This is a genomic window from Aliihoeflea aestuarii (assembly GCF_024105665.1).
Lineage (GTDB): Bacteria > Pseudomonadota > Alphaproteobacteria > Rhizobiales > Rhizobiaceae > Aliihoeflea > Aliihoeflea aestuarii.
On record NZ_JAAAMK010000002.1, the window covers coordinates 1 to 222580 of the forward strand.

Below are 222580 nucleotides of genomic sequence, written 5' to 3' on the forward strand. Positions count from 1 at the left end.
CACAGAAAGAAGATCAACGTCTCAACCGTGCTCGCCGGTCAAAGGCTCGGAATCAAGGAAGTTGACGACGGCATTTGGCTCGTCAGCTTCATGCACTATGATCTGGGATATATCGACCTGGAACAGAAGACCTTGCAGACCATCGACAACCCGTTCGGCACGAGGTTGTCACCCATGTCTTAGGTACATTCTGTTACCCATGTCTCCGGGTCGTACATCAAGGCGGATGGCTCCCCGGGCCGGATTCGAACCAGCGACCAACCGGTTAACAGCCGGTTGCTCTACCACTGAGCTACCGGGGAACGATGCTCGTGCGAACGAGCGTGGCTATAGCAAACAGTTTTCGTGTTTGCAAAGCACATCGCGAGCGAATTTCCATGAAAAGGGAATGGAAATGGCCGCTGGCGGCGTTACGATGCGGAACTTTGTGAGTGCAAATCAAGGGTTAGCCCCGAAACGGCCTCAATCGATCCTAGATGAGGGGCCATGGAAGGCGTCACGCCCAAGGATGCATTTATGGACGAGCCCGATTTCAGGCGGCGCATCACCCTGTTCGGAAAAGCGATTCCCCTGCCGCAGTCGCGCTTGCTGCGCATTTCGGTCGGTATATTGCTCATTGTCGGCGGGTTGCTGGGCTTTCTGCCGATCCTCGGCTTCTGGATGTTGCCGCTCGGCGTGCTCGTCCTGTCCTACGAATTCGCGATGATCCGTCGCTGGCGCCGGCGGGGCACCGTGTGGTGGGGCAGCCGCAACGGTCGCCGTGATCGGCGCCGGGACATTTGATCCCTATCGCCTTACGGCAGCGGCAAAGCGCAACTGCGCTGTTGACAGGCGAGCCCGGCCCAACCTAATGAGCGGGCAGGGCACGACGCCCTGGATGGCCTCGTGGCGGAGTGGTTACGCAGAGGACTGCAAATCCTTGCACCCCGGTTCGATTCCGGGCGAGGCCTCCACCGCGCGTCTTGCTGACATCACAGCGTGTCGGGCAGGCGATGTTGCGACCGACGCGGCAGGAACAGCGCGGGCAGGGCACATGACTTTCGATTATGCGGCGCAGCGATTGAAGATGGTCGATGGCCAGTTGCGCACGACCGACGTGACAAACGTTCCCATTCTCGACGCGATGATCGCCGTGCCGCGCGAAGACTTCGTTCCGGCCAATCGCAAGCCGCTTGCCTATATCGATGAGGATATCGAGATCGCCCCCGCACGCGATGGTACGCCGGCGCGGTATCTCATGGAGCCATCCCCCTTCGGCAAGCTTCTTCAACTCGCCGAAATTCGCAAGGACGACGTCGTTCTCGATGTCGGCTCGGGCACAGGGTATTCGGCAGCGGTCCTGTCGAAGCTTGCAAGCTCGGTCATCGCGCTGGAAAGCGACGCGGATCTTGCCGCCGCCGCCGCGCAAACGCTTGGCCGGCTCGGTGCCAACAACGTTGCGGTCGTGGAAGGGCCGCTGGAGGCCGGATATAAAAGCGAGGCACCGTTCGACGTGATCGTCGTCGAAGGCGCTGTCGAGGAGATGCCGGAACAGTTGTTCGAGCAATTGAAAGAGGGCGGCCGTCTGGTCGCGGTCGTCGGCCAGGGCAATACGGGCAAGGCGATGCTCTTCCTCAAGGAAAACGGTATGGTCGCCGCACGGCGCGGCTTTAACTGCGCCATCAAGCCATTGGCGGCGTTTCACCTTCCTCCGACGTTCCATTTTTGATCGGCGCCCTGTTACCTATCTGCAACCTACGGCACATTAATTTCGGCTATGGTCACGCGTCTGTGGCTTGTGAGGCCGTTCGAATCGGATATCGCTGTCGCAGTTTCGCGCGCTGAGGCACTCGTTTCGGATGGTCGCGGATTTCAAAAGGGTGGTCACTGCGTGTTCCCATATCGTCTTTCTCTTCTCTCCGCTGCGATTGCGTCGTCGGTCGTCTTTGTTTCTGCCCCGGTTCATGCCGAGACGATTCTGGGGGCGCTGGCCAAGGCATATGAGAACAATGCGAGCCTGAATTCAGCCCGAGCGGGCGTTCGCGTCACCAATGAGACGGTGCCGATTGCGAAGTCGGGATGGCGGCCGACGATCGGGGCAGCCGGGGCTCTGAGCCATGAGCGAAGGCCCGGTGGAGAACTGCAGGCCGGGCAATTCGGCGTTTCGATCCAGCAATCGCTGTTCGACGGTTTTCAAACGTCCAACAACGTCAACGCGGCCGAGGCGCGTGTCCGCGCTTCGCGGCAAAGCCTGACGAACACCGAACAGGACATCCTTTTCAATGCGGCCGCCGCCTATATGGATGTGATCCGCGACCGGCAGATCGCGGTTTTCCGCGAACGCAATCTCGATTTTCTCGGAGAGCAGGTGCGGGCGGCCAATTCGCGCTTCGAAGTGGGTGAGGGCACGCGAACCGATGTCGCCCAGGCTGACGCGAGCCGGGCATCCGCCATCGCTTTGCTGGCCGCCGCACGCGCCCAGGCGCAGGTCAGCGCAGCGAACTATCGCCAACTCGTCGGTGAGGATCCGAACTCGCTTTCGGCGGCAAGACCGCTTGCCAATCTCCTGCCGGGCGGCATCGACGCGGCCTACACCATCGCTGCGTCGCAGCATCCGGCCATCCTTGCCACGCAGCATCTGGTCGATGCCGCGGACTTCGTCGTCAAGGCGGCGGAAGGCGCTCTTTTGCCGACCGTTACGGCCGAGGCCGGTGTGAGCGCTTCCTACACGGACAGCAATTTGCCCGGAGTCGCCGGCATCGTTCCGGGGTACTCGGACACGACGGCCGCAAGTGTCGGCATCAACCTGACGGTTCCGATCTATCAGGGAGGTCGGGCGTCCGGCCAGGTTCGTCTGTCGAAGGAAGAGCTCGGCCAGGCACGCATTGAGGTCGATGTCACGCGCGATCTGGTCCGTCAGGCGGTAACCTCTGCCTGGACGCAATATGTCGCCGCGATCGAAGCCACGACGGCGAACCGCCAGCTCGTTTCCGCCGCGCAGCTTGCGCTGAACGGCGTGACGGAAGAGCGCAATGTCGGGCAGCGCACTACGCTGGACGTGCTCAACGCGCAGGCCGACGTGATCGCGGCGCAGATCAATCAGGCCAGCGCCGAGCGCGATGTCGTCGTTGCAAGCTACGCGATCCTGTCGGCGACGGGACGTCTGACGGCGAGCAATCTCGGACTGGGCGTCACGCTCCACCGTCCGGAAGAGCACTACGACGCCGTGAAGAACAAATGGCACGGCACCCGCACGCCCGACGGTCGGTAAATCTTTAAGAATCAAAGCTGTGTAAAGCGAGACGCCGAAGCCCCGGGGGATTCTATCTGCCGGGGCTTCCCGCTAATCTGTTGGTGATTCGCCGCCCTGGTTCAGGGCGGTGTCGGTTCAGCCGAAAGGCACGGGGCACACCAATGGCACAAGCGTCTTCCGCACAGCGTGAACCCTCAATGGAGGAAATCCTCGCATCGATCCGCCGGATCATCGAGGACAGCGATACGGGCAAGAAGCCGGCACCGTTCGAGCGCCATGGGGACATAGAAGCCGACGAAGCGGACGCGCCGATTCTGGAGCCTGCCAATTCGGACGTCGTTTCCTTCCGTCGACCGGCTTCGGCTGACGAGTTGGAAAGCCGTTCGGCTGACGATCCTGTCCCGGATTTGGACGCGCAGGATTTGCATGCCGCTCTGTCGGACGACGATCATTTCGCATTGCCGGACGATTTCGCCGCCGATTTCGAGGAATTGCAGGCCGTACTGGATCAGGGACTGGACGATCTGCGGGATGCCCCGTCCTTTGACCCTCCGGCGGCTGGTTCGCAAGAGGCTGCCCAGAATACGCCGATCGTTTCGGAAGCCACGGGTCGGCAGGTCGCCGCCGCTTTCGGCGAACTTTCCGATGCTTTTGCTGCAAACCGGCGCAAGAGCTTTGATGAAATGGCCGAGGAAATGCTGCGGCCGATGCTGCAGGACTGGCTGGACGACAATCTTCCCACGCTGGTTGAGCGCCTTGTGCGTGAGGAAATCGAGCGCGTCGCCCGAGGCGGATCGCGATAAGAGGCTTTCTTTCGGGTTGGCGCCGAGAACCCGTCGCACAGTTGACTTGGCAAGGCCCTTCCGGTTTACCGTCCGCACGCAACGCCTGAATGAGCGGACAAATCCCCATGCTTGAAAAGACCTACGACGCCAAAGCCGTCGAGCCGAAGATCGCCAGAAGCTGGGAGGATGAGGATGCGTTCCGGGCAGGCGCCGGTTCGAAGCCCGGAGCGGACGCCTTCACCATCGTCATTCCGCCGCCGAACGTAACCGGCTCGCTCCATATGGGGCATGCGCTCAACAACACGTTGCAGGACATTCTCGTCCGTTTCGAGCGGATGCGCGGCAAGAACGTGCTGTGGCAGCCGGGCATGGATCATGCCGGCATCGCTACGCAAATGGTGGTCGAGCGCCAGCTTGCCGAGAGCGGACTTTCACGCCGAGACATGGATCGCGAGGATTTCATCAACCGCGTCTGGTCGTGGAAGGAGCAGTCCGGCGGCTCGATCATCCACCAACTGAAGCGCCTTGGCGCATCCTGCGACTGGTCGCGCGAACGTTTCACCATGGATGAGGGGCTGTCGAAGGCCGTCATCGAAGTGTTTGTCACGCTCTACAATGAAGGCCTGATCTATCGGGGTAAGCGGCTCGTCAACTGGGACCCGAAATTCGAAACGGCGATCTCCGATCTGGAAGTGGAGAACCGCGACGTCGACGGCCATATGTGGCATTTCAAGTATCCGCTGGCCGGCGGCGAGACCTACGAATATGTCGAGAAGGACGCCGACGGGAATGTCACGTTGCGCGAGACGCGCGATTACATTTCCATCGCCACGACGCGGCCCGAGACGATGCTGGGCGACGGTGCGGTGGCGGTTCATCCGTCGGACGAACGCTACGCGTCGATCGTCGGCAAATTGTGCGAGATTCCGGTCGGACCGAAGGAACACCGGCGCCTGATCCCGATCATCACCGACGAGTATCCGGACCCGCAATTCGGCTCCGGTGCGGTGAAGATCACGGGCGCGCACGATTTCAACGACTATCAGGTCGCCAAACGCAATCACATCCCGCTCTACCGGCTCATGAACCTGTCGGCCGCGATGCGCTCCGATGGAGAGGATTATGCCACCTGCGCCGCGCAGGCCGCGCAGATCGTGAAATCCGGGAAACTGCCCGATGAAGCGACGGTGGACGAGATCAACCTCGTGCCGGACGAATATCGCGGGCTTGATCGCTACGAGGCGCGCGAGCGTATCGTTGCGCAGATCAACGCTGAAGGTCTGGCGGTGATGACGACGGATGCGGATGGCAATGCCGTTCCGCTGGTCGATAACAAGAAGATCACGCAGCCTTTCGGCGACCGTTCTGGCGTCGTCATCGAGCCGATGCTGACCGATCAGTGGTTCGCGGACGCCGCGACGCTCGCCAAGCCGGCGATTGCATCGGTGCGCGAGGGGCGCACCAATTTCGTGCCGAAGAACTGGGAAAAGACCTATTTCGAGTGGATGGAGAATATCCAGCCCTGGACGATCTCGCGCCAGCTCTGGTGGGGCCACCAGATTCCCGCCTGGTATGGGCCGGACGGCACCATCTTCGTGGAAAAGGACGAGGAACTGGCGCTCGAGGCGGCTGTCCAGCACTACATCGCTCACGAGGGGCCATGGAAGGCATGGGTCGAGGAGAAGCTGGAGAATTACCAGCCAGGCGACATCCTCAGCCGCGACGAGGACGTGCTCGACACATGGTTCTCCTCGGCGCTCTGGCCGTTCTCGACGCTCGGCTGGCCCGACAAGACGCCGGAGCTCAAGACCTACTACCAGACAGACGTTCTGGTGACCGGCTTCGACATCATTTTCTTCTGGGTTGCCAGGATGATGATGATGGGACTTCACTTCATGAAGGAAGAGCCGTTCCACACCGTCTACGTTCACGCGCTCGTCCGCGACAAGAACGGCGCGAAGATGTCGAAGTCAAAAGGCAACGTCATCGATCCGCTCGATCTGATCGATGAATATGGCGCGGACGCGCTGCGTTTCACGCTGGCGATCATGGCCGCGCAGGGGCGTGACGTGAAGCTCGATCCGGCGCGCGTCGCCGGCTACCGCAACTTCGGCACCAAGCTTTGGAACGCCACGCGGTTCGCCGAAATGAACGGTGCCATGCTCGATCCGGATTTTGCGCCGGAAGATGCGAAGCTGACCGTCAACCGCTGGATACTGACCGAGCTTACCCGCGCCACGGACGCCGTGACGGAGGGGATCACCTCGTACCGCTTCAACGAGGCTTCGGCTTCTGCCTATCGCTTCGTGTGGAATCAGGTCTGCGACTGGTATCTGGAACTCCTGAAGCCTGTCTTCATGGGCGAGGACGAGGCAGCCAAGGCCGAAAGCCAGAAGGTCGCGGCTTACGTCCTGTCGCAGACCTACAAGCTGCTGCATCCCTTCATGCCCTACATGACGGAAGAGCTGTGGGCGCATACGGCAACGCGCGAGACGCTGCTCTGCCATGCCGACTGGCCGACGCCCGATTTCGACGATGCGGACGCCGCGGCCGAGATCAACTGGCTGATCGACATCGTGTCCGGCATCCGCTCTGTACGTTCGGAAATGAACGTGCCCCCTGCCGCGATCGCGCCTCTCGTTGTCGTCGGCGGCAACGCGGTTACGCGCGAGCGTCTTGGCCGTCATGAGCCGGCGATCCGGCGTCTGGCGCGCGTCGGCGATATCGGCTTTGCGGCTGAAGCGCCGAAGGGCGCGGCGCAGATCGTCATCGGCGAGGCGACGGTATGCCTTCCGCTTGGCGACCTGATCGACCTGCAAGCCGAGGCGGCACGGCTGGCGAAGGAAATCGCCAAGCTCGACGGGGAGACGCAGCGCATCGAAAAGAAGCTTTCCAACGACAAGTTCGTCGCCAACGCGCCGGACGAAATCGTTACTGCCGAACGCGAGAAACTTGCCGAGTTCCAGGATGCGCGCGCCAAACTGAAAGTGGCTCTCGCCCGCGTGCGCGAGGCCGGCTGAACCAGCGATTCGCGCGCCACCCACAGTCTTGCGGGTGGCGCGCAGGTCTTTGCCTGAATGGTTCCCTTCATCGAGCGCATTTTCGGGCAATGTGGCATAGAAGTGACGCTCGGCGGAACTCCTTGTTTTTACTTGGCTCTAAATCGAAGCGGCTAACAACGTAGGCGCGCTTTGTCGTCATCGCATTGAATCGGATGCGTCTTTCCGCGTCGATTGACGCTTACGTCTTCTTCCCCTTTGCCGCCGGCTCATGCATTGTTCGTCGGGAATATTTTTCGGGGAGGGTTACCCAGATCATGACAGGTTTCATCAAGATTCTGCTGGCAGGCACCATGCTGGCAACGTCGCTCACCGCTGCACAGGCCGGCGGCTTTTCGCGCGGCAACGCGGACACTGACATCCTTTACGAGCCCGGCAATTTCACGATGCGCTCGGGCCTGACGATCGTGAACCCGCAGCGTCGCTTCACGCGCCACAACGACCCGGCGCTGGTCGGCAAGCGGTATACGGAAAGCTACGTTGTTCCATCGCTGGCAATGAAGTTTCAGCCATTCGACGCGCTGGGTTGCGCTGGCACTTACGCGCAGCCTTACGGCGCGGACGTGAATTATGAAGGGCGCACGACGCCTGGTAAGCTTACCGAGCAGTTCGATGTCGAAGAATTCGCGCTGACCTGTGCGGTTCGTTTCGATGCAGGTCCTGGGCAGCTTTATCTGCTTGGCGGTGTCTTCCATGAAAAGTTCGATTACTCGCGCACGCAGATCGTGCCGACGGCGCTGCTTATTCCCGGTGCGCCAGGGGTCCTTAATGCGGGCCTGACACTCGAAGGTACCGATCAAGGCTATCGCGTCGGTATCGGCTACGATGTTCCGGAGATCGCGCTGCGCGGCCAATTGCTGTATCGCTCGGCGACGTCCTACGGGGCGGACGGCACGTTCACCGTGCAGACGCCGTTCGGGCCGCAGGCCGCACCCGCGCTCGGCTTCGGCAATCTGCCGCAAAGCGTCGAACTGAAGCTCCAGAGCGGCATCGCGCCGGGCTGGCTGGCCTTTGGTTCGGTAAAGTGGACGGATTGGAGCGTGCAGGAAGCCCTGATCGTTCAAACCCCGCTGGCGACCACTGCCGACATCTACAACTGGCGCGACGGCTGGACCGTGACGGGCGGCGTCGGTCATGCGTTCAACGAACAGGTGAGCGGCCTTGCGAGCATTACGTATGATCGCGGCGTTGCAACGGGATGGGACCTCATCGGAGATAGCTGGACGTTGAGCCTTGGCGCTTCGCTGCGCGACACGTTCGGCGGCGAACTGCGTGCCGGTCTCGGCGTCAGCTATCTGGCTTCGGTCGATGCACCGCTGCACCCCGAGAACCAGGCTGTCGGCAGCGACTGGGCGACGGGCGTTTCGCTGGGTTATCGTATCAACTGGTAGCTCACGCAGCTTCGGCTGGTTACTGGAAATATGGAACGGGCGCGGATATCCGCGTCCGTTTTTCATGGAAGATGCCGCAAGTTTGGCCCGGCGTAACGGATTGTGTGCGTTTCGCCGTCTCACCATCTTGCAATCGCACGCGCGCAGGCGCATTTTGTCGCAGTCACACGGGCCGGGCCCCTCTGGCAGGCGAGGCGTCGCCTGCGATGTCGGACCGATCGACGCTGCGCAGACGCCGCGCTACCACACATCAAAACCATGTTTGACCATGACTGGCTCTGGCCCGGGTTCCTGGCGTTCGTCGCCTTGATCCTTTTCTTCGACCTGTTCGTTCTTCATCGCAAGGACCGGGTAATCACCACCCGCGAAGCGCTTCTTACGGTGGGCGGCTATGTTTCGCTGGCGATGTTCTTCGCGGCGTCGATCTTCTATTTCGAGGGCCGCCAGCGTGGCTCCGAGTTCCTGACCGGCTATCTGGTCGAGCAGGCGCTTTCCCTCGACAACATCTTCGTCATCGCCCTGATCTTCGCCTATTTCAAGGTTCCGGCGGAAGCGCAGTACCGGGTGTTGTTCTACGGCATCGTGGGCGCGATCGTCATGCGCCTGTCGCTGATCGTGCCTGGCGTGCATCTCGTCGACCAGTTCTGGTGGATCGGCGCGATACTGGGCGTCGTCCTGCTCGTCTCCGGCTACAAGATGATGATGTCGGACGGCGACATGGCCGACCCGGGCAACAGCCGCGTCGTCAAGTGGTTGCGATCCACTGGGCGCGTTACCGATAATTACGAGGGCTCGAAATTCCTCGTCCGGCGCAACGGCCTTCTCTACATGACGCCGCTATTTCTCGTGCTCGTCACGGTCGAGGTGACCGATCTCGTCTTCGCAGTGGATTCGATCCCCGCCGTGCTGGCGATCTCGAACGATCCGTTCATCGTCTTCTCGTCGAACGTGTTCGCGATCCTCGGCCTTCGCGCGCTGTTCTTCGTTCTGTCGGGCATGATGCGCGAGTTCCGCTTCCTGAAGCACGGCTTGTCGCTGGTGCTGATCTTCGTCGGCGCCAAGATGATCATCCAGCACTGGTACAAGCTGCCGTCCGAACTGTCGCTCGGCGTCGTCGCAGTGCTTATCCTCGGCTCGGTTCTGCTGTCGGTGCTGATCAAGGAGAAAGAGGACGAAGAGACCCCCGAGCATTTGGCGGCCAAGGAGCGGGCGCAGCACGGCGAGTAGCGACAAACGTCGCTAATGAATCGTTATCGAGTGAAATCGCGCCCTTCCGGGCGCGATTTGTGTTTTTGGCGCAACACTCTTTCAACTCCATCGCGCTATAGAAGTGGGTGATGGGGCTGCGCCTATTTCCGGCCATAAACCGGGCGCAGGTCGAATGCCTCAGTTCTGTCCAGTCGGGTTTCGGCTCGGCGGACGGAATTCAAAGCGGCCGCCCGGCTGCCAGGATGAAGATGGACGTCAAAGCGATTTCCAAGGCGAACCTGCCCAGCCGCCACGTCACCGTGGGTCCGGCGCGCGCGCCGCATCGCTCCTATCTTTATGCAATGGGCCTGTCGGCCGGCGAGATCGCCCAGCCGCTCGTCGGCGTCGCCTCCTGTTGGAACGAGGCCGCTCCCTGCAACATTTCGCTGATGCGGCAGGCGCAGGTGGTCAAGAAGGGCGTGGCCTCCGCCAACGGAACACCCCGTGAATTCTGCACCATCACCGTCACTGACGGCATCGCGATGGGCCATCAGGGCATGAAGGCGTCGCTCGTCTCGCGTGACGTGATCGCCGACAGTGTCGAACTGACCATGCGCGGCCATTGCTATGACGCGCTGGTGGGGCTGGCCGGCTGCGACAAGTCCCTGCCGGGAATGATGATGGCGATGGTGCGGCTCAACGTGCCGTCGATCTTCATTTACGGCGGTTCGATCCTGCCGGGCACATGGCACGGGCGGCAGATCACGGTTCAGGATGTGTTCGAGGCTGTCGGCCAGCATTCGGTCGGCGCGATTTCGGACGAGGATTTGCTCGAGGTCGAGCAGGCGGCATGTCCATCGGCGGGTTCCTGCGGCGCGCAATTCACGGCCAACACGATGGCGACCGTCGCCGAGGCGATCGGTCTGGCGCTGCCCTATTCCTGCGGCGCGCCGGCACCGTACGAAATGCGCGATCGTTTCAATTACGCCTCCGGCGAAAAGATCATGGAACTGATCGCAAAGAACATCCGTCCACGCGATATCGTCACGCTCAAGGCTCTGGAGAACGCCGCCGCCGTCGTTTCGGCGACGGGCGGTTCCACGAACGGCGCGCTGCATCTGCCCGCCATCGCGCATGAGGCGGGCATCGCGTTCGACCTGTTCGACGTCGCGCGCATCTTCGAGAAGACGCCTTATATCGCCGATCTGAAGCCGGGCGGAAAATATGTCGCCAAGGACATGTTCGAGGCAGGTGGAATTCCGCTTCTGATGAAGACCATGCTGGAGCACGGCTACCTCCATGGCGACTGCATGACGGTGACCGGCCGTACTGTTGCCGAAAACATGGAGCATGTGTCCTGGAACGACGAGCAGGACGTCGTGCGCCCGGCGAACCGTCCGATCACGGTCACCGGCGGCGTCGTCGGCCTCAAGGGCAATCTGGCGCCTGAAGGAGCGATCGTGAAGGTGGCTGGCATGACCGATCTCAAATTCACCGGGCCTGCGCGATGCTTCGATTCGGAAGAAGAGTGCTTCGCGGCGGTGAATGATCGCGTCTATCGCGAGGGCGAGGTGCTGGTCATCCGCTACGAAGGGCCGAAAGGCGGGCCGGGCATGCGCGAGATGTTGTCGACCACGGCCGCGCTCTACGGTCAGGGCATGGGCGACAAGGTCGCGCTCATCACGGATGGTCGCTTTTCCGGCGCGACGCGCGGTTTCTGTATCGGCCATGTCGGGCCGGAGGCGGCCTTGGGAGGCCCGATCGGCCTGCTGCGCGACGGCGACGTGATCACCATCGACGCCACCGCGGGCACGCTCTCGGTCGACCTGTCCGATGACGAACTCGAAGAGCGCCGCAAGGCGTGGAAACCGCGCACGACCGACTATCAGTCGGGCGCGATCTGGAAATATGCCCAGACCGTGGGACCGGCGCTGAACGGCGCGGTCACGCATCCCGGCGGGGCCAAGGAAACGCATTGCTATGCGGATATCTGATTTCGTCAGGGCAGGGCTGGTCGTTTTCTCCGTCGCGGGCAGCATGCTCGCTTGCGTGTCGTTCGCCCATGCGCTGGACGAACAGGTGGCGCAGGCCGACAGCGGTGAGAAACGCAGCCCTTGGGCGGTCTTCCGCTTCGGGTTTTCCGCCTATAAGGCCGGCGACAAGGACGAAGCCGTCGAGGCATATCGCTACGCCGCCGAGAACGGCCAGATCGGCGCGCGCTGGAAACTGGCGACCATGTATGCGCAGGGCGACGGGGTTACGCAGAACGATTACGAAGCGTTCCGTTTCTATCAGGAAATCGTACAGCAGGAAGTCGAGCCCGGCGGCCCGGACGACTCTTATGTCGCCGATGCGCTGGTCGCGCTCGCCGGCTATCTGCGGCGCGGCATCCCCGGCTCGCCGGTTGCCGCCAATCCGATGGCCGCGCAGGAATATTACATGCGCGCGGCGGCGAGCTATCGTCATCCCGACGCGCAATACGAGATCGGCCGCATGTTCCTGGGCGGTGAAGGCTTCAAGGCCAATGTTCAGCAGGCTGCGCGCTGGCTCCAGCTTGCGGCCGAGAAGGGACATGCCGGCGCCGAAGCGACGCTTGGCGACCTTTTGTTCCGCAGCGGCAGGGTTGTGCGTGGTCTGGCGATGATGACGGCCGCGCTTCATCGCGCGTCGCCCGCCGATCAGGCATGGATTCGCAACATGCAGGAAGAAGCCTTTGCGCTGGCCCCCGAGGCCGACAGGCGCACGGCCATCGCGCTCGCCGAAGATATTCTGGCGCAAGGCAGCAACTGATCCTATGTGAACGCAATCCGATGGGGCGCGGCCGTCCGCCGCTGCGATCGCCGGGCAACAAAACTCTTGTGTTTTTGCCCCGCACTCGCTAATCGCCCCGCATCTTTTAACCGAACCGCATACAAGGCGCCCAAGGGAAGACTGACTATGGCGAAGGGTAAATTTGAGCGTAACAAGCCGCATGTGAACATTGGCACGATTGGCCATGTTGACCATGGCAAGACGTCGCTGACGGCTGCGATCACGAAGTACTTCGGTGAGTTCCGCGCGTATGACCAGATCGACGCGGCGCCGGAAGAGAAGGCACGCGGCATCACGATCTCGACGGCGCATGTGGAATACGAGACGGAAAACCGTCACTACGCGCATGTCGACTGCCCCGGCCACGCCGACTATGTGAAGAACATGATCACCGGTGCGGCGCAGATGGACGGCGCGATCCTGGTGTGTTCGGCCGCTGACGGCCCGATGCCGCAGACCCGCGAGCACATCCTGCTCGCCCGCCAGGTTGGCGTTCCGGCTGTGGTGGTGTTCCTGAACAAGGTCGACCAGGTCGACGACGAGGAACTGCTCGAACTGGTCGAACTGGAAGTGCGCGAGCTTCTGTCGATGTACGACTTCCCGGGCGACGACATTCCGATCGTCAAGGGTTCGGCGCTGGCGGCTCTGGAAGATTCCAACAACGCGATCGGCGAAGACGCGATCCGCAAGCTGATGGCCGAGGTCGACGCCTACATCCCGACGCCGGAGCGTCCGATCGACCAGCCGTTCCTGATGCCGATCGAGGACGTGTTCTCGATCTCGGGCCGTGGCACGGTGGTGACCGGCCGCGTCGAGCGCGGCATCGTCAAGGTCGGCGAGGAAGTCGAGATCGTCGGCATCCGCGACACCAAGAAGACGACGGTGACGGGCGTCGAGATGTTCCGCAAGCTGCTCGACCAGGGCCAGGCGGGCGACAATATCGGTGCGCTGATCCGCGGTGTGGACCGTGAAGGCGTCGAGCGCGGTCAGGTTCTGTGCAAGCCGGGTTCGGTGAAGCCGCACAAGAAGTTCGTGGCCGAAGCCTACATCCTGACGAAGGAAGAGGGTGGCCGTCACACGCCGTTCTTCACGAACTACCGTCCGCAGTTCTACTTCCGCACGACGGACGTGACGGGCATCGTGACGCTGCCGGAAGGCACGGAAATGGTGATGCCGGGCGACAACATCACGGTCGACGTGGAACTGATCGTTCCGATCGCGATGGAAGAAAAGCTGCGCTTCGCCATCCGCGAAGGCGGCCGCACCGTCGGCGCCGGCATCGTCGCAAGCATCACGGAATAATTGCTTCAAGCGACTCAGCAGACAAGACGGGCGGCCTTCGGGTCGCCCGTTATTTTTTGAAAAGCTTCGCTTTACCCTTAGCCCTCATCCTCGGCCTTGTGTGCCGAGGATTTGCAAACATGGCGCGCAATCGACAACACGGCAGATTCCCGGGACAAGCCCGAGCATGACGAGAGGCGGTGTTCGTTCTTTCGGCAGCTTGGCGGCACCCGTTTTCGTTTTGGCTTTGGGGTCGGATGACGTTGCGTTGCCCGAATCGCCCTGCGGAAAATGCGCTTCGAAAGGCATCCGGCGCTTGAAATGCGCCGGCACTTGTGGGAGAAGCCACCCACCTGAAGGGGTATAGCTCAGTTGGTAGAGCGGCGGTCTCCAAAACCGCAGGTCGCGGGTTCAAGCCCTGCTGCCCCTGCCAGTTTCCTCATACATTCTGTAACAAAGCGCTTGCATCGTCTGGCAATCGCCTCTATTTACGCCCGACGAACACGCGGTGCGTGGAGCCGGAAAACGGCTTTACGCGCCTGAATTGCATGGACGAAGCACTTTCATCGATTCGTTTCGCGGTTCCGAGATTTGGCTGACGCACGGGGGCGGCGGCTGGATCGTTCGATATAATGGGACGGTGCCGGGACGTGTTCCGCGCGCCGGTCCGCAAAAGAAAATGAGCGGCATATGGCGTCCAAGACAACCAATCCATTCACCTTCCTCCAGCAGGTGCGGACCGAGACGTCCAAGGTGACATGGCCGACGCGGCGCGAGACCCTGATCTCGACGATCATGGTTCTGGTGTTTGCGTTTATTGCCGCAATCTTCTTCTTCGTCGCCGACCAGATCATGGCGTGGGGTATCGAACTGATCCTCGGGATCGCTCGCTAACCTGCCAATACGGAGAGCCATTAGAATGACTGCGCGGTGGTACATCGTCCACGCTTACTCGAATTTCGAGAAGAAGGTCGCCGAGGATATCGAGCACAAGGCCAAGCAAAAAGGCCTGTCGGACAAGATCGAGCAGATCGTCGTTCCGACCGAGAAGGTCGTCGAGATCCGTCGCGGCAAGAAGGTCGATGCCGAGCGCAAGTTCTTCCCCGGCTACGTGCTGATGAAGGCGAACCTTACGGATGCCGTCATCAGCTTGGTGAAGAACACCCCGCGCGTGACGGGCTTCCTCGGCGAAGACCGCACGACGGCAAAGCCGGTGCCGATTTCGGAAGCCGAGGCGAACCGCATCCTGCATCAGGTGCAGGAAGGCGTCGAGCGCCCGAAGCCTTCCGTCACCTTCGAGATCGGCGAAGCCGTTCGCGTTTCGGACGGCCCGTTCGCCTCGTTCAATGGAACGGTGCAGGAAGTCGAAGAGGAGCGTTCGCGCCTCAAGGTGGAAGTTTCGATCTTCGGGCGCGCCGTGCCCGTCGATCTCGAATTCGGTCAGGTCGAAAAGGTCTGATCGGAGCCGGGCCGCCGATGCGGCTCGTCGCAGGTGGAAGGTGAGGCGGCCTGGCCGGTTGTCGAGATCCGAACCACCAATCTGCAAGAACCGCCGGCATCGCCGGTAATTGGAAAACGAAGGCAGACGAGTTATGGCTAAGAAGATTGCAGGCCAGCTCAAGCTTCAGGTTCCCGCCGGGTCCGCGACGCCGTCGCCCCCGATCGGTCCTGCGCTTGGTCAGCGCGGCATCAACATCATGGAATTCTGCAAGGCGTTCAACGCGCAGAGCCAGGAGATGGAGAAGGGTTCGCCCATCCCCGTCGTGATCACCTATTATCAGGACAAGTCCTTCACCTTCTCGATGAAGACACCCCCGGTGTCCTACTTCCTGAAGAAGGCCATCAACCTGAAGTCAGGCTCCAAGGAGCCGGGCAAGTCGGTGGCCGGCAAGATTTCGCGCGACAAGGTTCGCGAGATCGCCGAAGCCAAGATGAAGGATCTCAACGCCAACGACGTTGAGGCTGCAATGCGCATGGTCGAGGGCTCCGCCCGTTCCATGGGCCTGGAAGTGGTGGGCTGATCATGGCGACGAAAGCAGCAAAGCGTATCACCAAGGCGCGTGAAGGCATCAATGTCGACAAGCAGTACGATCTGTCGGAGGCTATCGCTCTCCTGAAGGACCGTGCGACCGCCAAGTTCGACGAGACGATCGAGATCGCGATGAATCTCGGCGTCGACCCGCGCCACGCCGACCAGATGGTTCGCGGCGTCGTCAACCTGCCGAACGGCACGGGCCGCGACGTTCGCGTCGCCGTCTTCGCACGCGGCGATAAGGCCGAGGAAGCCAAGGCTGCCGGTGCCGACATCGTCGGCGCGGAAGACCTGGTCGAGACCGTCCAGAAGGGCGAGATCGATTTCGACCGCTGCATCGCGACCCCCGACATGATGCCGCTTGTCGGCCGTCTGGGCAAGGTGCTCGGCCCGCGCGGTATGATGCCGAACCCGAAGGTCGGCACGGTGACGCCGGACGTCGCCGCAGCCGTCAAGGCTTCCAAGGGCGGTGCCGTCGAGTTCCGCGTTGAAAAGGCCGGTATCGTTCACGCCGGCGTCGGCAAGGCATCGTTCGAATCCAAGGCGCTGGAAGAGAATGTGCGCGCGTTCGCCGATGCGGTGATCAAGGCCAAGCCGACGGGTGCCAAGGGCAACTACGTCAAGAAGGTCGCGCTGTCCTCGACCATGGGCCCGGGCGTCAAGCTCGACCCGTCGTCCGTGACGGCACCCGCAGCTTAACCAAAGCGGGTTCTAAAGAATTCCGGGCCTCACGGGGCCCGGATATCCGGGGAGAAATCTCCGGAAATCCTGTCCGAGATTGCAGGCGGTCCTTCCAAGGATGGACCTTAATTCGCAAGGGTCTGCATGAGACGGGTGAGAGGCTTTTTGGTGGGTTTCGACCCACGAGGAAGGTTCGAACCGTGTGTGCCTTTTGTCTGACAAGCCGGCGTCGCCGGTCTGGAGAAAAGGGGGCAGGATCCTCGAACGTCGTTCGGGCGATCCTTATCAAAGGAAGCCCGTGCGGCAAAGGCAACCCGACAGTCGTCGCAAGATGGCTGTCAGATGGAGATAGGCAGTGGAAAGAGCGGAAAAGCGCGAATTCGTCACAGGCCTGAACGATGTGTTTGCAAGCACGGGTTCAGTCGTTGTGGCCCACTACGCCGGGCTCACCGTCGCGCAGATGAACGATCTTCGTTCCAAGATGCGCGAAGCGGGCGGCACGGTAAAGGTCGCGAAGAACCGTCTTGCCAAGATCGCTCTTCAGGGTACGCCGTCCGAAGACATTCAGGTTCTGTTCAAGGGACAGACCCTGATCGCGTATTCGGACGATCCGGTTGTGGCCCCCAAGGTCGCGTCCGACTTCGCCAAGACGAATGACAAGCTTGTCATCATCGGCGGAGCCATGGGCGAGACCGCGCTCGACGCCGACAAGGTGAAGGCTCTTGCCTCGCTTCCGTCGCTCGACGAGCTCCGGGCCAAGATTGTCGGAATGGTTCAGACCCCCGCAAGCCGGATTGCACAGGTCGTCAACGCACCAGCGGCTCAGCTCGCTCGCGTGTTCGGCGCCTACGCCCGGAAGGACGAGAACGCCTAAGGCTGTTCTTCGCTGTCAAAATACCAACACACATTCGAACTTTCATAAGGAACTGAAAAAATGGCTGATCTCGCAAAGATCGTTGAAGACCTGTCGAGCCTGACCGTCCTCGAGGCGGCTGAGCTTTCGAAGATGCTCGAAGAGAAGTGGGGCGTTTCCGCCGCCGCTCCGGTTGCAGTCGCTGCTGCCGGTGGCGCTGCCGGTGGTGCCGCTGCCGCCGAGGAAGAGAAGACCGAGTTCGACGTTGTTCTTACCGACGCCGGTGCCAACAAGATCAACGTCATCAAGGAAGTCCGTGCGATCACGGGTCTCGGCCTCAAGGAAGCCAAGGACCTCGTCGAAGGCGCTCCGAAGCCCGTCAAGGAAGGCGTGTCGAAGGACGAGGCCGGCAAGGTCAAGGAACAGCTCGAGAAGGCCGGCGCCAAGGTCGAGCTCAAGTAAGCCCTTTGGGTTTTCGGCGGGCGGCTTTTGTCGCCCGCTGGTCCCACTGGGAAAAGCGGATGTGAAAAACCTCTTTCCTGTGGGCCGGAAACGGCTTTCAGGAAACGGGTTTTTGCCCGTTTTGACGGTTAGGCCGCGTTTGTGCGCGGCGGATGATTGGCAAAGTTAGCCAAAAGGCAGCAAGGAGCGACGATGGCCCAGACCCAGACGTTCAATGGTCGCAGGCGCGTACGCAAATTCTTCGGAAACATTCCGGAAGTTGCGGAGATGCCGAACCTGATCGAGGTTCAAAAGGCATCCTATGATCAGTTCCTCATGGTGACGGAGCCGAAGGGCGGTCGTCTCGATGAAGGACTGCAGGCGGTTTTCAAGTCCGTGTTCCCGATCCAGGATTTCGCCGGAACGGCGATGCTGGAATTCGTCAAGTATGAGTTCGAGGCGCCCAAGTTCGATGTGGACGAGTGCCGGCAGCGCGATCTGACCTTCGCAGCGCCGCTCAAGGTCACTTTGCGTCTGATCGTGTTCGATATCGACGAGGATACGGGCTCGAAGTCGGTCAAGGACATCAAGGAGCAGGACGTCTACATGGGCGACATGCCCCTGATGACATCGAACGGCACCTTCATCGTCAACGGCACCGAGCGCGTCATCGTCTCCCAGATGCACCGTTCGCCGGGCGTTTTCTTCGACCACGACAAGGGCAAGTCGCATTCGTCGGGCAAGCTGCTTTTCGCCGCGCGCGTCATTCCTTACCGTGGTTCGTGGCTCGATATCGAGTTCGATTCCAAGGACGTCGTGCATGCGCGCATCGACCGCCGCCGCAAAATTCCGGCGACGTCGCTCCTGATGGCGCTCGGCATGGACGGCGAGGAAATCCTTTCGACCTTCTATAACAAGATCACATTCGAGAACGCCGGCGACCATTGGCGTATCCCGTTCTCGGCCGAGCGTTTCCGCGGCATGAAGGCCGTGACCGATCTCGTCGACGCCGACACCGGCGAAGTCGTGGTCGAGGCCGGCAAGAAGATCACCGCGCGTCAGGCCAAACAGCTTACGGAAAAGGGCCTGAAGTATCTCAAGGCGACGGAAGACGACCTCGTCGGCAACTATCTTGCCGAGGATATCGTCAACCCGGAGACGGGCGAGATCTATCTTGAGGCCGGCGACGAGCTGGAACTGACGGTCGACGCCAAGTCGGGCGAGCGCAAGGGCAATCTGATCGAGCTTTTGAAGCTCGGCCATGACGAGATCAGCGTTCTCGACATCGATCACGTCAATGTCGGTGCCTACATCCGCAACACACTCGCGGTCGACAAGAACGAGAGCCGTCAGGACGCGCTGTTCGACATCTACCGCGTGATGCGTCCGGGCGAGCCGCCGACAATCGACACCGCCGAGGCGATGTTCAATTCGCTGTTCTTCGACGCGGAGCGCTACGACCTTTCGGCCGTCGGCCGCGTCAAGATGAACATGCGTCTGGAGCTCGACGCCGAGGACACCGTGCGCGTTCTGCGCAAGGACGACATTCTGGCCGTGGTAAAGACGCTCGTCGAACTGCGCGACGGTAAGGGTGAGATCGACGACATCGACAATCTCGGCAACCGCCGCGTGCGTTCGGTCGGCGAACTCATGGAGAACCAGTACCGCGTCGGCCTGCTCCGTATGGAGCGTGCCATCAAGGAGCGCATGTCGTCGATCGAGATCGACACGGTCATGCCGCAGGACCTGATCAACGCCAAGCCGGCGGCTGCCGCCGTGCGCGAGTTCTTCGGTTCCTCGCAGCTTTCGCAGTTCATGGATCAGACGAACCCGCTGTCGGAAATCACGCATAAGCGCCGTCTTTCGGCGCTTGGACCTGGCGGTCTGACGCGTGAGCGCGCTGGCTTCGAAGTCCGCGACGTTCATCCGACGCATTATGGCCGCATCTGCCCGATCGAGACGCCGGAAGGCCCGAATATCGGCCTGATCAACTCGCTCGCGACCTTTGCCCGTGTGAACAAATACGGTTTCATCGAGAGCCCGTACCGCAAGATCATCGACGGCAAGGTCAGCCACGACGTCGTCTATCTCTCGGCGATGGAAGAGGCCAAGCACTACGTCGCCCAGGCGAACGCCGAACTCGACGCCAATGGCCAGTTCACGGAAGAATTCGTGATCTGCCGCCATGCCGGCGAAGTGATGATGGCGCCGCGCGAGAACGTGGATCTGATGGACGTGTCGCCGAAGCAGCTCGTTTCGGTCGCCGCGGCGCTCATCCCGTTCCTCGAGAACGACGACGCCAACCGCGCTCTGATGGGCTCGAACATGCAGCGTCAGGCCGTGCCGCTGGTGCGTGCCGAAGCGCCGTTCGTCGGCACCGGCATGGAGCCGATCGTCGCCCGTGACTCGGGCGCCGCCATCGGCGCGCGCCGTGGCGGTATCGTCGATCAGGTGGACGCGACGCGTATCGTCATCCGCGCGACGGAAGACCTCGATCCGGGCAAGTCCGGCGTCGATATCTACCGTCTGATGAAGTTCCAGCGTTCGAACCAGAACACCTGCATCAACCAGCGTCCGCTGGTGAAGGTCGGTGATCCGGTGAACAAGGGCGACATCCTTGCCGACGGTCCGTCGACCGATCTCGGCGATCTGGCGCTTGGCCGCAACGTGCTCGTCGCGTTCATGCCGTGGAACGGCTACAACTACGAGGATTCGATCCTCCTGTCCGAGCGCATCGTCGCCGACGACATCTTCACCTCGATCCATATCGAGGAGTTCGAGGTCATGGCGCGCGATACGAAGCTCGGGCCGGAAGAAATCACGCGCGACATTCCGAACGTTTCGGAAGAGGCGCTGAAGAACCTCGACGAAGCCGGCATCACGTATATCGGCGCGGAAGTGCAGCCGGGCGACATTCTCGTCGGCAAGATCACGCCGAAGGGCGAAAGCCCGATGACGCCGGAGGAAAAACTCTTGCGCGCCATCTTCGGTGAGAAGGCGTCCGACGTGCGCGACACGTCCATGCGCATGCCGCCCGGCGCCTACGGCACGGTCGTCGAAGTGCGCGTCTTCAATCGCCACGGCGTTGAGAAGGACGAGCGCGCGATGGCGATCGAGCGCGAGGAGATCGAGCGTCTGGCGAAGGACCGCGACGACGAACAGGCGATCCTCGACCGCAACGTCTATTCGCGTCTGGCCGACCTTCTGGAAGGCCAGGAAGTCATCGCCGGTCCGAAGGGCTTCAAGAAGGGCGGCGCGCTCAGCCGTGAAACGCTGACCGACTACCCGCGTTCGCAGTGGTGGCAGTTCGCTCTCGGCGACGAGAAGCTTCAGGGTGAACTCGAGGCGCTTCGCGGCCAGTACGACGATTCCAAGAAGGCGCTCGAGCAGCGCTTCATGGACAAGGTCGAGAAGGTGCAGCGCGGCGACGAGATGCCGCCCGGCGTCATGAAGATGGTCAAGGTCTTCGTTGCCGTTAAGCGCAAGATGCAGCCCGGCGACAAGATGGCCGGCCGTCACGGCAACAAGGGTGTCGTGTCGCGGATTCTGCCTGCAGAAGACATGCCGTTCCTCGAGGACGGCACCCATGCCGATATCGTGCTCAATCCGTTGGGCGTGCCGTCGCGCATGAATGTCGGGCAGATTCTCGAAACGCATCTTGGTTGGGCCTGTGCGGGCATGGGCCGCAAGATCGGTGAACTCATCGAGGCATACAACGCGGATGGCAACATCAAGCCGCTGCGCGCCACGATCGAGGACATCATTCCGGCCAATGACCGCAACGAGCCGGTCCGCGATTACGACGACGATTCGGTCCTGCGTCTGGCCGACCAGATGAAGCACGGTGTCACCATCGCGACGCCGGTCTTCGACGGTGCGAACGAGGCCGACATCAACGAACTTTTGACGCAGGCGGGTCTTCATACGAGCGGTCAGTCGACCGTCTATGACGGACGCACGGGCGAACCGTTCGATCGTAAGGTGACGATGGGCTATATCTATATGCTCAAGCTTCACCACCTCGTGGACGACAAGATCCACGCGCGTTCGATCGGACCCTACTCGCTCGTCACCCAGCAGCCGCTGGGCGGCAAGGCGCAGTTCGGTGGCCAGCGCTTCGGCGAGATGGAGGTCTGGGCTCTGGAAGCATACGGCGCGGCCTACACGCTGCAGGAGATGCTGACGGTGAAGTCGGACGACGTTGCCGGCCGTACCAAGGTCTACGAGGCCATCGTGCGTGGAGACGATACGTTCGAAGCCGGCATTCCGGAGAGCTTCAACGTTCTCGTCAAGGAAATGCGCTCGCTCGGCCTCAATGTGGAGCTCGAAAACACGCAGGCCGACCAGGAGCAGCAGCAGCTCCCGGACGCCGCAGAGTAAAAGAAGGGCAGGGCGCCGCATCCGTGCGGCGCCCGTCCGGCCGGAACCGTCCGGCGAATGTCCGCTAGAATTCAGACGCGCGACGAAGCCCCAGCGTCGCGTCCGTCCAGGAAAGGGACCAAGGGTCCCGTAAGGAGAACGGCATGAACCAAGAGGTCATGAATCTTTTCAACCCTCAGGCGCCGGCCCAGAATTTCGATTCCATCCGGATTTCGCTGGCCAGCCCGGACAAGATTCTCTCCTGGTCGTACGGCGAGATCAAAAAGCCGGAAACCATCAATTACCGCACGTTCAAGCCCGAGCGTGACGGTCTGTTCTGTGCGCGCATCTTTGGCCCGATCAAGGACTACGAATGCCTGTGCGGCAAGTACAAGCGCATGAAGTACAAGGGCGTCATCTGCGAGAAGTGCGGCGTCGAGGTCACGCTGTCGCGCGTGCGCCGTGAGCGCATGGGCCACATCGAGCTTGCCGCTCCCGTCGCGCATATCTGGTTCCTGAAGTCGCTGCCGAGCCGCATCGGCACCCTTCTCGACATGACGCTGAAGGACATCGAGCGCGTCCTGTACTTCGAGAACTACATCGTCACCGAGCCGGGCCTGACTGCGCTGAAGGAGCACCAGCTTCTCAGCGAGGAAGACTACATGTTGGCTGTCGACGAATATGGCGAGGATTCCTTTACCGCCATGATCGGCGCGGAAGCCATCCATGACCTTCTCGCTGGCATGGACCTCGAGAAGATCGCGGGCGATCTGCGTGCCGAACTCGCCACCACGACGTCCGAGCTGAAGCAGAAAAAGCTTCTGAAGCGGCTCAAGGTTGTCGAGAACTTCATGGAATCGGGCAACCGTCCCGAGTGGATGATCATGAAGATCGTCCCGGTCATCCCGCCGGACCTGCGTCCGCTGGTGCCGCTCGACGGCGGCCGGTTCGCCACGTCCGACCTGAACGATCTCTACCGCCGCGTCATCAACCGCAACAACCGTTTGAAGCGGCTGATCGAACTGCGCGCGCCGGGCATCATCATCCGCAACGAGAAGCGCATGCTTCAGGAAGCGGTCGACGCCCTGTTCGACAACGGTCGTCGCGGCCGCGTCATCACGGGCGCCAACAAGCGTCCGCTGAAGTCGCTGTCCGACATGCTCAAGGGTAAGCAGGGCCGGTTCCGCCAGAACCTGCTCGGCAAGCGCGTCGACTATTCGGGCCGTTCGGTCATCGTGACGGGTCCCGAGCTCAAGCTGCACCAGTGCGGCCTGCCGAAGAAGATGGCGCTCGAACTCTTCAAGCCCTTCATCTACGCCCGCCTCGACGCAAAGGGTTACTCCTCGACCGTCAAGCAGGCGAAGAAGCTCGTCGAGAAGGAGCGTCCGGAAGTCTGGGACATCCTGGACGAGGTCATCCGCGAGCACCCGGTTCTCCTGAATCGCGCGCCGACGCTGCACCGTCTGGGCATTCAGGCGTTCGAGCCCATCCTGATCGAAGGCAAGGCGATCCAGCTTCACCCGCTGGTCTGCACGGCCTTCAATGCCGATTTCGACGGCGACCAGATGGCCGTTCACGTTCCGCTGTCGCTGGAAGCGCAGTTGGAAGCGCGCGTCCTGATGATGTCGACCAACAATATCCTCCATCCCGCGTCCGGCGCACCGATCATCGTGCCGTCGCAGGACATGGTGTTGGGTCTCTACTATTTGTCGATCGTCAACGACAACGAGCCGGGTGAGGGCATGGTGTTCGCCGACATGGGCGAACTCCAGCACGCGCTCGAGACCAAGGCCGTGACGCTCCACGCCAAGATCAAGGGTCGCTTCAAGACGGTCGATGCCGAGGGTAAGCCCGTCTCGAAAATCTACGATACGACGCCTGGCCGCATGCTGATCGGCGAACTCCTGCCGAAGAACGTCAATGTGCCGTTCGAGATCTGCAACCAGGAGATGACCAAGAAGAACATCTCCAAGATGATCGACACGGTCTACCGCCACTGCGGCCAGAAGGAGACGGTGATCTTCTGCGACCGCATCATGGCGCTCGGCTTCGCCCGTGCCTGCATGGCCGGCATCTCGTTCGGCAAGGACGACATGGTCATCCCGGACACCAAGGCAAAGCTGGTGGCCGACACGGAAGCGCTCGCGAAGGAATACGAGCAGCAGTACAATGACGGCCTGATCACGCAGGGCGAGAAGTACAACAAGGTCGTCGACGCCTGGGCGAAGTGCTCGGAAAAGGTCGCCGACGAGATGATGGGCCGCATCAAGGCGGTCGAGTTCGGCGACGACAAGCGGCAAAAGCCGATGAACTCGATCTACATGATGTCGCATTCGGGTGCGCGTGGTTCGCCGACGCAGATGCGTCAGCTTGCCGGCATGCGTGGCTTGATGGCCAAGCCTTCGGGCGAGATCATCGAGACGCCGATCATCTCCAACTTCAAGGAAGGCCTGACCGTTCTGGAGTACTTCAACTCCACCCACGGTGCCCGCAAGGGGCTGGCCGACACCGCCTTGAAGACGGCAAACTCGGGCTATCTGACGCGTCGTCTTGTCGACGTGGCGCAGGACTGCATCGTCAATGCAGTCGATTGCGGCACCGAGAAGGGCCTGACCATGCAGCCGATCGTGGATGCGGGACAGGTCGTGGCCTCGCTCGGCCAGCGTATTCTCGGTCGCACCTCGCTCGACGATATCGTGCACCCGGTTTCGGGCGACGTGATCGTCAAGGCGGGAACGCTGATCGATGAACGCGACGTGGATGCCGTCGAAAAGGCGGGCATCCAGTCCGTGCGCATTCGCTCGGCTCTGACCTGTGACGTGCGTACCGGTGTTTGCGCAGTCTGCTACGGACGCGATCTCGCACGCGGCACGCCCGTCAACCAGGGCGAGGCCGTTGGCGTCATCGCGGCGCAGTCGATCGGCGAGCCGGGCACGCAGCTCACCATGCGTACCTTCCACATGGGCGGTACCGCGCAGGTGGTGGACTCGTCGTTCCTCGAAGCGTCCTATGAAGGCACGGTCAAGATCCGCAACCGCAACGTGGTGCGCAACTCGGACGGCCATCTCGTCGTCATGGGCCGCAACATGGCGGTCGTCATCGCCGACGAGGCGGGCAAGGAGCGCGCGGTTCACCGTGTGACCTACGGCTCGCGCATCTTCGTTGACGAGGGCGATGCGGTGAAGCGCGGCCAGCGTATCGCCGAGTGGGACCCGTACACGCGTCCGGTCCTGACCGAAGTCGGCGGCAAGGTCGTCTTCGAAGATTTGGTCGACGGTATCTCGGTTCAGGAAACTGCCGACGAGTCCACGGGCATCACCAAGCGTGAGGTCATCGACTGGCGCTCGACCCCGCGCGGCACCGATCTGAAGCCGGCCATCACCGTGATGGACGAAAAGGGCAAGGTGCTGAAGCTGTCGAAGGGCGGCGATGCACGCTTCCTGCTGTCGGTCGAGGCGATTCTCTCGGTCGAGCCGGACGCAACGGTTCAGCCGGGCGACGTGATTGCCCGTGTTCCGATGGAAAGCGCCAAGACGAAGGACATCACCGGCGGTCTGCCGCGTGTTGCCGAGCTCTTCGAGGCGCGCCGTCCGAAGGACCACGCCATCATCGCGGAAATCGACGGAACGGTGAAGTTCGGTCGCGACTACAAGAACAAGCGTCGCATCGTCATCGAACCGCATGACGAGCAAGTCGAGCCGGTCGAGTATCTGATCCCGAAGGGCAAGCCGTTCCATCTTCAGGAAGGCGACAGCATCGAGAAGGGCGACTACATCCTCGACGGCAACCCGGCTCCGCACGACATCCTGGCGATCAGGGGCGTGGAGGCTTTGGCTTCCTATCTCGTGAACGAAATCCAGGAAGTCTACCGGTTGCAGGGCGTCGTGATCAATGACAAGCACATCGAGGTGATCGTTCGCCAGATGCTGCAAAAGGTCGAGATCACGGAGCAGGGCGACTCGCAGTACATCCCCGGCGATCACGTCGACTCGATCGAACTCGACGAGATCAACGATCGCCTGATCGAGGAAGGCAAGAAGCCGGCTGCCGGCGAGCCCGTGCTGCTCGGCATCACCAAAGCCTCGCTGCAAACGCCGTCTTTCATCTCGGCCGCCTCGTTCCAGGAGACGACCCGCGTCCTCACCGAGGCTGCGGTTGCCGGCAAGATGGACACGCTGCAGGGTCTGAAGGAGAACGTCATCGTCGGTCGCCTCATCCCCGCCGGAACCGGTGGCCAGATGAGCCAGATCCGTCGTATCGCGTCCTCGCGCGACGACCTGATCCTTGAAGAGCGCCGTAAAACGTCGGGTGCCGAGACGGCAAACCCGATGCTGGCGGACATGACGGGCGATGCAGCGGAGTAATCGCCGCGCACATGACATGCAAAAGGCTGCCGGAGCGATCCGGCGGCCTTTTCGTATGGTGTCAGGAAGAGGCCTGGATTTCTGTGACGAGCACAGGAATGACGGCATTGAGGTTTCAGCCGGTCGTCGGGTTCACGATTTGCAGACCCGTTCATGAAGTCCGTCATTCCTGTGCTCGTCACAGGAACCCAGGCCTCGCACTCAATCAAGCGCGGTTGCCGTCCCGAAAGTTCTCCACCGCGAGCGCAGTCCGATCGCCTACATCGTGACGATCGCGATCTCGCCCTCCATCGCCCCCTGCCAGGCGGACATGTGCGGCTCCTCGTCGGGCATGCCTTCCAGTTCGCCGATCTGATCGAGCTCGGCGCGCCCGTAGCCTTCGCGCTTGAGCGCTTCGAGCGTCATGCGGACGGCCGAATCGTCGTCCGGCGCGCGCAGGAGCACATTGATTCTTTCGGCCGCCGCCGACTCGCTGCGCCACACGCGGCCGACAATGATGATGACGCGGGGCTCTTCGTTGTCGTTCATGGCTGACCTTGTTTCATCGTTCGAGCGATTCCATATGGCATCCCGAAGCCGGTGCGCAAGCGGTTCGAATGGCGCGGAATTTCCGGCAAGTTCGACCGCGTTTGGCGACATATAATTACGGTGCTTCATGCCAACGCCGAGATTGCCTCTATTTCAGCGGCTGCGGGGTTGACGATCCGCCGGCTTGGCGGTAGAAGCCGCGTCATCTGAGCCGATGTGAGGGTTTCTTTTCGAAGCGACACGCTTTGAAGTTTGCCTCTCAAACAGGGTTCGTTCTACGAGCGACGACACATTTCCGGCCTGCACGAAGCAGCAATGCTTCCTCTGCGTTTGTTGGGCAAGACCGTTGAGGCGGTATTTGCCCGAATTCGTGCATGGACATGCTGCCGGCGGCCGCCCTGACGGGCTTGAGACACGAGTTTGAGAGAAAGAGGAAGGTTTTAATGCCTACCGTCAACCAGCTGATCCGCAAGCCGCGCATTGCGCCGGTGAAGCGCAATAAGGTTCCGGCCATGCAGGCCAACCCGCAGAAGCGCGGCGTTTGCACGCGCGTCTACACGACGACGCCGAAGAAGCCGAACTCGGCGCTGCGCAAGGTTGCGAAGATTCGTCTCGTCAACGGTTTCGAGGTGATCGGCTACATTCCGGGCGAAGGCCACAACCTTCAGGAGCACTCCGTGGTCATGATCCGCGGCGGTCGCGTGAAGGATCTTCCCGGTGTTCGCTACCACATCATTCGCGGCGTGCTGGACACCCAGGGCGTCAAGAACCGCAAGCAGCGTCGTTCGAAGTACGGCGCCAAGCGTCCGAAGTAAGGTTTTCCGGCCGGGCGGATCATTCCGCCGGCTGCTGATCGTGAGAGACGAATAATATGTCCAGACGCCACCGTGCAGAAAAGCGTGAGATCAACCCGGACCCGAAGTTCGGCGACCTGATCATCACCAAGTTCATGAACGCCGTCATGTTCGACGGCAAGAAGTCCGCTGCCGAGCGCATCGTCTATGGCGCGCTGGAGCAGCTCGAGTCCAAGACGAAGCAGGAGCCGGTCGGCGTGTTCCATACCGCGCTCGACAATGTCGCTCCGCATGTCGAGGTTCGTTCGCGCCGCGTCGGTGGTGCGACCTATCAGGTTCCGGTCGACGTCCGTCCGGAGCGCCGTCAGGCTCTGGCGATCCGCTGGCTGATCACGGCTGCCCGCAACCGCAACGAGACGACCATGATCGATCGCCTGTCGGGCGAACTCATGGATGCCTCGAACAATCGCGGCACGGCAGTCAAGAAGCGTGAAGACACGCACAAGATGGCCGAAGCCAACCGCGCCTTCGCGCACTACCGCTGGTAATTCCGGCGATCAGGGAAAGGCACAATCATGGCCCGCGATTATAAGATCGAAGACTACCGTAATTTCGGTATCATGGCGCATATCGACGCCGGCAAGACGACGACGACCGAGCGCATCCTGTTCTATACGGGCAAGTCGCACAAGATCGGCGAAGTCCACGACGGTGCTGCCACCATGGATTGGATGGAGCAGGAGCAGGAGCGTGGCATCACGATCACGTCCGCTGCGACCACCACGTTTTGGGAAGGCCGCGACGGCAAGAAGCGCCGCTTCAACATCATCGACACGCCCGGTCACGTCGACTTCACGATCGAAGTCGAGCGTTCGCTGCGCGTTCTCGACGGTGCGATTGCCCTTCTGGATGCCAATGCCGGTGTCGAGCCGCAGACGGAAACCGTCTGGCGTCAGGCTGACAAGTATCATGTCCCGCGCATGATCTTCTGCAACAAGATGGACAAGATCGGTGCGGACTTCTACCGCTCGGTCGAGATGGTCAAGAGCCGTCTCGGCGCGACCCCGGTCGTCGTTCAGCTCCCGATCGGCGCGGAAAACGACTTCGCCGGCGTCGTCGACCTGATCGAGATGAAGGCGCTTGTCTGGAAGTCCGAAAACCTCGGCGCCGAGTGGGATGTCGTGGAAATTCCGGCCGACCTCAAGGACAAGGCCGAAGAGTTCCGCGAGCAGATGATCGAGACGGCCGTCGAAATGGACGAGGGCGCTCTGGAACGTTACCTCGAAGGCGTGATGCCGTCCAACGACGAGTTGCGCGCGCTGATCCGCAAGGGCACGATCGAAGTCAAGTTCTTCCCGATGTTCTGCGGTTCCGCCTTCAAGAACAAGGGCGTCCAGCCGCTGCTTCACGGCGTTGTCGACTTCCTGCCGTCGCCGGTCGAAGTGCCAGCGATCAAGGGCATCGACCCGAAGACCGAAGCAGAGATCGCGCGTCACTCTTCGGATGACGAGCCGCTTTCGATGCTCGCCTTCAAGATCATGAACGATCCGTTCGTCGGTTCGCTTACCTTCTGCCGTATCTATTCCGGCGTTCTCAAGAAGGGCGTTTCGCTCGAGAACACCGTGAAGGAGAAGAAGGAGCGCATTGGCCGCATGCTTCAGATGCACTCGAACTCGCGTTCGGACATCGAAGAAGCGTTTGCGGGCGACATCGTCGCGCTTGCCGGCCTCAAGGACACGACGACTGGCGACACGCTTTGCGATCCGCTGAAGCCGGTCATTCTTGAGCGGATGGAATTCCCCGATCCGGTCATCCAGATCGCGATCGAGCCGAAGACCAAGGGCGACCAGGAAAAGATGGGCCTCGCGCTCAACCGCCTTGCCGCCGAGGATCCGTCCTTCCGCGTCAAGACGGACGAGGAAAGCGGCCAGACGATCATCGCCGGCATGGGCGAGCTTCATCTCGACATCCTCGTCGATCGCATGAAGCGCGAGTTCAAGGTCGAGGCGAATGTCGGTGCACCGCAGGTGGCCTATCGCGAGACGATCACCCGTCTCGCCGAGGTGGACTACACGCACAAGAAGCAGACCGGCGGCACCGGCCAGTTCGCCCGCGTCAAGCTCGTCTTCGAACCGAATCCGGAAACGGAAGAGTTCGTGTTCGAGTCCAAGATCGTCGGCGGCGCGGTTCCGAAGGAGTACATTCCGGGCGTCCAGAAGGGCATCCAGAGCGTCCTGTCCTCCGGTCCGCTGGCAGGCTTCCCGATGCTCGGCGTCAAGGCGACGCTGATCGACGGTGCCTTCCACGATGTCGACTCCTCGGTACTGGCGTTCGAAATCGCGTCCCGCGCGGCCTTCCGTGAAGGCGCCCAGAAGGCTGGTGCACAGCTTCTGGAGCCGATCATGAAGGTCGAGGTCGTGACGCCGGAAGACTATGTCGGCTCGGTCATTGGCGATCTGAATGGCCGCCGTGGCCAGATTCAGGGCCAGGAAGCACGCGGCGTCGCAGTCGTGATCAACGCGATGGTGCCGCTGGCGAACATGTTCAAGTATGTCGATACGCTGCGTTCGATGTCGCAGGGCCGCGCCCAGTACACGATGCAATTCGACCATTACGAGCCGGTCCCGCAGGCCGTCGCTCAGGAAATCCAGAAGAAATACGCGTAAGCGCCTGTCGGGCTTCGCATAAACGAACACAAAGCCTGACAAGGCCAACAAGGAATGGAGAATTCACATGGCGAAGGGTAAATTTGAGCGTAACAAGCCGCATGTGAACATTGGCACGATTGGCCATGTTGACCATGGCAAGACGTCGCTGACGGCTGCGATCACGAAGTACTTCGGTGAGTTCCGCGCGTATGACCAGATCGACGCGGCGCCGGAAGAGAAGGCACGCGGCATCACGATCTCGACGGCGCATGTGGAATACGAGACGGAAAACCGTCACTACGCGCATGTCGACTGCCCCGGCCACGCCGACTATGTGAAGAACATGATCACCGGTGCGGCGCAGATGGACGGCGCGATCCTGGTGTGTTCGGCCGCTGACGGCCCGATGCCGCAGACCCGCGAGCACATCCTGCTCGCCCGCCAGGTTGGCGTTCCGGCTGTGGTGGTGTTCCTGAACAAGGTCGACCAGGTCGACGACGAGGAACTGCTCGAACTGGTCGAACTGGAAGTGCGCGAGCTTCTGTCGATGTACGACTTCCCGGGTGACGACATTCCGATCGTCAAGGGTTCGGCGCTGGCGGCTCTGGAAGATTCCAACAAGGCGATCGGCGAAGACGCGATCCGCAAGCTGATGGCCGAGGTCGACGCCTACATCCCGACGCCGGAGCGTCCGATCGACCAGCCGTTCCTGATGCCGATCGAGGACGTGTTCTCGATCTCGGGCCGTGGCACGGTGGTGACCGGCCGCGTCGAGCGCGGCATCGTCAAGGTCGGCGAGGAAGTCGAGATCGTCGGCATCCGCGACACCAAGAAGACGACGGTGACGGGCGTCGAGATGTTCCGCAAGCTGCTCGACCAGGGCCAGGCGGGCGACAATATCGGTGCGCTGATCCGCGGTGTGGACCGTGAAGGCGTCGAGCGCGGTCAGGTTCTGTGCAAGCCGGGTTCGGTGAAGCCGCACAAGAAGTTCGTGGCCGAAGCCTACATCCTGACGAAGGAAGAGGGTGGCCGTCACACGCCGTTCTTCACGAACTACCGTCCGCAGTTCTACTTCCGCACGACGGACGTGACGGGCATCGTGACGCTGCCGGAAGGCACGGAAATGGTGATGCCGGGCGACAACATCACGGTCGACGTGGAACTGATCGTTCCGATCGCGATGGAAGAAAAGCTGCGCTTCGCCATCCGCGAAGGCGGCCGCACCGTCGGCGCCGGCATCGTCGCAAGCATCACGGAATAACAGGAAACGGTCTGTCGCGGGCGCGGGCAAGCCCCGCGCCGCGAAAGACTTGAAGGAAGAAACGCATGAACGGACAGAACATCCGCATCCGCCTCAAGGCGTTTGACCACCGTGTGCTGGATGCCTCGACGCGTGAAATCGTGTCGACCGCAAAACGCACCGGCGCGAACGTCCGTGGCCCCATTCCGCTGCCGACCCGTATCGAGAAGTTCACGGTCAACCGCTCGCCGCACATCGACAAGAAGAGCCGCGAGCAGTTCGAGATGCGCACACATAAGCGTCTTCTCGACATCGTCGACCCGACCCCGCAGACGGTCGACGCGCTGATGAAGCTCGATCTTGCCGCCGGTGTCGACGTCGAGATCAAGCTCTAAAGAGCCAAGACACGAACCGACCGGGCGAAAGCTCCTAAGGTTCCTCTGAAGGAAGAACGAGAAAATGCGTTCAGGTGTTATTGCACAGAAAGTCGGGATGACGCGCGTCTACAACGACGCAGGCGAGCATGTGCCGGTGACGGTTCTCCGCATGGAGAACTGCCAGGTCGTCGCCCAGCGCACCCAGGAAAAGAACGGCTACACGGCAGTGCAGCTCGGCGTTGGCCTTGCCAAGGTCAAGAACACGTCGAAGGCCATGCGTGGTCATTTCGCCGCCGCCAGCGTCGAGCCGAAGTCGCAGCTCGCCGAGTTCCGCGTCTCCGAAGACAACATGCTCGACATCGGTGCAGAAATCACCGCCGAGCATTTCGTCGCCGGCCAGAAGGTCGATGTGACGGGCACGTCGGTCGGCAAGGGCTTCCAGGGTGTCATGAAGCGCTACAATTTCGGTGGCGGTCGTGCATCCCACGGTAACTCGGTCTCGCACCGCTCGCACGGTTCGACCGGTCAGCGTCAGGATCCGGGCAAGGTCTTCAAGGGCAAGAAGATGGCCGGCCACATGGGCGCGACCCGCGTGACGACCCAGAACCTCGAAATCGTTTCGACCGATCTTGATCGCGGTCTGATCCTCATCCGCGGCGCCGTTCCCGGCTCCAAGGGTGCCTGGATCGTCGTTCGCGACGCCGTTAAGTCGCCGGCACCCGACAATGCGCCGAAGCCGGCCGCGATCCGTGCCGCCAGCAAAAGCGAAGCCTCCAAGGGCGAGACTGCCCCGGCTGCCGAAGGAGCCGAATGATGGATCTTAAAGTCACCACGCTCTCCGGCGACGAGGCCGGCAAGCTGAAGCTCTCCGACGAGATCTTCGGTCTCGAGCCCCGCGAGGACATCCTTCAGCGCGTCGTGCGCTGGCAGCTTGCCAAGAAGCAGCAGGGCACGCACAAGACCAAGGGCCGTGCGGAAATCGCGCGCACCGGCGCCAAGATGTACAAGCAGAAGGGTACGGGCCGCGCTCGTCACTCGTCGGCTCGCGCTCCGCAGTTCCGCGGCGGCGGCAAGGCCCACGGCCCGGTCGTTCGCAGCCACGCCCACGATCTTCCCAAGAAGCTTCGTGCGCTCGGCCTGAAGCACGCTCTTTCAGCCAAGGCCAAGGCGTCGGACCTCATCGTCATCGACGATCTGGTCGCATCGGATGCCAAGACCAAGGCGATAGCGGCGAACTTCGTGAAGCTCGGTCTGACCAATGCGCTCGTCATCGGCGGCGCTGAACTCGACCAGAACTTCAAGCGCGCCGCTGCCAACATCGCCAATATCGACGTACTGCCGGTGCAGGGCATCAACGTCTACGACATCCTTCGTCGCGGCAAGCTGGTGCTTTCCAAGGCGGCTATCGAAGCCCTCGAGGAGCGGTTCAAATGACGGATCTTCGCCACTACGACGTGATCGTCTCGCCGGCGATCACCGAGAAGTCGACCATGGCTTCCGAATTCAACCAGGTGGTCTTCAACGTTGCCCGCAAGGCGACGAAGCCCGAGATCAAGGCCGCTGTCGAGGCGCTGTTCGGGGTCAAGGTCACCGGCGTCAACACGCTCGTCCGCAAGGGCAAGGTGAAGCGGTTCCGCGGCACCATCGGCCGTACGAGCGACGTCAAGAAGGCTGTCGTGACCCTGGCCGACGGCCAGTCGATCGACGTCTCGACGGGCCTCTGAGCGACCGGAAGGACATAGAACAATGGCACTCAAGAAATTCAATCCGGTAACGCCAGGTACCCGCCAGTTGGTCATCGTCGACCGCTCGGGCCTTTACAAGGGCAAGCCCGTCAAGGGACTGACCGAAGGTCTGAAGTCGGCCGGCGGCCGCAACAATGCCGGTCGCGTCACCGCGCGGTATCAGGGCGGCGGTCACAAGCGCACCTACCGCATCATCGACTTCAAACGTCGCAAGTTCGACGTGTCGGCGACGGTCGAGCGTATCGAATACGATCCGAACCGCACAGCCTTCATCGCGCTTTTGAAGTACGAGGACGGCGAACTGGCCTATATCCTGGCACCGCAGCGTCTTGCTGTCGGCGACAAGGTCATTGCCGGCGAGAAGGCGATCGACGTGAAGCCGGGCAACGCGATGCCGCTTGGCTCGATGCCGGTCGGTACGATCGTCCATAATGTCGAGCTGAAGCCGGGCAAGGGTGGTCAGGTCGCACGGTCCGCCGGTTCCTACGCTCAGTTGGTCGGCCGCGACCAGGGCATGGCGATCCTGCGCCTGAACTCGGGCGAGCAGCGCCTCGTTCACGGCTCGTGCATAGCGACTGTCGGTGCAGTCTCGAACCCGGACCACGGCAACATCAACCTGGGCAAGGCCGGCCGTTCGCGCTGGCTGGGCAAGCGTCCGCATGTTCGCGGCGTCGCCATGAACCCGGTCGATCACCCGCATGGTGGTGGTGAAGGACGCACGTCCGGTGGCCGTCATCCGGTCACGCCCTGGGGCAAGCCTACCAAGGGCAAGAAGACGCGGTCCAACAAATCGACCGACAAGTTCATCATGCGCTCGCGCCACGCGCGCAAGAGCTAAGGAAAGGGTGTCAACGTGACCCGTTCAGTTTGGAAAGGCCCGTTCGTCGACGGTTATCTGCTCAAGAAGGCAGATAAGGTTCGCGAAGGCGGTCGCAACGAGGTGATCAAGATGTGGAGCCGTCGCTCCACCATCCTGCCGCAGTTTGTCGGCCTCACCTTCGGTGTTTACAACGGTCAAAAGCATATCCCGGTCAACGTGACCGAGGAAATGGTCGGCCAGAAATTCGGTGAGTTTTCGCCCACCCGTACCTATTACGGCCACGGCGCGGACAAGAAGGCAAAGAGGAAGTAACGATGGGCAAGGCCAAGGCTCCGCGCAGGCTTGCTGACAACGAGGCACGCGCCGTTCTGCGTACCATTCGCGTCAGCCCTCAGAAGCTCAATCTCGTTGCCGCCTTGATCCGCGGCAAGAAGGTGGGCACTGCGCTGAACGAACTCGAGTTCTCGCGCAAGCGCATCGCGGAAACCGTCAGGAAGACGCTTCAGTCCGCGATTGCGAACGCCGAGAACAATCACGACCTCGACGTCGATGCTCTGGTGGTGGCCGAGGCCTATGTCGGCAAGTCCATCGTCATGAAGCGTTTCCACGCTCGTGGCCGCGGTCGTGCCTCGCGCATCGAGAAGCCGTTCTCGCACCTGACGATCGTCGTGCGCGAAGTTGAAGAAGTGGAGGCCGCATAATGGGTCAGAAAATCAATCCGGTTGGCTTCCGTCTCGGCATCAACCGCACCTGGGATTCGCGTTGGTACGCGAATACCGGCGAGTACGGCAAGCTGCTCCACGAAGACCTCAAGATCCGCTCCTATCTGGAGAAGGAATTGAAGCAGGCTGCGGTCTCCAAGATCGTGATCGAGCGTCCGCACAAGAAGTGCCGCGTGACAATCCATGCGGCCCGTCCGGGTCTGATCATCGGCAAGAAGGGCGCCGACATCGAGAAGCTTCGCAAGAAGCTGACCGAGATGACGAAGTCCGAGACGCACCTCAACATCGTCGAGGTTCGCAAGCCCGAGATTGACGCCAAGCTGGTCGCGCAGTCGATCGCGCAGCAGCTTGAGCGCCGCGTCGCGTTCCGCCGCGCCATGAAGCGTGCCGTTCAGTCGGCGATGCGTCTGGGCGCCGAGGGCATCCGTATCAACTGCTCGGGTCGTCTGGGCGGTGCGGAAATCGCGCGCATGGAATGGTACCGTGAAGGCCGCGTGCCGCTGCATACGCTGCGCGCCGACGTCGATTACGGCACGGCCGAAGCGCAGACCGCCTATGGGATCTGCGGCGTCAAGGTCTGGGTGTTCAAGGGCGAGATCCTGGAGCATGACCCGATGGCTTCGGAACGCCGCGCCATCGAGGGCGATTCGCAAGGTGGCTCCGGTCGCCGTCGCGAAAACGCCTGAATGGCAAGATAGTTTTGGAGAATTAGAATGCTGCAGCCAAAGCGCACGAAGTTCCGCAAGCAGTTCAAGGGCCGTATCCACGGTACCGCGAAGGGCGGAACGGACTTGAATTTCGGCGGGTTCGGTCTGAAGGCGCTTGAGCCGAACCGGGTCACCGCCCGTGAGATCGAAGCTGCCCGCCGTGCCATCACGCGTCAGATGAAGCGTCAGGGCCGTGTCTGGATCCGTGTGTTCCCGGATGTGCCGGTGACCTCGAAGCCGACCGAAGTCCGCATGGGTAAGGGCAAGGGTTCGGTCGATTACTGGGCGTGCCGGGTCAAGCCGGGCCGCGTCATGTTCGAGATCGACGGCGTCTCGGAAGACATCGCCCGCGAGGCTCTGCGCCTCGGCGCGGCGAAGCTTTCGGTGCGCACGCGCTTTATCCAGCGTATCGCAGAATAGGAAAGGGCTGATCATGAAGGCCGCTGATGTTCGGGCGAAGACGCTCGATGAGCTCAATGACGATCTGGCCAGCCTGAAGAAGGAGCAGTTCAACCTGCGCTTCCAGAAGGCGACCGGCCAGATCGAGAAAACCGCACGCGTGAAGGAAGTCCGCAGGGACATCGCGCGTATCAAGACGATCGCGGCCGAGAAGGCTGCCGGCAAGAAGGCTTGAGGACAAGAATATGCCAAAGCGCATCATGCAGGGCACGGTCGTCTCCGACAAGAACGACAAGACGGTCGTGGTCAAGATCGAGCGTCGCTTCACCCATCCGGTGATGAAGAAGACCGTTCGCCAGACCAAGCGGTACAAGGCGCATGACGAGAACAACACTGCCAAGGTGGGTGATTTCGTCTTCATTCAGGAGTCGGCGCCGATCTCCAAGGACAAGAAGTGGGTCGTGATCGAAAATCAGACCCAGGCAGCTACGGCTGAATAAGAACAAAACTTGCTAATGCCGGAGAGGGCGTATATGTGCCGCTCTCCGTATAATCAGAAGGCGGCCAGTCATGATTCAGATGCAAACAAACCTCGACGTGGCGGATAATTCCGGCGCACGTCGTGTCATGTGCATCAAGGTGCTGGGCGGCTCGAAGCGGAAATACGCTTCCGTGGGCGACATCATCGTCGTCTCGGTCAAGGAAGCCATTCCGCGCGGCCGCGTTAAGAAGGGTGATGTGATGAAGGCGGTCGTGGTTCGCACGGCCAAGGACATCCGTCGTCCAGACGGCAGCGTGATCCGTTTCGACAAGAACGCAGCCGTTCTCGTCGACAACAAGAAAGAGCCGGTGGGCACGCGTATCTTCGGTCCCGTTCCGCGCGAATTGCGCGCGAAGAACCACATGAAGATCATCTCGCTTGCACCGGAAGTGCTTTAAGGGGCCGGGAAATGCAGAAGATTCGTAAAGGCGACAAGGTCGTCATCCTGGCCGGCAAGGACAAGGGCCGTACAGGTGAAGTCGTGCAGGTGATGCCGAAGGAAGACAAGGCTGTCGTCCGCGGCATCAACATGATCGCGCGCCACCAGAAGCAGTCCGCTTCGCAGGAAGGCGGGATCATCCGCAAGGAAGCCCCCCTCCATCTGTCGAACATCGCGATCGCCGACCCCAAGGACTCAAAGCCGACCCGCGTCGGTTTCGAGTTCCGCGACGGCAAGAAGGTCCGCATCGCCAAGCGCTCCGGAGAAGTGATCAATGGCTGACGCCAAGTATGAGCCGCGGCTCAAAAAGCTCTACAACGAGACGATCCGCAAGGCGCTCCAGGAAGAGTTCAACTACGCCAACGAGATGATGATCCCCCGTCTCGACAAGGTGGTCATCAACATGGGCGTCGGCGAAGCGACGGGCGACTCCAAGAAGCCCGCCGTTGCCGCCGAGGATCTCGCGCTGATCGCCGGTCAGAAGCCGGTCATCACGCGTGCCCGCAACTCGATCGCCGGCTTCAAGGTGCGCGAGGACATGCCGATCGGTACGAAGGTCACCCTTCGCCAGGACCGCATGTTCGACTTCGTCGACCGTCTGGTGACGATCGCACTTCCGCGCGTTCGCGACTTTCGGGGCTTGAACCCGAAGAGCTTCGACGGCCGTGGCAACTTCGCCATGGGCATCAAGGAGCACATCGTGTTCCCCGAGATCAATTACGACAAGGTCGACCAGATCTGGGGAATGGACATCATCGTTTGTACGACTGCCGCAACGGATGACGAGGCACGGGCATTGCTCAAGGCCTTCAACTTCCCGTTCCGCCAGTAACGGCAGCGAATAAAGGACAATCTGAAATGGCAAAGACCAGCTCAGTCGAGAAGAACCAGAAGCGCGCCAAGCTTGTGAAGCGTTATGCCAACAAGCGTGCCGAGCTGAAGGCGACGATCATGGATCAGAAGCTTCCGATGGACGAGCGTTTTCGTGCGCAGCTTGAACTCGCGGCACTCCCGCGCAACTCGTCGAAGACCCGCGTTCGCAATCGTTGCGAAGTCACCGGCCGTCCGCGCGCCTACTATCGCAAGCTCAAGATGAGCCGTATTGCGCTGCGCGAACTCGGCAACAACGGCCTGATCCCCGGCCTCGTCAAGTCCAGCTGGTAAGGAGGATTTGTTTCATGTCCATGAGTGATCCTCTCGGCGATATGCTGACCCGCATCCGCAACGCCTACGGCCGCAAGAAGACCAAGGTCTCGACGCCCGCCTCGCGCCTGCGCGCCCGCGTTCTCGACGTCCTGAAGTCGGAAGGCTACATCCGCGACTACAGCCAGGTCGACTACGACAACGGCAAGTCGGAAATCGAGATCGAGCTGAAGTACTACGAAGGCCAGCCGGTGATCCGCGAAATCGCGCGCGTTTCCAAGCCGGGCCGTCGTGTGTACGTCTCCGTCAAATCCATCCCGCATGTCGCGAACGGACTCGGCATTGCCATTCTCTCCACGCCGAAGGGCGTCATGGCGGACCACCAGGCCCGTGAAGAGAATGTCGGCGGCGAGATTCTCTGCCAGATCTTCTGATCGGCGTTCGAAACGAAATAGAAGACGAGGACAACGAAATGTCTCGTATTGGCAAGAAGCCGCTCTCGCTCCCGCAGGGCGTGACCGCGTCGGTCGACGGTCGTACCGTCACCGCCAAAGGTCCGAAAGGCGAACTGAAGTTCGTCGTCAACGACGAAGTGCTGATCAAGATGGAAGAAGGCCAGATTTCGGTCTCTCCCAAGGATGAATCCAAGGACGCGCGTTCCAAGTGGGGAATGTCGCGCACCCAGATCGAGAACATCCTGAACGGCGTGTCCAAGGGTTTCGAGCGTCGCCTCGAAATCACGGGCGTTGGTTACCGTGCCGCTCTGCAGGGAAAGAACCTGCAGCTCGCGCTCGGTTTCAGCCATGACGTCGTCTACCAGACGCCGGAAGGCATCACGATCCAGGTGCCCAAGCCGACCGAGATCGTCGTGTCGGGCATTGACAAGCAGCAGGTCGGTCAGGTAGCAGCCGAAATCCGTGAATACAGGCCGCCGGAGCCCTACAAGGGCAAGGGTGTCCGCTATGCCAACGAGCGCATCGTGCGCAAGGAAGGCAAGAAGAAGTAAGAACGTAACGCCACGGGGTGCGGTCGCGGGAGGCATGTCAGCCTACCGCATATGGCCGGCCCCGTTTTCCAAGGCAGGGATATTATCATGGCAAATAATTCGGCAGCGCGCCGTGCTTTTCGCGTTCGCAAGCAGATCAAGAAGGTCGCTGGTGACCGTCCGCGTCTTTCGGTTCACCGCACCTCGAAGAACATCTACGTTCAGGTGATCGACGACACCAACGGCAACACCATTGCCTCGGCTTCGACGCTCGAGAAGGATCTCAAGGGTTCGCTCAAGACCGGCGCCGACTCCGCCGCTGCTGCCGCCGTCGGCAAGCTGGTAGCCGAGCGTGCCGTCAAGGCCGGCGTCAAGGAAGTCGTCTTCGACCGTGGACGTTTCCTCTACCACGGCCGCGTCAAGGCTCTGGCCGAGGCAGCCCGAGAAGGCGGCCTGAACTTCTAAACCGGGGCAGGGCGGGTTTCCCGCCCTCGTCCTTTTTGCAACCCGTGCTTCCGGAAAAGAATAAGGACAGGATATGGCACAGGATCGTAGGGAAGGTGGTCGCGGACGCGATCGCGAAGAGCGCGACGACGGCTTCGTCGACAAGCTCGTACACATCAACCGCGTCGCCAAGGTGGTGAAGGGTGGTCGTCGCTTCGGCTTCGCCGCGCTCGTCGTCGTCGGCGACCAGAAGGGCCGCGTCGGCTTCGGACACGGCAAGGCACGCGAAGTGCCGGAGGCCATCCGCAAGGCGACCGAGAGTGCCAAGCGCGAGATGATCTTCGTGCCGCTGCGCGACGGTCGCACGCTCCACCACGACGTCCATGGCCGCCATGGCGCCGGCAAGGTTCTGCTGCGCACCGCCAAGGCCGGTACGGGCATCATCGCGGGTGGCCCGATGCGCGCCGTCTTCGAGACGCTCGGCATGCATGACGTCGTCGCCAAGTCGATGGGTTCCTCGAATCCGTACAACATGGTTCGCGCCACGTTCGACGCCCTGAAGCACCAGCTTCACCCGAAGGACGTCGCCGCTCAGCGTGGCATCAAGTATTCGACGCTCCAGGCACGCCGCGGCGCTGCCGTGTCGTCCGACGAATAGTCGGGTGTAGGGAAGGATTGGTTCTATGGCCAAGAAGGCAAAGACGCTGACCGTCGAACAGATCGGCAGCCCCATTCGCCGTCCGGACGCCCAGCGCGCAACGCTCGTCGGACTCGGTTTGAACAAGATGCATCGTCGCCGCACGCTGGAGGATACTCCTTCGGTTCGCGGCATGATCGCCAAAGTGCAGCATCTCGTCCGCCTCGTGGACGAGGCGTAAGCAGGAGCGACCAAAATGAAACTCAACGAACTTCATGATGTCGATGGTGCGACCCATTCGCGCAAGCGCGTCGGTCGCGGTATCGGCTCCGGCAAGGGCAAGACCGGCGGCCGTGGCGTGAAGGGCCAGAGCTCGCGTTCGGGCGTCGCCATCAACGGCTTCGAGGGCGGCCAGATGCCGATCTATCGTCGCCTGCCCAAGCGCGGCTTCAAGGTGCCGTTTGCCAAGGAATTCAACGAGATTTCCGTCGGCAAGGTGCAGGAAGCGATCGATTCGGGTCGTCTCGACGCCAAGCAAGCCGTCACGATCGACGCATTGGTGAATGCGGGCCTCGTCCGCCGCGCCAAGGACGGCGTGCGCCTTCTTGGCAATGGCGAGATCAAGTCGAAAGTGTCCTTCGACGTTGCAGGCGCTTCCAAGTCGGCTGTCGAAAAGGTCGAGAAGGCCGGCGGCTCCGTCAAGGTGCCTGAAAAGGTCGCTGCGGAGTAATCCACGGCGACATGCGTTGATTGAAGCGGCGGCCTTGTGCCGCCGCTTGCATATTGTCGGGCGTGGCCTTATGTCGTGCCTTCCACGGCTTGAACCGACGGACAGTGCGTGACAGGTTTTCCGCGCGCCGGCTTTTCCTCGGCTGATCCGCCTGCGTTCGGAGAGACTTATGGCATCTGCAGCAGAACAACTTGCCGCAAATCTGAATTTCGCGGCCTTCTCGAAGGCCGAAGACCTCAAAAAGCGAATCTGGTTCACGCTCGGCGCTCTGCTCGTCTACCGGCTCGGCACCTACATCCCGATGCCTGGCATCAACCCGGATGCCTTCGCTCAGGCCTTCCAGCAGCAGTCCGGCGGCGTCCTCGGCATGTTCAACATGTTCGCGGGCGGCGCGGTCGAGCGCATGGCGATCTTCGCGCTCGGCATCATGCCCTACATTTCCGCCTCCATCATCATGCAGCTCATGACGGCCGTGGTGCCGACGCTCGAGCAGTTGAAGAAGGAAGGCGAGCAGGGCCGCAAGATCATCAATCAGTACACCCGCTACGGCACCGTGCTTCTGGCGACGGTTCAGGCTTACGGCATCGCCGTCGGTCTCGAGGGCGGCGCGAACATCGTGACTGATCCGGGCTGGTTCTTCCGCATTTCCGCCGTCATCACTTTGGTCGGTGGCACGATGTTTCTGATGTGGCTCGGCGAGCAGATCACCGCGCGCGGTCTCGGCAACGGGATCTCGCTGATCATCTTCGCCGGCATCGTCGCCGGTATGCCGTCTGCGATCTCCGGCACACTGGAACTCGGCCGCACCGGCGCGCTGTCGACGACCCTGATCCTGGCGATCCTTGTCCTGGCCGTTATCTTGATCGGTGTGATCGTCTTCTTTGAGCGTGCACAGCGCCGGCTTCTGATCCAGTATCCGAAGCGCCAGGTCGGCAACCGCATGTTCCAGGGCGACACGTCTCACCTGCCGCTGAAGCTGAACACGGCCGGCGTCATTCCGGCGATCTTCGCCTCGTCGCTGCTGCTTCTGCCGGCCACCGCCGCCGGCTTCTCCGACACGACGAACCTGCCGGCATGGGCGAATTCGGTTCTGGCCGCTCTCGGCCACGGCCAGCCGCTCTATATGGTGCTTTACGCCGCTCTTATCGGGTTCTTTGCCTTTTTCTACACGGCGATCGTTTTCAATCCTAAGGACACCGCCGACCAGTTGAAGAAGCATTCGGGCTTCATTCCGGGCTACCGTCCCGGCGAGCGCACGGCCGAGTATATCGACTATGTGCTGACTCGCATAACGACGGTGGGTGCGGCTTATCTGATCGTGGTCTGCCTTGTGCCGGAATTCCTGATCTCGGCCACTGGCGTGCCGTTCTATCTTGGCGGAACGTCGCTGCTGATCGTCGTCAGCGTCACGCTCGACACGGTCGCGCAGATGCAGGGGCACCTTATTGCCCATCAGTATGAAGGGTTGATCAAGAAGTCGAAGCTGCGTGGTGGTAAGAGGGGACGATGAGACTAATTTTGCTTGGCCCGCCGGGAGCGGGGAAGGGGACGCAGGCACAAAGGCTGGTCGAGAAACACGGCATTCCGCAGCTTTCCACGGGGGATATGCTGCGCTCGGCTGTGGCGAATGGCACCGAGATCGGTCGCCGCGCGAAGGCGATCATGGATGCGGGCCAGCTCGTTTCCGACGACGTCGTCAACCAGATCGTGTCCGACCGGATCGATGAGCCGGATTGCCGCAAGGGTTTCATACTCGATGGCTTTCCGCGCACCGTCGCGCAGGCCGAGGCTCTCTCGGCGATGCTGGGCGCAAAGGGTCAGAAGCTCGACGCGGTCATCGAACTCAAGGTCGACGAATCGGCCTTGATCGAGCGCATGAAGAAGCGGGTCGCCGATACGATTGCGGCCGGCGGCACCGTGCGCGCCGATGACAATGCCGATTCGTTCGCCAAACGACTCGAAGAGTATCGCCAGAAGACGGCGCCGCTATCCGCGCATTACAAGCAGACGGGCGAACTGGTGACGATCGACGGCATGCAGGACATGGACGCCGTCACCCACGAGATCGAGGACATCCTCGCAAAAGCGGACTGATGGCGTGCGGGGTTGACCCGCGTGCCGACTTGCCCTATAGCGGCGCGTCTTCCCAATTCGTGAACGGGGCGCGCCGCTTTCGGGCATGCGCCCCTCATGGTGCAGGAAACCTCGCATGGGCCGGCCTCCACCGGACGCGGGATAACAAGAACCGTCGGGTATCCGACATTAGATGGAGACGAAGATGGCCCGTATAGCTGGCGTCAATATTCCGACCAACAAGCGCGTGATCATCGCGCTTCAGTACATTCACGGTATCGGTGCGAAGTTCGCGTCCGAGATCGTTGAGAAGGTCGGCATCCCGCTCGACCGCCGCGTCAACCAGTTGACCGACGCCGAAGTGCTGCAAATCCGCGAGGCGATCGACCGCGACTATCAGGTCGAGGGTGATCTGCGCCGCGAAGTTTCGATGAACATCAAGCGCCTGATGGACCTTGGCTGCTACCGTGGCCTGCGCCACCGTCGTTCGCTGCCGGTTCGCGGCCAGCGCACGCACACCAACGCCCGCACCCGCAAGGGTCCGGCGAAGGCGATTGCCGGTAAGAAGAAGTAAGAATTGAAGGGGAATAGGGAAATAGGGAAATAGGGAAACGCAATTTCCCCTTTCCCTCGCTCCCTGCTTCCCTTCCTGGTGGAGCCGCTGGAATTACGGCGGCGACGAGATCATTTGAAAGGAATATCATGGCCAAGGAAGCCGGACGCATTCGCCGCCGCGAACGCAAGAACATCTCGACGGGCATCGCGCACGTCAACTCGACCTTCAACAACACCATGATCACCATCACCGACGCACAGGGCAACGCGATTGCCTGGTCTTCTGCCGGTGCTCAGGGCTTCAAGGGTTCGCGCAAGTCGACCCCGTTCGCCGCTCAGGTCGCCGCCGAAGATTGCGCCAAGAAGGCGCAAGAGCACGGCATGCGCACCCTCGAAGTCGAGGTTTGCGGTCCCGGTTCCGGCCGTGAGTCGGCACTTCGCGCGCTTCAGGCCGCGGGCTTCATGATCACGTCGATCCGCGACGTGACGCCGATCCCGCACAATGGCTGCCGCCCGCGCAAGAAGCGTCGCGTCTAACAGTTCACACATTGCATGAGCGCCGGATGTCCGGCGCTCCTCTGCGATTTCCAGTATTGCCTGGCACGATTGGATGGTGTCGGGGAAACGGAAGGAAAATCGAATGATCCAGAAAAACTGGCAGGAACTCATCAAGCCGAACAAGGTCGAGTTCAAGTCCAAGGGCCGTACCAATACGACGCTCGTCGCCGAGCCGCTCGAGCGTGGCTTCGGCCTGACGCTCGGCAACGCGCTTCGCCGCGTGCTTTTGTCGTCGCTTCGCGGCGCAGCCGTTACGGCTGTGCAGATCGACGGCGTCCTGCACGAGTTCTCGTCGATCCCGGGCGTTCGCGAGGACGTGACGGACATCGTGCTCAACATCAAGGAAATCGCCATCCGCATGGAAGGCGAAGGTCCCAAGCGCATGGTCGTGCGCAAGCAGGGTCCGGGTGTTGTCGTTGCCGGCGACATTCAGACCGTCGGCGATGTCGAGATCCTGAACCCCGATCATGTGATCTGCACGCTCGACGAGGGCGCGGAAATCCGCATGGAGTTCACGGTCGACGCCGGCAAGGGCTATGTCCCGGCCGAGCGCAACCGCGCCGAAGACGCGCCGATCGGCCTCATCCCGGTCGATTCGCTCTATTCGCCGGTCCGCAAGGTTTCCTATAAGGTCGAGAACACCCGCGAGGGCCAGGTTCTCGACTATGACAAGCTGACCATGCAGATCGAGACCGACGGTTCGATTTCCGGTGAAGATGCGGTGGCTTTCGCCGCCCGTATCCTTCAGGACCAGCTCGGCCTCTTCGTCAATTTCGAAGAGCCGCAGAAGGAAGTCGCTTCGGAGCAGGTCACCGAGTTGGCATTCAACCCGGCGCTCTTGAAGAAGGTCGACGAACTGGAGCTTTCGGTCCGTTCGGCGAACTGCCTGAAGAACGACAACATCGTCTATATCGGCGACCTGATCCAGAAGACGGAGGCGGAAATGCTCCGCACGCCCAATTTCGGACGCAAGTCGTTGAACGAGATCAAGGAAGTTCTCGCCTCGATGGGTCTCCATCTGGGCATGGACGTGGCCGACTGGCCGCCGGAGAACATCGACGACCTCGCCAAGCGCTACGAAGATCAGTATTGAGGCTTGATGCCTCGCATCAAATGTGAAGGAGCAAGCTCATGCGCCACGGAAATTCCGGCCGTAAGCTGAACCGTACCGCCAGCCACCGCAAGGCGATGTTCGCCAACATGGCCGCATCCCTTATCGAGCACGAGCAGATCGTGACGACCCTGCCGAAGGCGAAGGAACTTCGCCCGATCGTGGAAAAGCTCGTCACGCTCGGCAAGCGCGGTGACCTGCACGCCCGTCGTCAGGTCATCTCGTCGACCCGTTCGGAAGCCGCTGCCAAGCGTCTGTTCGACGACATCGCGCCGCGTTATGCAGACCGTCACGGCGGCTATCTGCGCATCATGAAGGCCGGTTTCCGCCACGGCGACAACGCGCCGATGGCTGTCATCGAGTTCGTCGAGCGCGACGTCGATGCAAAGGGCGCTGCCGACCGCGCCCGCGTCGAAGCCGAGCAGGCCAATGAGAGCGAAGCCGCATAAAGCGATTTCAGCTTTCGAAGAGTTTGAAAAGGGCGCCGCAAGGCGCCCTTTTCGCGTTCAGCCGATTGGCCCCTTGAAAATAAAGAATGCCCCCGCGCAGATAAGCGTAAAGCCGACAACGTGGTTCACGGTGATGCTCTCGCCTAGATAGAAGACCGAAAACACGGCGAAGACCGTGAGTGTCAGCACTTCCTGAATGGTCTTGAGTTCGGCGGCGGAGTAGACGCCGTGGCCGATGCGGTTGGCGGGAACCGCAAAGCAATATTCGAGAAAAGCGATGAGCCAGCTTATGCCGATCACCACGAGCAACGGCGCGGTCGGATATTTGAGGTGACCGTACCAGGCGAACGTCATGAACACGTTCGAGACGGCCAAAAGCAGGATCGGCAGAAGATAGGGCAGGGACATGGTCGCGATTCCACGGTGATGATCGAATCGCTTTATCGCCAACATGCTGGTGGACACCAGCGATTTCGGCGGGTCAGAACAGGCGCAGGCTCTTCATGCTCACATGGCCGCTCTTGCCGATGATGATGTGATCATGCACGGAGATCCCGAGCGGCTTGGCGGCATCAGCGATCGTTTTGGTCATCTCGATATCCGCGCGAGAGGGCGTCGGGTCGCCTGATGGATGGTTGTGCACGAGGATCAGCGCGCTCGCGGAGAGCTCCAGCGCGCGCTTCACCACCTCGCGCGGATAGACCGGCGTATGATCGATCGTGCCGCGTTGCTGCACCTCATCGGCGATCAGCGCGTTCTTCTTGTCGAGGAAGAGCAGGCGGAATTGCTCCTTCGTCTCGAATGCCATCGCCGCGCGGCAGTAATCGAGTACCTGGTTCCATGAGCCGAGAATTTCGCGCTTGCCAACCTCGCCGCGCGCCAGACGACTGCCCGCAGCGGCAACAATTTTGAGGTCGAGCGCGGTCGAAGCGCCGACGCCCTTGACTTCCGCCAGCAATGTCGGATCGGCACCGAGAACTTCGGCGAAGGAGCCGAAGCGGGCCAGAAGCGCCTTTGCGATACCCTTGGTATCGGCGCGTGGAATGGAGCGGAACAGGATCAACTCGAGAAGTTCGTAATCGGCAAGCGCCGAAGCACCACCTTCGGCAAATCGCACGCGCAAGCGATCCCGATGGCCGTGATAATGCGGCTTGTCCGGAGCCGGGCCGGATGCGGTCTTCGATTGCCTGACGAGTGGCGGGATCGGCGTCGGATCGGCGGTGAGCGTGAACGGCCGCTCTGCGAAAAAACCACGCTCGTCGTCCGCCTCGCCCTCGTTCATCGGCAGGCCGTCAGGCAAGGCCGGGGCGGTCGAGACCGCCGGGTGACAGCGAGAAGATTTCGCATCCGTCCTTGGTCACACCCACCGTGTGCTCATATTGCGCCGAAAGCGAACGGTCTCGCGTCACCGCAGTCCAGCCGTCCGAAAGCACCTTCACATGCGGGCGTCCCAAATTGATCATCGGCTCAATGGTGAAGATCATGCCCTCACGCATTTCGACGCCTTCGTTCGGGCTGCCATAGTGCAGGATGTTCGGCGCGTCGTGGAACAGGCGCCCGACGCCGTGGCCGCAGAAATCCCGAACCACCGAACAGCGCTCGGCTTCGGCGAAAGACTGAATCGCCGCCCCGATCGCCCCGGTGCGTGCACCCGGCCGCACGGCGGCAATGCCCCGCGTCAGGCATTCATGCGTGACTTCGAGAAGACGCTCCGCCGCGCGCTTGATCTGGCCGACAGGATACATCCGGCTCGAATCGCCATGCCAGCCGTCGAGGATGTAGGTAACGTCGATATTGACGATGTCACCCTCGCGCAGGGGCTTGGCGTCGGGAATGCCGTGGCAGACGACGTGATTGATCGATGTGCACGAGGACTTCGTGTAGCCGCGATAGTTGAGCGTGGCGGGCAGGGCGCCATGGTCCATGCCAAACTCGAAGACGAAACGGTCGATCGATTCCGTCGTCGTGCCCGGCTTCACGAGGCCCGCCAGCGCGTCGAGGCAGCGTGCCGTCAGTTGGCATGCCTTGCGCATGCCTTCGAACGCGTCTTCGTTATAGAGCCGGATCTGGCCGGTATTGCGCGAAGGGGCCGCCTCCGCATCTAGATAGGTGACCATTATATCCTGCCGGTCGCAACGGAACTGATTGAAAACAGATTTGGCACCAAGCGCGCTCGCATTCAACCCCGGAAGCGACCGCATGTAAGAGGGAAGGCATCGCGAAGGCGCGGGCTGACGGTAAATATAAGGGTCAAAAGGCAACGGCTATGGCGAAGGCAGATGATGTTGTGCGCCTTAAAGCCGAGGGGCAGGCTGCCGAGCAGATCGCGACGATCTTGGATATAAGCCGCGCGAGTGTATTTCGAGCATTAAAAGCTCAGGCTTAGCTTCCGAAGGTATGCTTGAAGGATCGCGCTCAACCCATACCAAATGTGCCGATCACTAGCGGGCCGACCCGTCCGAGCTCGACATCGATATCAATACCATTTAGCGTTCGTCGCGCAGTTGGTTCGCCATATCGAATTGGCTCGGCCGTCCAATACACTCTGAATTCAGACGTGAAATCAGCTAGGCCGATTGAGACAGAGCCGCCCACCGCTCCTCTTCCCTCACCCGCCATCTCAGCCACTATTCTCTTCGGCAGTCTCGCGGCGGTGTTATCGATGCGAAGTTGCGCATATCGAGACATAAAACGCTTTATTTCATCCTCGCCGCCTATAATCACGCCAGGAAATGATGCTGATGTCGAAACGTCAGTAATTCGTATCGTTACCTCACTTCCATCGAACTCATCCGAAATGTGACGTATCTGCATTTCGTTCGAGGCGGGACACTTTCCAAAAATGACGAAATCACACAAGCCCCGATCTTTAAGGTTATTCGTGACCTCCCTTATGTTTTCAACATAGCGCTTCAGTATACGCCCCAAAAGAGACGCCAGATCGTCCAAGCTCGGAGGGGTCGAGGCCGATCCCGTGAGTTGACCACACGCAAGAGACATCGTTGCGATGGCCTGAGAAGCTGCTGAAACGTTCCCGGCGAACGCAAGTCCCAGTGTTCCCTTGTAAAACAGCGGACCAAACGTCGCCAGTTCAGTTAGATTGCGCGGCGCCATGCGGCAACTGATCGGGAGCGGGTAAACTTTCGCTCCCGCGTCGGTCGTTATTGCAACACCGCTACCAGAACGGTCTGGTCTGGAGATGCGAGTATCAGCGGCCACCCAGACGCCTTCTGTGTCGTGCCAGACTGCTGCGATCGTCATAGTAGCGTCCTCGTTGCTAAACTGCTTGTACACGCTTTCGCGTGCGAGGACGTGGGGGAAAAGTGGGTGGAAGAGCAAACCGAGAATGCTCGATTACTCGATCATTCAACACGTTAAAGAGGGTAAAGAATGTTGGTACGCCCAAGGGGAATCGAACCCCTGTCTGCGCCGTGAAAGGGCGCTGTCCTAACCGCTAGACGATGGGCGCGTTCCAACGACGCGGTTTATAGTAAGCTTCCGCGAAGCACACAAGCCGCCCAAGGCCGTTTTTCCGATTTTTCTGATGCATCGAGACTTACGCAACGTCGGCGGAAAACAGCATTCCAGGAGCAATCCTAGCCTCGCCTGCGGCAACGCCAGTTCCAGTCGCGCTCGGGGCCTGTATCCACATGAATGGATTCGGTATGGCAGTAGGTGCCGACTCCGCCGCGCCGGGGCATCGCGCGCACGAACTCGGCCACTTTCATCTTGTGGACACCTGGAACGTGAATGTCGGCCGCCGCGCAGGCCATGTGCTGAGAGGCACGCGCGCCGCGAACGCGCCGATTGTGCTCGGGGCTGCGATATCCGGAGGTGACGATCACCTTCTGGCCGAAGCGATTCTCGATCGCTCGCAAAATGGCGACGAGTTCGGGGCGGAAGCATCCGACCTCGACCTTGTCGTGCTGTTTCAACAGACCGTTCGGCGCCAGACGGGCGAGGCCCGGCGCATAGGCGACCTGATAAAGCCCGCCGCCTTCGAGCATGTCGATGTCGCTGTCGTCGTCGATGCCGTTGCGCCGGCTGATCTCGAACAGGCCGGCATTGTCTCGAACGCCGGGGAGAGCATCATTGCCGAAGGACGCGGTGTCGATCATCGAGGGGCGGCTGGTCGCCGCCGCTGCGAGCGCGGGTTGGCTGTCTTCCAGATCGACGACCGGGCGCGGGGCCGTTTCATTTTGTTGGGCAGCAGCAGCAAGAGGCGCGGAAGCGCCCGTCGATTGTTGCGGCGAAAAGAATGCCGACAGGAAGCCTCGCTTGGCCGGCTCCGGCTCTGTTTGCTGCGCGGCGGTTTCCACAGTCTCCGGCACGGCAGGCGAAGGCTCTCGCGCCTGCAACTGCGTCTGATCGCTCTCTGCTGGCTCAGCCGGCACCGTCTCGGCAACTGCTTCTGGCTCTACGGGAGCCGCCGCCGGCGCATCTGCCGTGTCGGCGTCAGCCTCGATGGCGGCACTCTGCGGCGGGGAAACCGCGTCGCTTTCTTCGGAAGCATTGTCCTGCACCGCTTCGGCGACTTCCACAGAAGCTTCGCCAGGAACGCCGGTCGCGCCATATTGCGGGGAGAACCCGAACAACGTTCCGTCGGTATCCGACGTCGCCGAGCAGGAAGCAAGCAAGGTGGCGGTCAGCGCTGCAAGCATGAGACGACCGAAGGCAATCGGGCGCGTGGCGTTTGCAGACAAGGCTTGTCCCCTCGAATGTGCTCCGGACGAGCAAGGCGCTCGCATCCCACGAACGCAGGTTTCTTGACCTGACGACAGGTGACCTAGCGGAACTGGACCCAAAACACAACACAGGGTTCCGTTTCAGCCGACCAAGACGCCAAAGTGGCTGATTTTATCCGCGACGGACGGCAGTCTTGGCCGATCGGCGCGGAGTATTGGGTAATTCGCCCGATCTGTCTATACCCGCACTTTGACATAGTCTCCCGGTGCATCGGTAAGGACTTCGGTGGACTTGCCGACCTTGCGCGGCCTCACTGTTGCATCCTCGTGGGCACGTATCCAAGCGTCCCAGTGCGGCCACCATGAACCAGCCGTTTCCTCGGCCTTTTCGACCCAGGCATCGAAGTTTCCCTTCGGTGTGCCGCCCGTCCAGAACTGATACTTGCCCGCCGCTGGCGGGTTGACGACGCCCGCGATATGGCCCGAACCGGCCAGCACGTAGTCGACGGGACCACCGAAGAGCCCGCTGCCGGCGAAGACGGACTTTGCGGGCGCGATGTGATCTTCGCGGGTGGCCAGGTTGTAGATCGGGACCTTGATGTCCTTAAGCGCCACCTTCTTGCCGCCGAGCATCATTTTCCCGGCCGCCAGACTGTTCTCCAGATAGCAATTGCGCAGATAGTAGGAATGGTTCGCGGCGCTCATGCGCGTCGAATCGGAATTCCAGTAAAGCAGATCGAACGGCATCGGCGCCTTGCCGCGCATGTAGTTGTTGATGACATAGGGCCAGATCAGGTCGCCGGCCCGCAGCATGTTGAACGCGGTCGCCATCTTGGTGCCTTCCAGATAGCCGCGCGTTTCCATGGCGTGCTCGAGCGCGGTGATCTGGTCCTCGTCGACGAATACCTTGAGGTCGCCGGCATGAGTGAAGTCGACCTGCGTGGTGAACAATGTCGCCGAGGCGATGCGCTTTTCGCCCGATTTGGCGAACAAAGCGAGGGCGGCGGCAAGCAGCGTGCCGCCGACGCAATAGCCAACCGAATTGACTTGTTTTTCGCCCGTCGCCGTCTCGATCGTGTCGAGGGCGAAGCGGATGCCTTGATCTATATAGGCTTCCCAGCCCATGCGGGCGTGGCGCTCATCCGGATTGACCCAGGAGATGACGAAGACGCTGTGGCCCTGTTCGACTGCCCAGCGGATGAAGGATTTTTCCGGGTTGAGGTCGAGAATGTAGAACTTGTTGATCCATGGCGGGCAGATCAGGAGGGGGCGCTTCAGCACCTCCTTTGTAGCAGGCTCGTACTGGATGATCTCCGCCAATTCGCTGCGCGCGACCACCTTGCCCGGCGTCATGGCGATATTCTCGCCGATCTTGAAGCGGGAGGCGTCCGACTGGCGAAGTTTCAGGTCGCCCTTACCGGCCTGTATATCCTCCGCGAGCATTTTCAGGCCGCGCACCAGATTCGCGCCGTTGCTCGAAACGGTTTCGCGGAACAGCTCGGGATTGGTCAAAATAAAGTTGGAGGGCGAGATCGCCTGGCTGATCTGCCTGACGTAGAACTGCGCCTTGTGGCGGGTGTGTTCGTCGAGACCGTCGGCATGCTCGACGAGATCGTTGGCCCAGCGCGAGGTGACGAGATAGGTCTGGCGCAGGAAGTCGAAAAACGCGTTGCGCCCCCAATCGGGATCCTTGAAGCGCTTGTCGACCGGTTGCGGCACGTCGGGCGCATCCGGGTCGGCCACCTTCGTCAGTGATCGTGTCCACACCTCCATATAGCCCGAATAGAGCCGGGTCTGCGCTTCGAGCGCACGCGAAGGGTCCGAAAGCCAGTATTCCGTCAGCTTCGAAAAGGTCTTGACCATGTCGGCCATCGGCTCGGCGACGGTGTCGCGAACCTCGCCCTTCTCGCGCGGTGCCGACCATGCGGACGCCACTTTGCCCGCCTCTTCCATCATGTGAGAGATGTTGACCGCGAATTCTTCGGGGTTCTTCACCAGGTAGTCCTCGATGGCGGACGCCTCGGGCTGGACCTTTTCCTGCGATGTCTTGCGGCCGGCCATGATTTTTAAGCTTCCTCCCACAAGCATTTTCTTTACAGACTAGCACGACGGGATCGAACCGGTCCAATAAAGTGCTGACGAAACGCAGGAAGAAAACGATGGCTGGAACACGCTCTGCCGCCTTGGCGATACTGGTTGGTATCGGACTTGCAGGCGCGGGTTGCGCGGCACCGGTGAGCCAGGGCGCCTCCGCCTCGACGGCGTCCGCAGGATCTGGAGCCTATCCCAATCTCAATGTGCCCATGACCCCCGCAACGGCGCAACTGACGCCCGAGGAACGTGCGGCCACCGCCGAGGATTTGCGCGCGCGCCGTCAAGGTCCGACGCCGGCGGCGACGCCGGCATCGTCAGCCGATCAGCTTCGTCAGATCGGGGGCAGGCATTCGGCCGATGCGATCAGCCGCATCGAAGGCAACTGACGCCGCCATCCCTCGACCGTAACGCCAAACGGGTGTATAGCCGCCGTCGCCCTCCCGCTCCGGAACCGTTGCCATGGAAGAGTTTCACAAGGTCCGCCGCCTTCCGCCTTATGTGTTCGAACAGGTCAATCGCCTGAAAGCATCCGCGCGGGCGCAGGGCGCGGACATTATCGATCTGGGCATGGGAAATCCCGACCTGCCGACGCCGGCCGCGATCGTCGACAAGCTGGTCGACGTGGTGCGCGATCCGCGCACGCATCGTTATTCCTCCTCGCGCGGCATTCCGGGCCTTCGGCGCGCGCAGGCAAGCTACTATGCGCGCCGCTTCGGCGTGAAACTCAACGCCGATACGCAGATCGTCGCCACGCTCGGCTCCAAGGAAGGCTTCGCCAACATGGCGCAGGCGATCACCGCACCCGGCGACGTGATCCTGTGCCCGAACCCGACCTATCCGATCCATGCCTTCGGCTTCATCATGTCGGGCGGCGTCATCCGCTCGATGCAGGTCGAGCCGGACAACGGATTCATCCCCGCGCTGGAACGGGCGATCAAGCATTCGATCCCCAAGCCGCTCGCTTTGATCATGAACTATCCGTCGAATCCGACGGCGCATGTCGCCTCGCTCGATTTCTACAAGGATGTGGTGGCATTCGCGCGCAAGCACGATTTGATCATCCTGTCCGATCTGGCTTATGCCGAAATCTATTTCGACGGCACGCCGCCGCCCTCGATCCTTCAGGTCGAGGGCGCGATGGATATCGCGGTCGAGTTCACATCCATGTCGAAGACGTTTTCGATGCCGGGCTGGCGCATGGGCTTCGCGGTCGGCAACGAACGGCTGATATCGGCGCTGACGCGCGTCAAATCCTATCTCGACTATGGTGCGTTCACGCCTATTCAGGTCGCCGCCACGGCCGCGCTCAATGGCGACGGAGCCGAAATCGACGAGGTGCGCCGCGTCTATCACCGCCGCCGCGACGTGATGGTCGACGCATTCGGACGCGCCGGATGGACGATCCCCGCGCCGGCCGCGACGATGTTCGCCTGGGCGCCGATCCCCGAGCAGTACCGGGCGCTCGGTTCGCTGGAATTTTCCAAGCTTCTGGTCGAGAAGGCCGACGTTGCCGTGGCGCCGGGCATCGGTTTCGGCGAGCATGGCGACGATTATGTACGCCTTGCGCTGGTGGAAAACGAACATCGCATCCGGCAGGCGGCGCGCTCGATCAAGAAGTTTCTCGGCGCGGCCGCGCCGCTTCCGGACAATGTCGTGCCGATCGGTGCGCGGCGTTAGGATTTTCGAAGGCAATAAGGGGTTTCGAGGGCATGAGTGAAGCATTGCGTGTGGGAATAGCCGGTCTGGGAACCGTCGGCGCATCGGTCGTCCGGCTGGTCACGGAAAGGTCGGCGGAACTCACGCGCCAATGCGGCCGACCGATCGAGATCGTCGCGGTCGCCGCGCGCGATAAGGCACGCGATCGTGGCATCGCGCTCGAAGGATTTCAATGGTTCGACGATCCGGTCGAACTGGCGAAATCCGCCGACATCGACGTTTTCGTGGAACTGATCGGCGGCGATGAAGGCCCGTCCAGGCAGTCCGTGAAAGCAGCGCTCGAGGCAGGACGTCATGTCGTGACCGCCAATAAGGCGCTGCTTGCCAAACACGGCATCGCGCTTGCCGAAATAGCGGAAAAGCGCGGCGTGCTGCTCAATTACGAGGCGGCGGTCGCAGGCGGCATCCCGATCATCAAGACGATGCGCGAGGCGCTGGCCGGCAATACGGTCCTGCGCGTCTTCGGCATCCTCAACGGCACCTGCAACTATATTCTGACCCGCATGGAAGCGGAGGGCATCTCGTTCGAAGACTGTCTCGCGGACGCGCAGCGTCTTGGCTATGCGGAAGCCGATCCAACCTTCGACATCGAAGGCAACGACACGGCTCACAAGCTGTCGATCCTGACCAGCCTTGCCTTCGGCACGAAGATCGCGGCCGACGATATCTATCTGGAAGGCATTTCTAACATCACGCAGGCCGATATCCGTGCGGCGTCCGAACTCGGCTATCGGATCAAGCTCCTCGGCGTGGCGCAGAAGACCGATACCGGGATCGAGCAGCGCGTTCACCCGACCATGGTGCCGACCGCCTCCGTTATTGCGCAGGTTCATGGTGTAACGAACGCCGTCGCGATCGAGACGGACATTCTGGGCGAACTGCTTCTCTCGGGTCCCGGCGCTGGCGGCAACGCGACCGCCTCGGCCGTCATCGGCGACATCGCGGACATTGCCAAGAGCCGCCCCGGCTTCCAGCACGGCCCGGTCTTTGGGCGTCCGGCGAAGGAACTCGCACCTTGCAAGAAGGCGAAGATGCGCAGCCACGAAGGCGGCTATTTCATCCGCCTGACGGTTCATGACCGAACGGGCGTCTTCGCGGCGCTGGCACGGCGCATGGCGGACAACGACATCTCGCTGGAATCGATCGTCCAGCATTCCGACAGCGATACGCCGGCCGAGCAGAAGACCGTCATCCTCGTCACGCATGAGACGACGGAAGCGGCTGTGCGCAAGGCGATCGACGGCGTGACTAAAGACGGCCACCTCGTCGACATGCCGCAGGTCATCCGCATCGAGCGTGCCGGCTGATGCGGCTTTTGGCCCGCTGATGCCCGAGGGGCGGCATTTCCTTGACGTTCGAAAGTCGGCGCGCGGGCTTGCCTGGGAACATCGGCTCGATCCACGTCAGGAAAACATCGCACTCGCCATCGCGCAGACCCACGGCGTTGCCGATATCGTCTCGCGGGTTCTGGCCGCGCGGGGTGTCGGTCTCGACGAGACGCCGCGCTTTTTAGATCCGACGATCCGCGAGCTGATGCCTGATCCAGCGTCACTGACCGACATGGATAAGGCGGCGGAGCGCATCGCCGACGCCGTCGAGCGCCGCGAACCTGTCGCGATCTTCGGCGATTACGACGTCGACGGTGCGTGCTCGTCGGCGCTGATGAAGCGATATCTCGACCATTTCGGCGTCCACTCCGAGATCTATATTCCAGACCGGATATTCGAGGGTTACGGCCCTAATCCTGATGCGATGCGTGAACTCATCTCGCGCGGCGCGAACCTGATCGTGACTGTCGATTGCGGCACCAACAGCGTGGCCTCCATCGATGCGGCGAACGAAGCCGGGGCTTCTGTCGTCGTTCTCGATCACCATCAGGTCGGCGGCCCGCTTCCCGCCGCACATGCCGTCGTCAACCCGAACCGGGAGGACGATCTTTCCGGGCAGGGGCATTTGTGCGCGGCCGGCGTCGTCTTCCTCACGCTGGTGCGCGTGACAAGCATTCTGCGTAGCCGAGGCCGGGCGGATTTGCCCGATCTGCTCGCAATGCTCGACCTCGTCGCGCTGGCGACGGTCTGCGACGTGGTTCCGCTGATCGGCATCAACCGCGCCTTCGTGGTCAAGGGGCTGGTCGCCGCGCGCCGGCTCGGCAATCCCGGCATCGCGGCGCTGGCGAAGATTGCGCGGATCGGCGAACCCATCAACGTCTTCCATTTCGGCTTCATCATCGGCCCGCGCATCAATGCCGGCGGGCGCATCGGCGATGCGGCATTGGGCTCGAAACTGCTGGCCTGCGACGACCCCGTCGAGGCCGGAACCATTGCCGAGACGCTCGACCGGCTCAATCAGGAGCGGCAGGCGATGGAAGCGGCGATGCTTCTCGACGCCAAGGAACAGGCGGACGCCGAACTGGTGCGCGGCGACGGGCCTGCGGTTCTCGTCGCGGTCAGTGACAACTGGCATCCTGGCATCGTCGGGCTGCTTGCCTCGCGTCTCAAGGATCACGCACGCCGGCCGGCCTTCGCGATCTCATTCAACGCCAATGGCGTCGGCACCGGTTCGGGACGGTCTGTGTCGGGCTTCGATCTTGGACGCCTCGTTCGCGACGCGGTCGAAGCCGGCCTGCTCGTCAAGGGGGGTGGTCACGCCATGGCGGCTGGCATTACCGTGCGACGCGAAAATCTCGGCGCGCTTCGTACCTTTTTCGAGGAGCGGGCGGCAGAGCAGGTTAAAAATCTGCGCGACGGCGAGACGCTGAAGATCGATGCGGCGCTCTCTGCCGAAGGCGCACGCTTCGAACTTGTCGATGCGCTGGAGACCGCCGGTCCGTTCGGGGCGGGCCATTCGCAGCCGGTGTTGGTACTGCCGCGCCACCGGATTCTCGATGCGCGCGCCGTCGGCAACGGCCATCTGCGCGTCGATCTGGCATCAGAGATGGGCGGTCGCATTCAGGCGATGGCCTTCCGCGTTGCCGACAGCGACCTCGGCAACTTCCTTGCGACGGGGCGGGGCCAGACCGTGCATGTCGCTGGTTCCATCGGCTCGAACTATTGGAACGGCGCGCGCTCGGTCCAGTTTCGCATCATCGACGCGGCGAGAGCGGAGTCCGCTTCGAAGCGGATATAACGAGGCATGTATTCCTGTGACGAGTACAGGAATGACGGTGCATAAGTGGTTCGGCGAATCTCCAGTCCTGACGGTTGGCATTACTCTCAATGCCGTCATTCCTGTGCTCGGCGCGGGAATCCATGCCTCTTTTCCGCCGCTTCGCGATGCAGCAAGTCAGGCAGTCGATTACGACATCGACGCCAGGCTAGATAACGTTCTGCAAGCGGTTGAGTTCGCCGATTTGCGCCTTCGTGGCGTCATAGCCGAGCTTGATGAGTTCGTCGGCACGGTGGAATTCCGTCAGGCCGATATGTCCAAGCTTGGGCTGGAGCGACAGATCCGGCGGATCGCCGGCAAGGCGCGCGCGCGAAATGCGGTCCTGGATGATGTTGAAGGCTTCGACCATGACGCCGGTGATGCCGAGCCGGGATTCGCGTGCATAAGGACCCTTATCCACGACCAGCGGCGTTTTCGAGCTGTCGCTGTTCTCGCCGTCTTCCGGCATGTCCGCACTGTGCTTGATGACGGCTGCACGGCCGAACAGATCGTAGTGAAGATTGACGGCGACGACGAGCGGCTGTTCGTAGGCGCGGCAAACCGAGACGGGCACCGGGTTGACCAGCGCCCCATCCACCAGAACGCGCCTGTTGGCGACGACCGGCTCGAAGACGCCTGGCAGCGCGTAGGAAGCGCGCATCGCCGTGATGAGCGATCCGCTCGACAGCCAGATTTCATGGCCGGTGCGGATTTCCGCCGCCACGCAAACGAACGGGCAGGGCAGATCGGCGAAGGTCAGCCCCTCGAGGTGCTCCTGCATGCGTGCCGTCAGGCGCATGCCGCCGAGCAGTCCTGACCCGCGCAGATTGAAGTCGAGCAGCCCGAAAATGCGCCGGCGCGTCAGCGAGCGTGCGAACTCCTCCAACTCGTCCAGCTTGCCGGCGAGATAGCATCCGCCAACGAGGGCGCCGATCGACGTTCCCGCGATCATGTTGATGTGAATACCGGCTTCATCCAGCGCACGAAGGACGCCGATATGCGCCCAGCCGCGCGCCGCGCCGCCACCCAGCGCAAGAGCTATGCCGACCGGCTGGCGCTGATCCGGTTCGGGGACGTTGGTGGGAGGCGCAACCCTGTCCGCATCGTGCTTGTTTCTGAATGACGCCCAGTCGAGCATCTGCCGCTCCGTTTCAGATCGTCCCACGTTACGAAAATAGGGTATCCGAACCGTGAAGGCGAGGCGGGACCGGGCGATCCGACACACGATTTTCAAAAGCTGATGGCACACTGGAAAAGAATTGTCGGCAGATGGCCTTGCGACGCACTGTCCTTCGGCTTACCCACTTGCAAAAGACGGCTCCGCATTCACGAAGCCGCAATTTCCAATTCTCCAGCCCGATATCCGTGGAGGCGCCGATGACTGCCGCTGAAAACGAAAATCACGGCGGCGAGGATACCTCGCTCGGCATCTACAATGACGACGGCGCCATCCGTTCGGATTTTCTGTCGGCGATCAGTGAGGCGATCGAGAACGGCGATGCCGACACGCTGAAGGCCGATCTTTCGAACCTTCACCAGTCGGAAGTCGGCGATCTTCTCGAAGCGCTGGACGTAGATGATCGTCGTCGGCTCGTCGTCCTCATGGGCGAGGATTTCGACTTCACGGCCTTGACCGAGGTCGACGAGGCCATCCGCCTCGATATCGTCGAGCAATTACCGAATGCGCAGATCGCGCAGGCCGTTCAGGAACTCGATTCGGACGACGCGGTCTACATTCTCGAAGACCTCGATCCGGAGGATCAGGACGAGATTCTGGCGCAGCTTCCGTTCACCGAGCGGATCAGGCTGCGTCGGTCGCTGGACTACCCGGAAGAGAGCGCCGGCCGGCGCATGCAGACGGAGTTCGTCGCCGTTCCCCCGTTCTGGACGGTCGGCCAGACGATCGACTACATGCGCGAGGACAAGAACCTTCCCGAGAGCTTCCATCAGGTTTTCGTCGTCGACCCGACGTTCCGGCTCGTTGGGGCGGTAGATCTCGACCGCATCCTGCGCAGCCAGCGAAGCGTGCGCATCGAAGACGTGATGCACGAGACGCGTCACGCCATTCCGGCCACGATGGATCAGGAAGAGGCGGCGCAGGAATTCGAGCAGTACGATCTTCTGACCGCAGCCGTGGTGGACGAGAACGACAGGCTTGTCGGTGTCCTGACCATCGACGACGTCGTCGACGTCATCCAGGAAGAGGCCGAGGAAGATTTGCTGCGCATGGGCGGCGTCGGTGATGAAGAGCTTTCCGATACGGTTCTCACCACCTCGCGGCTTCGCGTGCCCTGGCTCATGGTCAATCTGGTCATGGCATTCCTGGCAGCGTCCGTCATCGGACTTTTCGATGCGACGATCGAGGAGATCGTGGCGCTCGCGATCCTGATGCCGATCGTCGCCGGAATGGGCGGGAATGCCGCGTCGCAGACCATGACCGTGACGGTACGGGCACTCGCCGCGCGCGATCTCGATATTTACAACGCCGGACGCATCATACGTCGTGAGATGGGCGTCGGCATCATCAATGGTGGATTGTTCGCCGTTCTGATCGGCATTGTCGCGGGAACCTGGTTTTCGAGTCCTGATCTCGGTGGCGTCATTGCGGCCGCAATGCTGATCAATCTGTTCGTCGCCGCTTTGGCCGGCATTCTCCTGCCGCTGGTTCTGCATAAATTCGGCGCCGACCCTGCGGTCGCATCGCCCGTTTTCGTGACGACCACCACGGATGTCGTCGGATTCTTTGCCTTTCTGGGGCTGGCGACCTGGTGGTTCGGGTTGGGTTAGCATCCACCGCAATTGACTTTTACGTAAATGCCGTGGCAATTTCCGGAAGGTTCAAGTTCCTGATTGGAAACGGCATGCGGGAATTTTACACGATAACCGAACTCACGCGCGAGTTCGGCGTATCGACCCGCACCTTGCGGTTCTACGAAGATGAGGGCTTGATCCTTCCCGTTCGCCGAGGCCGCACACGGCTGTTCCGCCCGGCAGACCGGCACCTGATCAAGCAGATCATGCGGGGCAAACGTCTCGGTTTTTCCATCTCTGAAATCCGCGAAATCATCCAGATATACCGGACGCCGCCCGGCGAGGTCGGTCAACTCAAGCTGATGATCAAGCGAATCGAGGAAAAGCGCGAGGATCTGCGCCAGAAGCGCCGCGATCTGGAGGAAACGCTGTCCGAACTCGACAGCGCGGAGGAAGCCTGCGTGGAGCGGCTGGCCGAGCTTGGAGTAAACACCTGAGACGCTTTATTCAGATCCAGCGCCGAACGCGTTTTGCATAGTCGCGATAGGCTTTGCCGAACCGCTGTTCCAGATGCCGTTCTTCCGGACGAATTGCCAAAAGGCTGATTGCAAACGCGGTCGCGATGGCGAATGGCACGAACCAGAGATTCCCGAATACGAGCGCGACCGCGAACATGATCGTCACCATGCCGAGATAGATCGGGTTTCGGCTGATGGCGAACGGGCCGTCGGTCACGAGGTGCATGGCCGCTGCATAGGGCGCGACCGGTGTTCGCCGGCTGCGGAATTTCGCGATCACCATGATGATCAGCGCGGCGCCGCCGAGAACAGCGAGCGCGCCGAGGCCGGCCAGAAACTCCCCGAACGGGCCACGAAACCACGGTAGAGGAAGAAAGATCCCGGCAATCACCGCCAACGTGGTGAAGGCGAGGAGAATTGCCACGGGCCAGGGAAAGCGCATCGGCGGCTTTTCAGTCGTCGTCATCGGTCGTCTCCCTGAGGCTCATGTACGGTCGACATCGAACATTGCGCGGCAATCGTGCCAAGCCAGGCTGAGGTTGTGTCGTCGGCTTCGCTGGCAAAGAGTTCGTTCGTGCGTCCGCTCTGGTCGATCTCGGCGATCACGCAGCCGCAATAGGCTTCGCAAAAGGCGGCATCCTGCATGTCGAGACATTGCGCGACGCAGCCACGCTCGAAACCCGCCAGCGGGGCCTCCGGCGCCGGTGGTGCGACCAGCGAGGCCAGAAAGATCGCGCCGATCAGGACCGGCTGGTGCAGAAGATAGACGGCAAGGCTGTGCTGGCCGGCGAACTGCAGGGGACGCGTCCAGCCTGACAATTCCTTGCCGGCCGCCCGTTCGGTCCAACCTGTAGCCAGCGCGAATTTCGCTGCCGCCATGCCGAGCAGCACCGCGCCGAACCAGGGGAAGAGCGGCACGAAGTCGTTTGAGCGCGGATTGGTCGTGGCAAGGCCGATCCATGACAAAAGCGGTGCCGTGAAAATTTCTGCGCGCCATAGATTGGGCAGCGCAATGACGAGGGCCGCAGCCGCCACGAGCGCGACAGCGGGGACGCGCAGGAAGACGAGGCCGATGAGGCTCGCCGCCGCGATTTGATGCAGGATGCCGAAGAAGATGAAGGCATCCGGTGTCGCGAAAAAGGTGACAAGCGTGATCGCCGCTGCCGCTCCCGCGACCTGCGCCATGCGCCACCAATAGGGACGCCAGCGCACGCCGCGCCAATGGGCCAGATAAAGGCTGAAACCGACGAGGAACAGGAACGACGAGGCGATCGAACGGGCGAAGATGCGCCAGCCGCCTTCGGCCGTCATGCCGGGCGTAGCGTAGCCGAAGAATTCGAGATCCCACGCGAAATGGTAGATCGCCATCGCCACGAGCGCCAGACCGCGCGCGGCATCGATGGCCTCGATGCGCGATTTGTTTTTCTGCGGTGGCTGCATTAGTTCGGTCATGGAAGAATCGCGGTTGGTGCCTGTCGGTAGCATGAAACACGAAGGCAAAGCCAAGGATAGGGACTGACGGATGCACACGATCGATGCAAACGGCGCGCGGATTCCCGCGCTCGGACTTGGGACATGGACCCTTGAAGGCGAGGGCTGCGCGAACCTCGTCGCCCATGCTCTCGAGGTCGGATATCGTCATCTGGACACGGCGGCGATGTATGCCAATGAGGAGGCGGTCGGAGACGGCCTTCGCCGGTCGGGTGTTGCGCGCGACGACGTCTTCGTCACCACCAAGGTCTGGTGGACCGATCTGGGCGCCGACGATTTACGCCGTTCTGCGGAAACGAGCCTTGAAAAGCTCGGGCTGGATCAGGTCGACCTGCTCCTGATCCACTGGCCGAATCCTGCAGTACCGCTGGACGAAACCATCGCGGCCTTGAACAACGCCCGGACCGACGGATTGGCCCGGCATATCGGCGTGTCGAACTTTCCCACGAAACTGCTGGCCGAAGCGATCGCGCTTTCCGATGCCCCGCTCGTCGCCAACCAGGTCGAGCATCACCCTTATCTGGATCAGTCGAAGGTCCATGCCGCGTGCCGCGAGGCGGGCATGGCAATGACGTCATACTGCCCGCTGGCGCGGGGCGGCGATCTGTTCGCCGAACGGGTAATCGTCGAGGCGGCGGGGAAGCATGGCCGGACGCCCGGACAGATCGTCCTGCGCTGGCACCTCCAGCAGGACGGCATCGTCGCGATTCCACGCACGACGAAGCGCGAACGTCTGGCCGAGAACTTCGCGATTTTCGATTTCGCGCTCACCGATGCCGAAATGCAGGCGATATCGTCGCTCGGCGCGACGAATATGCGGATTTGCGACTACGACTTTTCGCCGTCGTGGGATTCGCACTGACGGTCTAATCCCTCAGGATCAGACGCTCCCCGCGCATCTCGAAGCCGGACAGCGAGCCGATGAAGTTCATGCCGAGAAGCGTTCGGTCGAGTTGTCCTTCGGCAGCGACGAGCGCGGGCAGGCGCGTGCGCGAAATGTCGCCGATGCGGATTTCGTCGATGGTGATCCGCGCCGCCTCTGCCGGCCCGTTGGCCGTCATGATCGGCACGGTGAAGCTCAACGCGTCCGGATCGAAACCGGCGCGGATTGCGTCTGCTGCGCTGAGAACGGTCACCGTCGCCCCGGTATCGACAACGGTGTTGACCGCCGTTCCGTTGATCGCTGCCCGAACCTCGAAATGCCCGTTCGACAGCCGGTCGACCATGACCGCCGCACGCCCGTCGTCGTCGACCATCGACAGCGGGCTGCCCGGCACGAGGCCGGCGGTGAGGCGGCTGGCGACGTCCTGCAACTCGTAGCGATACTGATAGCCGACCATCAGCGCCATGATGATGACGAGCCAGATCGCGAGCGTGCGCGCCATCGGTCCGAAGCGCTGGCCGGAGCCAAGCAGGCCCACACCGACGACCGCGCCCAGAACGCCCAGATAGAGCGTGCGCGCCAGCCCGTCGCCGTCGAGCCCGAACAATGTCCCGCCATCCTCCATCGCAATCAGCCCGACAAGGCCGAGCGCCATGACCGCGACGATGATCCAGAAGAAGCGCCCCATGCTCAGTTCTCCGCCAGTCCGCGTTCGCGCGCCATACGGCTGCGCCGCGTTTCGCGTCGGGGTCGCCGCTCCATCGTGGCTATCCGGGCCGGCAACAGCGCCATGGTTTCGCGTCGTTGCTCGGGCGTCATGGATATCCAAGCGCCGATTTCCTCGCGCGTGCGCCCGCACCCGAAGCAGTACCCGCTCGTCAGATCGATCGAGCAGATGAGAATGCAAGGGGATTCGATCGCCGTCATCGTGTTATCCTGAACATCTGTCACAGATGGGCCAAACGGCTGCGCGGCGCAAGGCGGCGGTTCTTCGCCATTGAGATTGCGGCGCAGCGGCGCTATTGCGCTAGCCACTCGGACAAGGAGCATCAAATGACGAGCGGTCTGCCATTCGACGACTATCGCGATCTCCTGCGCAGGCTGCCGCAGCCCGACGCTAAGGCACGGCGCGAAGCGGAAGGCCGGTTGCGGCTTCTGGAAGCGCAGGGCGTGGGCCTCGGCCGCATGGGCGAACTCGCCGTCTGGCTGGCCGGATGGCAAGGACGCAGCGAACCGCAGATCGCGCGGCCCATGGTGACGATCTTTGCGGGCACGCACGGCATCACGCGCCATGACATCAGCACGCGCGGACAGGACGAGACCCAGGCGATGGTCGAGTTCTGCGCGGCCGGCGGCGCGGCCATCAACCAGATCTGCGCGGCGAACGATTTCGGCCTTAAGGTTTTCGATCTGGCCCTGCACATGCCGGTCGCCGATATTTCGCAAGGCCCGGCCTTCGACGAGCGCGGCTGCGCGGTGACGATGGCGTTCGGCATGGAGGCGATTGCCGGCGGCGCGGACCTGATCTGCGTCGGCTCGCTCGGCGTCGGCGGCGAGACCGTGGCGGCGGCTCTATTGATGGCGCTGCACGGCAAGGCCGCGCTGGACTGGATCAAGCCCGAGGGAGATGCCGACATGACGGAGCGGCGCATCCGTCTGATCGATCAGGCGGTCGCTTTGCATGGCGGTCACGTCAAGGACCCGCTGGAAGCGCTGCGCCGGCTGGGAGGCCGCGAGATCGCGGCCATTTCCGGGGCGATCCTGGCCGCGCGCATGGAGCGCATCCCGGTCGTTCTGGACGGTATCGTTTCGCTGGCCGCGGCGGCCGTGCTGCACGCGGTGCGGGAAGACGCGCTCGACCATTGCGTTCTCGGCCATCTCACGGCCAATCGCGGGCAAAGAAACGCCGCGGCCGCGCTCGGTCTGAAGCCGCTCGTCGATCTCGATATCGGCGAAGGGGAGGGCGTCGGCGCGGCGATGGGCGCGCTCGTTCTCAAGAACGCTGCGCAGGTTCACGCCTCGATGACGATCCGGCAGAACTGATCCGGTCTGGTGATCAGCGGCGGCCCGTTGCCTTCTGCATAGTCGGCAAAGCAGGCAACGCTTCCATGACACGCGACGACGGCAGGATGGCGATGGCCTCCGTGCCTTCGCGCAATTTCGAGCGAAGCTGGAATTCGCCGCCATGAAGCTCGAGCAGTCCCTGCACGATGGGTAGGCCGAGGCCGGTTCCCTGCTCGGCGCTCTTGATTGCGATCGAACCTTGCCCGAATGCCGAAAGCACGATCGGAATTTCGTCTGCCGGAATACCCGGCCCGTTGTCCTTGACCGAGACATACTGACCGCCGCCCGCCGTCCAGCCGACCCGCACGCGTACTTCCGAACCGTTCGGCGCGAACTTGACCGCGTTGGACAGGAGATTGAGCGTGACCTGTCGCAACGAGCGCTCATCGGCAAGAAGGCGCGGCAGAACCGGTTCGAATTGCTGCACGATGCGAATGTTCTTCTTGTGTGCCTTCAGTTCCATTAAATGGCAGCACTCCTCGACGACGCCGCCAAGCGACAGCGGTTCCTCGTTGAGCTGGTAGCGCCCGGCTTCGATGCGGGAGAGATCGAGAATCTCGTTGATGAGGTTCAACAAATGCTGGCCGGATGCATTGATGTCGCGCGAATAGTCGCGATACGTCTCGTTGTGCATCGGGCCGAGCACCTCGGTGCCCATCACCTCCGAAAAACCGAGGATCGCATTGAGCGGCGTGCGCAATTCATGGCTCATCGTCGCCAGAAAGCGGGATTTCGCCAGATTCGCCTCTTCGGCACGTCGGCGCGCCTCGTCCGACATCGCCTTGGCGGTTTCGAGTTCGCCGATCAGTTCGTCTTTCTCGGTCTGATAGGACAGAAGCATCACCGCCGACCGGTTCATGTCTCGCGCGACGAAGGTGAAGAAGCCCAGAGAAAGAGCCAGAAGCGCCACCATGATAGCTTCGATAGGTTCCGACGGGCTGACCGTCTGGTAAGCGAAAACCGCCACCGGCAGGGCGAAGGTGAAGAACAGCGCGCCTCGCAGCGTGTGGGAGATCAGGGCCGTCGACGCGATTGCGATGAGGATGATGACCGTCTTGACGAAGGTGAACTGATCGAGCTGGCATTCGACGCATTCGATCGTGGCGAGATAGGCCCAGCCGAGACCGCTGACGAAATGTCCGAGCAGAAAGCTGCGTTTGACACCGACCGCATCGAGTTCGTTGATGTCCGAACGGTCGACGCGGCGCGCGATCAGCGCCAGTCCCAGATAGCAGGCGACGGTGATGACGCCCCAGACGACGATCTGCGGTCCGGTGCCCAGAAAGACGCCTGCCGCCGTAACGACGAGCACCATCAGCGGAATGGCCGCCGCGGTGTTGATCATGGCGCGCGCATGAAGCTTCAGGAGTTCGCGATCGAAGACCGGATTGCCATCGCGCTGCGACAGGCGCTCGCGCGTGCGTCGAACCGCCTTCGCGACATCGGTGTTACGATGCGCTTGACGGCGGTCCACGATATTCTTGTCGGCAAGCTGCGTGCCTGAAAAAGCCATACGAAATATCAGTCAATGCGCGCCAATGATTTGCGCTAAAGCTACACGCAGAAGATTAAGAGACCCTTCGCATTGCCACGCCGTAAATTTCGCAGTCAAAAGAAGGCATCGCGCGCAAATCGTGGCGCTCGCCGGTCTATTGCTCCCAGGATGCGCGACTACGCGCTGACGGCGGCGCTTTTCATCGTGCTCGGTGCGCTTGCGGTGTATTTCGACAATCGTTCGGCGCATGAAATCGGCGGCGTTGCCCGGGTCGTCGACGGCGACACGTTGGCGATCGGTACAAGCCGGGGTGCAGGCGGGGCGGCGTATCGTATGATTGCGGGCGGCAGGCGCGCGAGGCGCTGGTCGCGGCGATAGATAATCGGCCGGTGACCTGCACAGCACGGCGCAAGGACCGGTATGGCCGCCTCGTCGCAACCTGCTACAGGGATGAAATCGATCTGGGCCGGCGGATGGTGGAAGAGGGATGGGCGCTCGCCTCCGGCGATTACGACCTCACGGAACGCCGGGCCAGAACCGAAGAACGCGGCATATGGGCCGGCGAGTTCGAACGGCCGGGCGACTGGCGCGCGCAGCGGGGACTAGCGACGGAGGACGGCGGGATGTTCGATGCGCTTCTCGACCGCCTGCGTCTGTTTTTCGACCGACCTTCGGGCTAAAGATTATCGGGATCAGGGAGAAGACGATGAAGCTTTACGATGGTGGGCGCGCACCGAACCCGCGCCGGGTGCGCATTTTTCTGGCGGAGAAGGGGATTGAAGTGCCGCTCGTGCCCGTCGATATGGCGACGATGGGACACAAATCGGAGGAGGTCACGGCCCGGAACCCGCTCCAGCGGCTGCCGGTCCTCGAACTCGACGACGGAACGATCATTTCCGAATCGGTGGCGATCTGCCGTTATTTCGAGGAATTGCATCCCGAACCCTTGCTGTTCGGCACCGGGGCGGTCGGAAAGGCATTGGTCGAAATGTGGCAGCGACGGATGGAACTGCATTTCCTGTCGACCGTCGCCCAGTCCTTCCGGCATATCCATCCCGCGATGAAGGAGTGGGAAGTGCCGCAGATCGCCGAATGGGGCGAGGCGAACAAGCCAAAGGCAATCCAGTTCCTGCGCTTTCTGGACGGCCACCTGGCCGGCAGCCGGTTCGTCGCTGGCGATGCCTATTCGATTGCGGACATCACAGGTCTGGTCGGCGTCGAGTTCATGAAGCCGGCGCGTCTGGCGGTGCCGGATGAGCTTGAAAACGTGAAGCGGTGGTTTGCTGAAATATCGGCGCGCCCAAGCGCGACGGCCTGATTGGACGATCCGAACCAAATTGCCGACCAAATCCGGCTGTGCCGGATTTGCCGCGACGCGCCGTTGAAAGTGCCGCTGCCGCATGAGCCGCGGCCGGTGGTCGTCGCCTCGTGCACCGCGCGTGTTCTGATCGCAGGGCAGGCGCCGGGAACGCGCGTTCATGCCACCGGTCTGCCGTTCAACGATCGGTCGGGCGACCGTTTGCGCGACTGGATGGGTGTTTCACGGGACGAATTTTACGATCCGGCGAAATTCGCCATTGTGCCGATGGGCTTCTGCTTTCCCGGGCAGGACGCAAAAGGCGGCGACCTGCCGCCGCGCCGCGAATGCGCCCCGACCTGGCGCGCGCCGCTGATGGCGGCAATGCCGCAGGTCGAACTCGTGCTGGCCATCGGTTTGCATGCTCAGCGCTGGCATCTTGGGGATGCCTGTGCAGCGTCGTTGACAGAAAATGTTCAGAACTGGCGCGCCGTCTTCATGCGCAACACCCGACCTCGTATTTTGCCGTTGCCGCATCCATCATGGCGCAATACCGGCTGGCTGAAACGGCATCCTTTCTTCGAAACCGAATTGCTGCCGGTGCTGCGCCGTGAAATGCGGTTATTCATTCCAGACAATAGTTAGAAATATTTTGCCTCGGCAGTGCGTTGTGGCTGCTGTTCATGCTTGGCCAATGCACAAAGTTCGGCCATTTTAGCATGAGTTTTTACACGGAGCTCCGATATGGATCGTCTCGACCGTAAAATCCTGCGTCTGCTGCAGGAAGATTCCACTCTGGCCGTCGCCGATGTCGCCAAGAAGGTGGGACTGTCGACGACGCCTTGCTGGCGCCGGATTCAGAAGCTGGAGGAGGAGGGCGTCATCCGCAAGCGCGTCGCCCTGCTCAACCCGGTGAAGATCAATGCGCGGGTGACGGTCTTCGTGTCGATCCGCACCAATTCGCACAGCCATGAATGGCTGCGCCGCTTTTCCGAAGTCATTCAGGAATTCCCGGAAGTGATCGAGTTCTACCGCATGAGCGGCGATATCGACTATCTCCTGCGCGTGGTCGTGCCGGACATCGCGGCCTATGACGCGTTCTACAAACGCCTGATCGCCAAGATCGAGATTCGCGATGTGTCTTCGTCCTTCGCGATGGAGCAGATCAAATACACGACGGAACTACCGCTCGATTACATGGTGCTCGACAAGGAATCGGCTTCCGCCAGCGCGGCCTGAGATTTTCCGTCAGGATGAACGCCAATGCTTGCCCTGACGGAAAGCGTGTCAAAGACGCGAGATGAGCGAGGACGTATCCCAGCGCTGGCCGCCTTTGCCTTGCACGTCCTTGTAAAATTGGTCGATGAGCGCAGTGACGGGAAGCTGCGCGCCGTTGCGGTCGGCTTCCTCGAGGCAGATGCCGAGATCCTTGCGCATCCAGTCGACCGCGAAGCCGAAATCGAATTTTCCGTCGTTCATCGTCTTCCAGCGATTTTCCATCTGCCAGGACCCGGCCGCACCCTTGGAGATGACCTCGACCACCTTCTCGATGTCGAGGCCAGCGCGTTTGCCGAAGGCGATGCCTTCCGACAAGCCCTGAACCAGCCCGGCAATGCATATCTGGTTGATCATCTTGGTGAGCTGGCCGGCGCCGACCGGACCCATCAGGCCGACCATGCGGGCATAGGCATCGATGACCGGCCGCGCCTTTTCGTAGACCGCTTCTTCACCGCCGCACATGACGGTGAGAAGGCCGTTTTCCGCACCAGCCTGTCCGCCGGAAACCGGGGCATCGATGAAGCCTATGCCTTTTTCCGAGGCAATTTCGGCAAGCTCGCGCGCGACCTCGGCCGATGCCGTCGTGTTGTCGATGAAGATCGATCCCGAACCCATTGATGCAAATGCACCTTCTGAGCCGGTGGCTATCTGGCGAAGATCATCGTCATTGCCCACGCAGGCGAAGACGAACTCGACCCCCTTGGCGGCTTCGGCCGGCGTCGCGGCGAAAGCGCCGGAAAATTCAGAAGCCCATTTCTGCGCCTTGGATGCCGTCCGGTTGTAGACGGTAACGTCGTGTCCGCCCTTGACCTTCAGGTGACCCGCCATCGGGTATCCCATTACGCCCAATCCCAGAAATGCGACCTTGGCCATCGTCGTCTCCCTCAGTTTTTCCCGGCGAGCCCCAATCGGCCCGAAATGAAGTCCGCGATATTGGCTATGTCATCTATGCTGAACACGGGCAAGGTTTCGTCAGGCATCGCACGATCGCTCGCCACCGCGATGATGTTCGGATCGTCCGGCGCGAGTGGGCGCGTATCCTTCGACCCGACGCGGCGCAATTCGATCTTGGGATGGGATTCGCGCTTGTAGCCCTCGACGATCACGAGGTCGCAGGGCGAAAGGCGCGACAGGATTTCCTCCATCGACGGTTCCTGCTCGTCCCGAAGCTCGTGCATCAACGCCCAGCGGTTGCCCGATACGATGGCCACTTCGCCGGCGCCCGCCGTGCGATGGCGGAAAGAATCGGTGCCGTCCTTGTCGATATCGAACGCATGGTGGGCATGTTTGACGGTCGCGACCTTAAGCCCACGCGCGACGAATTCGGCGACGAGCCGCTCCGTCATCGTCGTCTTGCCGGAATTCTTCCATCCTGTGATGCCGATGATGCGCCGTGTCATGACAGGGAAGTCTCCATCTCGACCGCCGCCATCAGATCCTGCGGCGTGTTGATATTGAAGAACGGGTCGAAGGGCTTTTCCAGGAAGTCGACGGATTCATAACCGTAGCTTTTCAGAAACGTCATGACGCGGCGGGTCTCGGCCTTTTCGAGAAATGCTTCGAGTGGATCGAGGACTACAACCGGCCACAGGGCGAATACGGGATGGCTTCGCCCGCCGCTTCTCGCCAGCGCGATGCCGGATGTTTCGATTTCCGCCAGACGCCGGACAAGATCGAGTGGAAAGAAAGGCGTGTCCACGGCGACGGTCGCAAGATGGTTTGCGCCGAGGCTTGTGGCCCATTTCAAGCTCGCCAGAACGCCTGCAAGCGGGCCGTCGAAAGCCGCCGTGGCGTCTGGCAGGATCGGCAGCGGTCGATCGGCGATCGAAACATTCGAATTGATCGCCAGCGCATCGACTTGTGGCGACAGACGTCCGATCGCGCGGTCGAGAAGCGAGACGCCGTGAATCTCGACCAGCGCCTTGTCCGTTCCCATACGCGATGAGCGTCCGCCTGCCAGAATGACGCCGACCGTCTTCATCGTGTGAGTTCCCCTTTTCGCTGTGCGACACGGATCACATAAAGTGACGCAAGGGCTGCGCAGATCGATGATCCGAGCATGACGGCGAACAACGGGGCAGGGCCGCTGGATGGTCCAAGCAATGCGCCTGACAGAACGGAAAGCGCCGCGCCGCCGCCGATCTGCAACGAACCGCCAAGTCCCGAAGCCGACCCTGCGATATGCGGCCGCACGCTGACGATTCCGGCCATGGCGTTGGGCAGTGCCATGCCGTTGCCGATGCCCACGAAGACCATCGGAAGGAAGACGCTTAGCGCGTTGACCTCACCGATTGCGACAGGAACGAGCGCCACGAGCATGCCCAGCCCCGTAATCAGATTGCCGAAGATCATCATCCGGTTAATGCCCACACGGTAGGAAAAGCGTCCGGACAGGAAGTTTCCGGCCACATAGCCGAGCGACACGAAGCCGAAATAGAAACCGTACTGCGACGGCGACAGGCCGAGGAGTTCGGTCGCGACGTAAGGTCCGCCGCCGAGAAAAGCAAAGAACGTGCCGGAGGTGAAGGCGGCCGCCAACGTATACCCCCAGAAGCGTTCAGACTTCATCAGTTCCGGGTAGGAGCGAACCTGTGCCAGCATCGACGACGATGGCGTGAAATTCGTCTCCCCGAGATCGAACCAGATGATGATGAAGGCGACAAAGCCGAAGGCAAGCGTCAGAAGGAAGGTCGACTGCCAGCCATAAATCTCGTCCAGCAGCCCGCCGATGACCGGTCCGACCATCGGGACGAGAGCCATGCCCATCGTGACATAGCCGATCTTGCCGGCGGCCTCGTCCGGGCCGACCGTGTCGCGGATGATGGCGCGTCCAAGCACCATGCCGGCGGCGGAAAATGCCTGCAGAACGCGGCAACACAGCAGGATTTCGATCGTGGGCGCGAAAGTGGCGGCAAGCGTGCCGGCCAGGAAAATGACAAAGCAGATCAGAAGGACCGGCCGACGCCCGAACCGGTCGGATGCCGGGCCGATGACAAGTTGGAGCGCGGCCGTCGCAGCCAGATAAAGCGCGACGGCAAGCTGTACCACGGCATAATCCGTCTCGAAATGCCGCGCCATCCCCGGAAGGGACGGAAGAAAAACGTTCATCGCCAGCGCGCTGCTCGCCGTCGCCATGACAAGCGTGAAGAGATGGGGCGGCGTATCACGACGTCGAACGAGCGGAGATGTCATGAGGAAGTGAACAGGTTAATCATAGCGACTAACTAGGCCGCGAGTGGCTCGGCAGCAAGACATCTCAAACCCCGTCCGGTGCCATAGCGGGACCGGTCGTTTCCGCGGCTGGTTGCGTCTTGCCGGCGTTTCGTTCGCGATAGAGCGTGTACAGCCCCGAAGCGACGACGATCGATGCGCCGAGGATCATCGCTACGTCCGGCACCTCGCCGAACATGACGAAGCCGAGCAGGATCGCCCACACCAGCGCCGTATAGCGGAACGGCGCAACGAATGAGATGTCGCCGGCGCGCATGGCCATGATGATGAACTGGTAGCCGACGATGACCAGAACGGCGGCGGCCAGGAGGCGCGACGTGCTCGAAACCGTCAGTTCCGTCCAGCCGCCATACGGAACGACGAGAACGGCGCCTGCGATCGTCACGAACAGGGCGGTGGCGAAGGAAATGGCAAGCGAGGGAACCTCGTCGGGAATGCGCCTTGTGATCAGATCACGCAACGCACAGAACGCCACGCAAAGGAGCGCCAGCAGCGAATAGGAGTTGAACCCTTCGAAGCCGGGTCGCACGATGATCATGACGCCCGCGAAGCCGACGAGGATCGCGGACCAGCGCCGCCATCCGACCGGCTCGCTCATGAACAGCGCGGCCCCCATCGTCACCGCCAGAGGCAGCGCCTGAAGGATGGCCGACACATTGGCGAGCGGCATCTGTGACAGGGCCGCGAGGAAGCACAGCGTGCTCCCGACCTCGCCTAGCGCCCGAACCGCCACAAGCGGGCGACGCAGCGAACCGAGCGATGAAAAAACGCCGCCATGTAAGGCGAGGACGCCAATCAGAACGGTTGCGAACGTGCCCCGCACGAACATGACCTGTGCGGCGTTCATGTCGGCGATGACGGTTTTGGTCAGCGCATCGTTGAACGTGAAGCCGGCCATGGAGACGGCCATGAAAAGTGCTGCGCGCGTGTTGGGAGAAAGGGTCACCGGGGCATGGCTCACAGACAAGAGAGACCCCTGCCCATATGACGCGCAAGATGCCGGCGCAATGGGCAGCGCCCATTATGAGATGCGCCAGATCAGCCGCCGGTAACGCTCATATGACGCGAAACGGACGGGCGGTTCGTGCGCCGGTCGATGATGAAATCGTGCCCCTTGGGCTTGCGGCCGATCGCCTCGTCGATCGCCTGCGAAAGGACTTCATTGCCCTCCGATGCGCGCAGCGCGGCGCGCAAATCGGCGGCATCGTCCTGACCGAGACACATATAGAGCGTGCCGGTGCATGTCAGGCGCACGCGATTGCAGCTTTCGCAAAAATTGTGGGTCATCGGCGTGATGAAGCCCATGCGACCGCCCGTCTCGGCGACCTCGACATAGCGCGCGGGGCCGCCCGTCTTGTAGGGAATATCCGTGAACGTGAACTGGCGTTCCAGATCGGCGCGCAGAAGAGACAGCGGCAGATATTGATCGGTGCGATCCTCGTCGATCTCTCCCATGGGCATCGTCTCGATGACGGTCATGTCCATGCCGCGGCCATGCGCCCAGCGCAGCATGTCGGGGATTTCGTGATCGTTGAAGCCCTTGAGGGCGACGGCGTTGATCTTGATCTTGAGCCCGGCCGCCTGCGCGGCGTCGATGCCTGCCATCACCTTTCCGATTTCGCCCCAGCGCGTAATCTGCTTGAATTTCGCTGGATCGAGCGTGTCGAGGGACACGTTGATGCGGCGCACGCCGCAGGCGGCGAGATCGTCGGCGAAGCGGGCGAGTTGCGAGCCGTTCGTCGTCAGCGTCAGCTCGTCGAGCTTGCCGCTGTCGATATGCCGCGACAGATCGCCAATCAGGTGCATGATATTCTTGCGCACCAGCGGCTCGCCGCCGGTCAGCCTGAGTTTGCGAACGCCCTTTTCGATGAAGACGGTGCAGAGCCGGTCCAACTCCTCAAGGGTCAAAAGGTCCTTCTTCGGCAGAAAGGTCATGTTCTCCGCCATGCAATATGTGCAGCGGAAATCGCACCGATCCGTGACCGAAACGCGCAGATAGGAAATCGCGCGTCCGAAAGGATCGATCATGGCGGGGTCGCCGACTTTTATGTCCTTGCCTTGAAAACCCATGAATGCAATCTCGTGATCTTTCATGCCTTATGCAAGCCTCTATCGACAAGGCAGGCATATCGCAGTCAATTCAAAGCCTCGTGACGACGCTCGGGCTGGAGGGACATATATGCGGCCGCCATCGGAAATGCGCGTTTCAAAGGATCGGCGACTTTTGACCGTCCTGTTCTCCGACCATGCGCCGATTCCGCTCGAAGCCGAACTTTTGCGGGTCGTCTCGCCGTCCGCCGAGGTGCAGGGCCATTCGCCCGAGCAGCGCGTTACGGTGCCGGGCAAGCGAAGCGTCGCGATTTCACGCATCGAGCCGGTCGGCAACTATGCCGTGCGCATCATCTTTGACGACGGGCACGATACGGGCATCTTCACCTGGACCTATCTCCATGAACTCGGACACGAGAAGGACGCCCGCTGGCAGACCTATCTCGACGAACTCGCGGAAAAGGGCCTCTCGCGCGGATAGAATTCAGGATTTGCGCGGGGCGGGTGCCTCGGTCGGCAATCCCGCCTTTTTCCACGCACCGAACCCGCCTTCGATATGCTTGACCGGCGCAAGCCCCATATCCTGTGCGGTCTTTGTCGCAAGCGCCGATCTCATTCCGCCGGCACAGAAGAACACGAAGGTCTTGCCCGACGCGAAGACATCCTTGTGGTAAGGGCTTTCCGGGTCGATCCAGAATTCCAGCATGCCGCGCGGCGCATGGAACGCGCCGGCGATTCTGCCGTCGCGCTCCAGTTCGCGCGGATCGCGGATGTCGACCAGTACGACATCCTCGCTCTTCGACAGTTCCAGTGCTTCAGCCGGTGAAACGGCTTCGATCTCGGCATCGGCCTCCGCCACCAGCGCCTTGTAGCCCTTTTTCATGTCGGTCTCCTCGAAAGATCGCGATCCTAGCTCAGATTGAGCTCCTTGAAGAAGTCGTTTCCCTTGTCGTCGATCACGATAAAGGCCGGGAAATCTTCCACCTCGATGCGCCAGATTGCCTCCATGCCGAGTTCGGGATACTCCAGAACCTCGACCTTCTTGATGCAATCCTGCGCTAGTCGCGCGGCCGGGCCGCCGATCGAGCCCAGATAAAAGCCGCCATGACGACCGCACGCCTCACGCACCTGACGCGAGCGGTTGCCCTTGGCGAGCATCACCATGGATCCGCCGAAGGACTGGAACTGGTCGACATAGGAATCCATGCGGCCGGCCGTCGTTGGCCCGAAAGACCCCGACGCGTAGCCCGCAGGTGTCTTGGCAGGTCCGGCATAATAGACGGGATGGTTCTTGAAATAGTCGGGCATCGGGTCGCCGCGTTCCAGCCGTTCGCGAATTTTGGCATGTGCGAGGTCTCGCGCGACGATGATTGGGCCGGACAGGGAGACGCGTGTCTTTACAGGTTGTTGCGAGAGAATCTTAAGAATCTCTGGCATCGGCTGATTGAGATCGATCTCGACGACGTGTGAGGTCAGCTTGTCCTCGTCGATATCGGGCATGTACTTGGCCGGGTTGGTCTCCAGCTCTTCGATGAAGATGCCGTCTCTGGTAATCCTGCCCCTGGCCTGCCGGTCGGCCGAGCATGAAACACCAAGGCCGATCGGCAGCGATGCGCCGTGGCGGGGTAGGCGGATGACGCGGACGTCGTGGCAGAAATATTTACCGCCGAACTGCGCGCCGACGCCCATCTGCTGCGTCATCTTGTGGACTTCGGCTTCCATTTCCAGATCGCGGAAGGCATGGCCGGTCTCACTGCCCGAAATCGGCAGGCCGTCGAGATAGCGGGTCGAGGCGAGCTTGACCGTCTTCAGGTTCATCTCAGCCGAAGTGCCCCCGATCACGATTGCGAGATGATAGGGCGGGCAGGCGGCGGTGCCGAGCGTCAGGATTTTCTCTTTCAGGAAATCGAGGAGGCGGTCCCGCGTCATCAGCGACGGCGTGCCCTGATAGAGGAAGGTCTTGTTGGCCGAGCCGCCGCCCTTGGCGACGAACAGGAACTTGTAGGCGTCCTCGCCTTCTTCATAGATGTCGATCTGCGCGGGCAGATTGTTCTTGGTGTTCTTTTCCTCGAACATCGAAATCGGCGCGAGCTGCGAATAGCGCAGGTTCTTGCGCTCATAGGCGTCGAGCACTCCCTGGCCGAGAGCATCGGCGTCGCCGCCTTCGGTCCATACGCGGCGGCCCTTCTTGCCCATGATGATCGCGGTGCCGGTATCCTGGCACATCGGCAGGACCCCGCCCGCCGCGATATTGGCGTTCTTCAAGAGGTCGTAGGCGACGAAACGGTCATTGTCGGTCGCCTCCGGGTCTTCGAGGATCGAGGCGAGTTGCTTCAGATGGCCGGGCCGAAGGAGATGGTTGATGTCGCTGAAAGCCGTTTCGGACAGCAAACGCAAGCCTTCGGCGTCGACGGTAAGCACGTCCTGCCCGCGAAAAATCTCCACACCGACATGGTCGGACGTCAATTTGCGGTAGGGCGTTTCGTCGGCGGAAAGAGGGAAAAGCTCGGCGCTTGCATAGTCGGCCATGGAATTCGGGTCTCCTCGGATCGGGCGTTCGCGCGCTTCTTAGAACCTTTCTCATCTGGTTTGAAGCCTCGCAAAGCGTGGCATTCCTGCAAGTGTCGCTTGCAAAAGCGGCATCGGGGACGATTGCAAGGTTGCCCGAATCGAATGACGCGCCGTAGCGTCACCTGAAATCCGACGGGAGAGGGGTTTGCGATTTGGAAACCATATCGGGTTCAAGGTCTCCGCTTGTCTCGGTGGAATCATCGAAATCCGCCGTTGTCCATTTCAACTCATGCCCGCGGGTCGCACTGATATGAACGCCGATAGACGCCGCAAGGCTCTGGCCCTTGCCTCGACCACCCTGATCGCCGCACTGACCGTGTCCGACGCCTCCGCGCAAGGGCTGCTTCAAAGGCTGTTCCAGTCGAGCCAGCACAACGGGCCGGTGACGCAACAGGCGACGCCGCAGCCGGCACCCATCGAGCAGCAGGTGCGCCGCGCCGGCCCGCCGCCGCAGGCCCCGCGCGTGACCGGTCCGCAATATTACACCTACAAGACGGACGCTCTTTCCAAAGTCGATTTCACGGCCATCAATATCGCCCCTGCCGCGCTTGCCTCGCCCGGTATCGATCACGGCACCGTCGGCGCAACGCGCAGGAGCGCGACGGACGATCCGGCCCGCGCCGTCTCGGTCGACGGCGACAGTCTCGAGGAAGCCGTGGAGAAAGTGCTGGCGATCGACAGCGGCTCGAAGCCCGAAATGCGTTGGCGAAGCTATTCGCGGCCGAGCGGCGAACCTGCGCCGGACATCGCCGGCACCAATCCGAAGCTGGAAATCGACGTCCGCCGCACGGCTGCATCTTCGCCGACGCTTGCCGATGCGCTGGACGATCTTGCTACCTATGAGCTTTACGCCGAAAGCGCGGTCGGCGATGCAATCGTCGCCCACTACTCCAAGACGCCGGATTTCATCTGGACCACCGATGCAGCGGTCAATGACGAGGCCCGAGCGGTCATTCGCGAACTCGCCGACGCCGATGCCTACGGCCTCAATCCCGGCGACTATGCCGTGGCGATGCCGACCGGCCAGGATGCCGCCGCACTCGCCAGGTTCGAGATGGCGCTGTCGGCGCGTGTCCTGCGCTATGCGCGCGATGTCCACGCGGGCCGCGTCGATCCGAACCGTATCTCCGGCTACCATGATTTCGAATTGAAGACCGTCGATTACGCCGGGATTCTCGAATCGCTCGGGTCCGGCGACGATGCGCGCGAGACGTTGCGCGCGCTGCACCCGCAGAACGAATTCTATAAGGCGATGCAGGTCGAGCTCGAAGAGCTTCGCGCCAGCGAGGAAAATTCGATCGTGATCGCGCCCGGCACGCTCATCCGGCCCGGCCAGACGAACACCGAACTGCCGAAGATCGTCGCCCTGATCGAGAAGGAAGCCGATCAGGCGTTCCTCGCCGAACACGGGCCGGCGATCGAGCGCAACCGCGCGAGCGAAATATATACCGACGACCTCGTTCCCGTCGTTCGCGCCGCGCAGGCAAAGCGCAATTTGCAGGTCGACGGGATTGTCGGCCCGCGCACGGTCACGGCGTTCGCCGGGGAGACCAAGGCATCGCGGATCGAGAAGGTGAAGCTGGCCATGGAGCAGCTTCGCTGGCTCCCGTCTGATCTGGGCCAGCGCTACGTCCTCCTCAACACACCCTCGGCAAAGGCGACCTATGTCGAACACGGCGCCGAAAAATTCTCGATGCGCACGGTCGTCGGCTCGAAGGGGACGCAGACCTACTTCTTCCAGGATGAAATCTCTTATGTCGAGTTTCATCCTTATTGGGGCGTGCCGCGATCGATCATCGTCAACACGCATCTTCCGCGTCTCTACCGGGACCCGTCCTATTTCGATCGCAACGGCTTCGAAGTGACCGACCGCAACGGACGGCAGCTCTCGTCGTCGGCGATCAACTGGACACGGTATGGCGCGAACATCCCGTACAATGTCCGTCAGCGGCCAGGTCCCAACAACGCGCTTGGAGAGCTGAAGATCATGTTCCCCAACAAGCACGCGATCTACATGCACGACACGCCGGACAAGTCCCTGTTCGGTCGCGACAATCGCGCGCTTTCGAACGGGTGCGTGCGGCTTGAAGACCCGCGCCTGATGGCAGCGGCGGTGCTCGGGTGGGATCGCGATCAGGTCGACACGCGCCTTGCCGGCCAGCATGGCCGCAACAATCTCGATGTGAAATTTCCGGTCTATGTCGCGTACTTCACCGCCTGGCCCGACGCCGACGGGAAGATGGGCTATTATCCGGACGTGTACGATCGCGATTTGAAGACGCGCGAGGCCATGGGCCGTATCGAAACCGCGAGGGCGCCGTCGATCTGACGGCGTTTCCAAAGTATATTACGCTTAAAAAATGGTGGGCGCGACAGGGATTGAACCTGTGACCCTTCGCGTGTGAAGCGAATGCTCTCCCGCTGAGCTACGCGCCCTCGAACTGACGTTCGAAGATGCCCGGCGAACCGGACGTGGCCCGCGTATAGGGGCAAGCGGCAGCGTCCGTCAAGCGGTCTTGATCGGCCGTCCCGCTGCCGCCGCGATCAGCCTGTCGGCAAGGTCCACCGTCAGTTCGTCATAGTGCGAGATGATGTGCGACGGCTCGAATTCACGGACGTGCCGGTCGGTGTATCCGAAATCGACGGCGACCACGGGGATGCCGGCGGCTTGCGCAGTCCTGATGTCCGTTTCGGAATCTCCGACCATAACCGCACGAGAGGGATCGCCGCCTGCGCGTGCGATCGTTTCCAGCAGATGCCGTGGATCGGGCTTGCGGAAGGCGAACGTATCCTGGCCGCAAATGGCTCGGAAACGCTCATGGAGGCCAAGGCCGGTCAGAAGCGTCACGGACATGACCTCGAATTTGTTGGTGCAAACCGCAGTCAGATAGCCGGCCGCCTCGAATCGGTCCAACGCATCCACGACACCTGCATAGGGTTTCGATTCGCCCGGCATGCCATTGGTGTAATGTTCGAGAAAAACGTCGAGCAGTTCCTTGAGGCGCTCGTCGGACAGAACGCGCTGTTTCGCGGCGTAGGCGCGCTCGATCATGACCTTGCCGCCCATGCCGACATAGCGAAGCAATTCGGCATGGTCGGACACGGAAAGGCCGTCCATCGCCAGCGAATGGTTGAGACTAGCCATCAGGTCCGGGGCCGTGTCGACCAGCGTTCCGTCGAGATCGAAGACGATGATGGGGGCTGTCATGGAAGTCTCGTTGCGTGTTTCCGTTGCGGCGGGTCTATCTCCTGACCCATGTGCGCGCAAGACATCGGGACCGGTTTGCCTGTGAGAGTGAAGATGCTAAACGGCCTTCACGAACAGGGAATTTCATATGGACGCAAGAGCGCTGAAAATCGAAGCGGCACGGATCGCACTTTCACATGTCGAGCGGGGCATGAAGCTTGGCATCGGATCGGGCTCGACGGCGGAGGAATTCGTTCGCCTGCTGGCGGTTCGCGTTTCCGAAGGGCTCGAGATCATCGGGGTTCCGACGTCCGAGCGCACGGCGCAGCTTTGCCGGGAACTCGGCGTTCCGCTCGCAACGCTCGACGAGGAACCGGCGCTCGACCTGACGATCGACGGCGCCGACGAGATCGGGCCGGGCCTGTCGCTCGTCAAAGGCGGCGGCGGCGCGCTGTTGCGTGAGAAGATCGTGGCGTATGCCTCGAACCGTATGATCGTGATCGCGGATGTCTCGAAAGTGGTCGAGAATCTCGGGCGCTTTCCCTTGCCGATAGAGGTGAACGCCTTCGGACTTCGCGCATCGCAACTCGCGATCGAGGAGGCATGCCGCGCGCTTGGTCTTTCCGGCGGTCTGGTGCTGCGAAAGCGCGACGGCGAGCCGTTCGTGACCGATGGCGGACATCTGATCCTCGACGCATCTTTTGGCCGTATTCCCGATCCACTGGCATTGTCGGATGCGCTCCATGCGATTCCGGGCGTTGTGGAGCATGGCCTTTTCCTGCAAATGGCCGATCTGGCGGTCGTGGCCGAACCGGATGGCGTAAAGACAATCGACGGCCTTTGAGCGCCGCTCAAGAAGGAGATTTTCCAAGATGACGTTGAAATATGCAGGCATGGCGTTCGCGGCGGCGCTTTCGGTCACGTTCGGGTTCAATACGGCCGCGCTCGCGCAGGACGTATCCCCCAGTCATTTGAGCGCGGCGCGCGCGGCTGTCGGCGCCATCGGAGCCACCGACGAGTTCGACGATATCCTGCCGCAGGCGGCGCTGATGCTGAAAGGCGAACTCACCCAGAACAATCCTGATCAGGCGCAGCTGATCAGCACGACGGTGGACGAAAAGGCGCTCGGTCTGGCGGCGCGCCGATCGGACCTCGAAAACGAGGCGGCGACGGCATTCGCACGCGTCTTCAGCGAAGAAGAACTGACGGCCATCACGGAATTCTACAATTCAGAAACAGGCCGAAAGCTGATCGAGGAAGGCCCGGTTGTCACGCGCGAGGTTCTGCAAGCCGCAAATATCTGGCAGTCCGGCATCCTGCGCGATCTTGCCTCGGCCGTGACCACGGAACTGCAAGGGGAATTGCCCAATCCCGTCGAAGGGACACCGGCGCCGCAGCAGTAAGGCGCCGTTGCGCCTTCTCGACAAAGCCCGGCCTGTCCGGGCTTTTCTTTTTCCGGTCGCGCACCTATTCCTTCGTCCGTCGCATATCCCGCAGAAAGGTTGATCCATGACCCGCTATGACTACGACCTTTTCGTCATCGGTGGCGGATCGGGAGGCGTACGGGCAGGGCGTGTCGCCGCCTCCCTCGGCAAGAAAGTGGCAATCGCCGAGGAGTACCGGTTCGGCGGCACATGCGTGATCAGGGGCTGCGTACCGAAGAAGCTTTTCGTCTATGCGTCGCAATTCTCCGAACATTTCGAGGACGCGGCCGGATATGGCTGGACGGTCGGAGAGCGCAGCTTTGACTGGAAGACGCTCATTGAAAACAAGGACCGCGAGATCGCGCGGCTCGAAGGGCTCTACCGCAAGGGGCTCGACAATGCCGGCGCCACGATCTTTGACAGCCGCGCCGTGCTTGAGGACGCCCACACGGTCAGGATCGTCGCTGAAGATCGCACGGTTACCGCCGAAACGATCCTTATCGCGACCGGTGGACACCCAAGCCTTCACCCGGCCCTGCCGGGGTCGGAACATTGCATCACCTCCAACGAGGCGTTTCATCTCGAGGAACTGCCGAAAGCCATAGTCATCGCCGGCGGCGGCTATATCGGCGTCGAATTCGCGAACATCTTCCACGGGCTCGGCGTCGAAACGACGCTAGTCTACCGCGGCAAGGAGATCTTGAGTCGTTTCGACAAGGACTTGCGGACGGCTCTTCACGTCGAGATGGAAGCAAAGGGCATCAAGATTCTTTGCGGGGAAATCTTCTCGAAGATCGAGAGACGAGCGGACGGCAGGTTGGACGCGTATACGAGCGCGGATCGCGTGCTGACGGCCGACCAGATCATGCTGGCCATCGGGCGCAAGCCCAACACGGATGGGCTGGGCCTCGACAAGGCAGGCGTCAAAACCGGTCTGAAGGGCGAAATCGTCGTCGACCGATATTCGCGCACCAATGTCGAGAACATCTATGCCGTCGGCGACGTTACCGACCGAGTGCAACTCACGCCCGTCGCGATCCATGAGGCAATGTGTTTCGTCGATACCGTCTATCGCGGCAAGCCGACGAGCCCGGATCACGAGACGGTCGCCACCGCCGTCTTCTCGCAGCCCGAACTCGGCACTGTGGGCCTGTCGGAAGAGGATGCGGCGAAGGCATATGCCGAACTCGATATCTACATGGCGACCTTCCGGCCGATGCGCCACGCGCTTTCGGGCCGGATGGAGAAGATGGTGATGAAACTCGTCGTGGACGCGGCGACGCGAAAGGTCGTCGGCGCGCATGTGCTTGGCGTCGACGCGGGCGAGATGGCGCAATTGCTTGGGATCGCGGTCAAAGCGGGGCTGACGAAGGAGGATTTCGACCGCACGGCGGCCGTTCATCCGACTGCGGCGGAAGAGCTCGTGACCATGTACCAGCCGAGCTACCGGGTGAAGGATGGCAAGCGGGTCGATTAGCAGCGACCGCTAATCCGGGTCGGCAAGGATCGCCCTGTAGAAAGCCTCGTTCGTCACGTCCCCGGCGCGGAGCAGCCGGACATCGCCTTCATGCTTGACGGCGATGAGATCGTAATCGCTGAACGCCAGAATACTGTCACAGGGCAGCCGCTCGTCCGATACGGTGACGAGCCCGGCATCGCCCCGGCAGCGAAAGTCCCGCTGGGACTGCGACCCGAGTGGACCATAGAATATCCCGGCCGTTGCACATACCGAAAGTATCACGATCCAGCGCCAGGGCGCTTTCAGGTTGAAGGCAAACGGCAGCAGGACGATGGCGGCAAGCACCGCGAGAATGATCGCGGCCAGCTCGATTTCGGCGGATGCGATCAGGGTCAGAGCGACGACGGTCATGATCGGCGCATACCAGGAAAGGAAGCGGCGGCGCGCCAATGCGATCCTGGCAGCGCGGGCAAGATTTGCGAAAGACCGGTGTTTCAATGTGTGCGAGCGGCTGGCGCGCCATTGCAGCAAGACGTAGACGGGCACGGTGAGGCGGAAGGTTTGCCACACAAACAGGCCCGCGAATATATGCAGGCTGAAGAGTTCAGCCGTACGCAGTTCGGGAATGTCAAGTATCGAGCCTGCAATGCCGCCGACCGTGTAGACGAGAGCGCCCACGAGGCACAAGAGTATCGGCGCGCCGGGCGAGGTGACATTTGAAGATCGCGCCGAACTGCTTGCGGCCGTTTCTGACGTCAATCGACGATCCCTTTCATCTCATATTTTTCATTCTACTTGAAAGCGCTGCACGCAAAACCGGCAAGAAGCACTCATTCATGCCGCTTCGCGAACTGGAAACAGGCAGGTTCATGGTGTAACCATCATCTGCGACGACGCAAGCAACGTCGTGAACCGAAAATTTGCAGGTGCGATCATGACGAAGTGGACCCCGAATTCCTGGCGCGGCATGCCGATCAGCCAAGTTCCGGCCTATCCGGACGCGGCAGCTCTGGCGGATACCGAAAAGCAGCTTGCCAGCTATCCGCCGCTCGTTTTTGCAGGTGAAGCGCGCAAGCTGAAAAAGCAGCTCGCCGCCGTTTCCGCCGGCGAAGGGTTCGTGCTTCAGGGCGGCGACTGTGCCGAGAGCTTTGCCGAGCATGGCGCCGACAACATCCGCGACTTCTTCCGCGTCTTTCTCCAGATGGCGGTCGTTCTGACATTCGGCGGCGCGCAGCCTGTGGTGAAGGTGGGACGCATCGCGGGCCAGTTCGCCAAGCCGCGCTCGTCGGATACGGAGACAAAAGATGGTGTATCCCTGCCGAGCTATCGCGGCGACATCATCAACGGCATCGAGTTCACGCCCGAGGCGCGCATGCCCGATCCGGCGCGCCAGCGCATGGCCTACCGCCAGTCGGCCGCGACGCTCAACCTTCTGCGCGCCTTCGCGCAGGGCGGCTATGCGAGCCTTGAGAATGTGCATCAGTGGATGCTCGGCTTCGTGTCCGACAGCCCGCAGGCCGAGCGCTATCAGGCGCTGGCGCAGCGCATTTCCGAAACGGTCGATTTCATGCGCGCTGTCGGAATTACGTCCGAAAGCCATCCGGCGCTGCGCGAGACCGATTTCTACACCAGCCACGAGGCGCTTCTGCTCGGCTATGAAGAGGCGATGACGCGCGTCGATTCGACCAGCGGCGATTGGTACGCGACGTCCGGCCACATGATCTGGATCGGCGACCGCACCCGCCAGCCTGACCATGCCCATGTCGAATATTGCCGGGGAATCAAGAACCCGCTCGGCCTGAAATGCGGACCGTCGATGACGCCGGACGGGTTGATCCGCCTGATTGACCTGCTCAATCCGCAAAACGAGGCGGGACGCCTGACGCTGATCGCCCGTTTCGGCTCCGAAGCCGTGGGTGAGCATCTGCCGAAGCTCATCCGCGCGGTCGAGAAGGAGGGGCGCAAGGTGGTGTGGTCGTGCGATCCGATGCATGGCAACACCGTCACCGCGGCGGGCTACAAGACCCGGCCGTTCGACCGCATCTTGCGGGAGGTCCAGTCCTTCTTCGAGGTGCACCAGGCCGAAGGCACCCATGCGGGCGGCATTCATGTCGAAATGACCGGCAAGAACGTCACCGAATGCACCGGCGGCGCGCGCGCGGTTCGCGACGAGGATTTGCAGGACCGCTATCACACGCATTGCGACCCGCGCCTCAACGCGGATCAGGCGCTCGAACTGGCGTTCCTCGTCAGCGAGTTCCTGAACAAGAAAAAGCACGGCACGCCTCACAAGGCCGCCGTCAACGCCTGAGGTGGATTTGAATGGCTCCCTCGGCGATCCGCACGACGTGCTGCATCGCCGGCGGTGGGCCGGCTGGGATGATGCTCGGCCTGCTTTTGGCGCGGGCCGGCATCGACGTCGTGGTTGTCGAGAAGCACGCCGACTTTCTGCGCGATTTTCGTGGCGACACGCTGCATCCCTCCACGCTGGAGGTGATTCATGAACTCGGTTTTCTGGACGGGCTTCTGAAACTGCCGCATCAGCGAATCGAAGAAATTTCGGCGGAAACAGGTGGCCGCAGTTATGGCGTTGCCGACTTCCGTCATCTGCCGGTCACCTGTCCGGCGATCGTCCTGATGCCCCAATGGGACTTTCTCGATTTTCTGAAGCGGAAAGCCGAACTCTATCCGAACTTCCGCTGCCTGATGGGCTGCAACGCGGTGAGCCTTGATTTCCATGACGGACGTATCGTCGGGCTCGAGGCGGATCATGGCGGCGAGCGACTGGCGATCCAGGCCAGCCTCATCGTCGCGGCGGATGGCCGTCGCTCCGAATTGCGCGGCGCAGCAGGGCTCGAGGTCGAAACGCTGGGCGCGCCCATCGACGTCATGTGGTTTCGGGTATCGCGCAAGCAGTCGGATACCAACGCGACAGCGGGCAGGTTCGACGATGGCGGAGTTTTCGTCAGGATTTATCGCGGCGACTACTGGCAATGTGGCTATGTGGTCAAAAAAGGCGAAGCCGACACCGTCATGGGGCAGGGGATCGACGCATTTCGCGCTGCGGTTGCCGCCTTGACGCCCTTCGACGATGAACGGCTGAGGCGCGATCTGCCCGATTTCTCAGCCGTCAGCGTACTCTCGGTCGCCGTCGATCGGTTGCGGCGATGGCATCGGCCGGGCTTTTTGTGCATCGGTGATGCCGCCCACGCGATGTCGCCGGTGGGCGGCGTCGGCATCAATCTGGCCATTCAGGACGCCGTAGCGACGGCTAATCTTCTTTCCGGTCGGCTGGCTTCCGGCACGGTCACTGACGCCGATCTCGAAAAGGTTCAAGCCCGCCGGTTCTTTCCAACACGGCTGACGCAAGCCGCGCAGGTCGTCGTCCAGAACCGCATCCTGTCGCCGACATTGAGCGGTGCACGGGCAGCTACGGCTCCCTTGCCGCTTCGGCTGCTCGGCCGGTTTTCGCTACTGCGCCGCATTCCCGCGCGCCTCGTCGGCATGGGCGTGCGCCCCGAGCATGTGCGCTCGCCCAAGGCTGGCGGATAGATCGTCATGGGCCGACTGCACCGGCGCGAAGATCGATACGGCGCCCGGATGCACCTTGAAATGAGCGGGCGTCGCCGTGACGATCTCGCCATCTGTGTTCACGGGCATCGGTTTTTCCGTCTCCACGTCGAACTCGATGCAGCGCGCGGTGCGCACTTCGTTCCAAGCGCCATGGCGACCGGCGCGAAAGGAGCGCATCATCAGCGCCAGCTTCCACACATTCGAAAGTTCGAGGCTGTAAAGGTCGAGCGTGCCGTCGTCGATCTCGGCCGTCGCCTCGACGACGTTTCCGCCGCCATAGTGACGGCCGTTGCCGACAGCGATCTGGTATGTGGACACCTTGATGGTCTGGCCCTTTTCCGCGATCTTCGCCTTGAACGGGCGCGCATTGGTCAGAACACGGCCCGCCGCGACCGCATAGCCGAGTCGGCCCCAGCGCTTTTTCGTTTGCGGATCGAGGCTTTGCGCAAGTTCCGTCGACAATCCGATGCTTGCCACGTTGAAGAAGGCATGCCCGTTGACCGTGCCGAGATCGACCTTGCGCGAATGACCGGACGCGATCACGTCGGCGGCCTGCAGCAGATCCATGGGAATGCCAAGCGTGCGGGCCAGATCGTTCGCCGTTCCCATCGGCATGATGCCCATCGGCAATCCGCTTTCCATCACCGCGACGGCGGCGGACGAGACCGTTCCATCGCCGCCGCATACCACGACGAGGTCGGCGGCCTCGCGCAGGCGAACGACGTCGCGCGCGAGTTCGGGAAGTGCATCGAACGGTTCGACCACGACATCCAGCCCGCCAGCACGCAGCCTTGCCAGAATGGGCTCGACGGGCTCGCCGCCGCGTCGCGCTTTCGTATTGATGAGGAACAGTGCTCTTTTACGGTGTTTCACCTTGGGCAGTCCTTAAAATTGTTTGCTGCCCCCCGGAAGCTTCGGCGAGATAGGTATGCTGTTGCGGCATTGCCAGTATTTCGCAACGCTTTACGTTCGATTGAACCGAATGCGATGGCGAAAGCGTCCCGCTCATGCCAGATCGGGCCAGTTAGCGGGGATTGCAGATGATGAGAAAAGGAAGCTGTCTATGCGGTGCCGTGCGCTTTGAGGCCGAAGGGTCGGTCAGGCCCGTCGTCTTTTGCCATTGCACGCAATGCCGCAAACAGAGTGGTCACTTCTATGCGACCACCAGCGTCGCCGACGCGCATCTGTCGGTGGATGGTCGTGAAAACGTGACATGGTTCGCCGCTTCGGCAACTGCCAGGCGCGGGTTTTGCAATCGATGCGGTTCGGCGCTGTTTTGGAAGGGCAATGGCCGCGACGTCACCTCCATTCTTGCCGGCGCTTTCGACGAACCGGCCGAACTCGTAGCTGCATGTCATATCTTCACCGCGGACAAAGGCGGTTACTACGAAATCGAGGACCATCTGCGCCAATATCCGCATGAATGGGACGGCGCGACGGACTGACTGGCGCGATCCACCCACACCGCCTATCTGTGCGCCATGTCAAATCGTGCTGAAATCGATCCCGCGCTTCTACTGGAGCGAAGGCAGGGCCTGCCGGACGATCTGCGGGTCCTTCTGGAAAACTATCCCCGCGAGGACTGGTCCGCGCATCCGAACGTGCATGGCCTGGCGTCGATGTGGCTCCAGCGGCACGATATGTTCCGGGAACTCGGCGGCATTTTGACGGCCGCGATCGGCGATTATCGTGAGGGTCGAACCGATGCGCGGCAATTCGCACAGATATTCGCGCCGCGCCTCAACTTCTTTCTTGGTCAGCTCGATGGTCATCACAACATCGAGGATCACCACTACTTTCCCATTTTCGCGCGGGCCGAAAGCCGCCTGACGCGCGGGTTCGACATTCTTGATTCGGACCATCACCTGATCCACGACGCGCTCGACATGAATTCGCAGACGGCGAACGCATTTCTGCAGGCGCTGCAAGGCGACGGCGACACGCAGCGCTACGCGGCGGACGCCTATGCCGACCAGAATGCCAGGCTCGTCGCCATGCTCGCCCGGCATCTCGACGATGAAGAGGATTTGATCATCCCGCTGATCCTCGATCGCGGTGACCGCGAGTTCGGCGGCTGATCAGCGTGAATGCTAGGGCGCAGGCGGCCATAAGGAGGGCGGCGGCGATGAGTTTTTCATGAGTGCGCAATTCGCCGCCCACGAAACGCTCCACCCCAAGCCCGACGAAATAGCCAAGCCCCACGAACAGAAGCGTCCATAGAGCGCAGGATACGGCACTGACGATCATGTAACGGGCAACCGGGATGCCCGATAGTCCGGCCGTGACCGCGCCGATGGTGCGCATTCCGTAGACGTAGCGGTTGAAGAACACGAAACTGGTGGGATGCGCGTTCACAAGCCGCGCGGCCCTTGCAAAGCCGGGACGGTCCCGAAGCTTGCCGACGAATGGATGGCTCGCCCATCGCCGCCCGGCCAGGAACATCGCCGTGTCGCCGGCAAGCGCGCCGGTGAAGACGGCCGGGAATGTGCCGACGACGTCGACGAGATTCTGATGTACGAGAAAGCCGGCAACGAGGGCGGCCGTCTCGCCTTCGAACACGCAGCCGATGAAAACGGCAAGAAGCCCGAACCGTCCGATAAGGTCGGTTATGAGGTCGCTCATCGAGGTTCGAGCCTGCCTTCGATCCGCTCAAGGGCCGTTGTCAGTCGCGAGATGCTTTCGTGCAGAAGGGCAATTTCCCGGTCGCGCATTTCATCGAGCTTTTCGTGAAGCGCCATGATTTCCAGTTCCGCCTTGAGGTTGACGGCGTAATCATGTTCGGCCTCCAGCCGGTCGCGGGCGCTCTGGCGGTTCTGCGACATCATGATTACCGGGGCCTGCAAGGCCGCGATCATCGACAAGATGAGATTGAGGAAGATGAACGGGTAGGGATCGAACGCATCGCGGGTCAGCATGATCGTGTTGGCGATTGTCCAGACCATGAGAAATGCGATGAACCCGAGAATGAAGCTCCAGGATCCCCCGAAACGGGCGACCGTATCGGCGATGCGATCGCCCATCGAGAGTCGCGTATCGAAGCTTTCGTTCTGGTTGCGGCTGATGGAGCGGCGTTCGGCGGCCGATTTGAGAATGCGGCTTTCGAGCTCGGTCGGCTTGCGGCCTTCGCGCTTCGTCCATCGCCTTGCAAGTTCGTCGAGCGTTACCATCGATCGTCCATTCGTGCGGGGCCGGGTCCAATGAAGAATGCATGCCGGCACGCTCGCCCGCAAGCGCGGTTGCCGTCCGTTTCGCGCCGCGCTAAACGAGCCGCATGAGCCAGACGCCAGACATTCTCCGTATCGCCGTCGCGCAGTTGAATCCAACGGTCGGCGACATCGCCGGCAATTTGGCCAAAGCGCGCGAGGCGCGGGCGGATGCGGCTCGTCAGGGAGCCGATCTCGTCCTCTTCACCGAACTGTTCATCGCCGGCTATCCGCCCGAGGATCTGGTGCTCAAGAAGGCTTTCGTTGCGGCCTGCGAAAAGGCCGTCGGCGACATTGCGGCCGACACGGGCGATGGTGGACCGGGAATCGTCATCGGCACGCCGGTAAAGCGGGCAAGCGGCCTCCACAATGCGGTCGTCGTCGCCGATGGCGGCAAGATCATCGCCGAGCGCTTCAAACTCGACCTTCCCAATTACGGCGAGTTCGACGAAAAGCGGGTGTTCCAGCCCGGACCGGATATGCCGGGGCCGGTGAACTTTCGCGGCGTGCGGCTTGGAATTCCGATCTGCGAGGATATCTGGGGCGAACTCGGCGTCAGCGAGACGCTGGCGGAGGTGGGTGCTGAAATCCTGCTCGTGCCGAACGGTTCGCCCTATTATCGCGGCAAACAGGATGTGCGTCAGCAGGTCGTGATCCGGCAAGTGATCGAGAGCGGTCTTCCGATGATCTACGCGAACCAGCTCGGCGGGCAGGACGAACTGGTCTTCGACGGCGCGTCCTTCGCTATCAATGCCGACAAGTCGCTCGCCTTCCAGATGAGCCCGTTCGAGGAGACGCTCGCCGTCACGACCTGGGCGCGGGAAGGGGACGGCTGGCGCTGCACAGGCGGACCGCGTTCGCTGATACCTGACGCGCAGGAGGCCGACTATCGCGCCTGCATGCTCGGCCTGCGCGACTATGTGAACAAGAACGGCTTCAGGGACGTCGTCCTCGGTCTCTCGGGCGGCATCGATTCGGCGATCTGCGCGGCGCTGGCGGTCGACGCGCTCGGCGAAGAGCGGGTGCGCACGATCATGATGCCGTATCGCTACACGTCCGAAGGTTCGCTCAGGGACGCCGAGGACTGCGCGCGCGCGCTCGGCTGCCGCTACGACATCGTGCCCATCGCCGAGCCGGTCGAAGGATTTTCGCAGGTACTCGCGCCCCTGTTCGCCGGAACGAACGAGGGTGTCACGGAAGAAAATCTGCAAAGCCGGGCGCGCGGCACGATCCTGATGGCGGTGTCCAACAAGTTCGGCTCGATGGTCGTGACGACTGGCAACAAGTCGGAAATGTCGGTCGGTTACGCCACGCTTTACGGCGACATGAATGGCGGCTTCAACCCCATCAAGGACCTCTACAAGATGCAGGTCTACGGTCTGTCGCGCTGGCGAAACGGCACCGTTCCGCCCGGAGCGCTCGGCCCGTCCGGGCAGGTCATTCCGCCAAACATCATCGACAAGGCGCCATCGGCGGAACTTCGACCCGACCAGACGGATCAGGATTCGCTGCCGCCCTATCCTGTGCTCGACGATATTCTGGAATCGCTCGTCGAGAACGAGTTGAGCGTCGACGAGATCGTCGCGCGCGGCCACGACCGCGACCTCGTCCACCGGATCGAACACCTGCTCTACATCGCCGAATACAAGCGCCGGCAGGCCGCGCCCGGCGTGAAGATCACCCGCAAGAATTTCGGCCGCGACCGGCGCTATCCGATCACCAACCGTTTTCGAGATAGGACCTGAACATGACCGTCACCGTCCGTTTCGCGCCGTCGCCGACCGGCCATATCCATATCGGCAATGCGCGCACCGCGCTTTTCAATTGGCTGTTCGCAAACAAGGCGAACGGGCGGTTTATTCTGCGCTTCGATGACACCGATGTTGCGCGATCCCGGCAGGAATATGCCGATCAAATCCAGAAGGATCTGTTCTGGCTCGGCATCAAGCCGGACGTGACCGCTCACCAGTCGTCCCGCTTCGTCACTTACGAAGCCGCGGTCGAGACGCTGAAGGCGAAAGGCGTACTTTATCCCTGCTACGAGACGCCGGACGAATTGGAGCGCAAGCGCCGGTTGCGCCTTTCCCGCCGTTTGCCGCCGGTCTATGGCCGCGAAGCGTTGAAGCTGACGGATGGGGAAAAGAAGGCGTTCAAGGCCGAAGGGCGCAAGCCGCACTGGCGCTTTCTCCTGCCCAATTTCGCGGCCGATCCGTTCGCGCCGCAGCGCACCGAAGTTCACTGGGACGACGTTGTACGCGGGCCGCAGACCGTCGATCTCGCCTCCATGTCCGATCCGGTTCTGGTGCGCGAGGATGGTACCTATCTCTACACGCTGCCGTCCGTCGCGGATGATATCGAGATGGGCGTCACTCACGTCATTCGCGGCGACGACCATGTCACGAATACCGGAGCGCAAATCGCGTTGTTCAAGGCGCTGGACGCCGAGCAGCCCGCCTTTGGCCACCACAATCTCCTGACCACCAGCACCGGTGAGGGGCTGTCGAAGCGCACCGGCTCGCTGTCCATCAAGGGATTGCGCGAGGCCGGGATCGAGCCTTTGGCGGTTGCGTCTTTGGCCGTGCTGATCGGAACCTCGGAGAGTGTTGCAGCCGTTTATTCGCTGGACGAACTCGTGCAGCGCTTCGAGCCGACCGCCACATCGAAATCGGCATCCAAATTCGATCCCGCCGATCTGGACGGCCTCAATCGCGACATTTTGCACGCCATGCCTTTCGCAACGGCCAAGCCGCGCTTGGCCGAACTCGGCATCGAGGGTGAAAAGGCAGAGCCGTTCTGGCTTTGCGTTCGCGGCAATCTCGACCGTTTCGCAGATGCAGCCGAGTGGTGGACAATTATCTCCAAGAAGGGCCGGCCGGCTACGGAATTTTCTGCCGAGGATGAGGCGTTTCTGGCACAGGCTTTCGCCGAATTGCCGCCCGAGCCTTGGGACCAGATGACGTGGAAGGTGTGGACCGACCGCGTCAAGCAGGTCACGGGCCGCAAGGGGAAGACGCTGTTCATGCCCTTGCGACTGGCTCTTACCGGACGCGACTCCGGACCGGAGCTTGCGAATTTTCTGCCGCTTTTGGGCGTCGAGGAAACGCAGGCCCGACGCCCCTGAAAGTTATCCGGCGTCGGCTGCTTCGGCTGCGTTCTGGGCCGCTTCAACCACGGCCAGCGCGGTCATGTTGACGACGCCGCGCGACGTTACGGACGGCGTCAATATATGAGCGGGCAGGGCGGTTCCAAGCAGGATCGGCCCGACATGCAGCGCGTCCGTCATCGCCTTGATCGTGTTCAGGGCGATATTGGCGGCATCGAGATTCGGGAAAACCAGAAGATTGGCTTCGCCCGTCAGTGTCGAGTGCGGATAGACGCGTTGGCGCAATGTCTCGGACAAGGCGGAATCACCGTGCATTTCACCATCGGCGACCAGATCGGGCGCGGCGGTCCGTAACAATGCCGCTGCTTTGCGCATCTTCAGCGCACTTGCCGAATCGCGCGAGCCGAAATTCGAATGCGACAGCAGCGCCGCCTTCGGCTCGATCCCGAACCGGCGGATTTCGGCCGCTGCCAGGGTCGTCATCTCCGCGATTTCCTCGGCCGACGGATCGACTGACACATAGGTATCGGTGAAGAACGTCACGCCGCGCTGCGAGATCAGCATCGACAGCGCCGACATGTCCGTAACGCCGTCCCGGCGTCCGATGATCAGTTCGACATTGCGCAGATGGCGTTCGAACCGGCCTTCCAGGCCGCAAACCATTGCGTCCGCCTCGCCGCGCATCATGGCGAGTGCGGCGATGACCGTGTTGTTGGTGCGCACCATGGTGCGGGCAGCTTCCGGCGTCACGCCGCGCCGGCCCGCGAGTTTCAGCAGCAGGTCGACATAATCGCGATAGCGCGGATCGTCTTCGGGATTGATGATCTCGAAATCGGCACCCGGAACGATTTTCAGCCCGTACCGCTTCAGCCGTGTTTCGATGACCGCCGGCCGACCGATGAGAATGGGTGCTGCGATCTTTTCCTCGATCACGACCTGCGCTGCCCGCAGTACGCGCTCGTCCTCGCCGTCGGCATAGATCACGCGGTTGCCGGCCGCATTCCGGGCCGCTGCGAAGACCGGTTTCATCACCAGACCCGAGCGGAACACGAAGCGGGTCAGCCGATCGATATAGGCGCCCATGTCCTCGATGGGACGTGTTGCAACGCCGGTCTCCATGGCCGCGCGGGCGACGGCGGGCGCGATGCGCAGGATCAGGCGCGGATCGAAGGGAGAGGGGATCAGGAAATCCGGCCCGAATATCGGCGTTTCGCCCGAATAGGCGCGGGCGGCCACGTCCGAGGGTTCTTCACGCGCGAGCGCGGCGATGGCCCGCACGGCTGCCATCTTCATCGTTTCATTGATTGCCGTCGCGCCGCAATCGAGCGCACCACGGAAGATGTATGGAAAGCAAAGGACGTTGTTGACCTGGTTCGGGAAATCCGAACGTCCCGTGCAGATCATGGCGTCCGGCCGGGCTTGTCTTGCCAGATCCGGCATGATCTCCGGGGTGGGGTTGGCAAGCGCCAGAATAAGCGGACGCTCGGCCATATGCTCGAGGAGTTCCGGCTTGAGGACGCCAGCCGCAGACAGGCCGAGGAAAACGTCCGCTCCGCCGATGACGTCAGCGAGGCTGCGGGCGTTGGTTTCTTTGAGGTATGGCTCCTTCCAGCGATCCATCTCTTCGAGGCGGCCCCTATAGGCGACGCCGTGACGGTCGGTGATCCAGATATTGTCGCGGTCCGCACCCAGTTCCACGAGCAGGTTGAGGCAGGCAAGCGCCGCGGCACCCGCACCGGAGGTGACGATCTTGACCTCGTCGATCTTCTTACCCGCAAGTTCCAGCGCATTGAGAACCGCCGCCGCGACGATGATGGCGGTTCCGTGCTGGTCGTCGTGGAAGACGGGAATCTGCATCCGCGCCTTCAACCGTTCCTCGACCTCGAAACATTCGGGAGCCTTGATATCTTCGAGATTGATGCCGCCGAATGTCGGCTCCAGCGCGGCGACCGTCTCAACCATCCGGTCGATCTCCGGCGCGTCGATCTCGATGTCGAACACGTCGATGCCGGCGAACTTCTTGAACAGGACCGCCTTGCCCTCCATTACGGGCTTGGAGGCGAGCGGCCCGATATTGCCGAGCCCGAGCACCGCCGAGCCGTTGGAAATGACGGCGACGAGGTTGGAACGAGACGTGTAGTCTGCAGCAGTGGCGGGATCTTCGTGGATCGCGAGGCAGGGCGCGGCGACGCCCGGCGAATAGGCAAGCGCCAGATCGCGCTGGTTGCCGAGCGGTTTTGTTGCCTGAATCTCGAGTTTACCGGGAGCCGGATAGCGATGATAGAAGAGCGCCGCCTCGTCCAGATCAGCCGGCGCAGACTTCGAAACTTCATCCATCATTGCCGTTCAATCCTCCGATCCCCGTTTTCAAAAACACTGATTGCGCCGTTCGCGATATCCGCACGGACGAGCTTAGAAGGCGCTGGTGTAGAGGCCGCCATCCAGAACGAGATTCTGTCCGGTGATGTAGCCCGCATGGGAAGAGCACAGGAATGCGCATGCCTTGCCGAATTCCTCGGCGGAGCCGAGACGCTTGGCCGGAATCACCTGAGCGGCCTTGTGTGCCGCTGCCTCTTCGCTTTCGCCCGACTTTTCCGCGCTGAACCGGATCGTCGTGCGGATGCGGTCCGTATCGAACTTGCCGGGCAGGATGTTGTTGATCGTCACATTCTTCGCCGCGACCGTCCGTGCGACGCCGGCGAGAAAGGCGGTCAGGCCGGCGCGTGCTCCCGACGACAGGTCTAGCCCCGGTATCGGCTGGTAGACCGAAAGCGAGGTGATGTTGACGATGCGGCCGAACTCCTTCTCGGCCATGGTGTCGATCACCGCCTTGATGAGTTCGATCGGCGTGATCATGTTCTGCGTGACGCCTTCGAGCATGTTGTCACGCGTCAGCTCGCGAAAATCGCGCAGCGGCGGGCCGCCGTTGTTGTTGACGAGGATGTCGGGGGCCGGACAGGCCTTGAGCAGGGCTTCCTGGATGTCGGGTGTGGAAACGTCGCCGACGACTTCGGTGACGGTTACTCCGAACCGGCTCCGAAACTCCTCGGCGGTCTTTGCAAGAATTGCTGCATCGCGGCCGTTGACCACTAGATCACAACCGGCCTCGGCCAGCGCCGTTGCGCAGCCGCGACCCAGTCCCCGGCTCGATGCGCAGACGATTGCCTTCTTGCCGCGTATGCCCAGATCCATGCTTGAACTCTCCCTTGAAAATGCGGCGCTAACCTATCCCGCTCTCGTCGTTAAACACAACCGCGCGAGATGTCTTTTGAAGTATATCTAGCCCCACAACTCGGCTTCCGGAGGGGAAACCAGCGAGTCGGTGTAGCGCAGAGCAGGCGATCGATCCCGCGCCAGAAGCAGCGGCCCGTCGAGATCGACGAAGTCGGCGTCCTGCGCCAGAAGAACGGCAGGCGCCATGGCCAGCGACGTTCCAACCATGCATCCAACCATGATGGCGAAGCCGTGTCCCCGCGCGCGGTCGCGCAGGTCGATGGCGGCCGTCAGCCCGCCGGTCTTGTCCAGCTTGATGTTCACGGCGTCATAAAGGCCGACGAGCTTGTCGAGATCGTCGGCGCCGTGGACGCTCTCGTCGGCGCAGATCGGAACGGGGTGCGCGATCGTGCGCAGGATATCGTCGGCACCCTGCGGCAGCGGCTGCTCGATCAGTGCGATTCGATGTTGGGCCGCCACAGCGAGGTGATCGACGATATTGTCCGGCGTCCAGCCTTCATTGGCGTCGAGGATGATGCGGCTTTCCGGTGCAGCTTCGGCGACGGCCCGGATGCGCGAGCGATCGTCTTCCGTGCCGACCTTGACCTTGAGCAACGGCCGGAACGCGTTGTTGCGTGCGTTCTGCGCCATCTCGTCCGGTTCGCCGAGCGAGATCGTCATCGCGGTCGTCAGTGCCTGCTGGCGCGCGGAGCAGATGATATCCTGCACGCGTCGTCCCGACATTTTGGCTTCCAGATCCCACAGCGCGCAATCGACCGCATTTCGCGCGGCCCCTGCCGGCAGCAGCTTCAAAAGCGATTCGCGATCCGCGCCGTCGCGAATCGCGGGCGCTATTGATTCGATTGCGGCTTTCACCAGATCGAGGCTTTCACCATATCTTGAATAGGGGACGCACTCGCCGCGTCCTATAGCTTCGCCATCGCTGATCGTGCAGGTCACGACCTCCGCCTCGGTCTTCGTTCCCCTTGAAATCCGAAAACTTCCGGCAATCGGAAACCGTTCTATCTCGGCAGAAATGTCACGCCGCATAAGGAATTCTCCAGTGCTGAAATCGCGCCCCGGTTGATAAAGTGACAGCCGGAACATTCGTGAGTAAGACTTCCGCCATGTTCAGGAAACCCGGACCGGAAGCAAGCCAGGCGCTAGCCGAAACCGACTCCTCCCGTCCCGCCATCGAGCGGCGCGAGGAGGGTGGTCGGCTGATTTGCGCGCTTTCGGGCGACTGGGACACCCAGACGGTGGCGCTTGTCGATCAGGACATGCGCGAGTTGGAACGAGCGCAATCCGCACAGACGATCGAAATCGACGTTGCCGGAATTGGCCGCATGGACACGGCCGGCGCATGGCTGGTGGAGCGTCTTGCGCATTCTCATCGCAGCCGGGGCGCGCAGGTGGAGATTTCGGGACAGTCCGAATCCCTCGCGACGCTTTCCGAGGCCGTCGGAGAGGTGCTGAACAAGCCGGACGAAAAGGTGCCAGACGACAGGACACCTTTCTTCCTGCGGCTTCCCGAATCGCTTGGCCGCGTTATGTACGGCTTCTACACCGACTTCCTCGCCTCGATGCACATTCTGGGCGCGACGATCCGCGGCGGTCAGCTCAAGCTTGGCCGCGGTCATTCCGTCAATCTGGCCGCGATCTTCAATCAGGTTGATCGCATGGGTGTCGGGGCGATTCCCGTCGTCATCTTGATGTCGTTCATCGTCGGCGCGATCGTCGCCCAGCAGGGCGCGTTCCAGCTTCGCTATTTCGGCGCGGAAATCTTCGTCGTCGATCTGGTCGGCATCCTCGTTCTGCGCGAGATGGGCGTTCTTTTGACCGCGATCATGGTCGCGGGTCGTTCGGGCAGCGCGATCACGGCCGAAATCGGATCGATGAAGATGCGCGAGGAAGTCGACGCGCTGACGGTCATCGGCCTCAATCCGGTCGGCGTGCTGGTCTTTCCACGCCTCGTCGCGCTCGTCATCGCGCTTCCGTGCCTGACGATCTTCGCCAATTTCGCCGCGATCGGTGGTGCGATGACGGTGACCTGGATTTATTCGGGTATCACGCCCGATGCCTTTCTCGACCGCATGCGGTCGTCGATTGATATGGGGACGATTTTTGCCGGTCTGATCAAAGCGCCTTTCATGGCGCTGATCATCGGTATCATCGGTTCGGTGGAAGGCATGAAGGTCGGCGGCAGTGCCGAATCCCTCGGTCGGCACGTCACGTCGTCCGTGGTGAAGTCGATCTTCGTGGTCATCGTGCTGGACGGCATGTTCGCCATCTTCTTCGCCGCAATCAATTTTTGAGGCGGCGATGAGCGAAATTCTCCTCCACGACAAACCAGCCGCGCCCGAGCCTGAAAAGCGGGACGATGTGATTTTGAGCGCGCGGGACGTGACAGTGCGTTTCGGCAGGACGACCGTGCTGGAAAACCTGTCGCTCGATGTTTATCGGGGTGAAATTCTCGGCTTTATCGGTCCCTCCGGTGCCGGCAAGTCCGTGCTGTTGCGCACGGTTCTCGGCCTCAACTCCAAGCAGTCCGGCACGATCGAGCTGTTCGGTGTCGATATCGACAATGTCACCGACCAGCAGCGCGTGTCGCTCGACATGCGGCTTGGTGTGCTTTTTCAGCAGGGGGCGCTCTTTTCGGCGCTGACCGTCAAGGAGAACATCCAGGTTCCGATGCGGGAATATCTCGACCTGCCGAAGAAGCTGATGGACGAGCTCGCAATGCTCAAGCTTGAGCTTGTCGGACTGAAGCCTGACGCGGCCGACAAATTTCCCTCGCAGCTTTCCGGCGGCATGATCAAGCGCGCCGCGCTAGCGCGTGCGCTTGCGCTCGATCCCGACATCGTCTTCCTCGACGAGCCGACATCGGGTCTCGATCCGATCGGCGCAGCGGATTTCGACGAACTCGTCGCCAAGCTGCGCGATACGATGGGGCTGACCGTCTATATGGTCACCCACGATCTCGACAGCCTGTTTTCGGTCTGCGATCGTATCGCCATTCTCGGCGGCAAAAAGGTGATGGTGGACGGGACCGTCAAGGAATTGATGGATTACGACGAACCGTGGGTACAGTCCTATTTCCGCGGCAAGCGCGCGCGCCAGATCGACATGTCGGCACGCGGTTGAACGAGAGAAGTTGAATGGAAACACGCGCCAATTACGTCATCGTCGGCATTTTCACGCTGGTCGCGATACTGGCGGCATTCGCCTTCGTCTACTGGACGGCGGCGGTGGGCGAACGGGGCGAGACCGCAACCGTGCGCATCCTGATCCCCGGCTCTGCTTCCGGGCTCGGGCGTGGCAGCGCCATTCTCTTCAACGGCGTTCGCGTCGGTGACATTCGCCGTGTCTATATCGATCCGCGCAACCCGGCCGCTGCCATCGCCGATGCCGAGATCGACCGTTTGACGCCGATTACCCGCTCGACGCAAGTCGATGTCGGCCTTGCGGGATTGACCGGTCAGGCGAATATCGAGCTGCGGGGTGCCAATCTTGATGAACCGAATCTGATCGACGAAGCCGAATCGCAGGGCCGAGTTGCGGAACTTACCGCCAACCCATCCGCCGTGACCAACCTTCTGGAGACCGCCCAGTCGATCTTCCGCAGGGCCGATACCGTCCTGACCGAGTTCGAGGGCTTCGCCACCGACGTGCGCGGTCCACTGACCCAGTCGGCCCGCAACGCGCAGATGTTCACGGATGCGCTGGGCCGCAATGCCGAGGGCATCGACACGTTCCTTGCCAGCGTGTCGGACCTTTCCGGCACGCTTTCAAGCGTCTCCGGCCAGTTGCAATCGACCTTGGCGGCCGCCGAAGAATTCATCTCCGCAGTCGATGCCGGCCGCGTCAATCAGGTCATGGCCAATGTCGAGGAATTCACGGGCGATCTGCGCGACGCAGGTGACGGTCTCCAGCAGATTATGACCGATATGTCGACAGCATCCGCCGCCGTGGCGACGATCACGACACGCGCAGAAGGGACGATGAACACGATAGACGGCGTCGTTTCCAGCGTGCAGGGCGTGGTCGATCAGGTCGACCCCGAAATGGTGCGCGAACTGGTCTCTAATTTCGATCAGGCGAGCGCGGCCATCCGCAGCGCATCGAACGACGTGCAGAACATCGCCCGCTCGATCAACGAGCGCTCGGGCGATATCGACAAGGTCATCGCGGACGCGCGCCTTCTCGGCGAGCGCCTCAATCAGGCAGCGCTGCGCGTCGATGGCGTAATCATGCGCGTGGACGATCTTCTCGGGTCGGGCCAGACCGACGGCGTCATTGCCGACACGCGCGAGACGTTGCAGAGCTTCCGCCAGGTCGCGGACAATCTCAACGCACGCATCGACGAATTGCTCGGCACGGCCGATACTGAAGGGCTGATCGCCGATGCCCGCGTCACGCTCGATTCGTTCCGCCAGATGGCCGACACGATCGACAGTCGCGTCGATGAGGTGCTCGGTTCGGCAGAAACGCGCGGTCTGATCCAGGATGCCAGCGCAACGCTTGCCGCCTACCGTCAGGTGGCCGATACGCTCAATTCCCGAATCGGCGCGATCACGGACAACCTTTCCCGTTTCAGCGGGCAGGGCCTGCGCGAAGTGGACGGCCTCGTGCGCGACACGCGCCAGTCGATCAACCGGATCGAGCGTGCCATCACGGATATCGAGCGCAATCCGCAGCGCATCTTGCAGGGTGGAGCGGGCGAAGTGCGCCAGTTCGACGGGCGTCAGCGTCGATGAGGAACCAACCTTGCCATAACGCGCTTTCACGACAAGATTGGGCGCACAAGCAATGCGGACCAACGGTCAAGTCGGGGGATTATCAGTGACATTGCGTTTTTCTTTGCCGGTTATCGCCGGGCTCGCCCTTTCCTTGTCCGGTTGTGCGCTACTCGGCGGCGGGCCGGCTGCCCTCGACACGTTCGAACTGACCACGAGGGCGACCGCCGCTACCGGCCCTCAGCGCGCGCGCACGCAGATTCTGATTGCCGAGCCGACCGCGCTGCGTTCGCTCGATGGCCAGGAAATCGTTATCCGCACGTCTCCAGGCTCGATCGAATATCTGTCGGGCGCGCAATGGTCGGATCGCCTGCCGCGTGTCGTGCAGGTCCGTCTTTCTGAGGCTTTTCAGGCTTCGGGACGCTTTGCAGGCGTGGGATTGCCGGGGCAGGGGCTTGCAATCGACTATCAGATCGTCACCGAAATCCGCTCGTTCGGCGTGCGCGTCGATGGCGGGCCGCGCGCCGAGGTCAGCTTTTTCGTGAAGGTCCTGAACGATCGCAACGGGTCCGTGCGCGCGTCGCGTCTCTTCACGGCCCAGGCACCGGTTTCCGGAACGGGCAACGCGGCCTATGCCGCCGCGCTCGATCAGGCATTCGCGCAGGCCATCGGCGAACTCGTGCCCTGGGCGGCTTCCGCTATGTAGGACGGACAGGCGAGCCTTCAGGCTTGTCCGCTGTCGTCCTTCTTCGCCGGGAAGAAGAAAGAGGAAATCGCGACCAGCGCCGCGACGATGATCGTATTCGTGACGATTCCCGCGAGCACGAGGTTCCACCAGTTCGCTGCATCCGGCGCAAAGGACAGTGGGATCAGCACCGCGACGAAGAAGATGCCCGCCGCAAGCGGCAACAACGTTCCGCTCACCGCGGAAGTATTGCGGGCGGTCAGAACAAGAAAAAGCAGAAGTCCGGCACGGAACGGATCGAAAAACTGCTCGCTGAAAATCTCGCCCCAACTCATGCCAGTTCCCTCCCGAAAGTGCATGACGCCCGCTTGCGGCATTGCTTGATGCCAGCGGTTCTACCGGATCGATCCCGGCAATGAAAGGCGCGGCTCTTTCGGACAACGGGCAAAGATGGTCATTACTTTGCCGTCTTAGACTAAAGTCATAAGCATAAAGCATCGCTGCCCATCCGCCTTCACATCTGACAGATTTCGACATGATGCCGCCCGATTCTCTGGAGGACGCCTCAGGCGTGCGGGTGGAAATCGCGAATGTGTTCGCCATGGGGAGGACTGAAAATGGCAGATGTCGCCACTGGCGCGGGGCATAAAAACCGCGCAATGACCAGGGAGGAGCGCAAGGTCATCTTTGCATCCTCGCTCGGCACCGTTTTCGAATGGTACGACTTTTATCTCTACGGTTCGCTGGCTGCCTTTATCGGCGCGGCCTTTTTCTCGGAATACCCGGAAGCGACCCGCAACATCTTTGCGCTTCTGGCATTCGCCGCAGGCTTCCTCGTCCGCCCGTTCGGCGCGCTGGTCTTCGGCCGGCTCGGCGATATCGTCGGCCGCAAATACACCTTTCTCGTCACGATCGTCATCATGGGCGCCTCGACCTTCCTGGTCGGGCTTTTGCCCGGATCGGCAACGATCGGCATCGCGGCTCCGATCATCCTGATCATCCTGCGGATGCTCCAGGGCCTGGCGCTCGGCGGTGAATATGGTGGTGCCGCGACCTATGTCGCCGAACACGCACCCGATGGAAGGCGAGGCTTCTATACGTCCTGGATTCAAACAACGGCGACGCTCGGTCTCTTTATGTCGCTGCTCGTCATTCTTGCTATCCAGACGATGCTCGGGCCGGACGCGTTCCGCGAATGGGGCTGGCGCGTGCCGTTCCTCCTGTCGATCTTCCTGCTCGGCATCTCGGTCTGGATTCGTCTGACACTCAACGAATCGCCGACGTTCCAGCGCATGAAGGCCGAGGGCAAGACGTCCAAGGCGCCCCTGTCCGAAGCATTCGGTCAGTGGAAGAACGCCAAGCTCGCATTGCTGGCGCTGTTCGGCCTCACGGCCGGTCAGGCCGTCGTATGGTATACGGGTCAGTTCTACGCGCTGTTCTTCCTTCAGAACGTCCTCAAGGTCGACGGCGTCTCGGTCAACATCATGATCGCAATCGCTCTGGCCATGGGTACGCCGTTCTTCGTGTTCTTCGGCTGGCTGTCGGACAAGGTCGGTCGCAAGCAGATCATCATGGCCGGTCTTGCGCTCGCCATCCTCACCTACTTCCCGTTGTTCTCGGCCCTGACCCACGCCGCCAATCCGGCGCTGGCTGCGGCTCACGACAACGTGCAGGTGACGGTGACGGCCGCTCCCGGGGATTGTAACTTCCAGTTCAACCCGACCGGAACGGCGCGCTTCACGACGTCGTGCGATATCGCCACGGCGTTCCTGACACGTAACTCGGTGCCGTATGACGTCAGCCAGACGGCTGCGGCAGGTACGCCTGCGGTGATCACGATCGGCAACGAAACGATCGAATCCTACGATGCGAACGTCGTCGGTGCAGACGCTGCTGCCCGTAACACCGACCTGTCGAACGCCACGTTCGCGGCGTTGCAGGAGGCCGGTTATCCGCTCGTACAGAACGATGCGGGCGCATATACCATGGTCGCCAATCCGGACGAGGTACAGTGGGGCCGCATCATCGCGATCCTGTTCGTCCTCGTTCTCTATGTGACGATGGTCTACGGTCCGATCGCGGCCATCCTGGTCGAAATGTTCCCGACCCGCATCCGCTACACCGGCATGTCCTTACCCTACCACATCGGTAATGGCTGGTTCGGCGGCCTGCTTCCGGCGACCGTGTTCGCCATGAGCGCGGCGCGCGGCGACATCTATTTCGGTCTCTGGTATCCGATCGCGATCGCCGCGATGACGCTCGTCATCGGCATTTTGTTCGTCCGCGATACGAAGGACACCGACCTCGACGCCGTCGACTGACGCCGGCTCGACATGAAAACGGAAAGGTCCGGGAAATCTGCCCGGGCCTTTTCTTTTGGCTTATCGAATTGAGGCTATCGGTTCGCTTTGTTGCCTGCTTCGAGGTTCGATCGAGCCCGATTCGACCGGACTTTTCGGAACACGGCAAGCCTCAAGAAAAAGCCCCGGCAAAACCGGGGCTTTTGATTTGTATGGCGAACCGATCAGCGCTTGGCGATCGGCACGTAGTCGCGTTCGGTAGGCCCGGTATAAAGCTGGCGCGGGCGGCCGATACGCTGGCCCGGATCCTCGATCATCTCCTTCCACTGCGCCACCCAGCCGACGGTGCGTGCAAGCGCGAACAGCACCGTGAACATGGTGGTGGGGAAGCCGAGCGCCTTCAGCGTAATGCCCGAATAGAAGTCGATATTCGGATAGAGCTTCTTTTCGATGAAGTATTCATCCGTGAGCGCGATCTTCTCGAGCTCCATCGCAACGTCCAGCAGCGGATCGTCCTTGATGCCGAGTTCGGCCAGAACCTCATGCGTCGTCTTCTGCATGATCTTGGCGCGCGGATCGTAGTTCTTGTAGACGCGGTGCCCGAAGCCCATCAGGCGGAACGGATCGTCCTTGTCCTTGGCGCGCGCGATGAACTCGGGAATACGGTCGACCGAACCGATCTCGGCCAGCATGTTGAGTGCCGCTTCGTTGGCTCCGCCATGGGCGGGGCCCCAAAGACATGCGATGCCGGCGGCGATGCAGGCGAACGGGTTCGCGCCCGACGAGCCGGCAAGGCGAACCGTCGAGGTCGATGCATTCTGCTCGTGGTCGGCGTGCAGGATGAAGATGCGCTCCATGGCGCGCGCGAGCACCGGATTGACCTTGTAGTCCTCGCATGGCACCGCAAAGCACATATGCAGGAAGTTGGCCGCGAAGGAGAGCTCGTTCTTCGGATAAACGAAGGGCTGGCCTATATGGTACTTGTAGGCCATCGCCGCGATCGTGGGCATCTTCGCGATCAGGCGGATCGAGGCGACCATTCGCTGATGCGGGTCGGAGATGTCGGTCGAGTCGTGATAGAACGCCGAAAGCGCGCCGACGACGCCGCACATGACGGCCATCGGATGCGCGTCGCGACGGAAGCCCGTGAAGAAGCGCGACATCTGCTCGTGCACCATCGTGTGGTGCGTGACGCGGTAGTCGAAATCTTCCTTTTGCGCCTTGGTCGGCAATTCGCCGTAAAGCAGCAGGTAACAGGTTTCGAGGAAATCGCCATGCTCGGCGAGCTGGTCGATCGGATAGCCTCTATGAAGGAGAACGCCGACGTCGCCGTCGATATAGGTGATCTCGGATTCGCAGCTCGCCGTCGAGGTGAAGCCCGGATCGTAGGTGAACGCGCCGGTGTTCTTGTAGAGCGCCGAGATGTCGATGACGTCCGGGCCGACCGAGCCTTTTCGCACCTTGAAGTCGTGGCTCTCGCCGCCGAATTCCAGTTTCGCCGTCCCTTCAGTCATATGAACACCTCATTCATGCGGAAAACTTTTCAAGGCCGGGTTGGCATTGGTGATGTTCCATAACGAACCCGGACAGTGCGCGCTCTAGCTAGCGCATTTGGTTCGGCGTGCCAAGTTCGCCGACAGTCGTATGCTGCATCGCGGCAAGTCGTGCAAATTAGAGCTGATCCTTCAGCCGCGCGAGACTTTCTTCCCGTCCCAGAACGGCGAGCACATCGAACACACCGGGCGATACCGAACGCCCGGTCAGCGCGGCGCGGAGCGGCTGTGCCGCCTTGCCGAGCTTCAGACCGGCTTCCTCGGCATAGGCTCTTACAGCCGCCTCCGTCGTCTCCGCGCGCCAGTCTTCGACTGCATCGAGTTTCGTCACCACCCCTGCCAGCGCATCGCGGCCGCCATCGGCAAGAATCTGGGCAGCTTTCTCGTCAAGCGCAAGCGGACGCTCGGCAAAAAGGAAGCTCGCGCCGTCCTTCAGCTCGACAAGCGTCTTCGCACGATCCTTCAGCCCCGTCATCGCTGCGAGGAGCTGGCCGCGGCGCGTCGGATCGAGCCTGGCCAGCATTTCGTCGCCGCCCTCCAGATAGGGTAGCGTGGCCTCCAGTTGCGCCAGAAGCTCCACATCGTCGCTCTGGCGCATGTAAACGCCATTCAAAGCCTCGAGCTTGGCGAAGTCGAAACGCGCGGCGCCCTTGTTGACGTCCTCGATCTCGAACCATTCGATCATCTGGTCGAGCGTCATGATTTCGTCGTCGCCATGGCTCCAGCCGAGCCGGACAAGATAGTTGCGCAGGGCGGCAGGCAGGTAGCCCATCTCGCGATAAGCTTCGACGCCCAGCGCACCGTGGCGCTTGGAAAGCTTCGCGCCGTCCGCGCCGTGGATCAGCGGGATATGGCCCATGACCGGCACGTCCCAGCCCATCGCCTCGTAGATGATGGTCTGTCGGGCGGCATTCGTCAGATGGTCGTCGCCGCGAATGATGTGCGTGACGCCCATATCGTGATCGTCGACGACGACGGCGTGCATGTAGGTCGGGTTGCCGTCCGAACGCAGGATGATGAAATCGTCCAGATCCTTATTCGGGAAGCGGACCTCGCCCTGCACCTTGTCCTGAACGATCGTGAAGCCGTCCTGCGGTGCCTTGATGCGCACGACGGGCTTGACGCCTTCGGGTGCCTCGGACGGATCGCGGTCGCGCCAGCGCCCATCATAGCGTGGCGGCCTGCCCTCGGCGCGCGCTTTTTCGCGCATCTCCGTCAACTCGTCCTGCGAGGCGTAACAGTAGTATGCCTTCCCGCGCTTCACGAGTTCCTCGCCGATCTCGCGATGTCGGTCGCCCCGCTCGAACTGCGAAACCGGTTCGCCGTCCCAGTCGAGACCGAGCCATTTCATACCGTCGAGAATCGCCGCCGTCGCCGCGTCCGTCGAACGCTCGCGGTCTGTGTCCTCGATGCGCAAGAGCATCTTACCGCCGGTATGCTTGGCGAAAAGCCAGTTGAAAAGCGCCGTGCGCGCACCGCCGATATGGAGATAGCCGGTGGGCGAAGGTGCGAAGCGGGTGACGACGGGACGGCTCATGGAACTTCCTGGATCTCATACGTGCTCACGTCGAGCGACATGTGGCGTTCTGTTGGCGCTCATGTAGCATAGGCCAGTCGAGGTGCAAGCATCTCACCGGCGGGGGCCATCATGAGGGAGACGACGGAGCGTTCCGGCATCGACGAGCGCCGATTGCTTGCAACCGGCGAAGCCGTTGTGACCGCTGGGGAAATGCGCTCTGGTTCCGTAGGCAAGGCATCGGATTGGCGGCCGCAGCGATGGAGGCCCCGCACTTTCGGCCTGCCTCGGCCCGACATGGGTGTGTTCGCCCGATCGGTCGAACACGAACTCGATCATGGCATGGCTTTTCTGTTCGTGCCGGTGCTTCTCGCGCTTGGGGCACTCATTTATTTCAACTTGCCGTGGGAGCCGGGCTTTTTCACTCTGGCCGCAATCGCGATAGCCTGTGCCGCACTGCTACCGGTCGCCGCCGCCGGCGGAATGGTGCGGGCCGCTTTGGCCGCGTGTCTCCTCACCAGCGCAGGCGTGACGGCCGCCAAGGTGGAAACGCGCCTCGCCGACACCAAAGTGCTCGGCTCGGAGATCACCACGCGGCTGACCGGACGCGTCGTACGCATCGAACATCAGGAAAGCGGCCGGGTACGCCTGACGCTTGATGTCGTGGCGACGGCGCGCCCCGAATTGCGCTACGCACCGGACCGCGTTCGGGTGACGGCGCGCTCCGTGCCAGAAGGACTCCTTCCCGGCGCGGGGGTGGTCGGGATCGCGCGTCTGATGCCGCCCTCCGGTCCGGTGCGGCCGCAAAGCTACGACTTCGCCTTCAAACGCTATTTCGACGGCATCGGCGGCAGCGGTTTCTTCATGAGGGGACCGGAACTCGTTCAGCTATCATCGGCGCCCACGAGAAAGGAGCGACTTGCCGCCTGGATCGAAAAGCAACGGGGCAATGTGGCCGAGCGGATCATGCAACGAATCGGAGGGACGGAGGGCGCGATCGCGGCAGCGCTGATTACCGGTATCCGGACCGGTATTCCGGAGGCCGCTAACGAAGCCATGCGAATTACCGGCCTGTACCACGTCATATCGATTTCGGGTCTGCACATGGCGCTCGTTGGCGGCACGATCATGGTGTCGATCCGGATTGCCGCTGCTTTCTTCCCGGCACTCGCCGTAAGACATCCGGTCAAGAAATACGCGGCTGGTGCCGCTTTGTTCGGTACCGGCTTTTACCTCGTGGTATCGGGCGGAGATATCGCCGCCCAGCGTGCGTTTCTGATGTTGGGCGTCATGCTGATCGCGGTGCTCTTCGATCGAGCGGCACTGACAATGCGCAACCTTGCGATATCGGCGCTGATCATCATCCTTATCTCGCCGCATGAGGTGATCGGTCCGAGCTTTCAGATGTCGTTTGCCGCGACGGCGGCTCTGGTGGCGGCCTATGGTGCATGGAGCGCGCGCAAGCGGGACAGGCTGGCCGACAGGGGCCCTCCGCCGAAGAGCGGCATGTTGCGAAGCGGCTTGTCGCATGCGACCGCGCTTGCCATGACTTCTATCATTGCGGGGCTTGCAACCGCACTGTTCACCGCCTGGCATTTTCAGCAGGTGTCGCCGCTTGGCGTTGTCGCAAACCTTACGGCCATGCCGCTCGTATCCGTCATCGTCATGCCTATGGCGGTTCTTGCGACGGTACTTATGCCGCTTGGCCTTGACGGATTTCCTCTGGACCTCATGGGCTTCGGCATATGGGGAATGAACACGATCGCATTTTGGCTTGCCGAGCGCTCGGCCTTCGACGCGACCGGCGCGATCCCGCTGTCGTCGGTACTGGTGCTGACGATGGCGCTCGTCATTCTCACCATGACGGGAGGTGTTCTTCGGTGGGCGGCGGTGCCATTGGTCATCGCCGGAATCGCGCTGATGATCATGCGCGATCTGCCGGATGTTCTCATTTCAGAGGATGCCCGTCTTGTGGCTGTCGGCACGGCAAGTGGCGGCGTCGCGGTCAACCGCCCGCGCCCGAACGGCTTCACCATCCAGAACTGGTTGCGCGCGTTCGACGTGCCGGACTTCGAACCGCCGAGATCGGCGGCGCACGCGGACGGGGAAAATCCGGTCAATTTCTTCATATGCGATGAAGGTCTTTGCCTTGCCCGTTCAGGCAAAGGCCCCGAAGTCGCCCACGCCGAAACCGTGGACGCGGCCTCGCGCGCCTGCGGAACGGTCAGACTGATCGTGATCGCAGATGCGACCGCAGACGACCCCTGCAATGATCCCGCCATCCTGGTGATCACGGCGCGCGACCTTGCAAAGGGGGGCAGCGCGCAGATCGTCTGGCGGGGCGAGGGGGCGTCGACGACACCCGTCCTGCGCCATGCGATCGCCGAGCCCTATCGTCCATGGCACGATCATCGCCGTTTTTCCCGCGCCGCGCGCGGGATGGGCCCCTATGTCCGGCCCGAGCGGCCGGAAACCGCACCGTCGGAAACGACCGAGTGAGCAATCCCGCCTTTGGGATATCCTGGCCGCACGCCTCAATGGCACCGAATATTCAGCGGACAATGCGGACTGAATAGCCTGTCTCGCGACATCAACCCGGCAGCATCGTCCACACCGTCTCAGTATTTGCGGATCAATCCGACTAGCTTGCCCTGAACCTTGACGCGCTCCGAACCGTAGATCTTGGTCTCATAGGCCGGGTTGGCTGCTTCGAGCGCAATCGAAGCTCCCTTGCGACGGAAGCGCTTCAACGTCGCCTCCTGATCGTCGACGAGGGCGACGACGATTTCACCGGGCGTCGCCGACTGGCCCGAACGTATGATCACCGTATCGCCATCGAGAATACCGGCCTCGATCATCGAATCGCCATGCACGTCAAGCGCGTAGTGCTCTCCGCTTGTCAGCATGTCGGGGGGAACGGTCACGGCGCGCGTGGCGTGCTGGATAGCGTCGATCGGCACGCCCGCGGCGATCCGGCCCATCACCGGAACCTCGATCGGGCCGCGCAATGCCGACGGCGACACAACCTGTCTTTCCGGCTTCTGCACCGGCTTCTCCGACAGGCTGCCCTGGATGACGCTGGGCTGGAAACGTTTTTGTGGTTGCGAGATCGAATCCGGCAGCTTGATCACCTCCAGCGCACGCGCCCTGTTCGGCATCCGTCGCAGGAAACCGCGCTCCTCGAGCGCCGTGATCAATCTGTGGATGCCGGACTTGGAGGCAAGACCCAGCGCTTCCTTCATCTCGTCGAAGGATGGTGGAATGCCGCTTTCCTTCAGCCGCTGATGGATGAAGAGCAGAAGTTCATGTTGCTTGCGCGTCAGCATGGCGGGCCTTAAGAAGGAATCGAAAAACAAAACCAGAACAAACGTACATGTTCCAGTTGTGTTCTGCAACAGGCATGATGAAATTGAAAAATTTCGGGGCGAAAATGGAAAAATCCGAGCGGCTTCTCTTCTTCATCGGGGCGCTTTGCGGCGCGGTAGGCGTCGTGCTGTCCGCGATTGCGGCACACCGGACGGGGGGCGATCTCGGCACCGCCGCGTCGTTCCTGCTCATCCACGCGCCAGCCCTGCTCATCCTGTCCCATCGGCGCTTCGGCAACGTACAGGTCGTCGGCGCGTGGACGATCGTTATCGGCCTCGCGCTGTTTTGCGGTGATCTGGTCGCCCGCGCGTTTCTGGGGATCCGGTTATTTCCGATGGCCGCGCCAGCCGGCGGCGTTTTCCTGATCGGCGGCTGGCTGCTCGTCGCGCTTTCGGCGCTGCTCAGCCGGCGCGGATCAGCCTGATCGCGTCGTCCCGGCTGAAGAGGTACAAAAGCATGCGGATCGCCTTGCCGCGCGGACCGGCAAGGTCCGGGTCGCGGTCGAGGAACAGCCGCGCATCGTCGCGCGCGATTGCCAGAAGGTCGGCGTGATGCTCCAGCCGCGCAAGCTGGAACCCCGGCGTGCCGGACTGGCGCGTGCCGAGGAGTTCGCCTTCACCGCGCAGTTTCAGATCCTCTTCTGCAATTCGGAAGCCGTCTTCCGTGTCGCGCATGACCGACAGACGCTGTTTGGCGATTTCGCCCAACGGCGATTGATAGAGCAGGACGCAGCTCGACGCGGCATCGCCGCGCCCGACCCGTCCGCGCAACTGATGCAATTGGGCAAGGCCGAACCTCTCGGCATGTTCGATGACGATGATCGTGGCATCAGGAACGTCGACGCCGACCTCGATGACGGTCGTGCCGACGAGAATGCGCGTGCGGCCGGACTTGAAGTCCGCCATCGCTTCGTCCTTGGCCGCGCCCGACATGCGCCCGTGGACGAGCCCGACATCGCCACCGAAGATTTCTGTCAGCGCCTTGTGACGGTCGGCGGCCGACATGACGTCCATGCCTTCGGCTTCCTCCACCAACGGGCAGATCCAGTAGATTTTCTGGCCTTCGTTGACCGCGCGACGCATGCGGCCGATCAGGTCGGAAAGCCGTTCGAGCGGCAGCGTCACCGTCTGGATCGGCTGGCGCCCGGCCGGCTTTTCGTCGAGACGCGAGACGTCCATGTCTCCGAACGCCGTCAAAACGAGGGTGCGCGGGATCGGCGTTGCGGTCATGACGAGGATGTCTGCCGCGGCGCCCTTGGCACCGATGGCCAGCCGCTGGTGAACGCCGAAGCGATGCTGCTCATCGATGACGGCCAACGCCAGATCGTGAAAGGCCACCGTCTCCTGAAAGATCGCATGCGTGCCGATGACGATGTCGACGGTGCCATCCGCGATGGCGGCCAACGTATCGGTGCGCTCGCGTCCTTTTTCGCGGCCGGTCAGGATCGCGGCGCGCAACCCAGCTTTCTGCGCCAGCGGCGCGATGGTCGCAAAATGCTGCCGTGCGAGAATCTCGGTCGGCGCCATCAGCGCGGATTGCCCGCCGGCCTCCGCCGCGCGCGCCATCGCCATCAGCGCCACCACCGTCTTGCCCGAGCCGACATCGCCCTGCAGCAGGCGCAGCATGCGGTCCGGCCGCGCCAGATCCCCTTCGATCTCGGCGATCGAGCGTTCCTGTGCATTGGTCAAAGTATAAGGCAGAGCGTTGCGGATAGCGGCACCGCGCGAACCGTCACCCGACAAGGCCCGCCCGGACAATCGGCGCATGCGCATGCGAACCAGCGCAAGGGCGATTTGTCCGGCAAGGAGTTCGTCATAGGCCAGCCGTCGCCATGCCGGTCCCGTCACCTCGCAATCGGCGGCGTTTTCCGGTTTATGGAGTGTAAACAGCGCTTCGTTGAAGCCGGGAAAATCGAGCTTGGCCAGAACCGGACCGTCCTGCCATTCGGGCAGTGCAGGCAGGCGGTCGAGCGCGGAGGCGATCGCCTTGCGCGCCAGCTTGGCCGACAGGCCGGCGGTCATGGGATAGACGGGCTCAATCGACGGCAGGCTGTCGGCATCCGTTCTGGCGACGATGTGGTCGGGATGAACCATCGACGGCCGGCCGTTGAACCATTCAACCTTGCCGCTGACGACGATTTCTTCGCCTACCGGCATCAGTTTTTCGAGCCATTGTCCCTTTGCGTGGAAGAAGGTCAGCGTGATTTCGCCGGTCTCGTCGAAGGCAAACACGCGGTAGGGGATTTGGCCGCGACCGCGCGGCGGTGGCTGGTGCCGATCGACGGTCAGGTCCAGCGTGACGATCGAGCCTTCGCCTGAATGCGCGACGCCCGGCCGCCGCGTGCGGTCGATAATTGCGTAGGGAGGGACGAAGAGAAGGTCTGCCGCGCGCACGTCGCGCCCGGTCGTATCGACGGCGACGATGCGGCGGATCAGGTCCGCCGTCTTCTCGCCTATTCCGGCAAGAGACGTGACGGGTGCGAACAGGGGATCGAGTTCGGTAGGGCGCATGGCGCGACACTATCCATGCCGTTCGCACCTGCAAAGGCTGACATCGCATCCGCCAGACGCTATATGCGCGGTCCAACCGGAATTTCTTCATGTCAGATACCGCTTTCAACCATGATCCGCTCGAAATCCGCAAACGCAAGGCTCGCTTTCGCGCCTGGCATCGCGGCACGCGCGAGGCCGATCTGGTCGTCGGCGGCTTCGCCGACAGGGGCCTGGCCGGGTTATCAGAGATGGAACTCGACCTCTTCGAAGCGCTTCTCGAAGAAGCGGACGCCGACATCGTCAAATGGGTGACGGGCGAACTGCCTTTGCCGGCCCATCAGGACAACGCAATCGTGCGCCGAATGATCGACCAAGCCCGCAGCCTCACCACCTGACACCGGCCATGACCCTTCTCAATCCCATTCATTTGCCCGTAAAAATCTCGGGAGAGCCCGTCATCGTCGACGGGGTGGCCGACGGCTATGAGGCTTTTGCGCTGGGTGCGATCGCCGCCGCACAGGACCGCCCCATCGTCTTCATCGCGCGCGACGGCCAGAAGATTCCCGCGCTGGCGGAGGTGCTTCATTTCGCGATGCCGGGACTGCCGGTGCTCGAACTGCCGGCATGGGATTGCCTTCCCTATGACCGCGTCTCGCCCGGAAGCGACGCCGTGGCGCGCCGTCTCGACGCTATGGCGTCGATCGCCGCGCTTCGCGACAAGCCGCATCGCGCGATCGTGCTCGTCAGCGCGAATGCCGTGCTGCAGAAGATGCCGCCCCTCGATTTCGTGGCGCAGCAGACCTTCGTGGCAAGGCCCGGCAACCGCATCGACATGAAGGACCTCGCGGGGCGGCTCGAAACCAGCGGCTTCGAGCGTGTCGCGACCGTGCGTGATGTCGGCGAATATGCAGTGCGCGGCGGCATTCTCGACCTGCTCGCGCCCGGTGCGGACGAGGCGCTGCGCCTCGATTTCTTCGGCGACACGCTGGAAACGATCCGCGCCTTCGATCCCGTTTCCCAGCGCACGACGGGTCAGCGCAAGGAAATGCGGCTCCAGCCGATGAGCGAAATCGCGCTGACGCCCGAGACGATCAGCCGGTTTCGCCGCAACTATATCGAGCTCTTCGGTGCGCCCTCGCGCGACGATGCGCTCTATGCGTCGATCAGCGAGGGCAAGCGCTTTGCGGGCATGGAGCACTGGCTTCCGCTGTTCTTCGCCACGGTCGAAACGATCTTCGACTATCTGCCGGACGCGCCTGTCGTTTTCGATCATTTGTCGCGCGAGGCGCTGGGTCAACGCCATGCGTTGATCCTCGACCATTACGAATCGCGCAAGCGGCAGTCCGCCGGCAGCATCGGCGAGGCCGTACCCTACAAACCCGTTCCGCCGGAGCGGCTATATCTGTCGGACGAGGACGCGAAGATGGCTGCGGCCGGACGCGCCGTCCTCGAATTCACGCCGTTCGCAGCGCCGGAGATCGAGCGGCGGCGCATCATCCATCTGGGCGCCGAAGCCGGGCGCAGCTTCGCGGAAGAACGCGCCGACCCCTCGATCAACGTCTTCGAACGCGCCGCGCGCTACATTGCGGATATGCGTGCCGCCAGGCGAAAGATCGTGGTCGCAGGCTGGTCGGAGGGGTCTTCGGACCGACTGGCGCAAATTCTTGCTGAGCACGAACTCGAAGGAATCGTCCGCGTCGCGTCGCTGGACGAGGTGGAAAAGCTCGACGCCGGGAAGATCGGCCTCGCCGTCCTGCCGCTCGAAAGCGGTTTCCAGAGCGAAAAACTCGTGGTCGTGGCCGAGCAGGACATTCTCGGCGACCGGCTCGTTCGGCGCTCCAAAAAGCGCAAGAAAGCCTCTGATTTCATTGCCGAAGTGGCGGCGCTGAATGCGGGCGATATCGTGGTTCATGCCGATCACGGTATCGGCCGATTCGTTGGTCTCCAGACGATCACGGCCGCCGGCGCGCCGCATGACTGCCTCGAACTGCGTTATGCGGGCGACGACCGCCTGTTCCTGCCGGTGGAGAATATCGAGCTTCTGTCGCGTTACGGTGCGGAGGGGTCCGAAGCCACGCTCGACAAACTCGGTGGCGGGGCGTGGCAGGCGCGCAAGGCGAAGCTGAAGAAGCGCCTGCTCGACATGGCAGGCCAGCTCATCCGCATCGCGGCCGAACGCACCATGCGGCCCGCGCCGGTCATGATGCCGCCCGAAGGCGTCTATGGCGAGTTCGCTGCCCGTTTTCCCTATGAGGAGACGGACGACCAGCAGAACGCGATCGATGCCGTGCTCGAAGATTTGTCGCGCGGACGGCCGATGGACCGGCTGATCTGCGGCGATGTCGGTTTCGGCAAGACGGAAGTGGCGCTGCGCGCCGCCTTCATAGCGGCGCTCGAAGGCTTTCAGGTAGCGGTCGTGGTGCCGACGACGCTTCTGGCGCGTCAGCATTTCAAGACCTTCTCGCAGCGCTTCGCCGGCCTGCCGGTGAAGGTGCGGCAGGCTTCGCGTCTCGTCGGCGCGAAGGAACTGGCCGAAACGAAGAAGGGGCTTGCGGACGGGACTATCGATATCGTCGTCGGCACGCACGCTCTGCTCGGCTCGGCCGTATCCTTCAAGAGCCTCGGCCTCCTGATCGTCGATGAGGAGCAGCATTTCGGCGTCAAGCATAAGGAGCGCCTCAAGGAGTTGAAGTCGGACGTACACGTCCTGACGCTGTCGGCGACGCCGATCCCTCGCACGCTGCAACTGGCGCTGACGGGCGTGCGCGAGCTTTCCCTGATCACCACCCCGCCGGTCGACCGGATGGCCGTGCGCACCTTCGTATCACCCTTCGACCCGCTCGTGATCCGCGAGACGCTGTTGCGCGAGCGATACCGTGGCGGACAGAGCTTCTACGTCGTGCCGCGCATTTCCGACTTGGCGGAAATCAAGGAGTTCCTGGACAGCCAGGTGCCCGAGCTCAAGGTTGCGACCGCGAACGGCCAGATGCCGGCCGGTGAACTCGACGACATTATGAACGCCTTCTATGACGGGCAATACGACGTTCTCTTGTCGACGACGATCGTCGAATCGGGTCTCGACATCCCGACCGCGAACACGCTGATCGTCCACCGCGCCGACATGTTCGGGCTGGCACAGCTTTATCAGATCCGTGGGCGCGTCGGGCGCTCGAAGTCGCGCGCCTATGCGCTTTTGACGCTTCCGGCGAAGAAGATGCTGACGCAACAGGCGGAACGGCGGCTCAAGGTGCTTCAGTCGCTCGACACGCTCGGCGCGGGGTTCCAGCTCGCCAGCCACGACCTCGACATTCGCGGCGCGGGCAATTTGCTCGGCGACCAGCAGTCCGGCCATATCAAAGAGGTCGGGTTCGAGCTTTATCAGCAAATGCTGGAAGAGGCCGTATCCGAGGTTCAGGGCGTGGCCGAAGCGGATTCGGGCGACTGGTCGCCGCAAATCGCGGTCGGAACCGCCGTGATGATCCCGGAAAGCTACGTTCCGGACCTGCAATTGCGCATGGCGCTTTACCGACGTCTCGGCGAACTCGACACGCCTCAGGAAATCGACGGCTTCGGTGCGGAACTGATCGACCGCTTTGGTCCGCTGCCGCAGGAGGTCGAGCATCTGATGAAGATCGTCTTCATCAAGGGCCTGTGCAAGCGCGCCAATGTCGAGAAGCTGGACGCGGGACCGAAGGGCGTCGTCATTCAGTTCCGCAACAAGAGCTTCCCCGAGCCAACCGGTCTCGTGCGTTACATCGGCGAGCAGGGTGCATCGGCGAAGATCCGGCCCGACCAGTCGATCGTGCTGGTGCGCGACTGGCCGACGCCGGCCAAGCGTCTCCAAGGCGCAGCCATCGTCATGACCCAACTGGCGAAGATCGCGGCGCAAGCCGCGCATTAAAACAAGTCAAGACGATGCGCGCCATCTATCTGAACTGGCCTGGCGCGCATTTACCTTAATTTAGGTTAGTCGTTTTTGGGGTTAATAATTTATTGATTTTGGATTGGCCGTGCGCGACTGTGAAGCGAACGGGGGCGAAACGATATGTGCGCGCCCTCTTGGCTACCCCATGATGCTCAGGTCCGCCGCATCTCCTGGGTCCGTGGGGTCGGTCGGTCGACGCCGGCGATTCAGTGGCTCCTCGTACCACTTGCCGGTGTCGACCGGCCTCTTTTACCGAACCGTTGAAACGCAAAACGCCGCCCGAAGGCGGCGCTTGCACAAGATCGGAAGCCAAACGCTTACTTGATCTTCGTTTCCTTGAACTCGACGTGCTTGCGCACGACCGGGTCGTACTTACGCTTCACCATCTTGTCCGTCATCGTGCGGCTGTTCTTGGTCGTCACGTAGAAGGTGCCGGTATCGGCAGTCGACAGAAGCTTGATCTTGATGGTCGTAGCTTTGGCCATTTTCGTCGTCCGTTTTTTAAAATGAGGTGTACCGCATACGAACGGGAGCCGGGCCCGGCGGCGGAAAACTTGGCGCGAGACATATCCGATACCGCCTGATTGTCAACCCCGACCGGGGCGTGATCCGAGCCGCATGAAGCCAAGCGCGAGATAACCGGCGAAAAAGACCATGATTGCGTAGGCGAAACCGTTCGGACCGAAAAGATCCATGCCGATGCCGATCGCCTGCGGACCGGCCAGCATTCCGATGCCGTAGCACAACACGAAGGCCGCATTGGCGGATGCAAGATCCCGGCCCGACAATCGGGAGCCCAGATGCGCGAGCCCGACCGTATAGAGACCGGCGACCACGCCGCCCCACAAAAACAGGACGCCAGCCGTCAGATACCAGTCATGGGTGACGAAGGGCAGGGCGATTATGCCCACCATGCCGATCGCGGCGCAGGCGATCAGCAGATGCCGACGATCGCCGATCCGGTCGCTCAGCAGACCGAGCGGTATCTGCATCATGACATTGCCGAGCCCGACGGCCGTCAGGAGCAGGGCGGCGTCGGCCTCCGAATAGCCGATGCGCGTGCCATAAACGGGGAAAAGGGCAAAGCCGCCCGTCTCGACCGCGCCGAAGACGAGAACGGCGCCCGTCGCCATCGGGACGAGCCAGATATAGCCGATGAAGCGCGTTCCGGTCGGCTGCGCGTCGATTCGCGGGCTTTCTTTCAGCGCGGCCAATACGGGTATGGCGGCCAGCATGACGATGACGAAGGTGATGCCGAAGGGCAGGAATCCCTGGCTGCCGACCTGCGAGAAAAGCCAGGGACCGAACGCGAATCCGAGCGACAGAACGGTCGCATAGATCCCCAGGATGAAGCCGCGTTTTGCGGGCGGAGCGGATGTCGCGATCCAGAATTCGGACAGGATGAAGATGATTGTGATCGCAAAATGCAGGATCGCGCGAAGCGGGAACCACATCCAGAATTCGGAGACAAAATAGAAGCCGACGAACGCGCCCGCGCCCGCAACGATCATCGCCAGCATCGTCCAGACCACGCCGAAACGCGCGGCCAGCGGCGTGGCGCAGGGTGCGGCCGCGATCGAGGCCAGCCCGGCGACGGCCGTGTTCAGGCCGATCATCGTCGCCGAATGCCCTCGGCTTTCGAGAATCACGCTGAGCAGAGGCACGCCGAGCCCGATCGCGATGCCGACGACGCTGATCGAGGCGATCGCGGCCGATACCGACAACCAGCGGATCGTCTCGTCGCCAGAACCGGGCAGGGCGGTATGCATGAGGGCCTTAGAGAATGTCGCGCTGAAAGCGGTTGTTGCGCAGATAGTAGAACGGCACCTCGCCGCCGGGCTTCAGCTCCGGGTCGGTCAGGAGGCGCGTTTCCAAATCACCGAGAATCGTGCGGGTGATTGTCGGGATATCGGCTTCCTTCGCATCGCTGATCGGCAACCAGACGAGTTCCTCCAATTCGTGCGTCGGGCCTCCGTCTTCGAGTTCGAGGGCGACCTCGTCTTTCCACACTGAAAGGAAACGCGTATCGAACCGGCGCACCCGGCCGGGCGGGGTGATCGCGCGCGCAACGAAACGCAATCCCGAAAGAGCGGGCTGGATGCCATGCTCGGCAAACCCGAGCCAGTCGGATTTCTTCGTCGTGAACGGTCCGCGCCGGCCGATCAGAAGACCGGCTTCCTCATAGGTTTCGCGGATCGCGGAGAGCGCGATGGCGCGCGCGCGCGCAGCGCTTGCGCGGCTACCCGTGCCGATCAGCTTGATTTCTTCGGCGGGATCGAGCGGCGAGACCACGTCAATGCGGCTGTCGCTTGGATCGGTGCGCCCGCCGGGAAACACGAACTTGCCCGGCATGAACGCATGCTTACGGCTGCGCCGTCCCATCAGGACGCGCACATCGCCGCCCTGCCGGTCGAGCAGGATCAAGGTTGCGGCATCGCGTGGCCGCTTGGGGCCGGAGCCCAGCGCAAAATCCTTGTTTTCCGCCCTGTCGATCTCGCCGCGCGTCCAGCCTTCCAAAGCTGCCTCCCCTTTAGTTCCGCACGAACTCTAGAGCTCGGGATGCGATTCCAGTACGTCCTTTTCGCCGCCAAAACCATGCATGCGCAAGGCCCATTGCAGGCCGATGACGGCGCCTTTCACAGGCTGGAGAAGCGCGACGGACGCGATGATGGTCAGCGGAATCCAGATAGCCAGATGCTGCCATATTCCGAGGCCGCTGGTCATTTCCACACCCATGAAGCCCGCCACGACGACATGGCCGACGATCATGATGACCAGATAGGCCGGAAGATCATCGGCGCGATGATGGTGGAATTCCTCTGCGCAGACCGAGCAGGACGGCACGGATTTGAGAAACGCGCCGAACAGCTTTCCCTCTCCGCAATTGGGACAGCGGCACAGAAACCCGCGCCACATGGAGCGCAAGAGGGGCCTGTCGGTATGTGCGGCGACGCCGCCGTACTGAATCTCGCTCATCGTCTCTTCCTGCTCGATCCGCGCCCACCATTGCGCGGTTGTTGTGCGCGGCGCCGCCCCTTGGTCTTGTGCAGCGAACTGCGCGAACCGGATATCGGCGTCGGATCGCTCATCATCTCGAAGCGCAGGCTGCCTGCCATCGGCGCGATCTCCACGAGCTTCACCTCGACCGTGTCCGCGAGCCTGTAACCCTTGCGGGTCCGGTCGCCGACGAGCGCGTGCCCGGCTTCATCGTAGATATAGTAATCATCGCCGAGCGTTGACACCGGCACGAACCCGTCTGCGCCAAATTGCGGCAGTTGGACGAACAGTCCCGCCTTGACGACGCCGGATATGCGTCCAGTGAAGGTTTCTTCCAGCCGCGTTGCGAGATGCCCGGCGATCAGCCGGTCCACCGTGTCGCGCTCGGCCGCCATTGCGCGTCGCTCGGTCGCCGAGATCAGCGCCGAGATTTCCTCCAGCCGCTCTTCCTCACCCTTTGTCATGCCGTCCTTGCCCAGCCCCAGCGCTGAAATCAGCGCGCGATGCACGATGAGGTCGGCATAGCGGCGGATGGGCGAGGTGAAATGCGCGTAGCGACGCAGATTGAGCCCGAAATGGCCGGCATTTTCCTTGGAATAGATCGCTTGGCTCTGGCTGCGCAGAACGACCTCGTTGACGAGTTCATTGTGTTCGCTGCCCTCGACGGCTTTCAGAATGCCGTTGAACTGCGATGGGCGCAGATTGGCCCCGCGCGCCAGCGACAGACCGACCGTTGCCAGAAACTCACGCAGCGATTCCTGCTTGGCCATCGACGGCTCGTCATGCGACCGGTAGATCAACGGCTGCCGTTTCGCCTCGAGCGTTTCGGCGGCGGCGACATTCGCCTGGATCATGAACTCTTCGATGAGCTTGTGCGCGTCGAGCCGGTCCGGCACCACGACGCGGTCCACCGTGCCGTCTTCCTTCAGGACGATCTTGCGTTCCGGCAAATCGAGTTCGAGGGGCTGGCGCGAATCGCGACCGCGTTTGAGTGCACGGTAACCGTCCCAGAGCGGCTTGAGGACGTCATCCAGAAACGGCGCCGCCTTGTCGTCCGGCGCACCGTCGATCGCCGCCTGCGCCTGTTGGTAGGACAGCTTGACGTGGCTGCGCATCATCACGCGGTGGAAGGTGTGGCGGATCTTTTTTCCTTCGGCGCTGAAAATCATGCGCACGGCAAGCGCAGGGCGATCCTCTCCCTCACGCAGCGAGCACAGATCGTTCGAGATGCGTTCGGGCAGCATCGGGACGACCCGATCCGGGAAATAAACCGAATTGCCGCGTTTCAGCGCTTCGCGGTCGAGTTCGGAGCCAGGGCGCACATAGGCCGCGACGTCGGCGATCGCGACCGTCGCGACCACACCGCCGGGGTTGCTCTCGTCATCGTCGGGCGCGGCATGGACGGCATCGTCGTGGTCCTTGGCATCCGGCGGATCGATGGTGATCAACGGCAGGTCGCGCCAGTCTTCGCGCCCGTCGAGCGTCGCTTGCCGGCAGGCTTCCGATTCGGCGATGACGGCGTCGGGAAAGACATGCGGAATGTCGTGGCTGTGAATGGCGATCATCGAGACCGCCTTTTCGCTGGTCAGCGAACCGACGACCTCGACGATCTTGCCTTTGGGCAGGCCATAGCGCGCGTGGCGCAGCGGCGCGACCTCGACCAGGTCGCCGGGCTTCGCCCCGTTCAGATCGTCCTCGTCGATGATCAGTTCCGGTTGCCGCCGCTCGACGGGCTCCATACGAAATCCACCGTCAGGCAGGTGGCGCAGAACGCCGAGCACCGCATCGCGCTGTTTGTCGAATATCTTGACGACGCGCCCGATATAAGTCGGCCCGCCCTTGTCCTCGTTCGGAAACGTCTTGGCGAGAACGCGATCGCCGATACCCGGTGTCGGTCCCTTGCCTTGGCGCTGGGTGCGGATGGCCACCATGGGCGATGCGCCCAGATGCGCGGGCCATTCGGCCGGCCGGGCGATCAAAAGCCCATCCGCATCGCGGCTGATGACGTCGAGCACGACCATGTGCGGCAGGTCGCCCGGACGCTTGAGCTTTTTGTCCTTCTTCTCCAGAAGCCCCTCGTTCTGAAGCTCTCGCAGCATGTCCTTCAACCATGTGCGGTCGTCACCTTTCAGGCGAAACGCCTTGGCGATCTCGCGCTTTCCGGCGGCATCCGGATTCTCGGAAATGAAGGTGAGTATCTGTTCGCGGCTTGGCCGAAAATCTCCGGACGCGGCCGAGTCCGGCCTGTTGGCGGGGCTCGCCGGCTTTCGCCCGGAAATTTTTCGCGCCAAATCCTAGTCCTTCGCCTTCTTGGCGGCCGGCTTCTTCGCCGCCGCTTTTTTCTTCGGGGCCGACTTGGTCTCGCCATCGGCTTTCGCAGCTTTGGCCTTCGCCTTCGGCGCGGCTTTTTTCTTCGGGGCCTTACCGCCCTTTGCCGCTTTCTCCGCGATCATCGTCAGCGCTTCCTCGACCGTCACGGTCTCGGGAGACTTGCCCTTCGGCAGCGTCGCGTTGATCTTGCCCCAGTTCACGTAGGGGCCGTAGCGCCCGTCGCGCACCGTGATCTTCCCGCCTTCGTCGGGGTGGTCGCCAAGTTCTTTCAGCGCGGCAACGGCGGTGCGTCCGCCGCCATTGGCGAACCTGGACTTCTTCTCGGCAATGACCGTCACGGCGCGATTGAGGCCGATGGAGAAAACATCCTCGATGGTTTCCAGATTGGCGTAAGACCCGTCATGAAGCACGAACGGGCCGTAGCGGCCAAGTCCGGCCGAGATCATCTTGCCCGACTCGGGATGCTTGCCGACATCGCGCGGAAGCGACAGCAGCGCCAGCGCCTTTTCGTGGTCGATGTCCTCGACCTTCCAGCCCTTCGGCAGGCTCGAACGTTTGGCTTCCTTGCCCTCGCCACGCTGGACATAGGGACCGAAGCGGCCGCTCTTCAGGACGATCTCTTCATTGGTGTAAGGATCGGTGCCGAGGACCTTGTCTCCCTCGACCGCATTGCCGTCGCCATCGCCCGGACCATCGAGCTGGCGGGTAAATCCGCATTCGGGATAGTTCGAGCAGCCAACAAACGCGCCGAATTTGCCGAGCTTCAGCGACAATTGCCCCGATCCGCATTTCGGACAGATGCGCGGATCGCTGCCGTCTTCGCGCGGCGGGAAGGCGATCGGCGCCAGTTCCTCGTTGAGCGCATCGAGAACTTCGGTGACGCGCAGTTCCTTGATGTCGTCGACATGGCCCGAAAAATCGCGCCAGAAATCGCGCAGAACGTCCTTCCAGGCGAGCTTTCCATCGGAAATCTGGTCGAGCTTTTCTTCGAGGCTCGCGGTGAAGTCGTATTCGACGTAGCGCTCGAAGAAGCTTTCGAGGAAGGACGTGACGAGCCGACCCTTGGATTGCGGCACCAACTTGCGCTTTTCGTTGGTGATGTAGTCGCGGTCCTCGAGAGTCTTCAGCGTCGCGGCATAGGTGGACGGGCGGCCGATGCCCAGTTCTTCCATCTTCTTGATCAGCGAGGCTTCCGAATAACGCGGCGGCGGTTCGGTCGAGTGCTGCGTGGCGTTGATCGCATGTCGGGCGAGACTTTCGTTCGCACCGATCTGCGGCAGACGCTTTTCGTCGTCGTCCGCATCCGGCGCGTCTTCGTCCTTCTGCTCCGTATAGGCAGCGATGAAACCATCGAAGCGGACAACGGAACCGACGGCACGAAGGCCGGCCGTCTTCGAGCCATTCGCGGCTTCGATCTCAACCGTGGTGCGCTCGATTTCGGCCGGCACCATCTGGCTGGCGATGGCCCGCTTCCAGATCATCTCATAAAGGCGCGCCTGATCGGCATCGAGATATTTGCGAATCTGATCGGGCGTGCGCCAGAAATCGGTCGGGCGCACGGCCTCGTGCGCTTCCTGAGCGTTCTTGGCTTTGGTCGAATAAAAGCGCGGCTTTTCCGGCCGATAGCGGTCACCGAACCCCTTGCCGATCTGCTCGCGCGCCGCCTCGATCGCCTCGGGCGCCATCTGCACGCCGTCGGTTCGCATATAGGTGATGAGGCCGGTCGTCTCGCCGCCGATTTCGATGCCTTCATAAAGGCGCTGCGCGACCTGCATGGTTCGCGATGCCGAAAACCCCAGGCGCGAGGACGCGGCCTGCTGCAGTGTAGAGGTGGTGAAGGGCGGTGCGGGATTGCGCTTGGTCGGCTTCGCCTCGACGGAGGCGACCTTGAACGATGCGCCTTCGAGCATCGCCTTGATTTCGTCGGCTTGGTCCTTGTTGCCGATATCGAGCTTTGCGAGCTTCTTGCCTTCATAGGCCGTCAGCCGGGCTTCGAACCGGTCCTTGCGCTCGGTATCGAGGAGAGCGGCGATCTGCCAGTATTCCTCGCGAACGAAGCGCTCGATCTCGCCCTCGCGGTCGCAGACGAGGCGCAGGGCAACCGACTGCACCCGGCCGGCCGACCGCGCGCCCGGCAGCTTGCGCCACAGCACGGGGGACAAAGTGAACCCGACGAGATAGTCGAGCGCACGGCGCGCCAGATAGGCGTCGACCAGCGGCACGTCGATGTCGCGTGGATTGGCCATGGCGTCGGTCACGGCCTTTTTGGTGATCGCGTTGAACACCACCCGCCTGACGGGCTTGTCCTTGATCACCTTCTTCTGGCGCAGGACCTCCAGCACATGCCACGAGATCGCCTCACCCTCGCGATCCGGATCGGTCGCGAGGATCAGGCTGTCGGCCTCTTTCATGGCCTTGGCGATGTCGCCGAGCCTTTTCGAAGAGGGCGAATCAACCTCCCAGGACATGGCGAAGTCCTCGTCCGGCCGCACCGACCCATCCTTTGCGGGAAGGTCACGAACGTGCCCGAACGAGGCGAGCACCTTATAGCGCGAGCCCAGATACTTGTTGATTGTCTTGGCCTTGGCGGGCGATTCGACGACGACGACGTCCATGTTTTCGGGAAATCTCCTGGCTGCGTGTAGCGATGCAGCCTTTCACTATCTTCGAATATATGGCCCGTCACATGGCGGCGCGGCGCGGTCCGGTCAAGGGAAAACGCAGCAACCCATTGGAGAGGACGGCTAAAAACGCGCATAGGTTGTATAATTTTGTGATTGCAATCAACGTTTCGTGCATCCATTCTCGGATTATCAAAAGTTGTAACACGGCATTGATCCGCAACCAAAATGACATGCAAGCACGATGCCGAAACCGTCAGGGAGCCCTTTATGCGGCAGGCACGCACTCGTAACACCGATACACTCGAGTTCGTGCATTCCATGCTCGGTCAGTTGCGCCGTATGGCCGAGGATGAGCAGCATGAAGTTCTGGCCTATATGATCGAAATGGCCTGTATCGAGGCGGACGATACGCTTAGGGACATACGCGGTTCACTGGTCAGGAGCGGTCAGGGAGACAGCGCCGCCTGAGTGACGTTCCAGGCGTCCGGCAAGGTCGAGCTCGAGCAGAAGCGTGGCAACGACGCGGGCGGGCAGACCGGCATGGCGCACGATCTCGTCGACGGGCATGGGGACTGGCCCCATTGCTTCGACCAGCAGGTCCTGCGCATTGGCCGGCGGTCGATCGCCCACATCTTCGTCCTCTGCCTGCGGCGGTGCATTATCCGGCTCGCGCAGCGTTGGGGCGGGCGCTCGTCCGATCATCGGCGCCAGTTGCTCGATGACATCCGTGCCGGATAGCGTCAGGACGGCGCCGTCCTTCAGGAGGCCGTTCGAACCGGCTGCGCGCGGATCGATCGGGGAGCCCGGTACGGCGAACACCTGGCGGCCAAGATCCCCGGCAAGTCGCGCGCTGATCAGTGAGCCGGACCGCTGCGCGGCCTCCACCACGACGAGGCCGAGGCCGAGGCCCGCGATCAGCCGATTTCGGCGCGGAAAGTCGCGTGCTCTCGGCTCCCAGCCAAACGGCATTTCGGTGATCACCGCGCCCTGCCGGGCGATCCTGCCGATAAGTTCCAGATTCTCGGGCGGGTAGGGCTTGTCCAGCCCGCCGGCGAGCACCGCTACGGTGCCCGTGTCGAGGCTTGCCCAATGCGCGGCGGCATCGATCCCGCGCGCCAGGCCGGAGACGATCGTGAAGCCGGCCTGTCCCAGTTCGCCGGCGAGCAACCTCGCCATCTTCGCGCCCGATGCCGAGGCATTGCGCGCGCCGACGATGGCGACGGCCGGAGCCGAAAAGACCTCGTCGCGTCCCATCACGGTGACGAGCGGCGGCGGGACGTCCATGTGGCGCAGCATAGGTGGATAGTCGGCCTCGCCGACGGCGATGATCCGCCCGCCGAAACGTCTTACTCGATCGAGTTCGGCTTCTGCCTCGGCTGCCGTGGCGATGCGGATCTTTCGTTTGCCGCCCCGCGCGGCAAGATCCGGGAGGGCATCGAGAGCGGCCTTGGCTGATCCATATCGATTGATCAGATCGCGAAAGGTCGACGGACCGACATTGTCGGAACGAAGCAGCCGCAGCCAGTTCAGCCGCTGCGCGTCAGAAAGCCTGAGCGAAGCGGCGGGCGCATTCATCCTTTCGAACCGATCCGGCTCTCGGTGCCGGCAATCAGCCGGCTGATATTCGCGCGATGCTTGGCAAAGACGATCAGGCTCATGATCGAAAAGGCGATGGCCGCATCGCCGAAGCCGAGTAGAAGAAGCGTGATCGGCACCGCAACGCAGGCGATCAGCGCGGACAGCGACGAAAAGCGCGTGAGATACGCCGTCGCGACCCAGATGATTGCGAAGACGAGCGAGGCGAGCCCGGAGACCGCAAGGAGGATGCCGAGATAGGTCGCGACGCCCTTGCCACCCTTGAAACCAAGCCAGACGGGAAAGAGGTGGCCGAGAAAGGCACCGAAACCGGCGATGATGCCGAGGCCGACTCCGTACTGGTTGGCGACGACGACCGCCACCGTGCCTTTGAGCGCGTCCAGAAGAAGGGTCGCGGCGGCGAGTTTCCTGTTGCCGGTGCGCAGCACATTGGTGGCTCCGATATTTCCGGAGCCGATCGATCGCACGTCGCCGAGACCGGCCACGCGGGTCAACAACAGACCGAAGGGGATCGATCCGAGAAGATAGCCGAAAAGGAGGGCAGCAACGAAAATCATCAAATGTCCATGGCGCGAGGCGGGGTAGGGATTACGGCCCTCGGCGTCATTCTTGCGCGAAGACCGTGCGGCCTGCAACCAATGTGCGCATCACGCGTCCCTGAAGGCGCGCGCCTTCGAATGACGTGTTCTTCGAAAGCGAGACGATATCGGCTTCGCTGACGACCCATGGCGCATCGAGATCGACGATGGCGATATCCGCCGGCGCGCCGGTAATCAGCGTACCGCCTGCGATGCCAAAGCGTTTCGCCGGGTTGGTCGACAGCACCTCGACGAGGCGCAGCAGTCCGACATCGCCATTGTGGTGCAATCGCAGTGCAACGGCGAGCAGCGTTTCGAGCCCGATCGCACCGCTCGCGGCTTCGGCGAAAGGCAGGCGCTTGGTGTCGACATCCTGTGGGTCGTGCGCGGAAGTGACGATGTCGATCGTCCCGTCTCGCAGCGCCTCGATCATCGCCAGCCGATCGTCCTCCGCGCGAAGAGGCGGAGACAGCCGGAAGAAGGTCCGGTATTCGCCGATGTCGTTCTCGTTAAGCGCGAGATTGTTGATCGATACGCCCGCCGTGACGTCCGCGCCGTCGTCCTTGGCGCGGCGGATCGCGCGGGCGGACATCGCGGCCGAAATCTTCGCGGCATGGTAAAGACCGCCGGTCAGCCGCGCCAGCATCAGATCCCGTTCGAGCGGGATGGCCTCTGCTTCGCGCGGGCTTCCGGGCAGGCCGAGCCAGCTTGCGAACAGCCCTTCGTTCATGACGCCGGACGAAGCGAGATCGCGATCCTGCGTCTCATGCGCGATCACCGCGCCGAAATCGCGCGCATAGGTGAGCGCGCGGCGCATCACGAGCGCGTTGTCGATCGTCTTGCGGCCCTCGGTGAAGAAGACGGCGCCGGCCTGTTTCAAAAGGCCAAACTCGGTCATTTCGCTGCCATGCAGCGCCTTCGTCACCGCGCCGGTCGGCAGGACATTGACGGTAGCCGTGTCGCGCGCCGTGCGCAGCACGAATTCGACCAGCGACACGTCGTCGATGACGGGATCGGTGTCCGGCATCATGGCGATCGTCGTGACGCCGCCGGCAGCGGCCGCGGCGCTCGCGGACGCGATCGTTTCGCGATGCTCGGCGCCCGGCTCCCCGATATGGACGCTCGTATCGATCAGGCCGGGAATGATTGTCAGTCCCGCGCAGTCGATGATTTCGGCACCGTCCGGCGCGCCCTGATTGAGCACTGAGGCGCCGGCATCGGCAATCTTGCCGTCGAGAATCACGACGCTGCCGGTTTCATCGAGATTTTGCGAGGGATCGACGATCCGGCCTCCCTTGAGCACGACCGGCTTCACGATGCCGCTCCTTCCAGAAGCGCTTCCATGACAGCCATGCGCACCGCGACACCCATTTCCACCTGTTCCTGAATGACGCTTTGCGGTCCGTCGGCGATGGCGGAGGCGATCTCGACGCCGCGATTCATCGGGCCGGGATGCATGACGAGCGCATCCGGCTTCGCATGCGATAGCTTGGCCTGGTCGAGCCCGTGATAGCGAAAATATTCGCGCACGGACGGCACGAACGCGCCCGCCATGCGCTCTCGCTGGAGGCGCAGCATCATGACCACGTCGGCGTCGGCCAAGGCGTCCTCGAGCCGCGCAAACCTTTCGACACCCATTTGCTCGATGCCGCTTGGCAAGAGCGTGGACGGGGCCGCGACACGAACACGCGCGCCGAGTGCATTCAAAAGAACGATGTTGGAGCGGGCGACGCGACTGTGAAGCACGTCGCCGCAGATCGCGACGGTGAGACCGGCGATGCGTCCTCGGGCGCGGCGAATGGTCAGCGCGTCCAGCAGCGCTTGCGTCGGATGTTCATGCGCACCGTCGCCCGCATTGACCACCGCGCATCCGACCTTCTGCGCCAGAAGCGCGGCAGCGCCCGCTGCCGAATGGCGGATGATGAGAATGTCCGGCCGCATGGCGTTGAGCGTCATCGCGGTGTCGATCAGCGTCTCGCCCTTCTTCACCGACGAACTGGCGACCGACATGTTCATCACGTCCGCGCCGAGCCGCTTGCCGGCCAGTTCGAACGATGCCTGCGTGCGCGTCGACGCTTCGAAGAAGAGATTGATCTGCGTGCGGCCGCGGAGGGTGGCACGCTTCTTGTCGGCCCCGCGCGAAATGGCGACGGCCGCTTCGGCACGGTCGAGCAGGTTCTCGATGTCGAGGGGCGACAGCCCCTTGATGCCGAGAAGATGGCGATGAGGATAGGGCGGGAAGGGCGCTTGCGCTGTCATGTTGGAGGCTTCCTATAGGCAAGCCTTGCCGGTGTCGCAAGCGAGCGTCGTCACCGAGACAAATTTACTCCCCGGGATTTTCATCGAAGGGGCTGGCGTGCTTTGATCGGCAAACGCACCGCGCATGGCGGAATCGCCGAGAAACGGGAAGGATTTGCAGTGAACCACGAGGTTACGAACCAGACGCCGCCGATCGCAGGATCGAACGCCTGGCGCTCCGACCCGCTTTTGATGCAGCTTGGTGAAGGCTTTTCCGACGTCGCACGCAAGGACCTCGATCTGCTCGGCAAGTTCGTGCGCAACAGCGAAGCGCTCGATCTCGCGCGCCTTGCCAATACGGAAGTTCCGAAGCTGCGCACACACGATCGGCAGGGGCGGCGCCTTGATCAGGTCGAGTTCCACCCCGCCTATCACGCCCTGATGCGTCGTTCGGTTTCGCTCGGCATCCATTCCTCGATCTGGGAAAACAACGAATCGGAAAAGGGCAAGCGTCATCAGGTGCGCGCCGCGCGTTTCTACATGACGGCCGGGCTCGAATGCGGGCATCTGTGCCCGATTACCATGACGAGCGCGGCGCTTGCCGCGCTGATGGCAAGCCCGAAGCTTTTTCGCGAGTGGGCGCCGCGCGTGACGACGCGCAAATACGATCAGGCGTCCAAGCCGCCCGTCGAAAAGACCGGCCTGACCATAGGCATGGGTATGACGGAGAAGCAGGGCGGCACCGATGTGCGCGCCAACACGACGATGGCGGAGCGCGTCGGGACAGGGTTCCATCGCCTGACCGGCCATAAATGGTTCATGTCCGCGCCGATGAGCGACGCGTTTCTAGTTCTGGGACAGGCGCCCGAAGGGCTTTCCTGTTTTCTCGTTCCACGCGTGCTCAGTGACGGCTCGGCCAACGGGCTGGAATTCCAGCGCCTGAAGGACAAGCTCGGCAACCGCTCGAACGCCTCGTCGGAAGTCGAGTTCAACGGCGCGATCGGCGAGATGGTCGGCGAACCGGGTGCGGGCGTTAAAACGATCATGGATATGGTCACGCTGACGCGGCTCGATTGCGCGCTCGGCAATTCGGGCATCATGCGCGCCGGCCTCGCCGAGGCGGTCCATCACACGCGCCACCGGCAGGTTTTTGGATCGGCCCTTATCGATCAGCCGCTGATGCAGCGCGTTCTGGCTGACATGGCGCTGGACGTGGCCGCTGCCACCGCGCTCTCGCTGCGCCTTGCGCGCGCCTTCGATGAGGCGGCGAACGACCGTACGGAGGCGGCCTTCGCCCGCGCGATGACGCCCGTCGTCAAATACTGGACGTGCAAGATCGCGCCCGCATTGCTTTACGAGGCGATGGAATGCCTCGGCGGCAACGGCTATGTCGAGGATGCGCCGCTCGCGCGGCACTACCGCGAAGTGCCGGTCAATGCGATCTGGGAAGGTTCGGGCAACGTCATGGCGCTCGATGTCCTGCGCGTGCTGCGCCGTGGCATCGGTCCGTTCGAAGACGTCCTGGCATCGATCGAGAGGGAACTGGGCGCAAGCGGTCCCGGCACGACACAGGTTCTGCGGGCCGCAATGGACGTGGCGGTCAACGATGAAGGATCTGCCCGCATCCTGACCGAGCAACTCGCGCTTGCGGCGGCGGCGGCGGAACTGCGGCGGCTCGGTGCGGGCCAGATCGCGGACGCCTTTGCCGAAACGCGGCTCGGCGGACAGTGGCGCGCGACCTATGGCATGCTCGATGCGCGCTACGATTCACATATGATCATCGATTCGCTCTATCCGGAGCTGAGCTGAGCCGCCAGCGCGAGGATCAGCGGCATGGACAGGAACGACAGTGCGGTCTGGATTGTCGTCGAGGCCGCATAGAGTTCGGCATCGCCGCCGAGCTGCCGCGCGAGGAAGTAGCCGTTCATGGCGGTCGGAACGGCCGCGCAAAGCGCGAGATAGACGAGTTGCTCGCCCTGCAGGCCCATGGCCCAAGCAATCGAGATAAGAAGCGCCGGGAATACAAGGAGCTTGAGGAAAACGGGCAGCCACAACGCGAAGCGTAGCGAGGTCATGTCCGCCACGCGCAGTCCTGCGCCGATCGTGATCAGGCCCATGCCCAAAGCCGCGCTCGCAACGAGCACGAGCGCCTCGTTGATGGGGCCGTAAAGAGCGAAGGGCACCTGCCGCAGGACGACCGCCAAAAACGCTGCGAGGATGAGCGGATTGAGCACGACCGACATGCTGATCCGGCGCCAGTCGGCCTGCGAATTGGCAAAGCGCGTGACGACGATCACCGAGAAAACGTTGAGCGGAATGATGATGACCGCCATCACGAGAGCGACGACGGCGCTTCCTTCGGGCGGAAAAAGTTTCTGCGCGATGGCGAGCGCCATGAAGCCGTTCCAGCGCGTCGCTGTCTGAAAGACGGACGAATACTCGCTTGCCCGCACCAGCCCCGTGTCTCGCAGGACAGGCCACAGCGCCAGCACGAGACCCATCATCAGGAACAGCGCCAGAAGAAGAGCCGCAAGCATCGTATCCAGTTGCAGGCCAGAGAAATCGGCGTTGTAGATCGAGATGAACAAGAGCGCCGGATAAAGAAACCAGTAGGCGAGTTGTTCGAGCCCGGGCCAAACCTTCTGGTCGATGATAGACGCGCGGCGCAGCGCCATGCCGAGCGCGATCAGCAGGAAGATGGGCAACGTGCTTTCGAATATGGCGATCATGGCAGGTCAGGAAGGCGAGAGTACCGGGCGAGGGGTCGACCGAGGCGGGGTGAATGCCTGCCATAGCGCTCGTTCGTGGATAGATAAACCGTCAATCGGTGTGCGTTAACCTTAACGAAAGGTTTCGTTTGCCGTTGAGCGGTCCGAGGTCCAGTTTCCCTCATGGTTAAGAAAGGGCTTCCATGCGACGTGCGCTGACCGTCATCATAGCGTTTCACTGGGCCGCGATTCTGTGCGCCGGGGGCGTTCTGCATGCTGGTTCCGGCATGTCGGCCACCGCCGGAAGTGGGCTGGAGATCGGCTTGACGAGTATCGTGGTCGCCGCCCAAATCCTTGCCGCGCTCGCCTTCTTTTGGGTGTTGGTTTCCGTGCTGATGCACAGTGATAGAACAGCGGCGGGGCAGGGCGATGTCGGCAGGATCGCGATCGGTGCCGGTCTTGTCGCATCGACGATCGCCGCGCTCGCAACCTTCGGCGATCTGGCGGGTTCGCAGGTTTACGCCTTGCAGTTCGCCGGCCTGCTCGTCAGCCATCTGATCATGCAGTCCGAACGGCCGGTCGTCAATGAGCGCATCGGCGCCAACGACAACAGCAGGGCGACCGGCCGCCTTCTGGCGATGCTGGCCGCCACGGATGCCAAGATCAACCGGATGGCACGTTCGTCGGGTGGCCATGGAGACCATTCGCGATGAAATATATCCTGCTGTTTTGGGCGCTCCCAATGGGCCTTTTCTGGGGCTGGTACTATCTGTCCTACAACGACATGCATTTCGGCTATCTGATGCTAAGCCGCGTGCTGCACGATCATATCTTCGAGATTTACGGGAACATACTCGGCGTCGACCCCGCAATTCTTCCACCGCTCGTCATCCGGGCCTGTATCGTCGATACGGGGCTGATTTTCGCGATCTTCGCCTTTCGGCGGCGCAAGCAGATCAGGGAGTGGGTGCGTCGGCGCCAGGAGAATCGTCTGGTTGCAATGCATGAAGCCGGTCGAGAACGCCCTGCAGGATGAAGGCGGCGGCGGCCGAATCGATGCGCTGCACCCGCTTGGCGCGCGACACGTCCATCTCCAGAAGCGCGCGCTCGGCGGCGACCGTCGACAGTCTTTCGTCCCACAGCATGAACGGAAGTGCCGTCACCCGAGCCATATTCCGCACGAACGCTTTCGTGGCCTGCGCGCGCGGGCCCTCCGATCCGTCCATGTTGATCGGCCAGCCGATCGCGATCGCCGCGACGCCATCCTTCTTCATCTGATCGATCAGTGCGGCCGCATCCTGCGAAAACTTCCTGCGCAGGATGACGGGGCGGGGATGGGCGAAGCTGTGACCGATATCCGAAACCGCGACACCGATCGTTTTCGTTCCGAGGTCAAGCCCGGCGACCGGTTTTCCATCGGCCAGCGCGGCCAGTTGGTCAAGATCGATCAGGTTCATCTGCGGTTCCATCAGCTTTGACAATCATTGGCCTCGTCCTATCCTTTGTCACACCGAAAAGCGAAGAAAGGATAGGGCATGAACCTCACATGGTACGGGCACTCGGCCTTCAGGATCGAAACGGACGACGCGAAAATTCTGATCGATCCGTTCCTGACCGGCAATTCTTCCTGGGGCGAGGGATGGGAAGGTCCGGCGGAAGGTGTGACCCATGTGCTGCTCACGCACGGACACAATGACCATCTTGGCGATGCGCTGCCGATCCTGAAAAAGACTGGCGCGATGCTCGTCGCCAATGCCGAGATCGTGAGTTATCTGGCAGGCAAAGGTGTTTCGCAGGATAAAGTCAATCCGGGAAATCATGGCGGAACGGTCGATTGCGGCAGCTTCACCACGACATTCGTCGATGCGCGTCACTCGTCGTCCTGGACGAATGACGATGGAAGCAACGTCTATCTCGGCAACCCCAATGGTCTCCTGCTCCATTTCCCCGATGGCAAGTCCGTCTATCACATGGGCGATACCGATATTTTCGGGGACATGGCACTGATCAACGAGTTGCACCAACCCAAGATCGGGCTCGTGCCGATCGGTGACCGGTTCACGATGGGTGGCGCCGTCGCGGCGATGGCCTGCCAGCGCTTCTTCGCATTCGAAACCATCATTCCATGCCACTACGGTACGTTTCCGATCATCGACCAGAATGCCGACAAGTTCGTCGAAGGTATGAGTGACGCGTCGGGCAAGGTCGTCGTTCCGAAAATCGGTGAAGCAGTCGAAATCTGACCGAAGCGTCCCGCCCGTATTGCACCGCGAAGCCCGCGCCTTTATAGCGCGGGCTTGTTGTTTTTATGCTTGCTGCGGAGTCACCATGTCCGTCGATATCGCCACCGTCCGTCGCGTCGCGCGCCTTGCGCGCATTGCCGTTGCTGATGATGAGGCAGAGCGCATGACCGGCGAACTCAACGCCATTCTCGGCTTCGTCGAACAACTGGGCGAGGTCGACGTGACGGGCGTGGAGCCCATGACGTCCGTGACACCGATGGACATGAAGAAGCGCGTGGACGCCGTGACCGATGGCGGCAAGCCTGCCGACATCGTCGCCAATGCGCCGGCAACGGACGAGAATTTCTTCCTCGTCCCGAAGGTCATCGAATAGAGATGGCCGTCATCATCGCCAACGAAACGCCGCTTCAGGACGACGTGCGCCAGCTCGTCGCCGAACTCAACGCCTACATGCAGCCTCTGACGCCGCCGCAATTCCAGTTTCAACTGACCGTCGAGCAAATGGCTGAGCCGACAGTCACGGTTTTCGTCGCGCGCAACGAAGCCGGCGAGGCGATTGGCATGGCATCGCTGAAGGCGCATGACGCCGATCTCGGCGAGGTGAAGCGCATGTACACACTACCTGCCGTGCGCGGCCAGCGCGTCGGCTCCGCGCTTCTCCAGCGCGTCGAAAAACTGGCGCGCGATAAAGGCTTGTCGCGTCTTGTCCTTGAAACCGGCGAGGCGCCGGGCTTCGAAGATGCCTGGCGCGTCTACGAGCGCGGCGGCTACACCCAATGCGGTGCCGTTCTCGACTATCCCGATTCCGGCTTTTCCCGTTTCTACGAAAAGAAGCTTGCCCTATGACCGATCTGACCCGCCTGACGATTGCCGAAGCCCGCGCCAGACTGCGCGCGAAGGATTTCACGGCGCTCGAACTGACCGACGCCTATCTGGGTGCGATCGATGCGGCCAATGGCGAACTCAACGCCTATGTGAAGGTGACGCCCGACCATGCCCATAAGATGGCGGCACAAGCGGACGAGAATTTGGCGGCCGGCAAGGCCGGCGATCTCGAAGGCATCCCGCTTGGCATCAAGGATCTGTTCGGCACCGAAGGGGTCCACACGCAGGCGGCGAGCCATATCCTCGATAAGTTCGAGCCACGCTATGAATCGACGGTCACGGCCAATTTGTGGGCCGACGGCGCTGTCATGCTCGGCAAGCTCAACATGGACGAGTTCGCCATGGGCTCGTCCAACGAGACCAGCCATTACGGCCCTGTGAAGAACCCTTGGCGCGCGCAAGGCTCCAATGTCGACCTCGTGCCAGGCGGCTCGTCCGGCGGCTCGGCTTCGGCCGTTGCCGCCTGGCTTTGCGCCGGCGCGACCGCGACGGACACGGGCGGCTCGATCCGCCAGCCTGCCGCCTTCACGGGTACGGTCGGCATCAAGCCGACCTATGGCCGCTGCTCGCGCTGGGGCACGGTCGCCTTCGCCTCCTCGCTCGACCAGGCTGGGCCGATCACCCGCGACGTGCGCGACGCTGCGATCCTGTTGAAGTCGATGGCTTCGGTGGACGAAAAGGACACGACATCGGTCAATCTGCCGGTGCCGGACTACGAGGCGGCGATCGGCCAGTCGATCAAGGGCATGCGCGTCGGCATTCCGAAGGAATACCGCATGGACGGCATGCCGGAGGAAATCGAGACGCTCTGGCAAAAGGGCATCGCCTGGCTGAAGGACGCCGGTGCCGAGATCGTCGACATCTCGCTGCCGCACACGAAATACGCCCTGCCGGCCTATTACATCGTCGCGCCCGCCGAAGCTTCGTCCAATCTCGCCCGTTATGATGGCGTCCGCTACGGCTTGCGCGTGCCCGGCAAGGACATCACCGACATGTACGAGCAGACCCGCGCCGCCGGTTTCGGCCGCGAGGTAAAGCGCCGCATCATGATCGGCACATATGTCCTGTCGGCCGGCTATTACGACGCCTACTATCTGCAGGCGCAGAAAGTGCGCACGCAGATCAAGAAGGATTTCGAGGACGTGTTCTCCGCCGGCGTCGACACGATCCTGACGCCCGCCACACCATCCGCCGCCTTTGGCATCGCCGATCAGGACATGGCGTCCGACCCGGTGAAGATGTACTTGAACGACATCTTCACGGTGACGGTCAACATGGCGGGTCTGCCGGGCATCGCAGTTCCGGCCGGTCTGGATTCGAAAGGTCTGCCGCTCGGGCTTCAGCTTATCGGCCGCCCGTTCGAGGAAGAGACGCTCTTCCGTACGGCCCATGTGATCGAACAGGCGGCAGGACGGTTCGAACCCACGAAATGGTGGTGACGCAGCGAGCGGGCAGCAGATGTTCTTCTACCTTTCCAAGATCTTCTGGCTGTTCGCTCATCCCCTCAACCTGACGGGAATCCTGCTCGGCGTCGGGCTGGTACTGCTCGTGTTCCATTGGACGCGGCTGGCCGGCGCGTCCTTCGCACTGGCATTTCTCGTGGTCGCGCTATCGACATGGACCTCGCTCGGCGCGCTGGCGCTGCATCCGCTCGAGGATCGTTTCGCACGGCCTGCCCCCGCGCCGGAGACCATCGATGGCATCATCGTTCTGGGCGGCGGCTTTGAGGGCGCGGTCAATCTGGCTCGTGGCGGCTACGAACTGAACGCCAGCGGCGACCGGTTCGTGGAAACCGCTGTTCTGGCAAAGCGCTATCCGAATGTGCCCGTCGTGATTACTGGTGGAAGCGGCTCGATGATTCTGGACGGCGAGGGCGACGCGGACACCGCGCCGCGCCTCCTGGTCGCGCTCGGCGTCGGCCCCGAACGGCTGGTGCTCGAAAACCGCTCCCGCAACACCGATGAGAATGCCCGGTTCACGCGGGACATGGTCGATCCTCAAGCCGGACAGACCTGGCTGCTCGTAACCTCGGCCTTCCACATGCCGCGCTCGGTGCTCCTGTTTCGCAAGGCCGGGTTCGACGTGACGCCGTGGCCGGCCGATTACCGTACGGCCGGTACGGAGACACTGGGCTTCGCGCAGAGCAATTCGATCACCAATCTTCACATTACCACGATCGCGATCCGCGAATGGATCGGCTTGGTCGCGTATCGGCTGACGGGACGCACCGACCGGATATTGCCCTGACCAGAGTTAATCGAGCAGCGCCTGACGCGCGGCCGAGAAGAACTGTCGCCGGATGAGAACGAAAAGCGTGCAGGTTGTCGTGGCGATGAAAACCCACGGGCCGATGAACCAGCCGAGATAGCCAAGCGCGAAGAAGATTGCCCGCAACCCGGCATTGAAGTGCTTGCCGCCAAGTTGGTTCATGCGCGCCGCACGCACGACGGCGCGTTCGACCTCATGCTCGTCCGCAATGTGATCGCCACGCATCGGCACCGCGCCGATCAGGATCGAGCAGTAATTGAAGATGCGATAGGCCCAGCCGAACTTGAAGAACGCATAAGCCAGAATGGCGGCGAGGCCGAGAACCTTCGCTTCGAAGACCGGCGCTGCGACCTGTTCGGTCACCGGAAAATCTCCGATGACCGCGACCACCCGGTCGCTCGAACCCAAAAGAGCAAAGCAACCGCCGAGCGCGATGAGCGCGGACGAAGCGAAGAACGCGGTACCCTGCTGGAGGCCCATCATGATGTTGGTATCGATCATCCTCAAATCGCGCCGCGCCATCGTTCGTATCCAGCTTTCACGCTGGCGGTTCATCAGCGACGTCAGAGTGGGCCGTGTGTTAAGGCGTCCCTGCGTCGATTGGGCGAAGAGAACCCAGCCGACGAGAAAGTAGGCAAGTGCCGCCGCGTCGAGCGGCTCCTGGAAAATGGAATCGACGATCATCACATGATGATAGTGCATCGGCGCGCGCGGCGCGCGCCTTGCTTTCGCCCAATGCATTACCGATTTGCGACTGTGAACTTTCGTATAAGTAACGGATTTTATTTAAAACCCATCCGTAAACGTGATCGTTGCACCGCACAATGCCACTCAATTGCCGTATTTTGGGATTGCAACGCGCCGCGAACAGGTCTACCGGTTCTCTCGCTGGCGCGAAGAACGAACACGATAGATCGCATAGGCAAACGATAATCATCAAACGGGAATTTCATGGACGATAGCGTTCAGAGGTCCTGCTGGGGCGTAACCGCCAAGGCAGTGATCGGTTTCGCCGGTATCCTTCTTCTGGCCTGGTTGGTCGGTGGAGCCGGTGCGGACGCCGCGGTCATTATCACCGCCGGCTGATCTCAAGACACGATGATGAATGGCAGGTCCTGCCGTAAGAATTCGAGGCCGCGGGAGCATCCCGCGGCCTTATTCATTTGGCCTATGTCGCTTTCGGATCATGCGAAGTCGGGCGGCGTCTCTCATCGGATGGACGCTCACGCGAATGATCCCACCAGCCAGAATTTGGAGCCATGAATGTTTCTGTCCGTATTCGACCTCTTCAAGATCGGCATCGGACCTTCGAGCTCCCACACAATGGGGCCGATGTCGGCTGCCGGACGCTTTCTCGACGAACTCGCCGGCGACGACTGGCCGAAGCCGGCCGGAGCGGCCGTTGCAAGGCTCGCCGTCAGCCTTCATGGCTCGCTGGCATTTACCGGCGTCGGGCATGGCACCGACCGCGCGGTGATCCTTGGATTGACCGGCGCGACACCGCAGACGGTGAACCCGGACAAGATGGACGCCGTGATCGAAACGGTCGCCACCGAAAAAACCGTCACGCCGCCGGGGCATCCAGCCTATCGCTTCGATAGCGCCACCGATCTCGTCATGGATCGCAAGCACCCCCTGCCGGGACACGCCAATGGCATGGCGTTCCACGCCTATGACCGCAATGACAGGCTGCTTCTGAAACGCATCTACTATTCGATCGGCGGCGGATTCGTCGTTTCGGAAGAAGAATTGCAGCGTCTGGCCGCGCGCGGCCCGGAAGGGCAGGCGGGTGACGTGCCATTCCCGTTTCGCAATGCCCGCGAAATGCTGGAAATGGCCCAAGCATCGGGAAAATCCATTGCCGAGATGAAGCGTTCCAATGAGGAAACACGCCAGTCGCGCGATGAACTCGATGCCGGGCTGGACGCGATCTGGGATGCGATGCGCGGCTGCATCGAGCGTGGCTTAAGCCAGGACGGCATCATGCCGGGCGGCCTCAAGGTGCGCCGCCGTGCACGCCATCTGCACGACACGTTGCAGGAACAGTGGCGACAGAACCGGCCGAACCCGCTGCTCGCGAATGACTGGCTTTCAGTGTACGCGATGGCGGTCAACGAGGAAAATGCGGCCGGCGGCCGCGTCGTTACCGCGCCCACGAACGGTGCGGCAGGCGTCGTGCCGGCCGTCATGCGCTACTGGCTGCATTTTCATCCCGAAGCAGATCAGGCAGGCATACGTGACTTTCTGTTGACGGCAGCGGCGGTCGGCGGGATCGTGAAGCACAACGCGTCGATCTCGGGCGCCGAAGTCGGCTGTCAGGGCGAGGTTGGCTCAGCATCCGCCATGGCGGCGGCCGGACTGGCGGCCGTGATGGGCGCAAGCCCGGAGCAGATCGAGAACGCCGCCGAGATCGCGCTCGAACATCATCTCGGTATGACCTGCGATCCGATTGCCGGTCTCGTTCAGGTGCCGTGTATCGAGCGGAACGCGCTGGGTGCTGTCAAGGCTGTGACCGCCGCATCGCTCGCGATCAAGGGCGACGGCAAGCATTTCGTGCCGCTCGATGCTGCCATTGAAACGATGCGCCAGACCGGGCTCGACATGAACGACAAATACAAGGAAACGAGCCTCGGCGGGCTCGCGGTGAACGTCGTCGAATGCTGATCCTGTGGACAGGCGTGCGCCCGGCCTTTGAGTTGCCGCGAAGGAACGCCTAACTACGGGGCATGGCTCTCAACATTCTCAAGCTCTGCGTCGGCTGCGATTCGATCGAAGATCTTCAGTCCTGGATCGATGAGCGCGGCGCGCGCATGCGCGCAGCCGGCCAGCCGGTCGAGCATTTTCACACTACCCGCATGGTACCGAAGCGCGTCGACGAGCTGCTGGACGGCGGATCGCTTTATTGGGTCATCAAGGGCGGCGTGCAGTGTCGCCAGAAGCTGGTCGATGTGCGCCCATTCACCGATGGCGACGGCATCGGTCGCTGCCATCTGATGCTCGACAGCGAACTGACGCCGACCAATTGGCAACCGCGACGGCCTTTTCAGGGCTGGCGATATCTGCGCCCTGAAGATGCGCCCGCCGACCTTGGCGGCGGATCGGCTATGCGCGAAATGCCGCCCGAACTGCGCCGCGAACTGGCCGACCTCGGCCTTCTTTGATGGCGGCCGCCTTGCCTTGTCGGTTTCGAATCCACATTTTTCGTCAATGAAAGACAAGACGCCGACCAGACCGAAGACCACCAATACGCCAGCCGACCGCAGCGATCCGAGCGCCGTGTCGGCATTTTTGAAGCAGGCGCGGGCGTTGTCCGCGTCGCGTGCGCCGGGTGCGAAGAAGGGTCGGCTCATCCTCGCGCTCGACGCTACGATGAGCAGGCAGCCGACCTGGGACCTTGCCTGCACGCTTCAGGCGGACATGTTCGACGCCGTCGGAAAGACGGGCCGCTTGGAAGTGCAACTCGTCTACTTTCGTGGATTCGGTGAATGCCGATCGTCGAGATTCGTGGACGATACGGCGCGGCTCAAGGATTTGATGGTCAGGATCGATTGTCGCGGCGGCCATACGCAGATCGGCAAGGTGCTTTCCCACACGCTGAAGGAAACCGAAACGCAGAAGGTCGATGCGCTGGTCTATATCGGTGATGCCATGGAGGAAGAAATCGACGATCTCGCAGACATGGCCGGCAGACTGGGCCTGAAGGGCGTTCCTGTCTTTATGTTCCAGGAAGGCCACGACGCGACCGCAGAACACGCATTCCGCGAGATCGCGCGGCTGACGCGCGGCGCCTGGTTCCGCTTCGACCGTAACTCCGCTTCCATGCTTGCAAAGCTTCTGTCGGCCATAGCGGTCTACGCTTCGGGCGGATACACGGCACTGGAGGCGAGGGGCGGACGCGAAGACATGCTGTTGATCGAAAACATGCGCGGCAATTCGAGATGATGCTCTATGTGATCACGGGCGTCGCTGTCGCGCTCGGTCTCTTCTATGTCTTCATGCGGGCGGACGCTGCGAAGATCGCGCTCAGCCTTCGCCTCGTCGGACCGATCGTCCTGGCTATTTTCGGGGCCGGCATGATGCTGATCGGCCGCGTGGGAATTGGCGGCATGGCGCTGTCGGCGGCACTCGGCTGGTATGGCGCGGGGCGGGTCCGCCGCAATGCGCGACCGACGCCAGGCAAGCGGTCCCATGTCCGAACCGCCGCGCTTGAAATGGAACTCGACCATGACAGCGGCGAACTGGACGGCGTCGTCCGGGCAGGTGCTTTCGACGGTCGGGCGCTCGGCGATCTGAGCGAGGAGCAACTCTTCGAACTTCACGCCGAACTCCAAGGCGACGGTGAAAGCCGCCAGCTACTTGAGGCGTATCTTGACGGCCGTCTTCCCCTCTGGCGCGAGAACCCGCAGGCGGATGTCGGCGGCGGGGAAACTCGCGCGCCAGCTTCTGGCCCCATGACTAAGCAGGAGGCCTACCAGGTCCTTGGTCTTGAACCGGGTGCTGGCGCGGCGGATATCCGAAAGGCCCATCGGCGCCTTATGCAGAAGCTGCATCCCGACCTTGGCGGCAGTTCTTTCCTGGCGGCCCGGATCAACGAAGCCAAGGACGTCCTGTTGTCCACTCACGGCTGATTCTCCTTCGACAAATTACAAATCCCGGAGAGCGGGAACTCCAGATTACATCTGCACCGCGTAGCAGGCGATGTCGTAGTTCTTGAGCGAACCACACGCGTTCCATGCCTGATCCTTGCCGGCAAAGCCCGAAAAGCGCGCGCGGTAGTAGGTTCGGCCATTGTGTTCGAATGTCTCGGTGAAGGGTTCCGCACCGCTCAGCACGTTCGATGCACGCGACTTGGCGGATGCCAGGAATGAATTCGCCTCGCTTTCGGACGGCATCGATGCCACCTGAATGACCCAGCCGCTCGCCTGTGTAGAAGACGTCTGGACAGGATCAACGTTCGAGCGCTCCTTGACCGCTTCGAGTGCGGCCGGAACGGCCTGCGACGGGATCGGGGAGGGCGGTGTCGGCCGGGCAGAGGGAACGGCGCCCGCGAACGCCATCTGGATGCGTTCGGCGACCTCGTCGGTACCTTCGGCCGCCGCGACCGGGGCAGGAGCAGGCACGATCTGCGGCATCGACGGTTGCGGCGTGGATGTGGGAGCCAGCGCCAGTTCCATCGGGGCCGGTTCGGCTGACATGGCCGGGCGGAACTGAGGAGTGGCAATCGTTTGAGGAAGCTGCTGTGGCGAGGCGGCCGATGCCACGATCTGGCTGGTGGAACCACGCGCGACGAGCATCTGCTTGCTGCCACGCGAGGCGCGGGGCAGATACTCGCGGATCAGTTCGACCATGTGGTCGTCACGGGTGCGTCCCGAACGTCCGCCCATGACGACGGCGACGATCGAGCGGCCGTCATCTTGAACAGAGGAGACGAGGTTGAAACCGGATGCGCGGATATAGCCGGTCTTGATGCCGTCTGCGCCACGAACGCGCCCGAGAACCCGGTTGTGGTTGCCGAACCGCTGCTTGCCGAGCGTGAATTCACGCGTGCCGAAATAGGAATAATATTGCGGGAAATGCTCGCGCAGCGCGATGCCCAGGATCGCCATGTCGCGCGCCGTCGTCACCTGCCTGGAGTTCGGCAGGCCGTGTGCATTCTGGAACGTCGTCGAATTCATGCCGAGCTGGCGCGCTTTCGTCGTCGTCAGGCGTGCGAAGTTCTGCTCCGAACCACCCAAAAACTCGCCGATCGCGGTCGCGATGTCGTTTGCAGAGCGGGTGACGAGCGAATAGATCGCGTTTTCGGCTGTGATGGTCGAGCCGGCGCGCAGGCCGATCTTCGTCGGCGGTTCGGCGGCTGCCTTTGCGCTGATCGGGATCGGCGTCGACTTGGCGACCCGACCCGACTCCATCGCCTCGAAGAGCATATAGAGGGTCATCATCTTGGTGAGTGACGCGGGATACCGCTGCTCGTCGCCGTACCGGTTGAACAGCACCTGCCCGGTCTTGGCATCCATGACATAGGCTGCATAGCGCGGATTGGCCGACGCCTGGGCGGCAAAGCCGGCGATCAGGGCGATCGCTGCGAGAAAGGAGATGATGACCTTGAGTACGGCCTGATGATGCGGACACATTCCGGCGAACGACTGACGCACAACTATACCCTTACAGATTTTTGTTGGTCGCATTCTGGCGAGCTTTACATCCCTCTAGGATTATCGGTCGGAGGTTACCGATCCGTTTATGGTAACCGCATCGTTCATAAATTCGCGTCAATCGGAGCAATATGTTTGCGCCGGCTGAGGAATTTGACCGATTGTGCGACGCACGATATCGTTGGGCGATGCAGCATAAACAGTCAAAGGTTCCCGTTTATGATTCACTCCTTCGATGACGCCGGAAAACTCGGCAACGAAATCGCTGATACCGGGCTGAAGAGCATTGCTTCGGTTTCGAAGAACATGCAGGCGATCGCCGTCGAGGCCACGGAATATTCGCGCCGCGCTTTTGAACAATCAGGTTCGACCGTCGCAAAGCTTTTGCAGACCAATTCGCCGGAGAGCGCGGTGCAGCTTCAGATGGACTTCGCCCGACAGGCATATGAAAGCTTCATAGGTCAGGCCTCGCGCATGGGCGAACTCTATGCGGACATGGCGAAAGAGGTCTACAAGCCCTTTGAAACGCTTGGTGCGAAGCACCGTTAGGCATCGCTTTTCTTGCACTTTTCGCAGACGAAGGCCGTGCGGGTGCGCGGCCTTTTTCTTTGGCGGTGCGGGCTTTGAAAAATATTGTCGTCGTCGTGATCCCGGGCCGTATTGTCACCACCGGCGAAGGGCTTACAATCGAGTCGAGACGACCTTACATGACGCTTCCGAGGCGGGAGTGGAAGGATTGGGAAGGCGAGTGAAGAGCAGCAGTTTCGGCAGCGATGCGCCAAGGGCGCAGGCGGGCGACAATGAGAACGGTGGGCCTGGCCGGGGCACGGCGGTCATCACCCGTACGAAGACGAAAACCAAGAAGCCCAGCCTGTACCGCGTGCTGATTCTGAACGACGATTACACACCGATGGAGTTCGTCGTTCATGTGCTCGAGCGCTTCTTCCAGAAGGACCGCGATGCGGCGACCCGCATCATGCTTCACGTACACAACCACGGTGTCGGCGAATGCGGCGTCTACACCTTCGAGGTCGCAGAGACCAAAGTGACGCAAGTCATGGATTTCGCCAGACAGCATCAGCATCCGCTGCAATGCGTGATGGAAAAGAAATGAGGTATTGAATGCCGGCATTTTCCCAGGGCCTCGAACGGGCGTTGCATCAGGCGCTCACTTTCGCCAACGAACGCCATCACGAATATGCAACGCTGGAGCATCTGCTTCTGGCGCTGATCGACGACGGCGATGCGGCTGCGGTCATGCGTGCCTGCAACGTCAATGTCGACGAACTCAAGCAGACAGTCCTGTCTTACATAGACACCGAGCTCGACAATCTCGTCACGGGCTATGACGAGGATTCCAAGCCCACGGCCGGCTTCCAGCGCGTGATCCAGCGGGCGGTGATCCATGTTCAATCGTCCGGACGCGAAGAGGTGTCGGGCGCCAATGTGCTCGTCGCGATCTTTGCCGAGCGGGAAAGCCATGCGGCCTATTTCCTGCAGGAACAGCAGATGACCCGCTACGATGCGGTCAACTACATCAGCCACGGCATCGCAAAGCGTCCCGGCGCAGGCGAAACGCGTTCGCCGCGCGGCGCCGAAGAGGAAGCTGCCAGCCCGGCGGCCGAACATGAGGAAGGCCCCAAGAAAAAGCAGCAGGATGCGCTGTCGGCCTATTGCGTCAATCTCAACGAGAAGGCCAAGACCGGCAAGATCGATCCGCTGATCGGCCGCTCGGAAGAGATCAATCGCACGATCCAGGTCCTGTGCCGCCGGTCCAAGAACAACCCGCTTTACGTGGGCGATCCCGGCGTCGGCAAGACGGCGATCGCCGAGGGGCTCGCCAAGCGCATCGTCGAGGGCGACGTGCCCGAAGTGCTGCTCGACGCCACGATTTTCTCCCTCGACATGGGTTCGCTCCTGGCGGGCACGCGCTACCGCGGCGACTTCGAGGAACGCCTGAAGCAGGTCGTCAAGGAACTCGAGGACTATCCCGGCGCGGTGCTCTTCATCGACGAGATCCATACCGTGATCGGCGCGGGCGCGACGTCGGGCGGTGCGATGGATGCGTCGAACCTGTTGAAGCCGGCATTGTCCTCCGGTGCGATCCGCTGCATCGGCTCGACCACCTACAAGGAATTCCGCCAGTTCTTCGAAAAGGACAGGGCGCTCGTGCGCCGCTTCCAGAAGATCGACGTGAAAGAGCCGACCATCGAGGATGCGATCTCGATCATGAAGGGGCTGAAGCCTTATTTCGAGGACTTCCATAAGGTCAGGTACACCAACGAGGCAATCAAGGCCGCGGTGGAACTGTCTGCCCGATACATCTCCGACCGCAAGCTGCCGGACAAAGCCATCGACGTGGTCGACGAGACCGGCGCCTCGCAGATGCTTCTGCCGGAGAACAAGCGCAAGAAGACGATCAGCGTGAAGGAGATCGAGAATACGATCGCCACGATGGCGCGCATTCCGCCCAAGACCGTCTCGGCAGATGACGAAAAGGTGCTCGCGACGCTCGAGGACGAACTGAAGCGTGTGGTCTACGGTCAGGACACCGCCATCACGGCGCTGTCTTCTTCGATCAAGCTGGCCCGCGCCGGCCTGCGCGAGCCGGACAAGCCGATCGGCTCCTATCTGTTTTCCGGCCCGACGGGCGTCGGCAAGACAGAGGTCGCCAAACAGCTTGCCGCTTCGCTTGGCGTGGAACTCCTGCGTTTCGACATGTCGGAATATATGGAGCGCCACACGGTCTCGCGCCTCATCGGCGCACCGCCCGGCTATGTAGGCTTCGATCAGGGCGGATTGCTCACCGACGGCGTCGATCAGCATCCGCATTGCGTCTTGCTGCTCGACGAGATCGAGAAGGCGCATCCGGACCTGTTCAACATCCTGTTGCAGGTCATGGATCATGGCTCGCTGACCGATCACAACGGCAAGAAGATCGATTTCCGCAATGTGATCCTGATCATGACCACGAATGCGGGCGCAGCCGAGGCATCCAAGGCGGCGATCGGTTTCGGCTCGACCAAGCGGGAAGGGGATGACCTCGAGGCGATCAATCGTCTCTTCTCGCCCGAATTCCGCAACCGTCTGGACGCGATCATCCCGTTCGGTTCGCTGCCGATCCCGGTCATCCATCAGGTCGTGCAGAAGTTCGTCATGCAACTCGAGGCGCAGCTTGCCGAGCGCCGCGTAACGTTCGAACTGACGCCGGAGGCGATCGAATGGCTGGCCGACAAGGGCTATGACGAGCGCATGGGCGCGCGTCCGCTCGGAAGGGTCATCCAGGAGCACATCAAGAAGCCGCTGGCCGAAGAGGTGCTGTTCGGAAAGCTCAAAAAGGGCGGAACGGTGCGCGTTCTCGTCACGGAGAAAGACGACGGCACGAAGGGGCTGACGCTTGAAAGCCTGGCCGAAGACGTTCCGGTCAAGCCGAAGAAGGAACAGCCCGAACAGGCGGTCAAGCAGAAGAAGCCCGCTGCCCGCAAGGCGAAAAAGGTGCCCGCCGCAGTCGGAGCCGACAATGCGTCGGACAAGGGAACTGGCAAGCGGTCGAGCGTGCCGCAACTTCCGCGCAAGAACTGAACGACAGACATGAAAACCGGCGCTCGCAAGGCGCCGGTTTTTTAACATCGCAACTACCGTGAGGGCATGATAGTCAGGCGCCAAATGCCCGACGTCAACGATTCCGCATCTGCCGCCTCATCCCCGCCAACCGCTCAGGAATGCCTGCTTTGGTATCTTCGCGGTTGCCGCGCGGTGATTTCGATTCCGGCTGTCATTCTGGCCAGCAGTTTCGTCGGCTTCGCGGCGCTCGCCGTCGAGGCCGGGTTCACCATGGCGCAGACCGTCTTCATGACGGCCGTCATCTGGGCGCTTCCGGCCAAGGTCGTCCTGATCGGCGCGGTGCTTGCCGGAAACGGTCTGGCGGCGGCGGCCTTCGCGGTCGCCCTTTCGTCGGTCCGACTGGCGCCCATGGTCGTCGTGCTCGTTCCCGAGCTGCGCGGACCGCGCACGCGAAACTGGGTACTCTACGTTCTCTCCCATTTCGTCGCCGTCACCTCATGGGTGATCGCGCTCGAAAACGTGCGTAACGTGCCGCGCGACCTTCGCACAAGCTGGTATGCCGGCGTCGGCTCGTCCCTCATCATGTTGAACATGGTCGTGGTCGCGGTCGTCTTCATGATCGCGGACGATCTGCCGCCGATCATTTCGGCCGCACTGTTCATGCTCACGCCGATCTACTTCCTGACCTCCCTGTGGGCGTCGGCTCGTGAGCGGGCAGGGCATATCGCAATGGTGCTCGGCCTGATCATGGGGCCGCTCTTCCATCTGGTCATCCCGGATTTCAGCCTGCTCGCGACCGGCATGGCCGGTGGCGGTCTGGCATATCTCCATCACCGCCTTTCCGGGCGGGGAGGGACGACATGACGTTTTCGTCGATCGATACCTGGTGGTGGCCCTATCTGTTCATCCTGATCGCGGGCTGGCTGGCGACCGATAGCTGGCGGTTCCTCGGCGTCTATCTCGGCGGCCGGCTTTCGGAGAAGTCCGATCTTCTCGTGCTTGTCCGCTGCGTTGCGACCGCGCTGGTCGCGGCCGTCATCGCCAATCTGATCGTGTTTCCCGCAGGGCCGCTCGCCGAAACGACGATCCGCTTGCGCGTCTTTTCCGCTGCTATCGGCTTCGCAGCCTTCCTGTGGTTCGGCAAGAACGTGCTCGTCGGCATCGTCGTTACGGAGGTGGTCCTTCTTTCGGGAATGGTGCTGGCGACCTATAGTTGATCGAGAGCCGCGCGGATCTTTTCGGCGTTGGCGGCAAGAATTTCGGGCTTTTCCATGTCGCCACTATGCGGCTTCAGGTCCACGCCTTCGAAGCGCGGGATCACATGGAAATGCAGGTGAAACACGACCTGTCCACCGGCCGATTCATTGAACTGTGCGATCGAAGCGCCGTCTGCATCGAATGCCTCGACGACCGCATGCGCCAGCTTCTGCACGGTCGCGACGACGGCCGAGAGGCTTGTCGTGTCGACATCGAGAATGTTGCGAGCCGGCTTTTTCGGGATCACGAGGCAGTGACCCTTTCCACGCGGCATGATGTCCATGAATGCGAAGGTCGCGTCGTCCTCGTAGACTTTGTGGGCGGGAAGCTCGCCGCGCAGGATTTTGGCGAAAATGTTGGTGTCGTCGTAAGCGGCGGGCATCTCGACCTCTGTCATCTATGCAACTGCGTCAGGGGTAACCAAGACACGGCCCGTTGACCAGAGCAGGTTGCAGTTTTGCAGCGCGCGTCAGTCTTTTCGAAACGGCGCGCGCTCGGACAGATATTCGCCGATTTCCTCAACATCCTGCCGCTCGCGCTCCAGATAGTCGGCGATGGCGCGGCGCAGACCCGGATGCTCGATCCAGTGCGCCGAATGCGTGGTGACCGGAACGTAGCCGCGCGCAAGCTTGTGCTCGCCCTGCGCGCCCGCTTCGACCACGGACAGCTTGCGCTCGATGGCGAAATCGATCGCCTGATGGTAGCAGACCTCGAAATGCAGGAAGGGGTGATGCTCGACGCAGCCCCAGTTGCGGCCGAACAGGCGATCGCCGCCGATGAAATTGATGGCACCGGCAATGTAGCGGCCGTCGCGCTTGGCCATGATGAGCAGGATGTCGTCCGCCATGCGTTCGCCGACCATGGAGAAGAACGTGCGGTTGAGATACGGGCGGCCCCATTTGCGGCTGCCGGTATCCATGTAGAATTGGTAGAAATCGTCCCAGATCGCTTCGGTGAGGTCGGCCCCCGTCAGTTGGTCAATGGTGATGCCATCTCCCAGCGCCTCACGCCGTTCCCGGCGCAGCGCCTTGCGCTTGCGCGATGCGAGCGTGTCGAGAAAGTCCTCGTAGCTGCCGTAGCCTTCATTGATGAAATGGAATTGCGTATCGGTGCGGTGGAGATAGCCGGCCTCTTCAAGCACGTCCGCTTCTTCGGCGAGCGCAAAAGTGACATGGGCGGAGGATGTACCCAACCGTTCGTTGAGCACCTTCATGCCTTCGGCCAGTGCCGCCCGGATGGGATCAGGATCGAGTTCGGCGTCGAAAAGCAGCCGGGGACCGGTCGCCGGCGTGAAGGGTATGGAGGCTTGCAGCTTGGGGTAATAGCGCCCGCCCGCTCGCTCGAAAGCATCTGCCCAACCATGGTCGAAAACGTACTCGCCTTGGCTGTGAGATTTGAGATAGCAGGGAACGGCGCCGATCAGCCGGCCGTCCGGCGATTGCAATGCCAGGTGTTGCGGCAACCATCCTGCCTGAGCGCCGACGCAGCCGCTGTCCTCCAACGCCGAAAGAAACGCGTAGGACAAAAACGGATTATAGGGCGTCATCGGCGACGAATGTGTGGTGCCTGCAAGCCGGTCCCATCCCTCGTGCGGGATGCCGGCCATCCCGTCCACGACGCGGATGACGAACCCGGCTTCATTCTCACTCATAGACCAGACATCCCGACCCGCGAACCTTTGCGTTCTAGATACGTGCCGGGATGCCGGTTGCAAGGTCAGAGCGTATCGCGGCCGTCCGGATCGAAGCCTTCGAACGTCATCTGATCGGCATGGGCTTGCGTCGCCTGCCGCGATTTTTCATCTCGCACGGTCCAGGTGATCACTGGCATGGAGAGCTTGTCACGGACGAAGGTAACGAACGGGCTCGGCAAATCGTGAACGCCCCACGAGACGAACGAGATCGGATGCGCGAGCATGGAAAAATGCGCTTCCAGTTCTTCCGGCTTGTTGCCGTGGGCCGTGAGGCCCGCAGGAATGCCGGCCGCTTCGGTGCCGAACTGCCGGACCAGCCAGTGGTCGAAGGACATGATGGCTGCAGGGCCGGAATAGGCACGCAGGAGCGCGGCGCAGGCCGCGACCAGCCCGTCATCCTCGCCCTGCGTGCCCTTGAGTTCGATGACGAGCGGCACGCGGCCTGCGACGAGATCGAGCATCTCCTTCAACGTGGGCGCGTGATCGTCCGTGCCGCCGATCCGCAGATCGGCCAATTGCGTGGCGGTCTTTTCGAAGACGCGGCCATCGATTCCCGCAAGACGTTTCAGATCGTGATCGTGAAAGACGACCGGAACGCCGTCCGACGACAGATGCACGTCGCATTCGATGGCATAGTCGCGATCGATCGCGGCGCGAAAGGCCGACAGCGTGTTTTCCCAGCGGGTCTTGTTGAGGTCATGGAAGCCGCGATGCGCGATCGGGCGCGCGGTAAGCCAGTCGAGATTCGCCATGTCAGTTCTTCGCGATCTCGAAGACGGCCTCGACCTCGACCGCCGCATCGAGCGGCAACGAGGCGACACCGACCGCCGAACGCGCATGTTTGCCGGCTTCTCCCAGCACCTCGACCAGAAGGTTGGACGCGCCATTGGCGACGAGATGCTGCTCGGTGAAATCGGCCTCGGACGCCACGAACACGGTGATCTTGACGACGCGCGCGATTCGTTCGAGGTCACCCAGCGCGGACTTGGCCTGTGCCAGCACGTTGATCGCGCAAAGTCGTGCGGCCTCCTGTGCGGAGGCAACGTCGAGATCGCGCCCGACCCGGCCCTTGGCTGCCAGCGTGCCGTCCTTCAGCGGCAGTTGACCGGCCGTGAAGACGAGATCGCCGCTGATCATAAAGGGCAGATAGTTGGCGGCCGGGGCCGCTGCCTGCGGAAGAGTGATTCCAAGCTTTTCCAGGCGGCTATTGATTGTGTCGGTCATCATGTGATCCTTGTCGATGAAAGTGGCGGCAAAAATCGCCTCGCTTCCGCCACGAAAACGCATTCAGGTGCCGGCATATCCGACCTTGCACCCAATCGGGAGAACCGAATGTCCCTGCCACGCCTTGCGATCCTGGCAAGCTGCGCCCTGCCGTTCCTGCCGTTGGAAGCAATGGCCGCGCCTCTTCTCCCGCATCGTGCGGTTTATGATCTGGCGCTCGCCGACGCAACGGACAGTTCGGGTGTCACCGGACTTTCCGGACGCATGGTCTACGAATTCAATGGTTCGGCATGCGACGGATATACGGTGACGTTCCGATTCGTCACCCGTATCGAAGCAAGCGAAATGGTCCGCACGACGGATCAGCAGACGACGACCTTCGAGGCGGGCGACGGATCGGAATATTCTTTCGTCACGCGTTCTTTCGTCGATACCAATCTCGACAAGGAGGTGCGCGGCTCGGCAGAGATGACCGAAACCGAAACGCGCGTCGCCATGGAAGAGCCCGAGTCGGTCGAGTACGAGCTGGAGCGGTCGCAGTTTCCCAGCCAGCATCTGCTGGAGGTTCTGGAAAGGGCAAACAGCGGCGAGAACTTCTTCGAAACGACGATCTATGACGGCTCGGAAGATGGCGACAGCGTCATGACGACCACCGTCATTCTCGGCAAGAAGACCGCTCTGGCCGGGGACGATCCCGAAAGTGGCGCAATCGCCGCGATCGAATCGGAGGAGTTCTGGCCCGTCGACATCGCCTATTTCGACCTCGGCGATATCCAGGGCGAGGGGACGCCGACCTACCGCATCTCGTTCAAGCTCTATGAGAGCGGCATCACGCGCGACCTGACGATGGACTATGGCGACTTTTCGATCCAGGGCCGGATCGTCGATCTCGAAATGTTCGATGCGCCGGACGACTGCGCGCAATAGCCCTCGGGCTGCGGGTTGCATACTTGATCCATTGCCGCTATATGCGCGGCCATTCCACACACGGGTGATGGGTTGGCGTCGGGAGAAATCCGGCCTCGACCTCCGGTGGCGGTTTTTCCGCCTGACATCCGTGGAGGCCAACCGGAAAGGAAAATAACGATGGCTAAGCCTGATTTCAGCATGCGCCAGCTTCTTGAAGCTGGTGTTCACTTCGGCCACCAGACTCACCGCTGGAACCCGAAGATGGCGCCCTATATCTTCGGCGCCCGCAACAACATTCACATCATCGACCTGTCGCAGACGGTTCCGCTCCTGAACCAGGCGCTGAAGGTCGTGTCCGACACCGTCGCCCGCGGCGGCCGCGTTCTGTTCGTCGGCACCAAGCGCCAGGCGTCCGAGATCGTCGCCGACGCTGCCGAGCGCTCCGCGCAGTATTACGTCAACTCGCGCTGGCTGGGCGGCATGCTCACCAACTGGAAGACGATTTCGAACTCGATCCAGCGCCTTCGCAAGCTCGACGAACTGCTCGCCGGCGAAGCCCAGGGCTTCACCAAGAAGGAGCGCCTGACGCTCGACCGCGAGCGCGAGAAGCTCAACCGCGCACTGGGCGGCATCAAGGACATGGGTTCGACCCCAGACCTGATGTTCGTGATCGACACCAACAAGGAAGCGATCGCCATTCAGGAAGCGCGCCGCCTTGGTATCCCGGTCGTCGCGATCATCGATTCGAACTGCGATCCGGACAAGGTCGACTATCCGATTCCGGGCAATGACGACGCCGCGCGCGCCATCTCCTTCTATTGCGATCTGGTCGCCAAGGCGGCGATCGACGGTATCGCGCGTCAGCAGGGCGCCATGGGCGTCGACGTCGGCGCTTCGGCCGAAGCGCCTGTCGAGCCCGCACTCGACGAGACGCCCGCGGAAGAAGGCAAGGCAAGCTAAGGCTGTACGCTGAATTGAACGAGGCGAACGGCGCACCTGGAATTCTCCACGGTGCGCCGCGCCATTTATGAACTGATGAAATTGAAGAGGCGACGATGAGCATTTCTGCTGCACTGGTCAAACAGCTCCGTGACATGACGGGCGCGGGCATGATGGACTGTAAGACGGCACTGGCCGAAACCAATGGCGACCTCGAGGCCGCCGTCGACTGGTTGCGGGCCAAGGGTATCGCCAAGGCCGACAAGAAAGCGGGCCGCACCGCGGCCGAGGGCCTGATCGGCGTCGCCGCCGACGCGACCAGCGCGGTCGTCGTCGAGGTCAATTCCGAGACCGACTTCGTTGCCCGCAACGACGCGTTTCAGGAGATCGTGCGCAAAGTTGCCGAGGTGGCCCTGACCACCGACGGTTCGACCGATGCGGTGGGGGCGGCGACATATCCGGGTGGCGAAAAGTCGGTCACCGACACGATCAAGGACGCGATCGGCACGATCGGCGAGAACATGAACCTGCGCCGTTCGACCAGACTTTCCGTTTCGAGCGGTGCCGTCGCCAGCTATGTGCACAATTCGGTTGCCGACAATCTCGGCAAGCTTGGCGTGCTCGTAGCCATCGAGACGACCGGCAATGCGGATGCTGCGCGCGCCTTCGCGCGTCAGGTGGCGATGCACGTCGCGGCGACAAATCCGCTTGCCCTGACGGCCGACGAAGTCGATCCGTCCGCGGTCGAGCGCGAGAAGGCCGTCTTCTCCGAGCAGGCCCGCCAGTCGGGCAAGCCGGAAAACATCATCGAGAAGATGGTCGAAGGCCGCATGCGCAAGTTCTATGAGGAAGTCGTGCTCTTGAAGCAGGGCTTCGTCATGAACCCGGACGTGACCGTCGAGAAGGCGCTTGCCGATGCTGAAAAGGAAATCGGCGCGCCCGCGAAGCTGACAGGTTTCGTACGCTTCGCACTCGGCGAGGGCATCGAGAAGGAAGAGACGGACTTTGCGGCCGAAGTGGCCGCAGTCGCCAAGAAGTAATCCGGCTTACGCAGGAAACGCGCAAAGGGCATCGCATGGCGGTGCCCTTTCGTGTATCTGACATGCGCCTTCTTCAGACCATGATGCCGAGAAGCGGGGACCGGTTTTCGGATGACATCATGGTACCAACCGATCATTGCCGCCACGCGAGAGATTCATGAACCTGCCGAAATACAAGCGCATTCTTCTCAAGGCTTCGGGCGAGGCACTGATGGGCTCGCAAGGATTCGGGATCGACGTTTCCGTCGTGGACCAGATTGCAGCCGACATCGCCGAAGCACGTTCGATGGGCGTGGAAGTCGGCATTGTGATCGGCGGCGGAAATATCTTTCGCGGTGTGGCCGTCGCCTCCAAGGGCGGCGACCGCGTAACGGGCGACCATATGGGCATGCTCGCCACCGTCATCAACTCGCTGGCGCTGCGCACGTCCCTGATCAAGCTTGGCGTCGATTCCGTGGTTCTTTCGGCCATTGCCATGCCCGAACTGTGCGAAAGCTTCTCGCAGCGTCAGGCGACCGCCTACATGGATCAGGGCAAGGTCGTGATCTTCGCGGGTGGCACCGGCAACCCCTTCTTCACGACCGATTCCGCCGCTGCCCTGCGCGCAGCCGAGATCGGTGCGGATGCGCTTTTGAAAGGGACGCAGGTCGACGGTGTCTACTCGGCCGATCCCAAGAAAGACCCGGCCGCCACCCGATACGATACGATCACGCATGAAGAAGTGCTGGTGAAGGGCCTGGCGATCATGGATACGGCGGCGATTGCGCTTGCGCGCGAGAACCACATTCCGATAATCGTCTACTCGATTCACGAGCAGGGCGGTCTAGGCGCCATTTTGCGCGGGAGCGGGCGCTGCACGATTGTTGCGGACGCCTGACAAACAGCAGGGCCGTTCCTGAGAACGAGACGAACCGGCAGTGCCGGCATGAGGAGACGATGATGAGCGAAGGCGTGGACTTCAAGGATTTGCAACGCAGGATGGACGGGGCGATTTCGGCGTTCAAGAACGATCTTGCCTCGCTGCGCACGGGACGTGCGTCGAGCAACCTCCTCGATCCGGTCATGGTTCAGGCTTACGGTGCGCCGATGCCGATCAATCAGGTCGCGACGGTGACGGTTCCCGAATCGCGCATGCTGGCGGTTTCCATCTGGGACAAGCAACTCGTCGGTGCCGTCGACCGCGCCATCCGCGAGTCGAATCTCGGCCTCAACCCGATCGTGGACGGTACCAATCTGCGTATCCCTCTGCCTGAACTCAACGAAGATCGCCGGCGCGACCTCGCCAAGATCGCGCATCAATATACCGAGCAGGCAAAGGTGGCCGTGCGTCACGTACGCCGCGACGGGATGGAGGTCGCCAAAAAGGCGGAGAAGGACGGCGCGATCAGCCAAGATGATTCCAAGGTCCAGTCGGAGCGCGTCCAGAAGCTGACGGACGAGACGATCAAGCAGATCGACGCACTGCTTGCCGACAAGGAAGCAGAGATCATGCAGGTCTAGGGTTTCGACCCTTGACCGGCGCACAGGTCGATTGGAGGGCCGGTGACAAGTCCCGCGCATATCGCAATCATCATGGATGGCAATGGGCGCTGGGCGCAGTCGCGCGGCCTGCCGCGCAGCGCCGGCCATCGCGCGGGCGTCGAGGCATTGCGGCAGGCGGTTCAAAATGTCGGTGACAGCGGCGCGCGCTGGCTGACCATCTACGCCTTTTCGTCGGAAAACTGGTCGCGGCCGGCGTCCGAGATCAACGATCTCATGGGGCTTTTGAAACTTTTCATCAGGCGCGATCTCGCCCAGCTTCATCGTAACGGCGTGCGCGTCCGCATGATCGGCAACCGCGATACGCTCGCACCCGACATTCTCGAACTCATCACGGATGCCGAGGCGCTGACGCGCGTGAACACCGCCATGAACCTGGTGATCGCCTTCAACTACGGGGCACGAGACGAAATCGTACGCGCGGCGCGGCATCTGTCGCAAATGGCCGCCGACGGGCACCTCGATCCCCACTCGATCACGCCCGAAATGCTCTCGGGTGCGCTCGATACGGCCGATATTCCCGACCCCGACCTCATCATACGCACCAGCGGCGAGCAACGCCTGTCGAACTTCCTGCTCTGGCAGGCGGCCTATTCCGAATTCGTATTCCTGCCGTGCTTCTGGCCGGATTTCGACCGGTCGCAACTGGACCACGCGCTTGCGATCTACGCCGATCGGGACCGTCGATTTGGAGCGGTCGCCGCTCGCGAGGCCCTTTCATGACGGCGGCGAACGGCAGCTTTCTGACAAGAGAGCTGCAACTGCGGATCGTATCCGCCGTCGTGATGATCGTCGTGGCGCTGACCGCGACATGGATCGGCGGATTGACGTTCCGGCTTGTGTGCGTCGTGATCGCTGCCGCCGTCTTCTACGAATGGCTGCAAATGGCCAGAGCCGACGGAACCACGGCCGACAGGCAACTCTCGTTCGGCCTCATGCTGGCCGTCTGTGTCGTCATTTTGATGATTCCCGACGGTCTCACGAGCCTCTCGATTGTCGCGGCGCTGGCGGCATTGTCAGCAATGGCCGCGCCGGCTCTCGGCGCCTCGCGATGGAACGCTGCCGGGCTGCTTTATGCCGGGATGGCGGGTTTGTCGCTTGCTCTCTTGCGCGGGACGGGACTGGAGGGTTTCAAGACCGTCGTTTTCCTGTTCGTCGTGGTCTGGGCGACCGACATCCTGGCCTATTTCGTCGGCAAGGCCCTGCGGGGGCCGAAGCTGGCGCCTGCGATCTCGCCGGGAAAGACATGGTCCGGGGCCATCGGGGGAACGTTCGCGGCGTTGATTCTGGGATTGGCTGCGGCGCTCGTCATGGATACTCGGCTTTCCATTCCGGCGACCATCGGGCTGATTCTTCTTCTTTCGGTGATCTCGCAAATCGGCGATCTGTTCGAGTCCTGGTTGAAGCGCCGCTTTCAGGTCAAGGATTCCAGCCACATCATACCTGGACATGGCGGCGTGATGGACCGCGTGGACGGTCTGGTCGCCGCCGGTCTGGTCCTTTATGTCGTCGGTGCGATTCTCATCGATCCGGACGCGCCGGCTCTGGCGTTTTTCTGACAGTCGTCGATGGATCACCGAAACGCCGCGATTGACCTGCAGGGAAGCGCGGCACGGGGCAATGAAGGGGCAGTGAATTGGATTTCCTGACGGGTATATTCGGGTCGGGCGGGCTTATCCTGGGAACGCTCGTACCGTTCTTCCTGGTACTCGCCGTCGTCGTGTTCGTGCACGAGATGGGCCACTACCTCGTCGGCCGCTGGTGCGGCATCGGCGTCCAGGCATTTTCGATCGGCTTCGGTCCCGAGATTTTCGGTTTCAACGACAGGCATGGCACCCGCTGGAAGCTTTCGGCGATACCGCTCGGCGGTTACGTCAAGTTCGTCGGCGACATGAGCGTGACGAGCGAGCCCGATCCGGAGCAAACGGAAAAGCTGACCGAGGCGGAGCAACGCGTCGCTTTCCACACGCAGCCCGTCTGGAAAAGGGCCGCCACCGTCGTAGCCGGCCCGCTTTTCAATTTTCTCCTGACCATTGCCGTCTTCGCCGTGATGTTCGGAATCTATGGCCGCTTCGTTTCCGAGCCGGTCGTGGCCGAGGTGCGTCCCGACAGCCCCGCGGCGGAGGCCGGATTCGAACCGGGAGATCGGTTCGTAACGGTCAACGGATCTCGAATCGCGACCTTCGGCGACGTTCAGCGCGTGGTGTCGGCGCGAGCGGGCGATCCGCTTCGGTTCGTCATGCTGCGCGACGGCCAGGAAATCGAACTGACGGCGACACCGGAACTGTCCGAGCAAGCCGACGGGCTCGGCAACACGATTCGCATCGGCGTCATCGGTGTGGTCAACAACGAGGAACTCGGCCAACCGCGCCAGATCAGCTATGGGCCCGTCGAGGCGCTCGGCGAGGCGGTCAGCGAAACGGGCTATATCATCGCGCGCACGGGGCAGTTCCTCCAGCGATTCGTGGCCGGGCGCGAGGACAGGTGCCAACTCGGCGGGCCGGTGCGCATTGCCGAGATGTCCGGGCAGGCGGCGGCGCTTGGACCGCTCTGGCTTGTCCAACTGATCGCGCTTTTGTCTGTAGGAATAGGTTTTCTCAACCTTCTTCCCATACCACCACTGGACGGGGGCCATCTCGTCTTCTATGCCGCTGAAGCCGTTCGCGGCCGGCCGGTGTCGGAACGCGTGATGGAGGGTTTCTACAAGGTCGGGATGCTTGCGGTGCTCGCTTTCATGGCGTTCGTTTTCTGGAACGATATTTTTGGATGTTGATGCCGGCGGGGCTCGAAACTGCTGAAATTCAAACTCCATTTACCATGAACGCGATTTTGCGTGACGCGAATGCCACGCTTTCTGACTTAGTAAATGCAAATTAACCGGCAGCCTTGCGTGTAGGGAAAATCCGGTTAATACCGTACGGGGTTTTGCGGCTGGTCCGGTCCATTCTCGGCACGGGGACAACGAGAACAAAAGGTTTGTAAGCCAAATGAAGGCAGCTTCGAGTTTCAAGAGCGCCGCGTCGGCGATGGCACTCACGGCGGCGATCGTCGTGACGGGATCGGTATCGGTACAACTTGCCGGAACGAACGCGGCCTATGCCGCGGTGGTCAACCGGATCGACGTTCGCGGCAATCAGCGCGTCAGCAACGACACGATCATCGGCAATCTGGGCATTCGTCCCGGTGAGCAGTTCAGCAGCGCGGATGTGAACGCGGCTGTCGTCCGTCTTTTCGAAACACGCCTTTTCTCGGATGTGCGCATCAATCAGGTCGGCTCGGCCCTGGTTGTGGAGGTCTCCGAATATTCGGTGGTCAACCAGGTCATCTTCCAGGGCAATTCGCGCGTCAAGGATGACGCGCTTACCGCCGCTGTTCAGCTTCGCCCGCGCGGCGCCTATTCCGCCGATGCGCTGAATTCCGATGTCGAGGCGATCCGTCAGGCCTATGCCCGCGTCGGTCGCGAGAACACGACTGTGACGGCGGAGACCGTCGATCTCGGCGAGAACCGCGTCAACGTCGTCTACCAGATCAACGAAGGCGGCCGCACCAAGATCGGGTCGATCACGTTCGAGGGCAATCAGGCATTCGGTGACGGCCGCCTGCGCGACGTCATTGCGACCAAGCAGTCGAACTTCCTGTCCTGGCTGACCCGCAACGACATCTATGACGAAAATCGCCTGCGCGCCGATGAAGAAGCGCTACGCCGTTTCTATTTCAATCGCGGCTATGCCGATTTCCGTATCATCTCGGCGAACGGCCAGCTCGACGAAGCCTCGAACGAGTATTCGATCGTCTTTACCATCGATGAGGGCGAGCGCTACACGTTCGGTCAGGTTCTGGTCGAAAGCACGGTACCTGGCGTCGATACCGAAGCCTACCGCTCCAGCCTCGACACCCGTGAAGGCCGCGTCTACAGCGCGCAGAACGTCGAAAGCTCCATCGTTGGGCTGACCGAAGACGTCGCCGGCTCGGGCTATGCGTTCGCGCAGGTGACCCCGCGCGGCAATCGCAACTTTGAGAACCGCACCATCGACGTCACCTATGTGATCGACGAAGGTCCGCGCGCTTACATCGAACGTATCGAAATCCGTGGCAACACGCGCACGCGCGACTACGTGATCCGTCGCGAGTTCGACCTCAGCGAAGGCGACGCCTTCAACCAGGTCCTCGTGCAGCGTGCACGCCGCCGCATCGAGCGTCTCGACTATTTCGAGACGGTCAATATCGCGACCGCCCCGGGCTCGCAGCCCGATCAGGTCGTGATGATCGTTGAAGTGGTCGAGAAGCCGACGGGTGAATTCTCGATCGGTGCTGGCTATTCGACCGGCGAGACCAACAATCGCGGTTCCGGCTTCTCGCTGGAAGGATCGGTGCAGGAGCGCAACTTCCTCGGGCGCGGTCAGTTCATCCGTCTTTCGGCCGGTGGCGGCCGGGATTCGCGCGACATCGCGCTGTCCTTCACCGAGCCGTACTTCCTTGGACGCCGCATTTCGGCGGGTTTCGACATCTTCCGCAACACGCGTCGTTTTGATAACTACGAGACTGAAGCGACCGGCGGCACGATCCGCTTCGGCCTGCCGATCACTGAGGCGCTGACGACGCAACTCGCGTACAACTACTCGCAGGAAGAGTACAATTTCCGCGATGGTTGCGAGCCAGTAGATGGTGTTCTGAGGCCGGATTGTCAGTTAAACATCTCGCCTATCCTGCAGGACGCGATCATCAACCAAAGCCCGTGGAGAAAGTCGTCGGTCAGCGCCGGTCTCGTGTTCAACACGATCGACAACATGCAGAATCCGCGCAACGGCATCTACTCGGTCTTTACGACGGAAGTCGCGGGTCTGGGCGGCGACGCACAATGGGTCAAGTTCACGGCGCGCGGCAGCTACTACCAGACGCTTTCGGAAGAACTCGACATCGTCGGTGTCTTGACGGCCGGTGCCGGGCACATCGAAGGCTATGGCGACGATGGCTTGCGAGTCTTCGATCTGTTTCGTTCTAATGACCGCATCATTCGTGGTTTCGATTTCAACGGTATCGGTGCGTTTTCGGAGGCAGGAAACGGTCGGATCGATCACATCGGTGGCACGACCTATTTCCACGCTTCGGCAGAAGCGCAGTTCCCGGTTCCGGGCCTGCCGGAAAGCCTCGGCTTCCGCGGTGCGGTCTTTGCGGATGCGGCGACACTCTACGGCGTACCGGATTCGGTGCTCGTCAACAGAGGCGGCGGTGACAACTTTATTGTGCAGGGCGACCAGTCCGCACTGCGCGCCTCGGTCGGTGTCGGTCTTCTGTGGGCGTCGCCCTTCGGTCCGATCCGCGTCGATTACGCCGTGCCGGTGGCTAAGGAAGATTCGGACGACGTCCAGAACTTCAGCTTCGGTATGTCCACCCGATTCTAGGGGCTTTAGAGCTTTCGGGGCAGATGATGCCCCGAAAGTGCAGGCATGAATGACTGATCCGCTCTTCTTTGAGCCGGCAAGAACCTTTACGGTTGGCGAGATCGCGGCGCTTACGGGTGCCGATCTCGCCAATGCCGCTTATGCGCAAACGCCGGTCGACCGCATTACCTCTCTCGCCGAAACCGGCGAGGGAGCGCTTGTCTTCGTCGACGGCAAACGCAACGCGCATTATCTGGCGAACCTGAAAGCGACGGCGGTGCTTTGTACGGCCGATATCGCGGACCAGGCACCTGCGGGTATCGCCGTTCTCGTTTCCAAAAAGCCGCAATATGCCTTCGCCACCGTCGGCCGTCTCCTGTTTCCCACCGCCGTTCGGCCTGCGCCGCTCACCTCTGAAACGGGCGTGTCGGATCGTGCCTATGTGGATCAGTCCGCCAGCGTCGAAGCCGGTGCGATCATCGAGCCTGGAGCGATCGTGGGGGCAGGGGCTGAAATCGGATCGGGAACGCTCGTCGCTTCGAATGCCGTGATCGGCCGCAACTGCCGTGTCGGGCGAGACTGCTATATCGGCCCGAATGTCTCGGTCCAGTACGCGCTTGTCGGAAATCGCGTCTTCATCTATGGCGGCGCGCAGATCGGCCAGGACGGGTTCGGCTTCGTCACCGGCCCGCGCGGACCAGAGAAGATGCCGCAAATCGGGCGTGTCATCATTCAGGACGATGTCGAGATCGGCGCCAACACCACCATAGACCGGGGCGCGCTTTCCGACACGATCATCGGCGAAGGCACCAAGATCGATAATCTGGTTCAGATCGCTCACAATGTAAGGCTTGGACGCGGCTGCGTGATCGCGGGTCATTGCGGCCTGTCCGGCTCCGTGACGCTTGGCGACTACGTGATGCTGGGTGGACGTGTCGGCCTAGCCGATCATGTCACGATTGGCACGGGGGCGGCCGTTGCGGCGGCAAGCGGCGTTATGCACGACATTCCGGACGGCGGACGCTGGGGGGGCATGCCCGCCCAGCCGATGAAGGACTTCTTCCGTGAAGTCACCTACATCCGAAAACTCGTTTCCGGCTCGCGCAAGACCAGGGAAGGCAGCGATGACTGAGGCAACAACCACGACGCTCGACCGCCTGAACATTCAGGATTTGCTGAAACTTCTTCCGCATCGCTACCCGTTTTTGCTGATCGACCGGATCGTCGATATTCAGGGCGACGACGCGGCGGTCGGCATTAAGAACGTGACGATGAACGAGCCGCATTTCACCGGTCATTTTCCGGATCAACCCGTCATGCCGGGTGTGCTCATCGTCGAAGCGATGGCGCAGACGGCAGGCGCGATCTGTGCACACAATGCTGGCGGCTCCGCGCCGCCGCTGGTTTATTTCATGACGATCGACGGCGCGAAATTCCGCAAGCCAGTGGTCCCCGGCGACAGGCTGGAGCTTCACGTCAAGAAGCTGAAGCAGCGCGGCAATATCTGGAAATTCGCGTGCGAAGCGAAGGTTGAGGGCGCAAAGGTCGCGGAGGCGGAGATTTCCGCAATGATGTCGCCGAAGCAGGCCTGACGCAATGACAGCCGAGACCTTTGTCCATCCGGCCGCTGTGGTCGAGGCCGGCGCGCAACTCGGCGCGGGCGTTCATATCGGCCCCTTTTGCCATATCGGCGCGGAATCGGTGGTCGGTGATAGCGTGCGAATGGCAAGCCATGTCACGATCACGGGCGCGACTTATATCGGGGCAGGGTGCCAGATTTTTCAAAATGCAGTCCTCGGCGGCGCGCCGCAAAGCGTGCGCCACAAGGGCGGCAGGACGACATTGAGCATCGGCGCCAGTTGCATCATCCGCGAAGGCGTGACCTTCAATGTCGGCACGGACAGTTCGACGGGGGCGACGACGATCGGGTCGAACGGCTTTTTCATGGCCCAGTCGCATGTCGCGCATGATTGCGTGGTGGGCGACAATGTCACCATGGCGAACGGCGCCGTGCTGGGCGGCCATTGCGAGGTCGGTGATTTCGTGACGTTCGGCGGCCTGTCGGCCGTCCACCAGTTCGTGCGTATCGGCCATCACGCGTTCATCGGCGGCCTGTCCGGTGTGGAACGGGATGTCATTCCGTATGGCATGGTGACCGGCGACCGGGCGAAACTGCGCGGCCTGAACGTCATCGGCATCAAGCGGTCCGGCTATTCGCGCGCGGATCTCCTTGCGTTGCGGTCAGCCTACAGGATGCTGTTTGCGTCCGGCCGCGCGCTTGCCGACGCGATTCCGCTCGTCGCCGAAAAATATCCGGATTCGGCCGCAATCGCGGACATGCTCTCGTTCCTGCAAGTCAGCGGAAAACGGCATTTCACCATGCCTGCCGCTCAAGACCGCGGCGGCGGCGATGACGAGGCATGACGACGGGCGCATCGGACTGATCGCCGGCGGCGGTCACCTGCCTGTCGAGATTCTGCAAAGTCTCAACCGCCAGGGATTGAGCCCGTATCTTGTCCTGATCGACGGCGAGGCCGACGATCTCGAGATATTTCGCAGTCATGATCACGTCCGCTTGCCGCTGGAGGAATTCGGCAGGCTCGTTCCGCTTTTGAAAGCCGCGCGCGTCACCCGGCTTGTCATGGCCGGCAGCGTCGCGCGACGTCCTGTCTTTCGCAACGTGAAATGGACATGGTCGCTGCTCGGTTTTCTCCCGAGGCTGGCCAAGGCACTTGCGTCCGGCGACGATGTGCTTTTGCGCACGGTAATCGGGCATCTTGAAGCACACGGCATCAAGATCGTCGGTGTCCACGAAATCGTTCCCGACCTGGTTGCCGGGACGGGGGCGATCGCTGTCCGCAAGCCTGATGCGAGCGAAATGCGCGATGTTCGCGCCGCAGCCGTCGCAGCACGGGCAATCGGGGCGCTCGACATCGGGCAGGCCGCAGTGGCAATCGGCGGACGCGCGATTGCACTGGAGGGGATCGAGGGAACCGAGGGCCTGCTGGACCGCGTTGCCGCAATGCGCGGTCACGGCCGCCTTGCGGGCCGAACCGGTGGCGTCCTCGTCAAATGCGCCAAGCCCGGGCAGGAATTGCGGGTCGACCTGCCGACGATCGGTCCCGATACGGTCAGCGCCGCATTTGCGGCCGGATTGACCGGCATAGCGCTCGATGCAGGACGCGCGCTCATCCTCGATTGCGCGTCGACGATGGCCCGCGCCAACGACCGGGGCTTATTCATCTACGGTCTGAAAGGTGACGAGTGACATGCAGCCACTGAAGATCGCCATCGTCGCGGGAGAGGAATCAGGCGATCTTCTGGGATGCGACCTGATCGACGCCATCGCGCAACGGATCGGCCGGCCGATCGAACTCGTCGGGGTCGGCGGGCGACATCTCGAGGCGCGCGGTCTGAACTCGCTGTTCGACGCCTCGCAGATCGCGCTGGTGGGCATCACCGCCGTTTTGCGTGATCTGCCGCGCCTGATCGGCCGTCTCAACCAGACGGCCCGGTCCATCGCGGCCGAGCGGCCCGATTGCCTGATTACGATCGACAGTCCCGAATTCTCCTTGCGCGTCGCACGCAAAGTCCGCGCGATCCTGCCGGATTTGCCGACAGTCCACTATGTCTGCCCGAGCATATGGGCCTGGCGGCCGGGCCGGGCGGCCGAGATGAAGCCTTATATCGACCATGTCCTTTGTCTTCTGCCTTTCGAACCGACCGAGCTGCACCGCCTTGGCGGGCCTGAGGGCACATTTGTCGGGCATCGCCTGACGCGCGATCCCGCGCTTGCCCAGACGACCGCAGCGCAGATGAATCGGGGCGACCCCTCCTGGGGAACGAAGTCCTTGCTCGTTCTGCCCGGTTCGCGCCGGTCCGAGGTTAAAAGCCTGATCGAGCCGTTCGGCGAGGCGGTCAAGGAGCTTGCCGCGCGCGGCAACCGGTTCGAAGTGGACATCCCGACCGTTCCGAAAGTGGCGGAGCAGGTGCACGAAGCGATCGCCGAATGGCCGGTCCCAACCCGCGTGATCGAGGCGACCGACGAAAAATACGAGGCGTTCAGCCGCGCCGACGCCGCGCTGGCCGCGTCGGGAACGGTGTCTCTCGAACTCGCCCTTGCACGCGTTCCGCTGCTCGCCTGTTACAAGACGGACCCGGTGTTTCATGCGCTGATGCGGCTCGTGACGGTCTGGTCGGCGTCCTTGCCGAACCTGATCGCGGACTGGCCGGTCGTTCCCGAATACTACAACGAATATGTGCGGCCAGCCTATCTTGCGCGCGCGATCGAGCAGATCTGGGCGGCCACGCCAGCCCGTGCGACGCAACTGCACGGCTTCGACATCATCGCGCAAAGACTGCATACCGAGCGTCCAGCCGGCGAGATCGGCGCGGAGGCAGTTCTGGACACGATTGCGCAACGGCATCGCAACTGGGTTTAGCGGTGTGATCATGCAAACGAAAAGGGCGGCCCGGAGCCGCCCTTTTCTTTGATCACCGGTTCGGATCAGACCGAATAGTACATGTCGAATTCGATCGGATGCGGCGTCATTTCGAAACGCAACACTTCGGCCATCTTCAATTCGATATAGGCGTCGATCTGGTCGTCGTCGAACACGCCGCCGGCCTTGAGGAAGCCACGATCCTTGTCGAGCGACTGCAGCGCTTCGCGCAGCGACGCACACACGGTCGGGATCTTCTTCAGTTCCTTCGGCGGCAGATCGTAGAGATCCTTGTCCATGGCCTGGCCCGGATGAATCTTGTTCTTGATACCGTCGAGGCCGGCCATCAGCATCGCCGCGAAAGCGAGATACGGGTTGGCGGTCGGATCGGGGAAGCGAACTTCGACGCGCTTTGCCTTCGGCGAGTTGCCGAACGGGATGCGGCAGGACGCCGAGCGGTTGCGGGCCGAATAGGCGAGCAGGACCGGCGCCTCGAAGCCGGGAACCAGACGTTTGTACGAGTTGGTCGACGGGTTGGTGAAGGCGTTGAGCGCCTTTGCGTGCTTGATGATGCCGCCGATGTAGAACAGGCAGGATTCCGACAGGCCGGCATATTCGTTGCCCGCGAAGGTCGGCTTTCCACCCTTCCAGATGGACTGGTGAACGTGCATGCCCGAGCCGTTGTCGCCATAGATCGGCTTTGGCATGAAGGTCGCCGTCTTGCCATAGGCGTTGGCGACCTGATGGATCACGTATTTGTAGATCTGCATCTTGTCCGCGTTGCGGGTCAGCGTGTCGAACTTGATGCCGAGCTCGTGCTGTGCGGCCGCCACCTCGTGGTGATGCTTTTCGACGACGACACCCATCTCCGACATGACGGAGAGCATTTCCGAGCGCATATCCTGCAGGGAATCGATCGGCGGAACCGGGAAATAGCCGCCCTTGACGCGAGGACGGTGGCCGAGATTGCCGGTTTCATAGTCGGAATCGTCGTTGGACGGCAGTTCGGTCGAATCGAGCTTGAAGCCCGTGTTGTACGGATCGGCCTTGTACTTCACGTCGTCGAAGACGAAAAATTCGGCTTCAGGACCGACATAGACCTCGTCGCCAAAGCCTTCCGAACGCAGATAGGCCTCGGCCTTCTTCGCCGTCCCGCGCGGATCGCGGTTGTAGGACTCGCCGGACACCGGATCGAGAATGTCGCAGACGATGACCATGGTCGACTGCGCGAAGAACGGGTCCATATGGGCCGTCTCGGTGTCGGGCATGAGAACCATGTCGGATTCGTTGATCGCCTTCCAGCCGCCGATGGACGAACCGTCGAACATGACACCATCGGCGAACATGTCTTCGTCAACGGCCGTGACGTCCATCGTGACGTGCTGCAGCTTGCCCTTGGGATCGGTAAAGCGCAGGTCAACGAACTTGACGTCTTCGTCCTTGATCCGCTTCAGGATGTCATTTGCTGTAGTCATTTATCATTTCCCTGTAGTTGTCAGTAAAGAATGGAAAATTTCCGCGCTGCTAGATCGCATCGACGCCGGTTTCGCCGGTCCGGATACGCACGACTTCCTCGACGCTCGAGACGAAAATCTTGCCATCGCCGATACGCCCCGTTTGGGCCGCCTTGCGGATGGCTTCGATTGCCTGCTCGACCTGATCGTCGCCCAGAACCACCTCGATCTTCACCTTGGGAAGGAAGTCGACGACATATTCCGCCCCCCTATAAAGCTCGGTATGCCCTTTTTGTCGGCCAAAACCCTTCGCCTCAGTTACGGTGATGCCTTGCAGCCCGACTTCCTGAAGAGCTTCCTTCACCTCATCGAGCTTGAAAGGCTTGATGATCGCCTCGATCTTTTTCATGCGAATTTGGCCTCCGATAAGCTGGAAACGAGCCATTCGGCTTCGTTTCGCGTTAGAGTAAGCATGGTTCATGCCAGTTTTTGAGATTTTGAGGTTCGATTTTGCTTTTTTGCCGCGAACGCCGCGTGACCGCCGTGGCCACAGGAAGGCAACGTTTGGGACAGAAAACAGCCAGGCGGCAGGATGAAATTGCAGGGAAGTTCGCAGCACAATGATTGAGCGAAATGCACAATATTTAGGCATCAAAGATAGCCTCGACGAACTGCTGACGTCCGCTGAAATGGCCGCCGTCGACCGCGCGGCGGCAAGCGATGATCCGGCTGGAACCTATGGCCTGATGCAACGGGCCGGGGAGGCGGTGCTGCGCGCCGCGCTCGCTTCCTTCCCCGACTCGAATGGAGCCGATATTCTGTGCGGGCCAGGCAATAATGGCGGCGATGGCTACGTCGTGGCGCGGCTTCTGGCTGAGTCCGGCTGGGTCGTGCGTGTATGGGCGCTCGGCAAACCCGCTCCGATGAGCGATGCGCGCCGGGCATTTGACGAATGTCGCCTCAAACCATTGCCGCTTGAAGACTTCCGACCGACTGTGGAGGCCCTGGTCATCGATGCGGTGTTCGGCGCGGGATTGTCGCGAAATCTGCCATTGAGTGCAGCAGAGGCAGCGACGCGCGTTGCGAAAGCAGATGTGAAGGTTCTTGCAGTCGATTTGCCCTCCGGCGTGGCGGGTGACAGCGGCGCGGATCTCGGCGGGGCATTCGACGCCACCGAAACCGTAACCTTTGCCCGTATGAAGCCGGGCCACCTCCTTTATCCGGGGCGCGCATTGTGCGGCCGTGTCACGCTCGCCGATATCGGCATCGCGGATCGTCATGTCGCGGCTGCAGGATGCCGGACATGGTGCAATACCCCCAGCCTTTGGAGGCATCGTCTTCCGCGACCAGCATCGGACGCACACAAATATCGACGCGGGCATATTCTGGTCCTGTCGGGACCGCGCTATCAAACGGGTGCCGCGCGATTGTCCGCGATGAGTGCCGCCAGGAGCGGGGCAGGGGCGGTGACACTCGGCTCACCGCCGGATGCGCTGGACGTCAACGCCGCTCATCTGACCTCGATCATGCTGGTCGTAACGGAAAGCGACGCCGATCTCACGACTTTCCTGCGGGGTCGGCAGCCAACCGCCTGCGTGATCGGCCCGGGTTTCGGTACCGGCGATCGCACGCGCACGTTCGTCGCGACGCTGCTCGGCCATGAAAAGACAATGTCGGTCATTCTCGACGCCGACGCGATCACGTCGTTCAAGGACACGCCGGATGTATTGTTCGGAATGATCGGCAAGTCGCGATCGGCAACTATTCTGACCCCGCACGAGGGAGAGTTTCGCCGCCTGTTCCCCGATATGGAGCACGAGCGCTCGAAACTGGAACGCGCGCGAAAGGCAGCGGCACGCGCCGGCGGCATCGTCATCTACAAAGGCCCCGACACGATCATCGCTGCGCCCGACGGACGCGCGGCGATCAATGGCAACGGCACGCCCTGGCTGGCGACGGCCGGGTCCGGCGATGTTCTCGCAGGCATCGTCGCGGCCTTGGCCGGGCAGGGGATGCCGGCGTTCGAAGCAGCCTGCGCCGCCGTCTGGCTTCACGCCGAAGCGGGCGGCAAGTTCGGTCCCGGCCTGATCGCCGAAGACCTTCCCGAATTGCTGCCGGCGATCCTGCGCGATCTGCTATGAAGAAACGCGTTCCTGCAAGGCGATCGCTCCATAAGGAGCGCGCTCCTTCCCTTCGGTGATGAAATAGACGAACGCGTCACGCGGCTTCTTTTCGGCCGGATGATCCGGGTCGACATAGGGAAGACCCTCGGGCTGGCCGCCATCGGCCCATAGCGTCACGTGCTTCGCCCATCCATCGAGTTCTTTGGAGGGATAGCAGTCGGGGTTGTCGTCGCTTCCGCTTTGCAGGCGCGCATAGACGAAATCCGCAGTCAAATCTGCGATCTTGGGATATTTTGCGTGATGCGCGTAGACGATGGCGGCACCATATTTGCGCGCCAGCGCGGCGAATTCGGGAACCGCAAAACTATCGTGGCGCACTTCGAGCGCATGACGAAGCGACACCCCATCCTGTTTCGCCGGCAATATTTTCAGAAAACCTTCGAAATCGTCCGGATCGAACTTCTTCGTCGGCGCGAACTGCCACAGAATCGGCCCGAGCTTGGCTCCGAGTTCTGCAACGCCGGAATCAAGAAAACGCTGCACGGACTCGCCCGCCTCCGCGAGTACACGCCTGTTGGTCGAAAAACGGATCGCCTTGAGCGAGAAAACAAAATCTTCCGGCGTATCGGCCGCCCATTTCGCGAAGGTCGCGGGCTTGAACGTCGAATAGTATGTACCGTTGACCTCGATAGTCTTCACCTGCCGGGACGCATAATGAAGCTGCTTCGCCTTGGCGAGCTTGTCGGGATAGAAGGATTTATCCCAAGGCTCGAAGGTCCAGCCGCCCATGCCCGCGCGGATCGTGCCTGATTTGCTCATTCGGCGGCCTCGCGCTTTTGACCTGGACGGCGCTCCAGAAGCTCCTTGAGGAAGTGGCCGGTATAGCTCTTCGGTTCTGCGACGATATCCTCCGGCGTGCCGGATGCCACGAGCTGACCGCCGCCGTCGCCGCCTTCGGGACCGAGATCGAGCACCCAGTCCGCCGTCTTGATGACTTCGAGATTATGCTCGATGACCACGACCGTATTGCCCTGGTCGACGAGTTCGTGGAGCACTTCCAGAAGCTTGGCGACATCGTGGAAATGCAGACCGGTCGTCGGCTCGTCGAGAATGTAGAGCGTCTTGCCCGTGGCCTTGCGCGACAGTTCCTTGGCCAGCTTGATGCGCTGCGCCTCGCCACCGGAAAGCGTCGTCGCCTGCTGGCCGATCTTGATGTAGCCGAGCCCGACTTTCTTGAGCGTCGCGAGTTTGTCGCGTACGGCTGGCACTGCCGCGAAAAACTCGACGCCTTCCTCGACCGTCATATCGAGCACATCCGCAATCGACTTCGTCTTGAACGTCACGTCGAGCGTCTCGCGATTGTATCGCTTGCCGTGGCAGACATCGCAGGTCACGTAAACGTCCGGCAGGAAGTGCATCTCGATCTTGATGACGCCGTCGCCCTGGCAGGCTTCGCAGCGCCCGCCCTTCACGTTGAAGGAGAAACGGCCCGGTTGATAGCCGCGCGCCTTCGCTTCCGGCAATCCCGCGAACCAGTCACGGATCGGCGTGAACGCGCCTGTATAGGTCGCCGGATTGGAGCGCGGCGTGCGCCCGATCGGGCTCTGATCGATGTCTATGACCTTGTCGAGGAATTCCAGCCCCTCGATCCGGTCGTGGTCGGCCGGATGCTCGCGCGATCCCATGATCCGGCGCGAGGCCGCCTTGAACAACGTTTCGATCAGGAAGGTGGACTTGCCGCCGCCCGACACGCCGGTTACCGCGGTGAAGGTGCCGAGCGGGATTTCTCCAGTGACGTTCCTCAGATTGTTGCCACGCGCACCGACGACCTTGATGCGCTTTCCCTTCTTCGCCTTGCGCCGTTGGAGCGGCAGCACGATCCCCATTCCGCCGGACAGATATTGTCCGGTCAGCGAATTCGGATTGGCCATGATCTCGGTCGGCTTGCCTTCGGCGATCACACGTCCGCCGTGAATGCCGGCGGCCGGACCGATATCGACGACATGATCGGCCTGCAGGATCGCATCCTCGTCATGTTCCACGACGATGACGGTGTTGCCCAGATCGCGCAGATGCTTCAGCGTGTCGAGCAGGCGTGCATTGTCGCGCTGGTGAAGGCCGATCGACGGCTCGTCCAGCACGTAAAGCACGCCCGTCAGGCCCGACCCGATCTGCGAGGCGAGCCGGATTCGCTGGCTCTCCCCGCCCGACAACGTGCCAGAATTGCGCGACATGGTGAGATAGTCGAGGCCGACATCGTTGAGAAAACGCAGCCGCTCGCGGATTTCCTTCAAAATGCGAAAGGCGATCTCGTTGTGCTTCTGGTTGAGCGCGGAGGGCAGTTCCTCGAACCAGCCGACCGCCTTGCGGATCGACATCGCCGTCACTTCGCCAATATGCAGCCCGCCGATCTTGACCGCCAACGCCTCTGGCTTGAGGCGATAGCCGTTGCAGGCCGGGCAGGGGGTGGCCGACATGAAGCGCTCGATTTCCTCGCGCATCCAGGCTGATTCAGTTTCCTTCCAGCGTCGCTGCAAATTCGGGATCACACCTTCGAAGGTCTTCGAAGTCTTGTAGCTGCGCATCCCGTCATCATAGGAAAAGTCGATCTTTCGAGTGCCCGTCCCGTGCAGGATCGCGTCTTTCGCCTCGTCCGGCAGATCGCGCCAGCGATCGCCGATCTTGAACCCGTAAGCCTTGCCCAGACCTTCGAGCGTCTGGAGATAATAGGGCGACGACGACTTCGCCCAAGGCGCGACCGCGCCTTCACGCAAGGATACATGGTCTTCCGGCACGATCAGCGATGGGTCGATCGCCTGCTGATGGCCAAGCCCGTCGCAGGTCGGGCAGGCGCCAAACGGATTGTTGAAGGAAAACAGCCGTGGTTCGATCTCAGGAATCGTGAACCCGGAAACCGGGCAGGCGAATTTTTCGGAGAACAGGAGGCGCTCGTGCGTTTCGTTCTTCGACTTGTTCACGGCATCGGCGCCGGTCATTTCCGCGCCGAGCGGCTTGTCCGCGAACTCGGCGATGACGAGACCCTCGGCAAGCCGCAGTGCCGTCTCCATGGAATCGGCCAGCCGCGTTCCCAGATCCGCCCGCACGACGATACGGTCAACCACCACGTCGATGTCATGCTTGTACTTCTTGTCGAGGGCAGGGACGTCGGCGATCTCGTAGAACTCGCCGTCGACCTTGACGCGCTGGAAGCCCTTCTTCATCAGTTCGGCGAGTTCCTTGCGATACTCGCCCTTCCGGCCGCGTACGATCGGTGCAAGGATATAAAGACGCGCGCCTTCCTCGATGTCGAGAACCCGATCGACCATCTGGCTGACCGTCTGGCTCTCGATCGGAAGGCCGGTTGCAGGAGAATAGGGGATTCCGACGCGGGCGAAGAGCAGCCGCATGTAATCGTATATCTCGGTGACGGTGCCGACCGTCGAACGCGGGTTCTTCGAGGTCGTCTTCTGCTCGATGGAAATGGCTGGCGATAGCCCGTCGATCTGATCGACATCCGGCTTCTGCATCATTTCAAGGAACTGACGCGCGTAGGCCGACAAGCTCTCGACGTAGCGGCGCTGCCCCTCAGCGTAGATCGTGTCGAACGCCAGGGACGACTTGCCCGATCCCGACAGGCCGGTCATTACGATCAGGCTGTCTCGCGGCAGGTCCAGGTCGACATTCTTGAGATTGTGTTCGCGCGCGCCGCGCACGGAAATAAACTTGTGGTCAGCCATGAGCCGAACGCTGCCTTCCTGATTGCGATGCCGGGAATGAGCCGTCCGGCCAAGCCGCACATGTAGGTATTTGCGCGCACCAGTCGAGGGCGCAGTTTCACTTAGCGCATTTCAAACTTTTCCGCTCCGCTTTCAAGTGAAAAGAACGAAGGATGAACAAGCTACTGACATTCAAATATGACTTGACGCAGCGGAAGCGTGAGCGCACCATCCTTTCGTCAACGATCCTTTTCGATGACGTCCGTGAGACAAGCGTGAGGTGAGGCATGACTCCACCGGACAGGTTCTCCTGATTGCAGCGATGCAATCGCGCCGGAAAGACCCCGGCGATCGACCCAAATCAGATACACCGTCGAACGGCATCAAGCCGCTTTCGAAAACTCAATGGAAATGAAATCGCCAGGTAGCGATTCAGCGGCCCTTGAACCTTTACGGTCAAGGGCCTTTGCTTTGCCTGTCGATGGTAACGCCCAAAAACTCTTGATGATTGACGGAAAATGATCCAGAACAAAAAGCGAACTTGATTGTTGTGGACCGAGAGCACTTCCACGGCGCGACGAGCGCCGGTATGGACTATGGTGCCGGCCGACATTCAGATTGCGCGTTTTGGAGAGCGATATGGCAGGCAGCGTAAACAAGGTCATTCTGGTCGGTAATCTGGGAGCCGACCCGGAAATCCGCCGTTTGAATTCCGGTGACCCGGTCGTCAATCTGCGCATTGCGACGTCCGAGAGCTGGCGCGACAAAAACTCCGGCGAGCGTCGCGAGAAGACCGAATGGCATCAGATCGTCATCTTCAACGATAATCTCGCCAAGGTCGCCGAGCAATATCTGAAGAAGGGAATGAAGGTCTATATCGAAGGCGCGTTGCAAACCCGTAAATGGGAAAAGGACGGCGTCGAGCGCTATACGACTGAGATCGTGCTGCAGAAGTTCCGCGGCGAACTCCAGATGCTGGATTCGCGCGGGCAGGGCGGCGATCAGGGCCAGGTCGGCTATGGCGGCGGTGGCGGCAGCTATTCCGGCGGTGGCCGAGGCGGCGACTTCGGACAATCCGGTCCGTCAGATGATCGCGGCGGCCGAGGAAGCTCGGGCGGCGGCGGTGGTTACGGACGCGATCTCGACGACGAGATACCGTTCTAGCGTTGGAAGGCGGGCAAAATTGCCCGCCTTTTTTGTTTTGAAGCTCCTTATAGACACGGGTGCATTACCGAACATGTTGAGGCTCGATCATCTGACCGTGATAGCTCCACCTCGATGTGCCTTTCGGGACGCGGCACGACTATATGGGCACCCACAATCATCGACTCCAGATCGGAAATCGCGTCTATCTGGAGATTGTGGCGCTTGATCCGGCAGGGACAGTACCCGGCCGTCCGCGATGGTTTGAACTGGACGAGCAGGATAAGGTTCGCGCCGACTGGGACAAGGGCAACCGCCTGCGTGGATGGGTCGTCCAGCACGGAAAACATTGATGCCACTCTTTCGGCCCATGGCATGATCTTCGGCTCAAAGGTTCCGTTGCCTGCACAGAAAGCCAGTTTTGCCTTTGGCGTCCCGAACGACGGCTCGTTGCCGCTCGATGGCATCGCACCTTCGATCATCGATCATTACAGCGACACGAGCCATTTCGCTGCCATTCCGGATATGGGCGCGCGCCTTCGGTCATTCACAATCGAGCATCCCGATCCAACCGGTGTTGTGGCCCTTTATCGAAATCTTGCCATCGACCATCCTCCAACGGTCATCCAGGGACAGGAAATCAAATATCGCGCGTTCATCGATACACGGACGGGATCAAGGGAACTCAGCTGATCAGGGTGCGTATGGGGCTGGAACGGCCGCAGATCATAATCGCATAAGATGGATTATGGAACTCGGGATGTTCCGTTAATACTCATCGGAAATCGATAGCCAACCCGTCGTAAGCCGGTTCGACGTGATCCGGCGTTGCGTCGTTCACCCTGTCGTAGTCCAGCGGAATATGCATGTGCGTCAGGATCGCGCGCGCGACCTTCAGGCGCGCGATCCAGTCGAGGGCTTGCTCCAGCGAGAAATGACTTGGGTGATGTTTGTACTGGAGTGCGTCGATGATGAGAACTTCGACATCTGCGAGGTCCTCGATGGTCGTGTCCGGAAAGTCGCTGACATCAGAGCAATATGCCAACTGTCCGATCCGAAAGCCAAGCGAAACGGTATCGCCATGGAATTGCGGCAATGGCCGGAACTCGATCGGCCCGCCGTCGCCTTCGATGCTGAACGGCTCGCGATGAGCGATGGTGTGCGGAGTCAAAATCGGCGGATAGGAACTGCCGGCCGGAGTCTCGAAACAATAAGCGAATGATTCCTGCAAGCGTTCAAGCGTTGTCCGATCCGCATATATATCCATGCGCCGGCGCTGGATGAGCACGAAACTACGCAGATCGTCGATACCATGAATGTGGTCGGCATGCGCGTGCGTATAGACCACGGCGTCGAGCGCATCGACGCCCGCTGCGAGCATCTGCTGGCGAAAGTCCGGGCCGGTGTCGATCGCTACCCGCGTGACGCCGCGAGGACCGAAACGCTCGACCATGGCTGCCGTGCGCGTGCGTCGGTTGCGTGGATTGGCCGGGTCGCAATTCCCCCAGTCGCCCGTGATGCGCGGCACGCCCGGCGACGAGCCGCATCCCAGGATCGTGAGGCGATAGTACGCCGTCATGCGGGGCGTGGCATCTTGGAAAAGAGCCGGAAAAAATTGTCTGTCGTCATCTGGTGAACATCGGTATCGCTCAGGCCGATCGTATCGGCCAGCACCGCAGCCGTATGGGCAACGAACGCCGGTTCGTTGCGCTTGCCGCGATACGGAACCGGCGCCAGAAACGGAGCGTCGGTCTCCACCAGCAGCCTTTCATGTGGCACCTGCCGCGCGATTTCGCGGATATCGTCCGAGTTCTTGAATGTCAAAATGCCCGAAAACGAGATGTAACCACCCAGTTCGACGCCAATTCTCGCCAATTCGGACCCTGAGGAAAAGCAATGCAAAACAAAGGGAAATTGGCCTTTTCTGGATTCGTTTCGAAGGATTTCCGCCATGTCTTTGTCAGCCGAGCGGGCATGAATGACTAGCGGCAACCCGGTCAACCTCGCCGCAGCGATGTGCGTACGCAACCCTTGCGCCTGGGCCGCGCGCGGCGACTTGTCATAATGATAGTCGAGACCCGCCTCCCCGATTGCGACCACCTTCGCATGGGCACTGAGTGCCACGAGTTCGTCCACAGTGACGTCGAGTTCCTCATCAGCATTGTGCGGATGCGTGCCGACGGAACAATAGACCTCGTCATATGCTTCGGCGATGGCACGAACCTGGTCGAAACGGCGCACGCGGGTCGAAATCGTCACCATCCGCGTCACGCCGGCGGCACGCGCGTGATCGATGATGGTGTCTCGCTCGCTCTCGAACTCGGGAAAATCGAGATGGCAATGACTGTCGACGAGCATCGTCACGCGTCTATTGCCTCTTGCTCGACATAGCGCGGGAAAATGCCTTGCGGAGCCGGCAGTTCCGCGCCCTCCAGCAGCCATCCGTCCGCCAGTTTGCCGAACTGACGGTCGTTCTCGGAAATGCCGAGAAGGTCGAGCAGTTTATCGGCTGATTGGGGAATGAAGGCGAGACACAAGAGGCCAACGCGGCGCAGCACCTCCGCCGTCGTATAAAGAACCGTTTCCATGCGCGCCGGATCGGATTTGCGCAGTGCCCACGGCTCCTGCCCGGCGAAATAGCGGTTCGCCTCGGCGACGACCGCGAAGATGCCGGCCAGCGCGATATGTAGCGCCTGGCCGTTCATCGCCTTGCGCGCGGCCTCGAGAGCTTCGACGGATTGGGTCAAGATCGCATCATCGACTGCGGCGAGCTCGCCTTTTGAGGGCACCCTGCCCGCGCAGTTCTTGGCGATCATCGACAAGGACCGCTGCGCCAGATTTCCCAGATCATTGGCGAGATCGGCATTGGTACGATTGACGATCGCCTCGTGGCTGTAATTTCCATCCTGTCCGAACGGCACCTCGCGCAGCAGGAAATAGCGCAACTGATCGAGCCCGTAATGCTCGACCAGCGCGGCCGGATCGATCACGTTGCCGACCGATTTCGACATTTTTTCCCCACGGTTGAAGACGAAACCGTGGCTGAAAACCCGCTTGGGAAGCGCGATCCCGGCGGACATGAGAAAGGCTGGCCAATAAACGGCGTGGAAGCGGGTGATATCCTTGCCGATGACATGAACATTGGCAGGCCAGTTTACCCAAAGAGATGCGTTTTCATCGGGATAACCGACCGCTGTGAGGTAGTTTGTCAGAGCGTCGACCCAGACATACATGACATGTTTGTCGTCGCCGGGAACCGGAATACCCCAATCGAAAGTCGTCCGTGAGATCGACAGATCCTTCAAGCCGGATTTGACGAAGCTAACGACCTCGTTGCGACGCTCGGCGGGCCCGACAAACTCCGGCTGTTTCTCATACAGCGCCAGCAAACGATCCTGATAAGACGAGAGCCGGAAGAAATAGCTTTCCTCTTCGACCCATTCGACCGGTGTTCCCTGGGGGCCGTAGCGCACTCCGTCACGAACGTCCGTCTCGTCTTCGCCGTAATAGGCTTCGTCGCGGACGGAATACCATCCTGCATACCCGCCCTTGTAGATGTCGCCGTTCTTCTCCATCGCGGTCCAGATCGCCTGAGACGCAAGCTTGTGGCGTTCCTCGCTGGTGCGGATGAAGTCATCGTTCGACGCATTGAGAAGCGAGGCCATCTTTTTGAATTCTAAAGAATTTCTATCAGCCAGCTCGCGCGGAGAAATTCCTTCTTTCCGGGCCGTCTGCAGCATCTTGATGCCGTGCTCGTCGGTTCCGGTAAGGAAATGCACATCCTTGCCGTCCAGCCGCTGAAACCGCGCCAGCGCATCGGTGGCGATCAGCTCGTAGGCATGGCCGATATGAGGCTTGCCGTTGGGATAGGAAATCGCAGTGGTAATATAGAATTTCTCGGCGGCCATGCTGTTGCTCGGTCTTTCATGTGTGTCGCGGTCACATAGACCACGGACCCGCTTTTGGCCAGCCGCCGCTCACCGCGCGCCGCAAAGGCTTCCGAGCAGCGATACGACATGCTGGCGCTTGTCGAGGTTGTAGGTATCGGTGTCGCGCATCTGCTGGCGGATGCTTGCCCAGTCCGCGGCGAGGCGCGCCGCCGTCTCAACCTCACCCGCTTCGCCGAACGAACGTGCCCTCGCCTCGGCGATCGATGCAACATGCTCGTTGAACAACTGAAACTGCACGGTAGCATCCCGCCCGCCGACGGCATCGGCGATTCTGTAGGCGGCGGCGACATCGAAGCGCGATGCCGACATCATCGCATCAACCGCATCCGCGATGTCCAGGCCGCCGAAATGTGTCATCAAAAGCGCATCTCTCACGCTGCCGCCGGCACGCTGGATCAGAGAATCCGAACTGTCCGTTCCCGGCGAGATCGCCCGAAGTGCCCGCACGATGTCGTGCTGGTCGAGCGGCTTCAGCTTCACGAGTTGGCAGCGCGAGCGGATCGTGGGAAGCATGCGGCCGATCGAGTGGACGATCAGAACGAACAATGTACGCGGAGGGGGTTCTTCAAGGCTTTTCAAAAGCGCGTTGGCCGCATTTCGGTTCATGTCGTCTGCCGCGTCGACGATGACGACGCGATACCCGCCATCGTGCGAAGTCATCGACAGGAATCGGCCGACCCGCCTGACCTCATCGACGGTGACGGCAGATTTGAACCCGCTGCCGCGCTCGGCAACCGGCCGTGTAAGATGTATCAGCGATGGGTGAGCGCCTTGTGCCATCAGTCGAAAGAGCGTCGATCCGGTGTCGACTTCAGTCAACCTTTCCGACGCGGAGGCCGGATCGGGATGGGCAAGGATGTGATAGGCGAGCCGGAAAGCCAGAGTCGCCTTCCCAATGCCCCTTGGCCCTGAAAGAACGAGTGCGTGATGAAACTTGCCGGCGCGATACGCGTGCGCGAGGTCTTCCGCCTCATTGCTATGGCCGAAAAGATGACCGTGTTCGACCGGTTCGGGAATGTCCGGTATCGTATCGTATCGCTCGGATGCGACGCGCTCAAAGCTCATCGGCCACCTGCAGCAGGCTGTTCGACGGAGCGATCACTTTCGTAACGCACGTCCAGACCGCATCGGCCACGTCGGTCTGGTCCCGCGCCGCATCGACGATCACGCAGCGCGCCGGCTCCGCCCGAGCGATGTCGATATAGGCTTCGCGTCTTTCCTCGTGCAGTGCGAGATTTTCCTTTTCATAGCGGTCCGCGTCCTGCGAACCACGCCTGGCCGCTGCACGGCGCATTCCTTCGGCGGGGTCGAGATCGAGAATGATCGTCAGATCCGGCATCATGCCGTTGATCGCAACCCCTTCGAGCGCGCTCATGAACGCCTTGTCGAGACGCCCCGAAACGCCCTGATAGACACGCGAGGAATCGAGGAACCGGTCGCACAGAACGATCTTTCCGCTCTCGATCGCAGGTCGGATGACCTGCTCGACGTGGTCCGAACGAGCGGCCGCGAACAGCATGGCTTCCATCGCCGGGCCGAAGGGTTCGGCCGCTCCGGAAAGAAGAACGTGACGCACGGCCTCGCCGCCCGGCGAGCCCCCCGGCTCGCGCGAGACGACGACGTCATGGCCTTCGGCTTCCAGCCGATCCGCCAGAAGGCGGATCTGCGTGGACTTGCCGGCACCCTCGCCGCCTTCAAAGGTGATGAAATGTCCCTTTGGCAATGCGCATCCTTTCGCCAGCCGCAATGTCGTACGGCTCTCAGATAGGCGAGATTGGAAGCGAATGCGACCCGGCACGCTTCGCCGATGCGAGCAATCCCCAGATCGGACTTACCGCATCCAACCGATGGCGAGTTCTTCGACCGCGTCCAGCGCACGTTGATGAAGCGCACCCTGCCCGACCGACTCGGCTGCGTAGAGCGGCGTTTCCTGGCTTATCGCGTCGCCGATCCAGACCCGCAACACGCCGACGCGCGCGCCCTCCTCGACCGGTGCCATCACCGGACCGTCATAGACGATGCGTGCAACGAGCCTGTCGCGGTTCGTCAGCGGGACGAAAAGCGAGATCGGGCCATCGGACCGCAGCGCGACACCGGACTTCGCCCCGCCATAGACCTTAGCCTCTCCGACGACCTCGTCTGCGGCGAAAATCTGATACTTGTCGAAAGCCCGCATGCCCCAATCGATGATTTTGCGGGCTTCTTCGGCGCGCTGCGCATCGCTTTCCATGCCGCTCAGGGCGACGAAGAGGCGCCGATCGTCCCGCGCCACGGACCCGACGATGCCATAGCCTGATTCCGTCGTGAAGCCGGTCTTCATGCCGTCCGCGCCGATGTTCATCCGCAAGAGCGGGTTGCGGTTGCGCTGGGTGATGTTGTTCCAGGTGAAGTCCGGCTGCGAATAGTACTGATAGTACTCCGGATATTCCTTCCAGATGTGATGCGCGAGTATGGCGAGTTCGCGCACCGTCACCACCTGCCCCTCGGCAGGAAGGCCGGTGGAATTCTTGAAAACGGAGCGTGTCAACCCGATCTCGCGGGCACGCTCGGTCATCAGTTGGGCGAAGTTGTCTTCCGACCCCGCCATGCCTTCGGCGATGATGATGCAGCCATCATTGGCGGACTGAACGATCACGCCCTGAATCAGGTTTTCGAGCGTGATCGAGGAGCGCACCTCGGCGAACATGGTCGAGCCGCCGGACATCGCGCCGCCCGTGCGCCAAGCGTTTTCGCTGACGTAGAATTCATCCTGGAGCGAAAGCCGACCCGTCTTGAGCGCATTGAAGACGACTTCCATCGTCATCAGTTTTGCAAGCGAGGCCGGCGGAATAAGCGTGTCCGGGTCCTTGGAGAAAAGGACCGTGCCCGTATCGGCGTCGATCATGAAGCCCTGGCTGGCGCGCGTTTCGAACAATTGCGCTGCGGCGATCTGGACATGGGCCAGCGACAAAACCAGCGCCACAACTACGCCTGAAAATCCCCGACCGACCATAGCCACACCCCTGTTGCTTGCCCTCGGCGAGGCTAGCACCGGCCGGGAAGCCGATGCAACTCAACTCCCGGCGAGCGCAATGCCGGTCACTTCAACTGCCCGGACCACTGGAGCGCGGCTACCGTGCCCCCGGCAACCGCCGCGCTCATCACCGTCCCCCACGCCGTGTCGGCGAAGGCAAGCGTCGTATCGAAACCGCGTACGACGGACAGATTGGTGAAATTGTAGGTCAGGTAGCAGAAGAAGCCGTAAAGCGCGCCATTGAAAGCGGCCGTCGTCCAACTCGCATTGGCCATGCCGGCCGATATGGCGAAATAGACGAGACCGACGAGATAAAAGGCATAAAAGAGCGCCGCCATGCCCCATCGCGGATTGTCGGCCATCAGATCGCCCATGCGCGAGACATAAAAATTGCGCGCGATCAGCCCGAGCCAAAGACCATCTATGATCAGGAAAAGAACGAGCGCTATGCCGTAGGCGGAAACATATTTGGTCATTGAAGCAAATCCCGCGTGTATGCCGATGACCTTCTACGCGGCTAGAGTGCCGGCAGATCGCCGCTTGCCCAGTTTTCGGCGATCTCGCCTGCACGCGCCACAAAGCGCCCGGCTTCGATCGAACGGCGGATATCGGCCATCAGACTTTGATAATAGGCCAGGTTGTTCCACGTCAAAAGCATACCGCCCAAGGCTTCGCCAGACTTTACCAGATGGTGCAGATAGGCGCGGCTGTAGTCTCGTGCCGCAGGGCAGTCGCTTTCCTCGTCAAGCGGCCGATTGTCCTCCGCATGACGCGCATTTTTCAGGTTCACCTTGCCGCGGCGCGTATACGCAAGACCGTGGCGGCCGGCGCGTGTGGGCATGACGCAGTCGAACATGTCGATCCCGCGCGCCACCGATTTCAAAATGTCGTCCGGCGTGCCGACGCCCATCAGGTAGCGCGGTTTGTTTTCGGGCAGGAGTGGCGTCGTCACTTCGAGCATGTCGAGCATGACATTTTGCGGCTCGCCCACGGCAAGGCCACCAACGGCATAACCCTTGAGGTCGAGCGCTGCGAGAGCGTTCGCGGACCGTTCCCGCAGCGCCGGCACGTCGCCGCCCTGCACGATGCCGAACATGGCTTTGCCCGGCTGGTCGCCGAATGCCACCTTGCAGCGCTCGGCCCAGCGAAGCGACAACTCCATCGCCTTTTCGATTGCCTCATGCGTCGCAGGCAACGCCGTGCATTCGTCGAGCTGCATCTGGATATCGCTGTCGAGCAAGCCTTGGATCTCGATCGATCGTTCCGGCGACATTTCATGGACCGTCCCGTCGATATGCGACCGGAACGTCACGCCCTTTTCGGTGATCTTGCGAAGTTGTGCCAGAGACATGACCTGAAACCCGCCTGAATCCGTCAGGATCGGATGCGGCCAGCGCGCGAATTCATGGAGGCCGCCAAGGCGTGCCATCCGTTCCGCGCCGGGGCGCAGCATCAGATGATAGGTGTTGCCGAGAATGATGTCTGAGCCGAGGTCGCGCACTTGGTCGAGATACATCGCCTTGACCGTTCCGCCTGTGCCAACCGGCATGAACGCCGGCGTGCGCACCGTTCCACGCGGCATGGTGATCTCACCACGGCGCGCCATGCCGTCGCTCGCCAGAACATGGAACTGGAAGTTTTCGGTCATTCGGATTCGGCCCTGAAGAGCAGGCTCGCATCGCCGTAGGAATAGAAGCGATAGAAGCTGGAAATGGCATGGTCGTAGGCCGCGCGCATATGCTCATACCCGGCAAATGCCGAAACGAGCATGAAGAGCGTGGAGCGCGGCAGGTGGAAATTGGTCATCAGGACGTCGACGGCCTTGAAGCGATAGCCGGGCGTGATGAAAATGTCGGTCGGTCCGGACCACGGCTCGATTGCACCGTCGGGTCGCGCCGCGCTTTCCAGAAGCCTGAGCGATGTCGTTCCGACGGCGACGATACGCCCTCCGGCCGCCCTGGCTGCATTGAGCTTTTCAGCGATCGCCGCATCGATCGTGCCGATCTCGGCATGCATCTTGTGGTCGTTGGTATCGTCCGCCTTGACGGGCAGGAAGGTCCCCGCCCCCACATGGAGCGTCACGAACGCCGTTTGCGCGCCAACTGCCTCGACGGCACTCATGAGTTCGGGTGTGAAATGGAGACCGGCCGTTGGAGCAGCGACGGCCCCCTCCTCACGCGCGTAGATGGTCTGGTAGTCGGCGCGGTCGCGTGCATCCTCCGCACGCTTGGATGCGATATAAGGCGGCAGCGGAATGTGGCCGACCGCATGCAGCGCCTCGTCCAGCACGGGGCCGGACAGGTCGAAGGCAAGCGTCACTTCCCCTACCTCTCCCTTTTCGATCACGTCGGCCGACAGACTGCCCGCAAGGCACATCGCTTCCGAATGCCCGAACTCGATGCGATCGCCTGTTGTCAGGCGCTTGGCAGGCCGCGCGAACGCCTTCCACTGGTTGGGCGCAATGCGCATATGCAAGGTGAGGTCTATTTCGCTGACCGCATCGCCGCGCCGGCGCAAGCCGATCAGTTGCGCCGGGATAACTTTCGTATCGTTGAAGACCAGCACGTCGCTTGCGCGCAGGAAAGTCGGCAGGTCGCGCACCGAACGGTCGGAGACGACGTCGCCGTCAACAACAAGCATGCGCGCGGTATCGCGCGGCTCCGCCGGGCGCAGGGCTATGCGCTCATCCGGCAAATCGAAATCGAAAAGATCGACACGCATAGCTGATCAGGGACCGACGCAGGTCAGAGCGTAGGCGCCCTGCCCGATCACACGCAGCGTGCCGGCCATCGCGTGGTCCCGCTCTTCAAGCGCCTCGAACAGGCGCAACTCGGCAACGATACGCTCGACATTTGGATCGGTGAAATCGACGCTGATGCGGTTGTCCTCGCGGAACGCCTGTCCGACGATGACAGCATTTTCGGCGCCGCCTATCGACAAGGAACGCTCGCCTATGGAGATGCCGCCCGCGATTACGGACAGAACCGGCAGGCTGCCAATCGTCAGATCCACCGAAATGTCCGGCTCACCCGCGCAAGAAATCGTGCCGGAAGCGTGGGCGCTCCCGGCACTGATCAGAACGGATGCTGCAATCAGCAGGCAACGCATCATGCGTCGGCCGCGACCTTCATCGAGACGATCGAATCAGGGTCCTGAACCGGCTCGCCGCGCTTGATCGCGTCGACGAATTCCATGCCTTCGATGACCTGGCCCCAAACCGTGTACTGGCGGTTGAGGAACGCGGCATCGCCGAAACAGATGAAGAACTGGGAATTCGCCGAGTTCGGGTTTTGCGAACGCGCCATGGAACAGGCACCACGACCGTGATTGGCGTTGGAAAACTCCGCCTTCAGGTCGGGCTTGTCCGAACCACCCATGCCCGCGCGGCTCGGATTGAAGTCCTTGCCGCCCTTGCGGCCGAACTTCACATCGCCGGTCTGCGCCATGAAGCCTTCGATCACGCGATGGAAAACGACGCCGTCATAAGCGCCCTCACGCGCCAGTTCCTTGATCCGCGCGACATGGCCGGGGGCCAGATCGGGGTAGAGCTCGATCGTCACCGTGCCCTTCGTCGTTTCCATGACGAGCGCGTTTTCCGGATCCTTGATCTCGGCCATATGTAATCCTTCCTTTTTGCTTCGAATCGATCAGTCGTCGGCTGCGATGCGGACGCTGATCATGCGGTCGGGATCGGTCACCGAGCCATTCATGGCCGGGTCGCCCTTCTTGACGTTATCGACGAACTCCATGCCGCTTTCGACTTCTCCGACGATCGTATAGGCGCCGTCAAGCGGGGGCGCCGGCGCGAACATGATGAAGAACTGCGAATTTGCCGAGTTCGGGTCCTGCGCTCGCGCCATGCCGACGGTGCCGCGCACGAAATTCTCCTGGCTGAATTCGGCCGGAATGTTGCCGAGGTCCGAGCCGCCCGTTCCCGCGCGCTGGCTGTTGTAGCCGTTTTCCATGTTGCCGAACTGCACGTCGCCCGTCTGCGCCATGAAGCCGTCGATGACGCGGTGGAACGAGACGTTGTCATAGGCACCCTGACGCACCAGCGTCTTGATCTGCTCGACATGCTGGGGTGCCAGATCGGGCCGCAGCGCGATCGTCACCTCGCCGTCCTTCAAGGCGATGACCATCGTGTCCTCGGGCTCTGCCGCAAGCGCCGAGGATGCCAACAATGCGGCGACAATTGCAGATGAAGCGAAGCGAACGAACGACATGTCGAACTCCCTTTGAACTAGTTGAATTTCTTGCGCAGCGCCGGCGCAACGACCTTCGGAACGAAGGCGGTAATATCGCCGCCCATCGACGCTATCTGGCGAACGAGTGTGGCGGTAATCGTGCGAACCGAAGGGCTGGCGGGAATAAAGATGGTTTGAAGGTCCGGCGCGATCGTCTCGTTCATCCCGGCCATCTGCATTTCGTAGTCGAGGTCCGTGCCGTCGCGCAGCCCGCGGATCATGATCGACGCGCCATGTTCCTGCGAAGCCGTCACGACGAGACCGTCGAACGCGACGACCTGAAGCCGCTGCGCTTGCGGGCCCAGTTCGTCGGCGCAGGCGCGCCCGATCAGTTCGACCCGTTCCTCGAAAGTGAAAAGCGGCTTTTTGGCCGGGTGAACGCCAATTCCGACCACGATGCGGTCGGCGACCGACAATGCGCCCTTGAGGACATCGAGATGCCCGTTGGTCAAAGGGTCGAACGATCCGGCGTAAAAAGCGATGCGTTCAGTCATGGCAGGTTTCTACTCAGGCAATGGCCGGAAGGCAAATGGCACGGCGTGTGGTGAATGGTGGATGAACGGTTGGGTCAGGGCCGGTTCAACGCGGTTCGGCGAATGTCAAGCTGTGAATGAAACCTTTTGATTCATTCCTCGTTAAGACAGGCAAGGAGATTTATCATGATCATCATCATGCTCGCAGCCACCATGACCCTCGCAATGCTGATCGCGACCGCTTTCAGCCTGCATCAGGAAGCTCAGCGCGTACGCATCCAGGACAGGCAGCGGCAGATCGCGCGCCACCCGTTCTAGAGGTTACTGGTCGCTTTCGCCCGACGCGGCATCGGCCGCGTTCTGCGCAACGACTTCCGCTTCGCTCTCAAGTTCTTCGTCATCACCTTGCGGATCAGAAATCCGCTCAACCGAAACGACGTTCTCACCTTTCGTCGTATTGAAGATCGTAACGCCCTTGGTTGCCCGGCTGGCTATGCGAATGCCCCCTACCGGCACCCGGATGACCTGTCCGCCGTTCGATACCATCATGATCTGGTCGTCGCTCTCGACGGGGAAGGCCGCGATCAGCGGGCCGATTTCCCCCATCTTCGACACATCCGTGGCGCGAATACCCTTGCCCCCGCGCCCGATGACGCGGAAGTCGTAGGAGGACGAGCGCTTGCCGTAGCCTTTTTCGCTGACGGTCAGCACGAACTCTTCGCGCGCTTTCAGTTCTTCATAGCGCTCACCGTCGATCTGGGCGTCGCCGACGACCTCTTCGTTGGTCAGCGCGATCTCTTCGTCCTCGCCCGTCACCGATCGACGTTCGGCCGCGGATTGCTTGAGATAGGCAGCCCGTTCGGCCGGCGTCGCATCGACATGGTGCAGGATCGCCATCGAAATGACGCGGCCGCCCTCGCTCAGATTGATCCCGCGCACCCCCGTCGAATTGCGGCTTTGGAAAACGCGAACATCCGTCACGGGGAATCGGATGCACTGGCCGGTTCCCGCAGTCAGAAGGATGTCGTCATGCTCGGTGCAGGTATAGACGCCGAGAATCTCGTCGCCATCCTCATCGAGCTTCATCGCGATCTTGCCGTTGCGGTTGACCTGCGTGAAGTCCGACAGCTTGTTGCGGCGAACCGTGCCGCGCGTCGTTGCGAACATGACGTCGAGATTGGCCCAGCTTTCCTCGTCTTCCGGCAGCGGCATGATCGTCGTGATGCGCTCGCCTTCCTGCAAAGGCAACATATTGCGCAGGAACTTGCCGCGCGATTGCGGCGTCCCGATCGGCAAACGCCAAACCTTTTCCTTGTAGACGATGCCGCGCGAGGAAAAGAACAGGATCGGCGTGTGCGTGTTGGCCACGAACAGCCGCGTTACGAAATCCTCGTCCTTGGTCGACATGCCGGAGCGGCCTTTGCCGCCGCGCCGCTGCGCCCGGTAGATCGAGAGCGGGACGCGCTTGATATAGCCGGAATGACTGACCGTGACGACCATGTCCTCGCGCGCGATCAGGTCCTCGTCGTCCATGTCCGCGCCGCCTTCGACAAGCTCGGTGCGCCGGGGCGTTCCGAACTCGTCGCGCACGGCGATCAGCTCGTCCTTGACGATCTGCTGGATGCGCGCGCGCGACGACAGGATATCGAGGAAATCCTTGATCTCGTCGCCGATCGAATTCAGTTCGTCGGCAATTTCATCGCGTCCGAGTGCAGTCAGGCGCTGCAGACGCAGTTCGAGAATCGCGCGCGCCTGCTCCTCGGAGAGATTGTAGGTGCCGTCGTCCTCGTTGATCCGGTGACGCGGATCGTCAATGAGACGGATCAACGATTCCACTTCATGCGCTGGCCAGCGCCGCGTCATCAACTGCTCGCGCGCCGTCTGAGGGTCGGGCGCCTTGCGGATCAGCGCGATCACTTCGTCGATATTGGCGACCGCGATCGCCAGACCGACGAGAACATGGGCGCGCTCGCGGGCCTTCCGCAGAAGATACTTCGTACGCCGGCTGATGACGTCCTCGCGGAAGAAGACGAAGGCGCGCAGCATGTCGAGCAGGTTGAGCTGTTCCGGCTTGCCACCGTTGAGAGCGACCACATTGGCCCCGAACGAGGTCTGCAACGGCGTGAACCTGTAAAGCTGGTTCAAGATGACATCCGCAACAGCATCGCGCTTCAGCTCGATGACCACACGATAGCCCTGCCGGTCGGATTCGTCGCGAATATCCGAGACGCCCTCGATGCGCTTGTCGCGGACGAGTTCGGCCATCTTCTCGATCATCGATGCCTTGTTCACCTGAAAGGGAACTTCGGTGACGATGATGGCTTCGCGATCGCCACGCATGGGTTCGACATGAACCTTGCCACGCATGAGGATCGAGCCGCGCCCGGTCTCGTAAGCGCTACGGATGCCGGCCTTGCCGAGGATAATGCCTCCGGTCGGAAAATCGGGACCGGGGATGATCTCCATCAATTCGTGAAGCTCAATCGCGGGATTGTCGATCAGTGCGATGCAGCCGTTGATCACTTCGACAAGATTGTGCGGCGGGATATTGGTCGCCATGCCGACCGCGATACCGCCGGACCCGTTGACGAGCAGGTTCGGAAAGCGCGCCGGCAGAACCTTCGGCTCCTGGTCGGACGCGTCATAGGTGTCCTGCCAATCGACGGTATCCTTGTCGATATCTTCCAGAAGCTCGTGCGCGACCTTGGTCAGGCGCGATTCGGTGTAACGCATCGCCGCCGGCGGGTCGCCGTCGATCGAGCCGAAATTGCCCTGCCCGTCGATGAGCGGCACGCGCAGCGACCAATCCTGCGCCATACGCACCAATGCGTCGTAGATCGATGCGTCGCCATGCGGGTGATACTTACCCATCACGTCGGCAACCGGGCGCGCCGATTTCACATATTTGCGGTTCCAGTAATAGGCGCTCTCATGGCTGGCGTAGAGAATGCGCCGATGCACCGGCTTCAAACCGTCGCGGACATCGGGAAGCGCGCGACTGACGATCACGCTCATCGCGTAGTCGAGATAGGAACGCTGCATTTCCTCGATGATGGAAATCGGTTCGATGTCGTCCGGGCCGCCCTTTGGCCCGCGCGGTGTCGTCAGGTCAGTCAACTGGTTTCACGATCGTGCTGATTGAATCACGCACAATCTATATAGGATCGGGTTTGGAAACACCAATTGCCGAGGGTTTCGGCCGGCTGGAATTGTCCTTTTGAGATCAATTAATTAGGACGCATGCGGTAATTTGCGCAACGAAGTTGGGGAAAACGTCCCCGCTCCCTTTCCTCAACGGAGCGGCGACCGTCATCCAAAAGTACGCTAAGACTGACGCCAAACCGATCCATTCGAGGTGATCCGCGCGGTGATCGACAACATTTTCAATGCCTTCGTCACCCTTCTGGTGACGATCGATCCACCGGGTCTCGCGCCGCTCTTTCTGGCACTCACAGCCGGAATGAATCGCAGCGAGCGGTCACAGGTCGGGCTGCGGGCGAGCCTGATCGCCTTCGCCATCCTCGCCCTCTTCGCCGTGGCCGGAACGACCATACTGGCCGTATTCGGCATCACGTTGCCGGCGTTCCGCGTAGCGGGCGGCTTGCTGCTCTTCTACATCGCCTTCGAAATGATCTTCGAACGACGGCAGGATCGAAAGGAAAAGAGCGCTGACACCGCGATCACGCGCGATCATATCCGCAACGTGGCCGCATTTCCGCTGGCTCTGCCGTTGATCGCGGGTCCGGGCGCCATTTCAGCAACGGTCCTGCTTTCAGGCACGTTCCAGTCGGCTCCGCAGCGCGTGATTCTGATGGCGATCCTGGCGGCCTGCATTTTCGTTACATGGATATTCCTGGTGCTCGCAGACCGGATCGACCGGTTTCTGGGCGAAACCGGTCGATCGATCCTCACACGGTTGCTCGGCGTCATTCTCGCCGCGCTCGCCGTTCAGTTCGTCGCCGACGGCGTCAAGGCGCTGATGGCGGCTTCCTGAGCGTTACTCTACGGGAGCCGGCTCGGCCGGAGCTGCCGGCGCGCCTACCGCTTGCTGGATATAACCGTTGATCTGCTCGGCGAGCGCCGGATCGGTCTGCGCCTGCTGGATGATCTGGCCATATTCCTCGACCGTGATGCCTTCGACCGATTCGACAGCCTGCATCATCTCCTGGCTGGCTTCCTCGCGAACGGTGCCCTGTGCCTCCTCGCTTTCGGCTTCCTGAAGCTGCGGCGCATATGTCCGGTTGATCTCGTCGACCTGCAGGAAAGCGACGACGAAGGACTGAAGCTTGCCCTCATCATAAGTCGCCCCGGCAGGTGCCTCGACCGGCGCTTCCATGGTCTCCTGAGCCAAGGCCGGCGTCAGAGCCATCGCCGACACGCCGAGAGCCGCCGAAAGAATTGCGTTCCGAATCGTCTTGTTGAATGCCATGATAAATCCATTCCCTTCCTGCGGCCGAATACATCCGGCCGTCTGGGTTCATGGCGAAAAGAATTGGGATAGAACGTCTTGGGTCGCTACAGGTCCAAAATCTTTCCGCCAACTTCACGCTGATTTCGTCAGCATGATTGAGCGTGATGAATTTGGCATCCATGTTTCAAAATGCCACTCAATTGATCTGAGAACGTGAGATAAAAATTCAGGATTGCTGCCTTAATGCGCACAATTTTGCCGCACGGCAGCACCTTGCATGCTGAACGCGGAAATGCAGGAATTTAGGTAAAGAGTGAGATGGCCATCAGTCCCGGCCAGTGCCGTCATGGTGCGGTCGAGAAGACTCGAACTTCCACGGGTTGCCCCACAGCGACCTCAACGCTGCGCGTCTACCAATTCCGCCACGACCGCACGCCATGACAAAGCCGGTTTTGGCCGGCCCGGCGCAATTAGCAAATCACTCTGGAGCGCACAAGGCCGCGCGTCAGCTAAACGACATTATTTTGCCGATCCGGCGTGGACGCAGCGTAAGACCGGTGGACGCTGGCCACACGATCTCATACATCCAGACCATCATGACGACGCGCGACACCTTGCCCACCCAGTTTCTGCCGATCCCCGGCTCCGATCCGGTCGAGTGGCGGGTCGAAGACGGACTGGTCGACTACCCCGATGCACTTGCCTTCATGGAAGAGCGCGCGACGGCGATACGCGCCGGAACGGCCGGTGAACTCATCTGGCTGGTAGAGCATCCGCCTCTTTATACTGCGGGGACGAGCGCCGATCCGACCGATCTTCTGGCCGCGGACCGGTTCCCGGTCTTCCAGGCAGGGCGCGGCGGCGAATATACCTATCACGGACCGGGTCAGCGCGTGGCCTATGTCATGCTCGATCTGAAGAGACGCCGCGAGGACGTACGCGTTTTCGTCGCGGCGCTGGAGGAGTGGATCATACGCGCGCTCGACCGCTTCAACGTCAAGGGTGAGCGGCGCGACGATCGCGTCGGCGTCTGGGTCGTCAGGCCCGATCGCCCGCCCCTGCCCGACGGCGCGCCGGTCGAAGACAAGATCGCGGCCATCGGCATTCGCCTGCGCCGCTGGGTGTCGTTTCACGGCATAGCGGTTAATGTCGATCCCGATCTGTCCCATTTCGGGGGCATCGTGCCTTGCGGGGTTCGAGGACACGGCATCACCAGCCTCGTCGATCTGGGCCTACCGGTTACGATGGCCGATTTCGATCTCGCCCTCGAAGCGGCGTTCGGAGAAGTCTTCGGGGAAGTGACCTGATCCGGGCATTCGGCAAATTGTCAGACGGCGACCAGCCACAGCGCCAGCGTCATGATGAAAGCGCCGATCGAGACCAACGAAACGAGATCATGGATGAGAGCGGACATGATGTGTTCTCCTATTGTTCTCTGCAATGTGTTCTTATTTTGTTCTTTTTGCAAGCACATATTGGAGCATGCCGTAGACGTCCCCCTGAACGACTCATGAATGCGTTGTAATCCAAGGGTTCAGACAGCCGCCCGTATCCTGGTCTCCATAAACGCGATCAGGCGTTCCGGGGATTTTCGACATGAAGCATATTGGTGTTCTGGGGATGATCGCGGCGATGCTGCTCACCGCGCTGCCGGCAACCGCACAGGATCGCGGCTATTATGGGCTTGGCGGCGGACACCGCCCCGGCAGCGAGTTTTTCGCGCCCGGTCGCGGTTACGATCGGGATTGGACCACCGGTCGCCGCAATCACGGCGGTTGCTCGCCCGGCGACGCGTTGCACAAGGCGGAGCGGATGGGCATCCGGCGCGCGCAAATCGCGAACGTAAACAGACGAACGATCGATATCGTCGGCCGGTCACGCGGTGAACGCATCCATGTGACGTTCGCCCGCGCGCCGCGCTGCCCGCTTGTGGGTTAGTCGTCGGACGAGCCGGCGTCGGGACGCCCAAGTCCCATGGATTTGGCGATCTTGGAGCGCTCGACGGCATAATTGGGCGCGACCATGGGATAGTCGTCCGGTAGCCCCCATTTGCGGCGATACTGCTCGGGCGTCAGGCCGTAGCGCGCCATCAGGTGCCGCGACAGCGTCCTGAATTTGCGTCCGTCTTCCAGCGAGATAATGTAATCCGGTGTCACGGACTTTTTTACCGGAACGGCTGGTTCCTGCGCGGGTTCGGTCGAGACAGCCCCCAAGCGTGAACTGATGGATTGATGAACCGAACCAATCAATCCCGGTACTTCGGACGCGGGCACAGGATTATGACTGACATACGCACAGACGATTTGCGTCGTCAGTTCCAGGAGATGCTCCTCGTCGGGGCGCCCGCCTACACTATGTTCGTTCATTACGCATACTCCGCCGCTCAATACAGATAGCGTCTCGGACCGGGCACTCAAGACCGACCGTCGAATCGCTATATGACTGAGTCAGTTCTAGATCGCGATCGCGGCCGCGTCAGGTCACCAGATATATCCGCTTGTCAGGTGGTAAACCTCAAGCCAATAACCAAGCGTGATTTTGAATCAAATCTTTCCGAATACAGCCGCAATCGCCAGGAAATCGGCCGCTTTCAGGCTTGCGCCTCCAACGAGTGCGCCATTCACGTCATCCACAGCCATCAGTTCGGCTGCGTTCGAGGATTTGACGGATCCACCGTAAAGCAGGGGGACGGTCATGGCGGCGTCGCCGAGCTTTCGCGTCAGTTCGGCCCTGATATGCGCATGGGCGACGCCGACATCGGCGGCGGTGGGCGTCAGGCCGGTGCCGATGGCCCAGACGGGTTCATAGGCGACGAGCGTGTTCGCGGCAGTCGCCTCCACGGGAACCGAGCCTGCGATCTGTGCCGACAGAACGTCGAGCGTTTCACCTGCTTCGCGCTCGGAGCGTGTTTCTCCGATGCAGATGATAGCCTTTAGACCTGCCGCCCAGGCGGCGGTCGCCTTCCTGGCCACGGTTTCGCTGGTCTCGTTGTGGTCGGCACGCCGTTCCGAATGCCCGACGATGACGCAGGTCGCACCGGCATCGACCAGCATATCGGCCGAAATGTCGCCGGTATGCGCACCGGCCGCGTCGGCATGGCAATCCTGCCCGCCGATCGCGACACCGGAATCCGTCACGAGAGGCTGCGCTCGGCTCAAAAGTGTGGCCGGCAGACAGACGACGAGGTCCACGTCTGGAAAGCGTGCATGCCCCTCGACGATTTCACTCAGCTCGGAAAGGGACGAGGCGACGCCGTTCATCTTCCAGTTGCCGGCAAGAACGGGTCGGATTTGTGCGCTCATCTGTCATCTCGCTGTCGGTTCATCGCTATGGGATCGCTGCTTGGTACCAAAAAGCGTCGACAAAGCAATCGACAGCGTCGGTCCGTAACGGTATTCCGACACTCGACAATTGTTGATCCAATGCGGGAAAGTTGAAAATGCTGACATGGTTGCGCGGCAAGACCGGATCTTTGATGGTGAAGCTGCTGCTTGGCCTGCTCGTCATCAGCTTCGCGGTCTGGGGCATTTCCGGCCAGATTTTCACAGGCGTCGGCAACCATGTCGCCCAGGTGGGCGACACACGCATTTCCGCGAATGAATATCGCCTCGCCTACGATCGGCAGATGCAGTCGCTTTCGCAGCAATTCGGCTCGCGCATCACGCGGGAGCAGGCGCGTGCCTTCGGCCTCGACCAGCAGGTCATGGGTCAGTTGATCGCCGGCGCGGTTCTCGACGAACAGGCGCGCGAGATGGGTCTTGGCCTTTCCGACGACAGGCTGGCGGCGCTCGTCGGTCAGGACCCCGCCTTCCTCAACTCCAGCGGCCAGTTCGACCGCAACCAATTCGACTTCGTCCTGCAGCAGGTGGGCATGCATCCGCGCGACTACAGGCGCACTCGCGAACAACTGGCAATCCGCCAGCAGATCATCGAGGCCGTCTCCGACGGCATGGCCGCGCCGGACACCTTTTTGACGGCGATGGCGCTCTATCAGGGCGAAGACCGCACCGCCAAATATCTGGTCATCGATCCCGCGCGCATCGATCCCATCGGCGATCCGGCAGATGACGTTCTTCAAGCCTGGTTCGACGAGAACGCGTCCAATTACGCAGCGCCGGAGTATCGATCGATCGAATATGTGCGCCTGGAGCCGGATACCATCGCGGATCCGACCTCCATCAGCGACGAGGACGTCACAGCGTTTTATGAAAGCCATCGCGATTCGTTCAGCGAAGCGGAGCAGCGTACGATCAGCCAGATCGTTTTTCCCGATACGGCATCGGCCGAGGCGGCAGCCGAGCGCCTGGCTTCGGGCGACGTCACATTCGACGAAATCCCCCAGGAGCTCGGCCGCACGACGGACGACCTGACGCTCGGCACCTTCACGCGCGAAGAACTGCCCGACCCGGCGATAGCCGACGCCGTGTTCACGCTGGAGGAAGGCGAGACGAGCGGCGTCATCGCCGGCGCCTTCGGATCGCTGATCGCGCGCGTTGACGAGATTCAGGCCGAGGCCGTTCGCCCCATCGCGGATGTTACCGATGAAATTCGCGAAGAGATCGCGCTGGACGAGGCAAGCCGCATTCTCCTCGACGTCTACGATTCCTATGAAGACACGCGTGCAGGCGGCGCAAGCCTGCGCGAGGCGGCCGAGCAGAACCGCCTCGATGTCGTGACCATAGAGGCGATCGATGCGGTCGGCCTCGATCCCCAAGGCAACGAAGTTACTGACATTCCGTCCGCGCAGGAGGTGCTCGAACAGGCGTTCGAAGCAGAACCCAATGCCGAAAATGCGCCCCTTCCTCTTGCCGGCAACGGCTACCTCTTCTTCGAGGTGACGGATGTGACCCCTGCTCGCGAGCGGACGCTGGACGAGGTGCGCGACACAGCCCTTGCCGATTGGCGCGCGCAGGAAACCGCGCGCAATCTTTCCGATCGCGCCAACGAGATTGCCGCTCGGCTCGAAGACGGCGATGCTATGAGCGAGATAGCCGGCGAACTCGGTATCGAGGTTCAGACCAAGCGTGGCCTTCGTCGCGGCGCGGACGATGTCGATCTTGGACGCGACGGCGTCGCGACCGCCTTTTCCGTTCCGCTGAACGGCATCGAGACGATCGCCTCGAATGAGGGCAACCGGCAAATCGTCCTTCAGGTCACGGAAGTGTTCGCGCCGGCCAACGCATCGGGCGACACGCTGCCGGCAAACGTCGCGCAGAATCAGGCCGGAGCACTCGCCGACGACCTGCTCGATCAACTGATCGAGCGTTTGCAGGCGCAGTATCCGGTAACCGTCAACCAGAATGCCGCACAGCAGGCGCTGAACTTTTAGGACCGGCACCCGAATGGCGGATCTGAAGACACATATCGCTCACGTCGCCTCGGGAGGCAGGCTTTCCTTCGAGGCGGCGCGCGAGGCGTTCGACATCATGATGTCGGGCGAAGCGACGCCAAGCCAGATCGGCGGTTTTCTGATGGGACTGCGCGTGCGCGGCGAAACGGTTCCCGAGATTTCAGGCGCCGTGGCGACGATGCGCGCGAAGATGCTGCGCGTCGAAGCGCCCGCCGACGCGGTGGACATTGTCGGAACGGGCGGCGACGGGTCTGGCTCATACAATGTGTCGACCTGCGCGGCGTTCATCGTCGCCGGAACCGGCGTGCCCGTCGCCAAGCATGGCAATCGTGCCTTGTCGTCCAAATCGGGCGCTGCCGATGCGCTCGCAGCGCTCGGCGTCAATATCGAGCTTGGACCGCGTGAGATCGCCGCCTGCATTCGCGAGGCGGGCCTGGGCTTCATGTTCGCACCGGCGCATCACGCCGCGATGCGCCATGTCGGGCCCAGCCGGGTCGAGCTTGGCACGAGGACGATCTTCAATCTGCTCGGCCCCCTTTCCAACCCGGCGGGCGTGAAGCGGCAGCTTGTTGGCGTCTACTCGCCGGACTGGCTCGAACCGATCGCGGAGGTTCTGAAAAAGCTCGGTTCCGATCATGTCTGGGTGGTGCATGGCGAGGGCCTTGACGAGATGACAACGACCGGCGCGACACAGGTCGCGGCCGTCGAAAACGGCGAAATCCACACCTTCGAGATCTTTCCTGAACAGCTCGGGTTGGCACGCGCCCGGCCGGACGACCTGAAAGGCGGCGATGCGCAGGCGAATGCGGCCGCGCTGAAGGCCGTTCTTGACGGCGCAAAGAACCCGTACCGTGATATCGCGGTCCTGAATGCCGGCGGCGCGCTTGTCGTGGCCGGTCGGGCCAAGACCCTCGAAATCGGTATCGATCTCGCGCATGATGCCATCGATACCGGCAAGGCCCGCCAGTGTCTTGCCGATTTGATTGCCGTTTCCAACCGATCCGGACCGACCTCATGACCGACATCTTGCACAAGATCGAAGCCTACAAGCGCGAAGAAATCGCGAGCGCCAAGGCGAAGCGGCCGATTGCGGATGTCGAGGCGGCTGCGCGCGACATGGATGTTCCGCGTGATTTCATCGGTGCGCTTCGGGCGAAGCATGATGAAGGCTGGCCGGCGCTCATCGCGGAAATCAAGAAGGCCAGCCCGTCGAAAGGTCTGATCAGGGCCGATTTCGATCCGCCGGCGCTCGCCCGCGCCTATGAGGCGGGCGGTGCGGCCTGCCTGTCCGTCCTGACGGACGGACCGTCCTTCCAGGGCGCGGCGAGCTACCTGACGGAAGCGCGCGCCGCCACCGCCCTGCCCGCGCTGCGCAAGGATTTCCTGTTCGACCCGTATCAGGTTTTCGAAGCCCGCGCCTGGGGCGCGGATGCGATCCTGATCATCATGGCAAGCGTCGACGACGTGCTGGCGAGAGAACTCGAGGATGTCGCATCGCAGCTCGAAATGGCTTCCCTCATCGAGGTGCACGACGAGGCGGAGACGCATCGCGCCCTGCAACTCCACTCGCCGCTGATCGGTATCAACAATCGCGACCTGCGGACCTTCGAAGTCGATCTGGCCACGTCCGAACGTCTTGCTAAACTGATTCCGGACGATCGGATCGTCATCGCCGAGAGCGGCATCTTCACGAGCGACGATTGTGTCCGCCTTGGCAGAAGCGGCATCGACACGTTTCTGGTCGGCGAAAGCCTGATGCGTCAGGACGATGTCGCGGCCGCGACACGCACATTGCTGGACGCCGCATGAGCCGGTTGACGCACATCGCACCGGGCGGAGAGGCGCATATGGTCGATGTGGGCGGCAAGGACGCGACGCAGCGCATTGCCGTCGCCGAAGGACAGGTTCGGATGGACGCGGCGACACTGGCCGCAATCCTGGCCGGAAATGCGAAGAAGGGCGACGTTCTGGGAACGTCACGGCTGGCAGGCATCATGGCCGCCAAAAAGACGGCGGACCTCATTCCGCTTTGTCATCCGCTCCTGTTGACGAAGATCGTCGTGGACATCGAACCTGACGATGCCCTGCCCGGCTTTAAGGTACGGGCCGAAGTGCGTCTTTCTGGCCAGACCGGCGTGGAAATGGAAGCACTCACCGCCGTCTCGGTTGCCTGCCTGACGATTTATGACATGGCCAAGGCCCTGGATAAGGCGATGACGATCGGCGAAATCCGGTTGATCGAAAAAGCGGGTGGCAAATCGGGCGATTTCAGACGGCCGGAATCATGAGCCTCATTCCGGTCGATGAAGCGCTTGCCCGCCTGCTCGGCGACGTCGAGCGGCTCAGGACCGAATATGTCGCGCTGCCAGATGCGCTGGGACGCGTCCTCGCCGAGCCGGTAACGGCACTTCGCACGCACCCGCCCTTCGACGCCTCCGCGATGGACGGCTACGCGGTAAGAGCGTCCGACATTGCAACGGTTCCGACGGTTTTGACCGTTATCGGGGAATCGGCCGCCGGAAGGCGTTTCATAGGACATGTCGATGACGGGCAGGCCGTTCGCATATTCACCGGCGCACCAATGCCGGACGGTGCCGACACGATCCTCATTCAGGAAAACGCCGAGCGCGCGGGCGATATGATCACCGCGATGGAAGTGGTGGCCAAGGGACGCCACATTCGCGGCGCCGGACTGGATTTCAGGCAAGGCGAGCCCCTGCTCGAACCGGGTCGACGCATCGATCCTGCTGCGCTCGCGCTGATCGCGGCGGCCGATCTCACGCAAGTTCCGGTCGTCAGGAGACCGCGTGTCGGCATTATCGCCACCGGCGACGAACTGGTCGAACCGGGCCGGTTGCGGACGGATGATCAGATCGTTGCGTCGAACAATTTCGGAATTGCCGGAATCGTACATGAAGGCGGCGGCGAACCGGTAGACTTCGGCATCGTCCCGGACGACGAATTTGCGATCGGCGAAACGCTGGACAGAGCGATGGCAGGCGGTTGCGACATCGTCGTCACGCTTGGCGGTGCGTCTGTGGGCGATCACGACCTGACGGCAAAGGTATTTGCCGCGAAAAGCATCGATCTGGCCTTCTGGAAGATCGCGATGCGCCCCGGCAAGCCGATAATGGCCGGTCGTCGTGGTGATACGCGTTTTCTCGGCCTGCCGGGTAACCCCGTCTCGGCCATGGTGTGCGCCCATCTTTTCCTTCGTCCGCTGGTTGCGCGCATGCTGGGCACTTCGACCACGACGAACATTTGGCGTGCGCGCCTTGCCACACCCATGGCAGCGAATGAGCAGCGACAGGATTATGTACGCGCCATTGCCCGTAACGTGCCCGATGGCATCGTCGTGGAGCCGATGTCCGTTCAGGATTCGTCCATGCTGAAGAGCCTTGCCATGGCCAATGCGCTGATCTTGAGACCACCTCATGCGCCGGCAGCGTCCAAGGGCGATGTTTGCGATATCGTCGTCTTGAGACACATCACCTGATCGTGACGCTCACTTGCGAAGAATTGCGCGAATGCAATCTCCCATCAGGGAACCGCGGACGCGCGAGAACCGTTTCTGGCAGTAAAGGGACTGCGTGAAGGCTTGGCCTCACGAGTTTGCGGAGTTTCGTCATGAAAAAGCTGTTCACGAGTATATGCGCGGCCGCTATGATGGCAGTTTTCAGTGCTCCTGTACCTGCGGTGGCGCAGGATCGCAGCGGGCTGACTGTGGAGCAGATGTTGCGCGGTCCCGATCGAGGCCGGCGCGATGGTAGCTACCGCGAAGGCTATCGAGACCGCGGCTATTACCGCGAACGCGGCGGCCCGCGCTACCGGGATCGCGATCGCTGGCATGGCCAGCGCTCGGGATGGTATCGAGGCCATCGCGGATATAGAGATTATCGTCCTGGCTATCGTCGTTACGATGGTTTCTGGTTCCCGCCGGCCGCTTTCATAACCGGAGCAATCGTCGGCGGCGCGATCGCGTCGCAGCCCGCTCCACGCGGTTACGCTCGCGACTACGGCAGCGCGCATGAGAACTGGTGCTACAACCGTTACCGGTCCTATCGGGCTTATGACAATACGTTCCAGCCCTACAACGGGCCGCGCCGTGAGTGCCGTTCGCCCTATTATTGATAACCTGATGGTGACATGAAAAGGCGGCCGATAGGCCGCTTTTTTTTAACCTGGAAAATCCGGCAGGCTGCGAAAGGCGTTTCTGAGCGCATCCGACCAACCATCGGATATCTGGCGATAATAGGGATCGTCAGCACCCACGCGCTTTTGCAGCGCGATCTTATAAGTGTCGCGCTCCATGAACAGCATGTCGAGCGGCAATCCGACCGACAGGTTCGATTTGAGTGTGGAATCGAACGAGACCATCAAAAGCTTCGCGGTCTCCGCGAAAGTCATCTGCGGGTCGTAAGCCCGAACCAAAATCGGCTTGCCATATTTGGTTTCGCCGATCTGAAAGAACGGCGTATCGTCCGACGACTCGATGAAATTTCCTTCCGGATAGATCATGAACAGGCGTGGTTCGGACCCGCGCATCTGCCCACCCAGAATGAACGATGCGCCGAACGCATCCGCGTTCTGGCCGACGGGCGCTGAATTCGTGATCACTTCCTTGACAGTGTCGCCGACCAGTCGTGCCGTCTGGAACATCGACGGCGTCTCGAGGATGGACGGCGCGCGCTCTGCATGGGCCTTGCTTCGCTCGTCCAGCAGGCTGACGACGGCCTGCGTGGTGGCCAGATTTCCCGCCGACAGAAGGACGATGACGCGCTCGCCTTCCTTCTTCCAGACGGTCATCTTGCGAAAACTCGAAATGCTGTCGATGCCCGCATTCGTCCGCGTATCGGACATGAATACGAGCCCCCGATCGATCTTGAGGCCAACGCAGTAGGTCATCGAATCGCCACATAAGGAAAAGCGCAGGCGAAGATTACTGCTCGACTGTTATGTGGACTTCAAGCCGTTCCTGCGCCTGTCCCTGACGGATTCCCGCGACCGGCGTAGCGTCGCGATAATCGCGACCGAACGCGACGCGCACATAACGCTCGTCCGGCGACATGGCGTTCGAAACGTCGAACCCGACCCAGCCCAGCCCCGAAACATGCGCTTCGGCCCAGGCGTGGCTGGCGACCTGATGGTCGGTGTGATCAAGAAGCAGGTAGCCGCTGACATATCGCGCGGGAAAACCGGCGGCGCGCAGAACGGCGATGAAGATATGCGCATGGTCCTGGCAGACCCCCTGCCCGGCTATTAAAGCCTCATGCGCGGTCGTCGCCGCGGTGGTGGTGCCGGTTACGTAGGATACGCGCGATTTTATCTCGTCCATCAGATCATGCAGCCGTGCAAGAAGATCCGGTCCCTCAAGCGAACCGGAGAGCGCAAAAATTTCAGGCGTCCGCGCGGTCAACGGCGTCTCGCGCTCGAAAAGCCAAAGCGGCGCGAAGCCGGTATGGGGGCCGGAAACACCCGTGCGGTCGATCGTTGTGACCAGTCCCTTTGCGGTGACGGTGACGGTCGAAGCGCCGGGCTGTGTGCTAAGCAACCGGCTCTGATTGCCGAAGTGGTCTATGAAACGAACCTCCTCCTGCGCCCCCTCAAAAGTCAGTTCCCAGCGCTCAACTGTTTGCAGCGCATCGCTACGCGGTGTCAGCCGAACGCGTTGCAAAGCGTAGGGCAACCCCTGATCGTAGCTGTATGTGGTCTGGTGGACGATGTTGAGCAGCATGGTCCGACCTCAAAAAAAGCGATAATCACGAGCGACCTGGTCACCCAACCGGTTCGTCCGCAAGATGACGTCGGTCAGAAACTCGTGCAGCCCCTCATCGAGAACGTCCTTGATCCGCATCGCCTTGAGCTTGGAGAGCATGTCGGCGCACATTTCATGGGACGGGTGGCGAATGCCGTAGTCGCTCGCCAATCCTTCTAGGCTGTCGTCGATCATCCGGTAGCAGAATGCGAGCGACCGGGGCATGCGCCGCGAAAGCACGAGGAACTCGGCGATATTCGTCGGCTTGTAGGCAGCGTCATAGACCCAGCGATACGAACGATGCGCCGAAACCGAGCGCAGGATCGATTCCCATTGATAATTGTCCATCGATGAGCCGACCCACGAGATGGACGGCAGGAGCACGTAATATTTGACGTCGAGAATGCGGGCCGTGTTGTCGGCGCGTTCGATAAAGATGCCGAGCTGCGAAAAATCATAGATCTCGTTGCGCAGCATCGTCCCGTGGAATGCGCCACGTATCTGGGCCGTCTCGCGTTTGATCGCGTCGAGAACTTTGGGAACCTCGCGTTCGTCGAGCGGGCCGGACAGCATGCGGCGAAACGACATCCACGCATCGTTGATGCTTTCCCACGTCTCGCGCGTCAGCGCGGTGCGCACCATGCGCGCATTCATGCGCGCGGTCTCGATCGAGGACAGGACGCTCGACGAATTCTCGATGTCACGCAGCAGGTAGTCGCACACATTGGCGGCGTTGAACTCGTCGTGCTTGCTCCGGTATCCGGCCTCGACGCCGCTGGACATGATGACGGACGTCCATTCCTCCGCGTCGCTCTCGTTGCGGGTCAGCGCCATGCGTAGACCCGCATCGATGAGGCGCGCCATGTTTTCGGCACGCTCGATATAGCGGTTCATCCAGTAAAGGCCGTTGGCCGTGCGTCCAAGAAGCATGTCGGTCCCTCGCCTTCAGTCGTCCAGAACCCATGTGTCCTTCGTGCCGCCCCCTTGGGAGGAGTTGACGACGAGGGATCCGGGCTGAAGCGCGACGCGCGTCAACCCACCGGGTACGATGCGGATACGATCCGACACCAGAACGAACGGGCGAAGATCGACATGGCGCGGAGCCAGACCTGCATCTGTCAGGATCGGACAGGTCGAAAGCGCGAGCGTAGGCTGCGCGATGTAATTGCCGGGACGGGCCTTGAGCTTTTGAGCGAAGGCGTCGCGCTCCTTCTTCGACGCGGCCGGGCCGACCAGCATCCCGTAACCGCCGGAGCCGTGAACTTCCTTGACGACCAGTTCGCCAAGATGTTCCAGCACATAGGCGAGGCTATCCGGCTCCGAGCACCGCCATGTGGGAATATTGCCGAGGATCGGCTTGCGTCCCGTGTAGAACTCGACGATCTCGGGCATGTAGGAGTAGATCGCCTTGTCGTCGGCGATGCCCGTTCCCGGCGCGTTGGCGATGGTTATGTTCCCGGCACGGTAGACATCCATGATGCCCGGAACGCCCAGAACCGAATCCGGATTGAAGCTGAGCGGATCGAGGAAATCGTCATCGACGCGACGATAAAGCACGTCGATCTGCTTGTAGCCTTCCGTCGTGCGCATCGCGACATGGCCGTCGACCACGCGCAAATCGTGCCCTTCGACCAGTTCGACGCCCATATGGTCAGCCAGAAAGGCATGTTCGAAATAGGCGGAGTTGAAGCTGCCTGGCGTCAGGACGGCGATGGTCGGTTGCTCGTCGGCCGAACGCGGCGCGACCGCCGCGAGCGATTGGCGCAGCAATTGCGGGTAGTTTTCGACGGGGCGAACCTTGATCCGTTTGAACAGCTCGGGAAAGAGCTGCATCATCGTCTCGCGGTTCTCGATCATGTAGGAGACGCCGGACGGTGTCCTGGCATTGTCTTCGAGAACGAAGAAATCGTTCTCGCCGGTCCGCACGATATCGGTGCCGATGATGTGGGTGTAGACGCCGGCGGGCGGACGAAGACCGATCATCTCGGGCAGGAACGCCACGTTGCCGGCAATCAGTTCCTTCGGGACGCGCCCTGCCCGCAGAATTTCCTGGCGATGGTAGATGTCTTCGAGAAATGCGTTCAGTGCCTGCACGCGCTGCTCGATGCCCAATGTCAGGCGACGCCATTCCGCACCGGAGATAATGCGTGGGACGATGTCGAACGGGATCAGGCGCTCAGCGGCATTCTGCTCGCCATACACCGCGAAGGTGATCCCGGTTCGCCGAAAGACGTTCTCGGCGTCTTTCATCTTTTGACCGAGACGAGCCGTATCCTGCTCGGTGAGCCAGCCGTCATATTCGGAGTATGGATTTCGCAGCCCGGCTTCTTCCGGCCGCATCTCGTCAAATGCTACCACGCAACAACTCCCATGTTGCTGCATTCGACGTGTTCGATCTGGAAAAAGCAAGTCGCTGGAATGTCGAAGCTCCCCCTTTTTTGATCCATCGACAGCGACTGCACAATCCTTAGGCGGATTTAACGTCGCTTGGCGCGGGACGGATCTTTAACGCGCTGTCTCACAACGCGTTCCTGACTTCGTTCGGGAAGATATGCTGCTTTTTCAGTTACGAACGATCATCGCGTCCGAGACGCCGTTCGCCCAGGCGTGGCGCAGGATCGAGTCAAGCGAAACAGAACCGTCCTCGATGACCGTGACGCCGTACCAATTGCCGGCGGGGTCCGCATCGATGCTGGCTTTGCCGAACGAGGCGAAATGCGAAGCGGCTGCAAGCGCCTCTGCCTTTGAGGCGAACGTTCCGGCATTGACGTATGATGCGACACCGGTTCCCTCACGCGAAGCGTTCGAACGCGCGAAAGACGCAACGACGGCCTGGGTATCGAGCCGATGCGCCCCGAAACTTTCAGCGGCGACGGACGCCTCGCCGATAAGCTGGTCCGCATAGGACATGACGGTAAAGCCGTCGATGGACGCCATTGTCGCCGAAGGACGGACAGGCGCGATCGGCACCATATCGGGCAGCACGAAATGGCCATGGTCGGAGTCGTTCGTCTGGCGGACCTCGAACGGAACCGGCGCTTGCGGTACGGCCGCGACGGGGGCCGTCGGCGTTCCACCGTTCATCGCCATCATGACGCCGGTCGGCAGGCCGTCGGACGGATCGGGCGCGCTGCCTCCGGGCCGGTAGGAGGCCATGAGATAAGCGTCGTCGAGACCATGCAGGGGCGCGCGCCCGACATATTCGACAGAAACCTGCGCAATGCCGTTGCTCTTGTAGTCGAGCAACTCGGCGGCGCGCTGCGAAAGATCGATGACCCGTCCCTTGGCGAAGGGACCGCGATCATTGACCCGCACGATGACCGACGTGCCGTTCGTCTTGTTCGTCACCCGCGCATAGCTGGGCAGCGGCATGGTCGGATGCGCGGCGGTCAGATGCGTCTTGTCGTAGACTTCGCCGTTCGCCGTCAGCCGGCCATGGAAGGCATCGCCATACCAGCTCGCGAGCCCGGTGCTGCGATAATTCGGATCTTCCTTGGGGCGATACCACTGTCCGCGAACCTGATAGGGCCGTCCCACCTGATCACGGCCGCCGCCGCGCGGCAGGTTCGTTTTCAAATTCGATACGCGCGGGCTGGCTTTCACGCCATATTCGGATTCGGCGAAATATTCGGACGACCGCGTCGGCTTCTTGCCCGCAACCTTCGCGGGACCGGCAGAACACGCTGCAAGGAACGCTGCGCCGGACATCAACAGCACAACAGACGCAAGCGTCTGCGAATTGCGGCGGCGCCTTGTTTCTGCCATGCGATGTAGTCCCCAGTCCCCAATGCGGTCGAAATCCGCAACCCGAAATCTATTTGGACGAAAACTTATCGTCCATAACCGATCGACCCTGTGGATCGCACGAATTGTTTAGCTGCGTATTAATTGATTGTGTCGGGATGCTGGCAGGAATGGGGCGCATGTCGCGCCTTGCTTTGCATGGTTAAATTTCGACTAAAATCCTACCGGATCATTCGATCGTTGCGGTACCTTCAAGACCGTCATTGCGCTTCCAAATGATCGCGTCCTCGCCGGTCTTTTCGATCGTGAAGCAGAAGGTCGCGCCATCGTACCAGGTTGGGAATTGCTGGCACATGCTGTCTTCTTCGGTCCACCAACGGCCCGTCTCGCTCGGTGTGAACATGGAAGCCATGCTGAAGCCGGAAATGTCGCCGGTCACACTGCCGTCGGATTCATAGCGAAGCGGCAGGCGCAACCCGTAGGGCGTCGACAGAAGAACGCGCTTGTCGGTGATGATCTCTTCGATTCCGGCACCGTCCAGGGTCTGCGCCGAAGCCGGCACGAGAGATGTCAGGACGATCGAAATGGCCAGTCCGGAACGGTACATGCGCGCCTCCTGTGTTTCGTGTATCCCTTCCCATACGGATCGAAGGTGGGTTTGGTTCAGTCGCCCGCCCTGCAGGCACATTGAGCAAAGACGTATGAGATCACAGGCGGTGACGATGCAGTGGCGCTTTTGGATCGCGGTTGCATGTATGGCTGTCCCTCTGGATGCTGCGACGGCCCAAACGACGCTGCTTTCGCCCCACGGCGAAAATGCTTCGATACCGCCTGCCTTCGTGACGGCAATGAGCCGCACGCGCCTCGTCTGGATGGTCCATGGGACCAAACCGCTTGGTCGGCCGATCGAACCCGACGGACCGCATCCGAGCGGGATCCCGTTCTACTGGGAGGCCGATGACGGATCGACGGTCAGGCGAATGTCGGATGGCTCGTTTCGGCTGGAGGAATGGTCGCAAAAATCCGGTTGGGCGCAAATGATCGCCTGCTACCCGGCGGGCTGGCCGAACTACGATTGCAGCGACGGCGTGCCGCGCTCGATGTCCGCCCCCGATTTGAACACGATGAATTTCGGCGGGCAGACCTTCGGAAGGCTTCTGCCGACCGCCGACCCGGCACTCGACGACCCGCCCTTCTTGTCGTCGGAATAAACGAAAAGGGCGCCAGTTACGGGCGCCCTTTCCTGATGAGATGATCGCCCTGTTACTGCGGCAGTTGATCGTCGATGCCTTCGACATAGAAGTTCAGCCCGAGAAGGACGCTGTCTTCGGCGACTTCGCCCTCTGCGAGCCAGACCGATCCGTCCTGCTTGTTGACGGGTCCCGTAAACGGGTTGAACGCACCGGAACGGATGCTTTCCTCGGTTTCCGTGGCCTCGGCCCTCACGTCGTCGGGCATGTTGGCATAGGGCGCCATGACGACATGGCCTTCGGCAAGACCGTCCCAGATGTCTACCTGCTCCCAGGTTCCGTCCATCACGGCCTGGATGCGCTCGATGTAATACGGACCCCAGTCGTCGATGATCGAGGTGAGCTGCGTCTCGGGACCGAACTCGATCATGTCGGACGCCTGCCCGAATGCCGGGATGCCGCGCTCTGCGGCAACCTGCATCGCGGCGGTCGAGTCGGTGTGCTGGGTGATGATGTCCGCGCCCTGGTCGATCAGCGCCGTTGCCGCGTCGGCTTCACGCGCCGGGTCGAACCAGGTGTTCGCCCACACGACCTTGAGTTGGAAATCCGGGTTGATCGACTGCGCGCCCAGCATGAACGCATTGATGCCCATGACGACTTCGGGAATCGGGAACGAGGCGATGTAGCCCGCGACGCCCGCTTCCGACATGCGTCCGGCGATCACGCCCTGAATGTAGCGACCTTCGTGGAACTTCGAATTGTAGGTCGATACGTTCGGATGCTCGCGCTTGTAGCCGGTGGCGTGCTCGAACTTCACGTCCGGGAACCGGCCGGCGACCGTGTTGGTCGCGTCCATGTAGCCGAACGATGTCGTGAAGATGATGTCGCAGCCCGACCGTGCGAAACGCTCGATCGCGCGCTCGGCGTCCGCGCCTTCCGGCACGCTTTCGAGATAGGCCGTTTCGAGCCTGTCGCCGAAATGCTCCATCGCCTCGAGGCGACCCTGGTCGTGCTGGTAGGACCAGCCGAAATCGCCGATCGGCCCGACATAGATGAAGCAGGCTTTGGCCGTTTCGTTCTGCGCGGAGGCGACCGCCGGAACGAGCACCGCGACCGAAGCCGCCAGAGCAAGAGTGATAGTCTTCATTGGTTCAAGTCCTCTGTTGGTCACCCGGGGCATTCCCGTCGTTTTTTGTTAGCGATCTGGAACAAACGGCCGCCCCAAAGATGCCGGTGTGTTCACCATTGTCAGTCGCCTGTTTCGAGAGATTAGAACAAGTACGATGATCGTCGCCAGATAGGGAAGAGCGGAAAGAAGCTGCGAAGGCACGCCTATCCCCAGGGCCTGCGCATGAAGCTGCCCGATCGACACAGCGCCGAACAGATACGCCCCCGCAAGCACCCTCAACGGTCGCCAGGAGGCGAAGACGACGAGCGCCAGCGCGATCCAGCCGCGACCGGCCGTCATGTTCTCCACCCACTGCGGAACGTAGACGAGCGACAGATGCGCACCAGCGAGACCGGCACAGGCGCCGCCGAACAGAACCGCCATATAACGGATGCGAACGACCTTGATGCCGAGCGCATGCGCGGAGGAATGATTGTCGCCGACCGAGCGCAGCGTCAGCCCGGCCTTCGTGTAGAACAGGAACCAGACCACGCCGAGCGTCAGGAAGACAGAGACATAGAAGATCAGGTCTTGGCTGAAGAGCAGCCGGCCGACGATCGGCAGTTCCGACAACACGGGCACATCGAGACGCGGCAGACGCACGCCGGGCTGGCCGACGAAGCTCTCGCCGATCATGCCCGAAAGACCCAGCCCAAGAAGGGTCAGCGCCAGCCCGGTCGCGACCTGATTGGTGACGAGCGTCAGCGTCAGGAAGGCAAAGAGCAGCGAAAACAGCGCGCCAACGATGATGGCTGCGAACGCGCCGAGAAACGGATTGCCGGTCATCAGCGCGACGCCGAACCCGGTCACCGCGCCCATGATCATCATGCCCTCGACGCCCAGATTGAGAACGCCGGAGCGTTCGACCACGAGTTCGCCGATGGCTGCCAGCAAAAGCGGCGTCGCGGCCATCGATACGGTAAGCAGGATAGCTTCAAACATTGGCGGCCTCCGCCGGTGCGGTGTTTGGGCGAACGAGCCGGATGCGGTAGTGGATGAGCGTATCGCAGGCGAGCACGAAGAACAGGATCGAACCCTGGAAAGCACGCACGACCTTGTCGGAAAGCCCGACCGAAATCTGCGCCGCCTCGCCACCGAGATATGTCAGGGCGAGAACGAGGCCGGCGGCAACGATACCGAGCGGATTGAGCCGTCCCAGGAAGGCGACGATGATGGCGGTGAAGCCGTAACCCGGCGAGATCGAGGGGCGGAGCTGGCCGATCGCGCCCGAAACTTCCGAAATGCCGGCAAGTCCCGCCATCGCTCCCGAGATGACGAAAGCGAAAATCACCATGCGACCGGCAGAAAAGCCAGCGAAGCGCCCTGCCCGCGGGCTTTGACCGATCAGCTTGATTTCGAAACCCTTGAGCGTACGCGACAGCACGAACCACAAGATCAGCGCAGCGATCAGCGCGAAGGCGAAGCCATAATGCGCGCGGCCGGATTCGGCCCAGATTTCCGGCAGGCGCGCATACTCATGAAAGCTGCGCGTCTCGGGAAAGTTGAAGCCCGCCGGATTGCGCCATGGTCCACGAACCAGCCAGTCCAGAAAGAGCTGGGCGACATAGACGAGCATCAGGCTCGACAGGATTTCGTTCGTGTTGAACCGCACTTTGAGAATGGCCGGGATCGCCGCATAGGCGGCTCCGCCCGCGATGCCCATCAAAAGCATCAGCGGCAAAACGAACCAGAACTGGAAGTCGGGAAAGACGACCGGCAGGATCGATCCTGCGATCGCGCCCATGATGAACTGGCCTTCCGCACCGATATTCCAGTTGCTCGACAGGAAGCAGACGGACAGCCCGACCGCGATCAGGATCAGCGGCGCGGCTTTGATGGCGAGTTCATGCAGCGACCACGTCTCGGTGAGCGGATCGATGAAATAGAAATAGAGGGTTTCAAGCGGGTCCTTGCCAAGTGCGGCAAACAGAATCGCACCCGTCGCGATCGTCAGCCCGAAGGCGATGAAGGGCGACAATGCGCTGAAGAGTGCTGATTGCTGCGGGCGTTTGACGAGTTCGATGCGCATCACAGGGTCTCCTCGAACGGGCGTGGCGGATGCGCATCGTCCGCGCCGCCCATCAGAAGGCCGATCTTCTCGAAGGTCGCCTCGCCAATGGGTATCGGCTGGGACAAACGGCCGTCATGCATGACCGCAATGGAATCGGAGATTTCGAAGAGCTCGTCGAGATCCTGGCTGATGACGAGCACCGCCGAACCCGACCGCGCAAGATCGATCAGCGCCTGACGGATGCGCGCGGCCGCGCCTGCGTCGACGCCCCATGTCGGCTGGTTGACGACCATCACCTTCGGTTCGCGATCGAGTTCGCGCCCGATGATGAATTTTTGCAGGTTTCCGCCCGAAAGCGCCGACGCCTCGGGGTCTTCGGCGCTTTTTCGCACATCCATCATATCCACGATGCGCCTGGCTGCTGCGGCGATCCGGCCTGTCCGTATCGTTCCCGCCGCGCCGAGATACTCTTTCGCATCTGTGCGATAGCGGGACAGGAGGAGATTTTCGGATAGTTTCATGGCAGGTGCGGCACCGTGTCCGAGGCGTTCCTCCGGCACGAAGGCCGCGCCTTTCAACCGTCGTTGCGAGATGCCCTGCCGACCGACGCCTTTGCCCGAGACGCACACGATATCCGCCTTGTCCTGCAAGGTTTCGCCGGAAACGGCCTCGAAGAATTCGCCCTGCCCGTTGCCGGCGACGCCGGCGATGCCCAGCACTTCGCCCGCGTGCACGCTGACCGAAATGTCACGCAGGGGCACGGAAAAGGGCGTGGCGGGTTTGCGGTTCAAATTCTCGATCAGGAGAAGCGGTTGGCGTCCGGCATCGGTTGCCGGCGCCTCGCGAACTACGTTTTTGACTTCCAGCCCGACCATCATGCGCGCCAGCGACGCGGCGGTTTCTTGGCGTGGATCGCAATGGCCGACGACCTTGCCATGGCGAAGCACGGTCGCACGATCGCAGATGCGTTTCACCTCCTCGAGACGGTGCGAGATGTAGAGGATCGACTTGCCCTCGCCCTTGAGACGCTCCAGCGTTTCGAAAAGCCGGTCGGCCTCCTGCGGCGTCAGAACCGATGTCGGCTCGTCCAGAATGATCAGTTCCGGTTCCTGAAGCAGACAGCGGATGATCTCGATACGCTGGCGCTCGCCCACCGACAGGTCGCCGACATGGCTGAACGGGTCGAGTGGAAGGCCATATGCCTTGGACAAAGACCGTGCGCGTTCAGCGATCTTCATAATCGGCGTGTCGTCATCGATCGACAGCGCGATGTTCTCGGCGGCCGTCAACGCCTCGAACAGTGAGAAATGCTGGAAGACCATTCCGATGCCGATTTGCCGGGCTTGTCCGGGGCTGGCGATGCGCACCTGATCGCCCTTCCAGTAGATTTCGCCGGAGGCAGGTTCGAGCGATCCGAACAGCATTTTGACGAGCGTCGATTTGCCCGCGCCGTTCTCGCCGAGCAGTGCATGTATCTCGCCCTTGCCGATCGTCAGATCGATGCTGTCGCACGCTTTGAGCGACCCGAATATTTTGGTCAGCCCGCGCACGGCGAGCAGGACATCGGCTTTGCTCAGGTAGGACTGATCCACTCATCCCCCGTTCGGCGGCCTATGGCCTGCCTTCTTTTGTTCCCTTAGCCGACCTTAGGCCGCCGATGCGTGAAGAGCAAAGCTTCGGCGGTTTTGAAAGTGCTTCAACGCATAAGCGTGTGATTGACTTCAGGGAATGAGAATCGTGGTACCAGTCGTCCTGCGGCCTTCAAGATCGGCATGCGCCTGTGCGACCTCGGCGAGCGGATATCGCTGGTTGATCTCGATCTTCACGATACCGTTCTTCACCACGTCGAACAGCGCACCGGCCGATTCTTCCAATTCAGCGCGCGTCCCGATGTAGGAGAAAAGCGTCGGACGCGTCATGTAGAGCGAGCCCTTCTGCGACAAGAGCCCGACATTCATCGGCGGGATCGGGCCGGAGGACTGCCCGAAAGATACGAATAGGCCGCGTGGGTTGAGGCAGTCGAGCGATCCCTCGAACGTGTCCTTGCCGACCGAATCGTAAACGACGTCGCACTTCTTCCCGCCGGTTATCTTCGCCACTTCCTCGACGAAATTCTGCTCACGGTAATTGATGACGTGGTCGAAGCCGTGCGCCCTGGCGAGTTCGACCTTGTCGGGCGAACCGGCTGTGCCGATCACGGTTGCGCCCAGATGCTTTGCCCACTGGCCAAAGATCAGCCCGACGCCGCCGGCAGCGGCATGGTAGAGAACCGTGTGCCCGGCCTTGACCTCGAAGGTGCGACGGAGAAGATACTCGGCCGTCATGCCCTTCAGCATCATGCCGGCCGCTTCCTCATCGGAGACGCCCTCTGGAATCTTCACCAGCTTGTCGGCCGGCATCGTGCGCGCGGTCGTGTAAGCGCCGATCGCGGAGGCGTAGGCCACCCGATCGCCGACCTTGATGCCGTGGACGCCCGGCCCGATTTCTTCCACCACACCGGCAGCTTCATGGCCCGGCGTCAGCGGAAGACCATTCGGTGCCGGATAAAGGCCCGTGCGGAAATAGACGTCGAGGAAATTCACGCCGATCGCGGTGTGTCTGATTCGCGCTTCGCCCACCGCCGGCGCGGCGACGTCCACGTCTTCCAGCGTCATTGCTTCCGGGCCGCCATGCGCGTTGATGCGGATCGCTTTTGCCATCGATCAGGCCTTTCTCATTCCAAGCTTGGGGAAGATCTGCATCACGATGCCGATACAGAAAAGATAGATGCTCAGGATCGCGATCGAGACCTGCACGAACTCCGGTGGGTCCATGTCCATGATCAGGGCATAGGCCGACAGCGCGCACCATCCGAGGAAGATGCTCAGATTGAGCGGACGCAGCCGCGCGACCCTTACGGGATGCAGGAAGTTGAGCGGCAGGAAGGTCAGGATCGCGGCGACAACGACGACGGCGAACGACACCCACTCGCCCGGTTCGATCACGAACAGCGTAAAGACAACCATGTTCCAGACGACCGGGAACCCCTTGAAGAAGTTCTCCGTCGTCTTCATGCCGGTGTCGGCATAGTAGATCGCGCTCGAAACGACGATGATCGCGGCTGAAAGGAACGACAGTCCCTCGCCCATGAAACCGCTCTGGTAGAGCGCGAAGGCGGGAATCAGAACATAGGTGACGTAGTCGATGATGTTGTCGAGGAGTTCGCCGGACCAGGTCGGCAAAACCTCCTTGACGTCGAGCTTGCGCGCGATGGGTCCGTCGATTCCATCCACGAACAGCGCGAGACCAAGCCACAGGAACATGGCCGTCCACTGCTTCTCGGCCGCCGCGACGAGCGACAGGAAGGCGAGAAACGACCCGGACGCAGTCAGCAAATGCACCGAAAAAGCGCGCGCCTGCGGCCAGGTCACCTTCTTCTTGGGCTTGGGAATGCGCTGCGACAACGGCTTTCGATTGGTATCCTTACTCACGGGTCCACGCCAGTCCAGCTTTGAAGAAGCGGTCGAAGACTCGTCCTCGCGCCGCCGATTTAACTCTCCCATCCGCAATGGGCCAAATCGCCCCGTTGATCAATCCCGTGGCTGAGAACATATATCCGTTTCAAAAGGAAAGCGGATGGCAATGACGGATCGAGCCGAATACGAGGTACTTGTCGCGGGCACCGGCCCGGTTGGAATGATCGCCGCCCTCGCCTGCGCGAAGGCCGGCTTCCAAACGGCGATCGCGGGTCCGAAGGCGTCGACTGCCGATGGCCGAACCACGGCGATCATGCATCCGGGCATCGATTACCTCAAATCGCTCTCGCTTGGCTCGTTCATTGAGACTCGCGGTGAGCCGTTGCGCACCATGCGGATCGTCGATGCCACGCAGCGCCTCGTCAGAAGTCCGACGGTAACCTTCCATGCCTCGGAACTCGATCTGCCAGCCTTTGGGCACAACGTGGCGAACGCCGAATTCAACGCCGCCCTCGAAACTGCGATTTTGGAAACGCCGGGGATTCGTCGTCTGGAAGGCCTCGTCGCAAGCTGGCATCCATCGGAAACGCATGTCGACGCCAGGATGGAGGATGGCACTGAGATCGCCGCTGCCCTCGTAATAGCGGCGGATGGAAGGGGGTCGTCTGCAAGGCTTGCCGCCGGCATCTACGTGGAGACCCAATCGACCGGCCAGTCGGCCATCGTCCTGAGCTTTTCGCATACGCGGCCGCATGAGGGCATTTCGACGGAGTTTCACACCGAATCCGGCCCGTTCACGCAGGTTCCGCTTGCCGGAAACCGGTCGAGCCTCGTGTGGGTGGTACGCACCGACGATGCGCCGTCCATCTTGGCGCTCGACCCATCCGAACTCGCTGTCCGCATCGAAGGGCAAATGCGCTCGATGCTCGGACGCGTGACAGTGGAGACGCAGCCGCAGACCTATCCGCTGAGTACGTCGCGGCCACGGCGTTATGCGCTGAACCGAATCGCCCTCGTCGGTGAAGCCGCACATGTCTTTCCGCCGATCGGCGCGCAGGGATTGAATCTCGGCATCCGCGACGTCGAAAGCCTCGTGCAGGTCGCGACGCGCAACCGGGAAGATATCGGCGCCGCAGACGCACTTGCCGCCTACGAGGCCAAAAGACGCCCCGACATCGCTTTGCGCTCGGGCGTAGTCGACCTTCTGAACCGCTCGCTGCTTTCCGATCTGCTCCCGGCTCAGGTCGCCAGAAGCGCCGTTTTCGAGGCGCTGCGTACACTATCGCCTTTGCGCAATTTCTTCATGCAGGAAGGCATGCGTCCGGGAAACGGCCTGCGGTCACTGCTGCCTCTCAAGACCAGGGATCGGCAGGCAGAAAGCCGGACTTGATCGCGTAGAGGATAGCGGTGACGGTCGCGATCGACACGATCGTCGTGACGAGCACGCTGGCCGAAGCCCGCTGCACCCATACGCCGTATTGCTGCGCGATGACGAACACGTTGGTGGCCGTCGGCAATGCGGCGAGCAGCATGGCCGTATAGATCCAGACCGGCGGGAAATCGCCGATTGCCGTCAGGATCGCGTAGCAGATGAGCGGATGCACGATCAGCTTGAGCACCGTGATCGGCAACAGATCGACCGGCACACGCTTCAGCGGACGCAGCGCGATCGTCACGCCCATCACGAACAGCGCGCAGGGCGCGGCCGCCCGAGCGAGATAATCGAGCATGGTGTCGAGAGCGACGGGTGGACGCCATTGAAGCCAAGCGGCCAGAACGCCCATCGCGGTCGCGATGATGAATGGATGATAGACGATCTTGGTCGTCACACCCCTGGCCACCTGCCACCAGGACTCCTTCCGTTCGCCGGACACCGCCATCATGAACGGGGCGACGGCGAAGTGGACTGCATTTTCGAAGGCGAATATCAGGGCGACCGGGACGGCGGCCTGCTCGCCGAACGCCAAAAGTGCCAGTCCGGGGCCCATATAACCGATATTCCCATAAGATGCCGCCAACGCCTTGATCGTCGAATCGGGAATATTCCGGTCGCCGATCCACGAAATCGCGAACATGAGCGAGAAGACGATATAGGTGGCCGCGACGGCGCCCAGTATGAAGGTCCAGTTTGTGAGTTCCTCGAAGGGCGTCTGGGACAGAAGCTGGAAGAAAAGAGCGGGCAAGGCGAGGTAGAGGATGAATGTGTTCATCCAGCCGAGCGCTTCGATAGGCTGTTTGGTGAGCATTGCCACCAGCGAGCCGAGGAAGATCATGCCGAAGAACGGCAGCACGAGTGCAATGATGTCAGACATGGATCCGCGCGACTGGCTACATGCCGCGCTTACGAAGCGGGAGCGTGACCGTCAAGCCATGCGGGATTGAATTTATATCGTCGGTGCGCCAGATAGACCATTGAGGTCAATTACATGCCACATACGATACAAGCCAGATTCGCCATTGGACAAGTTGTCCGGCACCGCATCTTTCCGTTTCGCGGCGTCATCTTCGATGTCGACCCGCAATTCGCCAATACCGAGGAATGGTATCAGTCCATCCCGGCCGAGATGCGGCCCCGCAAGGACCAGCCCTTCTACCATCTTCTCGCCGAAAACGCCGAGACCGAATATATCGCCTACGTGTCGGAGCAGAACCTTTTGCCTGACGAAACGGGCGAGCCCGTCCGGCATCCGCAGTTGCGCCAATATTTCGGATCGCTGCGTGGTGGCCACTACGAGCCTAAGCCGCGAGCCAGCCATTGAGGTCCACACTTAAAAATGAAAAAGGCGGCTCAAGGCCGCCTTTTGTCTGTTTGAAATCCCGTGGAGATTACTCGGCAGCAGGAGCCGGAGCCGGCGTCGCGCCACCACCCTGTACCGCACGTTCCTGCTCTTCACGCAGGCGGCGATTGAGTTCTTCGGTATTGCGGCTGACGAAATCCTGAAGCTGGCGCTGACGGTTCTCGATGTCCGACTGTTGCAGCGGCGCCCCGTCATAAGCCTGCGTAAAGCCTGCAAGGGTCACCTGTATCGGATTGGGCTGGTTCTGGAAATTAACCGAAGTCAGCCGCAGGTTCGACCCGCGCTTGAACGAGTTCACGAGCTGGTCGGTCAACTGGCCTTCGGCGATGCACCGGTCGGGCAGGCAGATGACGTAATCCAGTTTCTGTGTTTCGCCGCCATCGATCTGCAAGCCGATGCCGGGAGGCAGAAGGCGGCCGGGCGGCACGGTGACCTGGAACACGCGGCGATCCTGACCGCCTTCAAGCTGGATAAGGCTGATGCCCGTCAGAAGCTGTCCCGTTTCCGAAACCATGATGTTCTGCACGTTGCAGATCGAAGTTTCTTCCTGCTGGGTGCAGGCCTTGAACCAGCCCTCGGGCAGTTGCGGCTGCTGCGCGCTTGCAGAAGACGTCGAAAGCGCCAGTCCCACCAGGCCGGCAGCGATCGTTGAAAAAGTGGTAGCGGTGGTAAGGGTCGTCATCCGAAGCGATCCTTTCGCATAAAGAATTCGGGTGCCGGAACCGGCCGTAGCCCATCGATTGGCGTCGTGTTGGCCAAATGCGGCAACAGCATGACTGCAGGTCGGCTCCTACACGTTTGCCGACGCGAAATCCATAGCGCTCGCGATTTCGACAAGATGCGCGCGCATATCGCAGGTCGCGCGACGGGTTGGCCGGTTCAACTCCATAACCGGATAGATTACCCTCCGGCGAATCATCTTGTATCGGGAGCGGTTGGTCATGCGAGGACTTATGGGCGTTGCGGCCGTGACGCTTCTGCTGGCGCCCTCGGCAGTCGCCGCAGAACCGCGACATGCGATCGCCATGCACGGCGATCCCGCCCTGCCCGCAAACTACGCGCACTTTCCATACGCGAACCCCGACGCGCCGAAGGGCGGTACTGTCACCTATTGCGTGGTCGGAACATTCGACAATCTCAACCCCTTCATTCTTCGAAGCCTGCGCACGACGGCACGCGGCGTGATCGACACGATTTTCGGCAATCTCGTCTTTGAAACGCCGATGACCCGTAACATGGACGAGGCGTTCGGCCTCTACGGCCTGCTCGCCGAATCGGTGGAGATGGACGAGGCGCGCAGCTTCCTCGAGCTCAACCTCAACCCGGACGCAAAATGGTCCGACGGCGAACCCGTCACGCCCGAGGACGTCATCTTCACCTATGACGTTTTCACCGAAAAGGGCCGTCCGCCCTTCCGTGATCGCATGCGGCGGGTGGAAAAGCTTGAAAAGACCGGCCCGCACAGCGTCCGGTTCACGTTCAACGAAGAGGCGGATCGCGAATTTCCGTTGATCATCGCGATGACGCCGATCGTGCCCAGGCACGCCTTCGACATGGAAACCTTCGATCAGACGACCCTGCAGCCGGTGGTCGGCAGCGGCCCCTACCGGATTGCCAGTATCGCGCCGAGCCAGCGCATCGTCTTCGAAAAGAACCCGGAATATTGGGGAAAGGACATTCCCGCCAAGCGCGGCTTCGACAATTACGACCGCATCACGATCGAATATTTCCAGAACCAGAATGCGCAGTTCGAAGCCTTCAAGAAAGGCATCTGCGACATCCACCTCGATGCGGACCCGGTGCAGCGCGAGCGCGATTTCGACTTTCCCGCCTATTTGGACGGCCGCGTCGTCGGCGAGACATTCGAGGTCAGTATTCCCCCCGTGGTCACAGGCTTCGCCTTCAACACGCGCCGCCCGGTCTTCGCGGATGTGCGCGTGCGGCGCGCTTTGGCGATGCTGTACGATTTCGACTGGGTGAACCGGAACATCTATTCGGGCCGCTACACGCGCACGCAAAGCTATTGGCAAGGCTCGGACCTTTCGGCGCTGCACGTATCCGCATCCACCCGCGAGCGGGAACTGCTCGCCCCGTTTCCCGACGCCGTCACACCGGACGTCATGGATGGCACATATGAACCGGCTCACCTGGAAAATGCCGGCGACCGGCGCGACATTCTGCGCGCCGCCCATGACCTTCTGGCCGAAGCCGGCTATCGGACCGAGGGCGGCCGCATGCTCCGTCCCGACGGACAGCCCTTCACGTTCGAAATCCTGACGGGATCACGTTCGGAAGAACGACTGGCGGCCGTCTTCCAGCGCACGCTCGCGCGGCTGGGAATCAATATGTCGATCCGCACGCTCGACGATGCGCAGCTTCAGCAGCGCAAGCAGCGTTTCGAGTTCGACATGCTGGTCGGCACCACCGGCTTCTCGGGAACGCTGTCGCCAGGCATCGAACTCCTCAATCGCTGGGCTTCGCCATCGCGCGATATCGAAGGTTCGTTCAATCTGGTCGGCGCCGCCGATCCCGCGATCGATGCGATGATTGCGGCTATGCTTGCTGCTCGCAGCCGCGATGATTATGTCGCGGCGGTACGGGCGCTCGACCGGGTGCTGATTTCTGGCGCCTTTATGGTTCCGATGCAGCACAACACCGAACAATGGGTCGCCTACTGGAACCGTCTGCGGCACCCGGAACATACGTCGCTCTACGGCTATCAATTGTCGACGTGGTGGAGTGCCGGCGTCGAAACGGAGTAGAAAACCGAGATGACCCCGCATCTGCCCCTTTCCATCGATGTCGTGTCCGATGTCGTTTGCCCGTGGTGCTATATCGGCCTCAAACGCCTCGATGCGGCGATCGCGCAGGCGAACGACGTGACCGTCGACGTTCGCTGGCGCCCGTATCAGCTCGACGCGACGATCCCCGCAGGCGGCACAGACCGGAAGCAATACATGCTGGCGAAGTTCGGCAGCGAGGACCGGCTGGCTGAAATCCACGCCAGGGTCGCGGAAGCCGGCCGGGATGCGGGCATCGAATTCGCTTTCGATGCGATCCGCGTGTCGCCCAACACGCTGGATGCGCATCGCCTGATCCGCTGGGCAGGCACGGAAGGCCGCGACGTGCAGACCAACCTCGTCCGCCGTTTGTTCGCGATGTATTTCGAGGAAGGCCGCGACATCGGCGATCACGCCGTGCTGACGGAGGCGGCACGGACCAGCGGCATGGATAGCGCGGTCGTGGAGACGCTTCTGGCATCAAATGCGGACACCGATGAGGTCCAGGCCGAGATCGACACCGCCGCTCAAATGGGCGTGCGCGGCGTGCCGTGTTATCTGGTCGAAGGCCGTTACGCCATCATGGGCGCGCAGGAGCCTGCCGTGCTGGCCGACGCGATCCGGCAGGTCGCGCAGGCCAGGGCGCGCGGAGAACTTGGACCGGCTGCCTGAATCAAAGGCTCAAGCAGCGCTCGCAACCACTCGGTTGCGACCGGCATTCTTGGCTTCATAAAGCGCGATATCGGCACGCTTCATCATCGCCTCTACCGTATCGGGCTCGCCCTTCAGCGAGGCGACCCCCACTGAAATCGTGATGTCGAGCCGCTTGTCGCCATTGCCGACCGGAAACGGATTGCGCTCGATCTCGCGGCGGATGCGCTCGGCAACCTTTTCGGCAAGCGCCGGCTCGGTATCCGGCATGACGATGACGAATTCCTCGCCGCCATAACGGCACGCAAGATCGAAGCCGCGCACGCTCTGGCGAAGGCGCATGGCGAACTCGCGCAGGATGTCGTCGCCCGCGTCATGCCCATGCAGATCGTTGATGGATTTGAAGCGGTCGATATCGGTGATCAGCAGCGACAGCGGCTTTTGGCGCATGCGCGCCTTTCCCGCGAGACTTGCCAGATGGCTGTCGAGGTAACGTCGGTTGTGCAGGCCGGTCAGCCCGTCGGTGACGGCCATCTCGATGGTCTGCGTGACGCTCGAGCGTAGCTGGTCGTTGTAGCGCTTGCGCTTCACCTGCGTGCGCAGGCGCGCGATCAGCTCCTGGCGATCGACGGGGCGCGTCACATAGTCGTTAATGCCGAGTTCGAGCGCGCGCGCGAGGCGCTGGTTTTCGTCCGGTCCGGCGATCAGCATGATCGGAATGAAGCGCGTGCGGTCGAGCGTGCGCAGTTGCGCGCACAGCCGCAACGGATCATGACCACCGAGCGCGGTGGACAAGAGGATGCATTCGTAGCTGTGTTCAGCCGCCTCGAAAAGACCGGTCTGCGGGTCCGGAATCACATCGAGCGTGCAGATTCCGCGCAGATATTTCTCGATCTGTTCGATGGATGACGGGCGGTCGTCGATCAGCAGGACGCGGATCGGCGCATCGACCGAGATATCGCGCTTCTTCAAAAGCTCCTCGATGCCGATATTGCGCGTCGTCGAAGCGCGCATGCGCAACTCGTCGGTCAGCGTCTTGAGCCGCACCAGGCTCTTGACGCGCGTCATCAGTTGGAGGTCGTTGACCGGCTTGGTAAGGAAATCGTCGGCGCCGACTTCGAGACCCCGTACCCGGTCGACCGTCTGGTCGAGCGCCGTCACCATGACGACGGGGATATGGGCGGTCGCCGAATCCGACTTGAGCCTGCGGCAGACCTCGAAACCGTCCATGTCGGGCATCATCACGTCGAGCAAAACCACATCGATGCGTCCACCCTCGCAAATGTCGAGCGCATCGCGCCCGTTGGTCGCGGTCAGGACCTCGAAATACTCGGCAAGAAGCCTTGCCTCCAGCAGTTTCACATTTGCCGGAACGTCATCGACAACCAGTATCCGCGCCGTCATTTCAACCCCTGCCCCGGCAGCCCCGCCGGCTCCTCACGCATCGCCAAGATAGGATTTGATCGTCTCGATGAACCGGGCGACCGAGATCGGTTTGGAGATATAGGCTTCGCAGCCACCTTGCCGAATTCGTTCCTCATCGCCTTTCATCGCGAATGCCGTCACCGCGATGACCGGAATCGAGCGCAGATCGTCGTCGTCCTTCAGCCATTTGGTGACCTCCAACCCCGACACTTCGGGTAGCTGGATGTCCATCAGGATCAGGTCCGGCCGATGCTCGCGCGCAAGATCGAGGGCTTCGAGCCCGTTGCGCGTGCGCACGGTCTCGTAGCCCGACGCCTCGATGAGGTCGCGAAAGAGCTTCATGTTGAGCTCGTTGTCCTCGACGATCATCACCTTCTTGGTCATAAGCCCTCGACTGTATTCGGCGCCGAATGGCTTCGACCCCGCCGAACCCTAGCGCGATTTGATTGATGAAACGCAAACTCGTGAAAACAAAGCCGTGCTCGATGCTTGATCGCAGCCAAGTCACGGGCTAACCCGGCGCAATGAAAAGAACCATGTCGGATTCGATCCATAACGACAAGAAGCTGACGCCCGAAGCGGCCGAGGCGATCGCCATTCAGGCACTCGGCTTTGTTGCCGCAGATTCGCAATTGCTTCCCCGTTTTCTCGACCTGACCGGCATTGCCGCGCACGAGATCAGGCGCGCAGCAAGCGAACCCGGCTTTCTCGCCGGAGTGCTTCAATTCGTGCTCGCGCACGAGCCGACTTTGATCCAGTTTTCCGAGGCGAGCGAGGTCGCCCCTCAGGATGTGGGTCGCGCCTTGCGTTCCCTGCCGACCGGCGACGACCGCTACGAGATCAACACATGAGTGACGATCCCGAAACGCTGCGTCAGATCGAGGAACTGGCGGCGGACGATCGCCCGCTTCTGATCCTCGACGTCGACGATGTCATCCTCGATTTCATCAAGCCCTTTCCGCGCTATCTGCAATCGAGAGGCTTCGATCTGCGCCTCGATTCGTTTCACCTCCATGGCAACATCTTCCATGTCGAGAACGGCGAGGTCGCGGCGACCGGACACGTCACGGAACTGATCGACGAGTTCTTTCACGGTCAGGCGGAATGGCAGACCATCACCGAAGGCGCGGCCGACGCGATGGCTCAGATCGCCAAAAGCGCGGAGATCGTCCTCTTGACTGCCATGCCGCACCGGTTTCGCGAGGCGCGGCGAAACCACCTCGACGCACTCGGCCTGCCCTACCCGCTATTGACTACCGAAATGGCCAAAGGCCCGGCGGTCGCACGCCTTCGTGGACCGACGCCGCGTCCGATCGCCTTCGTCGACGACCAACCACGCAATCTCGTTTCTGCGCATGAACATGTGCCCGACGCGACGCTCTTTCACCTGACGGCGGACAATTCGCTGCGCGAACTGATGCCGCCACCGCCCGATTTCGCGGTAATCGTCGAGGATTGGAAATCCGCATTGCCGAAGATCGAGCAGGCATTGGGTATCTGAACGCATTCGCGCTTGCCGCCTGAACGATGCCGGCATAACATCGCGTTCCGGTTCCGTTCCATTCAGATGCGCCCGCCATCCAATTCGCCCACGAGCGGCTTTTGCCGCGACTGCCTGACGCTTCAGCGCGAACGCGTTGCGCGTTGCCATGCGTGCGGCAGCCCGCGCCTTATCCGCCACGACGAACTCTACGCGCTTCATCTGGCGCATATCGATTGCGACGCCTTCTATGCGGCGGTCGAGAAGCGCGACAACCCGGCGCTGCGGGACAAGCCGGTGATCATCGGCGGCGGTACGCGTGGTGTCGTATCGACGGCCTGCTACATTGCCCGCATCAAGGGCGTTCGTTCGGCCATGCCGATGTTCAAAGCGTTGGAAGCCTGTCCCGAAGCCATCGTCATCAAGCCCGACATGGAAAAATACGTTCGCGTCGGGCGTGAGGTGCGCCAGATGATGGAAGCCCTGACACCGCTCGTCGAACCTTTGTCCATCG

227 protein-coding genes, 6 tRNA genes and 1 pseudogene (1 of these 234 cut by a window edge) are annotated in these 222580 nt (G+C 61.6%); 141 read left to right on the forward strand and 93 right to left on the reverse strand.

Going from position 1 to position 222580, the window contains the following annotated elements; genetic code table 11:
* Positions 1-183, forward strand: a pseudogene (locus tag GTW25_RS04195) (transposase); the annotation flags it as partial.
* Between the two features lie 44 nt (positions 184-227).
* On the opposite strand, the gene GTW25_RS04200 reads toward GTW25_RS04195, so the two are convergent.
* A tRNA-Asn gene (locus GTW25_RS04200) sits at positions 228-302 on the reverse strand.
* A 184-nt stretch (positions 303-486) separates the two neighbouring features.
* Here GTW25_RS04200 and GTW25_RS04205 point away from each other — a divergent pair.
* The 20 genes from GTW25_RS04205 to rpoC all read left to right on the forward strand — a co-directional run bounded on the left by GTW25_RS04205 (position 487) and on the right by rpoC (position 26477).
* The gene (locus GTW25_RS04205; RefSeq protein WP_372493051.1) at positions 487-783 is read left to right on the forward strand and encodes a hypothetical protein; all 297 of its coding nucleotides are present in this window, start codon (positions 487-489) and stop codon (positions 781-783) included.
* A gap of 96 nt (positions 784-879) precedes the next feature.
* Positions 880-953: transfer RNA gene (locus GTW25_RS04210), tRNA-Cys, on the forward strand.
* Positions 954-1033: 80 nt separating this feature from the next.
* On the forward strand, positions 1034-1708 hold the full coding sequence (locus GTW25_RS04215) for a protein-L-isoaspartate O-methyltransferase family protein (protein ID WP_252910718.1): 675 nt from the start codon (positions 1034-1036) through the stop codon (positions 1706-1708).
* Between the two features lie 162 nt (positions 1709-1870).
* Positions 1871-3250 carry a TolC family outer membrane protein gene (locus tag GTW25_RS04220; RefSeq protein WP_252910720.1) on the forward strand — a complete coding sequence of 460 codons (1380 nt, stop codon included), beginning with the start codon at positions 1871-1873 and terminating at the stop codon, positions 3248-3250.
* 143 nt (positions 3251-3393) lie between these two features.
* On the forward strand, positions 3394-4035 hold the full coding sequence (locus GTW25_RS04225; RefSeq protein ID WP_252910721.1) for a PopZ family protein: 642 nt from the start codon (positions 3394-3396) through the stop codon (positions 4033-4035).
* Positions 4036-4142: 107 nt separating this feature from the next.
* Positions 4143-7037 carry a valine--tRNA ligase gene (locus tag GTW25_RS04230; protein WP_252910723.1) on the forward strand — a complete coding sequence of 965 codons (2895 nt, stop codon included), beginning with the start codon at positions 4143-4145 and terminating at the stop codon, positions 7035-7037.
* A gap of 296 nt (positions 7038-7333) precedes the next feature.
* On the forward strand, positions 7334-8467 hold the full coding sequence (locus GTW25_RS04235; protein ID WP_252910725.1) for an OmpP1/FadL family transporter: 1134 nt from the start codon (positions 7334-7336) through the stop codon (positions 8465-8467).
* Positions 8468-8725: 258 nt separating this feature from the next.
* Positions 8726-9694 (forward strand): TerC family protein, encoded by a 969-nt coding sequence (locus GTW25_RS04240; RefSeq protein WP_252910726.1) that lies wholly within the window; start codon positions 8726-8728, stop codon positions 9692-9694.
* A gap of 230 nt (positions 9695-9924) precedes the next feature.
* Positions 9925-11649 (forward strand): dihydroxy-acid dehydratase, encoded by a 1725-nt coding sequence (gene ilvD, locus GTW25_RS04245; protein ID WP_252910728.1) that lies wholly within the window; start codon positions 9925-9927, stop codon positions 11647-11649.
* A complete protein-coding gene (locus GTW25_RS04250; protein ID WP_252910730.1) occupies positions 11636-12445 on the forward strand; it encodes a tetratricopeptide repeat protein in 810 nt (269 codons plus the stop codon). Before ilvD ends, GTW25_RS04250 begins: the two co-directional genes overlap by 14 nt.
* Before the next feature lie 147 nt (positions 12446-12592).
* Positions 12593-13768, forward strand: coding sequence for an elongation factor Tu (gene tuf / locus GTW25_RS04255; protein WP_252910731.1), 1176 nt, complete (start codon positions 12593-12595; stop codon positions 13766-13768).
* A gap of 336 nt (positions 13769-14104) precedes the next feature.
* Positions 14105-14180, forward strand: a tRNA-Trp gene (locus tag GTW25_RS04260).
* 257 nt (positions 14181-14437) lie between these two features.
* Complete coding sequence (secE, locus tag GTW25_RS04265) at positions 14438-14641, forward strand: preprotein translocase subunit SecE (protein WP_252910733.1); 204 nt, start codon at positions 14438-14440, stop codon at positions 14639-14641.
* A 25-nt stretch (positions 14642-14666) separates the two neighbouring features.
* Positions 14667-15206: a transcription termination/antitermination protein NusG gene (gene nusG, locus GTW25_RS04270; protein WP_252910734.1), complete on the forward strand. Its 540-nt coding sequence runs from the start codon at positions 14667-14669 to the stop codon at positions 15204-15206.
* Between the two features lie 133 nt (positions 15207-15339).
* Positions 15340-15768: a 50S ribosomal protein L11 gene (rplK, locus tag GTW25_RS04275; RefSeq protein ID WP_252910735.1), complete on the forward strand. Its 429-nt coding sequence runs from the start codon at positions 15340-15342 to the stop codon at positions 15766-15768.
* A 2-nt stretch (positions 15769-15770) separates the two neighbouring features.
* Positions 15771-16478 carry a 50S ribosomal protein L1 gene (rplA, locus tag GTW25_RS04280; RefSeq protein ID WP_252910736.1) on the forward strand — a complete coding sequence of 236 codons (708 nt, stop codon included), beginning with the start codon at positions 15771-15773 and terminating at the stop codon, positions 16476-16478.
* Positions 16479-16815: 337 nt separating this feature from the next.
* Positions 16816-17334 carry a 50S ribosomal protein L10 gene (rplJ, locus tag GTW25_RS04285; protein WP_252910738.1) on the forward strand — a complete coding sequence of 173 codons (519 nt, stop codon included), beginning with the start codon at positions 16816-16818 and terminating at the stop codon, positions 17332-17334.
* A 60-nt stretch (positions 17335-17394) separates the two neighbouring features.
* Positions 17395-17775 (forward strand): 50S ribosomal protein L7/L12, encoded by a 381-nt coding sequence (rplL, locus tag GTW25_RS04290; protein ID WP_252910739.1) that lies wholly within the window; start codon positions 17395-17397, stop codon positions 17773-17775.
* A gap of 192 nt (positions 17776-17967) precedes the next feature.
* Positions 17968-22134: a DNA-directed RNA polymerase subunit beta gene (gene rpoB, locus GTW25_RS04295; RefSeq protein ID WP_252910740.1), complete on the forward strand. Its 4167-nt coding sequence runs from the start codon at positions 17968-17970 to the stop codon at positions 22132-22134.
* A 143-nt stretch (positions 22135-22277) separates the two neighbouring features.
* On the forward strand, positions 22278-26477 hold the full coding sequence (gene rpoC / locus GTW25_RS04300; RefSeq protein WP_252910741.1) for a DNA-directed RNA polymerase subunit beta': 4200 nt from the start codon (positions 22278-22280) through the stop codon (positions 26475-26477).
* Between the two features lie 258 nt (positions 26478-26735).
* Here the strand turns inward: rpoC and GTW25_RS04305 are convergent, their stop codons facing one another.
* Positions 26736-27005, reverse strand: coding sequence for a transcriptional regulator (locus GTW25_RS04305; protein WP_252910742.1), 270 nt, complete (start codon positions 27003-27005; stop codon positions 26736-26738).
* A 443-nt stretch (positions 27006-27448) separates the two neighbouring features.
* On the opposite strand from GTW25_RS04305, the gene rpsL reads away from it, so the two are divergent.
* The 31 genes from rpsL to rplQ all read left to right on the forward strand — a co-directional run bounded on the left by rpsL (position 27449) and on the right by rplQ (position 46122).
* Positions 27449-27820, forward strand: coding sequence for a 30S ribosomal protein S12 (gene rpsL, locus GTW25_RS04310; protein ID WP_024585419.1), 372 nt, complete (start codon positions 27449-27451; stop codon positions 27818-27820).
* A gap of 56 nt (positions 27821-27876) precedes the next feature.
* Positions 27877-28347, forward strand: coding sequence for a 30S ribosomal protein S7 (rpsG, locus tag GTW25_RS04315; RefSeq protein ID WP_252910743.1), 471 nt, complete (start codon positions 27877-27879; stop codon positions 28345-28347).
* A 27-nt stretch (positions 28348-28374) separates the two neighbouring features.
* The gene (gene fusA / locus GTW25_RS04320) at positions 28375-30465 is read left to right on the forward strand and encodes an elongation factor G (protein ID WP_252910744.1); all 2091 of its coding nucleotides are present in this window, start codon (positions 28375-28377) and stop codon (positions 30463-30465) included.
* A gap of 67 nt (positions 30466-30532) precedes the next feature.
* A complete protein-coding gene (gene tuf, locus GTW25_RS04325; protein WP_252910745.1) occupies positions 30533-31708 on the forward strand; it encodes an elongation factor Tu in 1176 nt (391 codons plus the stop codon).
* Positions 31709-31773: 65 nt separating this feature from the next.
* Positions 31774-32082: a 30S ribosomal protein S10 gene (rpsJ, locus tag GTW25_RS04330; protein WP_007066362.1), complete on the forward strand. Its 309-nt coding sequence runs from the start codon at positions 31774-31776 to the stop codon at positions 32080-32082.
* A gap of 64 nt (positions 32083-32146) precedes the next feature.
* Positions 32147-32878: a 50S ribosomal protein L3 gene (rplC, locus tag GTW25_RS04335; protein ID WP_252910746.1), complete on the forward strand. Its 732-nt coding sequence runs from the start codon at positions 32147-32149 to the stop codon at positions 32876-32878.
* Positions 32878-33498, forward strand: coding sequence for a 50S ribosomal protein L4 (rplD, locus tag GTW25_RS04340; RefSeq protein ID WP_252910747.1), 621 nt, complete (start codon positions 32878-32880; stop codon positions 33496-33498). The genes rplC and rplD overlap by 1 nt, the downstream gene beginning before the upstream one ends.
* Positions 33495-33788 carry a 50S ribosomal protein L23 gene (locus GTW25_RS04345; protein WP_252910748.1) on the forward strand — a complete coding sequence of 98 codons (294 nt, stop codon included), beginning with the start codon at positions 33495-33497 and terminating at the stop codon, positions 33786-33788. Before rplD ends, GTW25_RS04345 begins: the two co-directional genes overlap by 4 nt.
* 22 nt (positions 33789-33810) lie before the next feature.
* Positions 33811-34647 carry a 50S ribosomal protein L2 gene (rplB, locus tag GTW25_RS04350; RefSeq protein WP_252910749.1) on the forward strand — a complete coding sequence of 279 codons (837 nt, stop codon included), beginning with the start codon at positions 33811-33813 and terminating at the stop codon, positions 34645-34647.
* Positions 34648-34662: 15 nt separating this feature from the next.
* Positions 34663-34941 carry a 30S ribosomal protein S19 gene (gene rpsS, locus GTW25_RS04355; protein ID WP_252910750.1) on the forward strand — a complete coding sequence of 93 codons (279 nt, stop codon included), beginning with the start codon at positions 34663-34665 and terminating at the stop codon, positions 34939-34941.
* 2 nt (positions 34942-34943) lie between these two features.
* Positions 34944-35330 (forward strand): 50S ribosomal protein L22, encoded by a 387-nt coding sequence (rplV, locus tag GTW25_RS04360; RefSeq protein ID WP_252910751.1) that lies wholly within the window; start codon positions 34944-34946, stop codon positions 35328-35330.
* The gene (rpsC, locus tag GTW25_RS04365; RefSeq protein WP_252910752.1) at positions 35330-36037 is read left to right on the forward strand and encodes a 30S ribosomal protein S3; all 708 of its coding nucleotides are present in this window, start codon (positions 35330-35332) and stop codon (positions 36035-36037) included. The genes rplV and rpsC overlap by 1 nt, the downstream gene beginning before the upstream one ends.
* A gap of 27 nt (positions 36038-36064) precedes the next feature.
* Positions 36065-36478: a 50S ribosomal protein L16 gene (gene rplP / locus GTW25_RS04370; protein ID WP_252910753.1), complete on the forward strand. Its 414-nt coding sequence runs from the start codon at positions 36065-36067 to the stop codon at positions 36476-36478.
* A gap of 13 nt (positions 36479-36491) precedes the next feature.
* On the forward strand, positions 36492-36692 hold the full coding sequence (rpmC, locus tag GTW25_RS04375) for a 50S ribosomal protein L29 (RefSeq protein WP_252910754.1): 201 nt from the start codon (positions 36492-36494) through the stop codon (positions 36690-36692).
* Between the two features lie 10 nt (positions 36693-36702).
* Positions 36703-36957, forward strand: a complete 255-nt coding sequence (gene rpsQ / locus GTW25_RS04380) for a 30S ribosomal protein S17 (protein ID WP_252910755.1) — start codon at positions 36703-36705, stop codon at positions 36955-36957.
* 70 nt (positions 36958-37027) lie between these two features.
* Entirely contained in the window at positions 37028-37396 is a 369-nt protein-coding gene (rplN, locus tag GTW25_RS04385; RefSeq protein WP_024585433.1) for a 50S ribosomal protein L14, read from the forward strand.
* An 11-nt stretch (positions 37397-37407) separates the two neighbouring features.
* On the forward strand, positions 37408-37719 hold the full coding sequence (gene rplX, locus GTW25_RS04390; protein WP_252910756.1) for a 50S ribosomal protein L24: 312 nt from the start codon (positions 37408-37410) through the stop codon (positions 37717-37719).
* Positions 37712-38269 (forward strand): 50S ribosomal protein L5, encoded by a 558-nt coding sequence (gene rplE, locus GTW25_RS04395; protein WP_252910757.1) that lies wholly within the window; start codon positions 37712-37714, stop codon positions 38267-38269. The genes rplX and rplE overlap by 8 nt, the downstream gene beginning before the upstream one ends.
* A gap of 26 nt (positions 38270-38295) precedes the next feature.
* Entirely contained in the window at positions 38296-38601 is a 306-nt protein-coding gene (rpsN, locus tag GTW25_RS04400; protein ID WP_252910758.1) for a 30S ribosomal protein S14, read from the forward strand.
* A 14-nt stretch (positions 38602-38615) separates the two neighbouring features.
* Positions 38616-39014: a 30S ribosomal protein S8 gene (gene rpsH, locus GTW25_RS04405; RefSeq protein WP_252910759.1), complete on the forward strand. Its 399-nt coding sequence runs from the start codon at positions 38616-38618 to the stop codon at positions 39012-39014.
* Positions 39015-39052: 38 nt separating this feature from the next.
* On the forward strand, positions 39053-39586 hold the full coding sequence (rplF, locus tag GTW25_RS04410; RefSeq protein ID WP_252910760.1) for a 50S ribosomal protein L6: 534 nt from the start codon (positions 39053-39055) through the stop codon (positions 39584-39586).
* An 87-nt stretch (positions 39587-39673) separates the two neighbouring features.
* Complete coding sequence (gene rplR / locus GTW25_RS04415) at positions 39674-40030, forward strand: 50S ribosomal protein L18 (RefSeq protein WP_252910761.1); 357 nt, start codon at positions 39674-39676, stop codon at positions 40028-40030.
* 73 nt (positions 40031-40103) lie between these two features.
* A complete protein-coding gene (gene rpsE, locus GTW25_RS04420) occupies positions 40104-40667 on the forward strand; it encodes a 30S ribosomal protein S5 (RefSeq protein ID WP_252910762.1) in 564 nt (187 codons plus the stop codon).
* Positions 40668-40692: 25 nt separating this feature from the next.
* Positions 40693-40887, forward strand: a complete 195-nt coding sequence (gene rpmD / locus GTW25_RS04425) for a 50S ribosomal protein L30 (RefSeq protein WP_252910763.1) — start codon at positions 40693-40695, stop codon at positions 40885-40887.
* A 15-nt stretch (positions 40888-40902) separates the two neighbouring features.
* Entirely contained in the window at positions 40903-41376 is a 474-nt protein-coding gene (gene rplO / locus GTW25_RS04430; protein WP_252910764.1) for a 50S ribosomal protein L15, read from the forward strand.
* Positions 41377-41545: 169 nt separating this feature from the next.
* Positions 41546-42886, forward strand: coding sequence for a preprotein translocase subunit SecY (secY, locus tag GTW25_RS04435; RefSeq protein ID WP_252910765.1), 1341 nt, complete (start codon positions 41546-41548; stop codon positions 42884-42886).
* Positions 42883-43470 carry an adenylate kinase gene (locus tag GTW25_RS04440; RefSeq protein WP_252910766.1) on the forward strand — a complete coding sequence of 196 codons (588 nt, stop codon included), beginning with the start codon at positions 42883-42885 and terminating at the stop codon, positions 43468-43470. Before secY ends, GTW25_RS04440 begins: the two co-directional genes overlap by 4 nt.
* Before the next feature lie 184 nt (positions 43471-43654).
* Complete coding sequence (gene rpsM, locus GTW25_RS04445) at positions 43655-44023, forward strand: 30S ribosomal protein S13 (protein ID WP_252910767.1); 369 nt, start codon at positions 43655-43657, stop codon at positions 44021-44023.
* 128 nt (positions 44024-44151) lie between these two features.
* Positions 44152-44541 carry a 30S ribosomal protein S11 gene (rpsK, locus tag GTW25_RS04450; protein WP_252910768.1) on the forward strand — a complete coding sequence of 130 codons (390 nt, stop codon included), beginning with the start codon at positions 44152-44154 and terminating at the stop codon, positions 44539-44541.
* A gap of 103 nt (positions 44542-44644) precedes the next feature.
* Positions 44645-45655, forward strand: a complete 1011-nt coding sequence (locus GTW25_RS04455) for a DNA-directed RNA polymerase subunit alpha (protein ID WP_252910769.1) — start codon at positions 44645-44647, stop codon at positions 45653-45655.
* A 38-nt stretch (positions 45656-45693) separates the two neighbouring features.
* A complete protein-coding gene (rplQ, locus tag GTW25_RS04460; protein WP_252910770.1) occupies positions 45694-46122 on the forward strand; it encodes a 50S ribosomal protein L17 in 429 nt (142 codons plus the stop codon).
* 57 nt (positions 46123-46179) lie between these two features.
* On the opposite strand, the gene GTW25_RS04465 is transcribed toward rplQ, so the two are convergent.
* The 3 genes from GTW25_RS04465 to map all read right to left on the reverse strand — a co-directional run bounded on the left by GTW25_RS04465 (position 46180) and on the right by map (position 48239).
* Positions 46180-46530: a DMT family protein gene (locus GTW25_RS04465; RefSeq protein WP_252910771.1), complete on the reverse strand. Its 351-nt coding sequence runs from the start codon at positions 46528-46530 to the stop codon at positions 46180-46182.
* Between the two features lie 73 nt (positions 46531-46603).
* Positions 46604-47404: a RadC family protein gene (gene radC / locus GTW25_RS04470; protein WP_252911396.1), complete on the reverse strand. Its 801-nt coding sequence runs from the start codon at positions 47402-47404 to the stop codon at positions 46604-46606.
* A gap of 10 nt (positions 47405-47414) precedes the next feature.
* Positions 47415-48239 carry a type I methionyl aminopeptidase gene (map, locus tag GTW25_RS04475; protein WP_252910772.1) on the reverse strand — a complete coding sequence of 275 codons (825 nt, stop codon included), beginning with the start codon at positions 48237-48239 and terminating at the stop codon, positions 47415-47417.
* A gap of 149 nt (positions 48240-48388) precedes the next feature.
* Between map and GTW25_RS04480 the strand changes: the two genes are divergently transcribed.
* Positions 48389-48508, forward strand: coding sequence for a helix-turn-helix domain-containing protein (locus GTW25_RS04480; RefSeq protein WP_252910773.1), 120 nt, complete (start codon positions 48389-48391; stop codon positions 48506-48508).
* 29 nt (positions 48509-48537) lie between these two features.
* Here GTW25_RS04480 and GTW25_RS04485 read toward each other — a convergent pair whose 3' ends face one another.
* From GTW25_RS04485 to GTW25_RS04500, 4 genes are all read right to left on the reverse strand, one after another.
* On the reverse strand, positions 48538-49383 hold the full coding sequence (locus tag GTW25_RS04485; protein ID WP_252910774.1) for a hypothetical protein: 846 nt from the start codon (positions 49381-49383) through the stop codon (positions 48538-48540).
* 133 nt (positions 49384-49516) lie between these two features.
* Positions 49517-49591: transfer RNA gene (locus GTW25_RS04490), tRNA-Glu, on the reverse strand.
* A 127-nt stretch (positions 49592-49718) separates the two neighbouring features.
* Positions 49719-50825, reverse strand: a complete 1107-nt coding sequence (locus GTW25_RS04495; RefSeq protein ID WP_252910775.1) for a YcbK family protein — start codon at positions 50823-50825, stop codon at positions 49719-49721.
* A gap of 219 nt (positions 50826-51044) precedes the next feature.
* A complete protein-coding gene (locus tag GTW25_RS04500; RefSeq protein ID WP_252910776.1) occupies positions 51045-52868 on the reverse strand; it encodes a PHA/PHB synthase family protein in 1824 nt (607 codons plus the stop codon).
* A 98-nt stretch (positions 52869-52966) separates the two neighbouring features.
* On the opposite strand from GTW25_RS04500, the gene GTW25_RS04505 reads away from it, so the two are divergent.
* From GTW25_RS04505 to recJ, 4 genes are all read left to right on the forward strand, one after another.
* Positions 52967-53287 (forward strand): hypothetical protein, encoded by a 321-nt coding sequence (locus GTW25_RS04505; RefSeq protein ID WP_252910777.1) that lies wholly within the window; start codon positions 52967-52969, stop codon positions 53285-53287.
* Between the two features lie 73 nt (positions 53288-53360).
* Entirely contained in the window at positions 53361-54578 is a 1218-nt protein-coding gene (locus GTW25_RS04510; RefSeq protein ID WP_252910778.1) for an LL-diaminopimelate aminotransferase, read from the forward strand.
* Between the two features lie 32 nt (positions 54579-54610).
* On the forward strand, positions 54611-55924 hold the full coding sequence (locus GTW25_RS04515; protein ID WP_252910779.1) for a homoserine dehydrogenase: 1314 nt from the start codon (positions 54611-54613) through the stop codon (positions 55922-55924).
* Positions 55925-55943: 19 nt separating this feature from the next.
* Complete coding sequence (recJ, locus tag GTW25_RS04520) at positions 55944-57743, forward strand: single-stranded-DNA-specific exonuclease RecJ (protein WP_372493080.1); 1800 nt, start codon at positions 55944-55946, stop codon at positions 57741-57743.
* A 187-nt stretch (positions 57744-57930) separates the two neighbouring features.
* Here recJ and GTW25_RS04525 read toward each other — a convergent pair whose 3' ends face one another.
* Positions 57931-58899: a patatin family protein gene (locus GTW25_RS04525; RefSeq protein ID WP_252910780.1), complete on the reverse strand. Its 969-nt coding sequence runs from the start codon at positions 58897-58899 to the stop codon at positions 57931-57933.
* A gap of 239 nt (positions 58900-59138) precedes the next feature.
* On the opposite strand from GTW25_RS04525, the gene mgtE reads away from it, so the two are divergent.
* Positions 59139-60548 carry a magnesium transporter gene (gene mgtE, locus GTW25_RS04530; RefSeq protein WP_252910781.1) on the forward strand — a complete coding sequence of 470 codons (1410 nt, stop codon included), beginning with the start codon at positions 59139-59141 and terminating at the stop codon, positions 60546-60548.
* A gap of 74 nt (positions 60549-60622) precedes the next feature.
* The gene (locus tag GTW25_RS04535; protein WP_252910782.1) at positions 60623-61009 is read left to right on the forward strand and encodes a MerR family transcriptional regulator; all 387 of its coding nucleotides are present in this window, start codon (positions 60623-60625) and stop codon (positions 61007-61009) included.
* Positions 61010-61019: 10 nt separating this feature from the next.
* Here GTW25_RS04535 and GTW25_RS04540 read toward each other — a convergent pair whose 3' ends face one another.
* The gene (locus GTW25_RS04540; protein ID WP_252910783.1) at positions 61020-61496 is read right to left on the reverse strand and encodes a methyltransferase family protein; all 477 of its coding nucleotides are present in this window, start codon (positions 61494-61496) and stop codon (positions 61020-61022) included.
* Positions 61493-62482 carry a heparan-alpha-glucosaminide N-acetyltransferase gene (locus tag GTW25_RS04545; protein WP_252910784.1) on the reverse strand — a complete coding sequence of 330 codons (990 nt, stop codon included), beginning with the start codon at positions 62480-62482 and terminating at the stop codon, positions 61493-61495. The genes GTW25_RS04540 and GTW25_RS04545 overlap by 4 nt, the downstream gene beginning before the upstream one ends.
* Before the next feature lie 70 nt (positions 62483-62552).
* Here GTW25_RS04545 and GTW25_RS04550 point away from each other — a divergent pair, with 70 nt between their 5' ends.
* Positions 62553-63383: an aldo/keto reductase gene (locus GTW25_RS04550; protein ID WP_252910785.1), complete on the forward strand. Its 831-nt coding sequence runs from the start codon at positions 62553-62555 to the stop codon at positions 63381-63383.
* A gap of 4 nt (positions 63384-63387) precedes the next feature.
* Here GTW25_RS04550 and GTW25_RS04555 read toward each other — a convergent pair whose 3' ends face one another.
* Entirely contained in the window at positions 63388-64092 is a 705-nt protein-coding gene (locus GTW25_RS04555) for a TIGR02281 family clan AA aspartic protease (RefSeq protein ID WP_252910786.1), read from the reverse strand.
* A gap of 2 nt (positions 64093-64094) precedes the next feature.
* Positions 64095-64331, reverse strand: coding sequence for a DUF1289 domain-containing protein (locus GTW25_RS04560; RefSeq protein ID WP_252910787.1), 237 nt, complete (start codon positions 64329-64331; stop codon positions 64095-64097).
* A gap of 126 nt (positions 64332-64457) precedes the next feature.
* Here GTW25_RS04560 and GTW25_RS04565 point away from each other — a divergent pair, with 126 nt between their 5' ends.
* On the forward strand, positions 64458-65447 hold the full coding sequence (locus tag GTW25_RS04565) for a nicotinate-nucleotide--dimethylbenzimidazole phosphoribosyltransferase (protein ID WP_252910788.1): 990 nt from the start codon (positions 64458-64460) through the stop codon (positions 65445-65447).
* A gap of 13 nt (positions 65448-65460) precedes the next feature.
* Here the strand turns inward: GTW25_RS04565 and GTW25_RS04570 are convergent, their stop codons facing one another.
* Positions 65461-66981 carry a sensor histidine kinase gene (locus tag GTW25_RS04570; protein ID WP_252910789.1) on the reverse strand — a complete coding sequence of 507 codons (1521 nt, stop codon included), beginning with the start codon at positions 66979-66981 and terminating at the stop codon, positions 65461-65463.
* A 150-nt stretch (positions 66982-67131) separates the two neighbouring features.
* Between GTW25_RS04570 and GTW25_RS04575 the strand changes: the two genes are divergently transcribed.
* The 5 genes from GTW25_RS04575 (at position 67132) to GTW25_RS04595 (ending at position 69499) form a co-directional block, all read left to right on the forward strand.
* The gene (locus GTW25_RS04575) at positions 67132-67341 is read left to right on the forward strand and encodes a hypothetical protein (RefSeq protein WP_252910790.1); all 210 of its coding nucleotides are present in this window, start codon (positions 67132-67134) and stop codon (positions 67339-67341) included.
* A gap of 11 nt (positions 67342-67352) precedes the next feature.
* Complete coding sequence (locus tag GTW25_RS04580; protein ID WP_252910791.1) at positions 67353-67643, forward strand: thermonuclease family protein; 291 nt, start codon at positions 67353-67355, stop codon at positions 67641-67643.
* Between the two features lie 26 nt (positions 67644-67669).
* Positions 67670-68281 (forward strand): glutathione S-transferase, encoded by a 612-nt coding sequence (locus tag GTW25_RS04585; protein ID WP_252910792.1) that lies wholly within the window; start codon positions 67670-67672, stop codon positions 68279-68281.
* Positions 68282-68905 carry a uracil-DNA glycosylase family protein gene (locus GTW25_RS04590; protein WP_252910793.1) on the forward strand — a complete coding sequence of 208 codons (624 nt, stop codon included), beginning with the start codon at positions 68282-68284 and terminating at the stop codon, positions 68903-68905. It begins immediately after the preceding gene.
* 99 nt (positions 68906-69004) lie between these two features.
* A complete protein-coding gene (locus GTW25_RS04595; RefSeq protein WP_252910794.1) occupies positions 69005-69499 on the forward strand; it encodes an Lrp/AsnC family transcriptional regulator in 495 nt (164 codons plus the stop codon).
* Positions 69500-69547: 48 nt separating this feature from the next.
* On the opposite strand, the gene GTW25_RS04600 is transcribed toward GTW25_RS04595, so the two are convergent.
* The 6 genes from GTW25_RS04600 to moaA form a co-directional block, all read right to left on the reverse strand.
* Entirely contained in the window at positions 69548-70411 is an 864-nt protein-coding gene (locus tag GTW25_RS04600; protein ID WP_252910795.1) for an NAD(P)-dependent oxidoreductase, read from the reverse strand.
* A gap of 11 nt (positions 70412-70422) precedes the next feature.
* Positions 70423-70938, reverse strand: a complete 516-nt coding sequence (gene mobB / locus GTW25_RS04605; protein WP_252910796.1) for a molybdopterin-guanine dinucleotide biosynthesis protein B — start codon at positions 70936-70938, stop codon at positions 70423-70425.
* Positions 70935-71519: a molybdenum cofactor guanylyltransferase MobA gene (gene mobA / locus GTW25_RS04610; RefSeq protein ID WP_252910797.1), complete on the reverse strand. Its 585-nt coding sequence runs from the start codon at positions 71517-71519 to the stop codon at positions 70935-70937. Before mobA ends, mobB begins: the two co-directional genes overlap by 4 nt.
* Positions 71516-72646, reverse strand: a complete 1131-nt coding sequence (locus tag GTW25_RS04615) for a multidrug effflux MFS transporter (RefSeq protein ID WP_252910798.1) — start codon at positions 72644-72646, stop codon at positions 71516-71518. The genes mobA and GTW25_RS04615 overlap by 4 nt, the downstream gene beginning before the upstream one ends.
* Before the next feature lie 148 nt (positions 72647-72794).
* A complete protein-coding gene (locus tag GTW25_RS04620; RefSeq protein WP_252910799.1) occupies positions 72795-73715 on the reverse strand; it encodes a DMT family transporter in 921 nt (306 codons plus the stop codon).
* Positions 73716-73807: 92 nt separating this feature from the next.
* Positions 73808-74797, reverse strand: coding sequence for a GTP 3',8-cyclase MoaA (gene moaA / locus GTW25_RS04625; RefSeq protein WP_252910800.1), 990 nt, complete (start codon positions 74795-74797; stop codon positions 73808-73810).
* Between the two features lie 151 nt (positions 74798-74948).
* Here moaA and GTW25_RS04630 point away from each other — a divergent pair, with 151 nt between their 5' ends.
* Positions 74949-75299, forward strand: coding sequence for a gamma-butyrobetaine hydroxylase family protein (locus GTW25_RS04630; RefSeq protein ID WP_252910801.1), 351 nt, complete (start codon positions 74949-74951; stop codon positions 75297-75299).
* Positions 75300-75302: 3 nt separating this feature from the next.
* Here the strand turns inward: GTW25_RS04630 and GTW25_RS04635 are convergent, their stop codons facing one another.
* Both GTW25_RS04635 and GTW25_RS04640 read right to left on the reverse strand, forming a co-directional pair.
* Positions 75303-75701, reverse strand: a complete 399-nt coding sequence (locus GTW25_RS04635; protein WP_252910802.1) for a rhodanese-like domain-containing protein — start codon at positions 75699-75701, stop codon at positions 75303-75305.
* 26 nt (positions 75702-75727) lie between these two features.
* Positions 75728-77347, reverse strand: a complete 1620-nt coding sequence (locus GTW25_RS04640) for a fumarate hydratase (protein WP_252910803.1) — start codon at positions 77345-77347, stop codon at positions 75728-75730.
* A 292-nt stretch (positions 77348-77639) separates the two neighbouring features.
* Between GTW25_RS04640 and GTW25_RS04645 the strand changes: the two genes are divergently transcribed.
* Positions 77640-79718: a L,D-transpeptidase family protein gene (locus GTW25_RS04645; RefSeq protein ID WP_252910804.1), complete on the forward strand. Its 2079-nt coding sequence runs from the start codon at positions 77640-77642 to the stop codon at positions 79716-79718.
* 32 nt (positions 79719-79750) lie between these two features.
* Here GTW25_RS04645 and GTW25_RS04650 read toward each other — a convergent pair.
* Together GTW25_RS04650 and GTW25_RS04655 are read right to left on the reverse strand one after the other, a co-directional pair.
* Positions 79751-79825, reverse strand: a tRNA-Val gene (locus GTW25_RS04650).
* Between the two features lie 70 nt (positions 79826-79895).
* On the reverse strand, positions 79896-80597 hold the full coding sequence (locus GTW25_RS04655) for a phosphoglycolate phosphatase (RefSeq protein ID WP_252910805.1): 702 nt from the start codon (positions 80595-80597) through the stop codon (positions 79896-79898).
* Positions 80598-80724: 127 nt separating this feature from the next.
* On the opposite strand from GTW25_RS04655, the gene rpiA reads away from it, so the two are divergent.
* The 3 genes from rpiA to gor all read left to right on the forward strand — a co-directional run bounded on the left by rpiA (position 80725) and on the right by gor (position 83477).
* Positions 80725-81420, forward strand: a complete 696-nt coding sequence (gene rpiA / locus GTW25_RS04660; protein WP_252910806.1) for a ribose-5-phosphate isomerase RpiA — start codon at positions 80725-80727, stop codon at positions 81418-81420.
* A gap of 28 nt (positions 81421-81448) precedes the next feature.
* Entirely contained in the window at positions 81449-81979 is a 531-nt protein-coding gene (locus GTW25_RS04665) for a DUF2059 domain-containing protein (RefSeq protein WP_252910807.1), read from the forward strand.
* Positions 81980-82085: 106 nt separating this feature from the next.
* Positions 82086-83477 (forward strand): glutathione-disulfide reductase, encoded by a 1392-nt coding sequence (gene gor, locus GTW25_RS04670; protein ID WP_252910808.1) that lies wholly within the window; start codon positions 82086-82088, stop codon positions 83475-83477.
* A 9-nt stretch (positions 83478-83486) separates the two neighbouring features.
* On the opposite strand, the gene GTW25_RS04675 is transcribed toward gor, so the two are convergent.
* Complete coding sequence (locus tag GTW25_RS04675) at positions 83487-84218, reverse strand: hypothetical protein (RefSeq protein WP_252910809.1); 732 nt, start codon at positions 84216-84218, stop codon at positions 83487-83489.
* Between the two features lie 175 nt (positions 84219-84393).
* On the opposite strand from GTW25_RS04675, the gene GTW25_RS04680 reads away from it, so the two are divergent.
* Together GTW25_RS04680 and GTW25_RS04685 are read left to right on the forward strand one after the other, a co-directional pair.
* Positions 84394-85770 carry a class II 3-deoxy-7-phosphoheptulonate synthase gene (locus GTW25_RS04680; RefSeq protein ID WP_252910810.1) on the forward strand — a complete coding sequence of 459 codons (1377 nt, stop codon included), beginning with the start codon at positions 84394-84396 and terminating at the stop codon, positions 85768-85770.
* 11 nt (positions 85771-85781) lie between these two features.
* Positions 85782-87011 carry an FAD-dependent oxidoreductase gene (locus GTW25_RS04685; protein WP_252910811.1) on the forward strand — a complete coding sequence of 410 codons (1230 nt, stop codon included), beginning with the start codon at positions 85782-85784 and terminating at the stop codon, positions 87009-87011.
* Here GTW25_RS04685 and GTW25_RS04690 read toward each other — a convergent pair.
* Complete coding sequence (locus GTW25_RS04690; RefSeq protein WP_308206227.1) at positions 86931-87905, reverse strand: lipid kinase; 975 nt, start codon at positions 87903-87905, stop codon at positions 86931-86933. The two genes, GTW25_RS04685 and GTW25_RS04690, sit on opposite strands and share 81 nt — an antisense overlap.
* A gap of 167 nt (positions 87906-88072) precedes the next feature.
* Between GTW25_RS04690 and GTW25_RS04695 the strand changes: the two genes are divergently transcribed.
* Both GTW25_RS04695 and GTW25_RS04700 read left to right on the forward strand, forming a co-directional pair.
* The gene (locus GTW25_RS04695; protein ID WP_308206228.1) at positions 88073-88477 is read left to right on the forward strand and encodes a GFA family protein; all 405 of its coding nucleotides are present in this window, start codon (positions 88073-88075) and stop codon (positions 88475-88477) included.
* Between the two features lie 36 nt (positions 88478-88513).
* Positions 88514-89110 carry a hemerythrin domain-containing protein gene (locus tag GTW25_RS04700; RefSeq protein ID WP_252910812.1) on the forward strand — a complete coding sequence of 199 codons (597 nt, stop codon included), beginning with the start codon at positions 88514-88516 and terminating at the stop codon, positions 89108-89110.
* Here GTW25_RS04700 and GTW25_RS04705 read toward each other — a convergent pair.
* Together GTW25_RS04705 and GTW25_RS04710 are read right to left on the reverse strand one after the other, a co-directional pair.
* Entirely contained in the window at positions 89064-89654 is a 591-nt protein-coding gene (locus GTW25_RS04705; RefSeq protein ID WP_252910813.1) for a DedA family protein, read from the reverse strand. The two genes, GTW25_RS04700 and GTW25_RS04705, sit on opposite strands and share 47 nt — an antisense overlap.
* Positions 89651-90199, reverse strand: coding sequence for a DUF1003 domain-containing protein (locus tag GTW25_RS04710; RefSeq protein WP_252910814.1), 549 nt, complete (start codon positions 90197-90199; stop codon positions 89651-89653). Before GTW25_RS04710 ends, GTW25_RS04705 begins: the two co-directional genes overlap by 4 nt.
* Positions 90200-90303: 104 nt before the next feature.
* Between GTW25_RS04710 and GTW25_RS04715 the strand changes: the two genes are divergently transcribed.
* Both GTW25_RS04715 and gltX (GTW25_RS04720) read left to right on the forward strand, forming a co-directional pair.
* Positions 90304-91980, forward strand: coding sequence for an NAD+ synthase (locus GTW25_RS04715; RefSeq protein ID WP_252910815.1), 1677 nt, complete (start codon positions 90304-90306; stop codon positions 91978-91980).
* 2 nt (positions 91981-91982) lie between these two features.
* Positions 91983-93356, forward strand: coding sequence for a glutamate--tRNA ligase (gltX, locus tag GTW25_RS04720; protein WP_252910816.1), 1374 nt, complete (start codon positions 91983-91985; stop codon positions 93354-93356).
* Positions 93357-93359: 3 nt separating this feature from the next.
* Here gltX (GTW25_RS04720) and GTW25_RS04725 read toward each other — a convergent pair whose 3' ends face one another.
* The 3 genes from GTW25_RS04725 to dgcA form a co-directional block, all read right to left on the reverse strand.
* The gene (locus tag GTW25_RS04725) at positions 93360-95678 is read right to left on the reverse strand and encodes an NADP-dependent malic enzyme (protein WP_252910817.1); all 2319 of its coding nucleotides are present in this window, start codon (positions 95676-95678) and stop codon (positions 93360-93362) included.
* A 72-nt stretch (positions 95679-95750) separates the two neighbouring features.
* Positions 95751-96530, reverse strand: a complete 780-nt coding sequence (locus GTW25_RS04730; RefSeq protein ID WP_252910818.1) for an SDR family oxidoreductase — start codon at positions 96528-96530, stop codon at positions 95751-95753.
* Positions 96531-96617: 87 nt separating this feature from the next.
* The gene (dgcA, locus tag GTW25_RS04735) at positions 96618-97601 is read right to left on the reverse strand and encodes an N-acetyl-D-Glu racemase DgcA (protein ID WP_252910819.1); all 984 of its coding nucleotides are present in this window, start codon (positions 97599-97601) and stop codon (positions 96618-96620) included.
* Positions 97602-97678: 77 nt separating this feature from the next.
* Here dgcA and GTW25_RS04740 point away from each other — a divergent pair, with 77 nt between their 5' ends.
* From GTW25_RS04740 to GTW25_RS04755, 4 genes are all read left to right on the forward strand, one after another.
* A complete protein-coding gene (locus GTW25_RS04740) occupies positions 97679-98866 on the forward strand; it encodes an ABC transporter permease (RefSeq protein WP_252911400.1) in 1188 nt (395 codons plus the stop codon).
* Between the two features lie 7 nt (positions 98867-98873).
* Positions 98874-99695: an ABC transporter ATP-binding protein gene (locus tag GTW25_RS04745; RefSeq protein ID WP_252910820.1), complete on the forward strand. Its 822-nt coding sequence runs from the start codon at positions 98874-98876 to the stop codon at positions 99693-99695.
* A gap of 14 nt (positions 99696-99709) precedes the next feature.
* Positions 99710-101308, forward strand: a complete 1599-nt coding sequence (locus GTW25_RS04750; RefSeq protein WP_252910821.1) for an MlaD family protein — start codon at positions 99710-99712, stop codon at positions 101306-101308.
* Between the two features lie 85 nt (positions 101309-101393).
* The gene (locus GTW25_RS04755; protein WP_252910822.1) at positions 101394-101993 is read left to right on the forward strand and encodes an ABC-type transport auxiliary lipoprotein family protein; all 600 of its coding nucleotides are present in this window, start codon (positions 101394-101396) and stop codon (positions 101991-101993) included.
* A gap of 17 nt (positions 101994-102010) precedes the next feature.
* Here the strand turns inward: GTW25_RS04755 and GTW25_RS04760 are convergent, their stop codons facing one another.
* Positions 102011-102307, reverse strand: coding sequence for a hypothetical protein (locus GTW25_RS04760; protein WP_252910823.1), 297 nt, complete (start codon positions 102305-102307; stop codon positions 102011-102013).
* Positions 102308-102589: 282 nt separating this feature from the next.
* Here GTW25_RS04760 and GTW25_RS04765 point away from each other — a divergent pair, with 282 nt between their 5' ends.
* The gene (locus GTW25_RS04765) at positions 102590-104293 is read left to right on the forward strand and encodes an MFS transporter (RefSeq protein WP_252910824.1); all 1704 of its coding nucleotides are present in this window, start codon (positions 102590-102592) and stop codon (positions 104291-104293) included.
* Between the two features lie 203 nt (positions 104294-104496).
* Here the strand turns inward: GTW25_RS04765 and gltA are convergent, their stop codons facing one another.
* Together gltA and gltX (GTW25_RS04775) are read right to left on the reverse strand one after the other, a co-directional pair.
* Complete coding sequence (gene gltA / locus GTW25_RS04770) at positions 104497-105786, reverse strand: citrate synthase (protein WP_252910825.1); 1290 nt, start codon at positions 105784-105786, stop codon at positions 104497-104499.
* Between the two features lie 157 nt (positions 105787-105943).
* Positions 105944-107362, reverse strand: coding sequence for a glutamate--tRNA ligase (gene gltX / locus GTW25_RS04775; protein ID WP_252910826.1), 1419 nt, complete (start codon positions 107360-107362; stop codon positions 105944-105946).
* A gap of 321 nt (positions 107363-107683) precedes the next feature.
* Between gltX (GTW25_RS04775) and GTW25_RS04780 the strand changes: the two genes are divergently transcribed.
* Positions 107684-109840 (forward strand): ComEC/Rec2 family competence protein, encoded by a 2157-nt coding sequence (locus tag GTW25_RS04780; protein ID WP_252910827.1) that lies wholly within the window; start codon positions 107684-107686, stop codon positions 109838-109840.
* Positions 109841-109959: 119 nt separating this feature from the next.
* On the opposite strand, the gene lexA is transcribed toward GTW25_RS04780, so the two are convergent.
* Complete coding sequence (gene lexA, locus GTW25_RS04785) at positions 109960-110667, reverse strand: transcriptional repressor LexA (RefSeq protein ID WP_252910828.1); 708 nt, start codon at positions 110665-110667, stop codon at positions 109960-109962.
* 74 nt (positions 110668-110741) lie between these two features.
* On the opposite strand from lexA, the gene GTW25_RS04790 reads away from it, so the two are divergent.
* On the forward strand, positions 110742-111131 hold the full coding sequence (locus tag GTW25_RS04790) for a DUF423 domain-containing protein (protein WP_252910829.1): 390 nt from the start codon (positions 110742-110744) through the stop codon (positions 111129-111131).
* On the opposite strand, the gene recG is transcribed toward GTW25_RS04790, so the two are convergent.
* Positions 111109-113217, reverse strand: coding sequence for an ATP-dependent DNA helicase RecG (recG, locus tag GTW25_RS04795; protein WP_252910830.1), 2109 nt, complete (start codon positions 113215-113217; stop codon positions 111109-111111). The two genes, GTW25_RS04790 and recG, sit on opposite strands and share 23 nt — an antisense overlap.
* 89 nt (positions 113218-113306) lie before the next feature.
* Between recG and GTW25_RS04800 the strand changes: the two genes are divergently transcribed.
* Both GTW25_RS04800 and mfd read left to right on the forward strand, forming a co-directional pair.
* Entirely contained in the window at positions 113307-113594 is a 288-nt protein-coding gene (locus GTW25_RS04800; RefSeq protein WP_252910831.1) for an FAD assembly factor SdhE, read from the forward strand.
* Between the two features lie 8 nt (positions 113595-113602).
* A complete protein-coding gene (mfd, locus tag GTW25_RS04805; RefSeq protein ID WP_252910832.1) occupies positions 113603-117100 on the forward strand; it encodes a transcription-repair coupling factor in 3498 nt (1165 codons plus the stop codon).
* A gap of 341 nt (positions 117101-117441) precedes the next feature.
* Here the strand turns inward: mfd and rpmG are convergent, their stop codons facing one another.
* The 6 genes from rpmG to topA form a co-directional block, all read right to left on the reverse strand.
* The gene (rpmG, locus tag GTW25_RS04810) at positions 117442-117609 is read right to left on the reverse strand and encodes a 50S ribosomal protein L33 (protein ID WP_252910833.1); all 168 of its coding nucleotides are present in this window, start codon (positions 117607-117609) and stop codon (positions 117442-117444) included.
* 102 nt (positions 117610-117711) lie between these two features.
* A complete protein-coding gene (locus GTW25_RS04815) occupies positions 117712-118893 on the reverse strand; it encodes an MFS transporter (protein WP_252910834.1) in 1182 nt (393 codons plus the stop codon).
* Between the two features lie 7 nt (positions 118894-118900).
* Positions 118901-119641 carry an NUDIX hydrolase gene (locus GTW25_RS04820; protein ID WP_252910835.1) on the reverse strand — a complete coding sequence of 247 codons (741 nt, stop codon included), beginning with the start codon at positions 119639-119641 and terminating at the stop codon, positions 118901-118903.
* A 30-nt stretch (positions 119642-119671) separates the two neighbouring features.
* Positions 119672-120100 (reverse strand): DUF983 domain-containing protein, encoded by a 429-nt coding sequence (locus tag GTW25_RS04825; protein WP_252910836.1) that lies wholly within the window; start codon positions 120098-120100, stop codon positions 119672-119674.
* Positions 120097-122412, reverse strand: a complete 2316-nt coding sequence (gene rnr / locus GTW25_RS04830) for a ribonuclease R (RefSeq protein ID WP_290127903.1) — start codon at positions 122410-122412, stop codon at positions 120097-120099. The genes GTW25_RS04825 and rnr overlap by 4 nt, the downstream gene beginning before the upstream one ends.
* A 3-nt stretch (positions 122413-122415) precedes the next feature.
* A complete protein-coding gene (gene topA, locus GTW25_RS04835; RefSeq protein ID WP_252910837.1) occupies positions 122416-125067 on the reverse strand; it encodes a type I DNA topoisomerase in 2652 nt (883 codons plus the stop codon).
* Positions 125068-125301: 234 nt separating this feature from the next.
* Here topA and GTW25_RS04840 point away from each other — a divergent pair, with 234 nt between their 5' ends.
* Positions 125302-125544, forward strand: a complete 243-nt coding sequence (locus GTW25_RS04840) for a hypothetical protein (RefSeq protein WP_252910838.1) — start codon at positions 125302-125304, stop codon at positions 125542-125544.
* Here GTW25_RS04840 and dprA read toward each other — a convergent pair.
* Genes dprA through GTW25_RS04860 form a run of 4 tightly spaced genes read right to left on the reverse strand, consistent with a single transcriptional unit; the run spans position 125506 to position 129509 of the window.
* Positions 125506-126651: a DNA-processing protein DprA gene (gene dprA, locus GTW25_RS04845; RefSeq protein ID WP_252910839.1), complete on the reverse strand. Its 1146-nt coding sequence runs from the start codon at positions 126649-126651 to the stop codon at positions 125506-125508. The two genes, GTW25_RS04840 and dprA, sit on opposite strands and share 39 nt — an antisense overlap.
* Positions 126648-127229 (reverse strand): glycerol-3-phosphate 1-O-acyltransferase PlsY, encoded by a 582-nt coding sequence (plsY, locus tag GTW25_RS04850; RefSeq protein WP_252910840.1) that lies wholly within the window; start codon positions 127227-127229, stop codon positions 126648-126650. The genes dprA and plsY overlap by 4 nt, the downstream gene beginning before the upstream one ends.
* A 46-nt stretch (positions 127230-127275) precedes the next feature.
* On the reverse strand, positions 127276-128565 hold the full coding sequence (locus GTW25_RS04855) for a dihydroorotase (protein ID WP_252910841.1): 1290 nt from the start codon (positions 128563-128565) through the stop codon (positions 127276-127278).
* A complete protein-coding gene (locus GTW25_RS04860) occupies positions 128562-129509 on the reverse strand; it encodes an aspartate carbamoyltransferase catalytic subunit (protein ID WP_252910842.1) in 948 nt (315 codons plus the stop codon). The genes GTW25_RS04855 and GTW25_RS04860 overlap by 4 nt, the downstream gene beginning before the upstream one ends.
* Before the next feature lie 159 nt (positions 129510-129668).
* Here GTW25_RS04860 and GTW25_RS04865 point away from each other — a divergent pair, with 159 nt between their 5' ends.
* Positions 129669-131297 carry an acyl-CoA dehydrogenase family protein gene (locus GTW25_RS04865; RefSeq protein WP_252910843.1) on the forward strand — a complete coding sequence of 543 codons (1629 nt, stop codon included), beginning with the start codon at positions 129669-129671 and terminating at the stop codon, positions 131295-131297.
* On the opposite strand, the gene GTW25_RS04870 is transcribed toward GTW25_RS04865, so the two are convergent.
* Entirely contained in the window at positions 131279-132217 is a 939-nt protein-coding gene (locus GTW25_RS04870; RefSeq protein WP_252910844.1) for an AEC family transporter, read from the reverse strand. The two genes, GTW25_RS04865 and GTW25_RS04870, sit on opposite strands and share 19 nt — an antisense overlap.
* Before the next feature lie 182 nt (positions 132218-132399).
* On the opposite strand from GTW25_RS04870, the gene GTW25_RS04875 reads away from it, so the two are divergent.
* Positions 132400-132909: a hypothetical protein gene (locus GTW25_RS04875; protein ID WP_252910845.1), complete on the forward strand. Its 510-nt coding sequence runs from the start codon at positions 132400-132402 to the stop codon at positions 132907-132909.
* Positions 132906-133232, forward strand: coding sequence for a DUF6105 family protein (locus GTW25_RS04880; protein ID WP_252910846.1), 327 nt, complete (start codon positions 132906-132908; stop codon positions 133230-133232). The genes GTW25_RS04875 and GTW25_RS04880 overlap by 4 nt, the downstream gene beginning before the upstream one ends.
* Here the strand turns inward: GTW25_RS04880 and ruvX are convergent.
* Positions 133153-133653: a Holliday junction resolvase RuvX gene (gene ruvX, locus GTW25_RS04885; protein ID WP_252911402.1), complete on the reverse strand. Its 501-nt coding sequence runs from the start codon at positions 133651-133653 to the stop codon at positions 133153-133155. The genes GTW25_RS04880 and ruvX overlap by 80 nt on opposite strands.
* Positions 133654-133731: 78 nt before the next feature.
* Here ruvX and GTW25_RS04890 point away from each other — a divergent pair, with 78 nt between their 5' ends.
* The 5 genes from GTW25_RS04890 to GTW25_RS04910 all read left to right on the forward strand — a co-directional run bounded on the left by GTW25_RS04890 (position 133732) and on the right by GTW25_RS04910 (position 137571).
* Positions 133732-134439: a metal-dependent hydrolase gene (locus tag GTW25_RS04890; RefSeq protein ID WP_252910847.1), complete on the forward strand. Its 708-nt coding sequence runs from the start codon at positions 133732-133734 to the stop codon at positions 134437-134439.
* Between the two features lie 85 nt (positions 134440-134524).
* The gene (gatC, locus tag GTW25_RS04895) at positions 134525-134812 is read left to right on the forward strand and encodes an Asp-tRNA(Asn)/Glu-tRNA(Gln) amidotransferase subunit GatC (RefSeq protein WP_252910848.1); all 288 of its coding nucleotides are present in this window, start codon (positions 134525-134527) and stop codon (positions 134810-134812) included.
* A 2-nt stretch (positions 134813-134814) separates the two neighbouring features.
* The gene (locus tag GTW25_RS04900; RefSeq protein ID WP_252910849.1) at positions 134815-135285 is read left to right on the forward strand and encodes a GNAT family N-acetyltransferase; all 471 of its coding nucleotides are present in this window, start codon (positions 134815-134817) and stop codon (positions 135283-135285) included.
* A complete protein-coding gene (gene gatA / locus GTW25_RS04905) occupies positions 135282-136763 on the forward strand; it encodes an Asp-tRNA(Asn)/Glu-tRNA(Gln) amidotransferase subunit GatA (RefSeq protein WP_252910850.1) in 1482 nt (493 codons plus the stop codon). Before GTW25_RS04900 ends, gatA begins: the two co-directional genes overlap by 4 nt.
* Positions 136764-136782: 19 nt before the next feature.
* Positions 136783-137571, forward strand: coding sequence for a YdcF family protein (locus tag GTW25_RS04910; RefSeq protein WP_252910851.1), 789 nt, complete (start codon positions 136783-136785; stop codon positions 137569-137571).
* Positions 137572-137577: 6 nt separating this feature from the next.
* Here the strand turns inward: GTW25_RS04910 and GTW25_RS04915 are convergent, their stop codons facing one another.
* Positions 137578-138333: a DUF599 domain-containing protein gene (locus GTW25_RS04915; protein ID WP_308206229.1), complete on the reverse strand. Its 756-nt coding sequence runs from the start codon at positions 138331-138333 to the stop codon at positions 137578-137580.
* Positions 138334-138543: 210 nt separating this feature from the next.
* Here GTW25_RS04915 and GTW25_RS20430 point away from each other — a divergent pair, with 210 nt between their 5' ends.
* The 5 genes from GTW25_RS20430 to GTW25_RS04935 all read left to right on the forward strand — a co-directional run bounded on the left by GTW25_RS20430 (position 138544) and on the right by GTW25_RS04935 (position 142220).
* The gene (locus GTW25_RS20430) at positions 138544-138678 is read left to right on the forward strand and encodes a hypothetical protein (protein WP_290127905.1); all 135 of its coding nucleotides are present in this window, start codon (positions 138544-138546) and stop codon (positions 138676-138678) included.
* Positions 138679-138855: 177 nt separating this feature from the next.
* Positions 138856-140256: an L-serine ammonia-lyase gene (locus GTW25_RS04920; protein WP_252910852.1), complete on the forward strand. Its 1401-nt coding sequence runs from the start codon at positions 138856-138858 to the stop codon at positions 140254-140256.
* 62 nt (positions 140257-140318) lie between these two features.
* Positions 140319-140753, forward strand: coding sequence for a DUF1489 family protein (locus tag GTW25_RS04925; RefSeq protein ID WP_252910853.1), 435 nt, complete (start codon positions 140319-140321; stop codon positions 140751-140753).
* Between the two features lie 46 nt (positions 140754-140799).
* Positions 140800-141534: a VWA domain-containing protein gene (locus GTW25_RS04930; protein ID WP_252910854.1), complete on the forward strand. Its 735-nt coding sequence runs from the start codon at positions 140800-140802 to the stop codon at positions 141532-141534.
* Positions 141534-142220, forward strand: coding sequence for a DnaJ domain-containing protein (locus GTW25_RS04935; protein ID WP_372493081.1), 687 nt, complete (start codon positions 141534-141536; stop codon positions 142218-142220). Before GTW25_RS04930 ends, GTW25_RS04935 begins: the two co-directional genes overlap by 1 nt.
* 45 nt (positions 142221-142265) lie before the next feature.
* Here the strand turns inward: GTW25_RS04935 and GTW25_RS04940 are convergent, their stop codons facing one another.
* Positions 142266-143744 (reverse strand): serine hydrolase, encoded by a 1479-nt coding sequence (locus GTW25_RS04940; protein ID WP_252910856.1) that lies wholly within the window; start codon positions 143742-143744, stop codon positions 142266-142268.
* A gap of 219 nt (positions 143745-143963) precedes the next feature.
* Between GTW25_RS04940 and GTW25_RS04945 the strand changes: the two genes are divergently transcribed.
* The 5 genes from GTW25_RS04945 (at position 143964) to GTW25_RS04965 (ending at position 148525) form a co-directional block, all read left to right on the forward strand.
* A complete protein-coding gene (locus GTW25_RS04945) occupies positions 143964-144293 on the forward strand; it encodes a phasin family protein (protein ID WP_252910857.1) in 330 nt (109 codons plus the stop codon).
* Between the two features lie 286 nt (positions 144294-144579).
* On the forward strand, positions 144580-144858 hold the full coding sequence (gene clpS, locus GTW25_RS04950) for an ATP-dependent Clp protease adapter ClpS (protein ID WP_252911404.1): 279 nt from the start codon (positions 144580-144582) through the stop codon (positions 144856-144858).
* An 8-nt stretch (positions 144859-144866) separates the two neighbouring features.
* Complete coding sequence (clpA, locus tag GTW25_RS04955) at positions 144867-147326, forward strand: ATP-dependent Clp protease ATP-binding subunit ClpA (protein ID WP_252910858.1); 2460 nt, start codon at positions 144867-144869, stop codon at positions 147324-147326.
* An 84-nt stretch (positions 147327-147410) separates the two neighbouring features.
* On the forward strand, positions 147411-148172 hold the full coding sequence (locus tag GTW25_RS04960) for an AzlC family ABC transporter permease (RefSeq protein ID WP_252910859.1): 762 nt from the start codon (positions 147411-147413) through the stop codon (positions 148170-148172).
* On the forward strand, positions 148169-148525 hold the full coding sequence (locus GTW25_RS04965; protein WP_252910860.1) for an AzlD domain-containing protein: 357 nt from the start codon (positions 148169-148171) through the stop codon (positions 148523-148525). Before GTW25_RS04960 ends, GTW25_RS04965 begins: the two co-directional genes overlap by 4 nt.
* Here the strand turns inward: GTW25_RS04965 and GTW25_RS04970 are convergent.
* The 4 genes from GTW25_RS04970 to GTW25_RS04985 form a co-directional block, all read right to left on the reverse strand.
* A complete protein-coding gene (locus GTW25_RS04970; protein ID WP_252910861.1) occupies positions 148516-148962 on the reverse strand; it encodes an HIT family protein in 447 nt (148 codons plus the stop codon). The genes GTW25_RS04965 and GTW25_RS04970 overlap by 10 nt on opposite strands.
* A 72-nt stretch (positions 148963-149034) precedes the next feature.
* Entirely contained in the window at positions 149035-150216 is a 1182-nt protein-coding gene (locus GTW25_RS04975; protein ID WP_252910862.1) for a GNAT family N-acetyltransferase, read from the reverse strand.
* A gap of 65 nt (positions 150217-150281) precedes the next feature.
* The gene (locus GTW25_RS04980; protein WP_252910863.1) at positions 150282-151010 is read right to left on the reverse strand and encodes a glycerophosphodiester phosphodiesterase; all 729 of its coding nucleotides are present in this window, start codon (positions 151008-151010) and stop codon (positions 150282-150284) included.
* Between the two features lies 1 nt (position 151011).
* Entirely contained in the window at positions 151012-151482 is a 471-nt protein-coding gene (locus tag GTW25_RS04985; protein WP_252910864.1) for a RidA family protein, read from the reverse strand.
* A gap of 108 nt (positions 151483-151590) precedes the next feature.
* Between GTW25_RS04985 and GTW25_RS04990 the strand changes: the two genes are divergently transcribed.
* The 14 genes from GTW25_RS04990 (at position 151591) to GTW25_RS05055 (ending at position 165732) form a co-directional block, all read left to right on the forward strand.
* Entirely contained in the window at positions 151591-152409 is an 819-nt protein-coding gene (locus GTW25_RS04990) for a cell envelope integrity EipB family protein (protein WP_252910865.1), read from the forward strand.
* A gap of 159 nt (positions 152410-152568) precedes the next feature.
* Positions 152569-153351: a 30S ribosomal protein S2 gene (rpsB, locus tag GTW25_RS04995; protein ID WP_252910866.1), complete on the forward strand. Its 783-nt coding sequence runs from the start codon at positions 152569-152571 to the stop codon at positions 153349-153351.
* A gap of 95 nt (positions 153352-153446) precedes the next feature.
* Complete coding sequence (gene tsf, locus GTW25_RS05000) at positions 153447-154370, forward strand: translation elongation factor Ts (RefSeq protein WP_252910867.1); 924 nt, start codon at positions 153447-153449, stop codon at positions 154368-154370.
* A gap of 157 nt (positions 154371-154527) precedes the next feature.
* Entirely contained in the window at positions 154528-155247 is a 720-nt protein-coding gene (gene pyrH, locus GTW25_RS05005) for a UMP kinase (RefSeq protein ID WP_252910868.1), read from the forward strand.
* Positions 155248-155309: 62 nt separating this feature from the next.
* Positions 155310-155870, forward strand: a complete 561-nt coding sequence (frr, locus tag GTW25_RS05010) for a ribosome recycling factor (protein WP_252910869.1) — start codon at positions 155310-155312, stop codon at positions 155868-155870.
* 42 nt (positions 155871-155912) lie between these two features.
* Positions 155913-156632 (forward strand): isoprenyl transferase, encoded by a 720-nt coding sequence (locus tag GTW25_RS05015; RefSeq protein ID WP_252910870.1) that lies wholly within the window; start codon positions 155913-155915, stop codon positions 156630-156632.
* A complete protein-coding gene (locus tag GTW25_RS05020) occupies positions 156629-157468 on the forward strand; it encodes a phosphatidate cytidylyltransferase (RefSeq protein WP_252910871.1) in 840 nt (279 codons plus the stop codon). Before GTW25_RS05015 ends, GTW25_RS05020 begins: the two co-directional genes overlap by 4 nt.
* A gap of 77 nt (positions 157469-157545) precedes the next feature.
* The gene (rseP, locus tag GTW25_RS05025; protein WP_252910872.1) at positions 157546-158682 is read left to right on the forward strand and encodes an RIP metalloprotease RseP; all 1137 of its coding nucleotides are present in this window, start codon (positions 157546-157548) and stop codon (positions 158680-158682) included.
* Between the two features lie 214 nt (positions 158683-158896).
* Positions 158897-161311 (forward strand): outer membrane protein assembly factor BamA, encoded by a 2415-nt coding sequence (gene bamA / locus GTW25_RS05030; protein WP_252910873.1) that lies wholly within the window; start codon positions 158897-158899, stop codon positions 161309-161311.
* Between the two features lie 49 nt (positions 161312-161360).
* Positions 161361-162422: a UDP-3-O-(3-hydroxymyristoyl)glucosamine N-acyltransferase gene (gene lpxD / locus GTW25_RS05035; RefSeq protein ID WP_252910874.1), complete on the forward strand. Its 1062-nt coding sequence runs from the start codon at positions 161361-161363 to the stop codon at positions 162420-162422.
* Positions 162415-162882, forward strand: a complete 468-nt coding sequence (gene fabZ / locus GTW25_RS05040) for a 3-hydroxyacyl-ACP dehydratase FabZ (RefSeq protein WP_252910875.1) — start codon at positions 162415-162417, stop codon at positions 162880-162882. The genes lpxD and fabZ overlap by 8 nt, the downstream gene beginning before the upstream one ends.
* 4 nt (positions 162883-162886) lie before the next feature.
* Positions 162887-163714 (forward strand): acyl-ACP--UDP-N-acetylglucosamine O-acyltransferase, encoded by an 828-nt coding sequence (lpxA, locus tag GTW25_RS05045; protein ID WP_252910876.1) that lies wholly within the window; start codon positions 162887-162889, stop codon positions 163712-163714.
* Positions 163701-164558: an LpxI family protein gene (locus GTW25_RS05050; RefSeq protein WP_252910877.1), complete on the forward strand. Its 858-nt coding sequence runs from the start codon at positions 163701-163703 to the stop codon at positions 164556-164558. The genes lpxA and GTW25_RS05050 overlap by 14 nt, the downstream gene beginning before the upstream one ends.
* 1 nt (position 164559) lies before the next feature.
* Positions 164560-165732: a lipid-A-disaccharide synthase gene (locus tag GTW25_RS05055; protein ID WP_252910878.1), complete on the forward strand. Its 1173-nt coding sequence runs from the start codon at positions 164560-164562 to the stop codon at positions 165730-165732.
* 65 nt (positions 165733-165797) lie between these two features.
* Here GTW25_RS05055 and glnA read toward each other — a convergent pair whose 3' ends face one another.
* Complete coding sequence (gene glnA / locus GTW25_RS05060; RefSeq protein ID WP_252910879.1) at positions 165798-167207, reverse strand: type I glutamate--ammonia ligase; 1410 nt, start codon at positions 167205-167207, stop codon at positions 165798-165800.
* Between the two features lie 49 nt (positions 167208-167256).
* Entirely contained in the window at positions 167257-167595 is a 339-nt protein-coding gene (locus GTW25_RS05065) for a P-II family nitrogen regulator (protein WP_252910880.1), read from the reverse strand.
* Positions 167596-167932: 337 nt separating this feature from the next.
* On the opposite strand from GTW25_RS05065, the gene GTW25_RS05070 reads away from it, so the two are divergent.
* Positions 167933-169327 (forward strand): NAD(P)H-hydrate dehydratase, encoded by a 1395-nt coding sequence (locus GTW25_RS05070; RefSeq protein WP_308206238.1) that lies wholly within the window; start codon positions 167933-167935, stop codon positions 169325-169327.
* Here the strand turns inward: GTW25_RS05070 and GTW25_RS05075 are convergent.
* The gene (locus tag GTW25_RS05075; RefSeq protein ID WP_252910882.1) at positions 169322-170128 is read right to left on the reverse strand and encodes a DUF72 domain-containing protein; all 807 of its coding nucleotides are present in this window, start codon (positions 170126-170128) and stop codon (positions 169322-169324) included. The genes GTW25_RS05070 and GTW25_RS05075 overlap by 6 nt on opposite strands.
* On the reverse strand, positions 170125-173046 hold the full coding sequence (uvrA, locus tag GTW25_RS05080) for an excinuclease ABC subunit UvrA (RefSeq protein ID WP_252910883.1): 2922 nt from the start codon (positions 173044-173046) through the stop codon (positions 170125-170127). The genes GTW25_RS05075 and uvrA overlap by 4 nt, the downstream gene beginning before the upstream one ends.
* Before the next feature lie 618 nt (positions 173047-173664).
* On the opposite strand from uvrA, the gene ssb reads away from it, so the two are divergent.
* From ssb to GTW25_RS20765, 3 genes are all read left to right on the forward strand, one after another.
* On the forward strand, positions 173665-174189 hold the full coding sequence (ssb, locus tag GTW25_RS05085) for a single-stranded DNA-binding protein (protein ID WP_252910884.1): 525 nt from the start codon (positions 173665-173667) through the stop codon (positions 174187-174189).
* Positions 174190-174332: 143 nt separating this feature from the next.
* Entirely contained in the window at positions 174333-174521 is a 189-nt protein-coding gene (locus GTW25_RS20760) for a VOC family protein (protein WP_252910885.1), read from the forward strand.
* A 22-nt stretch (positions 174522-174543) separates the two neighbouring features.
* Positions 174544-174861 carry a VOC family protein gene (locus GTW25_RS20765; protein WP_252910886.1) on the forward strand — a complete coding sequence of 106 codons (318 nt, stop codon included), beginning with the start codon at positions 174544-174546 and terminating at the stop codon, positions 174859-174861.
* 82 nt (positions 174862-174943) lie between these two features.
* Here GTW25_RS20765 and GTW25_RS05100 read toward each other — a convergent pair whose 3' ends face one another.
* The 13 genes from GTW25_RS05100 to coaD all read right to left on the reverse strand — a co-directional run bounded on the left by GTW25_RS05100 (position 174944) and on the right by coaD (position 185869).
* A complete protein-coding gene (locus GTW25_RS05100) occupies positions 174944-175747 on the reverse strand; it encodes an MBL fold metallo-hydrolase (protein ID WP_252910887.1) in 804 nt (267 codons plus the stop codon).
* Positions 175744-176526, reverse strand: coding sequence for a TatD family hydrolase (locus GTW25_RS05105; RefSeq protein WP_252911406.1), 783 nt, complete (start codon positions 176524-176526; stop codon positions 175744-175746). The genes GTW25_RS05100 and GTW25_RS05105 overlap by 4 nt, the downstream gene beginning before the upstream one ends.
* 2 nt (positions 176527-176528) lie before the next feature.
* A complete protein-coding gene (gene metG, locus GTW25_RS05110; protein WP_252910888.1) occupies positions 176529-178076 on the reverse strand; it encodes a methionine--tRNA ligase in 1548 nt (515 codons plus the stop codon).
* Between the two features lie 69 nt (positions 178077-178145).
* Entirely contained in the window at positions 178146-179183 is a 1038-nt protein-coding gene (locus GTW25_RS05115) for a DNA polymerase III subunit delta' (protein ID WP_252910889.1), read from the reverse strand.
* Positions 179173-179841, reverse strand: coding sequence for a dTMP kinase (tmk, locus tag GTW25_RS05120; protein ID WP_252910890.1), 669 nt, complete (start codon positions 179839-179841; stop codon positions 179173-179175). Before tmk ends, GTW25_RS05115 begins: the two co-directional genes overlap by 11 nt.
* Before the next feature lie 108 nt (positions 179842-179949).
* Entirely contained in the window at positions 179950-181110 is a 1161-nt protein-coding gene (locus tag GTW25_RS05125) for a D-alanyl-D-alanine carboxypeptidase family protein (protein ID WP_252910891.1), read from the reverse strand.
* Between the two features lie 86 nt (positions 181111-181196).
* A complete protein-coding gene (locus GTW25_RS05130) occupies positions 181197-181607 on the reverse strand; it encodes a DUF2177 family protein (RefSeq protein ID WP_252910892.1) in 411 nt (136 codons plus the stop codon).
* Positions 181608-181648: 41 nt separating this feature from the next.
* On the reverse strand, positions 181649-182779 hold the full coding sequence (gene tgt / locus GTW25_RS05135) for a tRNA guanosine(34) transglycosylase Tgt (protein WP_252910893.1): 1131 nt from the start codon (positions 182777-182779) through the stop codon (positions 181649-181651).
* The gene (gene queA, locus GTW25_RS05140; protein ID WP_252910894.1) at positions 182776-183852 is read right to left on the reverse strand and encodes a tRNA preQ1(34) S-adenosylmethionine ribosyltransferase-isomerase QueA; all 1077 of its coding nucleotides are present in this window, start codon (positions 183850-183852) and stop codon (positions 182776-182778) included. Before queA ends, tgt begins: the two co-directional genes overlap by 4 nt.
* Before the next feature lie 6 nt (positions 183853-183858).
* Positions 183859-184143: a hypothetical protein gene (locus GTW25_RS05145; protein WP_252910895.1), complete on the reverse strand. Its 285-nt coding sequence runs from the start codon at positions 184141-184143 to the stop codon at positions 183859-183861.
* 95 nt (positions 184144-184238) lie between these two features.
* Positions 184239-184748, reverse strand: a complete 510-nt coding sequence (locus tag GTW25_RS05150) for a peptidylprolyl isomerase (RefSeq protein ID WP_252910896.1) — start codon at positions 184746-184748, stop codon at positions 184239-184241.
* A gap of 30 nt (positions 184749-184778) precedes the next feature.
* On the reverse strand, positions 184779-185354 hold the full coding sequence (locus tag GTW25_RS05155) for a peptidylprolyl isomerase (protein WP_252910897.1): 576 nt from the start codon (positions 185352-185354) through the stop codon (positions 184779-184781).
* 17 nt (positions 185355-185371) lie between these two features.
* Positions 185372-185869, reverse strand: a complete 498-nt coding sequence (coaD, locus tag GTW25_RS05160) for a pantetheine-phosphate adenylyltransferase (protein WP_252910898.1) — start codon at positions 185867-185869, stop codon at positions 185372-185374.
* A gap of 165 nt (positions 185870-186034) precedes the next feature.
* Here coaD and GTW25_RS20435 point away from each other — a divergent pair, with 165 nt between their 5' ends.
* Positions 186035-186166: a hypothetical protein gene (locus tag GTW25_RS20435; protein ID WP_290127906.1), complete on the forward strand. Its 132-nt coding sequence runs from the start codon at positions 186035-186037 to the stop codon at positions 186164-186166.
* Positions 186167-186169: 3 nt separating this feature from the next.
* Here the strand turns inward: GTW25_RS20435 and gyrA are convergent, their stop codons facing one another.
* Positions 186170-188965 (reverse strand): DNA gyrase subunit A, encoded by a 2796-nt coding sequence (gene gyrA / locus GTW25_RS05165; protein ID WP_252910899.1) that lies wholly within the window; start codon positions 188963-188965, stop codon positions 186170-186172.
* 250 nt (positions 188966-189215) lie between these two features.
* Here gyrA and GTW25_RS05170 point away from each other — a divergent pair, with 250 nt between their 5' ends.
* Complete coding sequence (locus GTW25_RS05170; protein WP_252910900.1) at positions 189216-189842, forward strand: MarC family protein; 627 nt, start codon at positions 189216-189218, stop codon at positions 189840-189842.
* Between the two features lie 3 nt (positions 189843-189845).
* On the opposite strand, the gene GTW25_RS05175 is transcribed toward GTW25_RS05170, so the two are convergent.
* Positions 189846-190277: a DUF4168 domain-containing protein gene (locus GTW25_RS05175; protein ID WP_252910901.1), complete on the reverse strand. Its 432-nt coding sequence runs from the start codon at positions 190275-190277 to the stop codon at positions 189846-189848.
* A 329-nt stretch (positions 190278-190606) separates the two neighbouring features.
* Positions 190607-190691 (reverse strand) — tRNA-Leu (locus GTW25_RS05180).
* 164 nt (positions 190692-190855) lie between these two features.
* Here GTW25_RS05180 and lipB point away from each other — a divergent pair.
* Positions 190856-191566 (forward strand): lipoyl(octanoyl) transferase LipB, encoded by a 711-nt coding sequence (gene lipB / locus GTW25_RS05185; RefSeq protein WP_252911408.1) that lies wholly within the window; start codon positions 190856-190858, stop codon positions 191564-191566.
* A 289-nt stretch (positions 191567-191855) separates the two neighbouring features.
* Entirely contained in the window at positions 191856-192197 is a 342-nt protein-coding gene (locus tag GTW25_RS05190) for a hypothetical protein (RefSeq protein ID WP_252910902.1), read from the forward strand.
* On the opposite strand, the gene GTW25_RS05195 is transcribed toward GTW25_RS05190, so the two are convergent.
* Positions 192194-192625, reverse strand: coding sequence for a Ros/MucR family transcriptional regulator (locus GTW25_RS05195; RefSeq protein WP_252910903.1), 432 nt, complete (start codon positions 192623-192625; stop codon positions 192194-192196). The two genes, GTW25_RS05190 and GTW25_RS05195, sit on opposite strands and share 4 nt — an antisense overlap.
* 177 nt (positions 192626-192802) lie before the next feature.
* Entirely contained in the window at positions 192803-193561 is a 759-nt protein-coding gene (tpiA, locus tag GTW25_RS05200; protein ID WP_252910904.1) for a triose-phosphate isomerase, read from the reverse strand.
* 137 nt (positions 193562-193698) lie between these two features.
* On the opposite strand from tpiA, the gene GTW25_RS05205 reads away from it, so the two are divergent.
* The 6 genes from GTW25_RS05205 to GTW25_RS05230 all read left to right on the forward strand — a co-directional run bounded on the left by GTW25_RS05205 (position 193699) and on the right by GTW25_RS05230 (position 199740).
* The gene (locus tag GTW25_RS05205; protein ID WP_252910905.1) at positions 193699-195588 is read left to right on the forward strand and encodes a SurA N-terminal domain-containing protein; all 1890 of its coding nucleotides are present in this window, start codon (positions 193699-193701) and stop codon (positions 195586-195588) included.
* Between the two features lie 13 nt (positions 195589-195601).
* Complete coding sequence (gene trpD, locus GTW25_RS05210) at positions 195602-196627, forward strand: anthranilate phosphoribosyltransferase (RefSeq protein WP_252910906.1); 1026 nt, start codon at positions 195602-195604, stop codon at positions 196625-196627.
* Positions 196624-197418: an indole-3-glycerol phosphate synthase TrpC gene (gene trpC, locus GTW25_RS05215; RefSeq protein ID WP_252910907.1), complete on the forward strand. Its 795-nt coding sequence runs from the start codon at positions 196624-196626 to the stop codon at positions 197416-197418. The genes trpD and trpC overlap by 4 nt, the downstream gene beginning before the upstream one ends.
* Positions 197415-197897 carry a cyclic pyranopterin monophosphate synthase MoaC gene (moaC, locus tag GTW25_RS05220; protein WP_252910908.1) on the forward strand — a complete coding sequence of 161 codons (483 nt, stop codon included), beginning with the start codon at positions 197415-197417 and terminating at the stop codon, positions 197895-197897. The genes trpC and moaC overlap by 4 nt, the downstream gene beginning before the upstream one ends.
* A complete protein-coding gene (locus tag GTW25_RS05225; RefSeq protein WP_252910909.1) occupies positions 197894-199105 on the forward strand; it encodes a molybdopterin molybdotransferase MoeA in 1212 nt (403 codons plus the stop codon). Before moaC ends, GTW25_RS05225 begins: the two co-directional genes overlap by 4 nt.
* A gap of 131 nt (positions 199106-199236) precedes the next feature.
* Positions 199237-199740 carry a BA14K family protein gene (locus GTW25_RS05230; RefSeq protein WP_252910910.1) on the forward strand — a complete coding sequence of 168 codons (504 nt, stop codon included), beginning with the start codon at positions 199237-199239 and terminating at the stop codon, positions 199738-199740.
* A gap of 45 nt (positions 199741-199785) precedes the next feature.
* Here the strand turns inward: GTW25_RS05230 and GTW25_RS05235 are convergent, their stop codons facing one another.
* The 6 genes from GTW25_RS05235 to GTW25_RS05260 form a co-directional block, all read right to left on the reverse strand.
* Positions 199786-200514, reverse strand: a complete 729-nt coding sequence (locus GTW25_RS05235) for a proteasome-type protease (RefSeq protein ID WP_252910911.1) — start codon at positions 200512-200514, stop codon at positions 199786-199788.
* Positions 200515-200548: 34 nt separating this feature from the next.
* Positions 200549-201343, reverse strand: coding sequence for a transglutaminase family protein (locus tag GTW25_RS05240; RefSeq protein WP_252910912.1), 795 nt, complete (start codon positions 201341-201343; stop codon positions 200549-200551).
* A gap of 9 nt (positions 201344-201352) precedes the next feature.
* A complete protein-coding gene (locus GTW25_RS05245) occupies positions 201353-202294 on the reverse strand; it encodes an alpha-E domain-containing protein (protein WP_252910913.1) in 942 nt (313 codons plus the stop codon).
* A gap of 15 nt (positions 202295-202309) precedes the next feature.
* Positions 202310-203722 carry a circularly permuted type 2 ATP-grasp protein gene (locus GTW25_RS05250; protein ID WP_372493054.1) on the reverse strand — a complete coding sequence of 471 codons (1413 nt, stop codon included), beginning with the start codon at positions 203720-203722 and terminating at the stop codon, positions 202310-202312.
* Between the two features lie 204 nt (positions 203723-203926).
* Entirely contained in the window at positions 203927-205129 is a 1203-nt protein-coding gene (locus tag GTW25_RS05255) for a septal ring lytic transglycosylase RlpA family protein (RefSeq protein ID WP_252910914.1), read from the reverse strand.
* A 208-nt stretch (positions 205130-205337) separates the two neighbouring features.
* The gene (locus GTW25_RS05260; protein WP_252910915.1) at positions 205338-205715 is read right to left on the reverse strand and encodes a hypothetical protein; all 378 of its coding nucleotides are present in this window, start codon (positions 205713-205715) and stop codon (positions 205338-205340) included.
* Between the two features lie 241 nt (positions 205716-205956).
* On the opposite strand from GTW25_RS05260, the gene GTW25_RS05265 reads away from it, so the two are divergent.
* The gene (locus tag GTW25_RS05265; RefSeq protein ID WP_252910916.1) at positions 205957-206319 is read left to right on the forward strand and encodes a hypothetical protein; all 363 of its coding nucleotides are present in this window, start codon (positions 205957-205959) and stop codon (positions 206317-206319) included.
* A 52-nt stretch (positions 206320-206371) separates the two neighbouring features.
* Here the strand turns inward: GTW25_RS05265 and GTW25_RS05270 are convergent, their stop codons facing one another.
* The 6 genes from GTW25_RS05270 to pcsA form a co-directional block, all read right to left on the reverse strand.
* Positions 206372-207445 (reverse strand): BMP family ABC transporter substrate-binding protein, encoded by a 1074-nt coding sequence (locus tag GTW25_RS05270; protein ID WP_252910917.1) that lies wholly within the window; start codon positions 207443-207445, stop codon positions 206372-206374.
* Positions 207446-207493: 48 nt separating this feature from the next.
* Entirely contained in the window at positions 207494-208408 is a 915-nt protein-coding gene (locus GTW25_RS05275; RefSeq protein WP_252910918.1) for an ABC transporter permease, read from the reverse strand.
* On the reverse strand, positions 208401-209495 hold the full coding sequence (locus tag GTW25_RS05280) for an ABC transporter permease (RefSeq protein WP_252910919.1): 1095 nt from the start codon (positions 209493-209495) through the stop codon (positions 208401-208403). Before GTW25_RS05280 ends, GTW25_RS05275 begins: the two co-directional genes overlap by 8 nt.
* Positions 209495-211069, reverse strand: coding sequence for an ABC transporter ATP-binding protein (locus tag GTW25_RS05285; protein ID WP_252910920.1), 1575 nt, complete (start codon positions 211067-211069; stop codon positions 209495-209497). The genes GTW25_RS05280 and GTW25_RS05285 overlap by 1 nt, the downstream gene beginning before the upstream one ends.
* Before the next feature lie 129 nt (positions 211070-211198).
* A complete protein-coding gene (locus tag GTW25_RS05290) occupies positions 211199-212176 on the reverse strand; it encodes a quinone oxidoreductase family protein (RefSeq protein ID WP_252910921.1) in 978 nt (325 codons plus the stop codon).
* Positions 212177-212179: 3 nt separating this feature from the next.
* Positions 212180-212947, reverse strand: coding sequence for a phosphatidylcholine synthase (pcsA, locus tag GTW25_RS05295; protein WP_252910922.1), 768 nt, complete (start codon positions 212945-212947; stop codon positions 212180-212182).
* 145 nt (positions 212948-213092) lie between these two features.
* On the opposite strand from pcsA, the gene GTW25_RS05300 reads away from it, so the two are divergent.
* The gene (locus GTW25_RS05300) at positions 213093-214322 is read left to right on the forward strand and encodes a UbiH/UbiF family hydroxylase (RefSeq protein WP_252910923.1); all 1230 of its coding nucleotides are present in this window, start codon (positions 213093-213095) and stop codon (positions 214320-214322) included.
* Here GTW25_RS05300 and GTW25_RS05305 read toward each other — a convergent pair.
* On the reverse strand, positions 214285-215244 hold the full coding sequence (locus GTW25_RS05305) for an AEC family transporter (RefSeq protein ID WP_252910924.1): 960 nt from the start codon (positions 215242-215244) through the stop codon (positions 214285-214287). The two genes, GTW25_RS05300 and GTW25_RS05305, sit on opposite strands and share 38 nt — an antisense overlap.
* Before the next feature lie 114 nt (positions 215245-215358).
* Here GTW25_RS05305 and hspQ point away from each other — a divergent pair, with 114 nt between their 5' ends.
* Positions 215359-215691 (forward strand): heat shock protein HspQ, encoded by a 333-nt coding sequence (gene hspQ, locus GTW25_RS05310; protein WP_252910925.1) that lies wholly within the window; start codon positions 215359-215361, stop codon positions 215689-215691.
* Between the two features lie 67 nt (positions 215692-215758).
* Here hspQ and GTW25_RS05315 read toward each other — a convergent pair whose 3' ends face one another.
* Complete coding sequence (locus tag GTW25_RS05315; protein WP_252910926.1) at positions 215759-216412, reverse strand: invasion associated locus B family protein; 654 nt, start codon at positions 216410-216412, stop codon at positions 215759-215761.
* 259 nt (positions 216413-216671) lie between these two features.
* Here GTW25_RS05315 and GTW25_RS05320 point away from each other — a divergent pair, with 259 nt between their 5' ends.
* Both GTW25_RS05320 and GTW25_RS05325 read left to right on the forward strand, forming a co-directional pair.
* Positions 216672-218492 carry an extracellular solute-binding protein gene (locus GTW25_RS05320; protein WP_252910927.1) on the forward strand — a complete coding sequence of 607 codons (1821 nt, stop codon included), beginning with the start codon at positions 216672-216674 and terminating at the stop codon, positions 218490-218492.
* 9 nt (positions 218493-218501) lie between these two features.
* A complete protein-coding gene (locus tag GTW25_RS05325) occupies positions 218502-219182 on the forward strand; it encodes a DsbA family oxidoreductase (protein ID WP_252910928.1) in 681 nt (226 codons plus the stop codon).
* 9 nt (positions 219183-219191) lie between these two features.
* On the opposite strand, the gene GTW25_RS05330 is transcribed toward GTW25_RS05325, so the two are convergent.
* Both GTW25_RS05330 and GTW25_RS05335 read right to left on the reverse strand, forming a co-directional pair.
* Positions 219192-220565 carry a PleD family two-component system response regulator gene (locus tag GTW25_RS05330; RefSeq protein ID WP_252910929.1) on the reverse strand — a complete coding sequence of 458 codons (1374 nt, stop codon included), beginning with the start codon at positions 220563-220565 and terminating at the stop codon, positions 219192-219194.
* 33 nt (positions 220566-220598) lie between these two features.
* Entirely contained in the window at positions 220599-220970 is a 372-nt protein-coding gene (locus tag GTW25_RS05335) for a response regulator (protein WP_024585493.1), read from the reverse strand.
* A 152-nt stretch (positions 220971-221122) separates the two neighbouring features.
* On the opposite strand from GTW25_RS05335, the gene GTW25_RS05340 reads away from it, so the two are divergent.
* From GTW25_RS05340 to GTW25_RS05350, 3 genes are all read left to right on the forward strand, one after another.
* Complete coding sequence (locus tag GTW25_RS05340) at positions 221123-221437, forward strand: DUF3572 domain-containing protein (RefSeq protein WP_252910930.1); 315 nt, start codon at positions 221123-221125, stop codon at positions 221435-221437.
* The gene (locus GTW25_RS05345; protein ID WP_252910931.1) at positions 221434-222087 is read left to right on the forward strand and encodes a hypothetical protein; all 654 of its coding nucleotides are present in this window, start codon (positions 221434-221436) and stop codon (positions 222085-222087) included. The genes GTW25_RS05340 and GTW25_RS05345 overlap by 4 nt, the downstream gene beginning before the upstream one ends.
* Positions 222088-222153: 66 nt before the next feature.
* Positions 222154-222580: the 5' end (the start) of a DNA polymerase IV gene (locus GTW25_RS05350; protein ID WP_252910932.1), read on the forward strand. Its footprint extends 884 nt past the window's final position; 427 of the gene's 1311 nt are visible here — the first part of the coding sequence; it begins with the start codon at positions 222154-222156; the stop codon falls past the right edge of the window.

Excerpts from the sequence above, each read along its gene's own strand:
- GTW25_RS04205 (WP_372493051.1), top strand. The coding sequence starts at position 487 with ATGGAAGGCGTCACGCCCAAGGATGCATTTATGGACGAGCCCGATTTC.
- GTW25_RS04215 (WP_252910718.1), top strand. The coding sequence starts at position 1,034 with ATGACTTTCGATTATGCGGCGCAGCGATTGAAGATGGTCGATGGCCAG.
- GTW25_RS04225 (WP_252910721.1), top strand. The coding sequence starts at position 3,394 with ATGGCACAAGCGTCTTCCGCACAGCGTGAACCCTCAATGGAGGAAATC.
- GTW25_RS04230 (WP_252910723.1), top strand. The coding sequence starts at position 4,143 with ATGCTTGAAAAGACCTACGACGCCAAAGCCGTCGAGCCGAAGATCGCC.
- GTW25_RS04235 (WP_252910725.1), top strand. The coding sequence starts at position 7,334 with ATGACAGGTTTCATCAAGATTCTGCTGGCAGGCACCATGCTGGCAACG.
- GTW25_RS04240 (WP_252910726.1), top strand. The coding sequence starts at position 8,726 with ATGTTTGACCATGACTGGCTCTGGCCCGGGTTCCTGGCGTTCGTCGCC.
- ilvD (WP_252910728.1), top strand. The coding sequence starts at position 9,925 with ATGGACGTCAAAGCGATTTCCAAGGCGAACCTGCCCAGCCGCCACGTC.
- GTW25_RS04250 (WP_252910730.1), top strand. The coding sequence starts at position 11,636 with ATGCGGATATCTGATTTCGTCAGGGCAGGGCTGGTCGTTTTCTCCGTC.
- tuf (WP_252910731.1), top strand. The coding sequence starts at position 12,593 with ATGGCGAAGGGTAAATTTGAGCGTAACAAGCCGCATGTGAACATTGGC.
- secE (WP_252910733.1), top strand. The coding sequence starts at position 14,438 with ATGGCGTCCAAGACAACCAATCCATTCACCTTCCTCCAGCAGGTGCGG.
- nusG (WP_252910734.1), top strand. The coding sequence starts at position 14,667 with ATGACTGCGCGGTGGTACATCGTCCACGCTTACTCGAATTTCGAGAAG.
- rplK (WP_252910735.1), top strand. The coding sequence starts at position 15,340 with ATGGCTAAGAAGATTGCAGGCCAGCTCAAGCTTCAGGTTCCCGCCGGG.
- rplA (WP_252910736.1), top strand. The coding sequence starts at position 15,771 with ATGGCGACGAAAGCAGCAAAGCGTATCACCAAGGCGCGTGAAGGCATC.
- rplL (WP_252910739.1), top strand. The coding sequence starts at position 17,395 with ATGGCTGATCTCGCAAAGATCGTTGAAGACCTGTCGAGCCTGACCGTC.
- rpoB (WP_252910740.1), top strand. The coding sequence starts at position 17,968 with ATGGCCCAGACCCAGACGTTCAATGGTCGCAGGCGCGTACGCAAATTC.
- rpoC (WP_252910741.1), top strand. The coding sequence starts at position 22,278 with ATGAACCAAGAGGTCATGAATCTTTTCAACCCTCAGGCGCCGGCCCAG.
- GTW25_RS04305 (WP_252910742.1), bottom strand. The coding sequence starts at position 27,005 with ATGAACGACAACGAAGAGCCCCGCGTCATCATCATTGTCGGCCGCGTG.
- rpsL (WP_024585419.1), top strand. The coding sequence starts at position 27,449 with ATGCCTACCGTCAACCAGCTGATCCGCAAGCCGCGCATTGCGCCGGTG.
- rpsG (WP_252910743.1), top strand. The coding sequence starts at position 27,877 with ATGTCCAGACGCCACCGTGCAGAAAAGCGTGAGATCAACCCGGACCCG.
- fusA (WP_252910744.1), top strand. The coding sequence starts at position 28,375 with ATGGCCCGCGATTATAAGATCGAAGACTACCGTAATTTCGGTATCATG.
- tuf (WP_252910745.1), top strand. The coding sequence starts at position 30,533 with ATGGCGAAGGGTAAATTTGAGCGTAACAAGCCGCATGTGAACATTGGC.
- rpsJ (WP_007066362.1), top strand. The coding sequence starts at position 31,774 with ATGAACGGACAGAACATCCGCATCCGCCTCAAGGCGTTTGACCACCGT.
- rplC (WP_252910746.1), top strand. The coding sequence starts at position 32,147 with ATGCGTTCAGGTGTTATTGCACAGAAAGTCGGGATGACGCGCGTCTAC.
- rplD (WP_252910747.1), top strand. The coding sequence starts at position 32,878 with ATGGATCTTAAAGTCACCACGCTCTCCGGCGACGAGGCCGGCAAGCTG.
- GTW25_RS04345 (WP_252910748.1), top strand. The coding sequence starts at position 33,495 with ATGACGGATCTTCGCCACTACGACGTGATCGTCTCGCCGGCGATCACC.
- rplB (WP_252910749.1), top strand. The coding sequence starts at position 33,811 with ATGGCACTCAAGAAATTCAATCCGGTAACGCCAGGTACCCGCCAGTTG.
- rplV (WP_252910751.1), top strand. The coding sequence starts at position 34,944 with ATGGGCAAGGCCAAGGCTCCGCGCAGGCTTGCTGACAACGAGGCACGC.
- rpsC (WP_252910752.1), top strand. The coding sequence starts at position 35,330 with ATGGGTCAGAAAATCAATCCGGTTGGCTTCCGTCTCGGCATCAACCGC.
- rplP (WP_252910753.1), top strand. The coding sequence starts at position 36,065 with ATGCTGCAGCCAAAGCGCACGAAGTTCCGCAAGCAGTTCAAGGGCCGT.
- rpmC (WP_252910754.1), top strand. The coding sequence starts at position 36,492 with ATGAAGGCCGCTGATGTTCGGGCGAAGACGCTCGATGAGCTCAATGAC.
- rpsQ (WP_252910755.1), top strand. The coding sequence starts at position 36,703 with ATGCCAAAGCGCATCATGCAGGGCACGGTCGTCTCCGACAAGAACGAC.
- rplN (WP_024585433.1), top strand. The coding sequence starts at position 37,028 with ATGATTCAGATGCAAACAAACCTCGACGTGGCGGATAATTCCGGCGCA.
- rplX (WP_252910756.1), top strand. The coding sequence starts at position 37,408 with ATGCAGAAGATTCGTAAAGGCGACAAGGTCGTCATCCTGGCCGGCAAG.
- rplE (WP_252910757.1), top strand. The coding sequence starts at position 37,712 with ATGGCTGACGCCAAGTATGAGCCGCGGCTCAAAAAGCTCTACAACGAG.
- rpsN (WP_252910758.1), top strand. The coding sequence starts at position 38,296 with ATGGCAAAGACCAGCTCAGTCGAGAAGAACCAGAAGCGCGCCAAGCTT.
- rpsH (WP_252910759.1), top strand. The coding sequence starts at position 38,616 with ATGTCCATGAGTGATCCTCTCGGCGATATGCTGACCCGCATCCGCAAC.
- rplF (WP_252910760.1), top strand. The coding sequence starts at position 39,053 with ATGTCTCGTATTGGCAAGAAGCCGCTCTCGCTCCCGCAGGGCGTGACC.
- rplR (WP_252910761.1), top strand. The coding sequence starts at position 39,674 with ATGGCAAATAATTCGGCAGCGCGCCGTGCTTTTCGCGTTCGCAAGCAG.
- rpsE (WP_252910762.1), top strand. The coding sequence starts at position 40,104 with ATGGCACAGGATCGTAGGGAAGGTGGTCGCGGACGCGATCGCGAAGAG.
- rpmD (WP_252910763.1), top strand. The coding sequence starts at position 40,693 with ATGGCCAAGAAGGCAAAGACGCTGACCGTCGAACAGATCGGCAGCCCC.
- rplO (WP_252910764.1), top strand. The coding sequence starts at position 40,903 with ATGAAACTCAACGAACTTCATGATGTCGATGGTGCGACCCATTCGCGC.
- secY (WP_252910765.1), top strand. The coding sequence starts at position 41,546 with ATGGCATCTGCAGCAGAACAACTTGCCGCAAATCTGAATTTCGCGGCC.
- GTW25_RS04440 (WP_252910766.1), top strand. The coding sequence starts at position 42,883 with ATGAGACTAATTTTGCTTGGCCCGCCGGGAGCGGGGAAGGGGACGCAG.
- rpsM (WP_252910767.1), top strand. The coding sequence starts at position 43,655 with ATGGCCCGTATAGCTGGCGTCAATATTCCGACCAACAAGCGCGTGATC.
- rpsK (WP_252910768.1), top strand. The coding sequence starts at position 44,152 with ATGGCCAAGGAAGCCGGACGCATTCGCCGCCGCGAACGCAAGAACATC.
- GTW25_RS04455 (WP_252910769.1), top strand. The coding sequence starts at position 44,645 with ATGATCCAGAAAAACTGGCAGGAACTCATCAAGCCGAACAAGGTCGAG.
- rplQ (WP_252910770.1), top strand. The coding sequence starts at position 45,694 with ATGCGCCACGGAAATTCCGGCCGTAAGCTGAACCGTACCGCCAGCCAC.
- GTW25_RS04465 (WP_252910771.1), bottom strand. The coding sequence starts at position 46,530 with ATGTCCCTGCCCTATCTTCTGCCGATCCTGCTTTTGGCCGTCTCGAAC.
- radC (WP_252911396.1), bottom strand. The coding sequence starts at position 47,404 with ATGAACGAGGGCGAGGCGGACGACGAGCGTGGTTTTTTCGCAGAGCGG.
- map (WP_252910772.1), bottom strand. The coding sequence starts at position 48,239 with ATGGTCACCTATCTAGATGCGGAGGCGGCCCCTTCGCGCAATACCGGC.
- GTW25_RS04480 (WP_252910773.1), top strand. The coding sequence starts at position 48,389 with ATGGCGAAGGCAGATGATGTTGTGCGCCTTAAAGCCGAGGGGCAGGCT.
- GTW25_RS04485 (WP_252910774.1), bottom strand. The coding sequence starts at position 49,383 with ATGACGATCGCAGCAGTCTGGCACGACACAGAAGGCGTCTGGGTGGCC.
- GTW25_RS04500 (WP_252910776.1), bottom strand. The coding sequence starts at position 52,868 with ATGGCCGGCCGCAAGACATCGCAGGAAAAGGTCCAGCCCGAGGCGTCC.
- GTW25_RS04505 (WP_252910777.1), top strand. The coding sequence starts at position 52,967 with ATGGCTGGAACACGCTCTGCCGCCTTGGCGATACTGGTTGGTATCGGA.
- GTW25_RS04510 (WP_252910778.1), top strand. The coding sequence starts at position 53,361 with ATGGAAGAGTTTCACAAGGTCCGCCGCCTTCCGCCTTATGTGTTCGAA.
- GTW25_RS04515 (WP_252910779.1), top strand. The coding sequence starts at position 54,611 with ATGAGTGAAGCATTGCGTGTGGGAATAGCCGGTCTGGGAACCGTCGGC.
- recJ (WP_372493080.1), top strand. The coding sequence starts at position 55,944 with ATGCCCGAGGGGCGGCATTTCCTTGACGTTCGAAAGTCGGCGCGCGGG.
- GTW25_RS04525 (WP_252910780.1), bottom strand. The coding sequence starts at position 58,899 with ATGCTCGACTGGGCGTCATTCAGAAACAAGCACGATGCGGACAGGGTT.
- mgtE (WP_252910781.1), top strand. The coding sequence starts at position 59,139 with ATGACTGCCGCTGAAAACGAAAATCACGGCGGCGAGGATACCTCGCTC.
- GTW25_RS04535 (WP_252910782.1), top strand. The coding sequence starts at position 60,623 with ATGCGGGAATTTTACACGATAACCGAACTCACGCGCGAGTTCGGCGTA.
- GTW25_RS04540 (WP_252910783.1), bottom strand. The coding sequence starts at position 61,496 with ATGACGACGACTGAAAAGCCGCCGATGCGCTTTCCCTGGCCCGTGGCA.
- GTW25_RS04545 (WP_252910784.1), bottom strand. The coding sequence starts at position 62,482 with ATGACCGAACTAATGCAGCCACCGCAGAAAAACAAATCGCGCATCGAG.
- GTW25_RS04550 (WP_252910785.1), top strand. The coding sequence starts at position 62,553 with ATGCACACGATCGATGCAAACGGCGCGCGGATTCCCGCGCTCGGACTT.
- GTW25_RS04555 (WP_252910786.1), bottom strand. The coding sequence starts at position 64,092 with ATGGGGCGCTTCTTCTGGATCATCGTCGCGGTCATGGCGCTCGGCCTT.
- GTW25_RS04560 (WP_252910787.1), bottom strand. The coding sequence starts at position 64,331 with ATGACGGCGATCGAATCCCCTTGCATTCTCATCTGCTCGATCGATCTG.
- GTW25_RS04565 (WP_252910788.1), top strand. The coding sequence starts at position 64,458 with ATGACGAGCGGTCTGCCATTCGACGACTATCGCGATCTCCTGCGCAGG.
- GTW25_RS04570 (WP_252910789.1), bottom strand. The coding sequence starts at position 66,981 with ATGGCTTTTTCAGGCACGCAGCTTGCCGACAAGAATATCGTGGACCGC.
- GTW25_RS04575 (WP_252910790.1), top strand. The coding sequence starts at position 67,132 with ATGCGCGACTACGCGCTGACGGCGGCGCTTTTCATCGTGCTCGGTGCG.
- GTW25_RS04585 (WP_252910792.1), top strand. The coding sequence starts at position 67,670 with ATGAAGCTTTACGATGGTGGGCGCGCACCGAACCCGCGCCGGGTGCGC.
- GTW25_RS04595 (WP_252910794.1), top strand. The coding sequence starts at position 69,005 with ATGGATCGTCTCGACCGTAAAATCCTGCGTCTGCTGCAGGAAGATTCC.
- GTW25_RS04600 (WP_252910795.1), bottom strand. The coding sequence starts at position 70,411 with ATGGCCAAGGTCGCATTTCTGGGATTGGGCGTAATGGGATACCCGATG.
- mobB (WP_252910796.1), bottom strand. The coding sequence starts at position 70,938 with ATGACACGGCGCATCATCGGCATCACAGGATGGAAGAATTCCGGCAAG.
- mobA (WP_252910797.1), bottom strand. The coding sequence starts at position 71,519 with ATGAAGACGGTCGGCGTCATTCTGGCAGGCGGACGCTCATCGCGTATG.
- GTW25_RS04615 (WP_252910798.1), bottom strand. The coding sequence starts at position 72,646 with ATGAACGTTTTTCTTCCGTCCCTTCCGGGGATGGCGCGGCATTTCGAG.
- moaA (WP_252910800.1), bottom strand. The coding sequence starts at position 74,797 with ATGATCGATCCTTTCGGACGCGCGATTTCCTATCTGCGCGTTTCGGTC.
- GTW25_RS04630 (WP_252910801.1), top strand. The coding sequence starts at position 74,949 with ATGCGGCCGCCATCGGAAATGCGCGTTTCAAAGGATCGGCGACTTTTG.
- GTW25_RS04635 (WP_252910802.1), bottom strand. The coding sequence starts at position 75,701 with ATGAAAAAGGGCTACAAGGCGCTGGTGGCGGAGGCCGATGCCGAGATC.
- GTW25_RS04640 (WP_252910803.1), bottom strand. The coding sequence starts at position 77,347 with ATGGCCGACTATGCAAGCGCCGAGCTTTTCCCTCTTTCCGCCGACGAA.
- GTW25_RS04645 (WP_252910804.1), top strand. The coding sequence starts at position 77,640 with ATGAACGCCGATAGACGCCGCAAGGCTCTGGCCCTTGCCTCGACCACC.
- GTW25_RS04655 (WP_252910805.1), bottom strand. The coding sequence starts at position 80,597 with ATGACAGCCCCCATCATCGTCTTCGATCTCGACGGAACGCTGGTCGAC.
- rpiA (WP_252910806.1), top strand. The coding sequence starts at position 80,725 with ATGGACGCAAGAGCGCTGAAAATCGAAGCGGCACGGATCGCACTTTCA.
- GTW25_RS04665 (WP_252910807.1), top strand. The coding sequence starts at position 81,449 with ATGACGTTGAAATATGCAGGCATGGCGTTCGCGGCGGCGCTTTCGGTC.
- gor (WP_252910808.1), top strand. The coding sequence starts at position 82,086 with ATGACCCGCTATGACTACGACCTTTTCGTCATCGGTGGCGGATCGGGA.
- GTW25_RS04680 (WP_252910810.1), top strand. The coding sequence starts at position 84,394 with ATGACGAAGTGGACCCCGAATTCCTGGCGCGGCATGCCGATCAGCCAA.
- GTW25_RS04685 (WP_252910811.1), top strand. The coding sequence starts at position 85,782 with ATGGCTCCCTCGGCGATCCGCACGACGTGCTGCATCGCCGGCGGTGGG.
- GTW25_RS04695 (WP_308206228.1), top strand. The coding sequence starts at position 88,073 with ATGATGAGAAAAGGAAGCTGTCTATGCGGTGCCGTGCGCTTTGAGGCC.
- GTW25_RS04700 (WP_252910812.1), top strand. The coding sequence starts at position 88,514 with ATGTCAAATCGTGCTGAAATCGATCCCGCGCTTCTACTGGAGCGAAGG.
- GTW25_RS04705 (WP_252910813.1), bottom strand. The coding sequence starts at position 89,654 with ATGAGCGACCTCATAACCGACCTTATCGGACGGTTCGGGCTTCTTGCC.
- GTW25_RS04710 (WP_252910814.1), bottom strand. The coding sequence starts at position 90,199 with ATGGTAACGCTCGACGAACTTGCAAGGCGATGGACGAAGCGCGAAGGC.
- GTW25_RS04715 (WP_252910815.1), top strand. The coding sequence starts at position 90,304 with ATGAGCCAGACGCCAGACATTCTCCGTATCGCCGTCGCGCAGTTGAAT.
- gltX (WP_252910816.1), top strand. The coding sequence starts at position 91,983 with ATGACCGTCACCGTCCGTTTCGCGCCGTCGCCGACCGGCCATATCCAT.
- GTW25_RS04725 (WP_252910817.1), bottom strand. The coding sequence starts at position 95,678 with ATGATGGATGAAGTTTCGAAGTCTGCGCCGGCTGATCTGGACGAGGCG.
- GTW25_RS04730 (WP_252910818.1), bottom strand. The coding sequence starts at position 96,530 with ATGGATCTGGGCATACGCGGCAAGAAGGCAATCGTCTGCGCATCGAGC.
- dgcA (WP_252910819.1), bottom strand. The coding sequence starts at position 97,601 with ATGCGGCGTGACATTTCTGCCGAGATAGAACGGTTTCCGATTGCCGGA.
- GTW25_RS04740 (WP_252911400.1), top strand. The coding sequence starts at position 97,679 with ATGTTCAGGAAACCCGGACCGGAAGCAAGCCAGGCGCTAGCCGAAACC.
- GTW25_RS04745 (WP_252910820.1), top strand. The coding sequence starts at position 98,874 with ATGAGCGAAATTCTCCTCCACGACAAACCAGCCGCGCCCGAGCCTGAA.
- GTW25_RS04750 (WP_252910821.1), top strand. The coding sequence starts at position 99,710 with ATGGAAACACGCGCCAATTACGTCATCGTCGGCATTTTCACGCTGGTC.
- GTW25_RS04760 (WP_252910823.1), bottom strand. The coding sequence starts at position 102,307 with ATGAGTTGGGGCGAGATTTTCAGCGAGCAGTTTTTCGATCCGTTCCGT.
- GTW25_RS04765 (WP_252910824.1), top strand. The coding sequence starts at position 102,590 with ATGGCAGATGTCGCCACTGGCGCGGGGCATAAAAACCGCGCAATGACC.
- gltA (WP_252910825.1), bottom strand. The coding sequence starts at position 105,786 with ATGACTGAAGGGACGGCGAAACTGGAATTCGGCGGCGAGAGCCACGAC.
- gltX (WP_252910826.1), bottom strand. The coding sequence starts at position 107,362 with ATGAGCCGTCCCGTCGTCACCCGCTTCGCACCTTCGCCCACCGGCTAT.
- GTW25_RS04780 (WP_252910827.1), top strand. The coding sequence starts at position 107,684 with ATGGCTTTTCTGTTCGTGCCGGTGCTTCTCGCGCTTGGGGCACTCATT.
- lexA (WP_252910828.1), bottom strand. The coding sequence starts at position 110,667 with ATGCTGACGCGCAAGCAACATGAACTTCTGCTCTTCATCCATCAGCGG.
- GTW25_RS04790 (WP_252910829.1), top strand. The coding sequence starts at position 110,742 with ATGATGAAATTGAAAAATTTCGGGGCGAAAATGGAAAAATCCGAGCGG.
- recG (WP_252910830.1), bottom strand. The coding sequence starts at position 113,217 with ATGCGCCCTACCGAACTCGATCCCCTGTTCGCACCCGTCACGTCTCTT.
- GTW25_RS04800 (WP_252910831.1), top strand. The coding sequence starts at position 113,307 with ATGTCAGATACCGCTTTCAACCATGATCCGCTCGAAATCCGCAAACGC.
- mfd (WP_252910832.1), top strand. The coding sequence starts at position 113,603 with ATGACCCTTCTCAATCCCATTCATTTGCCCGTAAAAATCTCGGGAGAG.
- rpmG (WP_252910833.1), bottom strand. The coding sequence starts at position 117,609 with ATGGCCAAAGCTACGACCATCAAGATCAAGCTTCTGTCGACTGCCGAT.
- GTW25_RS04815 (WP_252910834.1), bottom strand. The coding sequence starts at position 118,893 with ATGCATACCGCCCTGCCCGGTTCTGGCGACGAGACGATCCGCTGGTTG.
- GTW25_RS04825 (WP_252910836.1), bottom strand. The coding sequence starts at position 120,100 with ATGAGCGAGATTCAGTACGGCGGCGTCGCCGCACATACCGACAGGCCC.
- topA (WP_252910837.1), bottom strand. The coding sequence starts at position 125,067 with ATGGACGTCGTCGTCGTCGAATCGCCCGCCAAGGCCAAGACAATCAAC.
- GTW25_RS04840 (WP_252910838.1), top strand. The coding sequence starts at position 125,302 with ATGACATGCAAGCACGATGCCGAAACCGTCAGGGAGCCCTTTATGCGG.
- dprA (WP_252910839.1), bottom strand. The coding sequence starts at position 126,651 with ATGAATGCGCCCGCCGCTTCGCTCAGGCTTTCTGACGCGCAGCGGCTG.
- plsY (WP_252910840.1), bottom strand. The coding sequence starts at position 127,229 with ATGATTTTCGTTGCTGCCCTCCTTTTCGGCTATCTTCTCGGATCGATC.
- GTW25_RS04860 (WP_252910842.1), bottom strand. The coding sequence starts at position 129,509 with ATGACAGCGCAAGCGCCCTTCCCGCCCTATCCTCATCGCCATCTTCTC.
- GTW25_RS04870 (WP_252910844.1), bottom strand. The coding sequence starts at position 132,217 with ATGATCGCCATATTCGAAAGCACGTTGCCCATCTTCCTGCTGATCGCG.
- GTW25_RS04875 (WP_252910845.1), top strand. The coding sequence starts at position 132,400 with ATGCGACGTGCGCTGACCGTCATCATAGCGTTTCACTGGGCCGCGATT.
- GTW25_RS04880 (WP_252910846.1), top strand. The coding sequence starts at position 132,906 with ATGAAATATATCCTGCTGTTTTGGGCGCTCCCAATGGGCCTTTTCTGG.
- ruvX (WP_252911402.1), bottom strand. The coding sequence starts at position 133,653 with ATGAACCTGATCGATCTTGACCAACTGGCCGCGCTGGCCGATGGAAAA.
- GTW25_RS04890 (WP_252910847.1), top strand. The coding sequence starts at position 133,732 with ATGAACCTCACATGGTACGGGCACTCGGCCTTCAGGATCGAAACGGAC.
- gatC (WP_252910848.1), top strand. The coding sequence starts at position 134,525 with ATGTCCGTCGATATCGCCACCGTCCGTCGCGTCGCGCGCCTTGCGCGC.
- GTW25_RS04900 (WP_252910849.1), top strand. The coding sequence starts at position 134,815 with ATGGCCGTCATCATCGCCAACGAAACGCCGCTTCAGGACGACGTGCGC.
- gatA (WP_252910850.1), top strand. The coding sequence starts at position 135,282 with ATGACCGATCTGACCCGCCTGACGATTGCCGAAGCCCGCGCCAGACTG.
- GTW25_RS04910 (WP_252910851.1), top strand. The coding sequence starts at position 136,783 with ATGTTCTTCTACCTTTCCAAGATCTTCTGGCTGTTCGCTCATCCCCTC.
- GTW25_RS04915 (WP_308206229.1), bottom strand. The coding sequence starts at position 138,333 with ATGCATTGGGCGAAAGCAAGGCGCGCGCCGCGCGCGCCGATGCACTAT.
- GTW25_RS20430 (WP_290127905.1), top strand. The coding sequence starts at position 138,544 with ATGGACGATAGCGTTCAGAGGTCCTGCTGGGGCGTAACCGCCAAGGCA.
- GTW25_RS04920 (WP_252910852.1), top strand. The coding sequence starts at position 138,856 with ATGTTTCTGTCCGTATTCGACCTCTTCAAGATCGGCATCGGACCTTCG.
- GTW25_RS04925 (WP_252910853.1), top strand. The coding sequence starts at position 140,319 with ATGGCTCTCAACATTCTCAAGCTCTGCGTCGGCTGCGATTCGATCGAA.
- GTW25_RS04930 (WP_252910854.1), top strand. The coding sequence starts at position 140,800 with ATGAAAGACAAGACGCCGACCAGACCGAAGACCACCAATACGCCAGCC.
- GTW25_RS04935 (WP_372493081.1), top strand. The coding sequence starts at position 141,534 with ATGCTCTATGTGATCACGGGCGTCGCTGTCGCGCTCGGTCTCTTCTAT.
- GTW25_RS04945 (WP_252910857.1), top strand. The coding sequence starts at position 143,964 with ATGATTCACTCCTTCGATGACGCCGGAAAACTCGGCAACGAAATCGCT.
- clpA (WP_252910858.1), top strand. The coding sequence starts at position 144,867 with ATGCCGGCATTTTCCCAGGGCCTCGAACGGGCGTTGCATCAGGCGCTC.
- GTW25_RS04960 (WP_252910859.1), top strand. The coding sequence starts at position 147,411 with ATGCCCGACGTCAACGATTCCGCATCTGCCGCCTCATCCCCGCCAACC.
- GTW25_RS04965 (WP_252910860.1), top strand. The coding sequence starts at position 148,169 with ATGACGTTTTCGTCGATCGATACCTGGTGGTGGCCCTATCTGTTCATC.
- GTW25_RS04970 (WP_252910861.1), bottom strand. The coding sequence starts at position 148,962 with ATGACAGAGGTCGAGATGCCCGCCGCTTACGACGACACCAACATTTTC.
- GTW25_RS04975 (WP_252910862.1), bottom strand. The coding sequence starts at position 150,216 with ATGAGTGAGAATGAAGCCGGGTTCGTCATCCGCGTCGTGGACGGGATG.
- GTW25_RS04980 (WP_252910863.1), bottom strand. The coding sequence starts at position 151,010 with ATGGCGAATCTCGACTGGCTTACCGCGCGCCCGATCGCGCATCGCGGC.
- GTW25_RS04985 (WP_252910864.1), bottom strand. The coding sequence starts at position 151,482 with ATGACCGACACAATCAATAGCCGCCTGGAAAAGCTTGGAATCACTCTT.
- GTW25_RS04990 (WP_252910865.1), top strand. The coding sequence starts at position 151,591 with ATGTCCCTGCCACGCCTTGCGATCCTGGCAAGCTGCGCCCTGCCGTTC.
- rpsB (WP_252910866.1), top strand. The coding sequence starts at position 152,569 with ATGGCTAAGCCTGATTTCAGCATGCGCCAGCTTCTTGAAGCTGGTGTT.
- tsf (WP_252910867.1), top strand. The coding sequence starts at position 153,447 with ATGAGCATTTCTGCTGCACTGGTCAAACAGCTCCGTGACATGACGGGC.
- pyrH (WP_252910868.1), top strand. The coding sequence starts at position 154,528 with ATGAACCTGCCGAAATACAAGCGCATTCTTCTCAAGGCTTCGGGCGAG.
- frr (WP_252910869.1), top strand. The coding sequence starts at position 155,310 with ATGAGCGAAGGCGTGGACTTCAAGGATTTGCAACGCAGGATGGACGGG.
- GTW25_RS05020 (WP_252910871.1), top strand. The coding sequence starts at position 156,629 with ATGACGGCGGCGAACGGCAGCTTTCTGACAAGAGAGCTGCAACTGCGG.
- bamA (WP_252910873.1), top strand. The coding sequence starts at position 158,897 with ATGAAGGCAGCTTCGAGTTTCAAGAGCGCCGCGTCGGCGATGGCACTC.
- lpxD (WP_252910874.1), top strand. The coding sequence starts at position 161,361 with ATGACTGATCCGCTCTTCTTTGAGCCGGCAAGAACCTTTACGGTTGGC.
- fabZ (WP_252910875.1), top strand. The coding sequence starts at position 162,415 with ATGACTGAGGCAACAACCACGACGCTCGACCGCCTGAACATTCAGGAT.
- lpxA (WP_252910876.1), top strand. The coding sequence starts at position 162,887 with ATGACAGCCGAGACCTTTGTCCATCCGGCCGCTGTGGTCGAGGCCGGC.
- GTW25_RS05050 (WP_252910877.1), top strand. The coding sequence starts at position 163,701 with ATGACGAGGCATGACGACGGGCGCATCGGACTGATCGCCGGCGGCGGT.
- GTW25_RS05055 (WP_252910878.1), top strand. The coding sequence starts at position 164,560 with ATGCAGCCACTGAAGATCGCCATCGTCGCGGGAGAGGAATCAGGCGAT.
- glnA (WP_252910879.1), bottom strand. The coding sequence starts at position 167,207 with ATGACTACAGCAAATGACATCCTGAAGCGGATCAAGGACGAAGACGTC.
- GTW25_RS05065 (WP_252910880.1), bottom strand. The coding sequence starts at position 167,595 with ATGAAAAAGATCGAGGCGATCATCAAGCCTTTCAAGCTCGATGAGGTG.
- GTW25_RS05070 (WP_308206238.1), top strand. The coding sequence starts at position 167,933 with ATGCAACGGGCCGGGGAGGCGGTGCTGCGCGCCGCGCTCGCTTCCTTC.
- GTW25_RS05075 (WP_252910882.1), bottom strand. The coding sequence starts at position 170,128 with ATGAGCAAATCAGGCACGATCCGCGCGGGCATGGGCGGCTGGACCTTC.
- uvrA (WP_252910883.1), bottom strand. The coding sequence starts at position 173,046 with ATGGCTGACCACAAGTTTATTTCCGTGCGCGGCGCGCGCGAACACAAT.
- ssb (WP_252910884.1), top strand. The coding sequence starts at position 173,665 with ATGGCAGGCAGCGTAAACAAGGTCATTCTGGTCGGTAATCTGGGAGCC.
- GTW25_RS20760 (WP_252910885.1), top strand. The coding sequence starts at position 174,333 with ATGGGCACCCACAATCATCGACTCCAGATCGGAAATCGCGTCTATCTG.
- GTW25_RS20765 (WP_252910886.1), top strand. The coding sequence starts at position 174,544 with ATGATCTTCGGCTCAAAGGTTCCGTTGCCTGCACAGAAAGCCAGTTTT.
- GTW25_RS05100 (WP_252910887.1), bottom strand. The coding sequence starts at position 175,747 with ATGACGGCGTACTATCGCCTCACGATCCTGGGATGCGGCTCGTCGCCG.
- GTW25_RS05105 (WP_252911406.1), bottom strand. The coding sequence starts at position 176,526 with ATGCTCGTCGACAGTCATTGCCATCTCGATTTTCCCGAGTTCGAGAGC.
- metG (WP_252910888.1), bottom strand. The coding sequence starts at position 178,076 with ATGGCCGCCGAGAAATTCTATATTACCACTGCGATTTCCTATCCCAAC.
- GTW25_RS05115 (WP_252910889.1), bottom strand. The coding sequence starts at position 179,183 with ATGAGCTTTGAGCGCGTCGCATCCGAGCGATACGATACGATACCGGAC.
- GTW25_RS05125 (WP_252910891.1), bottom strand. The coding sequence starts at position 181,110 with ATGGTCGGTCGGGGATTTTCAGGCGTAGTTGTGGCGCTGGTTTTGTCG.
- GTW25_RS05130 (WP_252910892.1), bottom strand. The coding sequence starts at position 181,607 with ATGACCAAATATGTTTCCGCCTACGGCATAGCGCTCGTTCTTTTCCTG.
- tgt (WP_252910893.1), bottom strand. The coding sequence starts at position 182,779 with ATGACCGAAAACTTCCAGTTCCATGTTCTGGCGAGCGACGGCATGGCG.
- queA (WP_252910894.1), bottom strand. The coding sequence starts at position 183,852 with ATGCGTGTCGATCTTTTCGATTTCGATTTGCCGGATGAGCGCATAGCC.
- GTW25_RS05150 (WP_252910896.1), bottom strand. The coding sequence starts at position 184,748 with ATGGCCGAGATCAAGGATCCGGAAAACGCGCTCGTCATGGAAACGACG.
- GTW25_RS05155 (WP_252910897.1), bottom strand. The coding sequence starts at position 185,354 with ATGTCGTTCGTTCGCTTCGCTTCATCTGCAATTGTCGCCGCATTGTTG.
- coaD (WP_252910898.1), bottom strand. The coding sequence starts at position 185,869 with ATGACTGAACGCATCGCTTTTTACGCCGGATCGTTCGACCCTTTGACC.
- GTW25_RS20435 (WP_290127906.1), top strand. The coding sequence starts at position 186,035 with ATGATCATCATCATGCTCGCAGCCACCATGACCCTCGCAATGCTGATC.
- GTW25_RS05175 (WP_252910901.1), bottom strand. The coding sequence starts at position 190,277 with ATGGCATTCAACAAGACGATTCGGAACGCAATTCTTTCGGCGGCTCTC.
- lipB (WP_252911408.1), top strand. The coding sequence starts at position 190,856 with ATGACGACGCGCGACACCTTGCCCACCCAGTTTCTGCCGATCCCCGGC.
- GTW25_RS05190 (WP_252910902.1), top strand. The coding sequence starts at position 191,856 with ATGAAGCATATTGGTGTTCTGGGGATGATCGCGGCGATGCTGCTCACC.
- GTW25_RS05195 (WP_252910903.1), bottom strand. The coding sequence starts at position 192,625 with ATGAACGAACATAGTGTAGGCGGGCGCCCCGACGAGGAGCATCTCCTG.
- tpiA (WP_252910904.1), bottom strand. The coding sequence starts at position 193,561 with ATGAGCGCACAAATCCGACCCGTTCTTGCCGGCAACTGGAAGATGAAC.
- GTW25_RS05205 (WP_252910905.1), top strand. The coding sequence starts at position 193,699 with ATGCTGACATGGTTGCGCGGCAAGACCGGATCTTTGATGGTGAAGCTG.
- trpD (WP_252910906.1), top strand. The coding sequence starts at position 195,602 with ATGGCGGATCTGAAGACACATATCGCTCACGTCGCCTCGGGAGGCAGG.
- trpC (WP_252910907.1), top strand. The coding sequence starts at position 196,624 with ATGACCGACATCTTGCACAAGATCGAAGCCTACAAGCGCGAAGAAATC.
- moaC (WP_252910908.1), top strand. The coding sequence starts at position 197,415 with ATGAGCCGGTTGACGCACATCGCACCGGGCGGAGAGGCGCATATGGTC.
- GTW25_RS05225 (WP_252910909.1), top strand. The coding sequence starts at position 197,894 with ATGAGCCTCATTCCGGTCGATGAAGCGCTTGCCCGCCTGCTCGGCGAC.
- GTW25_RS05230 (WP_252910910.1), top strand. The coding sequence starts at position 199,237 with ATGAAAAAGCTGTTCACGAGTATATGCGCGGCCGCTATGATGGCAGTT.
- GTW25_RS05235 (WP_252910911.1), bottom strand. The coding sequence starts at position 200,514 with ATGACCTACTGCGTTGGCCTCAAGATCGATCGGGGGCTCGTATTCATG.
- GTW25_RS05240 (WP_252910912.1), bottom strand. The coding sequence starts at position 201,343 with ATGCTGCTCAACATCGTCCACCAGACCACATACAGCTACGATCAGGGG.
- GTW25_RS05245 (WP_252910913.1), bottom strand. The coding sequence starts at position 202,294 with ATGCTTCTTGGACGCACGGCCAACGGCCTTTACTGGATGAACCGCTAT.
- GTW25_RS05255 (WP_252910914.1), bottom strand. The coding sequence starts at position 205,129 with ATGGCAGAAACAAGGCGCCGCCGCAATTCGCAGACGCTTGCGTCTGTT.
- GTW25_RS05260 (WP_252910915.1), bottom strand. The coding sequence starts at position 205,715 with ATGTACCGTTCCGGACTGGCCATTTCGATCGTCCTGACATCTCTCGTG.
- GTW25_RS05265 (WP_252910916.1), top strand. The coding sequence starts at position 205,957 with ATGAGCCGCACGCGCCTCGTCTGGATGGTCCATGGGACCAAACCGCTT.
- GTW25_RS05270 (WP_252910917.1), bottom strand. The coding sequence starts at position 207,445 with ATGAAGACTATCACTCTTGCTCTGGCGGCTTCGGTCGCGGTGCTCGTT.
- GTW25_RS05275 (WP_252910918.1), bottom strand. The coding sequence starts at position 208,408 with ATGTTTGAAGCTATCCTGCTTACCGTATCGATGGCCGCGACGCCGCTT.
- GTW25_RS05280 (WP_252910919.1), bottom strand. The coding sequence starts at position 209,495 with ATGCGCATCGAACTCGTCAAACGCCCGCAGCAATCAGCACTCTTCAGC.
- GTW25_RS05290 (WP_252910921.1), bottom strand. The coding sequence starts at position 212,176 with ATGGCAAAAGCGATCCGCATCAACGCGCATGGCGGCCCGGAAGCAATG.
- GTW25_RS05300 (WP_252910923.1), top strand. The coding sequence starts at position 213,093 with ATGGCAATGACGGATCGAGCCGAATACGAGGTACTTGTCGCGGGCACC.
- GTW25_RS05305 (WP_252910924.1), bottom strand. The coding sequence starts at position 215,244 with ATGTCTGACATCATTGCACTCGTGCTGCCGTTCTTCGGCATGATCTTC.
- hspQ (WP_252910925.1), top strand. The coding sequence starts at position 215,359 with ATGCCACATACGATACAAGCCAGATTCGCCATTGGACAAGTTGTCCGG.
- GTW25_RS05315 (WP_252910926.1), bottom strand. The coding sequence starts at position 216,412 with ATGACGACCCTTACCACCGCTACCACTTTTTCAACGATCGCTGCCGGC.
- GTW25_RS05320 (WP_252910927.1), top strand. The coding sequence starts at position 216,672 with ATGCGAGGACTTATGGGCGTTGCGGCCGTGACGCTTCTGCTGGCGCCC.
- GTW25_RS05325 (WP_252910928.1), top strand. The coding sequence starts at position 218,502 with ATGACCCCGCATCTGCCCCTTTCCATCGATGTCGTGTCCGATGTCGTT.
- GTW25_RS05330 (WP_252910929.1), bottom strand. The coding sequence starts at position 220,565 with ATGACGGCGCGGATACTGGTTGTCGATGACGTTCCGGCAAATGTGAAA.
- GTW25_RS05335 (WP_024585493.1), bottom strand. The coding sequence starts at position 220,970 with ATGACCAAGAAGGTGATGATCGTCGAGGACAACGAGCTCAACATGAAG.
- GTW25_RS05340 (WP_252910930.1), top strand. The coding sequence starts at position 221,123 with ATGTCGGATTCGATCCATAACGACAAGAAGCTGACGCCCGAAGCGGCC.
- GTW25_RS05345 (WP_252910931.1), top strand. The coding sequence starts at position 221,434 with ATGAGTGACGATCCCGAAACGCTGCGTCAGATCGAGGAACTGGCGGCG.